Raw genomic sequence first — 230686 nt, forward strand, 5'->3', positions numbered from 1 at the left:
GGCGAAGTGAATACGCCGTTGCGGTCCTGCGCGTACATCTGGCTCGGGATCAGGCCGTTGCCGACAAGGTCGTTCCACACATACAGCGAGCTGAGGTTCAGGTCCAGCCGGTCGCTGCGATAGCTGCCCTTGCCGAACACCTGGTTCACCTTGGTCGGCGAATTGTCGCGCCAGCCGTCTTCGACGAAGAAGTTGCCGGCACCGAAAAGACCCACATTGCCGTTATTCCAGCCGCCCGACACCAGCAGCTGGTTGCGGCCGAAGGCGCCGGTAAGCAGTTCGGCTTCGACGCCGGGGCTGTCGAAACCGCTCTTGGTGCGCATCGAGAAGGCGCCGCCCAGTGTGCCGAGGCCGAAGATCGGATTCGAGCCCGGAAAGACGTCGAAGCCCGACAGCGCGTTCATCGGAATCATGTCCCAGTTCACGACGTCGCCGAAAGGTTCGTTTACGCGTATGCCGTCGATGAACACCGACAGGCCCTGCGGCGTACCGAGTTGCGGGCTGGCGGTGAAGCCCCGGTAGTTCACGTCCATCTGGAACGGGTTGCCCTGGTAGTCGTTCACATTGACCGACTGCATGGTCGAGTTCAGCAGATCGGCCACACTGACCGCATGCGCATTGCGGATGTCGGCGGCGGTCAGGCTCTGCACATTGCCCGGGATCTCCTCCTTCGTCAGGCCCAGTCCTGGCAGCGGACCGATCTCGTGAAAGCGCTTGGCGCGCACCTGGATCGCTTCGAGCTGATGGATGGACGAGGACTCGTCGCCCAGGGCCGGCAACGGCTGCACCGGTGCGCGGCGCAGCGTGTATCCGCCCGCTTCGTCGATACGCAGTTCGAGCCCGCTTCCCTGCAGCGCGGCGGTGAATGCCTCGCGCACCGAGAAATCCCCGCGGACACCGGCACTGCGCTTGCCACTGACCAGCGAGGGTTCGAATGTGAACACCACACCTGCACGCCGTGCGACCCGATTGAGCGTGTCGCCGAGCGGCCCCGGCGCGATGTCGTAACTGCGTACCGCGTAGTTGCGCGTGGCGTCGGCCAGTTCGAGCCGGAGCGCATCGGCAACGGCGGGCAGACTGACGACTGCCAGCCCGAGCGCCGCCGCACCGAGCACGCGCCGGCGAGTACGCGCACCATTACCGCCTTCTGTCCTCTTCATGTGCTCCCCCGCTTTTCTTGTGTAATCGCGGGCAATGACGAAGGACGACGGCAAAAGTACAGTCGGCGTCGAAAAAATCAGCGGCGGTCGATGCGGACGATGTACGAGGTGTAACGGGTGATGCGCAGCGGCAGATTCGCGCTCAGTGCGGCAAGCGCCCGGTCGGTGTCGTCGAGCGGGAACACGCCCGACACCGAGAGGCCCTGCAGCGCTTCCGCGTCGTAGTAGAGCGTGCCGCGGCGATAGCGCTCGAGTTCGGCAAGTACCTCGGTGAGCGGCTTGTCGTCGACCGCCAGCACGCCGTCGCGCCAGCCGATGAGCGCATCGATATCAGCCTCCTCGGTCGCACCGACACCCGCGTCGGTGATCCGCGCCGCGCTGCCGGCACCCAGCGTCGTGCAGGTGCCGACCGAGCGGCTGCACGCCTCGACCGTCGACTCGATCACCGCGACGCGCGTCGCATCGGAATCGTCGCGCACCAGATACTGCGTGCCGAGCGCGCGCGCCGTCGCGTGCCTGCTTTCGACCACGAACGGACGCTGCGGGTCGGCGCTCACGTCGACCAGTATTTCGCCCCGCCGCAGCACGATGCGACGTTCCTGACCGGTGTATTGCTCGTCGATCGCCGAGTCGGTGTTGAGCGTGACCCGGCTGCCGTCGTCCAGCGTGACCGTCAGCCGCTCGCCCGGCGCCGTGCGATGGTCGGCCAGCAGGTAGCGCGCCGTCTGCGACTGCAGGGCCATCCAGCCGCTGCCCGCCAGCATGCACGCGAGCATCAGCGCACCGGCCACGGCGCGACGGCGACGCCCGGCTCCGGAGAGGCTTGCGTCGAGGGCAGCCTTGCCCGCCTGCGCATCGACCTGTCCGAAGCGCGTCCATATCGAGTCGATGCGGCCATAGGCCAGGCGGTGCATCGGGTCGGCCTGCAGCCAGTCGTGCAGCGCGGATCGTTGCTCCGGCGTGCAGCTGTCGTCCTGCATCTTCAGGTACCAGTCCGTCGCTGCAGCGACGACGGCGGCCGACGGCGCAGCGTCCTCGGCGGAGCCCTCACCCTGTGCAGACGTCGATGTCGCGTGCAGCATCGCTCAGCCGTGCAGCACGCGGTAGCACTGCATCAGGACCGACGCCAGGTACTGCTTGATCATGCTGACCGATACGCCGAGGCGGTCGGCGATCTCGGCGTGCGGCAGGCCTTCGAGTCGATACAGCAGGAAGGCCTTGCGCGGCTTGGGCGGCAGCGTCTCCAGCATCGTTGCCAGTGCATTCAAGGTTTCCAGCGCCGCGTGATGATCTTCTGCCGAGGGCGCTGAAGCGTCCGGTGAGTACAGCGCAAGCGCGGCGAGATACGACTGTTCGAGCTTGCGACGCCGCAGGTGATCGATCAGCAGACGACCGGCTGTCGTCGTCAGGAAGGCACGCGGCTCACGCAGTTGCGCAAGTTCGTCGCACTGCATGACGCGGACGAAGGTGTCCTGCGTCAGGTCGGCGGCGTCGGAAGGACAGCGAAGCTTCTTGCGCAGCCAGCCGAACAGCCATCCCTGATGGTCGATGTACAGGTCCTTGACCAGTTCCTGACGGACGGGATGTTCAATCTGCATGGCGGAAATCGGAGGGCGCGCGCACCGGTGGATGAGCAGACATTCAGGTCCGCGGATGCCCGATTCTCAAAACTGCCTCGACGCTTGTACAGGGAAAAGCTCCCTGCCCCGGCCCGCCCTGGTCGCGCCGTTTCAGCCGAGCGTACGCTGCCTTACCTGCTCGAACAGACAGACGGTGGCCGCCATCGCGACATTCAGCGACTCGGCCGCACCGGGCATCGGGATGATGGCAGGATCAGTCGCCAGCGCGCTGACCGCCGGCGACAGGCCGGCGCCTTCGTTGCCGAACAGCCAGGCGACCGGGCCGCGCAGGTCCAGCGCATACAGCGAGGTGCGCGCGTCGAGCCGGGTGGCGACGATGCGGCCCGGGTAAGTCTTGAGCGCCGCCGCCACGTCGCAGTGCTCGCGGATGCGCAGACCGAAATGCGCGCCCTGGCCGGCGCGCAGCACCTTGGGACTCCAGGCCTGGGCGCAGCCGGTGGTCAGCAGCACGTCGCGCACGCCTGTGGCCCAAGCGGCGCGCAGCAGCGTGCCGAGGTTGCCTGTGTCCTGCACCGCGTCGAGCACCAGACAGTCGCCGGTGATCGGCTCCTCCACCTCGGCCGGTATGTCGATCAGCCCGAGCAGACCGGTCGGCGTGTCGGTCGGGCTCAGTTCGTCGAACAGCGCGTCGGCAAGCAGCAGCACGGCGTCGCCCTGCTCCGCCAGTACGTCCTTCACTTCGCTCTGATCAAGCGCGCGCTCGGCGACGATGGCGAGCTTCGGACGCACGCCGGCGTCGAGCGCGCTGCGGAACAGATGCATGCCGTCGATCAGCGTCTCCGCCGCCTCGCGCCGCGCGCGCGACGAGGTCGCGAGCTTGCGCAGCTGCTTGAACTGCGCGTTGTCGCGCGACTGTACGTGCTTCATCCGGCCACCAGTGCGCGCCCCAGCGTGGCCAGCGCGATGGTGACAAAGCCGAGCACGGTGTTCAGCCCGACCAGCTTGCGGATCTGCGCCAGCGCCGCACCGCCGGCCGGCCAGTCGGACGCATCGACCGCGCGCAGCAGCCGCTTGTACGGCGCGAAGAACACGTGCATGAAGATGAACATCATGATCAGGCCGACGCCGAACATCAGGTGCCAGTGGATGGGCGCCGCCTTCATGCCGACCCCCAGCATCATGCCCAGCCCGCTGACGAGGATGACGACGACCGACGCCCACACCAGCGGGAAGAAGCCGCCGAAAACACCGCGCCACAGGCGCAGCCGCGCCGGCGGTTCGAGCTGCACGGCGGCCACCGGGCGCAGACAGACATAGGCGAAGAACATGCCGCCGACCCAGATCGTGACTGCGGCGACGTGCAGGAACAGCAGCAGCGGAGCGTGGCTCATGGTGTGAAAACCCTCGGTGAATGGTGCGCATGGGCAGTCGCGCAGCCAAGAAAAAGCCCGCACATCCTGCGATGCGCGGGCTCCGATGTTAACGCGTCCCGGTGATCAGGCCGGTGCCGACGTGCGGATCAGATGGTCGAAAGCCGAAATCGCCGCCTTCGAGCCCTCGCCCATCGCGATGATGATCTGCTTGTACGGCACGGTGGTCACGTCGCCGGCAGCGAACACGCCCGGCGTGCTGGTTTCGCAGCGCGCATCGACCGGGATTTCGCCGTACTTCGTCAGCTCGATCGAACCCTTCAGCCACTCGGTGTTCGGCACCAGACCGATCTGTACGAAGATGCCTTCGAGTTCGACCGTGTGCGATTCGCCGGTGGCGCGGTCGGTGTACTTCAGCGCATTGACCTTGCCGTCGGCCCCACCCGTCACTTCGGTGGTCTGCGCCTGCAGGATCACCTTCACGTTGGGCAGACTCAGCAGCTTGCGCTGCAGCACCGCGTCGGCACGCATCTGCTTGTCGAATTCCAGCAGCGTCACGTGACCGACGATGCCAGCCAGGTCGATCGCTGCCTCGACGCCGGAATTGCCACCGCCGATCACCGCCACGCGCTTGCCCTTGAACAGCGGGCCGTCGCAGTGCGGGCAGTAGGCCACGCCCTTGTTGCGGTACTCGCGTTCACCCGGCACGTTCATTTCGCGCCAGCGCGCGCCGGTGGCGAGGATGACCGAACGCGACTTCAGCTGGCCGCCATTGGACAGTTGCAGCGTGATCAGGCCGTCGCCCGACTCGGCGGCCGGAATCAGCTTGTCGACGCGCTGCAGCGCCATCACGTCGACCTCGTAGCTCTTCACGTGCTCTTCGAGCGCGGCGGCGAGCTTGGGGCCTTCGGTCTCCTTGACCGAGATGAAGTTCTCGATGCCCAGCGTGTCCATCAGCTGGCCGCCGAAGCGCTCCGCCACGACACCCGTGCGGATGCCCTTGCGCGCGGCGTAGATCGCCGCCGCCGAGCCGGCAGGTCCACCGCCGACCACCAGCACGTCGAACGGCGCCTTGGCGCTCATCTTGTCGGCGTCGCGCTTTGCAGCACCGGTGTCGACCTTGCCGACGATCTCTTCGAGCGTCATGCGACCGGCGCCGAACAGTTCACCGTTCAGGAACACCATCGGTACCGCCATCACCTGACGGTCCTCGACTTCCTTCTGGAACAGCGCGCCATCGATGGTGACCACCTTGACGCGCGGGTTCAGCACCGCCATCAGGTTCAGCGCCTGCACCACGTCCGGGCAGTTGTGGCAGGACAGCGACATGAACACTTCGAAGCTGTAGTCACCGTCGAGCGACTTGATCTGTTCGATCATCTCGTCCGACACGCGCGGCGGATGACCGCCGGCCTGCAGCAGTGCGAGCACCAGCGAGGTGAATTCATGGCCGAGCGGAATGGCTGCGAAGCGCAGCGACATGTTGCCGCCCTTGCGGTTGATCGCGAACGACGGCTTGCGGGCGGCGCTGCCCTGCTCCTCGCTCACCGTGATCTTGTCCGACAGTTCGGCGATGTCGGACAGCAGGCCCCGCAGTTCGCCTGCAGCGGCACTGTTGTCCAGCGCAGCCGTCAGTTCGATCGGATGCTGCAGCTTTTCGAGATAGGCCTTCAACTGGCCCTTGAGAGTGGCGTCCAGCATGGTGTGCTCGGCTTTCGAAACGGATGATGCGAAAAACAATACGCCCGGGCCGGGCGCCGTCAGGGCATGTTCTCAAAACCGCTTGAGAACACACCCTGGCACCTGACCCGGGCGCCTCTGCGAAGCGTTGCCCGCTTAGATCTTGCCGACCAGGTCGAGCGACGGGGTCAGGGTTTCAGCGCCTTCCTTCCACTTGGCCGGGCAGACCTGGCCGGGGTGGCTGGCGACGAACTGGGCAGCCTTGAGCTTGCGCAGCGTTTCGTTCATGTCGCGGGCGATCGCGTTGTCGTGGATTTCGGCGGTCTTGATCTGACCTTCCGGGTTGATGATGAAGGTGCCGCGCAGCGCCAGACCTTCTTCATCGATATGCACGTCGAACGCGCGGGTCAGTTGGTGGGTCGGGTCACCGACCAGCGGGAACTGGGCCTTGCCGACGGCCGGCGAGGTTTCGTGCCACACCTTGTGCGAGAAATGGGTGTCGGTGGTGACGATATACACTTCGGCACCAGCCTTCTGGAATTCGGCGTAGTTGTTGGCCGCGTCTTCGACTTCGGTCGGGCAGTTGAAGGTGAAGGCAGCCGGCATGAACACGATCACCGACCACTTGCCCTTCAGGCTCTCGTCGGTCACGGTGATGAACTTGCCGTTGTGGAAAGCGTTTGCCTTGAAGGGCTGGACGGTGCTGTTGATGATGCTCATGTCGAGATCCTCTTTTGTGGGTGGGGTGAAAGTCGCAATGATATTGCGAAACTGCCTCTTTGTTTAGACTTGTTCTAAAAAAGTTCAGCGGAATCCGGAAAAAGATGCGCGCTGCGCCGCGTGAAGGCGACCAGCGACAGCATGACCGGTACTTCGACCAGCACGCCGACCACGGTAGCCAGCGCCGCGCCCGAGTGCAGTCCGAACAGGGAGATCGCGACGGCGACCGCAAGTTCGAAGAAATTCGACGTGCCGATCAGGCAGGCCGGCGCCGCCACCGGATACGGCAGCTTCATCATCCGCGCGGCGACGAAGGCGATGGCGAAGATGCCGTAGGTCTGCAGCACCAGCGGCACGGCGATCAGTGCGATCACGAAGGGCTGGGCGACGATGGTTTCCGCCTGGAAACCGAACAGCAGCACCACGGTGGCCAGCAGACCGACGATGGACCAGGGCTTGAGCCGCGCGACGAAGCGGGCCAGTGCGGCGCCATTGCCGAGCGCACGTCGTGTCAGCACGCCGGCGAGCAGCGGCAGCACCACGTAGAGCGCAGTGGACAGCAGAAGCGTTTCCCACGGCACGGCCACGTCGGTCACGCCGAGCAGGAAGGCGGCGATCGGCGCGAAAGCGAACACCATGACCAGGTCGTTCACCGACACCTGCACCAGCGTGTAATTGGGGTCCCCGCGGGTGAGCTGACTCCAGACGAACACCATCGCGGTGCACGGTGCGACGCCGAGCAGGATCATGCCGGCGATGTATTCCGACGCCGATTGCGGATCGACCCAGGGCGCGAACAGGTGCTGGAAGAACAGCACGCCCAGTGCGGCCATCGTGAAGGGCTTGATCAGCCAGTTCACGACCAGCGTCAGCACCAGCCCCTGCGGCCGGCGACCGACGTCGCGCACGGCGGCGAAGTCGATCTGGATCATCATCGGGTAGATCATCACCCAGATGAGCACCGCCACCACCAGATTGACGTGTGCCAGTTCCAGCGCAGCAACGGCCGCAAAGGCCGACGGTGCGACCAGACCCAGCGCGACGCCCGCGACAATGGCCAGGCCCACCCACAGGGTGAGCCAGCGTTCGAACATGCCCATGGAAAGACCTCAGTGTGCGGCCAGATCGCGCGCGGTCTGCTGCAGCGCCAGCGCGTGCAGACGTTCGTCCGGCATCGCGACCAGGATTTCGAGACGACGGCGGATCAGCGCCAGCGTGTCGCGGAAGGCGGTCAGCTTCGCCGCATCGCTGCCGGGCGTGGCTGACGGATCGGCGTAGCCCCAGTGCGCGGTCGCCGGATGGCCCGGCCACACCGGGCAGGTTTCGCCGGCTGCGCTGTCGCACACGGTGATGATCAGATCCATCGCCGGTGCGTCGGGCGCTGCGAATTCGTCCCAGGCCTTGCTGCGCACGCCCGTCGTATCGATGCCCTGCTCCGCCAGCGCCTGCAGCGCAAACGGATTCACCCGCCCGCTCGGCTGGCTGCCAGCCGAAAAGGCGCGGAAACGCGCGCCGCCGAGGTGGTTGAGCAGGCACTCGGCGAGCACGCTGCGCGCCGAGTTGTGGGTGCACAAGAACAGCACGTTGAGCGGGCGAACCATGTCAGCAGCAGCCCGAACCGGAGGTCTTCACGCCGATGTTCAGCGGCTTGCCGCGCGTCACCGGCGCCTGCGGCGCACAGCAGGCAGCACCGCCGCTGGCCGCTTCGTTGAACACCGGAATGTTGCCCAGCGTGTGGAAGTGCTCCCAGGCGATGCCCTGCGGGTCGGTCACCCAGTGCTTTTCGCTGCGCGCGTAACAGCAGGTGGTTTCGCCTTCGTCGAGCAGTGCCATGTCGGCCGACTCGGCGCGCGCCTTCATCGCCGCCAGTTCGGCCGGGTCGTCGGTCTGTATGCCGAGGTGGTCGATGCCTGCTTTGCTGCCACGGGTCGAGATCGCGAAATTGACCGGCGGATCCTCCAGCATCCACTTCGCGTAGTCGGCTTCGGTGCGCGCCGGCTGGGCGTCGAACAGCTTGTTGTAGAAGGCGATGCTCTTCGCCAGGTCGTCGACGTGCAGATGGACGTGAAAGCGCTTCATTGCGGTTCTCCGGTCAGCAGTTCGTGCAGGAAGGTGCAGCCTCGACACAGGGCGTGCCGCGGCAGCAGTTTTCGGTCAGATAGGCCATCAGTGCACCCATGCGGGCGTAGTCGGCGCGGTAGATCAGGTGACGGCCGTCGCGCGACTGCAGCAGCAGGCCGGCCTGGGTCAGTTCCTTCAGATGAAAGGACAGCGTGGTCGGCGCCACCGCCAGCGCCTCGCCGAGCGCGCCGGGCGTCATGCCGTCGGGGCCGGCGACGACCAGTGCGCGGAACACGCGCAGACGGATTTCGTGGGCCAGTGCGGCCAGCGCGCGGATGATGTCCTGTTCTTCCATAATTCAACAATATTTGAATTATTGAATCAATGCAAGCTTCTCGTGCTTTCGACTACGCTGGCGCTCCACCCTGTTCGCCTGTTCCGCACCCCCGATGAAGACCCGCTACGACCACATCGCCGCCTACGTGACCAAGGACGGATCGCTGATCCGCGAACTGATGCATCCGGCGCAGCATGGCGGGCGGGCGCAGAGCCTGGCCGAAGCGACCGTACCGGCCGGCACGCGCACCGCGCTGCACCGGCATCACGTGACCGAAGAGCTGTACCACGTGACAGCCGGCCAGGGGCGCATGACGTTGGGCGAGCACAGCTTCGACGTGACGGTCGGCGACACCGTGCTGATTCCGCCGGGCACGAAACACTGCATCGAGGCGACCGGCAGCGGGGCGCTGGTCATCCTCTGCTGCTGCAGCCCGGCCTATGCGCACGACGACACCGAACTGCTGGACGAGGCCGCAGCGTGAGCGCCAACCTGTTCGACGGCCTGCCGCCGGCACCGCAGCCGGAAGAGCTATTCGAAACGCTGTGCGCGCGGCCTGGCGTGCGCATCGAACGCATCGTGTCGACCGGCCAGTGCAGTCCGCCCTGCTTCTGGTACGACCAGCCGGGGGACGAGTGGGTGGCACTGCTGAGCGGTTCGGCCACGTTGCGATTCGAGGATGAAGTGGTCGGCCGCGAACTGCGCCCCGGCGACTGGGTGTTCATCGCGGCGCGCCGGCGCCACCGCGTCGACCGCACCGATGCCGCCACGCCATCGGTCTGGCTGGCCGTGCATCTGGACCCGCCGGACTGAACGCTTCAGCCGGCCTTGCCGAGCAGTTCGCCGATTTCCTGTTCGCTCAGCACCTTGCCCGCGGACACCAGCTTCTCGTCGATCACCAGCGCCGGCGTCGACATGACGCCATAGGCGGCGATGTCGACGAAATCGGTCACCTTGACGATATCCGCCTGCTGGCCGCGTGCGGCCAGCGCCTTGCGCGTGTTGTCCGCCAGTTCGATGCACTTGCGGCAACCGCTGCCCAGTACCTTGATGATCATGTCGTCTCCCCGTCTGTCGCGTCAGGTGAATGCGCTCGCCAGCGCGTTGAACATATAGCCGATCAGCACGATGCCACCCGCCACGATGCCGACGAATGTCGCCAGCAGCGGCGTGCGGACGACGCGCTTGAGCATGACGATGGACGGCAGCGACAGCGCAGTGACCGACATCATGAACGCCAGCGCCGTCCCCAGCCCCACGCCGCGCGCAACCAGCGCCTCGGCGATCGGCAGCGTGCCGAAGATGTCGGCGTACATCGGCATGCCGACCAGCGTGGCCAGGGGTACCGACCATGGCTTGTCCTGACCGAGCAGCCCGTTGATCAGGCTTGCCGGTATCCAGTTGTGGATGGCTGCGCCGATGGCGACACCGATCAGGATGTAGAGCCAGACGCGGCGAACGATGTCGCGCACCTGATCACGGGCGAAGCGCAGGCGCTCGCGCACGTCGGGTACGCTTTCATCACCGTTCATGACCGGGCTGGTGAATACGAAGGGCTCGATGTGGCGCTCCATCCGCGCACGGCCGATCAAGCTGCCGCCGACCACCGCCAGCACGACGCCTACCGTCACGTAGGCAATGGCGATGGGCCAGTTGAAAATGCTCGCCAGCAGGATGACGGACGCCAGATCGACCAGCGGCGACGAAATCAGGAAGGAAAAGGTGACGCCTGTCGGCAGGCCGGCGCTGGTGAAGCCGATGAACAGCGGAATCGACGAACAGGAACAGAACGGCGTGACGGTACCGAGCAGGGCTGCCAGCACATTTCCGCGCACCCCGGAGAAGCGTCCCAGGATGCGACGCGTGCGCTCGGGCGGGAAATGGCTCTGCACGTAAGAAATGCCGAAGATCAGCAGCGACAGCAGGATGAATATCTTCGCCGTGTCATAGATGAAGAAATGCACGCTTGAACCGACCCGTCCGCTCATCGGCAAGCCCATGCCCTGCTCGACCAGCGTGCGCACCAGGTCTGACAGCCACTGCATGCGCAGCAACTGGTCGTTGAGCCAGCCAAACGGATTCATTGCGGATGTGTGCGGCAGGACATGCTGCCCATGCTAGACCCTCGCTGCACGGGCGGCTTGAACTGGCTCAAGCGTAGGCGAACTGCCTCAGTCGGGCACGCCGAAATCCAGCGCGCTCTGCGCGACCGGTGCAAAGCTGCGCCGGTGTATCGGCGACGGGCCGTGGATGCGCAATGCGGCCAGGTGTTCGGCGGTCGGATAGCCTTTGTGCTTGGCGATGCCGTACTGTGGATAGAGCGCCGCCAGCGCCATCATTTCGTGATCGCGACCGGTCTTGGCCAGGATGGAGGCGGCCGAGATCGCCGCTTCCGACGCGTCGCCGCCGACGATGGCGCGTGCCGGAACGGTGAGGCCGGGCGGTATGCGGTTGCCGTCGACAAGCACCTGATCGGGTGGTGCGGCGAGGCCTTCGACCGCGCGCCGCATCGCCAGCATGGTCGCGTGCAGGATGTTCAGACGGTCGATTTCCTCCACCGTCGCGATGCCGACCGCCCAGGCCAGCGCGCGCTCGCGGATCAAGGGCGCCAGCGCCTCGCGCTTCTTCTCCGACAGCTTCTTCGAATCGTTCAGACCGTCGATCGGGCGTACCGGATCGAGGATGACCGCCGCGGCATAGACCGGCCCGCACAGCGGACCGCGGCCGGCCTCGTCGACACCGGCGATCTTCATGCGCGTGGCAGGTGCGGCAGGATGGCGGCGGCGGCGCGCGCTGCCGTGCCCTGGCGCAGCGTGAAGTGGATGCGCTCGAATTCGTCGATCTGCGCCGCCCGCGCCACCGCGTCGCCGAGCAGCGCGTCGAGCGCGTCGGCCAGCTTTTCAGGCGTGGCGTCGTGCTGCAGCAGTTCCGGCACGATGCTGCGTCCGGCCAGGATATTGGGCAGGCCGACCCAGGGCTGGTAGGCCATGCGCTTCATGATGCGGTAGCTCAGCGCGTGGATGCGGTAGGCCACGACGTGCGGCGCGCGGCACAGCGCCGCTTCGAGAGTCGCCGTACCGCTGGCCACCAGCGCCACGTCGCACGCCATCAGCGCGTCGCGCGCGTGGCCGAACAGGATGGACACCGGCAGTTCGGTTGCCTGGCAGTCCCACAGCGCCTGTTCGAACTGGGTTCGCGTTTCGCGCGTGGTCAGCGGCACCAGGAATCTGAGATCCGGATGGCGCTCGTGCAGCAGCTTGGCTGCACCGATCCAGGCGTGTGCGTTGTACTGAAGTTCCGATTGGCGGCTGCCCGGCAGCAAGGCCACGATGCGCGCATCGACCGGAATCGCCAGCCGCTCGCGGGCAGCAAAGCGCTGTGGCTCGGGCGAAATCTCGTCGGCGAAGGGATGGCCGACATAGCTCACCGGCACGCCGGCCTTCTCGTAGATCGCCGGCTCGAACGGGAACAGGCAGAGCACGCGCGACACGCTGCGCGCGATGCCCTTGATGCGGCCACCGCGCCAAGCCCAGATCGACGGGCTCACGTAGTGAATGGCAGGCACACCGGCGTCGCGCAGCTTGCGCTCCAGCCACAGGTTGAAGTCGGGCGCATCGACGCCGATGAAGGCGGCCGGCTTGTCCCTGAGCAGGCGGTCGAGCAGGCTGCGACGGATGCCGGCCAGTTCGCGGTAGTGCTTGAGCACCTCGAAATAGCCGCGCACGGCCAGTTTCTCGGACGGCCACCAGGCGTCGAAGCCGGCCGATTGCATGCGCGGCCCGCCGATGCCGACGAAGTCGATATCGGGCCGCGCGTCGCGCAGCGCCTTGATCAGGTGCGCAGCCAGCTGGTCGCCCGACGCTTCGCCGGCGACCATGGCCACCGTGATGCGGGAGGCCATTATCGGATGATGCCGCGTCCGCCGGATGCGAGGAAATCGGACAGCAGCGCGACTTCGGGCGTCACCTTCGCCGCTTCGGCGATGGCGGCCTTGGCGTCGTCCAGCGTCAGCCCCTCACGGTACAGCGTCTTGTAGGCGCGCTTGATCGCCATGATGGCTTCGCTGCTGTAGCCGCGACGGCGCAGGCCTTCGCTGTTGATGCCGTGCGGGCTGGCCGGCACGCCGTTGGCCAGCACGAAGGGCGGCACGTCCTGCAGCACGCTCGAATGCACGCCGCAGAAGCTGTGCGCACCGACGCGCACGAACTGGTGCACGCCGGTGAAGCCGCCGAGGATGGCCCAGTCGCCGACATGCACATGACCGGCCAGCGCAGTGTTGTTGGCCATGATGGTGTGGCTGCCGACCTGGCAGTCGTGCGCCACGTGCACGTAGGCCATGATCCAGTTGTCGTCGCCGAGACGCGTGACGCCGCCGTCCTGCACGGTGCCGCAGTTCATCGTCGCGTATTCGCGCACGGTGTTGCGGTCGCCGATCTCCAGACGGGTCGGTTCATTGGCGTACTTCTTGTCCTGCGGTGCGCCGCCGATCGAACAGAAGGGGTGGAACGCGTTGTCGCGCCCGATGCGAGTGTGGCCCTGGATCACCACGTGCGCATGCACCTTGGTGCCGGCGCCGATCTCGACGTTCGGCCCGATGATGCTGTAGGCACCGATCTCGACACCATCGGCAATCTGCGCCGCCGGATCGACGATGGCGGTCGGATGGATGAGCGTTGCCATCAGGTCGGACGCACCGCACAGAGCAGTTCGGATTCGGCCACCACGCCGCCGTCGACACGCGCGCGCGCCTGGTACTTCCAGATGCCGCGCGAGTGCTTGAGCAGATCGACTTCGAGGATGAGTTGATCACCGGCCATGACCGGCTTCTTGAAGCGGGTGTTGTCTACGCCACAGAGGTAATAGACCGAATCCGCGTCGGGCGTCGTGCCCAGCGTTTCGAAGGACAGGATGGCCGCAGTCTGCGCCAGCGCCTCGACGATGAGCACGCCCGGCATGACCGGGTGGTTCGGGAAGTGGCCGGGGAAGAAGGGCTCGTTGATCGTGACGTTCTTCAGCGCCTTGATGTACTTGCCCGCCTCGACTTCGAGCACGCGATCGACCAGCAGGAAAGGAAAGCGGTGCGGCAGCGACTTCAGCACCGCGTGGATGTCCATCGATTTCAATTCAGTCTTCCTTGTTGCCTTGCAGCGTTGCAAGTTGTTGCTCGAGCGCCTTGATGCGATCGGCCATCGAGTCGAGGTGGCGCAGGCGCGAGTAGTTGCGCGTCCATTCCTTGTGCTCCATCGACGGCACCGAACCGGTGTACACGCCCTTCTCCGGAATCGACTTGGTCGCGAACGACACCGCCGATACCACCACGTCGTCCACGATGTCGATGTGGCCCATGATGTTGGCCGAACCACCGATCATGCAGCGCTTGCCTATCGTCGTGCTGCCGGCCACGCCGGAACACGCCGCCATCGCAGTATGGTCGCCGATACGGACGTTGTGGGCGATCTGGATCAGGTTGTCGAGCTTTACGCCGTCGCCGATCACGGTGTCTTCGAGCGCGCCGCGGTCCACCGTCGTGTTGGCGCCGATTTCGACGTCGTTGCCGATCAGTACGCGACCGATCTGCGGAATCTTGACCCAGCTGCCGTCCGCCTCGCGGGCGAAGCCGAAGCCGTCGGCGCCGATCACGGCGCCCGAGTGCAGGATGCAGCGCTCGCCGATCACGCAGTGCGCGTAGACGACCACGCGCGGGTGCAGCCGCGTGCCGGTGCCGATGCGCACGCCCTCGCCCACCACGCAGCCGGCGCCTATCAGCACGTTGGCGCCGATGTCCGCCCCCTCGCCCACCACCGCACCGGCGGCGACATGGGCGGACGCGTCGATCCGCGCACCCGGATGCACGCTTGCAGCCGGATCGATGCCACCTGCCGGGCGCAGATCGGGATTCAGCAGCTGGGCGACGCGGGCGAAGTACAGATAGGGATTACGCACGCGGATGTGCGTGCGGGCGAGATTTTCGCCGTCGGCCGGCGGCACGATGACCACACCCGCACCGCTGCTGGCGAGAACGCTGCGGTACTTCGGGTTGGACAGAAAGGAGATGTGAGCCGGGCCGGCGCTGTCGAGCGGCGCCACCTGCTCGACCAGCAGGTCGGCGTCGCCATGCAGTTCGCCGCCCAACCGGGCGACGATGTCGCCAAGACGGGCTGCCATGTTCTTACTTGCTTGCCGGCGGGTCGGCCAGCGCCTTCAGCACCTTCTCGGTGATGTCGATGCGCTGGCTGCGATACACCACCTCCTGGAAGATGATGTCGTACTTCTCGGCCTCGGCGATCACCTTGATCGCCTTGTTAGCCTTGTCGAGCACACCGGCCAGTTCTTCGTTGCGGCGCTGGTTCAGGTCTTCGCGGTACTCGCGCTCGCGACGCTGCATGTCGCGGGTGAGTTCGCTGAATTCACGCTCCTTGGCGCGGCGGTCGCTGTCGGACAGCGTGACCGCATTCTTTTCCATGTTCTGCTGCATGCCCTGCAGCTGCTTGGCCAGCTTTTCCAGCTCCTGGCTGCGCTTCTCGAATTCCTTCTCGAGCTTCTTCTGCGCACGCACCGCCGGTGCCGCCTCGCGCAGGATGCGTTCGGTGTCGACGAAGCCGATCTTGACGTCGCTCTCTGCGCGCACCGGTGCGGCCGTCAGCAAGGCGAGCGAAGACAGCAATGCAATGAATATGGAGCGTGCGGACATACTCGACCTGTTCATACGGAGCTCTTCTTGATCAGAACACATTGCCCATCTGGAACTGGAAGCGCTGCAGACGATCGAGCGGATCCTTGTTCAGGGGCTGTGCAATGCTGAACTTCAGCGGTCCCATGGGCGAACTCCACGCCACGGAAAGGCCGGCACTATAACGCATATCGCCGAGACTCAGGCTCTGGCCGTCGGCCCAGACGTTACCGGCATCGACGAAGGTGCCCAGACGCAGCGACTTGTCCTGCCCCATGCCGGGGAAGGGGAACAGCACCTCGGCATTCATCACGAGGCGACGATCACCGCCGATGGTCGTGCGCAGCAGGTTGCCATTGCCATCGCGGTCGCGCTGACCGATCGACGCCGTTTCGAAGCCCCGTACCGAGCCGATGCCGCCGACGTAGAAGTTCTTGTAGAACGGCAGCGGCTTGTCGCCATAGCCGCGACCATACCCCAGTTCGCCATTGAGCATCAGCACGAAGTTGCCCCACAGCGGGAAATAGGTCTGGTGCTGGTAGGAGGCCTTCATGTAGCGCAGGCCGCCGGGCGGAATCGCGATTTCGCCGTTCACGCGCTGGATCGAGCCCTTCGTCGGGTAGATGAAGCTGTCGCGCGTGTCGCGTGCCCAGCCGATGGTGCTCACCAGCGAGTTGTTGGTGTCGCCGAATTCATTGACGAAGTTCTTGTAGCGCTGCGGACTGTCGGAGAAGGTGTCGATCGAGGTCTGATCGACCGCCAGACCGAAGTTGATGCGGTCGTCCTCGCGGATCGGGAAACCCCAGCGCAGGCCGGCGCCGACCGACGATGTACGGTAGTTGCCGATGCGCAGACGGGTCGGGTCGACGTTGCGCAGATAGACGTCGAAGCCGCGCGAAATGCCGTCCGGCGTGTAGTAAGGATCGGTGAAGGACAGCGCGTAGGTCTTGTTGATGCTGCCGCTGTTCAGGCTCAGCGACATCGACTTGCCGCTGCCGAACAGGTTCTGCTGCGAAATCGAGGTCGACAGGATCAAACTTTCCGAGCTGGAGAAGCCGGCACCGAACATCAGGTTGCCGGTCGGCTTTTCCTTCACCGTCAGGTTCACGTCGACCTGGTCGGTGGTACCGGGCACGGCAGGCGTCTCCACCGTGGCCGCGTCGAAATAGCCGAGGCGGTCAACGCGGGTACGCGAACGGTTGATCTTCTCGCCGTCGTACCAGGCGCCTTCCATCTGGCGGAATTCGCGGCGGATGACCTGGTCGGCGGTCTTGCTGTTGCCCAGCACGTTCACGCGGCGCACATAGACGCGGCGGCCCGGATCGACGAACACGGTGAACGAGACAGTCTGCTTTTCCTTGTCCGGTTCCGGCACCGCATTGACGTTGGCGAAGGCATAGCCTTCGTTGCCGAGACGGTCGTTGATCGCCTTCGTGGTGTCGGTCAGGTTCTTGCGCGAAAATTCGTCGCCCGGCTTCAGCTTCACCAGCTTGCGCAGTTCCTCTTCCGGCAGCAGCAGATCGCCCGACAGCTTGACACCGGACACCGTGTATTTCTTGCCCTCGGTGATCGAGACGGTGATGTAGATATCCTGCTTGTCCGGCGTGATCGACACCTGGGTCGAATCGACGTTGAATTCGAGATAGCCGCGATCGAGATACCAGCTGCGCAGCGTTTCGACGTCGGCGCTGAGTTTCTGGCGCGAATACTGGTCGTTCTTCGTGTACCAGGTGAGCCAGTTCGGCGTCGTCAGCGTGATCATCTTCAGCAGGTCCTTCTCCTTGAAGGCACTGGCACCGACGATGTTGATCTGACGGATCTTGGCGACCTCGCCTTCGTCGACCTGGAAGTTGATCGCCACACGGTTGCGCTCGAGCGGCGTCACGGTGGTCTTGACCTCGACCGAATAACGGCCGCGCGACAGATACTGTCGCTTCAGTTCCTGCTCGGCTCGCTCCAGCACGGCGCGATCGAAGATGCGCGACTCGGCCAGGCCCACGTCACGCAGGCCCTTCTTGATCGCTTCCTTGTCGAATTCCTTCATGCCGGTGAAGTCGAGCGACGCGATGGCCGGGCGCTCCTCGATCACCACCACCAGCACGTCGCCCTCGACCTCGATGCGCACGTCCTTGAAGAAGCCGGTCGCGAACAGTGCCTTGATCGCCTCGGCCGCCTTGTCCTCGGTGAAACTCTCGCCGACGCGCACCGGCAGATAGTTGAACACCGTGCCGGCTTCGGTCCGCTGAATTCCCTCGACGCGGATGTCGCGGACGACGAAGGGTGCGAAGGCGTGGGCATGAGCCGACAGCAGTCCCGCGATCAGGGCGGGCAGGAGAAACTTGCGCATTGGGGGAAGTGGGGAATTCAGTCGGTAGTCAACCGAAAAGGCGATTGATATCGTTGTAGAAGGCGAACGCCATGAGCATCAGCAGGATGGCGAGGCCGATCTGCTGCCCGATCTCCATGACCCGCTCCGGAACCGGACCGCCCTTGAAAAATTCGATCGTATAGTACATCAAGTGCCCACCGTCCAGCAGCGGGATGGGCAGCAGGTTGAGCACGCCCAGACTGATGCTGATCAGCGCGATGAACTTGATGTAATGGGTCAGCCCCATGGCCGCCGACTGGCCCGCGTAGTCGGCGATGGTGACCGGCCCGCTCAGGTTCTTCCACGACAGTTCGCCGGTGATCATGCGGCCGAAGGCCTTGAGGCTGAACAGGGCCGTGTCCCAGGTCTGGCCGACCGCCAGCAGCAGCGATTCGCCTACGCCGTGCCTAACTTCGACGAACAGCCGCTCGCGCAGTGTCGGATCGGGTTCGGGGCCGATGCCCAGGCGGCCGAATCGCTGTCCGCCCTCCTCCACCGTGGCCACTTCGGCGCGCAGCACAGCCTCGGCACCATCGCGCAGCACCACCACATCTACGGTCCGTCCGCCCAGTTCGCGCACCTGCTGCACCATGGCTGCCCAGTCGTCGACTGCCTGTCCGTTGATGGACAGCACGCGGTCGCCCTCGCGCATGCCGGCCTTGTCCGCCGCGCTGCCCTCGCCCACGCTGCCAACGACAGTCGCGACGCGCGGCCGGAACGGCAGCAGGCCGACCCGCTCCATCAGCGTGGCGTCGACGTCGCTGCCTATGCCCGACAGGTCGATGCGGCGGTTGTTGATTTCGGCGCGATCATTGATCGTTTCCAGCAGCAGCGAACGCCCCTCGACCGCGGCACGCGCGACGTGCCAGCGCAGGTCCTGCGCCGACGCGATCGGTTTGCCATCGACCGCACGCACCTGCTCGCCGTCGGTGACACCGGCCACCGCCGCCGGGGTGCCCGCCGCGGGCGCCGCCAGCAGTGCGCGCGGCTCTTCCATGCCGTAGATGAACAGGCCCCAATAGACGACGATGGCGAGCAGGAAATTGGCGATCGGCCCGGCCGACACGATGGCGAAGCGGCGCCCGACGGTCTGCCGGTTGAAGGCACGGTGGCGTTCGTGCTCGGCCACTTCGCCCTCGCGCTCGTCGAGCATCTTGACGTAGCCGCCGAGCGGAAACACCGACAACGCCCATTCAGTCTGGTCCGGGCCGTAACGACGCATCCACAGCGGGCGGCCGAAGCCGACGGAAAAACGCAGCACCTTGACACCGCACAGCCGCGCCACGCTGTAGTGGCCGAGTTCGTGCACGGTGATCAGGATGCCCAGCGCCAGCGCGAAGGCCCCCAGGTAGAACAGCGGATTCAAGCGCGTGCCCCGATCTGGCGCCGTGCGACCTCGCGCGCCGCAGCATCGGCGGCGAACACTTCGTCGAGCGTGCTCGACGGCTGATCGGGAAGGGTGTCGAGGGTGGCGGCAATCACATCGGCTATGGCACGGAAACCGAGCCGATGTTCCAGGAAGGCGGCAACCGCGACTTCGTTCGCCGCATTGAGCACGGCCGGCGTGCCGGCGCCGGCGCGCAGTGCGTCGAAAGCCAGCTTGAGGCAGGGGAAACGGTCCAGATCCGGGCGCTCGAACACCAGATCGGCCGCCGCCGCCAGGTCGAGCACGCCGACGCCGGATTCGATCCGCTCCGGCCAGGCCAGCGCGTGCGCGATCGGCGTACGCATGTCCGGGTTACCCATCTGCGCCAGCACCGAGCCGTCAACGTACTCGACCATCGAATGCACGATGCTCTGTGGATGGATCACCACGTCGATACGATCGGCCGGCGTGTCGAACAGCCAGCGCGCCTCGATCACTTCGAGGCCCTTGTTCATCATGGTGGCCGAATCGACCGAAATCTTGCGGCCCATGTCCCAGTTCGGGTGAGCGCAGGCCTGTTCCGGCGTCACGTTCGCCAGATCGGCGATCGGCGTGCGGCGGAACGGACCACCCGACGCGGTCAGCAGGATGCGGCGCACGCCCTCGCGCCCTTTGGCCGGCATGCACTGGAAGACGGCGTTGTGTTCGCTGTCTATGGGCAGCAGCGTCGCGCCGTGGGCCGACACCTCGCGCATGAACAGGTCGCCGCTCATCACAAGGCTTTCCTTGTTCGCGAGCAGGATGCGCTTGCCGGCGCGCGCTGCCGCCAGCGCCGAGCGCAGGCCTGCGGCGCCAACGATGGCCGCCATCACGGTATCCACCTCGGGCAGCGCAGCGACCATTTCGAGCGCCTCGACGCCGTGCATGACCTCGGTCGGCACCCGACCGGCCAGGCGTTCACGCAACACGACGGCAGCGTCCGCGTCGGCCACCACGGCGATGCGCGGCGCGAAGGCGATGCACTGTTCGGCCAGGCGGTCGATCTGGCGATGACCGGACAGCGCAACGATCTCGAAACGGTCCGGGTGGCGGGCGACGACGTCCAGCGTGCTGACGCCGATCGAGCCGGTCGCGCCCAGTACGGTCAGTCTGCGCATTAGTTCGACGCTCCGGGTATCAGGTTGAGCAGGTAGAAGCCTATCAGCGGCAAGGTGGCCGTCAGGCTGTCGACGCGGTCGAGCACGCCGCCATGGCCGGGCAGCAGCTGACTGCTGTCCTTCATGCCGGCCTGCCGCTTCATCATCGACTCGAACAGGTCACCCACGATGCTTACCGCGGTCAGCAACAGCAGCATCGCCGCCCAGAACGGTGCCGACGGCATCTGCGCAGCGTCGAACAGCGCCGGCTTGATGGCGAGGCCGTACAGCTGTACGGCGACCACGGCACCGGCTGCGCCCTCCCAGGTCTTGCCAGGGCTGATCGACGGCGCCAGCTTGTGTCGACCGAAGGCCTTGCCGGTGAAATAGGCGGCGATGTCGGCGATCCAGACTACGGCCATCAGCAACAGCAGGGGCAGCACGCCGATGGCGCGCAGCTGTATCAACGCAAGCGCCGGCGGCAGCAGCACGAGCACGCCAGTCAGAACAAGCCAGGGCTGCGCCGGGCGCGCGCCGCGCGACATCCAGAACGGTACGACCAGCAGCCAGAACAGGATGGCCAGTGCATGCAGCGCGGACAGCGCGGGCGCCGCATCGCTGACAACGCCCTGCGCGTCGAAGGCGCGTTGTGCGCAGAACCCGACCAGGGCGAAGGTGAGCACGCCCGCGACGCGGGCGCCAAGCGGCGCGAAACCGATCAGGCGCGCCCACTCCCAGCCGGCGAACCCCAGGATCGCGGCGACCAGCCAGCCCCAAGCCGCCAGATCCATGCCCCACAGTGCCGCCGACAGTCCCGCCAGCAGGACGATGGCCGTCAGTACACGCTGCTTAAGCATGCTGGCCGGCTGCGGCCGCTGACTGGACCTGTTCGCTGGTTCGGCCGAAGCGACGTTCCCGCTGCTGGTAGGACGTGATGGCCTCGTCTATGGCCGCACCATTGAATTCGGGCCACAGGCTGTCGGTGAAATAGAGTTCGGTGTAGGCCAGTTGCCAGAGCAGGAAATTGCTGATGCGCTGTTCGCCACCGGTGCGAATGAACAGATCGGGCTCGGGCGCGTAGGCCATCGACAGATGCGGCGCCAGTTCCTGTTCGGTAAAGCCTTCACGCCGCTCCGGGTGCGCCTTCAGCATGCGCTCGACCGCCTGCAGGATGTCCCAGCGGCCGCCGTAGTTGGCGGCTATGGTCAGGTTGAGTCCGGTATTGCCTTCGGTCAGCGCCTCGGCATTGCGGATCAGTTCGACCAGACGCGGCTCGAAACGGCCCAGATCGCCGACCACGCGCAGACGGATGCCGTTCTCGTGCAGGCGGACGACTTCGTCCTCCAGCGCGCGCACGAACAGCTGCATCAGGAAATTGACTTCCTCGGCCGGCCGCCGCCAGTTCTCGGAACTGAAGGCGAACAGCGTCAGATAGCCGACGCCGCGCTCGGCGCAGCGTTTGACCACCGCGCGCACCGCCTCGACACCCTTGCGGTGCCCGGCAACGCGCGGCATGAAACGGCGACGCGCCCAGCGGCCATTGCCATCCATGATGATGGCGATGTGTCGCGGGACTGCGGACGTGCCGGTGCTGGAAGACAAGATCCGGTGCCTGGCTTCAGACAGCCATCAGGTCTTGCTCTTTTTGCGCCAGTTGCTTGTCGACCTCGGCGATGTAGCGGTCGGTCAGCTTCTGCACGTCGTCCTGCGCGCGGCGCTCGTCGTCCTCGGAAATTTCCTTTTCCTTGACGGCTTCCTTCAGCGCATTGTTCGCGTCACGGCGCAGATTGCGCACGGCCACGCGCGCGTTCTCGGCTTCGCCACGAACGACCTTGATCAGCTCCTTGCGGCGCTCTTCGGTCAGCGGCGGCATCGGCACGCGCACGATATCGCCCATGGCAGACGGGTTCAGGCCGAGGTCGGAATCGCGGATCGCCTTCTCGACGACCGACAGCATCTTCTTTTCCCACGGCTGCACGCCGATTGCGCGCGCGTCGATCAGCGTCACGTTGGCGACCTGCGACAGCGGCACCAGCGAGCCGTAGTAATCGACCTGGATGTGATCGAGGATGCCGGTATGCGCACGACCCGTGCGTACCTTGCCGAAGTCGGTCTTGAGCGACTCCAGCGTCTTCTGCATCTTCTGTTCGGTGGTTTTCTTCAACTCGGGGATCATGACGTCGCCTCTTGTTGGAAGGGACGGCCGCACCCGGGCGGCCGCTGAAGCAAAGGGGCCGACGGCCCCTGCACCACTATATATGGACCAGCGTACCTTCGTCTTCGCCCATCACGACACGCTTGAGCGCGCCCGCCTTGAAGATGCTGAACACCTTGATCGGCAGTTGCTGGTCGCGGCACAGCGCGAGCGCGGTGGCGTCCATCACTTTCAGGTCGCGGCTGATCGCCTCGTCGAAGCTGATGCGGTCGTAGCGCGTGGCGCTCTTGTCCTTCATCGGATCAGCGCTGTAGACGCCATCGACCTTGGTCGCCTTCAGCACGATTTCGGCTTCGATCTCGCGACCGCGCAGCGCAGCGGCCGTGTCGGTGGTGAAGAAGGGATTGCCGGTACCGGCGGCGAAAATGACGACCTTGCCCTCTTCGAGGTAGCGGATCGCCTTGCCGCGGATATAGAACTCGACCACGGGTTCAATGCTGAGCGCCGACTGTACGCGCGCCGCGACGCCGGCCTGACGCATCGCGTCGCCCAGCGCCAGCGCGTTCATCACGGTTGCCAGCATGCCCATGTAGTCGGCGGTGGCGCGGTCCATACCGGCCGCACCGCCCGCCACGCCGCGGAAGATGTTGCCTCCGCCGATCACGACGCCCACTTCCACGCCGAGGGCGCGGATTTCGGCAACTTCAGCGACGATGCGTGCAAGCATGTCGCGGCTGATGCCGTAGTCGTCGTCGCCCATGAGGGCTTCGCCCGACAGCTTCAGAAGGATGCGGCGATAGGCAACAGTCATGCAGGCTCCCGGGCTCAGGCCTTGGCGGCCGCTGCGGCGGCAGCCTGGGCGGCGACTTCGGCAGCGAAGTCGGTGGTCTTCTTCTCGATGCCTTCGCCGACCACGTACAGCGTGAAGGAGGCGATCTTCGCCGACTTCGCCTTCAGCAACTGTTCGATGGTCTGCTTGCCGTCTTCGGCCTTGACGAAGACCTGACCCAGCAGGGTGACTTCCTTCAGGTACTTCTGCACCGAGCCTTCGGCGATCTTGGCGATCATCTCTTCCGGCTTGCCGGCTTCGCGCGCCTTCTCGATCGCAACGCGACGTTCGGCTTCGATCAGGTCGGCCGACACGCCGGTCGAATCGAGCGACTTCGGCTTCGACGCGGCGATGTGCATCGCCAGGTCCTTGGCCATCGCTTCGTCACCGCCGACGACATCGACCAGCACGCCGATCTTCGAACCGCCATGCACGTAGCTGGCGACCTTGCCTTCAGCCTGCACGCGCACGAAGCGGCGGATCGACATGTTCTCGCCGATCTTGCCGACCAGTGCAGCGCGAGTCGATTCGACCGTACCTTCGCCGAACGGCAGTGCCGACAGCGCGGCCACGTCGGCCGGGTTGTTGTCGGCGACCAGCTTGGCTGCGCCGTTGACCAGCGCCAGGAAGTCGTCGTTCTTGGCCACGAAGTCGGTTTCGCAGTTCACTTCGACCATTGCGGCAGTCTTGCCGTCGGCCGACAGGAACAGACCCACCACGCCCTCGGCGGTCACGCGGGCGGCAGCCTTGCTTGCCTTGTTGCCCAGCTTCACGCGGAGGATTTCTTCGGCCTTCGCCAGGTCGCCGCCCGCTTCGGTCAGCGCCTTCTTGCATTCCATCATCGGAGCGTCGGTCTTTTCGCGCAGCTCCTTGACCATACCTGCGGTGATTTCCGCCATGCTCATTCCTGCCTATAAATACGAATCGGTAAAACAATCGCGGGCGCCTGGGCGCCCGCATCAATCGATCAGGCCTGGGCTTCGCCTTCGCCTTCGACCTCGACGAACTCGTCGTCGGACTTCAGCTGTGCCACCAGGTCCTGGGCGGCGCTGTTGCGGCCTTCCAGGATCGCGTCGGCCACGCCGGAGGCGTACAGACGGATGGCGCGGCTCGAGTCGTCATTGCCCGGAATGACGTAATCGACGCCCAGCGGCGAATGGTTGGTATCGACAACGGCCACGACCGGGATGCCCAGCTTGTTGGCTTCGGTGATGGCGATCTTGTGGTAGCCGACGTCGATCACGAACAGCGCGTCCGGCAGGCCGCCCATGTCCTTGATGCCGCCGATGCTCTTCTGCAGCTTGACCAGCTCGCGCTGCAGCACCAGGGCTTCCTTCTTCGGCATGCGTTCCATCGAGCCGTCTTCGACCATGGCTTCCAGGTCCTTCAGGCGCTTGACCGACAGCTTCAGCGTCTTGAAGTTGGTCAGCATGCCGCCGAGCCAGCGCTCATCGACATAGGGCACGCCGGCGCGCTGCGCCTCTTCGGCCACGATTTCGCGGGCCTGGCGCTTGGTGCCGACCATCAGGATGGTGCCCTTGTTGGCGGACATGCGGCGGATGAAGGCCATCGCGTCGTTGTACTTGGCGACGGTCTTTTCCAGGTTGATGATGTGGATCTTGTTGCGATGGCCGAAAATGAAGGGGGCCATCTTGGGGTTCCAGAAGCGGGTCTGGTGTCCGAAATGGACACCCGCTTCCAGCATTTCGCGCATGGATACGGACATTCGAGATTACTCCGAACAGGGTTTGACCTCCGCCCGGCCGTGTTCACAGCCGGTGTTCCGGCTGCGCACCCTATCGGTTCAGTCACCGTATATATATGCGGCGACACCGGGCGTGTGGATTTGTCTGACGCACCCGCCATCGGGTACTGAAATCAGACAGCCTGCGATTCTAGCAGCCGCAATGCAACAAACTCAAGTCGGCCGGATGACAGCAGTTTGCCGCCCGGAACCGCTTCCGCTAACCTGCTGTCCCTCGGAACACCCTTACAGAGCCTTTTCATGAGCGTCACCATCAAGACAGCGGAAGAAATCGAGAGCATGCGCGTCGCGTGCAGACTGGCGTCGGAAGTGCTCGACTACATCGAGCCCCACGTGCAGCCGGGCGTCACGACGGCCGAGCTCGACCGCCTGTGCCATGAATACATGGTGAACGTGCAGCAGACCATCCCGGCGCCGCTCAATTACGCGCCGCCCGGCTACAGCCCCTACCCGAAGTCGATCTGCACCTCGGTCAACCACGTCGTGTGCCACGGCGTGCCGGCGGACCGGGCCCTGAAGAAGGGCGACATCGTCAATCTGGACATCACCGTCATCAAGGACGGTTTCCACGGCGACACCAGCCGCATGTTCATCGTCGGCGGCGAAACCACCAAGCAGGCGGCACGTCTGTGCCTGATCACCTACGAATGCCTGTGGCTCGGCATTTCCAAGGTGAAGCCGGGCGCCCGACTGGGCGACATCGGCCACGCCATCCAGCGCCACGCGGAAAACAATGGTTTTTCCGTAGTGCGCGAGTTCTGCGGTCACGGCATCGGCCGCAAGTTCCACGAGGAGCCGCAGGTGCTGCACTACGGCAAGCCCGGCACCGGCATGGAGCTGAAGGAAGGCATGATCTTCACCATCGAGCCGATGATCAATGCCGGCCGCGCCGCCGTGTCGGAACTGCCGGACGGCTGGACCATCGTCACCCGCGACCGCAGCCTGTCCGCGCAATGGGAGCACACGGTGCTGGTCACCGCCGACGGTTACGAGGTGCTGACCGTGTCGGCCGGCAGCCCGCCGCCGGCGCTGAGCGGCGACACCGCGCGGGCCGCCTGAGCGGTGAACGGCCCGTCCGATTCCGACGCGCTGCGCCAGCTCGCCAGCGCGCTGCGCAGCGAACTGGCAGCCAGCCAGCTCGAGTTCCGCACCCGTTTCGAACAGGACGGCAACAGCAGCCGCATGCTCGCAGCGCGCGCCCGCGCCGTCGACAACGCGCTGCGGCGGCTGTGGACAGCGGTCGGACTGCCGCGCAGCGCGGCGCTGATCGCGGTCGGCGGATACGGGCGCGGCGAGCTGTATCCAGCGTCCGACGTCGATGTGCTCTTCCTGACGCCGAGCGAGGTGTCGGCTGACATCGAGGCCAAGCTCGAGCATCTGGTCGGACTGCTGTGGGACATCGGTCTGGACATCGGTCACAGCGTGCGCTCGGTCGGACAGTGCGTCGATGAGGCGGCGCGCGACATCACGGTCGAAACCACGCTGCTCGAAGCGCGCCTGCTCGCCGGCTCGCGCAAGCTGTTCCGCGAACTGAGCAGCACGCTGGAGGCGCAGCGCGACCCCGGCGCCTTCTTCAAGGCCAAGCGACTGGAGCAGGACGAACGCCATCAGCGCTACCAGGAAACGCCCTACAGCCTCGAACCCAATTGCAAGGAGAGCCCGGGCGGCCTGCGCGACCTGCAGGTGATCCAGTGGATCGCACGCGCGAGCAAGCTGGGCGGCAGCTGGGCCGAACTGGCCGCGCGCGGCCTGATTACTGCCGAGGAAGCACGTCAGCTCGCACGCGTCGAGCGCTTCATGCGTGACACCCGGGTACGGCTGCACCTGATCGCGCGCCGGCGCGAAGACCGACTGATCTTCGATCACCAGGAGGCGATGGCCGCCGCCTTCGGCCTTGCCGCCACGCCGACACGGCGCGCCTCCGAAGTGTTCATGCAGCGCTATTACCGCAGCGCGAAGACCATCACCCAGCTGAACACCATCCTGCTGCAGAACATTTCGGCTGCGCTGTTCCCGGCCGACGATGCGGCAGTGCTGCCGATCAATGCGCGCTTCCAATCCAGCCGCGAACTGCTGGACGTGGTCGATGAGCAGGTGTTCGAGCGCGAGCCAAGCGCGCTGCTCGAATGCTTCACGCTGCTGCAGCGGCACAGCGAACTGAAGGGCATGACCGCCCGCACGCTGCGCGGGCTTTGGCGCGCACGCCGGATGATCGACGCGAAGTTCCGCCGCGACCCGAAGAACCGCGCCCTCTTCCTGTCTCTGTTCCAGCAGACGCGCGGCCTGGTGCATGAAATCCGCCGGATGAACCAGTACGGCATTCTCGGCCGCTACCTGCCCGCCTTCGGCCGCATCGTCGGCCAGATGCAGCACGACCTGTTTCATGTGTACACGGTCGATCAGCACATCCTGCAGGTGATGCGCAACGTACGCCGCTTCACCATGTCGGAGCACGCGCACGAATACCCGCTGCTGTCGCGCCTGATCACCGGCTTCGAGCGGCGCTGGCTGCTCTACCTTTCGGCACTGTTCCACGACATCGCCAAGGGCCGCGGCGGCGATCACTCGCAGCTCGGCATGCGCGACGCTCGCCTGTTCTGCCGCCAGCACGATCTGAGTCCCGTCGACACCGATCTGGTCGTCTTCCTGGTCGAGCACCACCTGTCGATGTCCTCGGTGGCGCAGAAGCAGGACCTGTCGGATCCGGACGTGATCCGCGACTTCGCGCGCGTGGTGAAGAGCGAGCGTCGCCTGACCGCGCTCTACATCCTGACCCACGCCGACATCCGCGGCACCAGTCCCAAGGTGTGGAACGCCTGGCGCGGCAAGCTGCTGGAAGACCTCTATTTCTCGACCCTGCGCGTGCTGCAGGGTGACGGTGCCCACGTACCCGGCAGCGGTGACCGGCAGGAGGAAGCGCGCAGTCTGCTGCGCTACTTCGGACTGCGCGAGGGCGTCGAACAGGCTTTCTGGTCGCGCCTCGACACCGTCTACTTCATGCGCCACGACCCGGACGAAATCGCCTGGCACACGCGCATGCTGTATTTCCAGGTCGATGCGACGGTGCCGGTCGTCAAGGCGCGGCCGAACCAGGTCGGCGACGGCCTGCAGGTGATGGTGTACGCGCCCGACCAGCTCGACCTGTTCGTGCGGCTGTGCGGCTTCTTCGGTCGCCTGGGCTACAGCATCGCCGACGCCAAGATCCACACCACGACCGACGGCCATGCGCTCGACAGCTTCGTGCTGCTCGACCCGAACGGCCACCTCAATTCGCGCGACATGATTGCGCTGATCGAAACCGGACTGGTCGAGCGCCTGCAGGCGCAGCTTCCGGCTGAGCAGCCGATCGCCGGACGCCTGTCACGCGAGGTGAAGCATTTCCCGATCACGCCGGAAATCGTCATCAAGCCGGACGAACGCAAGCAGCACCACATCATGCACGTCACCGCAGCCGACCGTCCCGGCCTGCTCTACTCGGTGGCGCGCGTGCTGGCAGCGCACGCGATCCGCCTGCACACCGCCAAGATCACGACGCTCGGTGAGCGCGCCGAGGACGTGTTCCTGATCTCGGGCGAGGAGCTGGACAACAGCACGACCCTGATCCGGCTGGAGCAGGAACTGCTGGGGGAACTGGCCGTTTCCTGAGTACGGTATGACGGACGCGACGCAGTGCTCGCTGCGCCGCGCAGGTTTCCGGACATACTGTCGATGCCGACGCACCCGGGCATCCCCGACGAGGACGGAACCCTGCCTTGAGCCTGACCCGCGACGAACCCGCACACATCACGATGACCGACCGCGCGCGACCACTGATCGTTGCGCTGGTGGCGCTGCTGGCAGGTCTGGCACTCACCGCCTACATCGCAGGTAACGAGGCGGCGGAACTGCATCAGCGCGAGCGCAGCGCCGTGACGGCGCAGGCCGGACAGGTGCGGGCCCGGCTGGAGAGCGAGGTCAACAGCGCCGCCCACCTGTCGCTCGGCCTGGTCAGTTTCATTGCCGCCAATCCCGACTTCGACCGCGCGTCCTTCGATCGCGTCGCCGAACGCATGCTGGCCTACGGCCGCCATCTGCGGAACATTTCGGTGGCGCCGGACAACGTGGTGCGCGACGTCTATCCGCTCGCCGGTAACGAGCGCGCAATCGGTCTGAGCTATCTCGATACGCCGTCGCAACGTGACGCGGTCGTGCAGATGATGAACTCCCGTCGCTTCGTACTCGCCGGTCCGCTCGAACTGGTGCAGGGCGGCATCGGGCTGATCAACCGCTTCCCGGTCTATCTTCCGGCGCGTAACGGACAGCCGGAACGTTACTGGGGCCTGGTTGCCGTCGTGCTGCGCTTCGACTCACTGCTCGAAGCCAGCGGTCTCGTACCTGAGCGCGGCGACCTGCATTACGCGCTGCGCGGTCGCGACGGGCTGGGTGCGGCAGGCGAGGTCTTCCATGGCGACGCTGCCCTGTTCGACCAGACGCCGGTGCTGGTAGACGTCGTACTGCCGGACAACGCGCGCTGGCAACTGGCCGCCGTCCCGGCAGGCGGCTGGCAGAACGGCTACGGCAGCGCGCGCGTGCTCGGCGTCTGGGGGGCCGGCGCCGCCGTGTCGCTGGCCATTGCCGCCCTGCTCTATCTGCGACAGCTGCAATTGCGGCGCTTGCAGATGCGCGACGCCGAACTGTCGCTCGCAGCCAGCGTGATCGACAGTCTGAACGAAGCCATCATGGTCACCGATGCACGCGGACGCGTCGTCACCGTGAATCCGGCATTCAGCGCGCTGACCGGCATCGACCAACACGCGGCCAGCGGACGTCCGGCGTCGGCGGTGGTGAGCTGTCCGTACAGCGAGGAATCGCGCAACGAATTCGCCGATCAGCTCGAACGCGACGGCTACTGGCGGGGCGAACTCGACGACCGGCGCGCCAGCGGCGAAAGCTATCCGAAGTCGCTCAGCATCTATCCGGTACGCGAACCGGGGGGACGCATCGCTCACTACGTGCATTCCTTTTCCGACATCAGCGAGCGCAGGGAGGCGGAAAGAAAGATCCACCACCTCGCGCACCACGACATGCTGACCGGTCTGCCCAACCGTCTGTCGCTGCAGCTGCGCATGGAACAGGTGATGGCGCATGCGCGCCGGCACAGCACGCTGTTTGCGGTGCTGATGATAGACATGGACCACTTCAAGGACATCAACGACACGCTGGGCCATCACGTCGGCGACGCGCTGCTGGTCGAGGTGGGCAAGCGCCTGCAGCGCTGCGTGCGGCAGAGCGACGTCGTCGCGCGCCTCGGCGGCGACGAATTCGTCGTCCTGGTGACCGATATGGTGACCACGCTGACCGCGGCCGCCGTGGCCGAGAAGATCGTCGCCGCCCTGTCTGCGCCCTACGCGGTCGAGGCCTACCAGCTGCACTCGACGCCCAGCGTCGGCATCGGCGTCTTTCCGAACGACGGCGAAACGGTGGATGACCTGCTGCGCAACGTCGACAGCGCGATGTATCACGCCAAGGCCGCCGGCCGGAACAATTACCAGTTCTTCAACGACAGCATGTCGGCCAACGCCAGCGAGCGGCTGACGCTGCAGAGCAGCCTGCACCAGGCGATCGCCAAGCGGCAGTTCGTGCTGCACTACCAGCCGCAGATCGAAACCGGCAGCGGTCGGCTGATGGGAGTCGAAGTGCTGGTGCGCTGGGAGCACCCGGAGCGCGGTCTGGTGCCGCCGAACAAGTTCATCCCGATTGCCGAGGAGAGCGACCTCATCATCCGCCTCGGCGAATGGATACTGCAGGAGGCCTGTCGCCAGCTCAGCGTCTGGCGCGCGATGGGCCTGCAGATGCGGATCGCCGTCAACCTGTCGGCGCGGCAGCTGCGCTCGAAGAATCTGCTGCGGCAGGTGAAGGACGTCGTGCTGAAGTACGACCTGAAGCCGGGCGACCTCGAACTGGAAATCACCGAAAGCGTCGCCATGGAGGATGCCGACAACACGCTGCGCATGCTGGCGCAGCTGCGCGAACTGGGCCTCGAACTGGCGATCGACGACTTCGGCACTGGCTATTCGTCGCTGAGCCACCTGAAGCTCATGCCCTTGCAGCGGCTGAAGATCGACCGTTCCTTCGTCAAGGACATCGAGAACGATCCGGACGACGCCGCCATCTGTGCAGCCACCATCAGCTTGGCGCACAACCTCGGCCTGACGGTGATCGCCGAAGGCGTGGAAACCGACGCGCAGTACGCCTTCCTCGGCAACCTGGGCTGTGAATGCGTGCAGGGCTTCCTGTTCAGCAAACCGCTGCCGGCGGCCGAACTGGAAGCCTGGGTCGCAGCGCGCGCAGCCGGGGTCTCAGCCACGAGCAGCATTTAGGCAAAGGCCGTCCGACCGCTCTCACCGCCGTCGAATGAGCGATGGTTGCTCATCGACGGCCCCGTCGGGGTCAGAAGACCCCCCGCAGAACCCCGGCCCGGGCTCGGACCGTGGGTCGGGCGCATCCCCTGTGGGAGCGGTCTTGGCCGCGACGCAGCGGCGGCCGTCTGCAGACCTAGATATCGGCTCATGCCGGGGCAAGAAGCCTTCTCGGTTCTCAACCGCGGCGCGCGCTCAGTCCCCGTCAGTCGTCACCATCCTCGACGCCCGGGAACAGCACGTCGGTGTAGCCGAAGCGGCTGAAGTCACGCACCCGCATCGGGTAGAGGATGCCGTCCAGGTGGTCGCATTCGTGCTGCACGACGCGTGCGTGAAAGCCTTCCGCCTCGCGAGAGATGGGCTTGCCCTCCGGATCGAAGCCGCTGTAGTGCAGCCGGCTGTAGCGCGGCACGACGCCGCGCAGGCCGGGCACCGACAGACAGCCCTCCCAGCCCTCCTCCATGTCGTGGCCGAGCGGCGTCAGCACCGGATTGACCAGCACGGTGAAGGGCACGACCGGCGCGTCCGGATAGCGCACGGACGGCGAGCCGCCGAAGATGACGACGCGCAGATCAACGCCGATCTGCGGTGCCGCGAGACCGGCGCCGTTGGCGGCCTGCATGGTGTCCATCAGGTCGGTCACCAGCGCGTCGAGCTCGGCCGTGTCGAAACGCTCGACCGGCCGCGAAACGCGCAGCAGGCGCGGGTCGCCCATGCGCAGGATGTCGCGGATCACGGGCACACCCCTTCCTGACACAAACGTTCGAGCAGGTGACGTACGCGCATCATCGCCTCCTGCAGCATGGCTTCGATGGCCGACATCTGGATGCCGTGCGCGGAATCGCCACGACCGGCCGCGTGATTCACCACCACGTTGAGCGCCGCGTAAGCCAGACCCGCTTCGCGCGCCAGAACTGCTTCCGGCATGCCGGTCATGCCGACGACGTCGGCGCCGTCGCGCTCGAAGCGGTTGATCTCGGCCGCGGTTTCGAGACGCGGTCCCTGAGTGGCCGCATAGACGGCGCCGTCGATCACCGCCTCGCCGGCCAGCGCCGCGGCAGCGAGCAGACGGGCACGCAAGGCACTGTCGTAGGGTTCGGTGAAGTCGACATGCTTCACCTGTCCGTCGTGGCCGTCAAAGAAGGTGGAGTGGCGCCCCCAGGTGTAGTCGATGATCTGATCCGGCACGACCAGGCTGCCCGGTGCAAGGTCGGCGCGGATGCCGCCCACCGAGGCCACCGATACGACCTTGTCCACGCCGACGCTCTTCAGTGCGGAGATGTTCGCGCGGTAATTGACGCGGTGCGGCGGAATCGTATGGCCGTAGCCGTGGCGCGCGATGAACACCAGTTCGTGACCACCGAGGCGGCCGAAGGTGAGCGGACCGGACGGTTCGCCGTAAGGTGTACGCACGACCTCGCGCCGCGTGACGTCGAGGTTGGCAAGCTGGGTCAGCCCGCTTCCGCCAATGATGGCCAGCATCGTTCCGGAACTCCTGATTGGATGGCCGACGAGTCTAGCAGCCGGGACGCCCTCCGTCCGGGCACCTGACGTCTTGCGACCTTGGCGTGCTAAACTCGCGTGTTTATCTTTTGCGCCGCACCATTCCCATGTCCCGCTCCATACGCAACATCGCCATCATCGCGCACGTCGATCATGGCAAGACCACGCTGGTTGACCAGCTGCTGCGCCAATCCGGCACCTTCGCATCGCACCAGCAGGTGTCCGAGCGGGTCATGGATTCCGGCGATATCGAAAAAGAACGCGGCATCACGATTCTCGCGAAGAACTGCGCGATCGAGTACGAAGGCACGCACATCAACATCGTCGACACCCCGGGCCACGCCGACTTCGGCGGCGAGGTCGAGCGCGTGCTGTCGATGGTCGATTCCGTGCTGCTGCTGGTCGACGCCGTCGAAGGCCCGATGCCGCAGACCCGCTTCGTCACGCGCAAGGCGCTGGCTCTCGGCCTGAAGCCCATCGTCGTGGTGAACAAGATCGACCGCCCGGGCGCCCGTCCGGACTGGGTGATCAACCACACCTTCGATCTGTTCGACAAGCTGGGTGCCACCGACGAACAGCTCGACTTCCCGGTCGTGTTCGCCTCGGCGCTGAACGGCTTCGCCATGCTGGACGCCGACAAGCCGGGCACCGACATGCGCCCGCTGTTCGAAACCATCCTGAAGCACGTGCCGCAGCCGGAAGTCGATGAAGACGCGCCGCTGCAGCTGCAGATCTGTTCGCTCGACTACTCGACCTACATCGGTCAGCTCGGCATCGGGCGCATCAAGCGTGGCCGCATCAAGCCGAACCAGGAAGTGGTCGTCTATTACGGCGACGAAAGCCGCGGCAAGGCCAAGGTCGGCCAGGTGCTCACCTTCAAGGGTCTCGACCGTACGCAGGCCGAATCGGCCAGCGCCGGCGACATCGTGCTGGTGTCCGGCATCGAACAGGTCGGCATCGGCGTCACCATCTGTGACCCGGAATCGCCGGAGCCAATGAAGCCGATCGCGGTCGACGAGCCGACGCTGACGATGAACTTCATGGTGAACGCCTCGCCGCTGGCCGGTCGTGAGGGCAAGTTCGTCACCAGCCGCCAGATCCGCGAGCGCCTGGAGAAGGAACTGCTGAAGAACGTGGCTCTGCGCGTCGAGTACACCGACGACTCCGACGTGTTCCTGGTGTCGGGCCGCGGCGAACTGCACCTGACCATCCTGCTGGAAAATATGCGCCGCGAAGGCTACGAGCTGGCGGTCGGCCGTCCGCGCGTCGTGTTCAAGGAAATCGACGGCGTGAAGTGCGAGCCGTACGAAATGCTCACCGTCGACGTCGAGGAAACCCATCAGGGCGGCGTGATGGAAGAACTGGGCCGTCGCCGCGGTGAAATGCAGGACATGCAGCCGGATGGCAAGGGCCGCGTGCGTATCGAGTACCGCATTCCGGCGCGCGGCCTGATCGGCTTCCAGGGCGAATTCCTGACGCTGACCCGCGGCACCGGTCTGGCCAGCCACGTGTTCGACGACTACGGCCCGATGGCCGGCGCGATGTCGGAACGTCGCAACGGCGTGCTGATTTCGCAGAACGACGGCGAAGCAGTCGCCTACGCGCTGTGGAACCTTCAGGACCGCGGCCGCATGTTCGTCAATCCGGGCGATGTGCTGTACGAAGGCATGATCATCGGCATCCACTCGCGCGACAACGATCTGGTGGTGAACCCGATCAAGGGCAAGCAGCTCACGAACGTGCGCGCCTCGGGCACCGACGAAGCCGTGCGCCTGATTCCGCCGATCGCGCTGACGCTGGAATCGGCGATCGAATTCATCGCCGACGATGAGCTGGTCGAAATCACGCCGAAGAACATCCGCCTGCGCAAGCGTCACCTGAAGGAACACGAGCGCAAGCGTGCCTCGCGCGACGAAGCCTGATCTCCGGGCAGCGTCGAATGAAATGAAAAGAGCGCCCATGGGCGCTCTTTTCATTTGTGCATCGATCAGCGAGCGGCTTCAGGTGCGGCGCTCGATCGCCGCCTGCGCGCGCAGCCTGGCGTAGGTGGTCTGCAGCACGCGCGCGTCGTTGCTGGCGCGATGGCGCGTGGTGTGCAGCTCTTCCGCCACCGCCTGCTTGACCCCATGCCAGCGCGCCGCCTGGTCTTCGTTCAGCAGTTCGCGCAGGCTGCGAAGATGAAAGCGCGGCACGCGATCCGCCTCGTCGTAGAGGCGCGACAGCCACGCGTAGTCGTTACCCCAGGCGTCGCTGTAGACCTCGCGTCCGCGCAGCGCCTCGTCCAGCCGGCATACGACTTCCTCGACCGGCAGACCGTGCTGCATCAGCACGTCACGCGTGATGTGGTGGATGGATTCCGCGCTGGCATCCCAGTGCCGCCACTGCTCCGGCGGACGCACCAGGCAGCACAGCGTGCGCCCGTCCGGCAGCACGCAGCCGACTTCTATTGGATAGCTGCCGGCACCGAAGCCGGACGCCTCGATGTCGAGGAAGACCGGCAGCGCATCGGTTCCGGCGTCCGTCACGCCCTAGTCCTTCAGCGCGTAGATGGCCGGCAGATTGCGCCACGCACCGCGCACGTCCATGCCGTAGCCGAACACGTAGCGGTTGGGCAGTTGCAGCCCGGTGAAGTCGGCGGTGATCGGCTTGGCGCGACCGATCTGCTTGTCCGAGAACACCGCGGTCAGGCAGCGCGTCGCGCCCTTGGACAGGATGTGCTGGCGGATCGCCGCCAGCGTGATGCCCTCGTCGAGGATGTCGTCGAGCACGAGCACGGTGCGCCCGACCAGCGGCGTGCGCGGCTCGTTGATCCAGCGCAGTTCGCCGCCCGAGGTCTCGTCGCCATAGCGGGTGACGTGCAGATAGTCGAAGTCCAGCGGAAAGGCGAGCTTGGGCAGCAGGTTGCCGGTAAATACCACCGCGCCGCCCATCACCGACAGCAGCAGCGGATAGCTGTCGCCGACCGCCGCCGTGATCTCCTGCGCGACCCGATCGACCGCCGCCTCGACTTCGGCAGCAGAACAGATCAGGTCGGCACCTTCAAGCAGTGCCTGCGTGTCGGCCAGGCGACTCACGCTGCGTCGGCTTCGCGCGAAATCTCTTCGCGCGACACTTCCTGCGCGTCCATCCAGGCGGTGAATGCCGCACCGACTTCCGGATGCTTGCGCGCCAGCGCGACGGTGGCCTGCAGATAGCCCAGCTTGGAGCCGCAGTCGTAACGGGTGCCCTTGAACGGATAGGCCAGCACCGCCTCTTCCTTCAGCAGCGCGGCGATGGCGTCAGTCAGCTGCAGTTCGCCGCCAGCGCCCGGCGTGATCGCGCGCAGGTGATCGAAAATGCGCGGCGTCAGCACGTAGCGGCCGACCACCGCCAGCGTGGACGGCGCCACTTCGGGCTTCGGCTTCTCGACGATGCCGGTCACGCCATACAGGCCGCCGACGTCGGCGTCGGTGCTGACGATGCCGTAGCTGCCGGTCTGGCTGCGCGGCACCTGCTGCACGCCGAGGATGGAGCGACCGAAGCGGTCGAAGATGTCCGTCATCTGTTTCAGGATGGGCGGCTCGCCGTCGATCAGGTCGTCGGCCAGCAGCACGGCGAACGGCTCGTCACCGACGACCGGCGCCGCGCACAGCACGGCGTGGCCCAGGCCAAGCGGTTCCGACTGGCGGATGTAGATGCAGTTCACATGCTTGGGCACCGTGTTGCACAGCGCCAGCAGGTCATGCTTCTTCTTCATCTCGAGTTCGTGCTCGAGCTCGTAGGCCTTGTCGAAATGGTCGGCGATCGAGCGCTTGGTGCGACCGGTGATGAAGATGAGGTCGGTGCAGCCGGCGGCCACGGCTTCTTCGACGGCGTACTGGATCAGCGGCTTGTCGACCACCGGCAGCATTTCCTTCGGGTTGGCCTTGGTGGCGGGCAGGAAACGGCTGCCCAGACCGGCGACGGGAAAGACTGCTTTGCGTACGGATTTCATCGTTCTATGGCTCCCTTTTCTCGAGCATCGACATGAGCCCGGATTCATCGAGAATATTAATGCCCAGTTCTTGCGCTTTTGTGAGCTTGGAACCGGCGTCCGTGCCAGCCACCACGAAATCGGTCTTTTTCGACACGCTGCCGGCCACTTTCGCACCCGCAGCCTCAAGCAAGTCCTTGGCCTGATCGCGCGAAAGCGTGGGCAGCGTGCCGGTCAGCACCACGGTCTTGCCGACCAGCGGGCCGCTCGCCACCTGTGCTTCGCCCTCTACCCAGGCGATGCCGCAGGCGCGCAGCTGCTCGACCACCTCGCGGTTGTGCGGCTGCGCGAAGAAGGTGTGGATGCTGGCCGCGACCACCGGACCGACGTCCGGCACCTGGGCCAGTTCCTCGACCGAAGCGTCCATGATGCGGTCCATGCTGCCGAGGTGGCGTGCCAGATCCTTGGCGGTCGCCTCGCCGACGTGGCGGATGCCCAGACCGAACAGGAATCGCCCCAGCGTGGTGCGCTTGGACTGTTCCAGTGCGGTCACCAGGTTCTCCGCCGACTTCACCGCCATGCGATCCAGTTCGGCCAGCTTGAGCACACCCAGCCGGTAAAGGTCAGGCAGGCTGCGGATCAGTCCGCCATCCACCAGTTGCTCGACCAGCTTGTCACCCAGTCCTTCGATGTCCATCGCGCGACGCTGCGCGAAATGCAGCAGCGCCTGCTTGCGCTGCGCCGAACAGTACAGCCCGCCGGTGCAGCGATGATCGACCTCGCCTTCTTCACGCACCACGTCCGAACCGCAGACCGGACAGTGGCTGGGCATGGAGAATGCCCGCGCATCTGCCGGCCGTCTGTCCGACAGCACCGACACGACTTCCGGAATCACGTCGCCGGCCCGGCGCACGATGACGGTGTCGCCGACATGCACGTCCTTGCGGCGGATTTCGGACTCGTTGTGCAGCGTCGCGTTGGTCACGGTCACGCCACCGACGAACACCGGCGCCAGCCGCGCCACCGGCGTGAGCTTGCCGGTGCGTCCGACCTGCACCTCGATGTCCTGCACCGTGGTGAGCGCTTCCTGCGCCGGGTATTTGTGCGCTACCGCCCAGCGCGGTTCGCGGGTGACGAAACCCATCTTCGCCTGCAGCGCCAGGCTGTTCACCTTGTAGACCACGCCGTCGATGTCGAAGGGCAACGTGGGCCGCGCTTCGGCGATGCGCGCGTGGAAGGCGGCCAGCGCCTCGCCACCGCTGCACACCGCGCGGTGCTCGCTGACCGGCAGGCCGAACGCGGACAGCGCGTCGAGCACGCCGGCGTGGGTGTCGGGCAAGGTCCACCCGCGCACTTCGCCGAGGCCGTAGGCATAGAAGGACAAGGGCCTCTTCGCCGCGATGGCAGGGTCGAGCTGACGGATGCTGCCGGCCGCACCGTTGCGCGCGTTCACCAGCGTCTTTTCGCCGGCCTCAATGGCACGCGCGTTGAAGGCCTCGAAATCATCGCGCCGCATGTAGACCTCGCCGCGCACCTCCAGCACCTCGGGCAGGCCGGGCGCGTCGAACAGCGAGGGCTGACTCGTGGTCGGAAGCGGCGTCAGCGCCAGCGGCACATCGCGGATGGTGCGCACGTTCTGCGTCACGTCCTCGCCGGTCTCGCCGTCGCCGCGCGTGGCGGCGAGCACCAGCACGCCATTTTCATAGCGCAGATTGATGGCGAGGCCGTCGAACTTCAGTTCGGCGGCATATTCGACCGGCGGCGCGTCCTCGCTCAGCGCCCCCAGCCCCAACTCGCGCCGCACACGGGCGTCAAAATTCAGCGCGCCGCTTGCCTCGGTATCGGTTTCTGTGCGGATGGACAGCATGGGCACGACGTGGCGCACCGGCGCGAAGCTGTCGAGCGGCTTGCCGCCGACGCGCTGCGTCGGCGAATCGGCGGTGCGCAGCGCCGGGTATTCGGCTTCCAGCGCCTGCAGTTCGCGGAACAGGCGGTCGTATTCCGCGTCCGGAATTTCCGGTTCGTCGAGTTCGTAGTAGAGGCGGTCGTGACGGGCGATCTGCGCGCGCAGCTCGGCCGCGCGCGCAAGGACAGCCGCGTCCATCAGCTGAACAGGCGGCGCGCCGACGCACTGCCCGGGGCGACGCCGAACTGCGTCATGCGGGTCTGGAATTCGGCGATCTTGCCGCGGATCACGCCAAGCGAAGCCGGCGACAGCGGCTGCCGGTTGTCATCGACCACGCGGGCGCCGAGCGCGTGCGCGAACTGTTCGGCCAGGGTGACCATGCGGTCGAAGTTGCGTGCGCCGTCGGCGACCGTGGGCACGTCGAGCAGCAGCGTCACGCCCGGCGTCTGCAGGTTCTTCATCGTTTCGGCGATGAACTCGGCGGCATCGAGGTTGCCCAGCGTGTAGATCGTCGCGCCGGCATCGTCGCGCGCGCGGAACAGGCCGTTATCGAGCGCGAAGCCCTGCGCTTCGGCCAGACCGCGCAGCTTGGTGCCGGAAATCGGGTGCTCACCGGCCACCAGGTTGAGGCCGATCTGCACGTCGACGGACGCGGCGAAACTGTCCAGCTCACGCGCACGCGCCAGCAGTTCTCGTGCGTCCGGAAAATGCACGACGGCGAGGAAGCGGTCGGCGACGGCCTGCAGCGCGTGCGCCAACGCCGACAGCGACGCCTCGCCGAGCGGGCCGCGGCGATCGGCGAGCTGCACCGCCATTTCGATGCGCGACAGATTGCCGGCGGTATCCGGCGTCAATTCAAGCCAGCGGCCGGCCTGGTCGTCGCGGCCGCGCAGGCGCAGGCCGGTGTCGACCTGGCGCGTCAGCTCGCTCCAGGCGCGCTGGAATTCGGTCGCCGCAATCGGCGCTTCCAGTTCGACGACGATGACTTCTTCGACCTTGGCATCGGCCCACGCCGGCGCGTCGTCTGCCGGCGCCGCCTTGAGCACCGGCTCGCGCTGCGGGGCAAGCTGCACGGTGTCGTCAGCCGCGGCGCTCAGCGGCTCGTCGGTCGGCAGATCGATCGCCGGCCCGACCGGCGTGTCGCTTGCGAGGTCGCTGCCCAGGTCGAAATCCAGCGTCGGTTCGACGCGGCGCGACGGCTGGTGCAGCGGATCGATCAGCACGTCGGGCTGGGCGTCGCCGAGCGCGCGCTCGGCGGTGCGGCGGTGGCGTCTTTCCTGCCACAGGTTGTAGCCGATCACGGCGCCGACACCGACCACGCCGAGCGCGATCAGCCCCATCTGCAGTTCAGTCAGTTGCATGAATCCGTATCCCTTTATCCGTTCAGACGCTGAGCGCTTCGTCGCGCAGCTTCAGCGCCGCTTCCATATCGACCTCGACCACGCGCGAACAGCCGCGCTCCTGCATGGTGACGCCGACCAGCTGTTGCGCCATTTCCATCGTGATCTTGTTGTGACTGATGAACACGAACTGCGTCGAAGCGGACATGCGCTTCACCATTTCGCAGAAGCGTTCGGTATTCGTGTCGTCCAGCGGTGCATCGACCTCGTCCAGCATGCAGAACGGTGCCGGATTGAGCTGGAAGAAGGCAAACACCAGCGCCGTCGCGGTCAGCGCCTTCTCGCCGCCGGACAGCAGCTGGATCGACGCATTGCGCTTGCCCGGCGGCTGCGCGAACACCTGCAGGCCGGCGTCGAGGATCTCGTCGCCGGTCATGACCAGTCGGGCCTCACCGCCGCCGAACAGTTCCGGAAAGATGCGGCCGAACTCGGTATTGACGCGATCATACGTCTCCTTGAGCAGGGCGCGCGTGTCGCGGTCCATGCGCCGGATGGCGTCTTCCAGCGTGGCGATGGCGTCACGCAGATCGGTCGACTGCGCGTCTAGATAACCCTTGCGCTCATTCGCCTGCGCCAGCTCTTCCAGCGCGGCGAGGTTCACCGCGCCGAGTGCGGCGATTTCCCGCGTCAGGCGGCTGATTTCGGCCGTCAGTGCGCCCTCGCGCACCTTCTCCGCCTCGCCCTCGGCGAGCAGCGCATCGAGCCGTCCCTCTGGCAATTCGATCTCGCCCAGTCGCTGCGCGTACTGTTCGGCATTCAGCGCGGCCGCCTGCTGCTTCAGCTTCAGTTCGGCCAGCCGCTCGCGCGCCGGCGCCAGCAGGTGTTCTGTGTTGGCGCGCTGCGATTCAAGTTCGCGCAGCTGGGCGGCCAGCACTTCCTGCGCGTCGCGGCAGGTGGCCAGCACCTGTTCGCGCGCCCGGCGGTTGTCCAGCACCTGCTGCAGCCGGCTGTCTATGCTGCCTTCGTCGATCTGCGCGAATTCGTCGCTGCGCAGTGCGCGCTCCAGTTCGGCATTTTCGAGCTGGGTCCTCGCCACCGCGAGGTTGTTCGCCAGATCGGTCAGGCGACTCGTGCATTCGCGCTGCGAGAAATTCGCCTCCTGCAGTTCGCGCGCCGCCGCCTGATCGGCGAAACGCGCCTCGCGCAACTGGCTGTCGGCGTTCTTCTGCGCCTCGGTCGCGGCGTCGAGCCGCATGCGCTGCACCTCGATCAGTTCGCGCGCGCGCTCGATCTCGGCATCGGCACGTTCCAGGTGCGCGCGCTCGGTCTGCTCAGCCTGATCGACTTCGGCGCGATCGCGCGCCAGCGCAGCTTTCTGCTCGTCGAAACGCGACACCGCCTGCGCCAGCTTGATCTGCTCGACCTGGGCGCTGTGCGCGGCCTGCGTCAGCGACTGCTGTTCGCGCCGCGCCGCGGCCTGTTCCTCGTGTGCGCCGGCCAGCGCCGCCTCGGCTTCGCGCAGCGCCTCGCGCGATTCGGCAAGCTGGGCGTCGGCGAGTTCGATCTCCTCGGCGAGACGGTCGATGTCGCGCGCGCGTTCGAGCACGCCGTGCGTACGTGCGTCCGGCGCGTACAGCGTCAGCGAGGCGCCCTGCGCGACACGGCCTTCCCGGTCCACGCGCAGGCCGCCAACACTGAAATCGAGCGACTCGACGGCGGCGACCGGGCCCAGCCACAGATCGAGCAGTGCGTCCCAGCGCGCGTCGTGGGCGCGCACGCGATGGCGCAGGCTGTCGGCGCCGACGTCCGCACGGGCATCGCTGCCGGGGAGGGCGAGCGTCAGGTTCTGCGGTGCCGCACCGGCCGCGCACGCAGAGGCCAGCGTATCGGCCGACGCCGCTTCGAGCGCGCCCAGCCGCTCGCGCAGCACCGCTTCGACCGCCAGTTCCCAGCCGGCATCGACCTGCAGCGACTGCCAAAGCGGCTTCGCGTCCTGCAGGCCGAGCGCGGTCAGCCAGGGGGCGAGCTTGCCGTCGGTCTGCGTCTTGCGCTGCAGCTCGACCAGCGCGTCGCGACGGGCGCGCGTTTCGGTCAGCGTCCGCGTGGCTGCACGTTCGGCGTCCTGCGCGTTACGCACCTGCGCCTGTAGTTGCGGCACCGCGTTCTGCGCCGCCTGCAGACGCTGCTGCGCCGCCTCCTGCGCCATCTGCAGCGATTCGAGCTTGTCCTGTGCCTGCGCCAGCGCCTCGCGGTCTGGCTCGATCAGCTGCGCCTCGTCGTGCGCGATGCGCTCGCGCCGGCCAGCCAGCGAATTGAGCGTGCGGCCGGCGTTGGCACGGTGGGTTTCCTCGACCTTGAGCTGCTGCTCGACCGCGGCCAGTTCGCGCCGCGCAAGATTGGCCTGCTGCTCGGCTTCCTGGAAGGCGGCTTCCGCTTCGGGCAGCAGCGCGCTGGTCGTTTCGTGACGCGCTTCCGCCTGTTCGATGCGGTGCGCCGCGTGCTCAGCCAGTTCGGTCCAGCGGCCGGTGTCGGTTTCGATCGCCTCGATGCGCGCGCGCCAGTTCGCGACCTCGGCTTCGAGCTGGGCGATGCGCGCTTCAAGCTTGTGCCGGTTCTCGGCGGCGCGCTTCAGGTCGTCTTCGAGTCGACTGGCTTCGGCATTGGCGGTCAGCAGTTCGGCCTGGGCCGCGTGCACCGCCTCGGAACTGGCGAAATGTTCGGTGCGGATGCGCTCCAGCGCCGCCTCGTGGTGGCGCAGCGCCGCGGTCTCGCGCTCGATGTCGTTCTCGATGCGGCCGGCTTCCAGCGTCAGCGCGTCGGCCTCGGCCGCTGCCGAACGCTGCTTCATCGCCCACAGCAGCGCCTGCCGCTCGGACAGGCGGCGGTTCATGTCGGTGTAGCGGGCGGCGATCTCCGCCTGCTTCTGCAGTCGTTCGATACGCGTGCCCAGTTCGCCGACGATGTCGTCCAGCCGCACCAGGTTGTCGCGCGCGTCGTCGAGCCGGCCCTGGGTTTCCTTGCGTCGCTCGCGGTACTTGGTGATGCCCGCCGCCTCTTCGAGGAAGGCGCGCAGCTCTTCCGGCCGCGCCTCGATGATGCGGGTGATCATGCCCTGCTCGATGATGGCGTAGGCGCGCGGGCCCAGGCCGGTACCGAGGAACACGTCGATCACGTCGCGCCGGCGCACGCGGGTGTTGTTGATGAAGTAATCCGACTGGCCGTCGCGCTCCAGCACCCGCTTGACCGCGATTTCGGCGTACTGCGACCACTGCCCGGCCGCCCTGCCCTGCGCGTTATCGAACACCAGTTCGACGCTGGCCCGGCCCACCGGCTTGCGCGTACCCGAGCCGTTGAAAATGACGTCGGTCATCGCGTCGCCACGCAAGGCGGACGCACGCGACTCGCCGAGCACCCAGCGCACGGCGTCGATGATGTTGGATTTGCCGCAGCCGTTCGGCCCCACCACGCCGACCAGCTGGCCGGGCATCTGGATGGTGGTCGGATCGACGAAGGTCTTGAAACCGGCGAGTTTGAGCTTGGACAGTCGCACGGGTCGGCGGCGGGAGGGGCAGAATCGGGCAGATGAGGCCGGGAATGGCCGGATTGGCGCGAATGATAGCATCGCCCCCCGCTCTCCGGCTTTGACCGGGTGGGCTCGGCCGGTCGGCAGGCGCCATGCCGCGCACATCGATCCGGTCGGTCAGTCCTGCAGCAGCCGGCCGGTTTCAGCGCGTCCGTTGTGGCCCATTGCGTGATCGGGCACCACACCGGGCACGACGGCGGTTTCGCGGCGGTGCTGCGGCGATCACGTCCGCGCCTGCCTTGGCGATCGCATCAACAGGACGGCGCGCGCAAGCGGTAATCGGCGCAGCGCGCGACGAAGTCGCGCGTGCTCTTGGGCATCGGCACCCGTGCCCGCGTGATGTCACTCAGCAGTTCCGTGCCCTGACGGATCAGGCGCACGCCCAGATCGAGATCGCGCCGTTCGGCATCCGTACAGTCCGCATCGTCCGGCACGAAGGCGAGCAGTTGTTCAGCCGACACCGCGAAGCTGGCCCAGACATCGAAGATGGACTTGTCCGTGCGCAAGGTTTCCGTCTTGATCTTGGCTGCATCGGCGAAGCTCACGACAAGGTCGGAAATCCCCTTGAAGCGCGGGCGACTGCCGAAGGTGTCGCACAGCTCGCCGGCGATCAGGTCAATATCGCGCATGGTGAGCGCGATCTTGATGTAGCGGCTTTCGTAGAACGACTCGACCGGCACCGAAAATGCCTTGAACGGCTCGCCCCACATTTCGTCGATGCCTTCTTCGCCGCTGCGGTGCCGCACCGAGCGCCCGAGCTCCAGCGCTTCCTGAAGACAGCGGCCGCACTCGCGCATCAGGCCGTTGTCGCTGTCGATCTCGACGCCCGCCGCCTGCAGTTCGACCAGCCTCGTGAAAATGTCCGTCGCACGGTTGAACAGCGCCCCCGCGAGCATGCCGCCCTTGACGCGCTTGAGCGCCGGATCCTGCTCGGCATCGTAGGCGGCGCGTGCTTCGGTCAGCCGGGAGCCCGGAATGTTGATGCCGTGCTCGACATGGTTGAACAGGCGCCGGGTCAAGGCCTCGATCAGCTTCTTCTTCGCCGACAGCGAGTCAGCGGGCGGCTCATAGATCTTGATCCAGTAGCCGTAGTAATGCACCCGGTACTCGCCCGCCACCTTGCGCTTGCAGCCGAGTGGGTAGATTTCTTCGGTATCGCGTTGCATCGCTCGATCCACACGAAGGTAACGATTTCATGCTAGGCCATAAGTCGTATCTTGTGCAGTGCAACACCTGTCACATCCGTACCAATTCACGCATTCTTGCGAACGCGTGAAAAGCGACCTTACGGCTCCCTCGCCACGCATGACGCGAAAGCACGGGCATCGGTCCTTCTGCTTGAGGCAAGCTGTGTCTGCCGAAGCGCACGAACTGGCCCGTTCGTGCCCACTGCCTTAAAATGCCGCCTCAGTCGAAAGAACCGTCATGGCACTGACCATGGAAGGCTTTCATCCTTGAAATCGAATGGGGTGAAAATGAGCAAGCCTTTCATTTCTCTGTGCCCGGAAATCACCCGGGCCAACGCGCTGAATCTGATGGACTGGCTGGAGGACGAAAACGTCATCGGCTACCTGAGCGATTCGCGTCATGTCTCCCGCCACATCGAACAGGTCGTCAGCCGGGTGCAACTGCCCGTCCTGACCCATCTGTTCAACCAGGGCGGCCGCTTCTTCATGGCTTGCGACCGGCATGATCGGCCGGTGGGCTTCGTCCGCCTCGTCAAGAACGGCGCGGACTGCGAAATCGTGCTGGTCATCGGAGACCGCGAAAACTGGGGCCGCAGGCTGGGTGCCAGTGCGCTGCGCGAAGGCATGAAGCTCGCCTTCTTCGACATGCGCGCCGAGAAGCTGATCGCAAGGATTCACGCGGACAACACGCGCTCGCTGAAGGCCTTCCTGCGCTGCGGCTTCGTGCTCGAAAGCGAGACACCGACGCTGAAGTCATTCGCCATGAGCTGGGAGCGCTATCTGCAGCGCCTGCGCGAGGACACGGCCAACGATCCGTCCGGCATCTACATCACCGAGATCGACCAGAGCCGGCTGCGCACCCTGATCGCGCTGGAAGACGAGGCAGACGTGGTCGATCTGGAACACGAGATCGAACGCGCCATCGTGGTCGAGCCGCAACAGGTGAAACGGGACGTGGTCACGATGAACTCCCGTGCCGTGCTGAATCTGGACGACGAGGAAATGGAAGTGGCCCTGGTCTATCCGGAGGACGCGGACGGCAGCGACGGCAAGCTGTCGGTGTGCTCAAGCATCGGCACCGCCATCCTGGGTTATCGCGAGGGCGATGCCATCGACTGGCGAACGCCGCACCGCACCCGGCGCATCCGGATCGAGCGCGTGCTGTACCAGCCGGAGGCGGCGGGTGATTTTCACCTCTAGGAGCGCGGGCTGCCCGGCAGCGGCGGATCGAGCCGCCGCCGGGGCCGCCACGCCATCGGCAACGCAGCGCGCGTGTCGGACCGGGCCCATCAGGCGCCCGACACCCTCAGGATGCGCTTGCCAGCGATAACTGGCCCGGCTGACTCGCACCCGCTGCCGGTAATCAGTGCAGGCTGACCGGTTCGCCGCCCGGAGCCGTCTGCTCACCCGGCGCCTCCAGATGCCCCGAAAACAGGCTGGCCGCGATGATCATCGCGCCGCCTATCCACTCCTTCAGCCCCATCACCTCACCCGCCAGCCACCAGGACGAAATCGCGGCGACCACCAGTTCGAACAGGAAGAGCGCGATCGCGGCGTTGGCGCTGAGGAAGGTGATGCCGTACTGCACCACCAGGTTGACCAGCAGCAGCACGCCGCCGATCAGCGCCAGCAGCAGCCAGGTGTCGGCGCCGATGGCGGCGAACTGCTGCAGCGGGGCTTCGCCGCGCAGCCAGGCGGCGACGGGCGCGACGGCGATGACGCCGAGGAAGACGGCCATCACTTTTTGCTCGATCTCGATGTGGACGGTGCGGCGGATCAGCACGTTGGCGAGCGCGAAGCAGACGCCGGCACCCAGGCCCATCCACTCGGCCGAGCCCTGCGGCCAGGGCAGGCCCAGTTCCGGCCGCCACAGCATGACGAAGGCGCCGGCCAGCGACAGCGCGATCACACCGGCGCCGGCCCGGCTCAGCCGTTCGCCCAGCAGCAGGCGCGACAGCAGCACGGTCCACAGCGGCGACAGGTAGAACAGCAGCAGCACGCGCATCACCACGCCGTCCAGGGTGCCCAGCACATAGCCCAGATTGGTGCCGGCCGCCGCCAGCGCCAGCGCGACCAGCCAGAAACTGGGCCGGGTGCGGCGCAGTACAGGCCACAGCGGAATCAGACCGAACAGGAAGGCAAGGCCGTAGGTGATGAAGGTGGCGGTGACGCCGCCCATGCCGGCGGCGTCGATGACGCGGTAGGGGTACCAGATGAGGCCCCAGATGACGGCGCCGGCGAGCAGCGCGATCGAGGGCAGCAGCCGTGAAGACGGCCGGCGGGAAGTGAGCATCGGGACGTATACTTATGCGTTTCCGGGCGCCACCATCGACGCCAACGGCTTCAAGAACCGAAACTGCTGACTTTCATGCTGAACGACACCCTGCCCGTCACGCCCCATCTGTCTCTGCTCCAACCCTATCCCTTTGAAAGACTGAAGGAACTGACCGCCGGCGTGACCGGCCCGGCCGATCTGCCGCTGGTGCGCCTGTCGATCGGCGAGCCGCAGCATGCCACGCCGCAGCTGATCAAGGACGCGCTGACCGGCGCGCTGGACGGCCTCGCGGTCTATCCGACCACGGCCGGCATCGACGCGCTGCGCGAGTGTATCGCGGCCTGGCTGCAGCGCCGCTACGGTCTGCCTGCCGTGAATGCGGCGACCCAGGTGCTGCCGGTGAATGGTTCGCGTGAGGCGCTGTTCTCGTTCGCGCAGTGCGTGATCGACGCCAGCCGGCCGGACGCCAAGGTGCTGGCGCCCAATCCCTTCTATCAGATCTACGAAGGCGCGGCCCTGCTGGCCGGCGCCCGGATCGCCTTCTACAACCAGCTGCCGGACGACCGCTTCGCCTGCAATTTCGACCGCATCCCGGAGGCGGACTGGGCCGGCGTACAACTCGTCTACGTGTGCTCGCCGGCCAATCCCTGCGGCAAGGTGATGACGCTGGACGAGTGGCGCACGCTGTTCGAACTGGCCGACCGCCACGGCTTCGTCATCGCCTCCGACGAGTGCTATTCGGAAATCTATTTCGACGAGGCAGCCCCGCCGCTCGGCGGCCTGCAGGCCGCACAGGCGCTCGGCCGCAGCGCATTCGAGCGGCTGGTGGTGTTTTCCAGCCTGTCCAAGCGCTCCAACGTGCCGGGCCTGCGTTCCGGCTTCGTCGCCGGCGACGCCCGCCTGCTCAAGCGCTTCCTGCTCTACCGCACCTACCACGGCAGCGCGATGGGGCTGGCGGTGCAGCGCGCCAGCATCGCGGCCTGGCAGGACGAAGCGCACGTGCACGACAACCGCGACCAGTACCGCGCCAAGTTCGACGCGGTGCAGCCGCTGATCGCCTCGGTCATGGATTCGCCGCTGCCGGACGCCAGCTTCTACCTGTGGGCGCGCACGCCGATCGACGACGCCGAATTCGCCCGCCGGCTGCTCGCCGAATATAATGTTGCGGTTTTGCCGGGCAGCTACCTTGCCCGCAACGCCCACGGCATCAACCCGGGGGCTGGCTTCGTCCGCATCGCGCTGGTGGCACCCGCCGGCGAGTGCATCGAAGCCGCCGAACGCATCGTGCAGTTCTGCCGCGCGCTCTGAGCCGCGGCGCCACTACCCTCCACACCATAAAACTTACGGGACACCCTCCATGCAGGCCGCACAGCAGATCATCGAAACCGCCTTCGAAAACCGCACCCAGTACTCGCCGACCAATGCGCCGGCCGAGGTGCGCGAAGCCATCGACTTCGTCCTTTCGCAGCTGGACAGCGGCGCACTGCGCGTCGCCGAGCGCATCGACGGCGAGTGGGTCACCCACCAGTGGATCAAGAAGGCGGTGCTGCTGTCCTTCCGCATGCAGGACAATGTCGTCATGGACGGCGCCGAAACGCGCTATTACGACAAGGTGCCGATGAAGTTCGCCGGCTACGACGAAGCGGCCTTCCGTGCCGGCGGCTTCCGCGTCGTGCCGCCGGCCACCGTGCGCCGCGGCGCCTTCATCGCGAAGAACGCGGTGCTGATGCCGTCCTACGTAAACATCGGCGCCTACGTCGGTGAGGGCACCATGGTCGACACCTGGGCCACCGTCGGTTCCTGCGCGCAGATCGGCAAGAACGTGCACCTGTCGGGCGGCGTCGGCATCGGCGGCGTGCTGGAGCCGGTGCAGGCCAACCCGACCATCATCGGCGACAACTGCTTCATCGGCGCCCGTTCGGAAGTGGTCGAAGGCGTCATCGTCGAGGACAACTGCGTCATCTCGATGGGCGTGTACATCGGCCAGAGCACCAAGATCTATGACCGCGCCACCGGTGAGGTGATGTACGGCCGGGTGCCCGAAGGTTCGGTCGTCGTGTCCGGCAACCTGCCGTCGGCCGACGGCAAGTACAGCCTGTACTGCGCGGTCATCGTGAAGCGGGTCGACGCGCAGACGCGCGCCAAGACCAGCATCAACGAACTGCTGCGCGCCTGAGCCCTTACTGATCCACTGAAGTCGCTGCCGTCGGAGGCCCGCCGTGATTCTCGACAAGCTGTTCCAGGTCATGGCGGACAAGAACGCCTCCGACATCTTCATTTCGGCCGGCGCGCCGATCGCGATCAAGATCCAGGGCACCACGGTGCCGATCAACCAGCGCGTGATGGATCCGGAAACGATCCAGCGCATGGCCTACGAAATGCTCAGCGACGAGCAGCAGCAGAAGTTCGAGAAGACGCGCGAACTGAACCTGTCCTTTGGCCGGCGCGACCTCGGCAACTTCCGGGTCAACATGTTCTGGCAGCGCGGCAGCATTGCCATGGTGGTGCGCTACATCCTCGGCGACATTCCGCCGCTCGACACGCTGGGCCTGCCGCCGGTGCTGACCGAGCTGATCATGGAGAAGCGCGGGCTCATCCTGGTCGTCGGCGCCACCGGTTCCGGCAAGTCGACGACGATGGCAGCGATGATCGACCATCGCAACGCCAACAAGTCGGGTCACATCCTGACGGTCGAGGATCCGATCGAGTACCTGTTCAAACACAAGAAATCGATCGTGAACCAGCGCGAGATCGGCATGGACACCGAGGGCTGGGCGCCGGCGCTGAAGAACGCGATGCGCCAGGCGCCGGACTGCATCCTGATCGGCGAAATCCGCGACGTCGAAACGATGCAGGCCGCCCTCGCCTACGCGCAGACCGGCCACCTCTGCCTGGCCACGCTGCACGCCAATAACGCGCACCACGCGCTGAACCGCATCGTCAATTTCTTCCCGCTGGACAGCCGCCCGCTGCTCTTCCTCGACCTGTCGGTCACGCTGAAGGGCATCATTTCGCAGCGCCTGGTGCGCAAGCCGGACGGCCGGCGCATGCCGGCGGTCGAAGTGCTGCTGAACACCCGCTACATTTCCGAGCTGGTCGAGCGCGGCGAGGTCAACAGCGTCAAGGAAGCGATGGAGCGCAGCATGGCGCCCGGTTCGCAAACCTTCGAGCAGGACCTGTTCCGCCTCTATCGCGAAGGCGAAATCACGCTCGACGAAGCGCTGTCGAATTCCGACTCGCCGACCAATCTGTCCTGGCTCATCAACAATTCGCAGTTCGGCGTGACCGAAGCACCCAAGGTCGATGCGCCCGACCCGGAACTGCGCGACCTCGAATCGACAGAGCCGAGCGGCGCTTCATTCGCCGAGTTCTCGCTCAACCTCGACGAGGGCGGCCGCTGACCGCGCTGCCCGACCTACCCCGGATTTTCCCCGATGTCAGAAGCAACCCTTGAGCTCACCCGGCAGCTCATTTCCACCCGTTCGGTCACGCCGGTCGACGGCGGCTGTCTCGAAACAATAGGTACCCGGCTTGCCGCAGCCGGATTCACGCTCGAACGCATCGACGCCGGCGGCGTATCGAATCTTTGGGCCCGCCGCGGCACCGCCGGCCCGCTGTTCTGCTTCGCCGGTCACACCGACGTGGTGCCGACCGGTCCGCTCGATCAGTGGAACAGCGACCCGTTCGAACCAGTCGTGCGCGACGGCATGCTGTACGGACGCGGTGCAGCCGACATGAAGGCCTCGCTGGCGGCCTTCGTCACGTCCACCGAACGCTTCGTCGCCCGCGTGCCCGATCACGCTGGATCGATCGCCTTCCTGCTCACCTCCGATGAAGAAGGCGACGCCATCGACGGTACCGTCCGTGTGGTCGAGCGGCTTGCCGCGCGCGGCGAGAAGCTCGATTACTGCGTGGTCGGCGAACCCACTTCGGTGACGAAACTCGGCGACATGATCAAGAACGGCCGCCGCGGTTCGCTGTCGGGCAAGCTCACGGTCAAGGGCGTGCAGGGACATATCGCCTATCCACATCTGGCGAAGAACCCGATCCACATGTTCGGTCCGGCGCTGGCGGAGCTTGCAGCCATCCGCTGGGACGAGGGCAACGAATACTTCCCGCCGACCAGCTGGCAGATTTCCAACATCAAGGGCGGCACCGGCGCGACCAACGTCATTCCGGGCACGCTCGAAGTGCTGTTCAACTTCCGCTTCTCGACCGCCAGCACGCCGGAATCGCTGAAAGCGCGGCTGATTGACGTACTCGACCGGCACGGCGTCGAGCACGACATCGTCTGGACACTGGGCGGCAAGCCCTACCTCACGCCGCGCGGCACGCTGGTCGATGCGGCAGAAGCTGCCATCCGCGACGTAACCGGGCTGACGACCGAACTGTCGACCACCGGTGGCACCTCGGACGGTCGCTTCATCGCCGACATCTGCGCCCAGGTGGTCGAGATCGGCCCGAGCAACGCCACCATCCACAAACTGAATGAATGCGTGGCGGTAGCCGATATCGAGCCGCTGTCGCGCATCTACGAAAACCTGCTCGACCGGCTGCTCGGTCAAGGAAACACAGCATGAAGCTCAAGACCAGCGACAAGGCACCCGCGAAGAAAACGGTGCCGCCGGAAGAACTGATGTCGGTGCGCGACTGGGTGCGCTACATCGTGAGCCGCATGGGCGCCGCCGAAGTCGCCTTCGGCCAGGGTTTCGTCGACGCCTGGGACGAAGCCGTCTATCTGGTCCTGCACACGCTGCACCTGCCGCTCGATCGCCTGGAACCCTTCCTCGACGCCGCACTGACGGTCGACGAATGCGAGCGCCTGATGCGCGTGACCGAACGCCGCTGCGAAGAACGCGAGCCGGCCGCCTACATCACCGGCGAGGCCTGGCTCGGCCCCTTCCGCTTCCGCGTCGATCCGCGCGTCATCATTCCGCGCTCGCACATCTTCGAACTGATGCAGGACGGCTTCGCGCCGTGGCTGGACGATATGGGCGAACCTGAGCACATTCTCGACCTGTGCACCGGTTCCGGCTGCCTGGCGATCGCTGCCGCGCACTTCTTCCAGGACGCGCGGGTCGATGCCGTCGATCTGTCGGCCGACGCGCTCAAGGTGGCCCAGCTCAACATCCACGACCACGCGCTGCGCGACCGCGTCGAAGTGCTGCACGGCGACCTGTTCGAACCGGTGGCCGACCGTCGCTACGACCTCATCATTTCCAATCCGCCCTACGTAACCGAAGCGGCCATGGCCGCGCTGCCGGACGAATTCCGTCGCGAACCGGAGATGGCGCTCGGCGCCGGTGCCGACGGCATGGACATCGTGCGCCGTATCGTCGCCGAAGCGGGCCGCCACCTGAACCCGGGCGGTCTGCTGCTGGTCGAGGTCGGTCGCAACCAGGCCGAAACCGAAGCCGCGCTGCCCGACCTGCCGCTGGTCTGGCTCGACACCGACTCGGCCACTGCTCCCGTATTCCTGCTGCGGGCAGAAGATCTGGAGCAATGAGCGGCATCGAAGCGCCTCCGGCCGACGCTACACCGCATCGCCGTTCGCACCGCCTGTCCGCCACGAGCTGGCAGGCGATCGCGCTTGGCTTTTTCGTGCTGATGATTTCGCTCGGCCTGGCCAGCCTGTCGACACGCGGCGATCTGCGGGCCGTTCACGCGGAACTTGCGCACACGCTGATGGCGCCACTGCAGGCGCGGCAGACGCCCGAACTGCGTCGCATCCTGTCGGAAGCGCACGACCGCGGCCTGCTGACGGAAGCCAGCCTGCGCGACGCGAAAGGCGAACTGCTGGTCGATCTGCCGCCCTCAGTCACCGACGACAGCGCGCTCATGCTGCGCGCCGAGGGCAGTCTGCGCGTCGACGACGTGCTGGTCGGTACGCTGACGATCGCCGCCGCGCGCGACACCGGGCTGCCGGTGCTGCTGACCACACTGCTGCCGGCCTGCGCGCTGGCCGTCTTCTGCGTGCTGGTCGCGTGGGGCGCCCGGACCGCCGAGCGACGGCGCGTCGCCGCTGCCATCGGTCCGGTCGAGACGGCGGCGACGGCGCTGGTGCGCGGCGAACCGGTGGGGCGTGTCGCACTGCCGGCCGGACATCCGCTCAGCAAGCTCGCGCAGGCGCTGGAGGCGGCCTGCTCGGCGCTCGAACAGCGCCGTCGCGACGCCGTCGCCGAGGCCGAACGTCTGGCGCGGGTGGCCAGCGCGCACGACGAAGCGCAGTGGGAATGGAATCTGCAGACCGGTCAGATCTGGTACAGCGATCGCTTCCCCGACCTGCTCGGCTACGGCGGCGACGCCTCGTTCGCGCAGCAGTTCAACTGGGGCGCCGCCACCCACCCGGACGACGCCGGCACCGTCCGGCGCGCGCGCGAACGGCTGTTCGGGCGCGAAATGACGCACAGCGACGACCAGATCCGGCTGCGCGTGCGCGACGGCACCTACCGCTGGTTCCGGCTGCGCGCGAGCGCCCATCACGATGCCGTCGGCAAGCCGCTCTACGTGTCCGGCACGATAGAGGACGTGACACGCGAGCGGATGACGCTGGACGCGCTGCGCGAAAGCGAGGCGCGGCTGTTCCACGCGGTGCGCGGTTCCTTCGACGGCGCCTGGGACTGGGACATCGGCGCCGGCCGCTACTTCCTGTCGCCGCGACTGAGCGAAATCCTCGGCCTGCCCCAGTCGATGCAACCGCAGACGCACGAGCAGCTGCTCGAACGCGTGCATCCGGACGACCTGTCGCGGCTTCAGCACGCGATCGACGAGCACTTCCTGCGGCGAGAATCGTTCGACATCGAGTACCGCATGCGGCACGAGGACGGTCACTACCTTTGGGTGCGCGACCGCGGTCTGGCGACGCGCAACACGGTGGGCAAGGTGCTGCGTTTCTCCGGCTCGATCACCGACATCACCGAGCGCAAGCTGGCCGAACAGGCGGTGCGCACGCTGGTAACCGAAAAGCAGGCGCTGCTCGACGACGTGCCGGTGGCCATCGTCTATGTGCGCGACGACCGCATCGCCGACTGCAACCGGCGCTGTCAGGAAATCTTCGGCCACGACCGCCGGGCGCTGATCGGGCAGACGATGGAACCTTTCTTCCGCGACGAGATGGAGCTGTCGCGCCTGCTCGAAGGCGCTGCGCGCGTGAAGCCGCAGCCTTACGCCCAGGAGACGACACTGCAGCGGCGCGACGGCAGTCCGCTGCACGCCTACGTTTCGGTGCGTCAGCTGGCCAGCGACGCCGGCGAAGCGGGCGAAACGATCTGGATCTTCTCCGACGACACCGCCCGTCGCCGTGCGCTCGACACCGCACGTCGCGAGGAGAACTTCTCGGCGGCGCTGGTGCGCAGCATGCCCGGCGCCTTCTTCCTGCTCGACGCACGCGGCGCGCTGCGTCGCTGGAACGAGAACCTGCAGGCGGTCACCGGTCACCGCGCCCTTGATCTGATCGGCAAGCCGGCGCTCGACCTCTTCCCGCCCGAATTCCACCCGCTGCTGCGGCGTCAGGCCCGGCGCGCCCTGACACACCGCGAAGCCACCTTCGAAGCCGACCTGCTGTCGGCGAGCGGCGAACATCTTGCGCACGCCTTCAGCCTGTATCGCATCGACCTGGATGGTCTGCCGCACCTGCTCGGCACCGGTCTGGACATCCGTGCGCAGAAGGACGCCGAACGCAGCGTCCTGGCGCTGAACCAGCAGCTGGAAACGCGCGTGCGCGAGCGCACGGCCGAACTCGTCACCGCGATGCGCGAACTGGAAAGCTTCAGTTACTCGGTATCGCACGATCTGGCGGCACCGCTGCGCGGCATCGACGGTTTCTCGCGAATGATCGAGGAGGATTACGCTGACCGACTCGACGAACGCGGCCGCGACTACCTGCAGCGCATCCGCGCCGGCACGCAGCGCATGCACCGGCTGATCGACGACCTGCTCGGCCTCGCCCGCATCACGCGCAACGAAATGAACCGGCAGGTTGTGGATCTCAGCGCGATGGCCTCGGAACTGGTCGCCGACCTGGCCCGGACCGAGCCCGAGCGCAGGGCAGAATTCCTCATCCAGCCGTCGATGCGCGTGTATGCTGACGCCAACCTCTTGCGCATCGCGATCGACAATCTGTTGCGCAATGCATGGAAGTTCACCAGCCGCCACGACGCCGCCCGCATCGAAATCGGCTGCTTGCAGCATGGTCGAGAGCTCGTGTATTTTGTGAAGGACGACGGCGCGGGCTTTGACATGCGATACGCAACAAAGCTCTTCGGCCCCTTCCAGCGACTCCACTCGGTCGGTGAGTTTTCAGGCAGCGGCATCGGTCTGGCCATCGTCCACCGCATCGTGCAGAGGCACGGCGGGCGGATCTGGGCCGAAGCCGAGGTGGAACGCGGAGCAAGTTTCTTCTTCACGCTGGAACCCGCATCGCAGTGATGCGGGTGACCTGGACAGGCTGGTTTTATGGCAAGCGAACGCCCGATACTGCTGGTTGAAGACAATCCCGACGACGAGGCGCTGACGCTTCGAGCCTTTCACAAGAACCGCATCGCCAACGAAGTCGTCGTGGCCCGCGACGGCGTTGAAGCGCTCGACTATCTCTTCGGCACCGGCCACCACGCTGGCCGCGATCTTTCCGTCGCCCCTGCGGTCATCCTGCTCGACCTGAAACTGCCGCGCGTAGACGGCCTGGAAGTGCTGCGCCGCGTCCGCGCCGACGCGCGCACCAATCTGCTGCCGGTCGTCATCCTGACGACCTCGCGTGAACAGCAGGACATCTACGAGGCCTACCAGCTTGGCGCCAACAGCTACATCCGCAAGCCGGTGGATTTCGAGAAGTTCATCTACGCGGTTGGTCAGCTCGGTCTGTACTGGCTGGTGCTGAACGAGCCGGTCGATCCGCCCACGAACTGAGCGCGCCAGGATTCTGTGGGAGGGGTCTTCTGACCCCGACAGCGGCCGTGAGTGATCAAAGCGTGCGACATGCACAGGCCGTGTCGCGGCCAAGGCCGCTCCCACAGGAACGATGCGCTAGATCCACGACTTGTACCTGAGCCGGGGTTCTGTGGGAGGGGTCTTCTGACCCCGACAGCAACCTGTATCGAAGCCTGCGGGCAGCAGCGGTCGCGTCGCGGTCAGAAGAGCGCTCCCACAGGGGTGTTACGCCTGCTCAATTCCGCCGCGATCGTGCGATCTGTCTAGACAGCGCGATCAGCGGCAGCAGGCCAACCGCGACGATCGCGAGCGCGGCGGTCGATGCTTCCTGCAGTCTTTCATCGCTGGCCAGCGTGTAGGCCTGGGTGGCCAGCGTGTCGAAGTTGAAGGGCCGCATCACCAGCGTCGCCGGCAACTCCTTCATCACGTCGACGAATACCAGCAGCGATGCGGTCAGCAGGCTGCCACGCAGCATAGGCCAGTGCACGCGGCGCAGGGTTGCACCGACGCCGAGGCCGAGACTGCGCGCCGCTTCGTCCATGCTGGGCGTAATGCGCGCCAGGCCCGACTCGACCGACTGCAGCGACACCGTCAGGAAGCGCGCCAGATACGCATACACCAGCGCGGCGATGCCGCCGGTCAGCACCAGGCCGGGGTTGCTGCCGGTCCATTGCTGCCACAGCCCGGACAGCAGGTGATCGAGGCGGGTGACCGGAATCAGGATGCCGACCGCGATCACCGCGCCCGGTACCGCGTAGCCCAGACCGACGGCCGAGCGTGCCAGCGCCACCAGGCGCGAGCGGCTGGAACGCACCGCGTAGGCGAGCAACAACGCAAGCGCCACCGCACAGACGCTGGCGACGGCGGCCAGCGTGAAGCTGTTGATCGCCAGCCCGACGAAACGCTCGCCGAACTGCGCATCGCCCTCGGAAAACGCCCATTTCAGCAACACGGCGCCCGGCACGATGAAACCCGCCGCCAGCGGCAGTACGCAGGCGACGGTAACGCCCCAGCCGGCAGCGGGTGGCAGCGCATGGCGGCGCGCACTGCCTCCGGCCCGACCGCTGTCATGAAAGCGTGCGCCGCCACGGCTCAGCCGTTCGGCCAGCAGCAACATGGCGACGAAGCCGAGCAGCAGTGCGGCCAGCTGGGCGGCGGCAACGCGGTCGCCGAGCGAGAACCAGGCGCGGTAGATGCCGGTGGTGAAGGTCTGCACGCCGAAATAGCTCACCGCACCGTAATCGGCCAGCGTTTCCATCAGCGCCAGCGACACGCCGGCGGCAATCGCCGGCCGCGCCAGCGGCAGCGTGACGCGGAAGAAGGCTTCCCATGCGCCCTGCCCCAGCATGCGCGCCGCCTCGTTCAGCCCGGCGGCGCGTTCGATCAGCGACTGCCGCGTCAGCAGATACACATAGGGATAGAGCACGGCGATGAACATGCAGGCGGCGCCGCCGACGGTGCGCACGTCCGGAAACCAGTAGTCGCCGCGCTCCCAGCCGAAGGTGTCGCGCAAGGCCGTCTGCACCGGGCCAACGAACTGCAGCAGGTCGGTATAGGTGTAGGCCATCACGTAGGCGGGTGTGGCCAGCGGCAGCACCATGGCCCACTCGAGCACACGGCGGCCCGGAAACTCCCACATCACCGTGGCCCAGGCGGTCGATACGCCGATCACCGCCGTGCCCAGCCCGACCCACAGACACAGCCACAGCGTGCTGGCGACGTAGTCCGGCAGCACGGTCGACGCCAGGTGAGCCCAGGTGCCGCCAGTGCCACCGGTGAACAGGTTGAACAGCACCGACAGCACCGGTGCAGCCACCAGCAGCGCCAGCAGCAGTGCAATCAGCGACAGGGGATGAAGACGGCGGGCAGACAAGTGGGGCATGCCGGCTGTCCCGGCTTGAGTTATCGGTGGCCGGTACGCTCACGCAGCGGCAGGCGCATTATAATTGAGAGCGATTATCGGTCTTGATCCGGATCACCTTTTTGTACCGCCTCCTCCGCCACACTTCGGTCCATGTCACAGTTGCTGCTTGAATCCGTACGCATCGCGTACGGCACCACCGAAGTGGTCCGCGACCTGTCGCTGCGTCTAGAACGCGGTCAGATCGGCTGCCTGCTCGGCCCTTCGGGCTGCGGCAAGACGACGGTGCTGCGCGCCATCGCCGGCTTCGAGCGGCTGCGCGAGGGGCGCATCGACATTCACGGCGTCACGGTGTCGTCCAGCCGCCAGCATCTGGCGCCGGAACAGCGGCGGGTCGGCATGGTGTTCCAGGACTTCGCGCTGTTTCCCCACCTGAGCGTCGCCGACAACGTCGCCTTCGGCCTGCGCAACGGTTCGCGTGACGAAAAACGGGCGCGCGCCGACGAAATGCTGGCGGTGGTCGGTCTGACCGATCACGCCGACAAGTACCCGCACCAGCTGTCGGGTGGACAGCAGCAGCGCGTGGCACTGGCCCGCGCGCTGGCACCGGACCCTGAACTGCTGCTGCTCGACGAGCCCTTCTCCAGCCTCGACGTCGAACTGCGCACCCGGCTCGCCACCGAACTGCGCGACATCCTGAAGGCGCGCGGCATCACCGCCATCCTGGTCACGCACGACCAGCAGGAAGCCTTCGCCATTGCCGACGAGATCGGCGTCATGCAGGGCGGCCGGCTGCTGCAGTGGGACAGTGCGTACAACCTCTATCACAAGCCGGAAAGCCGCTTCGTCGCCGATTTCGTCGGTCAGGGCGTATTCCTGCCCGGCACGCTGCGCGGCGACCACGAGGTGGAGATGGAACTGGGCGTGCTGCGCAGCGAGTTTCCCTTCCGCTGCGACGACGGCTGTCCGCATTGCGCCGCTGACAACCGGGTCGACGTGCTGCTGCGGCCTGACGACGTGGTGCACGACGATGCCGCGCCCTTGCGCGCCGAAGTGCTGTGCAAGTCCTTCCGCGGCGCCGAGTTCCTGTACACGCTGCGGCTCGGCTCGGGCCGCCGCGTGCTGTCGCTGGTGCCGTCGCACCACAACCACGCGATCGGCGAATTCATCGGCATCCGTCTCGATGCCGACCACGTGGTGGCCTTCCGCCATCCCGAGACCGCAGCCGAACCGCTGTCCAGCGCGGCGTGATTCCCTGGCTGGAACCCGGCGACCCGTTTCCGCCGGTCGATACGGCGCTGCGTGACCCGGACGGGCTGCTGGCGGCCGGTCTCGAACTGACGCCGCAGCGCATCCTCGACGCCTACCGGCAAGGCATCTTCCCGTGGTTTTCCGAGGGTCAGCCGGTGCTGTGGTGGAGCCCGGACCCGCGCATGGTGCTGGTACCGTCCGAGATCCGCGTCACGCCGTCGATGCGCAAGGTACTGCGCAACCGGCCTTACGAAGTCCGCTGCGACACCGCCTTCGAAGCGGTCATGCGCGCCTGTGCCGAACCGCGCGAGGGCCAGGCCGGCACCTGGATCAGCGACCACATGATCGCCGCCTACGGCGCCCTGCACATGCAGGGCTGGGCGCACAGCGTGGAAACCTGGGTCGATGGCGAACTTGCGGGCGGCCTCTACGGTCTGGCGCTGGGGAAGATGTTCTACGGCGAATCGATGTTCTCGCGTGCCCGCGACACCTCGAAGATTGCGCTGGTGCATCTCGCACGCTATCTTGAATCGCAGGGCTATGCGCTGATCGACTGCCAGATGAACACCGCGCACCTGGCGTCCATGGGCGGACGTGAAATTGCACGCAGCGAATTCTGCCGCGTGCTGTCACAGTCGGTGCAGTCGGCCCATCCGCGGCGCTGGCGGCCCGACGAAATACCGGCTTATTTCAGACCCTGAAACGGACACCGATTCCGCTGACGCGATGGCGCTGCTCAAGGACCTGCCTTTCACCACGCTGCAGTTCTATGCAACGGCACCCTATGCCTGCTCCTACCTGCAGGGCCGCACTGCGCGCTCGCAGGTCGCCACGCCGTCCAACCTGATCGACGCCCGGCTCTACAGCGATCTGGTGCGCGCCGGTTTTCGTCGCAGCGGCGTGTTCACCTACCGCCCCTATTGCGACGCCTGCCGCGCCTGCACGCCGGTCCGCCTGCCGGTCAACCGCTTCACCGCCTCGCGCACGCAGCGTCGCTCTGAAAGAAGACACGAGAATCTGGTCGCCCGCGAGGCGCCGCTGTCCTTCCGCGAGGAGCATTACGCGCTGTACCAGCGCTACCAGTCGAGCCGTCACAGCGGCGGTGGCATGGACCAGGACTCGCGCGAACAGTATTCGCACTTCCTGCTGCAGAGCCATGTCGATACGCGGCTGATCGAATTCCGCGAAGGCAGTGAGCCGGACGCTCCGCTGCGCATCGTCAGCATCATCGACATCCTCGACGACGGCCTGTCGTCGGTCTACACCTATTACGACCCCGACGTCGAAGGCGCCAGCTATGGCACCTACAACATCCTGTGGCAGGTCAGCCTGGCGCGCCTGCTCGGCCTGCCTTACGTCTACCTGGGCTACTGGATACGCGACAGCGCCAAGATGGCCTACAAGGCCCGCTTCCGCCCACTCGAAGGCCGCATCGACAGCGTCTGGCGCGAACTGGACGACGGCGACCTGGGGCTGTAGCGCCTCCCTTGTGGCGACCTGCGGTCGCGATGCGGCTTCGGCAGACCGTCAGCTTCGATTGAGGCCGCAATCGCGAGCAAGCTCGCTCCCACAAGACCCTGGCTCCGGCCAACGTCAGGGAGTGCTTTCGTGGGAGAGACCTCTGGTCGCGATGCGGCTTCAGCAGACCGCCGGCTTCGATCGAGGTCACAATCGCGAGCAAGCTCGCTCCCACAAGACCCCGGCTCCGGCCAACGTCAGGGAGTGCTTTCGTGGGAGCGACCTCTGGTCGCGATGCGGCTTCAGCAGACCGCCGGCTTCGATTGAGGCCGCAATCGCGAGCAAGCTCGCTCCCACAAGACCCTGGCTCCGGCCAACGTCAGGGAGTGCTTTCGTGGGAGAGACCTCTGGTCGCGATGCGGCTTCAGCAGACCGCCGTCGATGTCAGAAGCCCTTTCCACGCAACCCTGGCTCTTGCCACCGCCCCCGCTGGTTGCCTGCCCCCGCCGCCGGGCCGATAATCCGCGCCTTTGCGTCGCACCCCTGCGACCTGCAACCCGGATTCCGCCCATGCTCTACCCGCTGCTGCGCCCGCTGCTGTTTTCGCTCGACGCCGAACGTGCCCATGACCTGACGCTGGGCACGCTGGCAAAACATCCGGGGCTGGTGCCGTTGCAACGCATCGCAGCCGATCCGGTGCGCTGCATGGGTCTGGACTTTCCGAACCGGGTCGGCCTTGCCGCCGGTCTCGACAAGAACGGCGCCGCGATCGACGGGCTGGCGCGACTCGGTTTCGGTTTCATCGAAATCGGCACCATCACGCCGCGCCCGCAGCCGGGCAATCCGAAGCCGCGCATGTTCCGGCTGCCGGCAGCGCAGGGCATCATCAACCGCATGGGTTTCAACAACCTGGGCCTGGATGCGCTGATCGACAACGTGAAGCGCTCGCGCTGGGTGCGCGAGGGCGGCATTCTCGGCATCAATATCGGCAAGAACGCCGACACGCCGATCGAACGCGCGACCGACGACTACCTGATCGGACTGCGTGGCGCCCACCCCTACGCGCGCTACATCACGGTCAACATTTCCAGCCCGAACACGAAGAACCTGCGCCAGCTGCAAGGCGCGGACGAATTGAACCAGCTGCTGGGCGCCCTCGACGCCGAGCGGCAGAAGCTGGACGCTGCCGCCGGCCGCACCGTGCCGATCGCACTGAAGATCGCGCCCGACCTGGACGCCGAGCAGATCGACGCGATCGCCGAGGCAACCGTACGCCACCATATCGACGCACTGATCGCGACCAACACGACGCTGTCGCGCACCGGTGTCGAGAACCTGCCGCACGGCGGCGAAGCCGGCGGTCTGTCGGGCGCGCCGGTACGCGAGAAATCGACCGCCGTGCTGCGCGCACTGGCGCAGAAGCTCGACGGCAAGGTCGCGCTGATCGGCGTTGGCGGCATCACCGAAGGTCGTCACGCGAAGGACAAGATCGACGCCGGCGCGCAGCTGGTGCAGCTGTACAGCGGCCTGATCTACCGTGGCCCGGCGCTGGTCGCCGACGCCGCGCGCGCTCTGGCGGAATCGTGACCGCCGACGCCCGCCGCGGCACCGCTGCGGGCATCTTCGCGCTGGCCGCACCGATGCTGGTGTCGCAGCTGGCGAGCATAGGCACCAATGTCGCCGACACGCTGATCGCCGGCCATCACGCGACCGCCGATCTGGCCGCCGTCGCGGTCGGTGGCGGCCTGTTTATTTCGGTGGTGATCGCGCTGATCGGCATCCTGTATGCCGCAGCGCCCATCATCGCGCACCACGTCGGCGCCGGCCGGCGCGAGGACATCGCACCTGCCTTCCAGCAGGCGGTGTGGATGGCGCTGTTCCTGTCCGTTCCCGGTGCCTTGCTGCTCGCCCTGCCCGACCCGCTGCTCGCGCTGTCGCAGCTCGATCCGGTGGTCGAGGCGAAAACGCGCGACTACTTGCTCGCCCTCGCCTTTGCCGTGCCTGGCGCACTGCTGTTCCGCGCCTTCCAGGCGCTGATGAACGGTATCGGCCAGCCGCGGCCGGTGATGCTGATCATGCTGGCCTGCCTCGCGGTGCATGTGCCGCTGGCGTGGGCACTCACCACCGGCGCTTTCGGCCCGCCGCTGGGTGCGCTTGGCTGCGGGCTGTCCACGCTGGTGGTGAACTGGCTGTCGGTGGTCTGCGCACTGCTGTGGCTCAAGCACTCGCCGCAGCTGCGCGCGCTGCGCCCCTTTCACGACTGGCAGGCGCCCAGGGCCTGGGCGCAGCGCGAAATGCTGCGGCTGGGCGGACCGATGGGCGTATCGAATTTCGTCGAGATCACCAGCTTCACGCTGATCGCGCTGTTCGTCGCCCGGCTCGGCGCCGACGTGGTCGCCGGACACCGCGTGATCGCCAACATCAACGGCGTCTGCTTCATGCTGCCGCTGGCGCTGGGCAGCGGCACGCTGGTGCTGGTCGGTCAGGCAGCCGGCGCACACGACTGGTTGCGCGCCCGCCACACCGCACTGACCGGCCTGGCGATGGCCAGCGTGCTCGCGGTATTCGTCGGCGTGCTGCTGTGGCTGTCGCGCGAGTCGGTGCTGGCCTTCTACAGCAAGGACCCTGCGGTGCTCGGCCTCGCCCGCAGCCTGCTGCCCTATGTCGCGCTGTTCGTGCTGATCGATGCCGCGCACACGCTGGCTTCGTTCGCGCTGCGCGGCTACAAGGTGACGGTGGCGCCGATGATCGTGCACACCGTCTGCTTCTGGGGCGTCGGGCTGGGCAGCGGTTACGTACTCGCCTTTCACGGCCTGCCTGGGGCTGGCATCGCGCTGATCGCGCAACCTATGGGTGCGGCCGGTTTCTGGCTGGCGACGCTGCTGTCGACCGTGCTGGCGGGCGTGATGATCGGCGTCATCCTGCTGCGGGTAATACGGCGACATCCGCGCGCCATCGCATGATTGCTGCGCGGCAACAGCAATCGGGACGTTTTCCCGACGGTGCACCGGACGCGGCAATTGAAGTAAAGTCCGCGGCTGCCCCGCCCGGAACAGAACAAACCATTCATCCGGGCTTGCCACCGCCTCGCCGATGAATCCGACTTCCGTCCTCCGTCCGCCTTACGTCGCCTACTTCAGCGACTTCACGCGATTCCGCTCCTGGCTCTGGGCTGCCGCCTTCGTCGCGTCCATCCTGGTGCACAGCTTCGTCGTCTGGCGTGCGTCGGTATACGTGCCGCGCGTGCCGCCGACCGAGATTCGCGTCGACGTGCGAATGATCAAGGAAGAACCTCCGCCGCCCCCGCCACCGCCTCCCCCACCGCCGAAGCCGGTCGAGCCGCCCCCGCCTCCGCCGCCGCCCAAACCGGTGCCCAAGCCGCCGAAGCCGGTGCCGCAGCAGGCACCGTTGCCAGTGCTGGCTGCGCCGGCAGCGCCGTCGCCTGCACCCGAGGAACGCGTGGTGCCGGTGCAGCCGCCGCCGGCTCCGCTGCCACCGATCGATGCGCCGCCTCCGCCGCCCGCACCGGCGCCGGTCCCTGCGCCCGCGCCGGCGCCTGCCGCGCCCAGCGTCGATTTCCAATCGCTGAAGGCAGGTTACGGTCAGGCGCTGTCGGCAGAGATCAAGAAGGGGCAGACCTATCCGCGACTGGCCGCGATGCGCGGGCTGGAAGGTACGCCCAAGGTGCTCATCGTCATCGAGAACGGCCAGCTCGTATCGGCCACCCTGGTCGACGAATCCGGCCAGTCGGTGCTGGACGAAGCAGCGCTGGCGCTGGTAAAGAAGACGAAGCTGCCGCCGGTGCCAGCGGCACTGGCCGGCCAGCGGCTCGAATTCCTGCTGCCGATCGACTACAAGCTGAAGAAGTGACAAGGGCGCCAGCGGCGCCCTTGTCTGCGTGACGCGAGTCGTTCAGACCCGGTAGTAGTCGCGGTACCAGGCGACGAAGCGCGCAACGCCGTCGTCAATCGCGGTACTCGGCGAGAATCCGGTCCAGGCCGTCAGTTCCGACACATCGGCATAGGTCGCCGGCACGTCGCCCGGCTGCATCGGCAGCAGGTTCTTCTGCGCGGTGATGCCCAGCGCCTTCTCGATCGCGCGGATGAAATCCATCAGCGGCACCGGCCCCTGGTTGCCGATGTTGAACACCCTGAACGGCGCCTTCGAATGCCCGGGGTGCGGATGGTCGCCGTCGAAGGCTGCATCCGGCTCGGCAACGCGGTCCAGCGTGCGGATGACGCCTTCGACGATATCGTCGATATAGGTGAAGTCGCGCTGCATGTCGCCGTGATTGAACACGTCGATCGGCCGCCCTTCGATCATCGCCTTGGTGAACAGGAAGAGCGCCATGTCCGGCCGGCCCCACGGGCCATAGACCGTGAAGAAGCGCAGACCGGTGGTCGGCAGGTCGTACAGGTGGCTGTAGGTATGCGCCATCAGCTCGTTGGCCTTCTTGGTCGCGGCGTACAGGCTGACCGGGTGATCGACGCTGTCGGCCTCGCTGAACGGCATCTTCGTGTTGCCGCCATAGACGCTGGAGCTGCTGGCGTACACCAGATGCTTCACCGCCGAATGCCGGCAGCCTTCGAGCACGTTCATGAAGCCGACGATGTTGGCGTCGATGTAGGCGTTCGGGTTCTGCAGCGAATAGCGCACGCCGGCCTGCGCGGCCAGGTGCACGACGCGGTCGAAGCGCTCGGCTTCGAACAGCTTCGCCATGCCCTCGCGGTCCTCGACCGCCATCTTCACGAGGCGGAAGCCGGCAGCCGGTGTGAGCCGGGCCAGCCGCGCTTCTTTCAGCCGCACGTCGTAGTAGTCGTTCAGGTTGTCCAGCCCGACCACTTCGTCGCCGCGTTCGAGCAGGCGCAGCGCCACGTGCATGCCGATGAAACCGGCAGCGCCGGTGAGCAGGACTTTCATCGGGCGGGAATCAGCGACGGCCGATGGCCGAGTACTCGATGCCGGCGGCGCGCGGCACTTCCGGCTCGTACAGATTGCGACCGTCGAAGATCACCGGTTGCTTCAGCGCCGACTTGATCCGCTCGAAGTCCGGGCTGCGGAATTCCTTCCACTCCGTCACGATCAGCAGCGCGTCCGCACCTTCCAGTGCGTCCATCGGCTTGTCCGCCAGCGTCAGCCGCGGCTCGTCGCCGTAGATGCGCTTCGTTTCCGTCATCGCCACCGGGTCGTAGGCCGTCACCGTCGCACCGCGACGGAACAGTTCGTTGATGATCACCCGGCTCGGCGCCTCGCGCATGTCGTCGGTGTTGGGCTTGAACGCCAGGCCCCACAGCGCGAAGCGGCGGCCCGACAGGTCTTCGCCGAACTTCGCGACGATCTTGTCCACCAGCACCATCTTCTGCACGTCGTTGGCGTCTTCCACCGCCTGCAGCACTTTCAGGTCCTGACCGTTCTCACGTGCGGTGCGGATCAGCGCCTTCACGTCCTTCGGGAAGCAGCTGCCGCCGTAGCCGCAGCCGGCGTACAGGAAGTGGTAGCCGATGCGCGGGTCCGAGCCGATGCCCTGGCGCACCATTTCGATGTCGGCACCCATGCGGTCGGCCAGCAGCGCCAGTTCGTTCATGAAGCTGATGCGCGTGGCCAGCATCGCGTTGGCGGCGTACTTCGTGAGCTCCGCGCTGCGCACGTCCATCACCACCAGCTTGTCGCGGTTGCGCTGGAACGGCGCGTACAGCGCGCGCATCAGGTGGATGGCGCGTTCGTCGTCGGCACCCACCACGATGCGGTCCGGACGCATGAAGTCTTCAACCGCGGCGCCTTCCTTCAGGAATTCCGGGTTGGACACGACGGCGAATTCCATCTCCTGGCCACGCTTGGCCAGCTCGTCAGCGATCGCGGCCTTCACCTTGTCGGCCGTGCCCACCGGCACCGTGCTCTTGTCGACCACCACCTTGTAGTCGGTCATCAGCCGGCCGATGTTGCGCGCCGCCGACAGCACGTACTGCAAGTCGGCCGAGCCGTCCTCGTCCGGCGGCGTGCCGACGGCGATGAACTGAATGGTGCCGAAGCGCACTGCCTCGGCCACGTCCGTCGTGAAGTGCAGACGCCCCGCTTCGACGTTGCGCGCAACCACCGCGTCCAGACCCGGCTCGTGGATCGGAATGCCGCCTTCCTTCAGGATGCGGATCTTCTCCGGATCAAGGTCCAGACACAGCACGTCGTTGCCCATCTCGGCCATGCAGGCCCCGGAGACCAGGCCTACGTACCCGGTGCCGATTACGGTGATTTTCATTCAGGAGTTTCCGGCGAAAAGTGAAATCTGAGGTGAACGCTGCGGAGAGGAAAGCAAGCAGGACACAGACGGATCAGTCGCGGTCGAGCACGGCCAGCAGCGCCTGCAGCGTCGCGGCGCCGAGGCGGCGGCTGCGTGTGGCACTCCAGCCGAACAGTCCGTCGGGCAGATGGGCGTTGTCCTTGAATGGCATTTCCAGCGTCAGTGAAAGGCAGCCGAAGTGGTTGAACACCCATTTCGACGCCAGCGTCAGCAACTCGTCGGTAAAGCGGTCCGGCGCATAGCCCTCGCCCACCTGGAAATCGGGGCTGGCGGCCAGCAGCGCATCGCAGAAACGCTTCTCCTGCACACCCTGCGCCTCGGTGAAGCCCGGCACCATGCCGTTACCGTCGATGAACACGAACGGTAGTGTCTCGTCACCGTGGATGTCGAGGAAAACATCCACACCCGTGGCCAACATGCGCTCGCGCACCAGCGCCACTTCGCGGCTGAAATCCATGTCCGGCTCGCGCCATGCGCGGTTCAGATTGCAGCCGCGTGCATTGGTGCGCAGATTGCCGCGCACCGAGCCGTCCGGATTCATGTTCGGCACGATATGGAAGCAGGCGCGTTCGAGCAGCCGGCGCGACACTGGGTCGGACGTGTCGTAAAGCCGTTCCAGCAGCCCCTCGACATAGAACTCCGCCATCGTCTCGCCCGGATGCTGGCGGGCGGTGATCCACACCTTGCGCTTGCCCGGGGCCGGGCGGCCGACGGTGATCAGGTTGAGGTCGCGTCCGTCGTGCGTTGCCCCGAGGTCGTCGACCGAAGCCACCGGCGCTGCGTCGGCCGCGCCGAGCAGATCGAGGTGACGATCCCAGCCGTAGGGCTCGAAGTAGGCGAAATAGACGCTGTCGTAGTCCGGCGTGATGCGGAAGCTGTAACGCTGTCCGTCGTACTGGCCGGCCGACAGCCGGAACCAGTTGCGCCGGTCGTAGGACGCCACCACGCGGTAACCGTCCCAACCACTCGGGTACGCCGACTGCCCAGCGTTCTCGAAGCTCAGCACGCAAGCCTGACCACGCGCACCCTGCAGGCGGAAGTGGAACCACTGCCGGAAATCCGCCGCATTGTCGGCCGGCAGATTGAGACGGATGTTCGACGCGTCCGAACAGTCCAGCACCTCGATAGCGCCGCTGTCGAACTGGCTGCTGATGCGGATCAAATCAGGGCTCCTGGCGTGAAGTCGGGCGAAGTATACAGGGCTCCTGTCGACCGCTCGCAGTACGGAAACCGACGGCGTCGCGCTCTTCGTGCGGTGCCGGCATGGATCGAGGTCAACGGCCCGCATAAGCCGCGTCGCGGCCAAGGCCGCTCCCACAAGGGGAAGCGCCAGACCCACGGCCCGAGCCAGTGACCAGGCTTCTGTGGGAGGGGTCTTCTGACCCCGACAGCGGCCTGAATCGAAGCCTGCGGACGGCGGAGGCCCCGTCGCGGCCAAGGCCGCTCCCACAGGGATCATGCCCAGGCCGTGGGCGGAGCCGGGCTTCTGTGGGAGGGGTCTTCTGACCCCGACGATTCCGTCTGATCACCCACCAGCCTTCTCCCGCATGTGGGGCCTCAAAGGAGCCAGACGGCGTCCCAGTGCGGATAATCGCCAACTCGAGCGACAAGCCCAGCGCGCAGCGGGTTGGCGACGATGTAACGCGCAACGGCGCGGACATCGTCCTCTACTCTGATAGCCCGTTCGTGATAGCCGTCTTGCCAGATCGGCCGACCCACATGATGTGCGCTGATGCTCTTCATCGTTCGCATCAGGGTCTGCAAGGTGCCGGTCTCTCCGAGCTGGACGAGCCAGTGAAGATGATCGGGCATCAGTGCGAAACACAAGCTTCGGCAACGGTGGCGCTCGGCCGTGCGATGCATGACGCGGATGACTGCCCGGGCATGGCCGAAGTCGCGGAAAACAGGCTGGCGGTACTGGGTGGTTAGCGTCACGTGATAGATCTGACCCGGTAAGGAGACCCGACCGTCGCGCAGGCGATGATAACCATGGTTCTGATCCATGCTTTCATCATATAACCAAGCAAGCTTCTTTGCGTTCGTCCAACCGAGCGCCGACCGCGATTAGGGCGCTAGAGTGATTGTTGGTGGATGATCACCGGCCGTGTCGGGGTCAGAAGACCCCTCCCACAGAATTCCGATCCGGGCGCAGGTCGTGGATCAGGTGCAACGCCCTTATGGGGGCGGTCTTCTGACCGCGACATGACGGTCGCAGTCCGCAGGCTTCGATCCAGGCCGCCGTCGGGTTCAGAAGACCCCTCCCACAGAATCCCGGCGTGACGCCTTCAAACCTCGCCGAACGTCCTTGCCAGCAACTGCCGGCCGGGGTGGTCCGGTGGCAGCAGTTCGCCCAGGCGCTGCAGTGCGTCGACCGCCTCGGGCGACTGGCCGAGGTGATTCAGCAGCACATCGGGATCGTCGACACGGAAAATGGCGTCCGACAGGCGGGATTCGAGACAGTCGCGCCAGACGCGCAGCAGCGGGCTTTCGGTGCGCGGCAGGAAGGCGCCTCGGTAGCAAGCGAGCGCGGTTTCGATGCGGCCGGCGTCCAGTGCCTGCTCAAGATCGCGGAAATCCGCCTGCCAGTTAACAAGCAGCCGGTAGGGCCGCGAGCCGATGGCCCCACCCAGACGGTCGCGCAGCTGCGACACCTCGGTCTTCAGCGTCGCTACACCGACCGGGCGATCACCGTACAGCGCGGCGTGCAGCCTTTCGAGATCCAGCCCTTCGGGATGCAGTGTCAGCAGGCAGAGGATTTCAAGCTGGCGCGGCGACAGCGCCAGCGCCCTGCCCTGCAGGAAGGCCTGCGGCGTGCCCAGCATGCGCAGACGCAGTACCGGCGCGTGACTCAATGACTGCAGCGCCTGCGACACGCGCTGCGCAAAGCGCTCGACCGCGTGCAGCGCCAGCGGTGAATGGCGGTTCCAGGTGGTCGACAGATCGACCACGCCCATCACCTCGCCACTGCCGGCGTCGCGCACCGGTGCGGCGTAGCACACCCAGTCCTGCACGGCCGGAATGAAATGTTCTGCCGAAAACACGCTGGCCGGGCGACGGTAGCGCAGCGCCAGCGCCAGCGCGTTGGTGCCGACCGAGCGCTCGTCCCAGCGCCCGCCGGGCACGAAATGCACGCGTTCGGCCCGGGTGCGCATGCTGCGGCTGCAGCCGGTCCAGAGCAGGCGGCCGTCAGCGTCGCTGACTGCCGCCACCATGCCGCTTTCGCGGGCCACGGTTTCCAGTTCGTCGACGCATGAATTGACCGCCTCGCCGTACGGGGTCGTCGTCCAGTCCGGCGCGTCGGCGTCGATCGGCGCTGCCGAGCAGGTTTCCGACACGGCCTCGCGCGAGCGCTGCCACGAGCCGGCGATGTCCATGCCGACTACCACGATGCGCTCGCCGACCGTGCGCTCGCCGCGCCGGATCGATTCGATGCGCTTCCGGCGTGCCGCCAGACTTGCACTTGAAGCTGTCATTGGTCTCGCTCCACCACTCAACCCACAAGCTACCTACCGGATACCTACCTGCGCCGTATTAGCGTGCGCGGTGACCCTGTGTTGTTCTGTCATGCATTGTGGCCGACCGCAGGGGCAATCGACAACACGAGGAGAAAGTACATGCGTTACGCCGACCCCGGCCAACCCGGTTCGAAAATCACCTTCAAGCCCCGTTACGACAACTTCATCGGCGGCAAGTGGGTGGCGCCTGTCGAGGGTCAATACTTCGACAACGTCTCTCCCGTCACTGGCAAGGTCTTCTGCCAGGCCGCCCGCTCGCAGGCCGCCGACATCGAACTCGCGCTTGACGCCGCCCACAAGGCGCGCGACGCCTGGGGCCGTACCTCGCCGGCCGGTCGTGCCGCCGTGCTGCTGAAGATCGCCGACCGCCTCGAAGCCAACCTCGAAATGCTGGCCGTCGCCGAAACCTGGGACAACGGCAAGCCGATCCGCGAAACGCTGGCTGCCGACATCCCGCTCGCCATCGACCACTTCCGCTACTACGCTGGATGCATCCGCGCCCAGGAAGGTTCCCTGTCGGAAATCGACGACGACACCGTCGCCTACCACTTCCACGAGCCGCTGGGCGTGGTCGGCCAGATCATCCCGTGGAACTTCCCGATCCTGATGGCCGCGTGGAAGCTCGCTCCGGCGCTGGCCGCCGGTAACTGCATCATCCTGAAGCCGGCCGAGCAGACCCCGGTTTCCATCATGGTGCTGGCCGAACTGATCGCCGACATCCTGCCGCCGGGCGTGCTGAACATCGTCAATGGTTTCGGCATCGAGGCCGGCAAGCCGCTGGCCACCAGCCCGCGCATCGCCAAGATCGCCTTCACCGGCGAAACTACGACCGGCCGCCTCATCCTGCAATATGCGTCCCAGAACATAATCCCGTCGACCGTCGAACTGGGCGGCAAGTCGCCCAACATCTTCTTCGACGACGTGATGGACAAGGACGATGACTTCTTCGACAAGTGCCTCGAAGGCTTCGCGATGTTCTCGCTGAACCAAGGTGAAGTCTGCACCTGCCCGAGCCGCGCCATGGTGCAGGAATCGATCGCCGACCAGTTCATCGAGCGCGCCATCGCTCGCGTCGCCAAGGTGCGTGGCGGCCACCCGCTCGACACCGAAACGATGATCGGCGCCCAGGCCAGCTCGGACCAGGCGGAGAAGATCATGTCCTACATCGACATCGGCCGCCAGGAAGGCGCGCAGGTGCTGATCGGCGGCGCCAAGCGTCAGGAATCGGAAGCAGGCGGCTACTACATCCAGCCGACCGTGCTGAAGGGCCACAACAAGATGCGCGTGTTCCAGGAAGAAATCTTCGGCCCGGTGCTCGCTCTGACCACCTTCAAGGACGAAGCCGACGCGCTGCAGATCGCCAATGACACGCTGTACGGCCTTGGCGCCGGCGTGTGGTCGCGCTCGGTGCATCGCACCTACCGCTTCGGCCGCAACATCCAGGCCGGCCGCGTATGGACCAACTGCTACCACCTCTACCCGGCACACGCCGCGTTCGGTGGCTACAAGCAGTCGGGCATCGGCCGCGAAACGCACAAGATGATGCTGGACCACTACCAGCAGACCAAGAACCTGCTGGTGAGCTACTCGCCGAAGGCGCTGGGCTTCTTCTGAGGCAGCAATGAGAGAGGGGCGCTCCGGCGCCCCTTTTTTCGTCGACAGCGCTGACCATGTAGGAGCGGTCCTCTGACCGCGACCGCGGCGGTATGGGAAGCGTCGGTGCATCGTTGCCGGCCCTGTCGCGGTCAGAAGACCGCTCCTACAACAATCGGCAGCCAGCATCCGTTCGACCGCGCCCTGCGCCGACAACCATCCCCGGCACAGCACGGTCATCATTCGTACAAGAACCCACGCAGGAGGAGAACCCATGGTCACCCGCGTCAGCGCCACCCCTGAAGCGCTCGAATGGATCGCCAAGCTCGCCGCCAAACACGGCGCCCTGCTCTTCCATCAGTCCGGCGGCTGCTGCGACGGCAGCGCCCCGATGTGCTACCCGCGCAACGAATTCATACTCGGCAGCTCCGACGTGCTCCTCGGCGAAATCGGCGGCATGCCCTTCTGCATGAGCGCGTCGCAGTTCGAGTACTGGCAGCATACCCACCTCATCATCGACGTCGTGCCCGGCCGCGGATCCGGCTTCTCGATCGAATCGCCGGAGGGCATCCGCTTCCTGACCCGCTCGCGGCTATATGAGCCGGATGAGGAGGCCGAACTGGAAAAGCTGGGGCCGCCGCCGCGGGGGGATACGCTGGTCTGAGCGCACGAAGCGGGAATCCGTAGAAGCGGTCGGCGTCGTTATATGGGAGAGGTCGGTCCTCTGTGGGAGGAGTCTTGTGACCCTGACAGCGGACTGTATCGAAGTCGACGGACTGCAGCAGCCGCGTCGCGGCCAATACCGCTCCCACAGAGGGGGGGGCACCGGACCAGCGATCCGAGCCGGGGCCGGGCTTCTGTGGGAGGGGTCTTCCGACCCCGACAGCAGCCTTGATCGAAGCCTGCGGATTGCAGAAGCCAGGCCGGAAGCGGCCAAGGCCGTTCCCAGAGGAAAGGCGTTGCCACCTCATAGCCCCTCGAACACCTCGCACGCGCCCAGCGGCATGCCTGCCAGGTCCTTGGCCGGCAGCAGCGGATCGCCTGCCAACGGCCAGTCAACAACGACCGTCGGGTTGTTCCACGCCAGACTACGCCCGTGTTCCGGCGCGTAGTAGTCGTTCGTCCTACAAAGGAAGTACGCCGATTCGCTCAGCGCACCGAAGCAGTGCGCGAAGCCCGCGAGCACCCGGAACTGGCCTTGGTTCTCCCCGCTCAATGACACGCCCTATTACCGGCCGAAGATCAGCAACGGCAATACGGCGACCGACCCTCCGTCAAAGGCTCGCCAGAGACCCTTCCGTGGAAACAATCAGAGCCCGTCCGTCAGTCTGTCCAGCGGCTCAGCGGGCCTCGCAAAATACGCCTTGGTGTATGGATGCACCTCGTCATGCGCCATCAGTTCGTCAACCGAGAACCAGCGCAGTGCTTCGTGCTGATCATCTGACTCAAGAGCAACCTCGGAGTCCAGATCCCGCCGATGTGGCAAGACCACGTAGTGCGTGCTGATGCCGTCAGCACCCGCAAAGTTGTCTGGGTAGAGATGCTCATAGATACCTATGTTGCGCCAGCCCTCCACGGGCACCATAGCCCCAAGTTCTCGCCTTATTACTCGAACCAGCGCATCGGCCAACCGCTCATCCTTCAGGATGCGGCCGCCGGGAACAAACCAGAAGCCTTTGGCCGGACGATTGTTGCGCCGGCCAAGCAAGATCTTGTCGCCCCCGGACCGCAGAATCAGATCGACTGAGATCAGCGGCGTTCTGCTCACAACGGACAAAAAGTCGTCGTCCGAGATCATCGCAATGCCCTTACAAATAGTTTCACTTCGTGCACAGCCTCACTCGGCTCCTTGTCCTACAGCTCAAACCCAGTTGTCGCGCCACTTTCAAAAATCGACGCGCTCAAGGCAGAGATATGCGGGGGAATACTTCCTCATTTCGCATTCAAGATTTCCGGGGCGTGATCGTCAAATGCATTGCGTGCTCAGGAACCCAACGCAGAAGGACCGAAATGGTCGCTGGCTTGGCAGGCATCCGGTTCACGTTTTGTTTACCAAGTCTCAGGAAGCATGCCCATGTCGTTTCGCAAGTCTCTGTACGGCCCCCTCGGTCTAGCCCTCTCCACCCTCTTGCTTCAAACCGCCGCTGCAGCCACCTACTACGTTGACGCCACCAATGGCCGTGACACGAATTCCGGCACTGCAGTACAAAATTCATCCGCCGGCATCGGTCCATGGCGCTCGCTCTCAAAGGTTACCAGCGCGAAACTGCTGCCTGGCGATACGGTGTATCTGGCCTGCGGCCAACGCTGGAGCGAAACCTTGCGGGTGACGGCAAGCGGCACTTCGTCGCTGCCCATCACATTCGATTCGTGGCCGACGGGCTGCGCTAACAAACCTGTTATCGACGGCAGTGTGGTGGTTCCCGCCAGCGCTTGGCACCGAGGTGCGGGAAACATTTGGAGCGCACGATGGCCTCTGAATCGCATAGAGAACAGCGACTTCCTTAACTCCACTGTCAAGCCTTGGTCGGGCTGGTCCGATACGAAGGGTCACAGTCTTACGCCTGCGTCCGACTGCCCAGTTGCGAACGGGTGCATCGAACTTAGTGGTGGAAACTTCCGGCGCTTGGCACTTGCAATCAGCAATCCCTTCCCCCTGTCATCGACGTCCGAGACAACCCTGACCATCACAACAAAGCTTCCATACGGGCAGACCGCGAGAGTTGTGGTTCGACGGAACGCAGAACCCTACGATGCGCTCGGCCTTTCACAGAGCCTAACCGGCACCGGTAGCTGGCAAACTCGGACATTCTCTTTCACACCCACCGAGACCTTGCCAAACGCTCGAGTCGATGTCGAGCTGACCCCAGGCAACGGACCTATCCTTATGGACTACGTGAGAGTAGTCCAGCAGCTTGGGACGCCACTGAGTTTGCACATAGGTGACACGTTACAAAGTCCCGCCCACCATCCGAATCACGGTCACTCTAACGACAAGCCAAACTCAATCTACTTATCAACCGCAGCAGACTCCGCGTCTTTCCTTCAAGGCAGAGCTCCGGTATCCAACACTATTCGAATCGGCAATGCTTTGAATCTCCCCGCAGGCGCCTCGATCACTCCGGGACTTGGCATTCGTATCCGGAGCAGAGCCTGGGCGCTTGAGGAACACAAGATCACGAATGTAAGTGGGTCGACGTTGAGCCTTGAAAATAACACCCGCTACAATTTACTTGCAAATTGGGGATACTTCTTCACAGGCGCAGCGTGGATGGTCGACTCTCCCTCAGAATGGTTTGCTGACACGACAAAGAGCGTTCTGATGCTGATTCCTCACGACGGAACTCCGCCGGGAGACCGCGTCAAAGTCACACAACTCGAAAATGGAATCGATGCGAAGAAAACATCATTCTTAACGATCCGAAACATTGCGGTAGATCGTGTCGGAAATGGCATCCTACTGACCGATTCAAAAAATGTTTCAGTCGAAAACGTAACCATCTCCAATACACAGAAACACGCCATCGAGTTCATCGGAAGCCGATATACAAGAATTTCAAACTCTCTAATAATAGATTCACGCCTCGATGCATTGGCCGGAACCCGTCCCTGGCAAGCGACGGCCCAGTACGCAACAATCAACGAAAACAAAATATACGGCAGCGGAATTCCGTCCAACCCAGACACGCCAGAGCCGATTCCCGCAAGTGCATTTGCGTCGATTCACGGGGGGCAATATGCAGTTGTAGAACGCAATCTCGTCTATCGAAGCGCTTATGTCGGAATACGTTCGGACAAAGGCAGCGAGATTCGAGGAAATCATGTTCTCGATAGCGCGCTACTACTGGACGACGGAGGTGGGATATATATTCAGGAAACCGATAATAATGGAATCATTGAGAACAATATAATCGAGAACGTCATCGGAAACCTTGACGGAAAGCCAACATTAGAAACACAAGGCGTGGGAATCTACCTTGACGACCTGACATCAGGAGTAACAGTTTCAGGCAACACTATTATTAACGCCGACCAGGGAATGCATATCCACAACGCCTTTAACAACACCATCAGCGGAAACACCCTCTTTGGCAATAGGAAAAATCAGATCTGGATGCAAGAGAATTGGAATCGGCTTGATGTAAGTGGCGACCTTTACGGCAATGTAATCAAGGACAATCTATTTGTACCGCTAATACCCGCTGCACCGATTTTTCAGATATCGGAGTTCGCACACCCGCGACGCTTCTCCTCATATCAGAACAATACATATTCAGCGTTGCTTTCACCGCTCGTCACCAAAGAGACCTGGCCTATCGAACCAGGTGCATGGGAGACGGCCACGTACACTCTCGCTCAATGGCAAGCCGCAACGTTTGACGGCGAGGCACGTCAGCTTGATGTGGCAGGCGAGTCCATTTCGCCTAAGGCTTACGCGCAATACGCGATCGTCGGGCCGGACTTAATCACAAGCACGAGGATATCGAACAGCCCCAACGACTGGCGGAGTTGGAATAAGACCGCACCTTTCGCAAATATCGCGGCTCTCAGCTGCCCCACGGGTTCATGCGTGACGTTGATCGCCGGTGCCTCCGACAGTCTGCTGATCGGCCCAGCCTTCAGCGTACAGAAAGACCAATGGTACCGACTGTCGTTTGACCTAAAAACTGGAACGAATGGACAGCGCGTCGATTACGTGGTGCGTCGCGGCGGTGGTGGCGAGAACGGCTTCGAAAGCTTGATGGGCTCTACCGGCTCTGTTACTGGTGATGGCACGTGGAAACGTCACATATTGACTTTCAAGGCAACCGCATCGATCAATGTTGATGATCCGCTCACCGGGGACATAGGAGCGCGTCTCGATTTCGGCTGGATCAAGCCCGGGCAACAAATAACCATAGGAAAAGTCGACCTCGTGCCCATCAGCTCCGTTGAAGAATCAACAAAAATACGCATTCTGGTGAATCCGAAGGAAACGGTGGACGTCTTGGAGTGCCCTGACATCGAGCAACCTGATCTGTGTGAAAAGTACGTACAGCTCCGCGACGAAGCGCCTGTGAACTGGCCCGCAACCTTACCGGCGCACGGCTCGATGGTGATCTTTACCCAAGAGAAGTCACTACTCGACTTGGATAACGACGGTATACCGAACAGTCAAGACATCTGTGCTGATACGCCCCTCGGGCAAGCAGTAGATCCTGCGGGGTGCCAATTGTAGGAAAGATGGGGAGACGCCTTAAACACCACGCACGATTCGGATGTTTCAGGCGTTCACCTTGAGAAGCTGGCGCACGGCACCGATTACGAATAAGGTATTTGTAACTAAGTAACGACGCCACAGACGCCGCGGCTCGCTGAGCAAACGATGTAGCCATTCGAGGCCGTGATTCTGCATCCACAAGGGCGCACGAGCAACGGTTCCTGCGTGAAAATCAAGCGCTGCGCCGACCCCAAGCATCACCGCGGGGATGCGACCGCTGTGTGAGTGCATCCACAGTTCCTGCTTCGGACAACCTAGGCCTACAAAAAGCACACCCGCACCACTCGCTACAATGCGTTGCACAGCAGCTTCATCTTCCTCCTGATTAAGTGGACGGAATGGCGGTGACTCAACAAACAACTTCAATTTAGGGAATACAACTGAACAGCGCTCCTTTAACTTATCGAGCGTGACGTCGGTACTACCATATATATATACTGGAAGCGACGCGCTCTCGCAACGTTTGAGGAGCTCCCACATAACATCAGGCCCCGGAATCCGCCGCTGGGAGCAATGACCTAGTTTTCTCATCAACCACGCGACCGGTGCGCCGTCTGGCGTCGCCATATCCGACTCTTCGATCGCTCGAAGAAACTCTGGATTTCGACCAGCAGTAACTGTCACATGCACATTGCAAATGGCCACATAATGCGACTCGCGCGCAAGTGCCCAACGCATTATCAGATCGTGCATTACCTTCCAGTCGATCACATCGATCGGCACTCCCAAAACGCGTGCCCTGATCCGCTTAATTTCATCAGACATGGACGCCCCGAAGTATCAGCAATAAAGGCGAAGTCGGCGCCAATCTAAAGAACATTCTCACGAGGCCACCTTAATCTTGACCAAAGAGGGATGCTCCTTGCGCAACCATGCGACCGTCTCATCAACTCCAGCTTGCAGTGAATATGGAGGCCTGCCAAAAGTCTCGAAAGTCAAGTCCATCGGGGCATCGTTACTTGTCGTCATGCTCTTAAAGCGCGAGCTCGTGATGGGAAATTGAACACCAACGTGCTTAAGAAAATCGCCCAACAGCGCCAATACTTTAATCAAAGGGCCCGGAACAACAATTACCTCACGTCCGATTTGTCGCATCGAGAAGCCATTCACCCAGTCGAGAAGATCGATAGGCTCATCACCGACGTAGAAAACACGCCCACCAACCGTCTCGGCAGGGGCGTTGCACATCTGCATCATCTGCCACACTACGTTTTTAACATATCCGTATGAACGCATAACACGTTCGCCACCAGGATGGAAATACAGCCCCTTTCCCAGAATCCGCCAGAACTCATGCGGATAGCGGAGATGCCATGGACCCCAAATATTGGTCGGACGAATGATCGTCCAGACGCAGTCTAGTTCAGCTGCTCTCGTGAGTTGTTCTGTAATGACCTTCGACTCACCATAGATTGTGTGAGGTGCAAAATCGAGATCGTCGCGAGGCTTACCATTGTACTGATTTACAAACTGTGTGGACGTAATGAGCGCGCGTTGAACAGAAGCGGTTTTCTTTATCGCATCAAGTAAGTTCTTGCTTCCCGTTGTATTAACCTCGTACTCATCAATACTAGTTCCATACGTATCCGTTCGTGCAGCGAGATGAATCACATGTGTAGGTTGGAACTCCCGAAAAACAGCGAGCAGACCCGGCAAGTCGAGAATATCCTGTTGGCGCCAAAATGGCATATGCGAAGCAATGTTAGGGGCTTTGATGTCGACATTCAAAATCTCGCCGTTACCTTTAACCAACTCTTCTATAAAATTGCTTCCAATAAAACCAGAACCGCCCGTAATCAGATAACGCATAGTCTCCGCCTCACAAATCTTTGAAACACTCGTCCATACGTTGCCGAAAGCGCGCAACCGTGTACTCATTCAAAAAAACATTTCGTCCGCGCTCTCCCATGCGAGCCCTCAAGACTGGGTCTTCGATTAGGAGTTGAAGTCGATCCGCTACAGCGGTCGCATCACGCGGCGGAACGAGATAACCCGTTTCACCGTCACGAACCACCGATTGAACCCCTCGCCACCTCGAGACCACAACAGGCAACTTGAACTGCATTCCCTCAGCCACGACAAGCCCAAACGACTCAGACTCGAAAAATGTTGGAAAACAAAAAATATCGGCAGCATAAAAGCGGAGAAGTTTAGCCTCCCCGGTCAGAACGCCCGTAAAATCGATGTTGCCATTTAAATTATAAGATGCAATCAAGGCCAACAAGCGGTTGCGAACAACCTCAGATGAAAACTTTCCCACAACGGTTACCGAAAAGTCCACTCCGCGCTGCTTGAGAATATATGCAGCCTCAACGAGAACAAACACTCCCTTCGATTCAGTCACCAAGCCGACGAACAGAATATTCGCACGCTCATTCTTATTTTTCAACGAATAGACCTCGCTGGCGAAATCGTCTTCGATGCCATTGGGAACGATAACCGAGCGCTTTGCGTTTAAAAATCCAGGATCATCAGGGTTAAACTCCGAAAGACGGATACCCAGGTCCGGCTGACCATATCCAAGCCGATAAAATGGTTTCAGCCAAAATGGCAACTTTGAAAAAATCTCGCTTGTCCCCGCTGCGTGAAAGTGGAAGATAGTCTTCTTAAAAAGCCATCGTGTTGGAACAAGTATTGCGAGGTCGCGCAAGAGTGGCCCGAGGTCAGGGCCACTAGGAGGAAAGTAAAGGATGTCGGCTCCATCCACGAATCGTGCCCGCAAAATCTGAGCAAGCAAAGCGAACAGATGAAATAGCTTACCGATTTGGACTCTACCCATGTCATCCATGTCCTTAGAGAAGGCCATTCGAACATGAATAAGCTGCGCACTCGCGTACGTCCCATGTAACAAACGCTCAACCATTACCGCCTGACCGCCGTATGGAGGAGGAGTCTGACCAACGACGAGAATTTTCTTCAATGCAGATGCACTCTCTGTGGATATCAAGCACTATTACTGCAATAGCCTGATTGGCATAGGACCAACAACAACATTCTGCTTAATTTCAAAATATCTTTCATTCATATCCTCAAATCGATTCACACTCCAGTCAACTGGAACGGAAAACGACATCTCCTTACGAGCCCAAACAATATAACTATTCTTTCCTTCGAATCTCGTATGACAGTAATGTACCGATTCAACTTTTGCGCACCCGACAAGCTGCTTACCGACAAGCCAACGATACGCGGTAGCATAGCCAGCCGCCGCGGGCTTCGGGTTTCTCCCTTTATCTTCGGCCAACCCCATTGCCTGGTTATCCCATGCATACCAAAAAAATCGTTGAACACCCGTGGAGAAATTAATTAAATAAGCCCTTAGAACAATTCCCTCTGCTTCATGCCATTTCAATCCGCGCCATGTCATTGCAGCAGGCCTACGATTCGGCCCAAATCCACCATTCCTATTCTCGATCAACCAACCGGCTTCCGTGTTCCAAATAGGTTTATTGCCCAGCCTGTACTTTTCAAGTATCGATCTAACCTTCATTACGTAACTGGGAATCTCCTCCGGATCATCTTTGGGAACATAAAAATGATATGACACAACATCTGCGAATCGGCCACCGCCCGAGTCCAAGTACCGCTCAAGAACCTTGAAGGCGCCACTTTGCACAGACGGGGTGAGGATTATGTTAGTTTCGTCAATGTCCTTCAATACTTCGACCGCAACTCGCTCCAGCTCCGCAAGACGCTTAAAGCTTCCATTATAAAAATGCTTTACATCAATCTCGTTCCATATTTCCCAGTACTGAATACGCCCTTTGTAACGTTCACCGACGGTCCTAACATAATTTTTCCAATCTGAAATATCGCGCGGCGGACTGCTGGCGCCCGGCGCGTACGGCGAATCAGACTCTGGATCAAGAGCCGCCCAAGAAGGTGTTTGACCCAGTGTAAGCAATACCTTAACGCCTCGCAATTGAGCTTGAGCGACAATCAAATCGAGCTCTTCGAATTTCCACTCTCCTCGCCGTGGCTCCAGACGCTCCCAGTTTGTACCGGTATCCCATAGGCGCAAGGTCCCAAAAGGCACAGAAGGCCACGAATTGCCTCTTGCTAGCCCGTGGATATGTAGTCCAAACTGGTCTGCAGTTATAACATCTGCATTCGCACCGAAGCTGAAAAATAGAAGTAATGAAAAGAAGCGTCGCAAAATGCATGTAGCCACGGCATTAGTCATTCGACCTCCATGTCTTTAGGGCGAGCTTAAGGAAACATTTGTCGCATAGCTTGCCGGAAGATCGGCCCCTGTCATCACTTGATAATTTGGTACCTCATCGACCGCATAGCTAAAACGGACATTAACAGGCGCAAGACAACCACAAACAAGTCGCTCAAGATATCTTCCTAACGTTGCCACTCTCCGAACAAGGGGAAGTGATGATGCACCGTGGATCCTTCGGATTTCCTCCGTTTCATCAAGCATTTTTGGCGAACAACTAAGATTAGAACCATCCATGGTGAACAAACTCAGGTATTCAGGAATGCGCTTAACAACAACACCTTTAGAAAGAAGGCCAAGAATCAGGTCCATATCGGCCGCATAGCGGTACTTACAATTCAGATGAAGAAGGCCCTTGTCGAGAAGATTACGCCTAAAAAATGTTGCACAGGAGTACGTATAAAGGAATTTGTTGCGAACGTAAAAATGAGACAATCTCGGCTCACGCCGCGCCGAGATTGGATTACCAGACGCATCTACGATCAAAACATCGCCATAAGCAAAATCAATCTCTTTGTTTTTTGCAAAAAAAGCGCGGACCTTTTCGAGAGTTCCAGGCAAATATTGCTCATCTGCATTTAGCCAAGACAGAATTTCACCGCTGCTTTTCACCCAGCCACGATTAATCGCATCATACATCCCATCATCTTTTTCAATAGCGCCTCGCAAATCCGACTGCGAACGCAACCAATCTCCTGTTCCATCTGTACTGCAGGAATCTTGAATTATATGTTCAAAATTCGCACCGCCTTGGCCGCGAACCGAACCCACACAGCGCCTCAGGTATTCGAGATCATTCCGAGTCGGCGTAACGACTGAAATCACATAACCACCTTATCTTTATTAAGAAATACGCCTCAACCATCCAACCCTATTTAAAATCACAACCTTTAAAAAAACCGGGGCCGCTATGCCGGCTATCAAAAGAATGGGTAGCACAAAGAAGAAGTTTGGGCCGCCCCAATCAAGAAACATCAACAAGACCCCCTTCGTGGCACCAATTGCCATGGTATTCATCAAGTAGATGGAAAAGCTAAAGCCACCAATTACTGCAAGAATGGACGATTGACTGAGGACTCCAAATCTACACAACCCATGGATTGCAGGTATCGAAAAAGAGCCAAGAATCAACGTCATCAATCGATCCCTTGGAGCGTCGATAACGAAAAGCAAAATAATAAAACAGACGAGGAAGACCTTCCAATACCTTTCCAAGATGTCAATGTACGCCCCCTTGTTTTCAGAGAATATATAGCCTACAAAAAAGAAAAACCCAAACGCTCCTAGTTTATCAATACCGAACCAATAAGGCAGAGAAACCAATGTGAGCGGACAAGCCAAAAGACACCAAAACAGCGGCGAGTTTATAATTCTGAGAAGGATCGGAAACAATACTTGCAGTAAGTACAATACCCATATATACCAAAGAAACGACACAACACTGACTGTCGGGAAAAGGAAAATTCCGAAAAAGTTCTCAAAACCGGATACAGATTGATCAACATGAAGAAATTTTTGGCCGACGAATTTCGCGCAAAATACAATCAATGCAAAAATTAAATACGGCGGTAGAAAACGCCTGGAACGAGAAGATAAATACAACGGAAAATCGACGCGAGATTGCGCCACAAAACCTGATCGAGAAAATGTGTACCCGCTAAGAAACAAAAAAAACGGCATATGAAACCCGTAGATAGCCCATTTAACAGCCGCGAACCATTCATTTCCGGGCGGTAGTTCACGTGCGACCACGTGTCCAAGAACAACAAGAACAATTGCCACACCCTTCGCACGCTCTATATCGGGGTCTCGACTGGTTCCTTGGGCCTCTCTATATCTCAAAGTCATCGCCATTAACTTTAAGGATTTGTCTCATTGGACGAACCTTCTGCGGTCACACATACCAAGAGGCCGAAGGCATACCAAAACACCAGAGAAACCGGGAGCATTATAAGAGGCGAGTTAAAAAATGACGTAATAAGACCACAAACAACAATTGAAAAGAGCGTATGGACAACTACCCTACGCTCGCGATCAGCAATGAGTCCAATCCGCTTAATCACAAATCTAAGTAGTACAAGCACACCCAAAAGAAATATTAAAAACCCAGCCAATCCACCATGCGACAAAATATCAAGGAAATCGCTATGTGTCACAACTGATTTTCCAGTTAGGATCTCGTATCCAACGTCAACAACACCCGACTCCGCGTAAAGATTGCCAACAAATGGACTATCCATAAATCGTGAAAATGCAGCTTCGTAAGTTTGTGTTCGAGCCTTGATATTGCCCGAAGGAAGCAAATCTTCTTTATTTATGTAAACGTATACAAGAGCACAGAGAAAGGCAGTCAGCGAAACAAAGACCATCCAAACCATTCCAGCCTTCTGCATCATCGAAAGCTTTTTAAAGAACACGGGGAGCGCAACCGCCGACAATTGAAAAAGAACGGCGATCAATATTAAGAACGCTGTATTCTTGAAGCTCCCAATCGCTAGAGCGGAAAAAGCAACCAAAGACAGCCAGGCAAAGAACCTGCTCTTTAATTCAAGGAAGAGATAAATCAACAACGGGACGAACAGGAACATTTCAGTGTGATAGGCCTGGCCGCCCTCTAGTCGCTTGGCAATCACATAATAAAAGACGATCGGCGACGCAAACAGCAGAAAGTGGATTAATCTTCTGGCCACATCCAATCCGCGCGGCACGGAATAGAAAATCACTACTGCAATCGGCAACCCCAACACACCAAGTGCAAGTTGAATAAATGTCTCTCTAACATCAAGAATGAGTCGGGCATACAACGACCCCGACAAGACGAAAACAGAGAAAATGTAGAGCAGCCATCCTCGGCCTATTGTCTCGCGCCACTTTGCATTTTTTCCTGTAAGCCCAAGCCCCAAGCCGATTACCGCGAGATAGCTCACTCCAACCCCAATAATCAAAGGGAGGTATTTAAGTGGTCCCAGATCACGTGTTACCCGGAACGGTCCGTATCCAGTATAAAGTGGATCTAACAAGACCACGAACATGGCGAATAGGAAGATCAAGTTAAGAGGCTTGATCAAACTCAATTCACTGATTCGGCGGTGTCTTTCTATAGTATCCACAGGCATAGTTTTCATTCTTCCGCGCCGCCTCGTATCTCAATTTGATGTAACGAAAATCGAACAAGGTGGCCGTGGTATTTAACAATCCCCAAAACCGCCCTTCGAGATCAAGCCCTTTTTTTAATTGCATGCCATCAAGCTGCGCATGCAGGTCGCCTCTTGGATAACCTATAGAACAAAGATCTTCATCCGAGATGTACTTAAGCAACGCCTTCATTTTCTTTCGACGGTATGAGCTACACAAGTAGTCGCGCCACTTCTCCAACGATTTGACGCTAACTGATCCGTACTTGCGAACGCCTGTGGGATCGCCTAACCGCCCACTAAAATCTGCTGACTGATAATCACTGATCATGCTCGGATTAAATTCAATACCCAACCAACGGCACAATTCGGGAACAACTGCCTCAGGCTTTAGCGCCAATTGTTCATAACTTATTGTGATTTGCCTATTTGCTGGCACACGAACGGCGCGCGCAATAGCTCGTTGACCTTCAATCCAATCGACCCAGTGATCCAACCAAACAAATCGTCCTTTTTGAAATGTTTCACACAAGGATGAAAAGACTGATATTGGATTTCTCAATAAAATCAGGAAATATGCATCCGGAAATATTCTTCGTAAGAAATCAATTTCAAGGAAATAGCGCGGCGTTTTGTCCAGAAAGAAGCGCCTTCCGTTAGCAGCTTTGCCGTATAGGTGATTAGCAAACAACCTGATTGCCTCATCCATTTCAGCCTCGCCATTCTCAATACTTTCGACGAAATCATCAATGGCCATCGTGCACGTTTGATGATCGTAGACAGCGCGCATTGCTTGGGGCTCCCTCATGCCCCAAAATGGAAGCATAATCCACGGCTCGGCTGTACTTGCGATGTCCGGACTCTTTGATAAAACCTTCTGCAAAAGAGTCGAACCTGACCTTGGCATCGAAATCAAAAATACTATATTTGTCATTTGCGACGTTAAGCTAATGCAAGGACGGGCGTTACATTAAGTTTTTTCTTTATAAAGTACATCATTGTCAAGTTCCATAAAACAGTTGATGCGAGCAGTGAAACTGCCCCACCAAGAGCGCCGTAGATCGGTACCAGAGTCACCAATAGAAATATTTGCGCCGACAAGCTCACTGTGAGTGAGGTTAGGTGATATCGCTCGTTCTTTGTCATCAGAAGAAGCTGGCCTGTCGGACCCGCAATGGAATTCAAACATACCGAAAGAAGAAGAACCGCCAAAACGTCTTTTGCATTGGAGAAATCCGTGCCATACAAAGAGAGAAGGTTAGTGGAGAAAATGTATATTCCACAACAAAGGATGGTGGTGCTTATGCCAACAGTTCTTGTCGTCTTGCGCAACAATTTTTTTAGCGAATGCGTATCGTTACTCGAATAATGCGACGCGATCCGTGAAGCCACTGCAGTGAACATCGCCTGCCCTACGATTGCAGCCGCCAAAGCGAAACGCTCAGCTCCCGAGTAAAGCCCCGCCTCTGCTGGCCCGCTTATATTTCCTACCGTAATTAATGCGAGGTGCGAATCAACCACCGCCAACAATGAGGACGCAAACATGACTTTAGAGACGTGTTTTTTGTGTGCAACCTCCCCTTCTAATGGAAGCAAAACTCGCCCGAGAACTCGATGCTCAACATTGTTTGCAACCGCAAGGGAAATTATTGCTGAGAAGAACACTGAAAAAACAATAATTAGCGCAGCGCTCTCGGTGGTGAATATATTGACCAGCATCAATACCAATATCACGGCCACCGATGGACGAAAGATCCCGTCGGGGATTATCGACACACTTGCAAGATGCGCCCCCCTTAACATTGCCTGTGTTAGTCGAACTCGTGCCACAATCGGCACTATTAGCAGCAGCGTAACCCATACGGTAGGAATCGTTCCTCCGGTCAATGGATTTGTTAACAGTAAGTAGCCAATAGCAACCACCGAAGAACCAACGATCCACACATGCCTTGAGGCTTTTAGTCGATAACTCTGATGCAACGGTTTTGTTCGTTCCTTTTCTATTGCATTAGCAATCTCTCGTACAGCAAGGCTTTCGTGACCGGTAAGCGCAATCACAACACCCACATTCATGAAAGCGAGCATGATGCTGAAGTGCCCGAATTGTTCGATTCCGAGAGATCGAGCTGCAACTACTCCGAAAATGAAGGAAATGCCCGCCGCGGCTACACGCGTACCGAGTGCTAGAACGGGATGGTTTCGCAAGGCAAGCAGCCACGACAGGCGGCTGTACTGCATCTAGGTGGCGCTCATTAAGTTAATGAGATCGTCTGCTGCGTGCCTCAGCCCCTGCTCGAGTGTTGTGTGTGCCCGCCATCCCATCGCGTTGAGTCGCGACACGTCCATCAACTTGCGCGGCGTGCCATCCGGCTTGGTTGTGTCGAATATCAGCTCGCCGTCGAAACCGACCACCTTGCCGACCAGTTCGGCCAGTTCCCTGATCGTGACGTCCTCACCGACGCCCACGTTTACCAGCGGCGGCTCGAACCGGCCGCTCACCGACTCGTCGCTGCCCAGCAGGCTCGTATAGCGATCGTCCGGCAGGTTCATCAGGAAGACGCAGGCGTCGGCCATGTCGTCGCTGTACAGGAACTCGCGCCGTGGCGTGCCGGTGCCCCAGATGGTGACCGTCCGGTCGCCGCGCTGCTTCGCCTCGTGGAACTTGCGCAGCAGCGCCGGGATGACGTGGCTGTTCTCCGGGTGATAGTTGTCGCCCGGTCCGTACAGATTGGTCGGCATCACCGCCAGATACTTCGTGCCGTACTGGCGGTTGTAGCTCCAGCACATTTCGATGCCGGCGATCTTGGCCAGCGCGTACGGGCGGTTGGTCGGCTCCAGCGGGCCTGTCAGCAGGCAGTCCTCGCGCATCGGCTGCGGCGCCATCTTCGGGTAGATGCAGCTCGACCCGAGGAACATCAGCCGCGTCACACCGTGCTTCCACGCGCTGTGGATCACATTGGCCTGGATCACCAGGTTGTCGCGGATGAACTCTGCCGGGTAGCTGTTGTTGGCGACGATGCCGCCGACCTTGGCAGCGGCGAGAAACACATACTCCGGCTTGTGTTCGGCGAAGAAGGCGTCGGTCGCGGCCGCGTCGGTCAGATCAAGTTCGGCGTGCGTCCGCTTGAGGATGTGCGTATAGCCTTTCGCCTCGAGATTGCGGACGATGGCCGAGCCGACCAGACCGCGGTGGCCGGCTACATAGATGCAAGATTCAAGATTCATGGTTCAAGCTGCAAGGTTCAAGGTTCAAGATTCAAGGGCGCGTGTTCTTGCGGTCGATACGTGATTCGACGGTATGCAGCATGCCGTGGAGCATGCGGGATAGTTCTTCCGCCTCCTTCAACCACGCCTTTCCCATGTCACGTTCGATGTAGTCGATGTCCATGCCAATGTATATCTGCGTGCGCAGTTCGCCTGCCGAGCCCTTGGCGTAGTTCAGAAACTGTGCGAGTTCCCTGTCGGAGCTCCGCTCGAAGCCCTCAGCGATGTTTGAAGGTATCGATAGACCGGAACGCGTGATCTGATCGCGGAATCCAAAGTCGCGCAGATTTGCCAGTGCCCGATAGATGTCAGCGCTGAGGCGAGCAGCCCGCTTCCAGAGGTCAAGATCTTCGAAGCGGGCCAGAATCATTTCTCCTCGTTGCCAACGGCGACCAGGGCTCCCTTGAACCTTGCCCCTTGTACCTTGCCTCTGCGTTATTCGTGATAGTCGTAGGCTTGGAAGCCGGCCATCTTCACCAGCGCGTCGCGCTTGGCGCTGGTGTAGTCGGATTCGACCATCTCCTTCACCAGCTCCTGCAGCGTGGTCTTCGGCGTCCAGCCCAGCTTCTCGCGCGCCTTGGTCGGGTCGCCGAGCAGGGTCTCCACTTCGGTCGGACGGTAGTAACGCGGATCGACCTTCACGATCACGTCGCCCACTTTCACCTTGGCGCGGTCGCCCGTGACAGCAGCGACGATGCCCACTTCCTTCTCACCCTCGCCCTCGAAACGTACCGTGATGCCCAGCTCCACAGCGGCAAACTCGACAAACTGGCGCACGCTGTACTGCACGCCGGTGGCGATGACGAAGTCCTCCGCGTGATCCTGCTGCAGCATCAGCCACTGCATTTCAACGTAGTCGCGGGCGTGGCCCCAGTCGCGCAGCGCGCTCATATTGCCCAGATACAGGCAGTCCTGCAGGCCGAGGGCGATGCGCGCGATGGCGCGCGTGATCTTGCGCGTGACGAAGGTTTCGCCGCGCACCGGCGACTCGTGGTTGAACAGCACGCCGTTGCAGGCGTACATGCCGTAAGCCTCGCGGTAGTTGACGGTGATCCAGTAGGCGTAAAGCTTGGCCACCGCATACGGGCTGCGCGGGTAGAACGGCGTGGTTTCCTTCTGCGGGATTTCCTGCACCAGGCCGTAAAGCTCGGAAGTCGAGGCCTGGTAGAAACGGGTCTTCTTTTCCAGCCCGAGGATGCGGATGGCTTCCAGTATGCGCAGCGCGCCGATGCCGTCGGCGTTGGCGGTGTATTCCGGCTCTTCGAAGCTCACCGCCACATGGGACTGCGCGGCCAGGTTGTAGATCTCGTCCGGCTGCACCTTCTGGATGATGCGCACCAGCGAGGTCGAATCGGTCAGGTCGCCGTAGTGCAGGATGAACTTGCGGTTATCGACGTGCGGGTCTTCGTACAGGTGGTCGATACGGTCGGTGTTGAACAGCGACGAACGGCGCTTGATGCCGTGCACCTCGTAGCCCTTCTTGAGCAGGAATTCGGCGAGGTAAGCGCCGTCCTGGCCGGTAACGCCGGTGATGAGTGCCTTTTTATTCATGATTGCCTGACAGTCCCGAAGTAGCGATTGCGGAAATTGAGATCAAAAACGGAGTAAAGAGAGCGAACGAAACCCTCTTGAACATTGAAAGCGGTGGCCTCGTCGAGACCAACGGTCGATACGCGGAAAAGCATGCCGTCCGGAATCTTCCCCTGCAGTCCGTAGCGAAGCTGTTCAAGCTTGCGGCCAAGACCCGGCAACGTCGCTTCCTCGTCGATGGTGATCCAGTACGTGATGGGTTCAAGACGCTGACCCTGACGCGCAACAAGCCTCTGCGCCGGAAGTTCGTAGCCATCGAGCGCAATCTTCGTTTCACCCGCGCCGAATACGCGGAAACCTTGCGCGCTGTAACAGAACTCCGGTCGATGCACTGCTGTGGCTTCAGAACTCTGGTCGCTACCGTAGGCGATGGACAGCATCACCCGCTGACCTTGCGCGTTCCGGTAGGTACGGGAGAGCGTGGCCGAGTACAGCTCGTCGAGCGAGGCCTGCACGTCCGGAGACGGCGCGATGGGGATGATTGACTTGTCAATGACCCACTCCCCGAAAGCCTCGGGAACCTGAACATCAAGATTGATCGCCGGCTTTTCCTCTGCAACGCGAAGCGTTGGTTTGAAGCTCTCTGCCGCGAACGAGAGCGCGGTCATGACGACAAACACTGCGATAGCAGCCGGACGCACGTAGGTCATGCAGCAACTCCTTGAGCATCCTTCTTCACACCGATGCGCAGAATCGAATCAACACCGATGATGAGAAGCAAAGCACTGATGAAAAGGACCATGCCAGCGAATCCGTGCAGGAAGCCCTGCCCCGCCTCGTCTCCGAAGTAGTAGGTGATCAAGGTCAGGACGATCACACGGATCACGTTTGCGCAGAACGAGATGGGAATGATCAGGATGGCCAGAAGAAGGTTGCGGAACCACGACTTATGTCGGACGAGATTCATGTAGAGCAGCCCGAGTGCCTCGAGCGTAAACAACGAATGCAGACCGGCACATGCATCAGCGACCAGCAGCTGATACTGGCCGATAACCAGAATCACCCCTGTACGCGCGATCGGATACCCCATCGAGTAGAGGATGTGCTCGGCGGCATAAGACACACCCGTCTTGAGCGGGACCGTGATCATCTGCACGAAAACGCCCGGAAGCGGGATCATGAAGATCAGAAAGAAGAAGGGAAACCAGAGCTTCCGTAGCGCTGCCGTGCCAAGCATCAGCAGCACCAGGCCGATCATCACTGGAATGATCGACGCAACCTCAAGGGTATCGATCGCTTGCGAACGACCGATGAAGTACGCAACGAAGCCGAAGAACAACAGAGCCGAGCCCAGTGCCGGCGCAGGACGCGCGTCGGCAAGCGAGCCACGAACCTCTCGCCACTTGTCCCAGAGCAACCAAAGCGACACCGCCAAAATGATCGGGCCGTGAGCGTTCTCGTCCGTGCTCCACAGACCATTAAACAGGTCGATGAAGGTCGGGACATACATGGCCGCAAAGCCAAGCGCCACGAGTACCCATGAGAGCTCGAACTTTGACCGGATCGAGTCGGGGCGATTCGCGGTAGAGGAGTCAGCCTGCATCGAGTTAAGCATCCAGTGCAATCAACTGCGGGTTGAAGTTATTGATGAGCGACCGGACGAGCCTTGCCCCGAACTGCTCGATGAGAGAAGTCGCATCCGGGCCGCGATTATGCCGCTCTGCGTCCCATCCATCCGCTGACCATCTCACGATTTGTGACAGTCCCGAAAATAGCTCGAACGCATGCTGCAGTGCAACCACACCTCAGAGTACTACGTCACGGTTGCAGGGAAGTGACCATCAAAGTGATGCAAGCGTTGCAGGTCGATGCTCGTCCAGCAGCAATATATATATGCAGGGCCGTGGAATCAGGCCAGGATTTGTTCCCGAGATTGCGATCTTCTTCGGTCACACGGGAAAAAGCACGGCGCTTCGTTCGGAAAGCAAAGCCTGCGAGAAACGCCCCTGCCGTCGCCAACTCGCCCCAGTGGTGAGAGCCCCGCTCGCCGTGCCATGGCTTACACGCATCGTCGCACTGAAGTCGTCAACAGGCGCGGCGACCGTTCCGACCGAAACGCCTACTTACAACTGCAATCGCGGACCAGCGGGCTCGGCGCCTGGCAAGCAGTCACCAACCGTGCTGACTGCCCGCCGCTGACGTCGCCACTCTGGGCGACAAAGATCGAGCCATGTCGACGCTCTCCATGAGTCGCGAGAGCCGTGCGGCCCGACAACCCGTGGGTCTGATCGCGTCCTGCGGTATGGCGACAGCGGGTATAGCCGCCTAGGAGGGCTGTGTGGAACAAGGCGTTCGAGCACAGGCCGTGTCGCGGTCAGAAGCCCGCTCCCCGCTCTCACACGGCGCTTCGCGCATCCGCAACCAGAACCGGGGGCGGATGCGCGAAAGGGTCACCCGACCCGGCGGCGTGCAACAGCGCCAATCAACGCCAGACCCGCGCCCAGCATGGCCCAGGTGGTGGGCTCGGGCACCGGGGCGGTGTAGCCGGCGAGTTCGGCCGGGCTGGCACGGTAGGCGTGCAGCACGCCGGGGATCAGTTCGAAACCTTCGGTGCTGCCGCTGTAGGGCGTGGTGCTGGCGTGCAGCGTGCAGCCTTCGGTCGAGCCCAGCGGGCACTGGATGCGCTGCTGGGTGAGCGGATTGAACAGCACGTCGAACTGCACCGCGCTGCCGTTCTGGGTGACCGAATAGTCATTGTCGTTGCCGGCGACGATGAGCCACGAGCCATCGTCGAGCTGCGGGCCGATGGCCAGGCCTTCCCACTTCTCGGGTGACACGCCGCCGGTTGCGGGCAGATTGTCGGCAGCGAGGTCGATGAAGGGCGTCGGGTTCTTGCTGACGGCGGTGAAGCTGGCGCCGGCTGCGTCGAGGTCTATGCCGGTCACGTCGGTCGCGCCGGCGAGGTCGATCAGGTAGACGTTCTTGTTGCCGGCGGCGCCGGCGAAGGTGGCGTCGGCGCCGAGGCCGCGGTTGTTGCGCTCCAGCACCATGAATTCGTGCTCGTTGATCGCCACCAGCGCGGAGATGCCGCGCCCCTGGGCGGCGGTTTCCATCCGGTAGGCGTACTGGGCGACGGCTTCGCCGCTGGCGTTGTCGAACTTGACGATGCGGTTGTACACGCCGTTGGCGCCGCCCTCGTCCACCATCGCGCTCTGCAGCATGGCGAAGGTGTATTGGCCGTCCGGCGAAATCGCCAGGCCTTCGAAGCCACGGTTGGTGCGGCGACCGATATTGCCGTCACCGTCGTAGTTGTAGCCGCCGGCCGTCAGTGCCGGGCGCAGCGCCTGCGGCGTATTGAAGGCGCGGATCATCGTGCCGCTGCGGTCGAACTCATACAGCGAGGGGCCATATTCGTCGGACACCAGCAGGTGGCCGTTCAGCGGGTTGATCACGATGCCTTCCGGGTCGAAGGCGGTGCCCAGATTGCTGGCCGAACCACCGAGCGTGCTCGGGAACTGGCCGCCGAGCACAGTGCCGGCGCCATTGCGGAACTTGATCGTATCGACCACCTGGAAATTCGAGATCGCGCCGGTGCTGCGATCGACGTCGAGCGTGAAGCGCTGGACCCGCACATCGTAGGGCAGCGTGCCGCCGCCCGGGCCACGGTCCGACAGACCCCACCATTCGTTGCGGTTGGGGTCGTAGTAGATGTCGGAAAACATGCCGAGCCGGCCGTCGTTCACGCTGCCGCCGAACAGGTCGCCGGTATTGCCCGGGATGGCGATGCCATTTACGAAGGACACGGCAGACGCCGGTGCAGCGGCGGCAGCCAGCAGCAGCGCCGCGGCGAGCGATGTGAATTTCATGAAGACCCCCTGATTGTTGGTGTGTTGTCGGACACTCGAGGGTAGCGAGGGGATGTTTCAGCGATGCGACGCGGGTGACGGTGTTCTTGCGGGAGCGGTCTTTGTGGGAGCGGCCTTGGCCGCGACAGGGCCAATGCAATCTGCAGTTCTAGGCACAGGCCGCTGTCGGGGTCAGAGGACCCCTCCCACAGAGCCCCGGTCCAGACTTAGGCCGCAGGTCGGGCTCAGCCCCTGTGGGAGCGGCCTTGGCCGCGACAGGGCCGCTGCAATCTGCAGTTCTCGGCACCGGCCACCGTCGGGGTCAAGACCCCTCCCACAGAAGTTCGGTCCAGGCTAAAGCCGCAGGTCTTGCTCAGCCCCTGTGGGAGAGGCTCTGGCCGCGACAGGGCCGCTGCAATCTGCAGTTCTCGGCACCGGCCGCCGTCGGGGTCAGAAGACCCCTCCCACAAAGCCCCTGCACCGGCGTCGGCCGCGGATCGAGCGCGCCCCCTGCAAGAGACAGGCATTTCAGCCGACAGCGACTGAAATAGAGGCGCCTTACATCTTCCAGCTCACCGCCACCCAGGCCGCTCGCTCGGGCATGGGGTAGTAGGTGTTGCTGTAGGCAAGGGTCGAATACACCTTGTCGAACAGGTTGTTGATGCCGGCCGACCAGGTCGCGGCGCCGGCGCGGGTACTGACGGCCAGGTCGAACACGGTGTAGGACGGCAGCGGAGCGAAGCTGCGGTTGTCGAGGTCGTTGCCGTCGAAGCGGCGGCCGGCGTGGCGGGCGCTCAGGGTGAGGCGCTGCGTCTCGGCGGGTGTCCACTCGATGCGCAGGTTGGCGGTGCGGCGCGGCACCAGCGGCACGTCGGCATCGCTGCCTTCGAAACGCGGCTGCACGTAGCCGGCGTTGGCGGCAAACAGCAAACTGGGGCGGAGCCGCCAGCGCAGATCGATCTCGACGCCGGTGCGCACGGTCGGCAGTTCGTAGTTGCGGTTTACGCTGAGGCCGCTGGCGCTGTCGAAGTAGATTTCGTCCTCGATGCGCATGCGATAGACGGTGGCGCCGAACTCGACCGTCTCCCCACGCGCACGCAGGCCTGCCTCGCGGGTGCGGCCGCTCTGCGGGCGCAGGTCGGGCGCGGCGAGCGCGAGTTCGTCGACATTGGGGTTGCGGAAGTGTCTGCTGTCCGCGGCGAACACGGTGAGCGACGGCGACAGCTGCCAGCTCGCCCCCAGTTCGCTCGCCCGGTTGCGCCAGTCCGATGCGGTGGCGTCGGTCGGGCGGAATGCGTTCACGCAGCTGCCCGGCACTTCGACCGGAAACGGAATGAATATGTACTGGCACTCGCGCGTGTAGCGGCTGCCCGCGGTGCGGCTCTCGGCGCGGTCGTGGCGCAGGCCTGCGTTGACGCTGACGCCCTGCCCCAGCCTGAACACACCTTCGGCCCAGCCCGCGTGGCCGTTCAGTTCGCCGCTGCGCCGGGTCGAGTTGCCGACCACGAAATCACCGTTCTCGCGGCGCAGGTAGTCGGACGACTGGCTGACGTAACCGAATGCCAGATCGTGCCGCTGCCCGAAGGCGTCGACGCCCAACTCATGCGTCACGCGCAGGTCGCGCCGGGTGGAGTCGATCACGTTGCGCTGGTCGGCCAGCGCCGTAGCGGCCTGCACGCCGATGAAATACGGGTTTTCGCGGTCGCGGTGATCGAACTGCACGGTGAGCAGTCCCGCGCCGCCGAAATCGGCACGCAGCCGGGCACCCAGCGTGCGGTCGTCGGTGCTGCCGCCATCCAGCGGGGAAGCGTCGCTGCTCCTTCTGCGCGCGCTGCCGCCACGGAAGTTCTCGGCGCTGACCGGCCCCGGCAGTCCGTATTCATCAATGTGGCGCGCGGCACGCAGGCTGATGTCGACGAAGGACCACGCGCCTTCCGGCAACAGGCTCAGCTCGACCGCGCTGTCGCGCGCTGCGTAGCGATCGTTGTCGCGGTAGCCGTCGTTGTCTTGCCGGCTCAAGGTGACACTGGCGGCCAGCGGCCCGGTGCCGCCGGTGGCGCGCAGCCGCGCTTCGCGCGAGCCCCAGGCGCCGGCGCGCAGATCGAGCTGACCGCTGAGCGGCCCGGGCCGCGGGCGCCGGGTCTGGATGTGCACGATGCCGCCGACCGCGCCGTCGCCGTGGCGCACCGCCCCGGCGCCGCGCAGCACCTCGATGCGCTCGACCTGCGACAGCGAAACCGAAGACAGGTCCGCGCCCGACAGATCGTCGGCATTCAGACGCACCCCGTCGACCAGCACCAGCACATTGCTGACCGCCGTCGCGCCCAGGCCACGCATGTCGACGGTGGCGCCCTTGTCGCGGCCGAAGTAGCTCTGCAGGTTGAGGCCGGCTTCGCGGCTGAGCAGCTCGCCCATACCCTGCGCACCGGCGCGCTCGATGTCGTCGGCAGTGATGACCGACACGCCGTGCGGCACCGCGCGCAGCGTGTCGTCGGCCGACGGCGCGCTGATGACGATTTCGTCGAGTCGGAATGCCTCGTCGGCGTAGGCCGGCAAGGCGAGCAGGCACAGCACGCTCGCCAGCGCACGCCGGAAAGAGATGTTCATGGATATCGCCTCTTCGCGCCGGCCCCGCCACTCGGGCGGAGCCGGGCATGGCTCAGGACTTGAGTCAGGAAAGGAGTCAGACCATCCGGCGGCGGGCGACGGCGCCGACCAGCGCCAGACCGGCAAGCAGCAGCGCCGCCTGTTCGGGTTCCGGCACGGCGGCGACCGCGAGGTTGTCCATCGCGAAATAGGCCGGCGTATTCATGCCGAATGCCCCGTTGTCGCTCGACGCGAGCGCGAACTGCAGGCTGCTCACCGTGCCCAGCGCGCTCAGGTCCACCCAGCGCCAGTCGGTGACGATGTAGTCGTCGGCGCTGTCGGCGAAGCGGTAATCGGCAAGCATGAAGTCCACGCTGCCGGTGCTCTGGCCGAAGCTGTCCAGGCCGGTGATGGTGAGCATGAACCAGTCGGCATCGCTGCCGCTGGCGCCACCGAACTGCTTGGCGAAACCGTCGCCATTCAGCATCGACAGCGCGGCGTAGGTGCTGTTGGTGAACCAGGCTCCGAGCACGCTGACCGGTGCGGCGAAGCTCGCCACCGGCGCACCGATATTGGCCACCGCATAGTTGGCCGAGCCTTCGGCACCACCACCGGCGATGGCGCTGTGCTGGTTCAGGTAGCCCTCGGTGGTGGTGTCGGTCAGGTTGGAATAGACCCAGTCGGTGTGGCAGCAGTCGCCACCCCAGTCGTTGAAGCTGTGGTTGAAGGTGGCCGCGCCACTGGTGAAGGTGGTGCTGGTCTTCGGGAAGAAGTAGCTGTCGGGCGCCAGCGCCAGGTCGTCGAAGGTCGATACGTTGGCGGCGGCGGCCGGCTGGCTCAGGGCAAGCGCGCCCGAGCTGACGAGCGTGGCGAGTGCAAGCGTGCGGATGTTCATCTGCGGGATTCCTTGTGCGGCGCCGATCAGGCGCGGTTGCGACGGACGATGACGGACAGCAGGCCGAGCGCGGCGGCATACATCGCCCACTGCGAAGGCTCGGGGACCGGCGGTGTCTGCGCGTCGAAAGCGGCGTAGTGGATGACGCCCACCGCGTCGAGGTCGAAGCCGCTGCTGCCGCTGGTCGGGTACGGGTCGTAGATCGGGTGCGGGCCGCCGTAGGCCGCCGGGTAGCTGTCGAAGGTCGAGCCATTGCCGACCACGTCGATCAGGCGCACGTACTGCACCTTGTTCACGTCCAGGCCGGCGATGCCGCTCAGCAGGTCGAGATCGAACGGCGTGCCATAGCCGGCGCGGTACTTTCCCGCCAGGCCGTCGATATTGGTCGGGTCGATGGTGCCGAAGCCGGACACCGGGCTGGGCGTGAAGGAGTAGTTCGGGAAGCGGAAGAAATCGGTGCCGTTGGAGGACACCTCGACGAAGGCCAGTTCGAGGAAGGTATTGCTGAAGCTGTTCTCGAACACCGCGAAATCGGCGCCGGCGCCATTCGTGATGTAGCCGTCGAAAGTGAGCGTGATGCGGCCGCCGTCGCCCAGCACGACGACGTCAGTCGAGGTGCCTTCGGCCTTGCCCAGGCCTTCGGCCGGGTTCTTCCAGGCGGCGTCGACGTTCGGGCCGGGCTGGTAGTCCGAGTAGCCGGTGGCCCACTGGACGAAGGCAGCGCTGTCCTTGTGGATGGCGGTGGAGCCGGCGCTGCCGGCCGCCGGCGCGAACGGCCCGGCGTGTGCGGAACCCGCCAGCGCGAAGCCGGACAGGGCGATGAGGGTGGAAAGTGTGGTGCGCATGCAGACCTCCGTGCAGTGCCGGCATCACCCGCCGGCGAAGTGCAGAAAATCCGATGGCGCACGGCAGGCCGCGCGAGAAACGCACAGGAACGGATAGGACGGCCGCAACACGGCCGAGCGAACGCATGCGCCCCAGGCCGCCCACCGCAGCCATCGGTCGTCGGGTCGAAAGACCCATTGCGCCAGGCCGGTCTCCGGGCTCACGAGGGGATATGTGCGATCCGCCTTCCCGTGCCGAAGGCACAGTGGCTGAATGGATCGCTACGACTCGCTTACCGTTGCGGGGGCAGCGCCGGAATAGCAGACCGCGAATGCGGCTGCGCACCGGACTTCCCGTTTCACCCCTTGCAGCGAACGCTGCGCAGGGCACCTGAGGCGAGCGCAGGGTATGCGAAATGCGGAGGGCTGGTCAAGGCAAGCGCCGCTGTCGGGGTCAGAAGACCCCGCCCACAGCGCTCCAGCCGCGGGTCCGGCGAAACCGCTGTGGGAGCGGCCTTGGCCGCGACAGGGCCGATGCATGCCGCACAGCCTTCGATCCCGGCCGCTGTCGGGGTCAGAGACCCCTCCCACAGAACCCCAGCCAAGCTCCGGCCGTGGGTCGAGCGCAGCTTCTGTGGGAGCGGCCTTGGCCGCGACAGGGCCGATGCCGGTTGCACAGCCTTCGTTACTGGCCGGTGTCGGGGTCAGAAGACCCCTCCTACAGGAGCGCTCGCCGACGCATGACAAAAAAAACCGGGGCTCAAGGCCCCGGTCTTCACTGCTGCAGCTTGCGCTTACGCCGTCACCGGCTTCGCCTGTCCACCGCCGTAGGTCGACAGCTGGGTCGGCGTGCCGCCCTTCTTCAGACGCACGGCGCAGTACTTGAACTCCGGAATCTTGCCGAACGGGTCGAGTGCCGGGTTGGTCAGCATGTTCGCCGCCGCTTCGTAGTACGCGAACGGAATGAACACGGAACCGACCGGCACGTGCGGATCGATGCGCACGTACAGTGCGATCTTGCCGCGGCGGGATTCGACGGTGACCACATCGCCTGCCTTCACCTTCAGCTTCGCGACGTCGTCCGGATGCACGGTGACGGTAGCGATCGGCTCGATGCTGTCGAGCACCGACGCGCGACGGGTCATCGAGCCGGTGTGCCAGTGCTCCAGCTGACGGCCGGTGATGAGCACCATCGGGTACTCGGCGTCCGGCTTCTCGTTGGCGGTGATGAGCTTGGCCGGTACCAGCTTGGCGCGGCCGTTGGGCGTCGGGAACTTGTCGATGAACACCACTTCGTCGCCCGGGTCGCCCTCGTTCTCGCACGGGTAGGTGACCGAATGCTCGGCCTCCAGACGTTCCCAGGTGATGCCGGCGATCGAATGCATCGCCTTGCGCATTTCGTTGAACACGTCCTTCGAACCGCCGTAGTTCCAGTCCAGACCCAGGCCACGGGCCATTTCCTGGATGATCCACAGATCCTGACGGGCGTCGCCCGGCGGGTTGATCGCGGCGCGGCCCAGCTGCACCTGGCGGTCGGTGTTGGTGAAGGTCGCGGTCTTCTCGGGGAAGGCAGAGGCCGGCAGCACCACGTCGGCGAAGTAGGCGGTTTCGGTCAGGAAGATGTCCTGCACGACCAGCCAGTCGAGCTTGGCCAGCGCGTCGCGGGCGTGGTCGACGTCCGGGTCGGACATCGCCGGGTTCTCGCCCATGATGTAGCAGCCGTGCAGCTTGCCGGCGTGGATGGCGTCCATGATCTCGACCACGGTGAGGCCCGGATTCGGGTCCAGCGTGGTGCCCCACAGTTCTTCGAACTTCTGGCGGATGGTCTGGTTGCCGACCGCCTGGTAGTCCGGGAATACCATCGGGATCAGGCCGGCGTCGGACGCACCCTGCACGTTGTTCTGGCCGCGCAGCGGATGCAGGCCGGTGCCGCGGCGACCGATCTGGCCGGTCATCATGACCAGCGAAATCAGGCAGCGCGCGTTGTCGGTGCCGTGCACGTGCTGCGACACGCCCATGCCCCAAAGGATCATCGAGGCCTTGGAGGTGGCGAACATGCGCGCGACCTCGCGCAGCGTTTCCGCCGGGATGCCGCAGATCTTGGCCATCTTCTCGGGCGAGAAGTCGGCCACGTTCTTCTTCAGCTCCTCGAAGCCGGAGGTGCGGTCATTGACGAAGGCTTCGTCGACCAGGCCCTCTTCGATGATGGTGTGCATCATCGCGTTCAGCATGGCCACGTCGGTGTCCGGCTTGAACTGCAGGAAGTGGGTTGCGTAGCGCTGCAGGTCGTTGCGACGCGGGTCGCACACGATGAGCTTGGCACCGTTGCGCACTGCGTTCTTCATCCAGGTCGCGCCGACCGGGTGATTCACCAGCGGGTTCGAACCGATCAGGAAGATCACTTCCGAATGCAGCACGTCGCGCACCGGGTTGGACACGGCGCCGGAACCGACCGCTTCAAGCAGTGCGGCGACCGACGAGGCGTGGCACAGGCGGGTGCAGTGGTCGACGTTGTTGGTGCCGAAGCCGGTACGCACCAGCTTCTGGAACAGGTAGGCCTCTTCGTTCGATCCCTTGGCCGAGCCGAAGCCGGCCAGCGCGTTCGGCCCCTTGCTGTCGCGGATTTCGCGCAGCTTGCCCGAGGCCAGCGCCAGCGCCTCTTCCCACGTGGCTTCGCGGAAGGCGGTCAGCGGATTGGCCGGATCGACCACGAAGTCCTTGTGCTTGGGCGCGTCGGCGCGGCGGATCAGCGGCTTGGTCAGACGCTGCGGGTGGCGCGCGTAGTCGAAGCCGAAACGGCCTTTAACGCACAGGCGTTCCTCGTTGGCCGGGCCGTCACGGCCGGTCACCATCAGGATCTTGTCATCCTTGACGTGGTAGGTCAGCTGGCAGCCGATGCCGCAGTACGGGCAGACCGAATCGACCTTCTTGTCGGCCTTCACCATGCCGACACCGCCGGCCGGCATCAGAGCGCCGGTCGGGCAGGCCTGCACGCATTCGCCGCAGGCGACGCAGGTCGAGGCGCCCATCGGGTCGTCCTGGTCGAACACGATCTTCGAGTCCGAACCGCGGAAGGCATAGCCGATCACGTCGTTGCCCTGCTCTTCGCGGCAGGCGCGCACGCAGCGGTTGCACTGGATGCAGGCGTCGAGGTTCACGCTCATCGCCGGGTGCGATTCGTCGCAGGGCGGCTGTTCGCGCGCTTCGAAGCGCGAGTCGGTCACGCCGAGCTTGCCGGCCCAGTAGGCCAGTTCCGAATCCGGCTTGTAGGTCTTCTCGGGCATGTCGGACAGCAGCAGCTCGACCACCATCTTCTGCGCCTTCACGGCGCGCTCGGATTCGGCCTTCACCTTCATGCCGGGCGTCGGCGCGCGGCAGCAGCTGGGGGCGAGCACGCGCTCGCCTTCGATCTCGACGACGCAGGCGCGGCAGTTGCCGTCCGGGCGATAGCCGTCCTTGTAGCAGAGGTGCGGAATGTCCACGCCCTGGCGGGCGGCAGCCTGGATGATGGTCTCGCCGACGCGCGCCTTCATCGGCTGGCCGTCGAGCGTGAATTCGATGCTTTCCGCGGCGACCGCGGGATCAAGAGGTGCGTTCATATGGGTTGCCGTCCCTTCACTTGATTTCGTCAGGGAAATACTTGATCACGCAGCGCACCGGGTTCGGTGCCGCCTGCCCGAGACCGCAGATCGACGCATCGACCATGGTCTGCGACAGTTCCTCGACCAGCGCGGTGTCCCACACCGGCTTGTCGATCAGCGTGTTCATCTTCGAGGTACCGACGCGGCAGGGCGTGCACTGGCCGCAGGACTCGTGCTCGAAGAAGTGCATCATGCTGCGCGCGGCGTCGGTCGCCGTGTCCTTGTCGGACAGGATGATGACCGCGGCCGAACCGATGAAGCAGCCGTGCGGCTGCAGCGTGTCGAAGTCGAGCGGAATGTCGCCCATCGATGCCGGCAGGATGCCGCCCGAGGCGCCACCCGGCAGATAGCCGTAGAAGGTGTGGCCGTCGAGCATGCCGCCGCAGTATTCGGCGATCAGCTCCTTGACCGAAATGCCGGCCGGCGCCAGATGCACGCCCGGCTTCTTCACCCGGCCGGACACCGAGAACGAGCGCAGGCCCTTGCGGCCGTTACGACCCTGGCTGGAGAACCATTCCGGGCCCTTCTCGACGATGTCGCGCACCCAGAACACGGTTTCCATGTTGTGTTCCAGCGTCGGGTAGTTGAACAGGCCGACCTGGGCGACGTAGGGCGGACGCAGGCGCGGCATGCCGCGCTTGCCTTCGATCGATTCGATCATCGCCGACTCTTCGCCGCAGATGTAGGCGCCCGCGCCACGGCGCAGGTGGATGGGCGGCAGCGCACAGGGCGGATCCGCCAGCAGCTTCTTCAGTTCCTTCTGCAGCAGTTCGCGCACATGGGCGTACTCGTCGCGCAGATAGATGTAGACCTCGCCGATGCCGACGCAGTAGGCGGCGATCAGCATGCCCTCGAGGAAGCGGTGCGGGTCGCGCTCGAGGTACCAGCGGTCCTTGAAGGTGCCGGGTTCGCCTTCGTCGATGTTCACCGCCATCAGGCGCGGGGCCGGCTCGCTGCGCACGATGCGCCACTTGCGGCCGGCCGGGAAGCCGGCGCCGCCGAGACCGCGCAGGCCGGAGTGTTCCATCGCGGTGATCACGGTTTCCGGGTCGCGACGACCTTCGACCAGGTCGCGGAACAGCTGGTAGCCACCGGCCTTCAGGTAGGCCTTGTAGCCGATGTACTTCGGCGCCGGCGCGGTCGTTTCCTTCGCCTTTACCGCGGCCTTGACCGCCGCTTCGGTGGCGCCACCGAGCGCGTTCTGGCCGACCACGACCACCGGTGCCTGTTCGCAGCGGCCGACACAGGGCGCCGGAATGACGCGCACCTTGGTGCCGAGGATGCCCGGCAGCTTGTGCAGCAGTTCGTCGGCACCGGCCATCGCGCAGGACAGCGTTTCGCAGACGCGCACCGTCAGTTCCGGCGGCGCGGCCTCGCCCTCACGGACCACGTCGAAGTGGTGATAGAAGGTCGCGACCTCGTACACCTCGGCCTGCGACATCTTCAGCTCCGCCGCCAGGGCAGCCAGATGGCGGGCGTGGACGGCACCGATATTGTCCTGCAGCAGGTGCAGGCACTCGATCAGCAGGTCGCGGCGGCGCGGCATCTTGCCGAGCAGCGCGCGAACCTCGTCCACCGCCTTCTGGTCAAGCGCGCGCCCCTTGGGCGTCGGCTTGACCATGCGGCGCATCTGTTCCAGCGGGATGGAAAACGGTTCCGACATTTACGGTGATCCTCTTCAGTCAGTTCGTTGTGCGTGACTTCTTCGCTTTTGTCCGCGATGTATTTTTCGGGGCGCCTGTACCGACACCCTCGCATTGTTCAGTGCTGTCCTTCTTCCGGTCCTGCGCCCTTGTCCGTCAATGCGCCGAACTCGCCCTGCTCCCGGTGCAGATAGGCGAAATGCACGTTCCGCCGGTGCCACACCGAGTATCCATACCAGTCATTGAAGCCGACGGCCTCGACCTTCTCCAGCGATTCGAGCAGCGACACACCCTGCTCGAACAGCGCATCGACCTGCGCGATCAGCGTGTCGAGGTAGCGGCGCGGCGCATCCAGCACCTCGCGGCCACCCGGTGCGCCGTGCGCCGGCACCACCTGCTTCACGTCCATCCGGCCCAGCTGCGCCAGCGCGTCGCGCCAGCCGCGCTCCTGCGCGTTGTACAGATCGGGCAGATAGTGCGCGGCGCCCAGCTCGCCGGCAAAAAGTGTTCCCGTTGCCTCGTCGAGCAGCGCCGTCGCACCGGGCTGGAAAGTGTGGCCGAAATGAAGCAGCTTCAGCCTGCGCGAAACGCCGGGCAAGTGGCCCGTACCTTCGAACACCACCGTTGCCGGCGTCGGTTCGGTACTCGACATCATATTTTCGCCCAGTGCCGCGGTCAGGCGCTCGACACAGGTGTGGCAACTGGCCCGGATGAAGCGGTCTGTTTCAATCTGCGCCGCAACCGGCACACCCCGTGACACAAAAAAACCGTTGCCCAGCACGTGGTCGCCGCCGCCATACAGATTGACCGCGGCGATCACCGGCTTGCCGAAACGCGATTCGACGAAGCTTTTCAGGTGTTGTGCGAAACGGTGGCTGGTGCCGGTGCCGATCAGCACCAGACCGCGCGCGTCCTCGATCACGCCGATATTGGTGACGAAGCCGGCGTTATCGGCGGTCACGTCGAAGGCCGGTGCCGGCAGCACGTGCACGCCGTCGGCCAGCGTGCGCACGGTCAGCGCCGGCAAGGTCTGCGCCTGCAGCAGTGCTGCGGGCAGGAACCAGAAAATCGCGATGACCGCGCCGCGCAACAAGGAAAGAATCCCGCGAAACTTGGGCATACCGACGGTGGTCTTCAGCGCTGTGCTAGCCTTTTCTGCACCCGACGAGGCCGAGCCACCGAGGTTCGCAGATAACAAGTCCGTCGATAACAATTGAGGAGAACCGGTTTGAACTTCCATCGTTTCCAGATCACTGTCGCCACGCTCGCCACCCTGCTCGCGCCGGGGCTGGCTTCTGCAGCGAACGACTACCCGACCTCGTCGCGCGTCGAATTCGCGCTCGAATGTCTGCAGACCTATGGCAACAACCACGAGTACATCTACAAGTGTTCGTGCCTTATCGACGAGATCGCCGAAAAGCTGAACTACGACGAATACGTCGAACTGTCGAGCTTCAGCCGCTCGTCGTCCATGAGCGGTGAGCGCGGCGGCATGTTCCGCGGCACCGATCAGACCAAGGACGCGGTCAAGAAATACATGGGCATCGTGTCCGAATCGAAGAAGCGCTGCTTCATCAAGTAATGCCCGTTGCGGCCGGCATCGCCGGCCGCGCCCTGCCCGGCCGCGCCGCTCAGCTGCCGCCCTTCATACCCGGCCGGATGGCCACCGCGCTCTCGAACTTCAGGTCCTTCGAATCGACGATGACCGCCTTCAGTTCGCCCTCGCCCTTGGGCACGAACCAGAAGCGGAAGTTGGGGTTTTCGCTGATAGAGAAATCGACGTCGGCAGTCATCACCGGCTCGCCGGCGTAGCTCACCTCGACCCGGCGCACGAAATGCGGCGGCACGTAGAGGCGCGTCAGCTGGTCCATGGCGAGACCTGAACTGTTCGGGTGGCTGATCATCAGCTGCGCCGCGCTCGGCTGACCGGCGACGGCGTCGTCGTCGAGCTTCAGCTTCATCTTGCCCAGGCGCGCCATTGCCTCTTCCTGATCCTTGCCGGCCGGCGCCGAACAGCCGCCCGACGCCTTCACGTAGCGGCGCGCCATATAGACCTTGCCGTCGCTGGTTTCGGCCAGCGCGCGCACCCAGCTGTAGGCCTCGATGCGCACCCGCGTTTCGATGTCGGCGCGTCCGGCAATCGGCGAGAAGGTGAAGGTGCCGCCAATAGGCGACGGGTTCTCGTCGATCACGAGGTGTACCTTGCTGACGTGCACGCCGCCCGGCTGCTGCTTTGTGCGTACCGCCAGCGGCACCACCGCCGCATCCTCGGCGCGGACTGGTGCTTCCAGTTCGATCACGCTGCCTGCCGTGTCGTCGATCACCGGACGATCACCGACCAGCAGCGTCTTCACCTTGCCCCAGATCGCCGTGTCGGACCCGTCGTCGGCCGCCTGGGCACCGGCGACCCACAGAAAGCCGGCCAGCAAAAAGGCCAGCCTGCGCGAAATACTCATGTTCTTCTCCTCCAGATGGACTGCTCCGCGACGATCAGTCTGACGCCGATCGCTCGATTGTTCTGTAACCCAGGTCGCCAGGCAGCCGCGGTCGTGGGAGCGGCCTTGGCCGCGACAGGGCCCTCGCATCATCGCCGTCTTCCCGCCGCAGGCGCACCGCGCCCCGCCAACCTCAATCTTCCCACTCCAGCTCGGCATACGCCGCGGTGACGTTGCGCTTGTGAAACAGATCAGCGAGTTCCCAGTTGCCGACCTGATCGCGCGCCACCTCGTCGGCGGCCTGCGCCAGTTTGCGGCCGGCCTTGATCGCCGCTCTCGTTTGATCGGCGAGGGCCTGCAGGTAGTTCCCCTGTTTCGCAAACGCCTCCCGCCAGGCGGGCCCCGCGTCGCCGTGACCGGACACGACGCGCTTCACGTCGAGCGCAGCCAGTTGCGCGTTCACCTTGATCCAGCCCAGCAGCTTGCCGTCGACCACCGGCATGTGACCGACGAACAGCAGGTCGCCGGCGAACAGCGTGCCGCTCGTTTCGTCGAGCACGGTGAGGTCGTTGTCGGTGTGCGCGGTCGGCCAGGCGCGCAGGCGCACCACGCGTCCGCCGAGGTCCAGCGTGTCCTCGCCGCTGACGGTGCGCGTCGGCGCGACCAGTTCCACCCCGCGCCCGGCTTCGCCCATCAGGCGCTCGGCCGAAGCGATGTAGTTGCGACCGCGCGCCGCCAATGCCGCCGGCAGCTTGGCGTGGCCGACGAACTCGGGCTTGTCGGCGACGAAAGCCTGGTTGCCCAGCACGTGATCCGGGTGCACATGCGTGTTGATGACGTAGCACACCGGCAGCGCCGTCTTCTGTCGGACGGTCTCGCGCAGCGCGGCACCGACCGCCGGCGATCCGCCGGTGTCGATCACCGCGACGCAGCGACTTCCGACGATGAAACCGAGGTTCGAGATCGCACCCCGGTTGTGCGCGTCCTGCTCCGCGGTGACACCGTTGAACACGAACACGCCCGGCGCGAGCTCCTTCATCGGCAGCGTCTCCGCCGCCATCGAAGCGCTCACCGTCAGGGCGAACAGCCCACCCATCATCGACCGCCACAGGCGCCCGGCAACGGCGCTTGCGGATTTGCACTCAACTGTCAGCATCGTTAGCATTCGGCGTCCATACGCGGCCCAGAATAACAAATCAGGATGCAGCGCCTCACCTCACTTCTTCCACTGCTGCTGCCGCTTCTGGCCCTGTCCGGTTGTGCCATGCAGCACGTGGAGCCAGCGCCGCTGCAGCCCGAAGCGTCGCAGTCGGCGTTCCGCCAACGCCTGCTGACCGATGCGCAGACGCGCGACTTTCTGGCGCAGCGCAATATGGATGTCGCGCAATGGCCGCCGGCGAAATGGGCGCCTGAGCAACTGGTGCTGGCCGCCCTCGACCGTCACCCGGCCACCGCGCAGGCACGCGCCCGCGCCCAGCTTGCCCGCGCCGAGCTGCAGACCGCCGGCCTGAAGCCGCGCACAGTGCTGGCGCCGGAAGTCGAACGCACCAACGAGCGCGACCCCGGCCAGTCGGCGTGGAGTATCGGGCTGGCGCTGGACCTTGCGATCACCGGTCAGTCGGTACGCGAAGCGCGGATCGAACGCGCCCGCCTGCTGGCCGACAGCGCGCTGCTCGACGAGGCCGACGCTGCGTGGACGATACGCAGCAACGCGCGCCGCGCGCTGCTCGAACTATGGTCAGCCAGCGAAGAACTGAAACTGCTGGACCGCCTGGTCGTGAGCTGGCTGGACGCTCAGGCGGCGATGCAGAAGCGCTACGACCTCGGCGCCGCCGACGCGCTCGATCTGACGACGACGCGCACCGCGGCCGCACAGGCCGAATCGCGCTACGTGCTGACCGAGCAGCGGCAGATCCGCGCCCGCGGCGAACTGGCGCAGGCACTCGCGCTGCCGCTGTCGGCTGTCGATGCCTTGACGCTCGACTTCGATGAATTCGAACAGCCGCCTCCGCTGCCCGCCGACGACGCGCTGCGCAGCGCGGTGACGCTGGACCGAATCGATCTGCGCCGCGCGCTGGCCCGCCACGCCGCTGCCGAAGCCGGCCTGCAGGTCGAACTGCGCGCGCAATACCCGGAAATCCGCTTGCAGCCAGGCCTGCTGTGGGACCAGGGTGCGACCGTCTGGAAACTCGGCGCCTCGCTGCCGCTGTTCGCGGCGCAACGCCAGGCCGGTCCGATCGCCGAAGCCGTCGCGCGTCGCGAGATCGCGGCGCAGGACTTCCTGTTGCTGCAGTCGCAGGCACTCGCCGCACTCGACCTCGCGCGCGCCCGGGTCAAGGCCGCCACGCTGGATACCGACGGCGCCGAAGCGGAACACGACGAAGCGCGGCTGCAGCTGACCCGCACCGAACAGCGCTTCACCCGCGGCGACGCCGACCGGCTCGACCGCGTGCTCGCCCTCACCCGCCTGCTCGAAGCCGACATCCGGCTGCTGCAGGCGCGCACCCGCACGCTGGCTTCGCGCCTCGCGCTCGAAGACGCCATGCAGCGCCCGCTTGCCGCCGGCGCCGCCACGGAAGGACAGCCATGAAAGCACTGACACCACATCGCGCGATGTTCCTGATGGGCCTGCTCATCATCGCCCTGGTCTGGGCGCTCATCTATTACGCACGCGACGAATGGAAGCTCTACGAAGCGCCCGCCGACGACGACATTGCCGTGCCCTCGCTGGTCGAGCGCGACGAAAGCGGCATGAGCAGCGTCAAGCTGACGGCCGCAGCGCAGAAGGCAAGCGGCATCGAGGTCGGCCAGCCGCTGACCGTGCGCGCCGGCACCGAGCGCGAGGCGCAGGCAGCCGTACTCGACGTCGAGCCGCTGTTCGCACTGCGCGCGCAGCTGCAGGAAGCACGTGCCGACATCGCCCGGCTCGCTTCGCAACTGGCCCGCTCTGAAGCCGAGCGTGACCGCATCCAGGCGCTGTACAGCGACGACCGCAACGCGTCGGAGCGCGCATTGCAGACCGCACGCAGCCAGGCCGAACAGGACCGTGGCGCACTGGCCGCGGCGCGCGCCCGCGCTGACGGTCTGCATGCGCGACTGGTGCAGGGCTGGGGCGCGCTCGGCGGCACCGCATCCGGCGAGGCGCCGCCGGAACTGGACAAGCTCGCCGACCGCCGCGCCTCGCTGGTGGCGATCGCGCTGCGCGGCGCCGGCGACGCGCCGCCAACCATGCAGCTGCGTCTGCCCGACGGCGACGAATCGATCGAAGCGCGCCGCATCGGTCTCGCACCGCGCAGCCTGGCGCACGCGGCCGGCGAAACCTGGCTGTACAAGACCGAGCGCGTGCTGCCGACCGGCACCCGCCTTGCCGCCCGCGGCGTGACCGGCACCGCGGTGCTGCACCTGGTGCCGAACAGCGCGGTGGTCTGGTACGCCGGCCTGCCGTGGATCTATGTGCGCGACGACGACGAGCCGGAGGAATTCATCCGCCAGGCCCTGCCCGCCGAATCGCAGCGCCCGGACGGCTGGCTCGCGCCGGCACTTGAGGACGACGCCCGCGTCGTCACCCGTGGCGCACAGCTGCTGCTGTCGGAAGAGCTGAAGCACACGCTGGCGGACGAGAACGATGACTGAGCGCGGCAGCAAAGCACTGCACGCCCCCGCTCCGGCGCGATTCCCGCGGGAGCGGCCTTGGCCGCGACATGGCCGGGGCATGCCGCGGGCGTCGATTCGGGTCGCTGTCGGGGTCGGAAGACACCTCCTACAGGAGCAACAGCTCAGGCAAAGCACAACCGGCAGGGGCGCGCGATGATTGAAGCCATCGTCCGCTTCTCGGTCCGCCGGCCGGGCATCGTGCTGGCGCTTGCGCTGGTGCTGACGATCTACGCGGTCAGCCGCATGGTCGATGCGCGGCTGGATGTGTTCCCGGAGTTCGCGCCGGCGCAGGTGGTGATCCAGACCGAAGCGCCCGGACTGCCGGCCGATCTGGTCGAAACACGCGTCACCACACCAATCGAGGCAGCGGTGTCCGGCACCCGTGGACTGAAGGAACTGCGCTCGCAGTCCATCCCCGGCCTGTCGGTCGTGACCGTCATCTTCGACGAGAAGTCCGACCTGTTCCGCAACCGCCAGCTGGTCGCCGAACGCCTGGGTACGCTGGGCGCGCTGCTGCCGGCCGGCGTCACGCCGGTCATCACGCCGCTTACGTCATCGGCGTCGACGCTGCTCGGCGTTGGCCTCACGTCGGACAAGCGCAGCCTGATGGACATGCGCTATCTGGTCGATTCTGTCGTGCGCCCTCACCTGCTGGCGGTGCAGGGTGTTGCCGACGTGAATGTATTCGGTGGTGACGTGCGGCAATGGCAGATACAGCTCGACCCGGCCCGCCTGCGCGCGCTCGGCGTCACGCTGGCCGACGTCGAAACGGCGGCGCGCAGCGCCGCCACAGTCGCGGGCGCCGGCTTCGTCGAGAACGACAATCAGCGCCTGCTGATCGCCATCGACGCCACGCCCTCGACCGCGCGCAGCCTCGAGCAGCTGACCGTGACGCTGCCCGATGGCCGTTCGCTTGCGCTGGGCGACATCGGACGCGTGCGCGAGGCGCCTGGACCAGCCATCAGTGCGGCGCAGATCAATGGCACGCCGGGCGTCTTCATGATGGTGCAGGGTCAGCTCGGCGCCGACACGCTCGGTGTCACGCTGGAACTGGAAAAGGCGCTGGCCGATCTGGCGCCTCTGCTCGAACGCGAGCAGCTGGTGCTGCACCCGGCGCTGTTCCGGCCCGCCAACTTCATCCAGACCGCGCTCGGCAACGTGCGCGCCGACGTGATCATAGGCGCCTCGCTGGTCATCGTCGTGCTTTTCCTCTTTCTCTACAACCTGCGCACCGCCTTCATCTCGGCGGTCGCGATTCCGCTGTCGCTGCTGGCGGCCGTGCTGGTGATGCTGGAGACCGGTGCCAGCCTGAACATCATGGTGCTGGGCGGACTGGCGATCGCGCTCGGCGAAGTGGTGGACGACGCCATCATCGACTGCGAGAACATCTACCGCCGCCTGCGCGAGAACCGCCACAACGGTTCGCCGGTGCCAACCTGGAAGGTGGTGTTCGACGCGTCGATGGAGGTGCGCAGTTCGGTGGTCTACGCCACCTTCATCGTGGCGCTGGTGTTCGTGCCGCTGCTCACGCTGTCGGGCGTGGCGGGCAAGCTCTTTGCGCCGTTGGGCACCGCCTACATCCTGGCCATCCTCGCCTCGCTGGTGGTGGCGCTGACGGTCACGCCGGCGATGAGCTGGCTCATGCTCGGACGGCGCGAACTGCCGGACGACGACCCGCCGCTGATCCGCTGGCTGCGCCCGCGCTACGAGCGCACGCTGCGCGCCATCGAACGCCGCCCGCATGGCCTGATCGCCGGCGTCATGTTCATGCTGGCCGGTGGCATCGGCGTGCTGCCGCTGTTCGGCGGCGAATTCATACCGCCGCTGCGCGAAGGTCACTACATCGTGCACCTGTCCACGATCCCGGGCACCGCGCCGGGCGAGGTGTTGCGCGTGGGTCAGCGCGTGACCGAGAAGATTCTCGAGATCGAAGGCGTGAAGTCGGTGGCGCAGTGGGTGGGCCGCGCACAGAACGGCGCCGACCCCTTCGGCCCGCACTACAGCGAGGTCGAGATCGAGATCGGTCCGCTGCCGGCAAAGGAGCAGGAGCGCATCCTGGCCGACATCCGGCGCACCGTCACCGGCGACGACGGCGACGAGGACCGCTCGGACGAGGAGGCGCAGAACACCGTCGGCTTCCCCGGCCTCGCCTTTTCGGTGAATACCTTCCTGACCGAGCGCATAGGCGAGACCGAATCCGGCTTCCCGGCGACGCTGGTGGTTCAGGTGTTCGGCACCAATCTCGACCGCCTGGACGCCGACGCCAGCGCCGTCGCCGCTGCGCTGTCGCGGGTAAAGGGCGCGACCGACGTGCAGGTGCTGGCTCCGCCGGGCACGCCGGAAATCGTCGTGCGACCGCGGCTGGACAAGCTCGCGGTGTGGCGCCTGTCGCCGGAGGACGTGCTGGCGGCGGCGCAGACTGCCTTTGCCGGTCGCCGGGTGAGCGAGGTCTATCGCGGCACGCTGGCGACACCGCTGGTGGTGACATTGGACCCCGACCACCGCCGCTCGCCGACCGAAATCGGCCGCCTGCCGCTGCGCACGCCCGACGGCCGTCTGATCGAACTGCGCGATGTTGCCGACATCGCGATCGAGAACGGCCGCTACAAGATCCTGCACTCGGGTGGCAAGCGCGTGCAGACCATCACCGCCAACCTCGCCGCCGGCCACGATCTGGGCCGCTTCAGCGACGACGTGCAGCGCGCGCTGCGCGAGGACGTGAAGCTGAATCCCGGCAGCTACTACAAGGTGACCGGTGCGGCCGAGGCGCAGGCCCAGGCCAGGCGCGAACTGGTCACCCACTCGCTGCTCGCCGCCGCCGCCATCGCCGTGCTGCTGATGCTGGCCTTCACCAGTCTGCGCAACCTGATGATCACCTTCGTGAACCTGCCATTCGCGCTGATTGGCGGCATCCTCGCCGCGCTGGCTGGTGGTGGCTGGCTTTCGCTCGGCTCGGTGGTCGGCTTCGTCACGCTGTTCGGCATCACGCTGCGCAACTCCATCATGCTGGCGTCGCACTACCAGCATCTGGTCGAGCAGGAAGGCCACCGCTGGAACGTCGATACCGCCATCCTCGGCGCCACCGAGCGCCTGCCGTCCATCCTGATGACGGCGTTGGTGACCGGCCTCGGCCTGATGCCGCTGGTGATCGGCTCGGGCGAGCCGGGCCGCGAGATCGAAGGCCCGATGGCCGCCATCATCGTCGGCGGTCTGGCCACCTCGACCATTCTTAACCTGCTGGTGCTGCCGACGCTGCTGCTGCACTACGGGCGCTTCGAGCCCAAGGACGACGACCACGGTGAGGCAGCGTCCCGGTAAGCCGCCCCTGCCGCCACGGCCCCGTCGCGGCCAAGGCCGCTCCCACAGAGGGAATGCGCGAGCGCCGTGACCCGAGCGTGAGCAAGGGTTCGGTGGGAGCGAGCTTGCTCGCGATTGCGGCCTTGATCGAAGCCGGTACCGATCACGCTACTTCACGATCAGCGGATCGATCATGATGTCGCGCGTGAAGAAGGTGTTCTGCTCGCCGGCACAGCTCATGAAACCAAGCGCCTCGCCGAAGCGCAGGAACTGCCCCTCGCGCTTCAGGTAGGCGTTCTGTGCCTGATAGGCCTCGGTTTCGGTTTTCAGCGTGGTCGGGCAGTCGGCGAAGATGGCGTCGCCGCGGGCCTTGTGCTGCAGCACATGCACCAGTTCATGCAGCAGGAAGGAGTTGTCGGCGGCGTTTTCGAGGTCCAGCGTATCGCGCACGTAGATGACGTAGTGCTCGGTCTCGAAGGTGGCCGCGATATTGGTGCAGCCCGCCGCGGCGTCAGGACAGACTGCCTTCGCCAGTTCGGCTTCCGACAGCACCTGCACCGGCGGCAGCGCGTCGACCGGAATGGGCGGATAGCCGGACAGCTTGGACGCCAGGTCGACCAGAAAGGCCAGCAGCTCCTGCGACACCATGACGCACCTCCTTCCGCAGATGCGCAACAGACCGTGCGCCGGGCGCAAACGTTCGCCGCGGCGACGCCGAAGCCCTACACTGCGCGCCGATCATGAAGGACATCGTGAAGCTCATCGTTCTCGACACCAACGCGGTACTCGACCTGCTGCTGTGGCACAACGCCGAACTGGACTGCGTGGCACAGGCGCTGGCCGACGGTCGCGCGCGGCTGTCGTGCGACGAAGCCTGCCTGCGCGAACTGCGTACCGTGCTGCGCTACGACAAGTTCGGTCTCGACGACGAGACCGCTGCCCGACTGTACGCCGACTACCTCGCACGGGTCGAACTGAATCCGCTGCCGGCGCAACCCGATACCTCGCTGCCGCGCTGCCGCGATCGCGAGGACCAGAAGTTCTTCGACCTCGCGGTGCGCAGCAAAGCCGACCTGCTGGTGTCGCGCGACCGCGCCGTGCTGCGCCTCGGCCGGCACCGGCTGTGTCCGTCGACGCTGAAGGTGGTCGCACCACCCGCCCTCGCCGCCTTGCTGGCCTCCTGAGCAAGTCGTCGGCCGTACGGCGCGCCGGTTCAAGTTTTTCGTGAGGCTTTGTAAGCAGCGGCTGCCTATACTCGCGCCCGTTCGATCAGGCGCGCACAGACGCGCCGCGCATCCGAGACAGCAGGCTCGCGCAGTTGCGCACGGCCGCAGACACCCAGAGAGAGACCTCCAATGACAATCGTGCTCCGTCACACCCCGATCGCCCTCGCGCTTGCGCTGATGGGCCAGGCTGCAATGGCCGATCAACCGATTCTCGCCCCGACCGTGGTCATCACCGGCACCCGTGTCGAACAGAATTCCTTCGACCTGCCGATGGCCATCGATTCGATCGACGCGGCAACCATCCAGGAACAGCGCGCGACGGTGAACCTGTCCGAGGTGATCAACCGCGTGCCCGGTGTTGCCGCGGCAGGGAAGGAGAACTACACGCAGGAACAGTCGCTCACCATCCGCGGCTTCGGCGCGCGCTCCGCCTTCGGTGTACGCGGTGTAAAGCTGTTCGCCGACGGCATCCCGGCCAGCACGCCGGATGGTCAGGGCGGTACCGGCCTGTTCGATCTCGCCTCGGCCAGCCGCATCGAAGTGCTGCGCGGCCCGTTCTCGGCGCTGTACGGCAACCACTCGGGTGGCGTGGTGCAGGTGTTTACCGAGGACGGACCAGAGCGCTTCACGCTGACCCCCAGCTTCCAGTTCGGCAGCTACGACACGGCCCGCTACGGCCTGAAGTTCGGTGACACCATCGGCATTTTCAACTACACCGCCAGCGTGTCGCACTTCCGTACCGACGGTTACCGTGCCTACAGCGAATCCGACAAGGATCAGGCGAACTTCAAGGCGAAGTGGCAGCTGGGCGACCGGTCGACACTGACCGTTGTCGGCAACTACATGCACCAGCAGGGGCAGGACCCGCTGGGCCTGAACATCGATCAGTTGAATGGTGACCGCCGGCAGCAGGGCACCGGCGCGCTGTCGGGCGCCAACGGCGTCCGTAACGCCGAGTTCTTCGGTACGCGTCGCACGCTTGAGAACAGCCAGGGCGGCGTCATCTTCGAGACCGCGCTGACCGATCGAGATACCGTGCGTGCGGCCTTCTTCCTCGGCAACCGCAACAACGCGCAGTACCTGGCCATCAATGCGCTGGTACAGAACAACATCCGCGCGGCCGGCGGCCTGTCCACCTTCGATCGTGACTACTGGGGTACCAACGTACGCTGGACGCACAAGTACGACAAAGCGACGATGACCGTCGGCGCCGAATACGAGCGCGCGGACGAAGATCGCAAGGGCTATCGCAATGGCGCAACGGTTGCCAACGACAATCTGCTCAACGTCAATTACGGCTCTCAGGGCGAGCTCAAGCGAAACGAACTGAACACCGCCGAGCAGAGCGGCATCTTCCTGCAGGGTGAGGTGGAAGCGACCGAGCGGCTTCTTCTGTCCGCCGGCGTGCGCTATTCCAAGGTCGAGTTCTCGTCCAAGGACAAGTTTGTCTGCACGACCGATGGCGCGGCCTGCAGCGGCTCGACCCTCACCGTCAACACGGGTCTGAACCGCCTTAACCCTGACGACAGCGGCTCCGCCGATTACAGCGACTGGACCTCGACCGTCGGTGCCGTATTCAAGCTGACGCCGACCACCAATCTCTATGCGAATGCTGGTCAGAGCTTCGAGGCCCCGACGCTGATCGAGCTCGCCTATCGCCCGAACGACCTGTCAGGCCTGAACCTCGACCTCAAGCCGTCGACCAGTAACCAGTACGAGATTGGTGTGAAGTCCTACGTCACCGACACCACCCGGATCGACGCCGCGGTCTTCTACATCGACTCCGAGAAGGAGATCGTTACGCAGAGCAATCAGAACGGTCGCGTCGTCTATCAGAACGCTGGCGACACCTCGCGCAAGGGCTTCGAGCTGTCGATCGACTCGCGCCTGACGCAGAGTTTCACCGCCTATGCCGCTCTGACGCTGATCGACGCGAAGTTCGAGGATGCCTTCCGCACGTGTCTGGTCGCGCAGTGCGCAAGTACGAACCCGCCGGGCATCACGGCCAACTCGAGCGTGGTGAGCGAAGGCAACAAGATCGCCGGCATCGCCAATAAGTCCTTCTATGGCGAGCTGACATATCGCCACGCCGGCCTCGGCTTCAACGGCGCGATCGAGTACCGAGCCAGCGGCCGCATGTTCGGTGATGACACCAATCAGGTACGCGTTGGTGGCTATGGCGTGGCGGCGATCCGCGGCGGCTTCACGCAGAAGCTCGGTGGCTGGCGCGTCAGTGAGTTCGCGCGCATCGACAACCTGTTCGACAAGGACTACGTAGGCTCGGTGTACATCAACGCAGGCGACGCGCTGACCGGACGCTACTACGCACCGGCCGGCGAACGCAGCTGGCTCATCGGCATCTCGGCCGCCTACGCGCTGTAAGACGCAGCCAGCCGGGGCAGCACGCGAAGCGCGTTGGCCCCGGTGGCGGCGATCAGTTCGTCGGTCGCAATGCCCCGGATGCCGGCGATCACCTGCGCGATGCGCGGGAGATTGGCCGGCTCGTTGCGTTCACCGGCGGCGAATTCCGGCGGGATGTCCGGTGCGTCGGTTTCGAGCACGATGGATTCCAGCGGCAGTTCGGTCACCAGGCGGCGCAGGTTCAATGCGCGCTGCCAGGTCACCGCCCCGCCGAAGCCGAGTGCAAAACCCAGCTTGATGAATTCGTCGGCCTGCTGACGGCTGCCGTTGAAGGCATGGGCGATGCCGCCCGGCCCGTTGCGGCCGAACACGGCGCGCAGGTGCTTGAGTATCCGGTCCTGACTGCGCCGCACGTGCAGCAGCACCGGCAGGCCGCGCTCACGCGCAAGCTTCAACTGGGCGACGAAGTACCACTCCTGCAGTTCGGGATCGATGTCGCTTACGAAGAAATCGAGGCCGATCTCGCCGACCGCGACGACGTCGTGCGCATCCAGTTCCATCGCCAGCCGGTCCACATCGTCGGGTCGCGCTGCCGGCACGAAGAGCGGATGGATGCCCAATGCAAAGCGCAGATCCGCCTGTCCGTCACACAGCGCCCTCACCCGGCCAAAGCCGTCGCGGTCGACCGCCGGCAGCACCATGCAGCCGACCCCGGCACGGCGCGCGCGCTCGATCATAGCGATGCGGTCGGCATCGAATTCGAAGGCGTCGAGATGGCAGTGAGTGTCGATCAGCATGATCGGTTTCGGAGAGCAGGGAGGTCAGCATAGCGCTGCTCTGCTCAGCCAGGAAACGACAGGGGCCGGTGATGCATCCGTGCACCACCGGCCCCTGAGCGGGCATCACGTTCGCCCCGCTCGTTCAGCGCTTCTTCTTGCCCATCTCGTTACCGATGGCGCCGCCGACGATGGCGCCACCCACCGTACCGACAGTGCTGCCGCCGGTCAGCACCGAACCGGCAACGCCACCGGCCGCGGCACCAATCATTGCGTTGCTCTCGCTGCGGCTCATGCCGGCACAGCCAGTCGTCAGGGCAGCCAGCACCGCCACGATGGATACGGTCTTGAGGGTATGGATCGGCGTTTTCATCGCGTTTCTCCGCAGTCATTGATCGGTCAGCACGCGATGTCGATCGCTCGCGGCTTGATCTGAAGTCTAGGGAGAGGTCCGCTGTCACGCGGTAGGCCGGCAACGATGCGGGCTGTCGGCGGAATCCGACGTCCGGCGGGCCTTGTGCGCAGCGAAAGCCGAACCGCCGATCGCCGGCAGGACGGGCGTTCCACGCCCGATGCGGTGGGAAGGGTCTTCTGCCCCCCGACAGCAGCCTTGATCGAAGCCGGCGAACCGCAACGGCCCAGTCGCGGCCAAGGCCGCTCCCACAGGGAGAATGCGCCAGATCCACGACCTGAGTCGGTTGTTCCTGTGTTGGTGCCCGGAACGGGACTTGAACCCGTAAGCCTTGCGGCGGCGGATTTTAAGTCCGCTGTGTTTACCAGTTTCACCATCCGGGCGGACGGAACGGCGGCGAGTATGCCACCGATGCGGCCGGAATCAGCCGGCGCGTACGACCGGCGCTGCGCTGCGATCACCGACGCGGCCGATCACGGACGCGGCATCGAAGCCGTGACGGCGGAAGGTGGCAATCACTGCGTCCAGCGCCTCCGGCGCGCAGGACACGAGCAGGCCACCGCTGGTCTGCGGATCGGTGAGCAGCGCGCGGTCTTCCGCCGCGAACCCGTCGGCGAGCACGACGCGCTCGCCGTAGCCGGCCCAGTTGCGGTTCGATGCACCGGTGACGAAGCCCTGCGCGGCGAGCTCGCGCGTGCCAGCATGCAGCGGCACTGCCGACCATTCGATGGCCACGTCGCAGCCGGAGCCACGCGCCAGTTCGAGCGCGTGGCCGGCGAGGCCGAAGCCGGTCACGTCGGTCAGCGCATGCACACCCGGCAGCGCCGCCAGATCCGGCCCGGGCGTGTTCAGTTTGGTCGTGCTGGCGATCATGCGCGCATAGCCGGCGTCGTCCAGCGCCCCCTTCTTCAGCGCGGCCGACATGACGCCGACGCCGAGCGGCTTGCCCAGCACCAGCACGTCGCCCGGCTGCGCGTCGGCATTGCGGCGGATGCGGTCCGGATGGGCGATGCCGAGCGCTACCAGACCGTAGATCGCCTCGACCGAATCGATGGTGTGGCCACCGGCAACGACGATGCCGGCGTCGCGGCAGACCGACGCGCCGCCTTCCAGGATGCGACCTATTGTCGTGGTCGACAGTACGTTGATCGGCATGCCGACCAGCGCCAGCGCGAGGATGGGCCGGCCGCCCATCGCGTAGACGTCGCTGATCGCGTTGGTGGCGGCGATACGGCCGAAGTCGAAGGGGTCGTCGACGATGGGCATGAAAAAATCGGTGGTCGCGATCAGCGCCTGCTCGTCGTTGAGGCGGTAGACCGCCGCGTCGTCCGACGTTTCGATGCCCACCATCAGTTCCGGCGGCACCGGCATCGCCGCCGTGTGCTTCAGGATGTCGGACAGCACGCCAGGCGCGATCTTGCAGCCGCAGCCGCCGCCGTGCGAGAGGGAAGTCAGTCGGGGTTCGGGGTTCGCTGCCTGTGCTTCGTTCATCTGTCGATCCAGTTCCTGCGGGGTTGTCATGCGGTCGCGACGCCGTGTCGCGGGCCGAAGGATGCCAGACATCCGTCGACCAGCGCGACCAGCGCCGCACGCTCTCGTTCGGGCGCGAACAGCGGTGCGCGCGCCGCGCACTGCCGCTCGAGCCGGGCCAGCCAGCCGGCATCGTCGCGCGCGCGGCCGATGCAGGCGGCCAGCGCCGCCGCGTCGCCGGCCTCGAAACAGCCGTCGTAGTCCTCGCCGAGCAGGCCGACGTTGCCGTCGATGCGCGACGCGATCACCGGCACGCCGCAGCGCACAGCCTCGATCACCGTATGCGCGCCGCCCTCCATGCGGCTCGGATGCACCAGCACGCTGGCGCGCGCCAGCCGACGCAGCGTGTCGCCGTGCGTCAGCCCACCCAGCCAGCGATAGTGCGGGCATTCCTGCATCAGCGTGCGCGCCTGCTCGCCCAGCGCGGGATCCAGCGCCCCACCGATGTGGTCGATGCGGATGTCGGTGCGCGTGCGCAACCGGCGCACCGCGTCGAACAGGGTGTCCGGCGCCTTCTCGGCGCGCAGGTGGCCTATCATCAGCGCGCGCAGATGGCGCGTCGGCGGTGCAACGCGTGCGCGCGCCGGCGTCGATTGCAGCAGCACGCTGCAGCGTGCGCGCAGCGCCGGCGGCAGAGCACGTGCGCCAAGCGTGTTCAGCGTGATCAGGCGATCGGCAATGGCCAGTGAATGCCGGGCCGAGGCGTCGCAGTCGATGTCGCGGTACAGATCGGTGCCGGTCAGCGCGAGCAGCAGCGGACGCGACGGGTGTGCCTTCCGCCACGCGGTGGCGGCTGCGGCGGAACGGCGGGCGTGCAGTGCGATCATCAATGCCTCGTCGCCGCCCTGCCAGTCGGACACCAGCTGCACGTCAAAACGCGGCCGCAGCATGGCGGCCCAGCGCCGTGCGGTGCGCCAGTTGCCGTTGTTGGCGTCGGCCAGCGCCGGCGTGACGATGACAATGGATGGACGGGACATGGACGTGTGTTCGATGGAGGCCTCAGATCAATCGGCAAGCGCCCGTCGCGGAGACCGCCGGGCTCTCGCGGCAGCGCTGCGCGCCAGCCGCAACGACACGCTGGCCCGTTTCGCCGACTATCGGCGCGCCTGCCCGACACTGCGCATCCCGGCTCACGAAACGCTGAATCCGCCGCTGTGGGAGCTGGGCCACATCGGATGGTTCCAGGCGTGGTGGACGCTGCGTAATCCGCACTTCCTGAAGGGCGTGCGTGCCGACCCCGACGTCGCACGCACACCGCCGCTGCGGGCGAACGCCGACGCGCTGTACGACTCCAGCCGCGTGCCCCACGCGAGCCGCCCCACCCTGCCGCTGCCGGACGCCGACGCGACGCTGGACGATCTCGCCCGGCAGCTGGACGCTGTCCTTTCGTTGCTGGCCGACGTGCCGGGAGACAGCGACGACGCGCTCTACTTCTTCCGCCTGTCCTTGCTGCACGAGGACATGCACCACGAAGCCGCGCTGTACATGGCGCAGCAACTCGACATCGTGGTGGACGACCTGCGCTGGCAGCCGGCAGCGGCCGGCGCACGCGACACGCTGTCGCTGCCCGCGGCCCGCCATCAGCTCGGCAGCAGCGGACACGGCTTCGCCTTCGACAACGAACTGAGCGCGCACGCGGTGAGCGTGCCGGCGCTGGACATAGACAGCGCTGCGGTCAGCTGGCGTGACTACCTGCCCTTCGTCGATGCCGGCGGCTACGACGACCCGCGCTGGTGGAGCAGCGAAGGCTGGCGCTGGCGCACGGCGCAGCGGCGCACGCAGCCGCGCTACCTGAGACGCGCCGGCAGCGACTGGGAGCGCTGCATTTACGGCCGCTGGCAGGCGCTCGACGCGGACACCGCGGCCTGTCATCTGAGCGCCTACGAAGCCGAAGCGTGGTGCCGCTGGGCCGGTCGCCGGCTGCCGACCGAAGCGGAATGGGAGTACGCGGCACTGAGCTCGGCACTGACTGCTGCGGACCGCTTCCGCTGGGGCGCCGTATGGGAATGGACGGCCAGTGATTTCCTGCCTTACCCCGGCTTCGCGCCCCACCCCTACCGCGACTATTCGGCGCCGTGGTTCGGCGACCGCCGCGTGCTGCGCGGCGCCTCCTTCATGACGCAGCCGCGCATGCGCGACCCGCGCTACCGCAACTTCTTCCGGCCCGACCGCGACGACGTGCCGGCCGGTTTCCGCAGCTGCGCGCTCGACTGATCGGCCTCTCATCAGGCGCACGCAAGGAAGACGGCGAACCCGTCGCGCGCGTCGGTCCAGCAGGCGACGTCGCCGAAACCGGCTTCACGCAGCAAGGTGTCAAAGCGCGTGCGCGTCCATTTCCATGAGTGCTCGGTCAGGATGCGCTCGCCGGCGGCGAAACGGCGCTCGCCACCCGGCCAATGCACTGTGAGCGACTGTCTCGCCTCCAGATGCATTTCGATACGCGAACGTTCAGGGTCGAAGAAGGCGACGTGGCGCCAGTCGGCGAGGCGGAAATCGGTGCCGGCGATGCGGTTCAGATGGCGCAGCACATTCAGGTTGAAGGCGGCGGTGACGCCGAGCGCGTCGTCGTAGGCGGCGTCGAGCACGGCCTTGTCCTTGACCAGATCGACGCCGATCAGCAGTGCGCCGCCGCGAGCCGCCGTGCGCGCTTCGCGCAGCAGGCGCAGCGCCTCGCCCGGCGCGAAGTTGCCGATGCTGGAGCCGGGGTAGAACACCAGCGCCGGACCTTCATACAGCGTCGCCGGCAGTGCGAGGGCGGCCGAAAAGTCGAGGCCGACACCCAGCATGTCCATGTCCGGATGGGCGCGCTGCAGGCACTCGAGCGAGTGCTTCAGGAAGTCGACCGAAATGTCGACCGCGACGTAGCGGCGCGGCGCGAACAGCGGAAACAGCTTCGCCGCCTTGGCGCAGCTGCCGGCGCCGAGGTCGATCAGGTCGTGCGCCGCGCCCACGTGCGCACGCAGCCGTGCCGCCATGTCGGCGGAGTGGGCATCGAAGATGGCCGCTTCGGTACGCGTCGGATAGTACTCGTCCAGTTCGGTGATGGCTTCGAACAGCCGCGAACCCAGCGCGTCGTAGAAATACTTCGGCGACACCCGCGCCACCGGCGCCTGCAGACCGGACCACAGCGCCGACATCTGCCGCGCGTCGTCGACCGGTTGCAGCTGGATGAAACGCGGCGTGCGCACCATGGTCCATTCCCCTCGTATTCTGTTTACTGCGCGGGCGGCCGATTGCCCGCAGTGGATCCCGCCGGCGCGACCGGCCACTCGCCAAGGATGATACGTGCCCTCCAGACCGCGTACCGGCCTGCTGTTCGCCTACGACTGGGATCGCATCGGCTTCGCCCGCTCGGGCGCGGGCCACGCCTTCGACCACGCCGGCTTCGATCTGTTTTCGTTCCCGTCCAATCTGCGGCTGATCGGTTTCGACCTCGAACGCTTGGCCGAGCGCACCGCGGAGCGCGCACGCCGTCGTGGCTGGTCGGCGGTACTGTCGCACCATGAGGCCTTCGGCGCGCTGGCGGCGGCGCTGGTGGCGGAGCGGCTGGATCTGCCCTGCGCGCCGCCCGCAGCCATCCTGGCCGCACAGCACAAGCTGCACGCGCGGCGCGTGCTGGCGTCGGTCGCCCCAGAGGCCTGCCTGCGCTTCGCCGCGCTGGACATGGTGTGCGGTGACGACGTGCCGGCACGGCTGCCAGCCGGCTTTGCCTACCCGGTCTATGCAAAGCCGATCAAGGCGGCCTTTTCCGTGCTGGCACGCGAAGTCGGCAGCCGCGAGGCGCTGCAGGCGCACACCCGCTTCGACATCGCCGAGCGCTGGATCATCCATCGTCTGATCGAACCTTTCGACCGCGTCTGCCGCGCGCGTCTGCCCGAGGCCGGCAGCGCGCACCGCATGCTGCTGGAGGAGCCGGTCGATCCGGCCACGCCGCAGTTCAATCTCGACGGTTGGGTGTTCGACGGACAGGTGCATGCGCTGGGCGTGGTCGACGCCATCATGCATCCGGGCACCCAGGCCTTCATGCGCTGGGAACTGCCCAGCCGGCTGCCGGCGTCGGTGCAGGTGCGCGCGCTCGACGTCGCACGCCGCTTTCTCGGCGCCATCGGCTACGAGCACGGCTTCTTCAACCTCGAGTTCTTCTACGACGACGCGTGCGACCGGCTCACCGTCATCGAGTGCAATCCGCGTCTGGCGTCGCAGTTCTCCGATCTCTACCTGCGCGTGCACGGCATCGACGCGCACGCCTGGTCGCTGGCGCTGGCGCTTGGCGAAGACCCGCGTCTGCTGCGTCGCGAGGCGCCGCGTGCCCGCGTCGCCGCCAGCCTGGTCTATCGCGCCTTCGATGAAGACGAGGTGCCGGCGATGCCGGACCTTGCGCGGCGCGCGCGCTTTGCCGAGGCCTTTCCCGACGGACTGCTGTTCGCCTTCGGCCGCCACGGCCGGGCGTTGCGACGCGATCTGAAATGGACCGGCAGTCACCGCTACGGCATCGTCCATCTGGACGGCTCCGACGCGGCCGAACTGCGCGCACGGGCGGAAGCGGCCAGCGACCTGCTCGGCTGGCGCGCGCCCTATCGCGACGAGGCGGTGGAGACGACGCCGGCCGCGCTCGACGTCGCTTGAACGGTCAGCGCGCCGAAGGCTGCGACGCGGGACCGAGCAGCGCGGTCGGCAGATCGCCGGACGCGCGCACCAGCATGGTCGTCAGATCGTGCAGGCCGCCGATGGGCGTGCGCGGTGGCGCCAGCCCCGGCTGGAAGCCCTGGGCGACGAAGCGCGCAAGCAGTTCGGGGTCGCGCGACACGATGTGCACCGGCACGTCCCACGACGCGCCTTCGCCGCTGACGCCGGCCACGGGCTGGTGGTCGCCGGCCAGCACGTATAGCGTGTCGCGCGCCGTCGCCCGTTTCAGGTGGTCGCCCAGCCAGCGGTAGGTGTACTCGATGGTGCCGATGTAGTCGGGGAACATGTTCAGCCAGTCCGGCTTCCTTGCCAGCGCGCGTGCGGCGTCGGCCGGATCGAAGGGCGTGTCGCCGAGCAGGCGGTCGATGTCGGGCTGGAAGGGCGGCACCGGCGAGAACGGCAGATGGCTGGTGATGGTCGGGAAGAACACGAAGCGCGGCGGCTCCCCGGGCGCGCGCGGGTGCAGCTGTTCGAAACGCTCGGCCGAATACTGGTCGGGAATCTTCCAGTAGCCCATTTCGGGTCCCGGGTAGCGCAGGTCGCGGCCGTCGACGAACACGTCGTAGCCGTAGAACACGCGCTCCGGCCACTCCCAGAACAGCGCCGGATAGAAACCGTAGGTGCGGTAACCGTTGCGGCGGAACAGCGTGATCAGCGTCGGTCGCTCGGTCGTGACCAGCAGGTCGTGCCGGCGCGGGTCGCTCAGATCGAGGCCGGACAGCATGCCGAGCTGGGCGAGATCGGACGCGCCGCCAAAGGTGGGCGAGCGCATGAAGGCCGACACCACCTGCCAGCCGCCGGCGGCCAGATCCTGCGCCAGACGGTCGCGCGCCGGCTGCAGCAGGCGCGCCGCCTCGGCACTGTCATAGACCACGGCGCCGTAGGACTCGAGCGGCATCAGATAGACGTCGCGGCCGCGCAGCGCGCTCAGCGCACGGCCCGGCGGCTGCGCCAGCGCGTCGTCCAGCGGCGGCACCTGCGGCAGTGCGCGCGCCACCGCCTCCGGCGACATCAGCGTCGCGAGCAGCGTGGCCTGCCGCCAGTAGGTCGGCGTGATCGGTCGCGACACCAGCGGCCAGGTCGCCTCGATACCGGCCAGATTGGCGGCCACCAGCAGCGTCGCCAGCGCTGTCGCGGCGCGTGACCAGCGGTGACGCAGCGCATACGGAACCGCCCGGTGCGCGATCTGCGCGACCAGCGCGCGCGCGCCGCGCCACAGTGCCCAGACGAGCAGCGATAGCCCGGCCAGCGCACCGACGCTCACCCACCAGGGCAGACCCTGTGCCGTCACCCAGAGGAAGCGCGGAATCTGCTGACCGTCCCAGAACAGATTGACCGGCCGACCGAACAGGCCGGGCACCGTCACGTCGGCGTAGCGGCCGACTGCGAACAGCAGGAACAGCGCGGTGAAAACCGTAAGTGCGCGAGCCGGCAGGCGGCCATAGCGGGCAACCGCCGCCATCAGCGCCAGCCACAGGCCGACGAACTCCGGCGACAGCCGGTGATCCGGCACGATGAAGGGCGTGGGCCACAGATTGTTGGCGCTGAGCAATGCGTTGCCGAGCAGCAGCGCGGCCAGCGCGACGATGGCCTGCTTCGGGCCCGACGCGGGTCTGTCGGTCATTCCGGCACGCGGCCGCGGGCGAGATAGCCCATGCCGTACTGGGTGGTCGAGATCGACCAGTCGACCAGACGCGGCGCGATGCGGTCCCACGGCGTGCGCAGTTCGCCCGGCGCACCGTTGTAGCCGTGGTTCTTCAGATAGACCCAGAGGTTGAGCGGCGCCAGCCAGCGCGGGAAATACTTGATGCCGGCGATCGCCACCACGGCGCCCGGTCGCGCGCAGGCCAGCAGGGCGTCGATCGCGCTGTGCGATCGCAGGATGTCGTGGGTGTAGTGGAACAGCAGCGCATCGACCCGACCCGGCAGCCGCAGACCCTGGGCTGCCGTTTCGAACAGGTCGACGTTGTCCCAGCCGGCCTCGGCCACGCGGCGGCGCGCCTGCGCCAGCATGTCCGGGCTCTGGTCGAAGCCATGGACACGCCCCGTATCTCCGACCGCGGCACGCAACAGCGGCAGGCTGAGACCGGTGCCGCAGCCGACGTCGAGCACCGACTGACCGGCTTGCAGACCGAGCAGCGCGACCGCCCGCTCGCGGATCGGCCAGGTCGGTCCGCAGGTGGCGTCGTAGCCGGCGGCGCGCTTGCGGTACTTCTCGATCGACGCGGCGCGGACCGCGTCCTCGTCTGCGGGAGGTTGGGCGCTCATCGCGGCTCCGGCGTCGGTGGGAGGAAGGGCCGGGCGCGCGCCCGGCCTGTCGCTCAGCTCAGACGTCCGGCGCGGCGCAGGGTTTCGACGATCTGTTCGACCACTTCTTCCGCTGCGCCCGCAGCCAGCACGAGGCGCTGGCCGCTGGCGTCAAGCGCGGCCTGAGCGGCGCTGGCGTCGATCTTCAGTTCGACGTGCTCGCCGGCCGGCAGTGCGGTGACCAGACTGTCCGGCTGCGCCGAGTCGGCGTCGATCACCACCACCAGACCGGCGTCGAGCAGGATGCCGACGATGCGCGGCAGATCTGCAGTGGCAGCCGGCAGCGTGATGGTGTGGCGGCCGAGCGACATGAGCTTCTGTTCAAGCTTGTCCGCGGCGATGCCCTCGCCTGCCCACAGCAGCAGCGGCGACTGCTGCTTCAGTGCCGCACGCGCGGCGCGGCCGGCTTCCAGACGGGTCCAGCTGAGGTCGCGCGGACGGCTGCGGGCCGCGTGCAGCAGACCGGCGCCGACCGTGTTGTTGGTGAGGCGGTCGATCAGGATGAAGCTGCCGGTGTCACGCACCGATTCGTAGGCGTCGAAAGCGAGCAGACGGTCGGTCAGCAGCGACACGCGGCCGATCTCGTTCAGGCCGAGCGCGGTCGCCGGCGAGCGCTCCAGCGTATTGACGTTCACCCGGTGCTCGACCGCATTGACCGTTGCACCGACAGTGCGCGTCGCGCACTTCATCAGATAGCTGCGGCCGGTGGCCATCGCCTCGTCGCTCATCCAGACCAGCGTTGCGTCGAAGCTGTCGCCGATCAGCGCCGGCGTGTCGGCGGCAACGATCACGTCGCCGCGCGAGCAGTCGATCTCGTCGGCGAAGGTGACGGTGACCGACTGACCGGCCACCGCTTCGCTCAGGTCCTGCGTCGACAGCACGATGCGTTCGACCGTGGTGTCGCGGCCGGACGGCTGCACGCGCACGCGGTCGCCCGGGCGCACGATGCCGGACGCGATCTGGCCGGAGAAACCGCGGAAGTCGAGATTGGGGCGATTGACCCACTGCACCGGCAGGCGGAACGGGCGCGCCTGCAGATCATCCTCGATCTGCACGGTTTCCAGGTGGTCCATCAGCGCCGGGCCGGTGTACCACGGCGTGGCAGCGCTCTTCTCGATGATGTTGTCGCCCTTCAGCGCCGACATCGGAATGCACAGGATGTCGGAGAGGCCGATCTGCGCGGCGAACTCGCGGTAGTCCTTCTCGATGCGCTCGTACACGTCCTTCGAGTAACCGACCAGATCCATCTTGTTGATCGCGACGACGACGCGCTTGATGCCGATCAGCGACACCAGGAAGCTGTGACGGCGGGTCTGCGTCTGCACGCCGTGGCGCGCATCGACCAGGATGATGGCGAGGTCAGCGGTCGAGGCGCCGGTGACCATGTTGCGCGTGTATTGCTCGTGGCCCGGCGTGTCGGCGACGATGAACTTGCGCCGGTCGGTCGAGAAGAAGCGGTAGGCGACGTCGATCGTGATGCCCTGTTCGCGCTCGGCGGCCAGGCCGTCGACCAGCAGCGCGAAATCGAGGTCGCCGCCCTGGGTGCCCACCTTCTTCGAGTCGGCTTCGAGCGCGGCCAGCTGGTCCTCGAACAGCATTTTCGATTCGTACAGCAGGCGGCCGATCAGCGTGCTCTTGCCGTCATCGACGCTGCCGCAGGTGATGAAGCGCAGCAGGCTCTTGTGCTCGTGCTGCTTCAGGTAGGCCTCGATATCCTGCGAAATGAGGTCGGAAACGTGTGCCATCAGAAATACCCTTCCTGCTTCTTCTTTTCCATCGAACCGGCGGAATCGTGGTCGATCACGCGGCCCTGGCGCTCCGACGTCGTGGTCAGCAGCATTTCCTGGATGATGTCGGTCAGCGTGGCGGCGGTCGATTCGACCGCGCCGGTCAGCGGATAGCAGCCCAGGGTGCGGAAACGCACGCTCTTCATCTGCGGTGTCTCGCCCGGACGCAGCGGCATGCGCTCGTCGTCCACCATGATGAGCGTGCCGTCGCGCTCGACGACCGGCCGCGGTGCCGCAAAGTACAGCGGCACGATGGGAATGTTCTCCAGGTGGATGTACTGCCAGATGTCCAGTTCGGTCCAGTTCGAGATCGGGAACACGCGGATCGATTCACCCGGGTGCTTGCGCGCGTTGTACAGCTTCCAAAGTTCCGGACGCTGGCTCTTCGGGTCCCAGCGGTGCTGCGCGGTACGGAAGGAGAAGATGCGCTCCTTGGCGCGCGACTTTTCCTCGTCGCGACGGGCGCCGCCGAAAGCGGCGTCGAACTTGTACTTGTCCAGAGCCTGCTTCAGGCCTTCGGTCTTCCACATGTCGGTGTGCAGCGCCGAGCCGTGGTCGAACGGATTGATATTGCGCGCCTTGGCGTCGGGGTTGATGTGCACCAGCAGGTCCATGCCGAGCTTGCGCGCCATCGCGTCGCGGAACTCGTACATCGCCTTGAACTTCCAGGTGGTGTCGACGTGCAGCAGCGGAAAGGGCGGGACCGACGGATAGAAGGCCTTGGCGGCGAGGTGCAGCATGACGGCGCTGTCCTTGCCGACCGAATAGAGCATGACCGGGTTTTCGGCCTCGGCCACCACTTCGCGCATGATGTGGATGCTCTCGGCTTCCAGCCGTTGCAGGTGCGTCAATGTACTCATCGTGTTGGGGAACCGGAAGGTGCGGAAATAGCGGGCCGCACGGCGTCGGACAGGCCGCCCGTGCGAAAGGGTCGAGATTTTACCGCGGCGCGGCAGTTCCCGGCGAATGCCGTGCAACGACACCGCCGGCAACCGCCGGAAGGTACCGAACTGCGCCGCTCGGCGCCGTGGTCAGGCGCTCTGCGAGCGGCTGCGTGCAATCATGCCGCGGCGGTCGGGAAAGTTGATCACCACCGAGCGGTGACGCCGATCGGCAAACAGCACGTTGCCGCTGCTCAATGCCTCGGTCAGCGCCGGCGCCTGCTGCACCACCGAATCACAGGCCAGGTCGACCAGCTCGTTCTGCACCTGCGACAGGATGTGGTACGACTGCCGCGCGTGCTCGGCCATCTCTTCGAGCAGCGCACCATAAAGCTGCGGCAACTGCCACAGCGCGGACATCGCCTCGGCCACCGTCTGCGGCGGCTCGATGGCCCGCATCTGGCTGGTCAGCGCGGAACTGACCGACTCGGCCTGCAGCTTGAGCAGGCGTTCGCCGCCGTCGGCAAGGATGTTGACCAGACGCTTAGGCACGTCTGCAGTCACGGTCTCCTGAGCGTCGTACGCAATCTTCACTGTAACCCCCTGAATCGATCCGCCATGCTGCCATGAAACGGGACTCCCCCCGGCAGCACCCACTGCGCACATCATAGGCCGCTCGCGTCCGTATGCATAACTTCGCGCGCCGGCCCGGCAGCATCGAGCAGATCGCCCAACGTGTGCAGCAGCAGTTCGGCCGGCACCGGCTTGTAGAGCACGGGCAGGCCGCTGTACCGCGCCTGCTGCACGCGATCGGGCGCGGTGTCGCCGGTGATCAGCACCGCCGGCACCGCACGCCGGAGTGCTGCTCGCAGGCCAGCGACGACCGAAACGCCGTCCTCGTCGTTGCGCAGACGAAAATCGCACACGACGACATCGATGCGCGCCCCCTCCTCCGCCTCCAGCTGGCAGGCAATGCTGGTCGCCGCCGCCGCGCCGTCTGCCAGGTGAACCTCGACGCCGGCGGTACGCAGCACCGCCGCGGTCGAGGCACGGACAGCCTCCTCGTCGTCGATCACCAGCACGCGGGCCGACTGCAGCACCGGCCATGCACGCGGTGGCGTCTGTTGCGGTGGTGCGGGTTCCGCCATCGGCAGAGCTGCGGGTGCCAGCACGCGGAAAACGGTGCCACGGCCCGGCCGCGAATCGACCTCGACCTGCAACTGCAGCAGCGCCGCCAGCCGGCGCACGATGGCCAGCCCCATGCCCAGCCCTTGCGCACGATCGCGCTCGCGGTTGCCGACCTGATAGAACTCTTCGAACACGCGCGGCAACTCGCCCGCCTCGATGCCGCAACCGCTGTCCCACACCTCGATCGACACCTGTCCGCCGCGCCGCCGGGCGCCAACCACGACGCCACCGCGGGCGGTGAACTTCAGCGCGTTGTGCACCAGATTGCCGAGCAGGCGTTCGAGCAATTGCGGATCGGTGCGCACCCAGTGAGCGCGCGCGCGCAGCCGCAAGGCGAGGCCGCGCCCCTCGGCCTCGGCGGCAAAGCTGCGGTCGAGTGCGCGGAACACGGCGGCCAGCGCCACCGGGCGCATGCGTGCCTGCACCACGCCAGCGTCCAGCCGCGACACGTCGAGCATTTCGTTGAACGAGGATTCGAGCGCGGTCACGCAGGACATCAGGTTGCGGGCCAGCGCCTCCTCCGGCCCGCCACGCAGCCGCGTCGCCAGCGCGCTGCCGAACAGCCCGAGCGAATGCAGCGGCTGCCGCAGGTCATGGCTGGCGGCAGCAAAGAAGCGCGTACGCTCGGCGCTCGCACGCTCGGCGATATCGATCTGCTCGCGCAGCCGTCGCGCCAGCGCCTCCTTTTCGTAGCGGCTGCGCAGCGCCTCGGTCAGCAGGCGGTGCTGCTGCAGCCCGAAGGCGAGATTCACGTACAGATAGATCAGCGCTGCCGCCCCCATGAACAGGTGCGCCGCATCGCCCTGCCAAAACATGCGGCTCGACAGGCCGAGGATGGCGGGAATCGGAAAGCTCAGCAGCGCGCGCCGGTGCGGCGCGAGTGACGCGATCGAGCCGGTGCTCATGCCGAGGATTACCAGCATCATCAGCGCACTTACCAGCGGCTCGTCGTCGGGCAGGAACATCCACGGCGCCAGCCCCCAGATCGTCGCATTGACGACCAGCGCATTGCTGTAGTCGATGCCGGCCTGACGTGGATGACGCGCTGCGTCCGGCGTGCGCAAGTAGCGCTGGTAACCGGCGTAGCGCCAGAACTGGCAGCCGTGCAGCAGAACCGCCCACAGCAGCGCGCCGCGATGCCCGGTCTGGTACCACGCGAACGTCCAGAAACCCAGTCCGATGAAGAAGGCGCCAATCGCTGCGCTGCGGCTGGTGCGCATCATCGAGTCGACCTGTTCGCGCAGGATGCGCGCCTCGACCTCGGGCGAGGACAGAGCTCCCGCGTCCACCGATGCGGTCGCCGGCTGCGGCATCAGCGGAACAGGCTGATCAGGTGCAGACGGGACTGTGCATCAAGCTTGAGCATGACGGACGACACCGAATTCTTGACCGTACCGAGCGCCAGCCCGAGAGCGTCGGCGATCTGCTGGTTGCTGTTGCCGGCGAGTACCAGCTCAAGCACGCGCAACTGTGTCGGATTCAGCGACTCGGTGCCCGGTGTCACGCCATAGCCCACACTCGGCTCTCGGCATGCCTGCGGCAAGGACCCGCCGCGCAGCAGCGTGAGCACCATGTCGAGAATGTCCGCCGATCGCGCGCTCTTCGGCACGTAACCGAGCGCACCCAGGGCAAGTGCCTGTTCGACGACGACCGGGTCCTCGGTCGCCGAGAAGACGGCCACACGCGCCTCGGGTGCCTCGGCCAGAAAGCGTCTCAGCCCCTGCAGGCCCAGGCTGTCGGGCAGCTTCAGATCGAGCAGGACCAGATCGGGACGATGAGCCGCGAAAGCGGCCAGCGCGCCATTCAGCGTATCGGCATCGAGCCAGTCGACCTCGCCCAGTCCGGTCGCCTGCGCACAGGCGCGCAACCCGACGCGGGTCATTTCATGGTCGTCGACGACGAGAACGGTGTGCTTCATCCAGGCCGGCCCCCTGTTTGCCGGAGGCCGTGACCGACAGACCGCGATGACGGATTCACGTGCGCATCATGCAATATCGATGAAGCGCGAGTGTGCGAGGCCGGCCGGCGCGCGTCAACGCGGGGCGGAAAAAGAAAAAGCCGACTGCGAAGCAATCGGCTTTTTCGGGCTGTGATCGTTGTGGTGGAGAGGAGGAGGATCGAACTCCCGACCTTCGCATTGCGAACGCGACGCTCTCCCAGCTGAGCTACCCCCCCAACGGCTGCGGATTATAGGGCCTCGGATGCCGGTTGTGAAGGAACATCGCTCAGAATCACGCGGTCGCAGCATCACTATCGGTACGGATTTCAGACACGATGAAAAAGAGAATCGACGGAATGGATCGCAGGCGCTTCATCGGCGGTGGCGCGGCTGGGGCGCTGCTCATAGCGTCGCCGCTGTGGCTGGCAGGCTGCGCGACAGCGCGGCAGTACGAGCAGGCCGAGCACATGGCGGCGCAGCTCGCTGTCGGCGACGAGTGGACGTACGAAGAACTGAATGGCTACAACCGCGAGCGGCAAGCCGGGATCCGTTACGTCGTCGAGCAGGCGGCCCCGCCGCGCCTGCGCATCGAGGTCGATGGCAAGCCGCTGAGCAGTCTGCGCAGCGGCCAGTTCGAGGAGTACGCAGCGCCCTGGGTGGTCAGCCGCGACACCGTGTATGACCGCGACAACCGCTACGACGCACCGTTGCCGGTGCTGCCGGCGCTGCTCGAACCCGGCGTGCGCGAGGCGTGGCAGTCGATGGTGACCACCGATCCGAAGGAGCGGCCGCGCCGCTGGCACGTACAGATCGACACGCTCGGCTATGAGCGCGTGACTGTACCGGCGGGTGAATTCGAAGCCTTGCGCGTGCGTCGGCTGATCAAGTTCGAACACCCGGATTTCTTCCGCACACAGTCGGAACGCGTCGAACACCTGTGGTTCGTGTCCGAAGTAAAACGCTGGGTGAAGCGCGAGTGGCGCGGCCAGTACATGCCCAAGCTGCGCAGCCGCCATCCGCTGCTGCGCGAGGACTGGGTCGTGTGGGAGCTGACCCGCTTTACTGTGGCGTGATGCCGGCGCCCGCGAGCGCACGTCCGAGGCGGTCGTTCACCGCAGCCCACTCGGGCGTTTCCGGAATGGCTTCGATCACGATCATCGAACCACCGACCGCATCCGCGTCGCGCATCGCGGCGTAGAGCCCGCGTGCGTAGCCGGCTGGTTCGGCCGGCAGCATGAACCAGCGATGCGGACAGTCGGACAGTGGCGGCTGGCTGTGTGCGATCACCGCGCAATGTCGCCCGCTGTGACGGAAGGCGTTCAGGAAGTCGCGCAGCCGCGCAGGCGCGATCTTGCGCATCGCGCTGCGCGGCGCGTAATGCGCGGCGAGCGCCCCGGACACCCGCGGTGAGTTCTCGTCGCCCTTGCCCGCGGGCATGCGACCGATCACTGCAGCGATCTGCCCGGCGCTGATGGCGCCCGGCCTGAGGATGCGCGGAGTGTCTCCGGACAGGTCGAGTATGGTCGATTCGATGCCGACCTCGCACGGCCCGCCGTCGAGCACGGTGACCGAGTCACCGAACTCGTCGCGCACGTGTTGCGCGGTTGTCGGGCTGATGCGACCGAAGCGGTTGGCTGACGGTGCGGCCACGCCGCCGCCGAAGGCGCGCAGCAGCTTCAGCGCCACCGGATGCCCCGGCACACGCAGTCCCACCGTGTCCTGACCGCCGGTCACCTCGAGCGGCACGTCTTCCTCCCGCTTCAGGATCAGGGTCAGCGGCCCCGGCCAGAAGGCCTGCGCCAGCGCGATCGCCTCGCGCGGAATGTCGCGCGCCCAGACGGTCATCTGTTCGGCGTCCGGCAGATGCACGATGAGCGGATGGTCGGCGGGGCGACCCTTTGCCTCGAATATGCGGCGCACTGCCGCCGGGTTCATCGCGTCGGCGCCCAGTCCGTAGACGGTTTCCGTCGGCAGCGCGACCAGTTCGCCGGCGCGCAGCCGGCGCGCAGCGTCAGCGATGTCGGCGTCCGACGCGCTCATCGTTCAGCCGGCGATGCCGATGGCGCCGCGTGCGTTCATCGCGGTGTCGATGACCGGATCACCGCTCTCGCCGAGCACGGTGAAGTGGCCCATCTTGCGACCAGGACGTGCGTGATGCTTCTGGTAGAGGTGCAGTTTCAGCCCCGGTTGGCGCAGCAGGCGCGACCAGTCCGGTTCATGGGCGTGATGGGCGTCCTGCTGGTACCACAGGTCGCCAAGCAGATTCACCATCACCGCGCGCGAATGCTGGCGTGCGTCGCCCAGCGGCAGGCCGCACAGGATGCGCACCTGCTGTTCGAACTGGTTGGTGACGCAGGCATCGATCGTGTAATGGCCGCTGTTGTGCGGGCGCGGCGCCATCTCATTGACCATCAGCCGGCCACCGGCGATGAAGAACTCGACGCCGAGCACACCGACGTAACCCAGTTCGGCGGCAATGCCGGAAGCCATTTCGGTCGCTTCGGCGGCCAGCGCACCGCTGATGCGCGCCGGCGCGATGGTCACGTCGAGAATGCCGTTGCTGTGGCTGTTCTCGGCCACCGGGAAGGGCGCGACACGACCGGCCGCGTCGCGGGCCAGCACCACCGACACCTCCAGTTCGAGCGCCAGCATCTGCTCCAGCACACAGGCTTCGCGCTTGAAGCTCTCGAACGCTGCCCTCGCTTCGGCGGCATTGGCCACCCTCGCCTGCCCCTTGCCGTCGTAGCCGAAACGCGCCACTTTCAACACGGCCGGAAACAGCGACGGATCGGCCGCCTCGATGTCCGCCACACTGCGGATCGCGGCAAACGGGCCAACCGAAAAGCCACGGTCGGACAGGAAGGTCTTCTCCGCGATGCGGTTCTGCGCCACCGCGACGCAGGCGGCGTTCGGGCGGGTCGGAATGAATTTAGACAGGTGATCCAGCGTGTCGGCCGGAACGTTCTCGAACTCGGTGGTCACCGCGGCGCAGGTCTGCGCCAGTCGCTCCAGCGCCTGCATGTCGTCGTAGGCGGCGCACAGGTGCTCGTCCGCTGCCTTGCCGGCCGGGCTGTTGCGGTCCGGGTCGAGCACAACGACGCGATAGCCCATTTCATGCGCGGCCAGCACGAAGAAGCGGCCGAGCTGACCGCCGCCGAGCATGCCGAGGGTTGCGGGAGGAAGAATCATCTGCAAAGGCTCCGAAAGATCCGGCTCAACTTCTCGTGACCGCGGACGGATGCGGATGTGGCGGATGAACGCGGATTAAAACCTGAAAATGGATGCAGCGGACGGCAGCCGCAGCGACGGCGGTCAGCCTTCGAGCTTCATGTCCAGCACGGTCTGGGCCTGCCGAGCGCGGAAGTCCTCGAGCGCCTGCGCAAGCGACGCATCTTCGCCCGCCAGCAAGGCCACTGCAAACAGTCCGGCATTGGCTGCACCGGCCTCGCCGATGGCGAAGGTGGCGACCGGAATGCCCTTGGGCATCTGCACGATGGACAGCAGCGAATCCATGCCGTTGAGCGCACGCGACTGCACCGGTACGCCGAGCACCGGCACCGTAGTCTTGGCCGCCAGCATGCCCGGCAGATGGGCAGCACCGCCGGCACCGGCGATGATGGCGCGCAGGCCGCGACTGCGCGCCTCCTCGGCATAGGAGAACAGCAGGTCCGGTGTACGGTGCGCCGATACGACGCGCGCCTCGAACGGCACACCGAACTGCTCCAGCATGGCGCAGGCGGCGCGCATGGTGTCCCAGTCGGAGTTCGATCCCATCACGACGCCAACCAGCGGCGTGCGGGCGTGGTCTTCAGCACTCATCGGCTTCATCCTTCGCCGGCCTCGTCGGCCCGGAAAAAGGCGCGGATTCTACACCCGCGCGACAGCGAATCGACAAACATGGAAAAAACGAAAGGGGCACCGATTGCCCGGTGCCCCTCTGGGGTCTGGTCGACCCTCTATGCTTCAGCGTGCGTCAGCGATCAGTCTGCACGACGCGCGCGGTCGCTGCGGCCGGAACTGTTGCCACGCCAGCCGCCTTCGCTGCGCGGCGCACCGCCACCCGGACGACGCGGGCCATTGCCCGGCTTGTTGCCCCAGCTGCCCGGACGACCGGTGCCGGTGCGCGGGCCGCGCGGAGCGGACGTGCGCGGCTGCACACGCGGCTCCAGACCCGGAATGGTGTGCACCGGGATGGTGTGACGGATGAAGCGTTCGATCGTCTTGACGCGACGCACGTCATCGCCGGAAGCCAGGCTGACCGCGATGCCGCTGCGGCCGGCACGACCGGTACGGCCGATGCGGTGCACATAGTCTTCCGCCGACTTCGGCAGATCGAAGTTGATCACGTGGCTGATGCCGGCCACGTCGATGCCGCGGGCGGCAACGTCGGTGGCGACCAGCACGCGCAGCGCGCCGCGGCGCAGGTGGCCCAGCGTGCGATTGCGTTCGCCCTGGTGCATGTCACCATGCAGTGCCGCAGCCAGGAAGCCGTTCTCACCGAGCTGCTCGGCGATCTGGTCGGCGTCGCGCTTGGTGGCGGTGAACACGATGGCTTGTTCGACGCCTTCGTCACGCAGCAGGTGGTCGAGCAGGCGCTGCTTGTGGCCCATGCCGTCGGCGAACAGCAGACGCTGTTCGATGTTCTCGTGCTGGGCGGCGGTTGCCTGGATCTCGATGCGCTGTGCGTCCTTGGTCAGGCGCTCGGCCAGACGGCAGACGCGCGGCTCGAAGGTGGCCGAGAACAGCAGGGTCTGACGGCTCTGCGGCAGACGGTCGACGATGGCTTCGATGTCCTCGATGAAGCCCATGTCCAGCATGCGGTCGGCTTCGTCGAGCACCAGCATTTCCAGACGGCCGAAGTCGATGCGGCCACTGTCCATCTGGTCGATCAGGCGACCCGGCGTGGCGACCAGCACTTCATAGGGCTGTGCCAGCAGCTTGTTCTGCATCACGTAGGAGGTACCACCGACCACGCTGACCGCCTTGGCGTAGCGCAGGCCACGACCGTACTTGCGGCAGGCGTCGGTGACCTGGATGGCCAGTTCGCGCGTCGGCGTCAGCACCAGGATGCGCGGGCCGCGGGCCTTGACAGCCGAGTCCTGCGTCAGGCGGTTCAGCGCCGGCCACATGAAGGCGGCGGTCTTGCCCGAGCCGGTCTGCGACGACACCATCAGGTCACGACCAGCCAGCGCAGCGGGCACAGCCTTTTCCTGCACGGCAGTCGGATTGGGGTAACCGGCCTCGACGATCGCGCCAAGAAGGGATTCGTTAAGACCGAGTTCTGAGAATTCCATGTATTTTTTCCACACAATGGCCACCCGCCGCGCTGCAGCGAGCAGTGCGGAAGGAGCGGGTTGGTCGGGCGAAATCCCGACGTTCTATCGGCACTAACCGATCAACCACGCTTGACCAAACAGGCGGGAGAAAAAGACAGGCCAGGGACGATAACTTTATCGTGCCAGCGCCGGACCTAACCGGGAATGCGTCGGCGGGAGCCAACGCGGAAAGCACGAAGGCGCGAACTTTACAGACAGACGTGTATGTTTGCAAGCGCTTTTTCGCATTGCAACAATCAGCGGCGCGTGCATCGAAAAAAATCGCATCCGCCTGCATCCACGCGGACGGGTCGCGGGTATGCGTGAGAAGCTGACGCCGGCTGACCGCGGCGGTGTACGGCACCTCCCCACCCGTTCAAGGCATAACCATGACAAGCAGCACGGACGATTTCGATTTCGAGGCGGCGCTCGGCGCCTGTGCCGCCGGCGAGCGCAGTGCGCTGCGCCGCATATACGAGCGCGAGGGCAGCCGCCTGCTGGGGGTCGCCCTGCGCATCGTGCGCCGCCGTGACGTCGCGGAAGACGTCGTACACGACGCCTTCGTGCGCATCTGGGAAAAGGCGTCGAGCTTCGACGCGAGCCGCGGCAGCGCCCGTGGCTGGATCTACAGCATCGTGCGCCACGGCGCACTGAACCACGTGCGGGACCATGCACGCGAAGTGCCGGCCGACGACACACTGACCGAGCACATCGATCACGAGTCCGGCGGGCAGGTGCCCGACCCGTACCAGCAGGTACTGCTTTCGTCGGAAGCCGGTCTGCTCTATGACTGCCTCGGGAGGCTGGACGCGCCGAAGCGCTCCAGCATCCTGCTCGCCTACCTCGAGGGCTGCACCCATAGCGAAATCGCCGACCGGCTGGCAACGCCGCTCGGCACCATCAAAGCCTGGATACGCCGCGGCCTGCAGGCACTGAAGGAGTGCCTCGCATGATCCAGACCCCCGAAGACATCGCCGGCCTCTATGTACTGGGCCTGCTCGACGCCGCCCGCCGCGACGAGTTCGAGCGCGACATGGAGAACGACGCGGCCTTGCGGGCTCGCGTCGCCGACTGGGAGGAGCGACTTCTGCCGCTGACACGCATGGTCGAACCGGAACCGCTGCCACCCGGCCTGTGGTCGCGCATCGAACGCAGCCTGTGGCCGACGCTGCGCGCGAGCGCCGCACCGGCCCCCTCCTCGCTCGTCAGCCGGCTTTGGGACAGCCTCGCTTTCTGGCGCTCGCTGGCCGTCACCGGTTTCGCTGCCGCGATGCTGCTCGCCGTCGTCGGTCTGCCCGGCACGCAGCAGGCCGGCGAACCCAAGTTCATGGTGGTGCTGGTAGCGCCGGACGACAAGGCGCCGGGCTGGGTGGTGCAGGCCAGCACCGAACAGTCGCTCAAGCTCATCCCGCTTGGCATGACCGAGGTGCCGCAGGCCAAGGCGCTGCAGTTCTGGACCAAGGGCGACAAATGGAAGGGTCCGGTCTCGCTGGGCCTGGTGCAGCCGGGCCGCCCGCTCGACGTGCAGATGAAGGAACTGCCGCCGCTTGAGCCCAATCAGCTGTTCGAAATCACGCTTGAACCCGAGTACGGCTCGCCGATCGGTCGCCCGACCGGCCCCATCCTGTACATCGGGCGCGCGGTGAAGGTGATGTGAGGTACCAGGAAACAGACCCGCCCCGCAGGACCGCGGCGGCGGGCCTCGAAGGACCGGGCGTGGAGCGCCCGGCGCCGCACCCTGAGCGACAGGGCGCGGAGAGCTGGCGTTGCCGCCAGCGACGGACTCAGTGCCCCTTGGCGTGCACCTCGCGCGCGCGCTCGACCAGGGCATCGAGGCCGAATTTCTTCAGCTTGAGGTAGAGCGTGCTCTTGGCGATGCCGAGCGAGCGCGCAGCCAGTGCCATATTGCCGTGGCTGCCGTCGATGGCACCGAGGATGGCGTCGCGCTCGGCTTCTTCGAGCCGGCGGTTCTCCCGCGTTTCGCCGCCGAAGACCATGCCGTGATCGGTGGCCAGCGGCGCATCGAACAGCTGGATGCCGCGCGGCGCTTCGGGTGTCATCAGCGAACGGGGACGCTCGCCGGTGAGCAGCATCGATTCGAGAATGTTGCGCAGTTCGCGCACATTGCCCGGCCACGAGTAGGAAGACAGCTCGCTGATTTCGGATGCGCTGAGCTGCGGCACCGGCACGCCGTGATGCGCCGCCAGCTTTTCCATCAGCGCGCGCGACAGCACCGGGATGTCGCCCAGCCGCTCGCGCAGCGGCGGGATGCGTACGCTGGTCACCGCAACCCGGTAGTAGAGGTCCATACGGAAGCGGCCATCGGTAACTTCCTTGCGCAGGTCGCGGTTGGTCGCCGCGATCAGCCGGAATTTCACCTTGCGCGGCGTGTTCTCGCCGAGGCGGTAGATTTCGCCCTCCTCCAGCACGCGCAGCAGATGCGGCTGCATGTCGAGCGGCATTTCGCCCAGTTCGTCGAGGAACAACGTGCCGCCGTTGGCCGCCTCGATCTTGCCCATCATGCCGCCGCGTCGCGCACCGGTGAATGAGCCCTCGGCGTAGCCGAACAGTTCGGTCGCCAGCAGTTCTCGCGACAGACCGCCGCAATTCACCGCGACAAAGGGCGCGGCCTTCGCGCTGCCGCAGTCATGGATGCCCTTGGCGAACACTTCCTTGCCGACGCCGGTCTCGCCGAGCAGCAGCACCGGTACGTTGGAACGCGACAGGTGACGGGCGCGTTCGACCGCTTCCATCAGCACCGGGTCCTTACCGACCACGCAGTCGAGCTTGCTCGGCTCGTGTGCTGCGCTGGTAGCGCCGACCGGCATCGCAGTGCCCTGCACCGAACGCGGCTTGAAGATCGGAATCGTGAGCAGCGTGCCGATGCGCTGGCCGTTGTCCAGAACCGGTTCCAGCCATTCCGGCGCAATCCAGCCCTGCAGGCCGGCCGGCAGACCGTCATCGGTCGCGTGGCCAAGTGTGAGCGATGCGATGTCCAACTTGCGCGAACCGATGCGGCCTTCGGACAGCTGGTTCAGCGCCTGTTCGGCGCGCTCGTTCGCCTTGACCGGATTGCCGCGGCGGTCGAACACGATGACGCCGTCCGAGGTCGAGTGCGTGAGCCGGTGCATGCAGCGCTCGAGCAGGCGGAAGCGGATGCCCATCTCGTGCTTGGCCAGACGGCCTTCGATCTTGCTCGCGGTGGCCACCACCAGCGCCAGGCTGTGCTTGTTGTAGGTCTGCTGCAGGCCGGATACGTCGATCGCGCCCAGAACACTGTTGTCGTAGGGATCGAGGATGACGGTGGACGAACAGGTCCAGCGCTTGATGCCGGCGCAGTAGTGTTCGGCGGAATGGATCTGCACCGGATGGCGCACCGCGATGGCAGTGCCGATCGCGTTGGTGCCGCAGGCCGTCTCGCTCCAGCTCGCCCCCGGCATCATGTTCATCATCGCGCCTTCGTCGCGCGTGGCCGGGTCGCCTTCGAGGCTGAGTATGGTGCCGCTGTGGTCGGTCAGCACCATGATGGTTCCGGTTTCGGCGAGGAAGTCGCGCGCCATCGCCATCACCGGCGTGCTGGCGGTGAGCAGGTCCCCGTGCTTCTGCTGCAGCGAGTAGAGCGAGTTCTCGCTCAGTGGCGGCGGCGCCTGGTACTTGCTGGGGTCGACGTGGGCGTTGAGGCAGCGGCGCCACGAGTCGTCAATCAGGCGGCGCAGGGCGTCGGAACTGCATTCCTCGCCGTTGAGCAGCCGCTCCCAGTGGTTCATCACATCCCGGTCTCGCTCCGGGCGCGAAAACATCTGGCTTTGATCGTCGTCCCGCAATTCCATGGCCACCTCCTGTTTGTAGTGGAGGTAGACAGGCTGCGGGGCACCACGGACGTGATGCATGCAGCACCCGACTCCTCCGATACCGGCGTAGCGATCCGCTTCGAGGCGCATCGTCTCGCAGGCTTGTTTGAAAACCATGTTGCACCGGCAGCCGCGGAATGTCAGCCGCCGGGTGAATCTTCAAGGCGCAGGCCGGGCGCCACCCGGCCAATCAGATCAGGTTAGCTCAATTCTCGTACAACTCCAGCGCGATCGCAGTGGCTTCGCCGCCGCCGATGCACAGGCTGGCAATGCCGCGCCGACCTCCGCCGCGCCGCAGCGCGCCGATCAGCGTGACCAGCAGCCGCGCGCCGGTGGCGCCGATCGGGTGGCCGAGCGCGCAGGCGCCGCCATGGACGTTCACCGTATCCGGATCGAGGCCGAGGTCACGGATCGCGGCCAGCGTCACGACGGCGAAGGCTTCGTTGATCTCGTACAGGTCGACATCGGCTTTCGACCAGCCGGCGCGTTCCAGCACCTTGCGGATCGAATCGACCGGTGCCATCGGAAAGCGCGCCGGTGCGCCGGCGTGGCCGGCATGGGCGGCGATGGTGGCCAGCGGCGTCAGGCCGCGCGACCGGGCGGTGGATGCACGCATCAGCACCAGCGCCGCAGCGCCGTCGGAAATCGAACTCGAATTGGCGGCGGTGACCGTGCCGTCCTTGCGGAAGGCGGGTTTCAGTGACGGAATCTTCTCCGGCTTCGCCGTCTGCGGCTGCTCGTCGCGCACGACGCTGGCACGTGAGTCGCCGCGACCGATCACCTCGACCGGCGCGATCTCCCAGTCGAAGGCGCCGCACTTGTCGGCTTCCAGCGAGCGGTTCAGCGAGCGCAGCGCCCAGGCGTCCTGATCGGCGCGGCTGAAGCCGTATTCCTCGGCGCAGCGCTCGGCGAAAACGCCCATCAGCGTGCCGCGCTCGTCGTAGGCGTCTTCCAGCCCGTCGAGAAACATGTGGTCGATCACGCGGTCGTGACCGAGTCGGTAGCCGGCCCGGGCACGGGCCAGCAGATAGGGGGCGTTGCTCATCGACTCCATGCCGCCGGCGACGGCGATGCCGGCCGAGCCAGCGAGCAGCGCGTCGTGCGCCAGCATGACGGCCTTCATGCCGGAGCCGCATACCTTGCTCACGGTCGTGCAGGCAGTCGATTCCGGCAGGCCGCCGCGGAGTGCCGCCTGGCGGGCCGGTGCCTGCCCGATGCCGGCCGGCAGCACGCAGCCCATATAGGCTTCCTCGACGTCGTGGGCACTGATGCCGGCACGCTGCACGGCGGCGGCGATTGCCGTTGCGCCGAGCTGCGGCGCGGTCAGCGCCGAAAGGTTGCCGAGAAATCCGCCCAGCGGAGTGCGGCTGACCGACACGACGACTACGGGATCTGACACTTGGTTCACTCGATGCTCCTTCGCGGAAGGCGGCAACCGTCGGGCCGCTGCGCGTCCGCGTGTCACGTAATTGCAATTAGCGGGCCAGTTTCGATGAATGGAAAAACATCGGTTTTTCAAACACCTGACCCGATTTCTTGAGAATCGACGACACAGTGCGTCCGAAAGCCGTACGGCTCATACTGCAACCGTCCGGCTTTCGGACGTCCGATCGTCCGACCTTCAGACGCGGGCGGCGCGCAGTCCGATCACTTCGTCGATCGAACGCGGGTTCTCCATCGACGACAGGTCGCCCATCGGCCGGCCGATGTAGGCGTTGCGCACGACGCGGCGCAGGATCTTGCCGTTGCGCGTCTTCGGGATCTGCGTCAGCGCGTGGATGCGGGCCGGGCGCAACGGCTTGCCGAGCAGTCGTGCGACGTGGTCCGAAAGCTCGGTTTCCCACACGCTCCAGCCCTCCTGCCCGCTGCGCTTGTCGTGCAGCGTGACGAAGCACACCACCGCCTCGCCCTTGATCGGATCGGGTACACCGACCGCCACCGCCTCGGCCACCAGCGGGTGCGACACCAGCGCCGATTCGAACTCGGTCGGACCGAGCCGCTTGCCGGCCACCTTGATGGTGTCGTCGCTGCGGCCGTGCACGAACCAGTAGCCGTCGCTGTCTATGCTGGCCCAGTCGCCATGTACCCACAGTCCGGGCAGCGCGGACCAGTAGGTGTCCTCGTAGCGTTCGGGGTCGTTCCAGAAGCCGTGCGTCATGCCGGGCCAGGGCTGGCGCAGCACCAGTTCGCCGACGCTGCCGCGCACCGGCTTGCCTTCGGCGTCGACGACGTCCGCCGCCATGCCGGGGATCGGTCCGTTGAAGCCGCAGGCGGTCTGCGGCAGACCGGGGAAACAGGCGAGGATGCCGCCGCCGATCTCAGTTCCCCCCGAATAGTTGACGATGGGCCGGCGGCTCTGGCCCACCGTTTCGAACAGCCACAGCCACGGCGTCTCGTTCCACGCCTCGCCGGTCGAACCGAACACGCGCACGGTATCCAGCGCCCCGATCTGCGGCACGGCGTCGCGGCTGCCCATCAGCAGGCGCACCAGGGTCGGCGACAGGCCGAGGTGGGTGACGCCGTGCCGCTGCACGATGCGCCACAGCCGGCCGGCGTCCGGGTAGTCCGGCGTGCCTTCGCACAGCACGATGGTGGCGCCCAGCAGCAGCGCGCCGAACACCATCCATGGCCCCATCAGCCAGCCCATGTCGGTCACCCACATCAGAGTGTCGTCCTCGCGCAGATCGAAGGCCATCACCATGTCCTGCGCCGCCTTGAGCGGGAAGCCGCCGTGCGTGTGCACCACGCCCTTGGGCTTGCCGGTGGTACCCGAGGTGTACACCAGCATCAGCGGGTCGGACGCACCGAAGGACTCGGCCGCGGACGGATCTGCCGGGGTGGCCGCGAGCGTCGCGTAGTCGCAAAGATCGTAGTGGCCGCCATGTTCGCTGCCGGCGTAAGGTCCGTTGCCCAGGCGGTCGACCACCACCACGTGCTGCACCGATTCGCAGGCATCTGCCGCGGCCAGCGCGTCGGCCAGCATGCGCACCGGCTTGCCGCGGCGGAAGTAGCCGTTGGCGCACACCAGCACGGTGGCTGCGGCGTCCTGCACGCGCTGCACGACCGAGTCGGCCGAGTAGCCGGAGAACATCGGCACCGAAATGGCGCCGATCTTCGCTGCGGCGAGCAGGATGACCGCGGCCTCCGGCACCATGGGCAGATAGATGGCGATGCGGCTGCCCTCGCCTGCGCCGAGCGCACGCAGCCCCGCTGCCATACCGTCAACTTCGCGCGCCAGTTCCGCGTAGGTGATGCGTCGCTCTTCACCGGCGTCGCCTTCCCAGCGGACTGCCACCTTGTCCGGGTGGCGGCGCGCGTGCTTGCCGACGATGTTGTCGACCAGATCGAGCCGGCCGCCGACGAACCAGCGCGGCCACATGATGCCGTCGCTCATGTCCAGCGTCTGCGTGTAGGGCGTGCTCCATTCGAGCCCCACCTCGGCCACGACGCGGTCCCAGAAGACCGGCGCATCGCGCTCGGCGTCCTCCTGCAGCTGATCGAGCGAGCCGTAGCCATGACGTTCAATGAAACGGGCAAGCCGCGTGCCCTTCCACTCGTATCCAGATGGCGTGAATACCTTCATGATCGAATCCTGTTCTCTTTATGCCGGCCTGCTCCGCACCCGGTTTCCGCGGCGAAAAAAGCCCGACCCCGCGCTGCACAGGGTCGGGCGAACATGCCGGGAGGAGGTTCCAGCAATGCGTTCAACTGCGCTTACTTGCCCGTGCCCGTTGCCACTTCTTCGAGCACGTTCAGCGATACGTCGGTTTCCTTGACGCCCTTAGGGTTGGATTTCATGTTCGACGACCAGTTGGTGGCGTGGCCGCGCTTGACGTCGATGATGTGGCCGATGACAGGCATGACCGCCTTGTAGCCGTCGTCGCCGATGTCAGGCCGGTTCTGGAAGATGAACATCTTCCAGAACTCGCCCTTGCGGTCTTCCGCATAGCCGAGGTAGGGACGCGGGAAGTCCACTTCCATGTACACCACCTTCTTGCTGTACGGATGCTCGTCCGGCGGAATGCCCTCGACCACGTACACCTCGCGCGGCTCCCAGCCGATGTCCTTGGCCGGGTTGAAGTACGGCGCCTCGCTCATGTTGATGCGCGGGAAGCGCTTCTGCGGCTCGGTGTAGGGCTGCGACACGTCCACGCTCATTTCCGGGCTGTGCGCGATGGCCAGCACCCAGCGCTTCTCGATCAGCTTGTTCGACTTGTACTTGGTGGGCGCGGCGTCCCAGATGTCCCAGTCGTCATACAGCTGGTCGGTACCACCGATCGGATCCATCCACGCACCGCCGGACAGGCGGCGTACGCGGCGCACCGACTTCAGGTAGGCGTAGGAGTCGTCCGGCTTCTTCGAGTCGGCCTGGTTGTAACGGACCGAGAAGGTGCCGAGGCCACGGATGTCCTGCGGGTAGTGGGCGACGAAGTAGGTCTTCTGCGCAATGGTGCCGTCGCCAACCGTGATCGGGCCGCCGTCCAGCCTGCCTTCCATGTAGTAGCGACGGGACTGGAAGGCCTGCACGCGCTCATAGCCCTTCTTCGCGTCGAGGAAGGCCCAGGCGATGTCGCGCAGGTCCATCGTCGCGCCGTAGGTGGCGGCGCGCAGGTTCCAGATCACCTTGTCGCCGGCGTGCGGATCGTCCATCTTGATCGTTTCCGGCGGGAACATCATGCCGGCCTGCCAGCCCGACACGGTGCGGTCCGCCGGATTGAACTTGACGGTGCCAACGTTCTTCTTCGACCACTCGACGTACTTCGGATCCATCTCGATCTTCTTCGAGTTGGCGAGCTTGATGGTCAGGTTGTAGTTCTTGATCATCCACTCCAGCTTCTCCGGCACCATCGAGGCGATCGTCTTCTTCTCGAAGGTGTCGTTCTTGATGCTGTCGTAGTTGCTCTTGTCGATGATGAAGCCGGCTTCCAGCTCCTTGGCGTTGATCTGACCGGCGGCCAGACCGAGCACCAGTGCGAGCGCACTGGCGACACCCGTGCGTCGCGCGCGACCGGCCGGGATATGTGTGTTGAGCGTGTACATCTGTCTTCCTCCTTTGATCAGAACTGCCGGGTCAAGCGAAACACCAGCTGGCTTGCGCGACTGAAGTAGCCGAACAGCTGGGATTCACCATTGCTGAACTGGGTCCTGTTGCTCTTGCCGCCGTCCCAGAAAATGTCCGCTTCGACCTTCGCCAGCCACTTGTCGGAGAAGGTCATCGCCACGCTCGGGATCGCGAAGCCACCACCGTTCGACAGATCGAAGCCCACGGCCAGGCCGGGGTTGATCGTGTCGTTCTTGTAGTTGAGCGTCGTAAACATGGTCAGGATGGTGCTGTGCTCGTTCAGCGGCGTACCGTAGGCGAACAGGCGAACCAGATCCTCACGGCCGTCGTAGTCCAGCACCTGGGTGTTGAACAGCTGGACCGACGAGAAGGACGGACGCGACGTGCCGAAGATGCCTTCGAGATTCAGGTCCTTGTCGATGCGGATCATGGTCCGCAGCGTGTCCTTCTTCTTGATGCCGTTCAGGCCGATGCCGGGGTTGGCGGCATTGCCCGGATTGAAGGCGCCGGTCCCTACGTTGTACGGCTGGTCCTTGGTGAAGGCGACTTCCGCGCTGATCACGGCGTCCAGCGTTTCGCTGTAGCCGCTGACCGTGGCGCCGAGCACGTCGATCTTCGGATGGATCAGGTCGAAAACGCCGCCGGTCACCGGTACGCCCTGATGCGGACGGAATGACGAACTGGCCACCGGATCTGCAGCGAAGGTCGTCAGGTAGGCGATCGAGTAGTTCAGGCCGTAGGCTTCGCCGGACCAGCGGATACCGCCGGTCACGTCGTCCATGTCGCCGTCCTTGTGATCGCAGTTCTTGTCCGTCACCTGCGTCAGGTCGAAGCCGCGGTAGGGCTGGAAGAACCAGCGGCCGCCGCGGATATCGTAGGTGTTGCCGATATCCTCGCAGCGGTCCCAGCCCGGGCGTACGAAGGCGGCGATCATGCCCTTGGCTTCGGGAATGCGGATCTTGGTAGACACCATGATCAGCGGCTTGCGCCATTCCTCGTTCTCGCCCTCGAAGAACAGACGCCAGCTGTAGTCGTACCCGTGAACCAGGTCCATCGCCTGGAAGAAGTCCGACTCACCCCACACCAGCTGCTGCTTACCGGCCTTGACCGTGATGCGGTCGCCGATCGGTATCTCCGCCCAGAATTCGCGGATGTCGCCGTTGTTGTAGTTCTCGGTAATGCTCTTGCCTCCGGCCGTACCGTTGGTGGCACGCAGGTCTTCGAGATCTTCGAGGTAGTTGGTCTTGTACTCGCGGTCGAGGCGACCGATCACCTTCCACTTGACCGGGCCGGTCTTCGCGTCGGCGTCGAGCAGCACGGAGCCGCGCAGCATCGACAGCTTGCCCGCGCTGTCCTTGCCGACGGCGCTCAGTTCAGGTTGATCCTCGAGATTGAACGAGGCCCAGGCGCGCGCATAACCCGACAGCTGGAAACTGAAATCGTCCGTACCCGCCCAGTTGCCGCCCTCTTTCGCCGCCTCCTCGGCGCCCTGCGCGACGGGCATGCCCATCATCGCCAGTGCCGCCGCCACCGCCAGACCGGTGCCGGTCCGCCTGAAGGTTCTGCTTCTTCTCATGTCTCCACTCCCTCCTGTTTGGGACTACCCATGAGCCGCCTGCACACGCCCGTCGCCGTCGGTTGACACCGACGGGCGCGACGGGCTGCCCTCACACAACGACTGCAGGTTCTTCGGCGCGCTCGATCGGGCGCTGCTTGCTGCCCACCACGAAGGCGGGGCGGAATACATAGACGATGGCGGGCATGATGAAGAGCGCGCTGAAGGCGGAGATGAACAGCCAGAGCGCAATCAGCAGCCCCATGTCGGCCTGCAGGCGCAGCGACGAGAAGCTCCACAGGCCCACGCTGGTGATCAGTGTCATCGCCGTCACCAGCACGCCACGGCCGGCGCTCGACAGTGCCTTGACGATGGCGCGCTCGACGTTCGGGTTGTGGTGCAGCTCCTCGCGGATGCCATCGACGATGTAGAAGCTGTAATCCACACCCAGACCGATGCCCAGGGCGACCACCGGCAGCGTGTTGATGTTCATGCCGATGTCGTTGAACGCCATGTAGCTGAAGGTGATGGTGTTCGACAGCATCACCGGGATCATGAAGAACACCCCGGCCACGGTTGAGCGGTAGGTCACCGTGCAGCAGACAACCAGCACCAGCAGTGCGAGCGCGATGGCCTCGATCTGCCCGGCCAGGATGACCTCGTTGACCGCCGCCAGCACGCCGACCAGACCGCCGGCCAGCAGGTACTCGGCCTTCTCGATCGGGTTGTTCGCAACGTAGTCCTGCACGCGGGCCACTGCGGTGCGGATGGTTTCGCCCTGGTGGTCGCGGAAGAACAGCGTGACCGCACCGTTCTTCGCGTCGGCGTCGGCGTAGCGGTCCATGTCGCCCGGGTCGGAGCCCGACACGAACATATAGGTCAGTTCCGAGTTCTCGCCGGCGTCGTTGCCCAGTTCGGCGTACATCGGATTGCCTTCGCGCAGCACGCGGCGCACCTGCGGCAGGATGTCGGCCAGCGAAATGCTGCCGCCGACCTCCGGCTGCGCCTCCATGTAGCGCTGGAAGTTGGCCATGCTCTGCAGCACTTCCGGCTCGCGCAGCGCGCCCTTCTCCTTGCCGGCGACGACGACGAACATCCGGTCGGAACCCTGGAACTGACGGTTGATGTCGGTCGCGTCCTGGTTGTAGGACGAATCCGGCCACAGGATGGGCGAACCCGGGTTGGCGTCACCCACCTTCAGGTTGAAGGCGTACCAGCCGGACCCCAGGAACACCAGCGTGGCCAGACCCAGCACGACGTAGCGCATGCGGGTCGTGACGATGCCGGCGCAGGTGCGCAGGATGCCGTCGAGCACCGGACGGATGTTGATCGGGTGCACCGGCCCGCGCCCCGGCCTGAAGAAGGACAGCATGACCGGCGTCAGGATGAGTGCGCTGACGAAGATGGACATGATCCACACGGTGCCGATGTAGGAAATCTTCTCCAGCATCGGGATCGGCGTCAGCGCCACGACCAGCACACAGCCCGCGTCGCAGACGATGGCCAGCATGCTGGGCTTGAACAGGTTCTTCGCACTGGCGATCGACGCCGCCGCGGAGGTGCTCGCGCCCTGCGCGATCTCGTCGTCGTAGCGCGAGATCAGCTGCACCGAGTTCGAGATGGCCTGCGCCGTGATCAGGAAGGCCACGACGATCACCAGCGGATCGAGGTGGAAGCCCATCATCTTGGCCGCACCCAGCGCCCAGACCGCGCTCACCACGCCGGCCAGCAGCGGCAGCACCGTGCCGTGCCAGGTACGGGTGATCAGCAGCAGGATGATGACCAGCGAGGCGATCGCGCTGAAGAAGATCTGGATGGTTTCGTCGAGATAGAAGTTCACCCAGCCGTACAGCACCGGTTCGCCGACCACGCGCACCATCACGCCGTCACCGTCGGCCTCCTTGACCAGCGCCATGATCTGTTCGAAGGCCTTGCTGTAATTGATGTCACCGTCGAGGAAGTCGGCGGTGATCAGCGTGGCCTTCAGGTCCATCGAAACGTAGGGACCGTAGATCAGCGGGTTGTTCAGCACCGCTTCCTTCAGCACCGCCATTTCGGCCGGGCCCTTCGGCAGTTCCGGCCACATGATGGGCCGCGACTCGACGCCCTCGGTCGAGGCGCGCACCTCCTTGATCTTCTTCGATGCGATCGAAATGATCTGGTAGGTGTCGACGCTGTCGACCTGCTGCAGTCCGACGGTGAGCTTCTGTACCTTGGACAGCACCGAGGGCTTGAAGATGTCGCCCTCCTTCACCTCGATCATGATGCTGACCATGTTCGAGCCACCGAAGGTGGATTTGAACTGCTGGTTCACCGCGACGTACGGGTGATTCTTGGGCAGCAGGTCGCTGAACACCGTCTTGACTTCGACGTGGCTCGCCAGCCAGCCCATGATGGCGGTCAGCACTGCCACCGCCAGCACCACCCAGGTGCGATTGCGGATCAGCGCTGCGAACGCGTGTTCGACCTTGCTAAAGGTTTCGTTCTTCACGGCTCTCTCCCCCTGCCTTTCTTATCGACCGACGATGGTCAGCTTGCCGCCCTCGAGCACGCCCAGATTGGCGCCCGATACGTAGTAGTGATTGCCCGCGCGCGTAATCTGGGTGCGCCAGGACACGTCACCTTCCGAGATCCGGCCGAGCTTCCATTCGGAGGCAGTAGCGTCGGAAGTGACCATGACGCCCTTGTCGCCGACGGCGACCCAGCGGTTCTCGTCCCAGGCGATGTCGAGCAGGTGTTCGCGCGTCAGCGGCGGTACGTCGCGCCAGGTGGCGCCGCCGTCGCTGGTCACCATCAGCGTGCCGGTCAGTCCCACGGCAACACCGTTCTGGTCGTCGCGGAACTCGACGCCCATCAGGCTCACCTTGTTTTCCAGTTCGTTCTCGGTCCAGGTCGCGCCGCCGTCGGTGGTACGCATGACGGTGCCGAATTCGCCGACCAGCCAGCCGTTCTGGCCCCGGAAACAGATGTCGTTCCAGGCCCGGTCCTTCTCTTCCATCGCCCGCGTCCAGGTGGCGCCCTTGTCGTCCGAACGCAGCAGCGACCCGAACTCGCCGACCGCCCAGGCGACGCCGTCGAAGATGTGCACGCGGAACAGCTTGTTGGGGTTGTCCGACTTCGGCACCTGCGCGGCCTTCCACGAGTTGCCGCCATCGGCGGTAAAGAGGATGACGCCGTGATTGCCGGCAGCGACCGCGTGCTGCGCGTCCCAGGCGGCGATGCCCTGCAGGTTCTCGTAGGTCGCGGTGTTCTGGCGGTGCCAGGTGCGGCCGCCGTCATCGGTGCGCACGATCTTGCCGCCGGTGCCTGCGGCCCATGCGACCTGCTCGCTCGGCGCGACGACGCTGAAGAAGTTGTCGCGCCGCTCGACCGCCTTCGGCTCGACCTTGTTGATGACGGCTTCCGCCTTCACGAAGAAGCCCGCATAGAGCAGGCCACCGATGATGGCGATGGGAAGCGTCGAGGTAATCACATTGACCACGGCGCGTGCGCCGCTGCCAAACCGCTTGAGCGAATGAAGCATCTCAGTCTCCTTCTGGCGCCGTTCCGTGCTTGTCGCGCGTGACGCTTTTCATGACCTGAAAGGAACGCGGGCGTGAGCTGCCCCCTGCAGCCGCGCAGGCCGCATGACGCAGTGCCGTTTCCGTGTTCAGGGTGTGTGGCGCTTGGCGGCCGGCGGTGACCGGCCGCGTTCGCTGCAACCGGCCTCCCCCGGCCGGTTTCACCGGGGCACCTTGTGGGCGCCCCGGTGCTGTATCACGACGCCCGTTCGGGCACCGGGAGGCCGACCCACTCCTTGTAGAAGGCTTCGATGTCCGGCTCGAAGTCGTGGATCACCGGGTACCACGGGGTCGGTGCCTCGACGTCGTGCAGCGTGCCGCAGGTCGGGCAGTAGTACTCGCGGTACACCTGCCAGTTGGTATCCGGCGCCATCAGCTTCGGATAGACCTCGGTCATCGCCTCTTCCGTGTCACGCACGTAGATGTGCGCGTGCATCTTCCAGTTGTCGGTGTAGTCGCAGAACTCGTGACCGCAATCGCACTTGATGACCCACTGCTTCTTCGCGGTCTGCACGATGTACATGTGCGGAGCCAGCGGCAGCACGATCTTGTCCTTGAAGGTCACCTTCTTCTGCAGCGCCTCGACGTACTGCTTGAAGCGGCTGTTGTCCTTCGGCATCGACAGCATGCGGAAGGTGGTTTCCCAGTCCAGCGTGCCCTCGGCCAGGTGAGCGACCTGCTCGTTGGTGTAAGTCGACATTTATTGCTCCTTGATTCGCGTGATCGGTCTGTTGGAGGTCACTCTTCGACCTGGACGACGGTGGTGACGTCAGGCATCAGCGACAGGTCCATGCGGTGCTTGGAACCGTAGGACGGAACGCCCAGTTCGGTCTCCAGCAGTTGCCAGTCGGCCGGCAGGCTCCAGAAGTCCTTGAAGTGCTTGGTGAACTTCTCGGACAGCGCGAAGCTGGTGGCGAACATGTGCTGGACGGCCTGCGACGCGTGCTTGTTGATGATGCGTTCGCGCTCTTCCTTCATCCATTCGCGCACCGGCACCGCACGGGCCAGACGTTCCTTGCGCATCTCGGCGCGACGGGCCTGGGTCTTTGCCACGTCGATGACATACGCACCCTTGGCGTTCTGGGTGAAGACGGCGCCATACACCTTCTGGGCGTACTCGGGCAGCAGGAACTTCTCGTTCAGATCCTTCTCGATCGCCTTCGGCTCGCGGTCGATCGGGTCGCCGAAGCCGGGACCGCCACGCAGGTAGTTCAGGTACAGATCGTGGTTGTCGTAGCAGTCCTCGGTGGTCATGCACTGCTTGTCGCGCTTGATCCGTGCCGTGGCGTCGATGTTGTGCTCGTAGGTCGGCGAGGTCGGATCGATGTCACCACCCAGCGGCAGGCTTTCGCCGTTGGCGATGCGACGCTCCAGGCCGGTCTTGTGCGCTTCGAAGCGGTAGCCGGTGGCAGCCGGGTAACCACCCATCATGCCCCAGTCGCTGTTCATGAAGCCGTTGCCCATGAAGAACATCGTCCAGTCCTGGGCGTTCCACACCATGCGCAGCGTCTCGAAGCCGCAGCCGCCACGGTACTTGCCGTAGCCGCCGGAGTTGGCCTTCACGTTGCGGCCCATGTAGAGCAGCGGTTCGGCCATTTCCCAGATTTCGATGTCGCCCATGTCGCCTTCCGGATTCCAGATGGCGGCGGCGTGGTTCAGGCCGTCCTTGACCGCGCATGCACCGGTGCCGCAGCTCGATGCTTCGAAGCTGTTGACCGCGTGGATCTCGCCGTCCTGGTTGATACCGCCACCCTGCAGCCAGTTCGAGGTGTTGGCGTTACCGGCGTTCACCTCTTCCAGGTAGCCGCGGCTGAAGTAGGACTGCGACAGGCCGCGCCACAGCGCCGCCCAGCCGGACACCAGGAAGTGCCATGCGTAGGCGTGGCCGGTGCGGCGGTCGTCCGGGTTGCACCAGGTGCCCTTGGGCAGGTGGAACTCGGTGGCGAAGTAGGCGCCGTCGTTGATGCGCTGCGTCGGCACCAGCGTCTGGCACATCATCACCCAGATGCCCGAGGTGAATGCCACCTGGTGGGCGTTGAAGGTATGCCAGCCCCAGCGGCTCGCACCTTCGAAGTCGAGGCGCCACTTGCCGTCCGGCTTGATCGTCATTTCGCACGGCGAGTGCATGATCGAATCGAGCTTGGCAAAGGCGGAGGACACCTGCACGTCCTCGTGCTTGTACGGCACATCGACGAAGGACACCTTGCGGTACTTGCCCGGCAGCGTCATCGCCTTGATGCGGCTCATCAGGCCGCGACGGCCTTCCTCGATGACCTCGTAGGCGAACTTCTCGTAGGCCTCGATGCCGTCGGCACGGATCACTTCCTCGACCAGTTCGCGGATCATGTGGCAGCCGGCGATACGGGTCTTCTCGTCGAGAATCCAGTACTTCGGCGTACGCACCGAGCGCTGCGACTCGTGCAGCCAGTCGCGCAGCGGCGTGTCATTCACGCCGGTCTTGCGGCAGGTGATCATGTAGCCGTCGCCGAAGCGCTGCACCTGACCGGTCGACATCGAACCCGGGGTCACGGCGCCGGTGTCGATCACGTGCGTCACGCCACCCACCCAGCCGATCAGACGGCCTTCCCAGAAGATCGGGACGATGGTGGCGATGTCGCACGGGTGCACGTTGCCGATCGAGCAGTCGTTGTTCGTGAACATGTCACCGGGATTGATGCCGGGGTTGGCTTCCCAGTTGTTCTCGATCATGTACTTGATCGCCGCGCCCATCGTGCCGACGTGGATGATGATGCCGGTCGAGGTGAGCACGCAGTCGCCGACCGCGTTGTACAGCGTGAAGCACAGTTCGCCTTCCTGCTCGACGATCGGGCTGGCGGCAATCTTCTTCGCCGTTTCGCGGGCATGCACCAGGCCGCCGCGCAGCTTGGAGAACAGCTTTTCGTAGCCGATCGGGTCGGCGTCGCGCAGCTCAAGCTTCTCCAGGCCGTTGTAGTGGCCGGACGCCTTGGTCCGTTCGATGATGCCGTCGCGGAACTGCTTCAGCGTCTGGCCGTTCTTCAGGAGATCGGCAAAGCCGGTCTCGTTGTTGCTCAACATGTTCATTCAGTCTCTCCTTTGGAGTTTTTTCCGGATCGCTGTGCTGCCGGCCCCGGATGGGTGCCGACAGCCCTTCAGGAAACCGGCGCTTACTTGACTTCCTTCAGGTGGAACAGGCGGTGCTTGTCGACGAAGGTTTCGAAACCGTCCGGCACGACGAAGGTGGTGGCATCGGATTCGATGATGGCCGGGCCGACGATGTGGTTGCCCGACTTCAGCGCTTCCATCTTCCAGATCACCGCATCGACCCACTTCTTGTGGCGATAGAACGGACGGGTACCGATGCGCGCTTCCGGCGGCGGCGTGGGGCCGCAGTCCGGGTCTTCCGGCAGCACCGGCTTCTGCGTCACCACGGTGCCGCGCATGATTGCGCCGGTGGCCGAGAAGCCCAGTTCGGGCGAACGTGCGGAGCTCGCATAGACGCGGCCGTAGGTGTTCTCGAACGCTTCGACGATCTTGTCCCAGTCGGACGCGGTCGCTGCGGTCGACACCGGCGAGATGATCTCCAGGTCGTTCAGCTGACCCATGTACTGCATCTTGTAGCCGGGGATCAGCATCACGTCTTCCGGCTTGAAGCCGTTGATCACGAACTCCTCGATCACCTTGCCCGCCAGCTCCGTCCAGGCCGCCTGCAGGGTCTGGCATGCGGCCGCCTTGTCGGCGTCGCTGGCCAGCTGGGCGACACCGAGGTCGACCGACTTGTCGTAGCGATACTCGAAGTCGGCGCAGGCGCAGCCAAAGGCCGAGAAGCCGGCAGCCCAGGCCGGTACGACGACGTCCTTGAAGCCGACGCCCTCGGTGTAGCCGTAGGTGTGCACCGGGCCGGCACCGCCGTAGGAGAAGCAGGTGAACTCCGCCGGGTTGTAGCCCTTGGCGCTGATGTTGGCGCGCAGGTACTCGGACAGCGTCAGGTCGAGCAGCTCGATCACGCCGGCCGCTGCGTCCTCCACCGACAGGCCCAGCGGGTCGGCGATCTGCGCCTTGATGTGGTCACGCGCACGCTGCACGTCGAGCTTGATCGCGCCGCCGAGGAAGTTGTTCGGGTTCAGGTAACCCAGAACGACGTGGCAGTCCGACACCGACACGGTGTCCAGACCGGACTCCGGCCAGCAGGTGCCGACACGGTAGCCGGCGCTGTCCGGGCCCAGCTTCAGCGACTTCGAGTACGGATCCAGGCGCACGAAGGAGCCGGCACCGGCGCCGACCGAGTCCATCGCCACCAGCGGCAGCGACAGCACCAGACGAGCCATGTCCGGATCGGACTTGATGGCGAACGAACCCTTGGTGATCAGCGCCACGTCGAACGAGGTGCCGCCGATGTCGGAGCAGGCGATGTTCTCGTCACCGAGCGCCTCGCCCAGCAGCTTGGAACCGATCACGCCGCCGATCGGGCCGGACACGATGGTGCGGGCCAGTTCCTTGGCCTTCCAGCTGATGGTGCCGCCGTGCGTGGCCATCACGCGCAGGTCGAACTTGCCACCGTGCTTCTTGAAGCGGTCGCTCACCTTCTTCAGCGTCTCGCGCGACGGTTCCGCGCCGTAGGCTTCGAGAATGGTGGTGTTCATGCGGTGGCTTTCCTTGCGCTGCGGGTAGTAATCCACCGACGCAAAGACCGGGATATTGACGTTCAGCTTCTTCAGCTCTTCCTTGACGATGTCGCGGGCGCGCTGTTCGCTGGTGCCGTTCTTGTGCGACTGCAGGAAGCAGATGACGATGGCCTGGGAACCGGCATCGACCAGTTCCTTCACCGCGGTGCGCACTTCCGCTTCGCGCAGCGGGATGACGACCTTGCCCTGCACGTCGGTACGCTCGGTCACGCCACGGGTACGCGACACCGGAACCAGCGGCTCGTCATAACGGTGCGTGTTCAGGTGGATGCGGTCTTCCAGCGCGTAACCCAGGTAGCTCTGCAGCGCGCGGCCCATCGAATGCACCTGCTCGAAACCGCGGTTGCAGATGAGGCCGACGTCCAGGCCCTTGCGCATCAGAACGCGGTTCAGCATCGCGGTACCGGAGTACACGCAGGTCACCAGCTCCGGGTACACGTCATCGACCTCGCGGCCCCAGTGCGCCAGTGCATCGACCGACGAGTTGTAGATCGCCAGGGATTCGTCCCCGGGATTGCTCTGTGCCTTGCCGACCACGAAGCGGCCGTCCGCACGGACAAAGAAGGTGTCGGTCATGGTGCCGCCTGCATCAATCCCCAGCACCTGAACCGACGAGTTATCGATCGTCATCTCCACGTCTCCATTTGAATAGTCCAACTGCTCTTCGCCTCCGACCCCCGTGGGCCGGTGTTTCCTGATCGATCTGGCCGCGATCGAACGAAGCTCAAAGTGCAAGGACGGTGCCAGTGCGGATTCCGGCACGCCGCAATCTCGCAAGCAATTGATTTATCGACGGTTAATTTTCCCGGTCTAACGGGGGACAACAGGCCGACGGGCATCGGACGGATGGAATTCGGACGGCATCGTATGAGGCGACCGTAGTGCGATCGGACAGTCCGGAAACCCGCGTCGGACGGTCGTTTCGGACGGTTTTGACATGCTGCGTCGCAGCAACTTGCAGACGGCGCCAACACGGCAGCTCGCGCGGCGTGGCTGAGCAAGGATGGGGGGGTGGCTTGCTCTCGAGATTGCTGCCTTGATCGTGGCGGGCGGCCAGCCAAAGCCGCGTCGCGGCCAAGGCCGCTGCCACAGGAAATGCGCCCGACACTCGGCCAAAGCCAGGGCTTTTTGTGGGAGGGGTCTTCTGACCCCGACAGCGACCGTGCGCGGTCCGCGGCGCCTGGTTCAGGCCCAGGCGGTAGCCACGGCTGACTCCCGCAGAGCCCCTCACCTGGCTTCTGGAGCGACGCCTGTGAGAGCGAGCTTGCTCGCGAATGCGGCCTGAATCGAAGGCTATGGCCTTCAGCCGCCGCATCGCGGCCAAGGCCGCTCCCACAGGGAATGCGCGCGACCCGCGGTCGAAGCCTGGGCTTTCTTGTGGGAGGGGTCGTCTGACCCCGACAGCGACGATGGGCGGTGCGAGGCGCCTAGTTTGGGCCCGGGCGGTAGCCATGACTGCTTCCCGCAGAGCGCCCGCGCTCGGCTCCTGCAGCGAAGCCTGTGGGAGCGGGTTTGCTCGCGATTGCGGCCTTGACCGAAGCCGGCGGCCGGCCAAAGCCGTGTCGCGGCCAAGGCCGCTCGCACAGGGGGCTGGCCAGATCCGGTTCTGCGGGGAGCGGTCTTCAGACCGCGACTTCGGGACTTGTGCCGGACGCGTTGAATCGTCGTTCGCACGCTCAACGCAGCAGGATGGATTTCACTTTCCACACATGCTCGGCCGGCCGTTCGAGCGACGGCGACGGCAGCGCGCGCAGGCCGCGCGACGTGGCGTCGCGCGCCGCGACGCGCTGAAGCCAGCGCGCCAGCGCGTTGAAGCGATGCATATCCACGTCGGACCAGGCGTGCATGCGCATCCAGGCCCAGTGTGCGATGTCCGCAATGCTGAACGTGCCGGCAAGGTAGTCGGCGCCGTGCAGGTGATGATCGAACAGCGCGAACAGACGAAGCATCTCCGCCCGTGCGGCCTTCGCGTCGCCCGTCTTCGCCGCGTCGGCGGCATCGACCGGCAGCATGAGCCACTGCATCACACGCGAGCGACCGATGGCGTCGCTCGGCATCAGTTGACCGCTGCGTTCGGCGAGATAGACCAGAACCGGGCCGGCATCGCTGACCGAAAAACCCGCTGCGTCGTGATCGACGATGGTGGGCGAACAGGCGCAGGCGCTGACGCGCATGAACTCCGGCGCCAGGCGTTCGCCACTGCAGGCTTCCATCGGGTGCACGGCATAGGGGATGCGCAGCTCTTCGAGCGCAATCGAAACCTTCCAGCCATCAGGTGTCGGTGCAGAGTAAAGGTCGATCATTCGCGCATCCCCCGATGCAGTGCTCAGTGGCCTCGATGCGATCCGGATGCGCGCGCCGCCCTGCCCTGCTGCGTGTCGCCACTCATCCGGTATCGCACGTCGGCAGTCCTCAGGCGCGCGCGCTCGGGCGCGCGCTCACGTCCTTGTGCCAGCGCAGCAGGTTGCTGCAGTCGGCCGGAATGCCGATATCCGACCAGCCGGCGAACTCGATGCTGCAGAAGGTGGTGCAGTCGGCCACCGAGAAGGTCTCGCCGGCAACGTAGCGGTGCTTGCCGAGCTGCTGGTCGAACTTGCGGAAGAAATGACCGAGCCGCTCGCGGCCGCGTTCGACCAGGGCGGGAATCTGCACCACCGGCGATGCGAAGCCCGGCAGGCCGCGGTCGCGGAAGGCGTCGGCGGTATTCCGGAACACTTCGCCGGCAGCCATCATGCCTTCGTCGAAGGCACGCCGTTCCCACATGTCGACGATGGCGCGCTCGTAGGCGTTGCGACCGAGCAGCGGCGGCGCCGGATGCAGTTCTTCGAGGTAACGGCAGATCGCCATCGACTCGCCGATCTGGCGGCCGTCCGGCAGCTCCAGCATGGGCACCATGGCCTGCGGAAACTTCTCGATGTAGTCGGCGCGCAGGCGCAGGTTCTCGCCCGACACTTCGACGATGTTCAGGTCCAGGTCCTTCTCGACGAGAAACATGCGAACCCGCTTCGGGTTCGGGGCTGCGTGCCAGTCGTACAGTTTCATGTGTCCGCTCTCCCAGGGTGCCATCACAGCATGTCCGAATGTTCGGCGAGGTAGCTCGCAACGCCACGGTCGGTCGGCGTCATGCCGGCCTTGCCCTTCTGCCATCCGGCGGGACAGACCTCGCCGTGCAGCTCCGTGTGCTGCAGGGCGTCGATCACGCGCAGCAACTCGTCGATATCGCGGCCCAGCGCGAGGTTGTTCACGATCTGGTGCTGCACCACGCCGGAACGATCGATCAGGAAGGTGCCGCGCAGCGATATGCCCATCGGGCCCTCGACGCCGTAGGCACGCGACACTGCATGCGTCATGTCGGAGATCAGCGGATAGCTGAGCGGACCGACGCCCCCCTCGGCATACGAGGTCTTCTTCCATGCCAGGTGGGTGTAGGCCGAGTCGATGGAACAGCCGACGACATCGACGTTGCGGCGGGCGAACTCGGGCATGCGCCGCTCGAAGGCGATCAGTTCCGACGGACAGACGAAGGTGAAGTCCAGCGGATAGAAGAACAGCACGGTGTAGCGCCCGCGACCGTCCGACAGCGTGTAGGGGCGGAACTCGTTGTCGCCCCATACCGCGTTCTCGGTGAAGTCCGGCGCCGTCTGGCCAACCAGGATGCTCATGTCGATTCCTTTGAAGAGACGATTTCCGGGCGGAAATGCCGGGCACGGAAGGGCTTGCGCTGACGTCCGGCCGGCGGCGGGTCGTAGCCCTCGGGCTGGCGCCAGGCCATCAGGCGCTGGTAGCTGGCGAGCAGCTTCATGAAGTTGGGCAGCGCACGGCGGGCCGGTGACGCTTCGTCGTACAGATCCATCAGCTCGCGCAGTTCACGCAGCGTGAAGCCGAGCTGCACGGCGGCCGCGGCGATGATGAGCCGGTCGTCGTCCTCGCAGCTGTAGCGGTCGGCGCCGGCGGCATCGATAATGCCCAGCTCCTCGAAGGCGGAAATCCGCGCCAGCGGAATGCCGTACCCCTGCACCAGCTGCTGCAGCGTGATCACGTTGGCGCGCGCGCTGCGGCGCGCGGCGGCGGCAGGCGCCGCACCGCCCGGCGTCAGCACAGCACCACCGGCGCAGTGAGTACCGGCGCACCGGTCTTTTCGAGCACCTCGTCGATGCTCACGCCGGGCGCCAGTTCGCGCAGCTCCAGGCCATCCGCCGTCACCGCCAGCACGCACAGGTCGGTGATGATGAGGCTCACCACGCCGACGCCGGTCAGCGGCAGGTCGCACTGCTTCAGTATCTTGTGTTCGCCGCTGCGGCTGCAGTGTTCCATCATGACGATGACGCGGCGCACACCGGCCACCAGGTCCATCGCGCCGCCCATGCCCTTGACCAGCTTGCCGGGGATCATCCAGTTCGCCAGGTCGCCGCGCTCGCTCACCTGCATCGCACCGAGGATGGCGAGGTCGATGTGACCACCGCGGATCATCGCGAACGAGTCGGCGCTGCTGAAGAAGCTGCTGCCGGGCAGCGTGCTCACCGTCTGCTTGCCGGCGTTGATCAGGTCGGCGTCGACCTCGTCCTCGGTCGGAAAGGGGCCGATGCCGAGCAGGCCGTTTTCCGATTGCAGCCACACGTCCATGCCCTCGGGAATGTGGTTGGCCACCAGCGTCGGCATGCCGATGCCGAGGTTCACGTAGTAGCCGTCGCGCAGTTCGCGCGCCGCGCGGCGCGCCATGTCGTCTCGTGTCCAGGCCATATCAGGCAGTCCTCGTCGTACGTTTTTCGATGTGCTTCGAAGGGGTGCGATTGACGATCACGCGCTGCACGAAAATGCCGGGCGTGTGGATCTGATCCGGGTCGAGCTGGCCGGTCGGCACGATTTCCTCGACCTCGGCGATCGTCGTACGGCCGGCAGTGGCGATCATCGGATTGAAGTTGCGCGCGGTCTTGCGGAAGACCAGATTGCCCGCGCCGTCCGCCTTCCACGCCTTGACCAGGGCCACGTCGGCCAGCAGTGCGTGCTCGAGCAGATAGCGGTGGCCGCCGAAGTCGCGCGTTTCCTTGCCGTCGGCCACCGGCGTGCCAACGCCGGTGCGCGTGTAGAAGGCGGGGATGCCGGCGCCGCCGGCGCGCAGCTTCTCGGCCAGCGTGCCCTGCGGCGTCAGTTCGACCTCCAGTTCGCCCGACAGCAGCTGGCGCTCGAATTCCTCGTTCTCGCCGACGTAGGACGCGATCATCCGGCGCACCTGGCGGTTGGCCAGCAGCTTGCCGAGGCCGATGCCATCGACCCCGGCGTTGTTGCTGATCACGGTGAGGTCATGCGTGCCGCTGTCCGCCACCGCGTCGATCAGCTGTTCGGGTATGCCGCACAGCCCGAAGCCGCCGACTGCCAGCGTCTGTCCGTCCTTGAGCAAACCCTTGAGCGCGCTCTTCGCGTCCGGGTAGAGCTTTTTCATCTGCCTCCTCCTTGTTGCATCGGTGTTTCGCGACGTCGCCGCGAGTTGTCCGGAGAAGATTCAGCAAAGCCTGTGCCGGCGCGCATCGTGTGCAACGCAACATGGACGGGAACGCCAGTCCGGAGGGAGATGAAGTGCCTGCTCAAGGGGAAACGCTGCAGCGCACCAGACGGGAAGTCCGAAAATCGGCCGCAGCCCGCCGACCGGGCGGTTCGACTTTCAGGCGATGCCTGCATCCGGAATGGCACCTGCCGTGTAGCACGAGAGGTACCGCCACGGATGCCTGCCGTGTCCGGCCGGAACATTCCCGACAACCGTTATGGAGATTTCGTCATGACCCGTCTGAAAGCCTGCAAAGTCGTCATTGCCGCCCTCGCCTTGGCCACCTCGTCCGCACAGGCCGCTACTTTCCAGTTCGTCGCCAACCTGTCGGGCGCGAACCAGGTGCCGGCAAGTGCCTCCACGGCGTCCGGCAGCGCCTATCTCACGTTCGACGACAGCACGAACAGCATCACCCAGCTCATCTTCGGCGCCGGCGGCCTGGCCGCCTCGGTGACCGGCGCCCATATTCACGAGGGTCCGGCCGGCAGCAACGGACCGGTGGTATTCGATTTCGCTGACGACATCCTGCAGGCGATGCAGGGCGACGGCAGCTGGACAGCCGCCGCATTCACCCAGAGCGGCCCGGGTGCGCTCGATCTGACCGATCTGCTGGCGGGGGGCTATTACGTGAACATCCATAACGCGGTCTTTCCCGGCGGCGAGATCCGCGGCCAGTTGCTGCAGGTGACGGCGGTACCGGAGCCCGGCACCTGGGCCATGCTGGCCGCGGGCCTGGGTCTGGTCGGGCTGATCGCACGCCGGCGCGTCTGAACACACGGCTGGCCATCGTCAGCGAGCGATCGCCACAGTCCGGAATTCGTCCGCCCGACGGCGGGCGGTTCGACTTTCAGTCTGTGGAACGGCTGACCGCGGCGTTCGGAGGTATGTCCGGATGGCGTCGATACGCGGCAAACGGCGTGTCTACGCCATCGTGCGGGGGCGTGTCGCACGGGTGTAGGAGACGGGGCGGATGGCATGGTCCGTGCGCAACGTCGTGCGGGTCAAGTCGACCCGGTCATTCCGGAGCCCCGAATGTATACCACCCAGTTCCACGCCGACGATCTGAGCTGGCAGGCCAGCGGCATCGAAGGCGTGCATTACAAGGTGCTCGACGGCAACCCAGCCGAAGGCGCTTCAGTCGTCGTCTACCGTTTCGACCCCGGATCGGCGGTGCAGAACCACCTGCACACCGAGGCCGACGAAGTGGCTTACGTGCTCGACGGTGAGTTCATCGAGAACGGCCGCCGCTACGGTCCGGGCGCCGTGTTCGCCGCGCCGGCCGGCACCGTGCACGGACCGCACGAGACGAACACCGGCTGCACCGTCATGTTCATGCTGTCGAAAACACTGGATTTCGTCGCGGTCTGAATCGCGCAGGCGCATCTCCTGTGGGAGTGGCCTCGGCCGCGACGCGGCCGCCGCGGTCTGCCCGCTTCGATTCAGACTGCAGTCGGGCTCAGAAGACCCCTCCCACAGAACCCCGGCCCAGGCTCAGGTCGCGAATCTCATGCACCGCATGTCGGAGCGGCCTTGGCCGCGACGGAGTCGCCGCTCGGGCGCACCGTCCGGAGAGCGCCTGCGCCGTCGCTCAGAACAGCTGCGCGACGATCTGGAAGTGCACGTAGTAGTTGCGCGGATCCTGCACGCGGTCGCGAATGGGCAGGCCGAGCGTGAGGCGGGCTGACACGCGGTCGTTGATGTTGGCGTTCACGCCCCAGCCGTAGCTTGCCAGCGTGTCGGTGCCGCGCGTCGAACCGACCGGACGGAAAGGCTGGGTTGCGCCGTAGTCGAGGAAGAGGAAGCCGGCCGTGCGCACCGGCGCCACCGGCGGCTGCGGCAACGGGTGGTGCAGTTCGATCGACGCGGCGAGACCCTTGTCGCCGCTGAACAGGCCGGTCTGGTAGCCGCGCACGCTGTTGTCGCCGCCGATCAGGAACTGCTCGCTCGACGTGAGGTTCTCGTCACGCGTGTACTGGAAGGCAAGGTTGCTCTGCACCGACCAGCCGTCCGACAGATCCTGGACGCGGCGCAGCGAACCCCGCCAGATCGAGAACGATGTGCTGACGATGTCGTCGATCGGGTCGGCCTTGCCGTTCGAATAGGTCAGCGAGCCGGTCCAGATGCGGTCCTTTTCCCACCACTGGCCGTCGACGCCGAGCGACAGGTCGTCGATATCGGTTGATTGGAACAGCCGCCCGGAAATCCAGCTCTCGGTCTTGCGCTTCTTTGCGCCGCCCAGCAGGTCGAGCTGGTAGTTGCCACCGATCAGCATCGGATGCCGCAACAGCGCGGTCCACGCCGTCGACTCGCCGCGGATGCGCAGCGGCCGGAAAGGACCGTCGATGATGCGCGTATGGTCGTTGAACCACGACAGCGTCAGCCGCGTCCCCAGCGTACCGAGCGGGAAGCTGTACGACACGGCCCTGCCTTCGTGCCCGTCGGCACCGACCAGCGTAACGCCCAGCGCATCGCGGAAGCCGAGCAGGCTGCGGTTCTGGTAGAAGGCGCCGACACGATAGACGCCGGTCGCCTGGCTGCCGCTGCTGTCGGCGAACAGCCGCATTTCGTGCTTCGGCGGTTCCTTCACCGACAGCGCGAAATCGGTCTCGCCGAACTTCGCGCCCGGCTTCAGCTCGGCCCGCAGTTGCACGTCCTGGGTGCGGTTGAAGCGCATCATGCTGCGCTCGAGCGCGGCGACGTCCGCCAGTTCGCCCGGTTTCTGGCCGAGACGCTCGCGGATGAAGGCCTCCGAAGTGCTGTCGTTGCCGCTCATCACCACCTTGCCGACGCGGCCCTCGACCAGCTTGATGGTGATCGCACCGTCGGCCACCTCCTGCGCCGGCAGCACCGCCTGCGCGGTCGGCACGCCCCGTTCGCGGTACAGCGCGTTGATGCGGTCGACCAGTTCCTGCACCTCGCCCAGCGTGACCTCGCGCCCTTCGAGGCCCGCCGCCAGCTCGCGCAGCATGGACTCGTCCAGCAGTTCGGAGCGGGTGAAATCGATGCGCTTGAGCATGAAACGCGCACCGGCAGCCGGCTTGACCGGCACCGGCTTCAGCGCGTCGTCGTCGATGGTGGGCGTGTCATCAGGCCGTCGTTCGCGCTCTTCGCGCAGTCGTCGTTCGATGTCGCGCGAGCGCTCCTGGATCACGCCCGGATCGGCGGCTGCCGGAATCTGCGGTACTGCCTGCGCACCGACCGGCTGTGACAGCAGCACGCAGCACGCCGACACCAGTGCGCACGCTGCGCCCTGCCCCACCTTCGTACGACCTTGAGCACGACTCACTCGACAACCTCCTCTTCGGCCCGACGGCGGGCCTCGGCTTCTTCTTCGCTCTCTTCCTCGCCGGAATTCACGGCCGGGATGTCGAGCGGCACGTTGATCGATACCGATGCGATCTGCGGCACCTGGCCCGCAGCCGACTGCTTGTCCGGCGTATTGACGCGGGTGACGATGAGTTCTCGCGACTGCTCGCGGCCGCTGTAGTCGAGCACGGTGTTCATCACGACCTCGTGCAGCGGATCGCGCATCACGACGTAGGGGTCGGTCACCAGCAGCCAGTCGTCGAGCAGCATGTTGCCGAACACCTTGCCAGGATGATGCAGTTGCACGTCGGCCGGCTCGACCACCGTGGTCAGGTTGTCCATGTAGATGTTGCTGACCGGGTTGATGAAGCGCGCACGGTTCTCGATGCGGCCCTGGTCGATGCGCAGGAAGCCGCGTTCCATCGTCACTTCGGCATCGAGTGCGCTGAAGCGATCGAAACGCACGCCGATTTCGCTGTTGATGGTCAGATCGACCCAGCGCGCCGGCACGCCGCCACGGCCGACCGCGCGCATCGCCAGCGGCGCGTCGTTGCGGGTATGCAGGATGCGGGCAGTGACCGACTGCGAATTGAAGAACAGCGAGCGGCCGACGCTCAGCGTGCCGAGGTTCAGATCGTTCTTCGCCGACAGCGACAGGATGTCGCCGGTGATGCGCGACACGCTGACGCTGCCGTTGTTCGACTCCAGCGTCACGCCGTTGCCGGCGGTGACCGCATCCATCAGGATGTCGTCCTCGGCGATCACCGTCGTGCTGCCCAGGTCCGCCGTCGCATCGACCACGGTCACCTTGCCGCCGGACAGCAGATCGATATTGCCGTGCGATGCATACACCGTGCCGTTGGCGATGTCGCCGGCGGCACGTACCCAGGCGTCGTCGCGAACCTCGATGCGGCCGATCTCGATGTCGTCGCGCTCGTCGATATGCACGCCGCCGGCAGTGCTGATGGCGTCGATCTTCGCGATGTCGGTTTCCAGCGCATCCGCTATCAGACGCGGAGAGCCGTTGTTCCAGCTCGCGTTGCCGACGCCGCCAGCGGCGTCCAGCGTGACGCCGGCTCCGGGCGTGGCAGCGACCAGATCCCAGGTGCCGATGTCACCGCCATCGAGAATGCGGCTACCGGTGGTGATGCGGATGGCGTCGGCAGTCGCGTTGTTCGTCGCCTCGATGCGACCGACCACGACGTCGCCGGTGGCCTCGATGTCGATGGTGCCGCTGTCGGCGCGCAGCACGGTGCCGTCGTCCATCAGGTAACGCCCTGCCTGCACCGCGATATCGCCCGCTGCCTCGGCGTCGCCGGTCTGACGCAGATCGCCGACCGGTGCGGCGAGCGACATCGAACCACCGGCACTGACGGAGCCGATAGTCAGCGCCGGCGACAGGCCGGGTTCGACCGCCCGCGTGCCGGACAGATGCACGTCGCCGCTGGCCTGCGCATTGACCAGCCCGCCCGTATCCTGCGCGATCAGCAGCGGCTGGCCGTCTGCACCGATGCTGCCGCCGAGCGCCACCAGGTCGATGTCGCCAGCCGCCGTCTGCATCGCCACCGCGCGCTGCGCGCCACTGGCACTCAGGATGCTGCCGGCACTGCTGAGGTGGATACCACCGCTGCCGGCGAACATTTCGGCCACCCGCATCGGACCGCTCATCTCGTTCAGCCAGATGCCGGTCGAGGCGCGCGCGGTCAGCGTCGCCGCCTCGCCCAGATCGAGGGTGATCGGCCTGGCTGCACTGCCTATGCTGCCGCTGCCCGCTTCGATGATGGTGCTGCCGCCGCGCAGGTTCGGCGCGTTCGTCGTGCTGGCATCGACGATGCCACCGGACACCTTCAGCCGTATCGTCTTGCTGAAGTCGACGCCGCCGCCGGTCGCATCCAGCGACACCAGATTGATATCGCCCGGCAGCACGGTGCCGTTGCGGTCGTAGTCGTCTGCGCCGAGGAAGACGTGGCCGCGCGCGTTGACCGTGACCGAGCCACCCGCCGTGGTGGCGATATCGACGTCGTCGCGCTTGAGCACGGTGGCGGTCTTGGCCACCGTGTCGATGGCCACGTCGTCAGCCTCGGCCGCCGACAGCGCGCGGCGCTGATCCGGCGTGAGCGCGGTCAGACTGGCGATGCTGACGGTGAACTGCCCCTCGTCGCGGCCAACGCCGCCATTGGCGCTGTTGGCGTTCAGCACGATGTGGCGGCCGACCACATTGGGCTGTTCGACGCGCGTTTCGGTGTCCGACGTGGACTTGTTGTAGATCGCTGCGCTGACGCCGTAGCGCACCTGGTTGTCGGTCCACACATGGGTACCGTCGGACATGCCGGCGATGACGGTATCGGTCGCGGCCGAGCCGACGTAGCTGAAGTTGCTGTCGTAGCTGGCACCCGTGCTGCCGAGCGAGATGCCAAGTCCGCTCAGCTTGTCGTGCAGCGTACGCAGCCGCGTCGATGCGCTGGCCGCGTTGTAGCTGTCGGCGCGATAGACGAAGGTGCCGGCGTTCTGCGGATCCTCGATCAGTTCGACGTTGCGCAGCGACCAGTACTCCTGGTACTCGCGGCTGATCTGCGAGCGGTGGCCCTTCAGCGCGTCGGCCAGACTGTCGGCGGCGCCGTCCGATTCGCGCAGGCGCAGATCATTCCACAGCGCATCGAGCTCGGCTTCGGCACGCGTATCGCGGGTTTCGTTGCGGTTGCCGTCGGTGATGCGACCGCCGAGCGCGGTGAGCGTCACGTCGCCCGATTGCGACTCGATCTTGTCGAGCTGCATGTCGCCGTCCGGCTGCATCAGATGGATGTCGCCGCTGGCGGTAGCGCGCAGACCGCCCTGCGGCGTGGCCTGGGTCTGCACCACGAGCGCCTGCGCGTCGGTGCCGATCTGACCCGAGCTGGAGATCAGCTCGACGCCGCCGCCCTGCACGCGTACCGCGTTGCCGCTGCCGGCCGCAACGATGTCGCGGTCGGCCTGCAGGAACACGCGGCCGCTGTTGTCGGTGCGCACCTCGCTCACCCGCATGTCGCCACTCATTTCGCGCAGGCCGATGTCGCCGCGCGCGCTGATGGCAGTCACCGCGCCGTTGCCCAGCATGTCGATCTGCATCGGCGCGAGTGTGTTGCCGATGCCGTCGGCGGCACGCAGGGTCAGGTTCTGCGCGGTGATGACGCCGCGCACGCTTTCCGCCGTGATGGCGCCCCCCGGCAGACCGTTGCCGGCGGTGGCGTCCACCGTCGTCGTACCGGTGCGGTTGGTCAGGCTGCCGGCGAAGATGATGTCGGCGCGGCTGCGGATGTCGACCTGGCCGCTGTCGTAACCGATGAAGTTGATCGGGATAGAGTGATCGGCCTTCACCGTGTGCGTGTTGTAGCGCTTGGAGCCGGTTTCGGTCCACACCTCGTAGGTATGCCACTTCCAGATGCAGAGGAAGGCCGAGCACTCGGAATCCTCGCGGTCCCAGGAGCGGAAGTCGGTGGTCACGTCGCGCCGCTGGTAGCGGTAGGTCGTGCTGCCCATGCCGGTGTCGATCTTCGTGTACTCGCCCTCGGACAGCGGCGTCGGATCGTCCCAGGTGCGGTAGGCGGTGCGATCGGCCAGAGACCAGCTGCCGGGGAAGAACCAGAACTTGGTTTCCTTCTCGTACCGCGAGTAGGTGTTCGTCGTGTTGCGCTGACCGGTGACCCAGGTATAGGTCTGTCCGGTCACCGGCGAGTATCCCGTGTTGCGACCGACCACGTCGTCGTAGTGCTCGACCTCGACCTCCTTCAGCTTGTTCTGGGCATCGGTGGTGGTGATGAGGTCGCGTGTCTTGACGGCGTTGCCCAGACGGGTGACTTCGCGCGTCACCGGCGTCAGGCTGTTGTAATAGGCCAGCGTCTGCGTGCTGGATTGCGATGCGTTGGTGACGATGGCGCCCTGGCCGCCGTTGGCCAGCGGATCCCAGCGACGCAGGTAATCGGTGATGCGCACCTTGCCTTCGATGTCGTTGCCGGTATCGAGGCCAGTGATCACGATGTCGTAGCCGCTGCGATTGTCGATGTTGAAGCGGCCGTAGCCGTCCATCGCCGCGATGCGGCCACCGCCGGTGTTCAGTATCTCGCCCAGCAGCTCAAGCTTGCCCCCCTCGACCTTCACCGGTTCCAGCTCGACGCGGTTCAGTTCCGCATTGAAGAAGGCCACGATGTTGCCTTCGGTGTTGCTGATGCGGAAGCGCGGATCGGACGGTTTCATCCCCGCCGCCACCAGCGCGTCGTAGTTGGATTTTGCCTCTGCCAGCGTCGTTGCCGTCTTGTAGGGACCGATGTTCAGGTTCACCCGCGCGCTGTCGCCGATGACGATGTTGCGGTCCGGCAGCCCGCTCTGCAGCAGGCCGTTGATGTTCAGGTAGCGCGCGCTGATGAAGATGTTGTTGCCGGCGATGGTCGGGCCGCCGGTGCCGTTGCGTGCTTCCGTACTGGAGCCGGACGACGCGGTGCCGTCCTCGAAGTTGTTGGCCAGACCGCCGCTGTTGCCACTCGGCGTGCGCGTGCCGCCCCACATGTCGCGCGGGTTGCCGGCCGTGTGATAGAAGGCCGACGGTGAGCTGAACACGAAGTCGCGACCGGCGGTGATGTTGATGTCCGCCGCCTGGATATTGGGTGCGGTCAGCGGGTTCAGCGGGTCCTTCGGCTGCACCAGCACGCTGCCGCGCTCGCTCTCCAGCGTCACCGATCCGAGCAGGTTGCTGATGTTGCCCACCACCTCGATATCCGGTGCGCGCGTATCGCCATCGGCCGGAACATAGGTGTTGCGCACCGTGATCGACGGCGCCGGCGAGTTCGGTGCGATGCCGATGCTGGCGAAGGCGGCCGTGCCGCCCTGGTTGCGATCGTTCAGCGCGGCGTTGATCTGCCCGGTGGTCGGGTTGCTGCCCGGCGTGTTCAGGATGGCGACGCCGTTCAGCGTGAGGCGGCCGGTCGCGTCCTCCGGAATGATCAGTTCATCGGTCCGCAGGAAGGCCGAACTGTTGTTGATGATCTCGATCTTCGCTTCGCCGCGCGCATTGAGGCGACCGTTGCCAGCGAGGTTGTCGCCGATCACGTTGATGTTGCCGCCACGCGCGTCGACCTCGGGCATCACGATGAAGGCCGCGTTGGCAATCGATGCGTTGGCGCCGCCGGCCGGGAACAGGTCGGCCATCTGCTGCTCGAGGAAATTGATTTCCGCGGTCAGTGCAGCCACCGTTTCCGGGTTGCTGGCATCGCCGCCGGTGCTGGTCGTGCCCTGGTAGTTGCCGCGGATCTCCTTCAGCGCGTTGATGCGCGTGCGCAGGTTGTCCTGCAGGTTCTCCACGCTCAGCGTCGGCAGTTCCATGCCGTCCGAGCGGGTGATCCAGTACTGCTTGGTCACCGTGTCATAGGTGCAGCCGGCGGTGCCCGGAGTACGGCACTCCGCCCCCTGTCCCTCGCGCGGCACCTGCACACTGAGCGTCAGCGTCGGCGCGCCGCTGCCGCTCTCGTTGATCGTCATCAGCTGCTGGTTCTGGATGCCTGCATCGACCAGACCGCTCACCGACACGCCGGCACGCGACTGTTCGATGCTGCGGCCGCTGTTCTGTTCGATCGACACGTCGCCGCCGCCGAACAGATTGCTCACCCCGCTGGCGATCGCACTGGCGGCCTGGCTGTACAGATCGCGCGCCACGCCCTGACCGTCGACGCGGTGACCGAAGCCCTTGTCGGCGCTCAGGTTCACGTCCTTCACACTGCGCAGCGTGCCGACGATGGTGATCTGGTTGTCCTGGTTCAGCAGTGCGTCGGCACCCCAGTCCGAACTGGAGATCGGTACCGCTGCGTTGTTGTAGAGGTCGGCGGTCGCAACCGTCGAGAAAGTGTTGCGCGCGCCATTGGCATCACGCCCGGCGCCAATGTTGATGAAGCCATCCGCACGGATGTCGCTGCCGCTGCCGACGGAGGCCCGCGAACGGACACGCAGGTCGGACAGCGAGTAGCCGTCGGCATAGGCGGCCAGACCCCAGGTCTTGGAATTGGCGCGCACCTCGACGTCGGCCACATCGCGCGCCGCCAGGTTGAAGTTGCCGACGGTGTCGATCACCACGTTGTTGCCGACGCGCGCTTCGGTCCGGCCGATGTCGTCCGCCGATGGCGTCAGCGGCGTGGCGTTCAGCCACGCCTTGGCCTCGGCGTCGGCGGCGCTGATCGCGCCGCCGGCCTCCAGCTTGGCGCGATCGCGCAGCATCACGTCGGACACCGCGTTGAAGTTGGTGCGGCCAGGGGCATCCTCGTCGCCGAGCACGCGCACGCGAGCACCGTCGCCCACCTCGACCAGCGTGATGTTGTCCACCGTCGTTTCGCTGGAGCCTGCAGCGCCGCCGGCCAGGCCGCCGGCACCGGCGAATACGTTGAACTCGCTGAGCCAGGGCTTGCGTGTCTGGTTCAGCGCATAGACGTCGAGATCCCAGGTGCGCAGATTGGCACCGGCCTTTATGCCGGCCACCACGCGCGCGTCGATGTCGTTGCGCGCCTGCGCACCGCTGGCACCGACGACACCGGCGGACAGCGAGTCGACGCGCGAATTGAAGGTGGCGACGTGATCGGCGCGCACCTCCATGCGACCGTTGGTTGCGGTGCTCAGCGCCGCCGTCGAGGTGCCGCCGCCGAGCAGCGCCTGGGTGTTGGACAGGTTGCGCGTCGAGGCGACCGCCGCCGCGCCGGCGATGATGCCGCCGGAGCCGGCTTCGGCATCGGCGTAGGTCTGGTCATGGCCGGTCGCCAGCACCGACAGTGCCGAACCGACGCTGCCGGTGTTGCCATTGTCGATCGACGCCAGCGTGACCGAGCCGGCACTGGCCGATGCCAGGTTGGCGCCGATGGCCAGCAGGCCGCCTATCGTGACGCCGCTGGTTTCCGCCGTCTGGCGCGTCTGGTTCGACGCGGTCAGGCTGGTACTGCCGCTGATGGCGAAGCTGTTGCTGCCACCCACCGTCGCGTTCACCAGCGACGTACTGCCGGCCCAGGAGTCGCTGCCATTGGCGCCGACCAGCAGCGAGCCGCCGGTGGCGTTGGCGTACGAGTAGGCCGTTTCGCCCAGCGTCGGCAACAGCGTCGCGGCGTTCAGCGACAGGCTGCCGGCGGTGATGCTGTTGTTGCGTCCCATCGTCGCGTAGGACTGGGTGGCCGCCGTTGCTTCCGCCAGCGACACGCCGATCGACACGGCCAGCGAGCCGTTGTAGCCGCGCGAAACCGCACTGACTTTCGGCGTGCTGCGTGCGGCAACGGAAATCGCCGAACCCGGCGCATTGACCGTCACCCAGTCGGCGATGGTCGCCCACGCTGCACCGGTGGCGCTGGCCGTCGCTTCCGATCCGGAACCGGCTGCCACGCCGCCGGAGCCGGCTTTCGAACTGGCACTGACGGCGTCGCCGCGCGTCGACTCCACCGCCAGCGCGCCACCGCCCAGGGTGACCGAGGTCGCCGCCGCCTGAGTCGTGCTGTCTGCCTCGCCGATCTGCGCCGTACTGCTGCCGGCCTTGTCGGCACGCGCGATGACGATGCCGGCCGCGACCACGCCCACCGCGTAGCCCTCGGCGTGCGCGCTGGCGTCCATCGCGTCACCTGCGAGCACGCGCACATCACCGGCCGCGCTGCCGACCGTCGCCTGGGTGCCATCACCCAGCTTGGCGACGACGGTATTGGCCAGATCGGCCGTCGCGACCGCGGCGCCGACGCCGACAAGGCCACCTGCCGCCTGATAGCTCTTCACGTTCACTGCCGCCGTACCGGCCTCCAGCCGTCCGGTGCTGGCGTCGAGCTCGATGTCGCCCGTATCGGCACGCAGCGTGATCGCGCCGTCGGTGGTCGCGCGCACGTCGTGGCGCACATTCAGCACGCCGACCGCTGCACCGACGCCGGCGATGCCGCCCAGCGCCCCGCCACCGACCAGCACGTCCACCTTGTCCTTTTCGGACGCCGTGATGCGGATATTGCCGCCGGCGCGCAGCGTGTTTGCTGCGGTGTTCGCCGTATCGACCACGGTCGCACGGGTCGAGCCATCCGGCGCGGCATTGACGTCAGCCTTGGCCGCGACCTTGCCGCTGGCGTTGATGCGCGTGATGTCCGACTGCGAGAAGTTGCTGCCGGTGCTGATGTTCCCGTCGTCATCGCCGGTCTTGAGCTGGTCACCGCTGGAGAAGGCATTGGCCTTGCTCAGCGTGCCGTTGTTGTCCTTGTCCGCTTCGCCCGACGCGTCGCTGCTCAGGCCGGCATTCATCACCGTGACCGCTACCGCGCCGCCGATGCCCACCGTGCCGCCGGCCGCCGCGGCGACTGCCGCATTCGACAGATTGCGCTCGGCGCGAGCGGTGACCGCGATGTCGTTGTCGACGTGGACGTTGCTGTCCTGGATGGTGGCCGTCGTCGTGTTGTCTATCTTGGTCACCGAGGCGCCGGCACCGGCACCGCCGATGCCGCCGACCGCGGCCACACCGGCACGGCTTTCGGTCACCACGCTGTCGGTCGCCTGCACCGCCAGTCCGCCGCTGCGGTCCGCTGCGCTGCCGACCCGGCTATCGACCACCTTGGCGCTGGTCGTGCTGTCGATGATGCCGACGGCCACCGCACCGGCAATGCCGGCCGCACCGCCACCGGCTCCGCCGATGGCCCAGGTCCGCATTTCGGTCGAGCTGTCGGCCATCACATTGACCTGACCGTCAGCATCGACGGCGCCGCCGTCGACGCGCGCTTCGGTAGTGCTGGTATCGAGGCCCACCGCGAAGGTGCCGGATCCGGCTACACCGCCTGCAGCCAGGCCACCACCGGCCACCAGGAAAACGGAGTCGTGGTCGGCGCGGATGTCGAGTGCGCCGACGCGCCACACGGCGTCGTCCGAATAGGCTTCGGTGGTGCTGGTGAACTTGGCCACCGAGCCGCTGCCCACCACCGCTACGGCACCGCCCGCAGCGCCGACGACGATGGACGACACGCCCTGGCTGGAGCGCGCCTTCACCGTCGCCGCGCCCTTGGCAGTGACCGAACTTGTGCTGCCGCTGACGCCGGCGCGCGTGTCGCGATCGAACACGTTCACGTCAGCCGAAGCACCGACACCGGCCAGGCCGACCGCGATCGAACCGATGAAGGTGTTGCCGTAGGCATGGTCGGCCGCCTTGATGCTGACCGCCTGCGCGTTGCTGGCCGCGCTGTTGTCGCCGCCATTGAGTACCGAGTCGGTCACCGTGGCGGTGGTTGCGCCGCCGATGATGTTCATGCTCACGGTGGCCGCGACGCCGGCGAAACTGCCGCCCGCGACGTTGGCGACCGCCGTCGTCGTCTGGTGGGTCGAGGTCGCATTGACCGCGATTCCGCGCACGTTCTCGCGTGTGCGCGACGCGACGAGGTCGGGGGCGACGAAGGGGTTGGACGAAGAATAGCCGCCACCGCTCTGGTTCATCCGGTCGATGCTGGCGCGCAGATTGACGCCGCCGATCTCGCCGGTATTCACGCTGACGCCGCTGCCCTGCTTCGCGCGCGCCGCCACCGAACTGCCGCGGATGGCCGCCTCGGTCGCGCCGCCGATCTCGTTCACCGTGGCCGACGCGCCGACGCCGGCAGCGGTGATGCCGATACCGGCCGCGCCGGCGAGCACCGTGATCTTGTCGTCCGACTCGGCCAGCACCGCGACGTTGTCACGCGCCTCGATGTCGGCGCCTTCCTTGATCACCGCACGCGTGTCCGAGTTGATCAGGTTGACCGCCACCGACCCGCCGACGCCGACATCGACGCCACCGCCAATGCCGACTGCCGCGGTCTTGATGGTCGCCAGAGAATCGGCGTTGAGGATCAGATTGGTCACGTCGAAGCCGCTGCTCTTCAGGCCGGACACCGTGGCGTGCGTCGAATTGGCGATCTTGTTCACCGCGATGGCGGCGCCGACGCCGGCCGAGCCACTGATGCCGACCGCGCCGGCCAGTGCATTGATGCGCGCGCTGTCGACCGCGTTGACCGACACCGCAGCGGTGCCGCCGCTGATGTCGGAGCCGGTGATTTCGGCGACCGTCTTGTTGTCGGTGCGATTGCTCGATGCCGAGCCGGCGAAGGCACCGGTAGCCGCGCCAGCGCCGGCGACCGATCCGGATTCGATCAGCGCCGTGTTGCTGCCGGTCAGCGTCAGCGACGCTGCGCCGCCGATGGTGCTGTCATGTACGCGCGCCTTAGCCGTGTTGCGCACCCAGTTGTCGCCGACCGCACCGCCCACCGCTGCGTTGCCCGAGAAGGCGGCCGCACCGGCCAGCGACTTGATGGTCGACGTGTCGGATGCCTGCAGCGTGATGGCCGAGTCGTTGTCGACGTTCTCCAGCGTGCTGCCGACGATTTCGGCGGTGGTGACGTTGCCGCCTTCGCCACCGGCATTGGTGTCGCCGGAATACATGCCGATGTGGTTGAGCGTGATCGAACCGGACAGCGCGACGCCCTGCGCACCGCCGGCGGCCAGCGCCAGCGTTTCGATGGTGGCCGTTTCCAGCGCAGTCAGGCTCAGCGCCGACGCATTGCGCACGGTCGCGCCATCGATCGAGGCCAGCGTCGTATTGCCGATCTTGTTGTAGCCGAAGGCACCGCCGACCGCGCTGCCGCCAATGCCGACGGCGACCGCACCGGCCAGTGACCGCAGGGTCGAACTGTCGGTCGCGCTGACAGTGACGGTGTTGCCGTCGCCGCTGTCTTCCAGCAGCGCGTCATCGACCGTCGATTCGGTCCGGTTGCCGATGAAATTCACCGAAATCGACGCGCTGACCGCTGGCGAGGTGCCCAGCGCCAGCCCGCCGGCCACCGACAGGCTGCGGATTCGCGCGTCCGACAGTGAGGTCAGGCTCAGCGTGCCGGCCGCGTCGACATGGGCGCGGTCGATCTGTGCCTGCACCGTGTTGAAGATTTCCGAATAGGCGACCGAGGCGCCGATGGCCACGCTGTTCATGCTGGCCGAGAAGCCGCCGGCCAGCGTGTCGATGCGCGAGCGGTCCTTGGCCTCTATCGTGACGCTGGCGGCCGACACGTCGTCGAAGGCGGTGTTGGCCTGCGGCGCGCTGACGTTCGCGAGCAGATCGTTGTCGATGAAATTGACCGACACCGAGCCCACACCCGACACCTTGCTCGACGCGCCTACGCCGACCGCGATCGAGGTGATCAGCACGTCGGATTCCGCCTTCACGTTCAACCGGCCGGCGGGGCCGGTAACGTCGACCTTCGAATCCTCGACCTTGGCGGTCAGGTCGTTGTCGATCGAACTCCAGTTGAACGAGGCGCCGACCGCGTTGCTGTTGCTGCCGATGTTGACCTGCAGGATGCCGGCCACCGAGGTGATGCAGTTGCCGCTGGGCGTGGCGCCCGCGCCACTGCGGCCGCAGTAGTCGAGGCCCTTGACCGTGTTCTCGCGCTGATTGCCCGGCTCTATCGTGTCTTCGAGTGCGGCGTCGGCGCCGCGGTCCTGCGCCAGCACATCGACCGCGCCGGTCGCGGTGACCGAGGACAGGCCAACGATCTGCGCCGTCGTGTCGTTGTCGATTTCGGTGATGACGACCGCGCCGCCTATCGAGTTCGCGTTGTTCGACGCTGAGGCCTGACCGTGCGCGGCGCCGGCGCCGATCTCGGTGGCGTTGAAGGCGCGCACAGCCGCGCTGTCGACGCCGCTCACCGCCGAGCCGCCGGCGATCTCGGCAGTGACGACGTTGGCGACGTCGGAATAGGTGACCGCGCCGCCGGCACCGGTCTTGCCGCCCAGCGCCAGCGTGCCGCCGCCGGTGCCGATGAACATGCGGTTGTAGGCGGTCACGTCGAGCGCGCGACCGCTGCCGGCGGCGCCGGTCAGATCGGTCGAATTCAGCGCCGCACGTATCGTGTTGTCGATGATGGACAGCGACAGCGAGCCGGTCAGCGAGTACGAACTCTGGTTCTGGTTGCTGCTCGCGTTGGCGGCGACACCGATGGCGATCGACAGCTGCTCGCCGCCGGCCAGCGCCTGCACCGTCACGTCCTGCGTGTCGTTCAGGTCGGCGTTCTCGACCAGGCCTTCGACCGTGTTGTCGATCATGTTCACCGACACGCTGCCGGTGACCGCGGCCGACTTGTTCTGACTCGGGTTGTTGGCACGGGTGAAAGCGGCTGCACCGGAGGCGGTGACGATGTCGAGGTCGGACACGCCGAGCACGGTCAGCTTGGCCGCGCTGCCCCCGTCCGCCTGATCGACCGTCACGCCGGACAGCTTCGCGCGCGTCACCAGCGTCACGTCGTTGACCGCCGCGCTGCCGGCGGCAGACAGACCGAAGCTGGGCTTGGACTGCGTGCCCTGGCTGCTGGTATTGCCCTGCTTCGAGGTCGAGGTCGGCTTCAGTTCGACCATGCCGGCGATCTTGGTCTGCACCTCTTCGTACTTGCTCTTGATGCTGCCGAAGAAGCCGCCCTGCGAACTGCTTTCGCTGCTGCTGCCGCTGACCGCCACCGCGCCGGTCACCGCGATCGCCTCCATGCGACCACTGGCGCGCGCCTCCACCGTCACGTCGCCAGACTGGATGACGGCATTCGTGATGCTGCGCTGGCTGCTGCGCGTGTCGCCCTCGTTCAGCGCTTCGCCGTCGTTGTTGCCGACCAGCGCCTCGGTGGTGCCGGTGACGCCGTTGTAGGCGATGCCTAGGCCGACCCCGGCCGATTCCGACTTGTTGAAGCCACCGGCGATGGACCACAGCACCGGCTCGTCGAGCGCGGTGATCGACAGCGTGCCGGCGCGCAGCGTGGCTTCATCGTCGACCAGCGCCCGCGTGTTGTTCGTCACCTCGACGATGGACACCGAGCCGTTGATGCCGAAGCTCGATCCGTAGCCGGCGATCGTCGCCAGCGAAATGACCAGATCCTTGCCCTCGGCGGCAATGCTCACCTCGTCGGTGGCGCGCGTGCCGGTGACCGTGTAGCTGCGCTGGCCAGCGGTGCTGCCGCTGACGCTCTCGGTCACCCCCTGGATGGCGGCGCCTTCGCGCACGAACACGAGGCTGTCGCCATTCAGGATTTCCTGCGTGTAGGCCATGCCCAGGCCCTTGCTGCCGCTGCCGCCACCGGTGCCGCCCGGCAGGAAGTGGCCGCCGTGGAAGAGCAGCGTCACGTCGCGCTTGGCGCTGACGTCGGCCGGCGCTCCGAAGGACCAGTCCTGCAGTACCTGTTCGTCTTCCGAGGTCGAGCTGTCGTCGGCCACGGTTTCGTAACTTGCGGTCCAGGCGCCGCTGGCGTTGCCGGTCAGGTTCAGCTTCGCCGATTCCTGCACCTCGGTCTTCGCCGAATGATCGAACTGCAGCAGGCTGAACGAGCCCGACAGCGAGATCGCGTTGTTCGAGTTGTCCGACGTCGACTTGGCGGCCGAAGCGCCGTTGAACACGTCGAGGATGCCGGTGAGGTCATTGAACCAGTCCTTCACCGTGGACAGGCCGTCCCAGCGCGTGAAGCTGCCGCCGGTGATCAGCGATTCCCGCACCGGGATGATGACGTCGGACGCCACCGCGATGCGCGGTGCGGTGACAGTGGCGCTGCGGCCTATGGTGGCCAGCGCGTCGTGACTGAAGTTGCCAATGGCGATGCCGGCGGAGAAGGTGTTGCGAGCGGTGTTGCCGGTGGCGCGGTCCTTCGATTGCGAAATGGCGGAGGCCTCCGCCATCACCTGGATGTCCGAGCCCAGCGTGCGTGCGGCGACGACGGCGCGATCAGTCGCATGCACGTTGGCGTTCGGGCCGATGCTCGCGGAGGCCGAAGCGTCGCTGTCCACCCAGGCGATGGCGCCACCGACGCGCAGCGAGGTCGATTGCGGCTTCTGCGCCTTCTGGTCGGTCTCGGCGCCGGCAAGCAGCTTCTCCCACAGTTTTTCCTCGATGAAGCCGCCAGTGTCGGTGATCGGCTTGGCCTTCTCCTTCGCCGCGTCGAGGATGGCGTCGTTCAGCGAGGTGCCTACCTTGGCCTCGGCTGTGGTGGCGTTCGAGGTGTTGTCGTTGATCGCCAGCACCTGCACCTTGGTCGCGTCAGCCACGTTGGCATTCAGCGAGGCGTTCGCTTCTGACGACAGCTGGCTCACCGCGATCGCCGCGGCCGCCTTGCCCTCGTTGCCGAGCGAGGCGGTGACCGAGTTGGTGAAGGTGTTGCGGTTGGTCGCCGCCACCGTCACGTCGCCCGATACCTGCACCGTGGCACCGGCCTCGACTGTCGCATTCGCCTGCACGTCGGCGAAGGTGAGGCCGAGCGCGAAGCTCATCTGCGAGCTGGCGTCCTCGCCCGGGTCTGCCGCTTCGACCGACGCTTCCAGCGTGGCGTCGTTGTTGGCACGCACACTGAGATTGGCGGCGCGCACGGTGGCGCCGGACTTCACGTCCACGGTCGCGGTGGAACTGTTGCGCGCATACAGCGCGCCCAGACCCAGCGGCGTGTTCACCTGGGTGCCCGGGCCACTGATGCCGGTGTCGGGCGCCGCCCCTGCTGAGGTGAGGTTGTCGGCGAGCAGCGTGAGGTCCTGCGTCGCCTCGACCACCGAACCGGCCTTCAGCGTGATGGTCGAGGTGCCGACCGCCTGCGAATGCACGATGTTCAGGCCGAGCAGCGTGGCGCCGATGCCCAGCAGGCCGGTGGCGCCTTCGGTGGCGAAGTTGGCGGCGTTCTGCTCGAAACTTCCTTCATCGAAGACCCAGCGGTTCTGCACGTCGGTCGACGCGGTCATCGACACGTTGCGGCCCTTCACCGTCGCGTTGTCCAGCTCGATCGACGCGCTGGCTTCGCGGTAGCCCAGGATGCTCACCGACGACACCTTGTGCGCGGTGAAGGTGACGTCGCCGCCGTTGAAGTTGCCGCCGCCGTGTGCCAGCACCTTGCTGCCCGACTTGAGCAGGATGTTCGGTGCCTCGAAGGTGATGTTGCCCGAGTGTCCGGTCGACACCCCATTCACGTGGTCGCTGCCGACCAGACGGCTGGACACGACGATGTTGTCGTTGACGGTGATGCTGTTGGTCGCCTGCAGCAGCAGGTTGGCACCATTGACGGTGACGCCACTGTCGGCGCCACCCGGCACGCCGCTGTAGGCAGAGGCGCCGCGCAAAAGGTTCTGGCTGAGCACGATGTTCAGCGGGTCGATCAGCACCAGGCCCGCTGCGCCCCCGCCGCGGCCGTCCGCATAGAACTGACCGCCGGCCAGCTCGACCGTGTCCTTCGCCGAAAACTCGACGAAGCCGCCGTCGCCGCGCGTGCCCGCACTGGCGTCCATCACCGCACCGCTGCGGATGACCGCATTGCGCTGCGCCAGCGAATCGATGCGGCCGCCGTCTGAGTCCTCACCGTCACCGGCGGCCGTCACCATGGCGTCGATGTCGGCCACGATGTCGCGGCCGGCGCGCAGGCGGATGTCGCCGCCGTCGGTGCCGGCGCCGCCACGGGCGTCCAGCGTGCCGGCGATCTCGATGTCGTCCGCCGCCGCTATATATATGCGGCCGGAGCGCTCGACCACCCGGCTGCCGATGGCCAACCCTTGCGCATTGACCACGTCGGTGAAATCGGGCGCCTGGCCTTCGAAGCGGGCGCCGGTCAGCACGGCACCCTTGACGCTTACCGTGCCGGCCGCCAGTTCGACCGCATCGATCGCGTTGATGCGGCCGTCGATGCGGATGGCCGCCGACGACAGCGGTGCCGTGCCGTTCAGCAACTGCGCCAGCGCGCCGGCGTCGACCACGCCCGGCGCGGTGAAGAAGCGGTCGACGAAGCCCTGCGTCGGCGTGCTCATCGACAGCGCGCCGACATTCACGATGCCGCCGGCACCGACCACGAAACCGTGCGGATTGGCGAAATAGACGTTGCCGCCGATCCGCCCGTCGCGGATCGCGTTCAGCGTGCCGTGGATGTCGGTGCGCGTGTCGCGCACGATGTTGACCAGGTTCAGTGCGCCGCCCGGCACGTGCAGGTTGGCCGTGTGGCCGGCGTTGACGCTGAAGCTCTTGAAGGAGTTGAAACCGGTGTTGCCGGACACCGTTGCGGTGCGCACATCGGTCACCGCGCCGGCCGTCGTCACCGTGGTCAGGGTTCTGCCGTCGGCCTGTATCGCCTGCGCCCAGGCCGCTGGCGACATCAGCAGCGGCAGGCTTGCCACTCCGACCATCAGTCCGTGCCCGTTGCGCAGATTGGCAACCAGGGTGCGCAACCGGGGCTGGCTGCGGCGACGTTGTGTGGCTTTCATGACCTGACTCCTGAGTGCTGCACCGCCCGCGGATGCTGTCCGCGTGTAGGAATATTTCTTACATAAGTGTAAGCCGATGTGTAGGAAGTGATGTGCACTGCTTCCGCCCCGGCCCACCGGATCCACCCGCTTTATTTGACTTCCGTCAACCTTCCGCGCCATCCGTCACGGTGGCGATGCAAGCCGCGGCATCGCCGACTCACCGACAGCGCGCCGATCGCCAGCATCGCCAGTGCAAGCGAACCCGGCTCCGGGACCGGCGTCACCGTGGTGCCGGTGAGCTGGAAGGTCGCGTACAGGTCGCGCAGGTGATAGGCCGGCGTATTGGCGGGCAACTGCACAGCCTGCGTGTAGAACGCATTCGGCGTTACCGTCAGCGTGCCGGTGGCGCCGAGGTCGAAGGTGAGCGACGGCATGGCGAAGGCGTGGATCTGATACTGGTCGTTGGCGATCTCCTGCACGCCCAGATCGAATTCGAAGTACTTCGTGATCCCCAGAACCGTCAGGCCGACCGAGTAGGGCTGGTACTCGATGCCGGTCATTCCGGGATCGGCCGGCCCGGTACCGGCGAAGAAGGTGAAGAACCGGGCCTGCTGGCCGACGTCCGGGGTCAGATCCAGAGCCCCGCTCACACCCGCGAACTGCACGGTGGCAGAGACGGCGGGGGTGGACTGGAAGTAGGTCTGTACCGGCGAACCGGTGGTGCTGAAGCTGATCGGCACCGCCTGCGCGGCGCCCGCGCAGAGGCCGAAGGCGAGCGCCGCCGCCGCCGGGAAACGGTTGGTCATCTGAAACCCCCTTGTATTGGTCTTGTAAGTGACCCGGCCGCGGCTCTCGCCGTCACCGCCGTCGCACTACGCTTCCGGCAGCGCTGTCCAGTGCCTGCACGAGGCTGCGGGATGAGGAATGCGCCCAGGCGCCGGGAAAATCCATGCGGCATTGAAGCGCGTCCGCCCTGCGGGGGTAAATACGCACAAGCGCGTAGCGCGCTGGCAATCAGCGTCCGGACAGGGAATTGCTCACGCTTCCGGCAGCCTGTGCCGCACGGCCCAGGCCACCAGTTCGGCTGCGTTGCGCAGGCCGAGCTTGCGCGCGATGTTCTCGCGGTGCTTGCGTACGGTGTGTTCGGAAATGCCCAGTTCGGCGCCGATCTGCTTGCTCGACAGACCGCGCCCGACACGCCCGGCAATGTCCATTTCGCGCGAGGTCAGACCCTCGTGCGTGTCGGCCATGCCGTGACCGAACAGGGTCGCCAGTTCCGGACTCACGTAATAGCCACCGTCGGACACCGTCATCATCGCGCCGACCAGCGCCTCGGCGTCGTCCGTCTTCAGCATGTAGCCCTGCGCGCCGAAGGCCAGCGCCGCGTGGAAGGAGGCGGCGTCCTGGCGCGCGGTCACCACCAGCACCCGCGTCGTCAGACCGGCGGCAGCGATGGCCTGCATCACGCCGAGGCCGTCCAGACCGGGCAGGCCGAGATCGAGCAGCAGCACATCGGGCGACAGACTGCGCACCAGTTCGAGCGCCCGTTCGCCGTCGCCACAGTCGCCCAGCCAGCGCACGCGCGGCTCGGCCGACAGCATCAGACGCAAGCCCTGGCGCACCAGCGCGTGGTCTTCGGCAACGACGATGCTAATCTCGCGGGCGTCCATGACTGCGGAAACTACCATGACCGGAACATCCGCCACGCTCGACGACGCCACGTCGCCCAGCGATTCGGACGCCGTCCGGCGCGACCTGCTGGGCGTACTTTTCGGTCACACGCCCACCATCGTCGCCGGCAATCTGGCGGTGTCGCTGACCGCCTCTGCTGTGCTCGTCAGCGCCCAGGGACACGGCCTGGTCTGGTTCTGGCTGGCCGCGATATGGGTACTGGTCGGCCTGCGCTACGCACTGGTCCGCCAGTTGCGGCCGCAACTGGCCTCGCTGCAGCGGCCCGGTCTTGACCGTGCCGAAAGCGCCTACACCGCAGTCGCCGGACTCACCGGTCTGGCCTGGGGCCTGCTGCCCTGGCTCGGCTACGAGGGGCGCGATCCGTTCATGGATTTTTTCAGCGTCGCCATGCTGGCAGGCATGGCCGGCGGCGCCGTCACCGCCACCACCGCCCTGCCGCGCGCGCTCAACCTCTACCTCGTCTGCGCGCTGCTGCCCTTCATCGTCAAGTCATGGCTGATGGGCGGGCTGATCAACATCGGCGGCGGCCTCACCTTCCTGTTCTACCTGCTGGTACTGGTGTCCTTCGGCCGCAACGCGCACGGCACGATGCGCAACGCGCTGCTGCTCACCCGCCAGAACGCCCGTCTGGCCGACGATCTGCGGCAGGAACGCGACGCCGTGCAGGCGGCGATGCGCGCCAAGAACCTCTTTCTGGCCGGCGTCACGCACGACCTGCGCCAGCCGGTCCATGCGGTCGGGCTGCATGTGCGCTACCTGCGCTCGCAGGACCCGGCCGGTCTCAGCCGCGATGTGCTGGACGAAGTCTGCGGCGGCATGGACGCCGCGGTGCGCGCGATGAGCAGACAGCTCACGCGCTTGCTGGAACTGTCGCGCCTCGAAGCGGGCGAGGCCCGTGTGCTGCGGCGGGCGGTGCCGCTGTCCGAGGTGTGGGCCGCCTGCGCCGCGCAATTCGTGCCGCTGGCGCAGGAAAAGGGGCTGGACCTGCGCTTCCGTCCGACCGCGCAGGTGGTGGACAGCGATGCCATGATGCTGCAGTCCATCCTCGACAACCTGGTGTCGAACGCGGTGCGCTATACCGAGCGCGGCCGCGTCCTGATCGCCGCCCGGCCGCGCGGCAGCGAGGTGGAACTGCAGGTATGGGACACCGGCCCCGGCATCGCCGCCGAACATCTGCCGCTCATCTTCGTTCCCTACCGCCGCTTCGATGATCGCAGCGCCCGTCACGACGAAGGCCAAGGCCTCGGTCTGGCGCTGGCGCGCGGTCAGGCCGACGCGCTGGGCCACGCACTCGAGGTGCGCTCACGCCCCGGTCACGGCAGCACGTTCACCGTTACGGTGCCGCGCGCGGGGTCGGCGCCGCGCGGGTGACCGACGCCGCCAGCGATGCTGCATCTACAGAGCGCCCTTCATCAACCGCTGCAATCGCGAGCAAGCTCGCTCCCACGGGAGCCTGCAGACGCTGCAGGCCGTTCAGCCTTCGAGCTTCCTGCCCTTGGTCGCGCGCACACCGCGCCAGTTCATCAGCGACGCCTCGTCGATGTTCAGCGTCTTCGGCCGGCCGCGCGAGCCGGGTACCGTGAGCGCGAGACGTTCGCGGAACACGTCGAGCAGTTGTAGCGACGCCCCATCGGGCAAGGTCATGATCTTGACGCCCTTGCCGCCCGACAGCTCCTTCATCTCTTCCAGCGGGAAGGCGAGCAGGCGGTCGCCGCCCAGCGCCACCACCCACTTGTCGCCCGGCCGCAGTTTCACCGGCGGCAGCGCAGTGCTGCCATCCGTATTGAGGAAAGCCTTGCCGGCGCGCTGGCGGCTCACCATGTCCTCGATCGCGCAGACGAAACCGTAACCACCGTCGGATGCCACCAGGAAGCGGCTGCCCGGCTCGCCAGTCAGCACCGCGACCAGCTTCTTGCCGGCGAGGTCGGCCAGCGAGGACACAGGCACGCCGTCGCCCTTGCCGCTGGGCAGATCGGTGGGCTTGATGGTGTAGCTGCGGCCGTCGCCGTCGATCAGCACCACTGGCCACACGGTGCGGCATTTCAGCACCGCGAGCGGACCGTCGTCCGCCTTCCAGGTCAGCGCGGCCTCATCGACGTCGTGGCCGGAGCGCAGCCGGCCGAAACCACCGCGCGACACGATGACGGTGACCGCCTCGTCGATCTGCGGCACTTCGCGCGTGCGCGTGGCCTGCGCGTCGGCATTGATCAGCGTGCGGCGCTCGTCGCCGAAGCGCTCGACGTCGGCGCGCACCTCGTCGCGCACGAAAGTGCGCAGTGCAGCGTCGCTGCCGAGGATCTTGAGCAGGCCGGTGCGTTCGGCATCGAGCGCGTCGCGCTCGCCCTGCAGCTTGATGGCCTCCAGCTTGGCCAGCTGGCGCAGCCGGATCTCCAGCACGTCCTCGGCCTGACGCTCGGTGATGCCGAAGCCGGCCATCAGGTCGGCCTTCGGATCGTCGGCGGCGCGAATGATGGCGATCGCGCGGTCGATGTCGAGCAGGATGGCCAGCCGGCCATCGAGGATGTGCATGCGCTCGTCGATGTCGGCGATGCGCTGCGTGAGCCGTCGCGACACGGCACCGAGGCGGTAGTCGCACCACTGGCGCAGCACCGCCGGCAGACCGATCTGACCGGGGCGGCGATGGGTGTCGAGCAGCGTCAGGTTCAGGCTCGCATTGCACTCGAGATCGGTATAGGCGAACAGGAAGGCCAGCAGGTCTTCCTGGCTCACCGCGCGCGACTTCGGCTCGATCACCAGGCGCACCGGGTGACGCGCGTCCGATTCGTCGCGCACCGAATCGATCAGCGAGGTGGCCAGCGTCTTGGTGCGCGCCTGGTCGTCGCTGATCTTCTTCTTGTCGCCCTTGGGCTTGGGGTTGGCGAGGTCATCGATGCGGCTCATCACGCCGCCGGTGCTCACGCCTGGCGGCAGCGCCGTGACGACGATCTGCCACTGGCCGCGCGCCAGCGCCTCGACCTCGTAATTGGCCCGCATGCGGAATGAGCCACGCCCTTCCTTGTAGGCGGCGACGATGCTCTCGCGCGACGAAATGAGCGTAGCCCCGTTCGGGAAGTCCGGCCCCTGGAAGCAGTCGATTACGTCGTCGTCCGGCATGCGCGGATCGATCAGCAGCTTGCAGGTCGCGTCACCGATCTCGCGCAGATTGTGCGGCGGGATCTCGCAGGCCATGCCGACCGCGATGCCGGACGCGCCATTGGCCAGCACCACCGGCAGCCGCGCCGGCAGCAGCGACGGCTCCTGCTGCGTGCCGTCGTAGTTGGGCTGGAACTCGATCACGCCGGCGTTCAGTTCGGACAGCAGCACGTGGCGCGCGAACGGCGTCAGGCGGCATTCGGTGTAGCGCATCGCGGCCGCGTTGTCGCCGTCCATCGAACCGAAATTGCCCTGGCCGTCGATCAGCGGATAGCGCAGCGTGAAGGGCTGGGCCAGCCGCACCATGGCTTCGTACACCGACGAATCGCCGTGCGGGTGGTACTTGCCGATCACGTCGCCGACCACACGCGCCGATTTCTTGTGCGCGGCATCGGGCCGGGCGAAGCCGTCCATCGCGTACAGGATGCGACGCTGCACCGGCTTCATGCCGTCTTCCAGCCCAGGCAGCGCGCGCGAGGTCACCACCGACATCGCATAGGTCAGATAGGCCTGCGCCGCGTGCGCATCGACCGGAATGTCGGCGATGTCGGGTTCGAACAGGTTGTCAGTCAACGGAGTGCTCCGGGTGTTTCGTTGTTTGTCTGTGAAGGGGCTGGGGATGAGGGGCTAGGGGCTAGGGGCTAGGGGCTAGGGACTAGGGCCTAGCCCCTGCCCTCACGCATCCGGCACCACCTTGTCGCCTTCCAGTTCCATCCAGCGGCGGCGACGTTCGGCTTCTTTCTTGCCCATCAGCATGGTGAAGGTGTTCAGCACCAGATCGGGGTCGGCACCCTGGGTGATGCGGATGAGGCGCCGCGTTTCCGGGTTCATCGCGGTTTCCTTCAGCTCGTCCGGATTCATTTCGCCCAGGCCCTTGAAGCGGCTCACCGTCAGCGCGCTCTCACTGATGCCGTCGGCGATCAGGTTGGCCAGTATGGTGTCGCGCTCGGCCTCGTCCAGTGCGTAAAGGCGGCGCGCCGGTCGCGTCTTGGTCGGCGCGATCTTCACGCAGTACAGCGGCGGTTGACCGATGAACACGTGGCCACGCTCGATCAGCTTCGGGAAGTGACGCAGGAAGAGCGTGAGCTGCAGCGTCTGGATGTGCGCACCGTCGACGTCGGCGTCCGACAGGATGATGATCTTGTGGTAGCGCAGGCCGTCCAGCACCGCGTCCGGCGCATCCGGCTTGTGCGGATCTATGCCCAGCGCCACCGCGATGTCGTGCACCTCGTTGTTGGCGAAGATTTCCGACGAGTCGATCTCGAAGGTGTTCAGTACCTTGCCGCGCAGCGGCAGCACCGCCTGGAACTGGCGATCCCGCGCCTGCTTGGCGCTGCCACCGGCCGAGTCGCCCTCGACCAGGAAGATTTCGTTCTGCTCCGGCGACGTGCCGGTGGCGTCGGTGAGCTTGCCCGGCAGCAGCGTCACGCCGGAACCGGCGCGCTTCTCCACCACCTTGCCGGCGCGCGCGCGCGTCTGCGCGCTCTTGATCGCCAGGCCAGCGATGCGCTGCGCTTCGGTTGCGTGATCATTGAGCCAACGGTCCAGCGTGTCCTTGATCGCCTCGTACACCAGCTTCACCGCCTCGCGGTTGTTCAGCTTGTCCTTGGTCTGACCCTGGAAGCGCGGCTCAAGCACCTTGGCGCTGAGCACATAGCTCGCATGCTGCGACACGTCTTCAGACTGCAGCGCGAGCTTGGCCGGCATCAGGCCGTGGTGGGTGGCGTAGTCCTTCACCGATTCGAACAGCGCCTGCCGCATGCCCGATTCGTGCATGCCGCCGCCCGGCGTCGGAATCAGGTTTACGAAGGACTCGCGCACCGACACGCCCTCGGGGAAGGCGATCGCCCATTCAGCGCCCTCGCCTTCGTCGTAGCCGGCAATCGCGGTGCGCGCGCCGCAGAACAGCTCGCACTTCGCGTCGCCGATCTCCTCGCGCAGATAGCCTTCGAGTCCGTTGGCGTACTGCCACTCCTGCACGACGCCGCTTTCCTCGTCCTCGAAGCGGATGCGCACGCCGGGCAGCATCGCACTGCGGGCGCGCAGCAGGTGCTCGATGTCGGCACGCTTCACCTTCGAACTGGCGAAGTACTTCGGGTCCGGCCAGGCGCGCACGCGAGTGCCGGTATGCGACTTCGGGCAGCTGCCGACCTCGGTCAGCCCCTGCGAAATGCCGTGATCGAAGGTGATCGAATGTTCCTTGCCGCCGCGCTTGACCGTCGCCTCCAGCCGCGTCGACAGCGCATTGGTCACCGTCACCCCGACGCCGTGCAGGCCGCCGGCGATCTTGTAGGCCTTGCCCTCGAACTTGCCGCCCGAGTGCGGGATGGTAAAGATGACCTCGATCGCCGGCACCTTCTTGGTCGGGTGGATATCGACCGGAATGCCGCGACCGTTGTCCTCGACCGACACCGAGCCGTCGCCGTGCATCACGACGCGGATGCCGTCGGCGAAGCCGCCCTGCGCCTCGTCGCAGGCGTTGTCGATCATTTCCTGGATGATGTGGTTCGGACTTTCGGTCCGGGTGTACATGTCCGGCCGCTTCTGGATCGGCGCGATGCCTTCGAGCACCTGGATTTCAGCGGCGTTGTAGCTGGGAGTCGTCATCGGAATGAATCAGCGGAACGGAAGCGCGGCACGCGCCGCGCGGAAGGCCGCTAGTGTGCACGGAGAGGGGCGCGGCCGTCGATATTGACATGCGCACGCCGACGCGGCAGCGCCTGCCGCCTTTCTCCACTCATATACACTGCGTCCCTTTTTGCCCGACGCCATGTGGTTCAAGAACCTGCAGATCTACCGCCTCACCGCCCCCTTCGCGCTCGCCCCTGAACAACTCGACGAAAAGCTCGCCGCCAAGGCTTTCCAGCCCGGCAGCAGCGTGGAGATGCAGTGCATGGGCTGGATGTCGCCGCGCGACAACGGCACGTTGGTGCATGCGGTCGGCGGCCAGATGCTGATCACGCTGCGCACCGAAAAGAAGCTGCTGCCGGCCACCGTCATCAATCAGGTCGCCAAGGCCCGCGCCCAGGAAATCGAGGAAAAGCAGGGCTACAAACCCGGCCGCAAGGAAATGCGCGAACTGAAGGACAGCGTGACCAACGAACTGCTGCCGCGCGCCTTCGCCATCTGGCGCGATACCCAGGTATGGATAGATCCGGTCAAGGGCCGCATCGTCGTCGACGCCGCCGCCAGCGCCAAGGGCGACGAGGTGATGCAGTTGCTGAACGAGTGCGTCGAACAGCTGGGCGCACGTCCGCTGCAGACCGCACTGTCACCGGTGTCGGCGATGACCTCCTGGCTGGCCGCCGACGAAGCGCCCGCCGGCTTCAGCATCGACCAGGACACCGAGCTCCGTTCCAGCACCCAATCCAAGGCCACCGTGCGTTATGTGCGTCACGCGCTCGAAGCGGACGACCTGCGCCGTCACATCGAAGCAGGCAAGCAGTGCACCCGCCTGGCGCTGAGCTGGATGGACCGTGTTTCATTCACGCTGACCGAGAACCTCGCGGTGAAGCGGGTCGCCCCGCTGGACGTACTGACCGAGAACGACGACGGCAGCGGCGACGAAGCCGAGCGCTTCGACACCGATTTCGCGCTGATGACCGGCGAAGTCAGCCGCCTGATCGATCACCTGGAAGAAGCGCTGGGCGGCGTCGCGTCGAACTGAGCGCACCGCCGCGAAGCACGACCGACATGGCGACTGCGAATGGAAACGGTTTGCGCCACGATTCCGCGGAATGCCATCAAACCCAGCACAGAAGCCAGAATTGGCGCATCATCGAGCAATCTTAGTATGCGCCGGACATCCGGAAAGTGAGATAAACCATGCAAGGAAAGCAGGTCATCCTCGACGCGCTGAACGCGCTGCTGGTCTACGAACTGGCGGCACGCGACCAGTACTTCATCCACTCGCGCATGCTCGACGAATGGGGCTTCGGCAAGGCCGCCGCACGTATCGCGCACGAGATGGATGACGAAACCGGCCACGCAGACGCACTGATACGCCGCATCCTGATGCTGAGCGGTACGCCCGACATGAAGCCCGCCCCGCTCAACGTCGGACACGACGTCGTCAGCATTTTCGAGAACGATCTGGCAGTGGAGATTTCGGTCGTGAAGCATCTGCGCGAAGTGATGGCGCTGACCGAGAAGGAGCAGGACTACGTTACCCGTGATCTGCTGCTGCCGATGTTGAAGGACACCGAAGAGGACCACGCGCACTGGCTGGAACAGCAGCTGCGCCTGATCAAGCTGATGGGCGAACAGAACTACCTGCAGAGCGCTGCGGGCTGAACGCCGACGGCGGCGATGGCCGGGGAGCGAGCTCCGCCATCGCCGCACGATGCGATGCCTCGGCACGTGCGATGACGGCGAGGACCTCGCGCGCGACGAATGCCGGCGCGACGGACTCGCACAATCAACAACAAGGGAATTTGGTGGGGTGGCTGATGGGACTCGAACCCACGACAACTGGAATCACAATCCAGGACTCTACCAACTGAGCTACAGCCACCACTGGAACGGCTGCCAAACGGCAACCGCTTTGAAACTCTCTCAGGCCATTGCTGGCCTGCCCGGCAGGAATCGAACCCGCAACCTACGGCTTAGAAGGCCGTTGCTCTATCCAGTTGAGCTACGGGCAGGTACTAAGAACGGTGTTGCGGACCGATTATGGTCGGGGTGGAGGGATTCGAACCCCCGACATCTTGCTCCCAAAGCAAGCGCGCTACCGGGCTGCGCTACACCCCGAGAGGCCGAGATATTACCGGCCGACCGGGGTGCGGTCAATGCCTGCAGAGCGTTTCAGCGAAATTTCTTAAAAGAAATTCGCCGGACGCCCCGCAGTACATCAGCCCTGCTCGCCGTTTGCGTCCGGCGCAGCCAGCAGTGCCTTCATCGACAGGCGGATGCGGCCCTTCTCGTCGGTCTCCAGCACCTTCACCTTCACCTGCTGACCTTCCTTCAGGTGATCGGCGACGTTGGCGATGCGCTCGTTGGCGATCTGCGAAATGTGCAGCAGACCGTCCTTGCCCGGCAGCACACTGACGATGGCGCCGAAGTCCAGCAGACGCAGCACCGTGCCGTCATAGACCTTGCCCACTTCCACTTCGGCCGTGATCGCCTCGATGCGGCGCTTGGCGTGCTCGGCGGCCTCCGAATTCACCGATGCGATGGTGATGGTGCCGTCGTCGCCGATGTCGATCGTTGCACCGGTCTCTTCGGTCAGCGCGCGGATCACTGCACCACCCTTGCCGATCACGTCGCGTATCTTTTCCGGATTGATCTTCATCGTCAGCAGACGCGGTGCGTAGGTCGACACGCCTTCACGGGCGCCCGACATCGACTGCTGCATGATGCCCAGAATGTGCTTGCGCGCTTCGTGGGCCTGGGCCAGCGCGACCTGCATGATTTCCTTGGTGATGCCCTGGATCTTGATGTCCATCTGCAGCGCGGTGATGCCGCTGTCAGTACCGGCCACCTTGAAGTCCATGTCGCCGAGGTGATCTTCGTCGCCGAGGATGTCGGTCAGCACGGCAAAACGGTTGCCGTCCTTGATCAGACCCATCGCGATACCGGCGACATGCGCCTTCAGCGGCACGCCGGCGTCCATCAGTGCGAGCGAACCGCCGCACACCGAAGCCATCGACGACGAACCGTTCGATTCGGTGATTTCCGACACCACGCGCATCGAGTAGCTGAACTCTTCCGGCGACGGCAGCACGGCGAGCAGCGCGCGCTTGGCCAGACGACCATGGCCGATCTCGCGGCGCTTCGGTGCGCCGAAGCGGCCGGTTTCACCGGTGGCGAACGGCGGCATGTTGTAGTGAAGCATGAAGCGGTCACGATACTCGCCGCCGAGCGCGTCGATGATCTGCTCGTCACGACCGGTGCCCAGCGTGGCAATCACCAGCGCCTGCGTCTCGCCGCGCGTGAACAGCGCGGAACCGTGGGTGCGCGGCATCACGCTGTTGCGGATGGCGATCGGGCGCACGGTGCGCGTATCGCGACCGTCGATGCGCGGCTCGCCGTTCAGGATGCGGCTGCGAACGATGCGCGCTTCCATGTCGAAGAAGTAGTTCTTGATCGTGTTCACGTCGGGCGCCGTCGCAGCGTCGGCAGTCAGCGCAGCGATCACTTCGTCGCGCAGGGCATTCACGCTCTGGCTGCGCACCTGCTTCTGCGTAATGCGGTAGGCATCCTGCAGCTTGGCTTCGGCCAGCTCGGAAATGCGGCTCCACAGCGCTTCGTCGCGGGCCGGCGCCTGCCAGTCCCACTCCGGCTTGCCGGCGACTTCGACCAGTTCATTGATCGCGTTGATCGCGGCCTGCATCTGCTCATGGCCGTAGACCACGGCGCCCAGCATGACTTCTTCCGACAGTTCCATCGCTTCGGACTCGACCATCAGCACGGCCGCTTCGGTACCGGCGACGACCAGGTTCAGCTTGCTGTCCTTCAGCTGCGACGCGGTCGGGTTCACGATGTACTGACCATCGATATAGCCCACGCGGGCGGCGCCGATCGGGCCGCTGAACGGGATGCCGGAGATCGCCAGTGCGGCGGATGCACCGATCATGGCCGGGATGTCGGCATCGACTTCCGGGTTCAGCGACAGCACCTGCACGATGACCTGGACTTCGTTGTAGAAGCCTTCCGGAAACAGCGGGCGGATCGGGCGATCGATCAGACGCGAGGTCAGCGTTTCCTTTTCGGTCGGACGGCCTTCGCGCTTGAAGAAACCGCCGGGGATGCGGCCGGCGGCGTAGAACTTTTCTGCGTAATCAACGGTGAGCGGGAAGAAATCCTGGCCGGCCTTTGCCGACTTCTGGGCCACGACGGTCGCCAGCACGACGGTTTCTTCGACGTTTACGATGACGGCGCCGCTCGATTGACGCGCAATCTCGCCGGTTTCCAGCACCACTTTCTGGGTGCCGAACATGAATTCCTTGCGGGTAGCGTTAAGCAAGTCGATTCCTTTCGATTCGATGAGTGACGGGCATCGTCCGCCCGCCAGAAAAAACAAACCGGCGGAGCCGCCAAGGACTCACGCCGGTATGTGGTGTCAAGCCTCAGGAGGCCTGGACATTGCCTGCGGATGCAATTACTTGCGCAGTCCGAGGCGGCCGATCAGCGAACGATAGCTGTCGGCGTTGGTGCGCTTCAGGTAGTCGAGCAGCTTGCGACGCTGGCTCACCATCTTGAGCAGACCACGACGCGAGTGGTGGTCCTTGACGTGTTCCTTGAAGTGACCGGTCAGGTCGTTGATGCGTGCGGTCAGCAGGGCGACTTGAACTTCGGGCGACCCCGTATCGCCGGCCGCGCGCTGGAAGTCGGCCACGATGCGGGCTTTATCGGCGGAAACGATAGCCATTGATCTAAACTCTCTCGTTTGGAAAACCCAAAATTATACGCCACAGTTGCGCAATCTCAAGCCTATTTCAAGGCTTTTGCGCACTTTCCTGCGGCAACAGGCGCTTCACCCGCAAGCGGGCGCCGCGTACGACGACCAGACCGAGAAAAACCGGTCCGGCATAGGCGCGCAACACGCCCTCCTCTTGCAGTTCGATGTCCGCCTCGACCGCTGAAAGCGGCACCGACTGGCCGTTGATCAGGCGCTGCGCATCGGCGTCGGCAATCCGGCAGAGCGGCATGTCCTTCAACAGGATGTCGGCGGGGTTCAGCAGCGACGCGCGCGCGTCCTCGTCGAGCGCGGCGATCTGCTCAAGCGTCACCGCACGATCAAGTCGCAGGGGCCCGGTGCGAGTGCGGCGCAGTCCGGTCAGGTGGGCACCACAGCCCAGCATCGCGCCAATGTCTTCAGCCAGCGTACGGATGTAAGTGCCTTTGCTGCACAGCACGCGCATAGAGAATGACGGCAGCGTGACATCCAGCAGTTCGATCTCGTGTATGCGTACATGACGCACCGCGCGCTCTATGGTCTCCCCTGCACGGGCGTATTCATAGAGCGGCTTGCCGGCGTGCTTGAGCGCCGAGTGCATCGGCGGAATCTGCTCGATGTCACCGGTATGCGCAACGAGCGCGCCGCGCAGCGCAGCTTCGTCGATCGCGACCTCGCGGGTTTCGAGCACGTCGCCTTCGGCATCTCCGGTCGTCGTCCGCACTCCGAGCCGTACCTGCGCGACATACTCCTTGTCGGCATCCAGCATCAGCCCTGCGAAGCGGGTCGCTTCGCCGAAGCAGACCGGCAGCAGACCACTGGCCAGCGGATCGAGCGTACCGGTGTGTCCGGCGCGGGCGGCCTGAAACAGACGACGCGCCTTCTGCAGCGCGTCGTTTGAACTGAGACCTATGGGTTTGTCGAGCAACAGCACACCGTTGATCGCCTTCCAGCGCGAGCGCGGCTGCAACTCAATCCTCGCCGGTGGAGGGGCCGGAATGCAGGGCCTTGTCGATCAGGCGGGACAGCTGGTCGGCACGCTCCATCGTCTGGTCATGCACGAAGTGCAGCTGCGGCGTGGTGTGTATGCGCACGCGGCGACCGATCTCCCGGCGCAGGAAACCGGAGGCGCGCACCAGACCTTCATGTATCAGCTTCTGCGCATCACCTTCAGCCAGCGTGCTGTAGTAGATCTTCGCGTGCGCATAGTCCGGCGTCAGCTCGACCGCGGTCAGCGACACCATGCCGACGCGCGGGTCCTTCAGTTCGGTGGCGATCAGCTGCGCCAATTCGCGGCGGATCGCCTCCGATACACGGTCACTGCGGGAGTAACGTTCGCTCATCGAATATGCACGTCAGGCTCAGGCGAGCTTGCGGGCGATTTCCTGGATCTCGAAGACCTCGAGCTGGTCGCCTTCTTCGATCTCGTTGTAACCGCGCAGCGACAGGCCGCACTCGTAACCTTCCTTGACTTCCTTGACGTCGTCCTTGAAGCGCTTGAGCGAGTCGAGCTCTCCGGTCCACACCACCACGTTGTTGCGCAGCAGGCGGGCGCTGGCGCCGCGCTTGACCAGACCCGAAAGCACCATACAACCGGCAATCGTGCCGATCTTGGTACCGCGGAACACCTGGCGGATTTCGACCGTACCGAGCACGTGCTCGCGCTTTTCCGGCGCCAGCATGCCCGACAGCGCTGCCTTCACCTCATCGACCGCTTCGTAGATGATGGTGTAGTAACGCAGATCGACACCGAAGTTCTCGGCCAGCTTGCGCGCACCGACATCGGCGCGGACGTTGAAGCCGATGATGACGCCCTTGGAAGCCTGCGCCAGGTTCACGTCGGTTTCCGAGATCGCGCCGACCGCAGCATGAATCACCTGCACGCGCACTTCGTCGGTGGACAGCTTCATCAGCGACTGCACCAGCGCTTCCTGCGAACCCTGAACGTCGGCCTTGATGATGAGCGGCAGCACGCGGACTTCGCCCTCGCCCATCTGCTCGAACATCGATTCCAGCTTGGCGGCCTGCTGCTTCGCCAGCTTCACGTCGCGGAACTTGCCCTGACGGAACAGCGCAATCTCACGCGCCTTGCGTTCGTCGGCCAGCACCATCGCCTCGTCACCGGCGGCCGGCACATCGGACAGACCCTGGATTTCCACCGGGATGGACGGACCCGCTTCGCTGATCGCCTTGCCGGACTCGTCCAGCATGGCGCGCACACGACCGAATACCTGACCGCACAGCAGGATGTCGCCGCGCTTCAGCGTACCCGACTGCACCAGCACCGACGCGACCGGGCCCTTGCCCTTGTCGAGACGCGCTTCGATGACCAGACCGCGGGCCGGCGCATCCTTCGGCGCCTTCAGTTCCAGCACTTCGGCCTGCAGCAGCACGTTCTCGAGCAGTTCGTCGATGCCCGTACCCTTCTTCGCCGACACCGGGATGAAGGGCGAATCGCCACCGTATTCTTCCGGCACGACGCCTTCGGCCACCAGTTCCTGCTTGACGCGGTCCGGGTTGGCTTCCGGCTTGTCGATCTTGTTGATCGCGACAACCATCGGCACGCCCGCAGCCTTCGCATGGTGGATGGCTTCGCGCGTCTGCGGCATCACGCCGTCATCGGCAGCCACCACCAGGATGACCAGGTCGGTCGCCTTGGCGCCACGGGCACGCATGGCCGTAAAGGCTTCGTGACCCGGGGTGTCGAGGAAGGTGATCATGCCGCGCGGCGTATCGACGTGATAGGCGCCGATGTGCTGCGTGATGCCGCCCGCTTCGCCAGCAGCCACACGGGCGCGGCGGATGTAGTCGAGCAGCGAGGTCTTGCCGTGATCGACGTGACCCATGACGGTGACGACCGGTGCGCGCGGCAGCAGTTCGACATCCTTGTGCTCTTCGTCGGCTTCGCCGAGGAAGGCTTCCGGATCGTCCAGCTTGGCCGGCTTGGCGACGTGGCCCATTTCCTCGACCAGGATCATTGCGGTTTCCTGGTCCAGCACCTGGTTGATCGTGACCATCTGACCGAGCTTCATCAGCACCTTGATCAGTTCGGTCGCCTTGATCGCCATCTTGTGGGCGAGGTCGGCGACGGAAATCGTTTCCGGCACCAGCACTTCGCGCACGACGGCCTCGATCGGCGCCTGTTGCTGGCCCTGATCGTGGTCGCGATGGTTGCGGCCCTTCGGGCCACCACGCCAGCCGCCGGTACCGGCGTCGCCGCGCGTCTTGATCTGACGGCGCTTGGCCGCGTCGTCCTTCCAGTTCGAACCCGGCTTGGCCTTGGCTGCAGCGGGCGCAGCGGGCTTGCTCTTGGCTGCCTTGTCGTCCGGCTTGGCCGGTTTGTGCAGCGTTCCGGCAGGCGCCTTCGCGGCCGCAGCCTTCGCCTCTTCCTCCGCTTTGGCCTTCGCTTCGGCTTCGGCTTGCGCGCGCACCAGACGGGCTTCCGTCTCCTGGCGCATGCGGATTTCGCGTTCCTGCTTCTCCTTTAGCTCACGCGCCTGGTGGGCGAGCAGTTCGGAGTGGCGCTTGGCTTCACGTTCGCGCGCGGTCAGCGGACGCGGCTCGGACGGAACAACCGCTTCGGCCGCGGCTTCCGGAGCACTTTCGGCCACCGGCTCGGGCATCTCGACGGGTGCGGGCTCGGGCTCCGGTTCCGGCTCGGGTTCGGGCTCAGGTTCCGGCGCCACTTCGAGCACCGGTTCCGGCACCACCGGCGTCGGCTCGGGCTCGGGAGCAAACGTCGCTTCGTCCGCCACGACGTCGGCTGCGACCTCTTCGGTCGCCGCCGCCTGCGCAGCTTCTTCGGCCAGCAGTTCGGCCGGGTCGCGCTTGACCAGCACGCGCTTCTTGCGCACTTCGACCTGCACGGTGCGCGCCTGACCGGACGAATTGGTCGCCTTGATCTCGGTGGTCTGACGACGGGTCAGCGTGATCTTGGTCTTTCCCGCCGTATCGCCGTGCTGACGCCGCAAGTAGTCGAGCAGGCGCGTCTTGTCCTGCTCGGTCAGCGAATCGCCTTCGCTCTTCTTGTCCACACCGGCCTGCTTCAGCTGCTCAAGCAGCGCGGCCGCGGGGATTTTCAGCTCGGTCGCAAACTGGGAAACACTCATCAACGCCATACCGTCCTCAATTATTCAAACCAGTGCGCGCGCGCAGTGGTGATCAGCGATGTCGCGCGCGCAGCATCGATGCCGGCGATCTCGACCAGTTCATCAACAGCGAGATCAGCCAGATCATCGCGCGTGCGCACATTGGCGCGCGCCAGCTGCGCCGCCAGCTGCTTGTCCATGCCGTCCAGCGCCAGCAGGGCATCATCGACCTGCTCCAGCTGCTCTTCGTCGACAATGGCTTCGGTCAGCAGCACGTTACGTGCGCGGGTGCGCAGTTCGTTCACCGTGTCTTCGTCGAACGCCTCGATCTCGAGCATTTCGGCCAGCGGCACGTAAGCCACTTCCTCCAGCGTCGAGAAGCCTTCCTCGATCAGGATGTCCGCCACTTCCTCATCCACGTCCAGCTTGGCCATGAACAGCAGGCGGATGGCGGCGTTCTCGGCGTCGGACTTGGCGGCCGACTGCTCGACCGTCATCAGGTTGATCTTCCAGCCGGTCAGCTCGGACGCGAGGCGCACGTTCTGCCCGCTGCGACCGATGGCGATCGCGAGGTTGTCTTCGCTGACCACCACGTCCATGCTGTGTGCGTCCTCATCCACCACGATGGAGGCGACTTCGGCCGGCGCCAGCGCGCCGATGACGAACTGCGCCGGATCAGGCGACCACAGGATGATGTCGACGCGCTCGCCGCCCAGCTCGTTAGTCACCGCCTGCACGCGCGAACCGCGCATGCCGATGCAGGTGCCTTGCGGATCGACGCGCGGATCATTCGACTTGACAGCGATCTTGGCGCGGATGCCGGGGTCACGGGCGGCGCCCTTGATCTCGATGAGACCGTCTTCGATCTCCGGCACTTCGAGCTCGAACAGCTTCATGATGAACTCGGGCGCGGTACGCGACAGGATGATCTGCGGGCCGCGCGCCTGGCGATCAACACGCAGCAGCACTGCCTTGACGCGGTCACCGACACGCAGATTCTCGCGGGCAATGATGTGTTCGCGCGGCAGCAGCGCCTCCAGGCGACCCACTTCGACGATGGCATTGCCGCGTTCGATGCGCTTGATGGTGCCGGTGACCAGATGGTCCTTGCGCTCAAGGAAGTCGTTCAGGATCTGCTCGCGCTCGGCGTCGCGGATGCGCTGCAGGATGACCTGCTTGGCGGCCTGCGCACCAATGCGGCCGAAATCGACCGGCTCCAGGGCTTCTTCGATGTAATCGTCGACCTGGATGTCGGCGATCTGCTCGCGTGCGTCGATCAGGCCAATCTCGGCCTCGTCGTTCTCGACCAGTTCGTCCGGCAGCACATGCCAGCGACGGAAGGCTTCGTACTCGCCGGTTTCGCGGTCGATCGACACGCGCACATCGGCGTCGTCATGGGTGCGCTTCTTGGTGGCCGAAGCCAGTGCGGTTTCGAGAGCGCCGAAAACCACTTCGCGGGACACATTCTTTTCGCGTGCCAGTGCATCGACCAGCAACAGAATCTCGCGACTCATCGTTTCAACTCCTGCTTGCGTTCAAAGTCCGGCACCAGGCGGGCACGTTCGATCTGCGACAGTTCGAACTCGTGGGCTTCGCCCTTGATCTCGAGGGTGAGCCGGTCGTCGGCCACGCCGGCCAGTCGACCGGTGAAATTGCGTTGATTGCCCACCGGCACGCGCAGACGCAGCTGCGCCTCCTGTCCGGTGAAGCGAACGAAATCGGCGGTCTTGCGCAGCGGCCGGTCAAGCCCCGGGGAGGACACTTCAAGACGGTCGTAATCGACGTTTTCGACCATGAAAAGACGGGTCAGGTGATTGCTCACCGTCACGCAGTCATCCACCATGATGCCCTTGTCGGTGTCGATGAAGACACGCAGCAGACGGCCTCTTGGCGAAGTTTCAAGATCGACGAATTCGTAGCCGAGCCCAGTTACCGCCTGCTCGATCAGTTCCGCAACACTCATCCCAGCAACACACTTCCGGATGTACAAATAAAAAATGGGCTGACCGCCCATCGAAAAACGCCGGCAGGGCCAGCGCAACAAGCCGAGGAGTGTAACAGAGGCCATCCATCCCCTCAAGCTGCAAGGATGGACGGCCCCGCCCAACGGTGGTATGTCGTCAGGCCTCTCCGCCGCCTGCCGCAGGCTTGGCCGACGGGCGGCGACGGCGTCGCGGCGCCCGCTTGCGCGCCGGCGCATCGCCCTCGCCACCCTGCGGCGACGGTGCGCCCTGTTGCGGCGCAGCGCGATTGCCTCCCTCACCCGCTTCGCGGGGTTTGCGCGGACCGCGGCGACGGCCGCGCTTGGGCGACGTCGGCGCCTCGCCGTCAACCGGCGGCCGGGCTTCTTCCGCCGGGCCCTTGCGCTGCTTGCCCTTGGCCGGCACCACCGACAACAACTTCTCGACCTGTTCCGCCTTCAGCTCCTCCGACTTGCCGCGCGCCAGACGTCGCGGCAGCTCGAACGGACCATAGCGCACGCGCATCAGGCGGCTCACGGTCAGACCGATAGCCTCGAACATGCGGCGAACCTCGCGGTTGCGGCCTTCGGACAGCGTGACGCGGTACCAGTGGTTCGAACCCTCGCCGCCACCGTCAGCCAGCGAGTTGAACTTGGCGATGCCATCTTCGAGCTCGATGCCCTCGGTCAGCTTCTTCGACTGTTCCGGCGTGAGCTCCCCGATCAGCCGCACCGCGTACTCGCGTTCGAGCTCGTAGCTCGGGTGCATCAGCTTGTTGGCCAGCTCACCGCTGGTGGTGAACACCAGAAGGCCCGACGTATTGAAGTCGAGGCGACCTACCGCGATCCACCGGCCGCCGCCTACCTTGGGCAGCTTGTCGAACACGGACGGACGCCCCTCCGGGTCGTCGCGCGACACGATTTCGCCTTCCGGCTTGTGGTAGATGAGCACGCGCGGGGCACGCTGGGCGAAGTGGATGTGGATCAGCTTGCCATTGACGCGGACCTTGTCCTCCGGCCCGACGCGCTGCCCCACGTGCGCCGGCAGCGAATTGACGCTGATGCGGCCGGCGATGATCCAGTCTTCCAGTTCGCGGCGCGAGCCCAGGCCCATGTCGGCCAGCATCTTGTGCAGCTTCTGCGGCTCGTTGAACACCACCGGGCCGCGCCGCTTGTTCTTGCTGTCCTGCGAGCGGTAATTGGCCACATTGCCATTGACCTCGCCGCCGGCGCCCGGTCTGCGTCTACCTTGCATCATTGAATTCCATCACCTTCTGTAGTTCGGCCAGCGGCGGCAGCTCAGCGAGCGTGCGCAGGCCCAGATCGTCGAGAAAACGTCGTGTCGTTGCATACAGCGCCGGCCGGCCGGGGACTTCGCGGTAACCCACGCTGTCTATCCATCCCCGCCCTTCGAGCGCCTTGATGATGCCCGGCGACACCGCCACACCGCGGATGTCCTCGATGTCGCCGCGCGTCACCGGCTGGCGGTACGCAATGATCGCCAGCGTTTCCAGCACCGCTCTGGAATACTTCGCGGGCTTTTCGTTCTTCAGTCGATCCAGGTAGGGCTGGACGTCCGCGGTGGTGCGGAAACGCCAGCCGGACGATACCTGGACCAGTTCGATGCCCCGCCCCGCCCAGTCCTCGCGCAACTCGTCGAGCAAACGACGGATCAGCGCGTGGTCGAGCTCCTGTTCGAACAGCTTGCGCAGTTCGCTGGTGCTCATCGCGTCCTGGCTGGCGAGCAGCGCGGCTTCGAGTACGCGCTTGACCTCAGACGGGCTCGGCGACTGCTGCTGTTCGGGCAGTTCGGACATAGATCGGCGCAAAGGCTTCGAGCTGAAGCAGTTCAATCAGGTTCTCGCGGGCCAGTTCGAGCACCGCGAGAAAATTCACCACCATCTGGGCGGCCGGCGCGCCAACCTCGAACAGCTGGTCGAAGCGCAGATCACCTTCTTCGTGCAGCCGGCGCAGGATGCCGGACATGAACTCACGTACCGACAACGCCTCGCGCGTCACCTTGTGATGGCGGGTCATGTCGGCACGGCGCATCAGCGCCAGCCAAGCCAGCTGCAGATCGGTCGCACTGACGTTCGGCTGGATCTCGACCAGCCGTTCGGCCACCTGCACGCCGACCCACTCGTGCTCGCGCTGGATGCGCGGAATCGCGTCCAGCGCCAGCGCGGCCGCCTTCATCTGTTCGTACTCGATCAGCCGGCGTACCAGTTCCGCGCGCGGATCTTCGCCCTCGTCGGCGGCTTCACGCGGCGGCCGCGGCAGCAGCATGCGAGACTTGATCTCGAGCAGCATGGCCGCCATCAGCAGGTATTCCGCCGCCAGTTCCAGGCGTTGCGAGCGCATCGCCTCGACGTAGACGAGGTATTGCGCGGTCAGCGGCGCCATCGGAATGTCGAGAATATCGACGTTGGCCTTGCGTATCAGGTAGAGCAGCAGATCGAGCGGCCCCTGGAACGCGTCCAGGAACACTTCGAGCGCGTCGGGCGGAATGTACAGGTCGAGCGGAAGTTTTTCCAGCGCCTCGCCATACAGGCGCGCCGGCGGCGCGGCCGTTTCGGCCGGCACCGGTTCAGCCATGAGCGCCTCGCCGGACATCAGGCGTAGTTCAGGCCCATGGCCTCGCGCACGTCGCGCATCGTTTCCGACGCCAGCTTGCGCGCCCGTTCGCAGCCGTCGGCGACGATGTTGCGCAACAGCATCGGATCCTCCTCGTACTGCTTCGCGCGCTCGTGGATCGGCGCCTGTTCCTTCAGCACCGCGTCGATCACCGGCTGCTTGCACTCCAGGCAACCGATGCCGGCCGAGCGGCAACCTTCCTGTACCCACTGCTTGACCGAATCGTCCGAGTAGATGACGTGGAACTGCCACACCGGGCAGCGGTCCGGATCACCCGGGTCGGTGCGACGCACACGCTGGGTGTCGGTCATCATGCCGCGGATCTTCTTGGTGACGACCTCGGGTTCCTCACGCAGCATCAGCGTGTTGTTGTAGGACTTGGACATCTTCTGCCCGTCCAGGCCCGGCATGCGGGCCGCCTCGGTCAGCAGCGCGCCCGGCTCCGCCAGGATCATCTTGCCGCCGCCTTCCAGGTAGCCGTATAGACGCTCGCGATCACCCATACTCAGACTCTGTGCCTCTTCGAGCAGCGCCTTGCCCTGCGCCAGCGCGTCTTCCTTGCCCTCCTGCTGGTACAGGCGGCGCAGTTCCTCGTACAGCTTGCCGCGCTTGCCACCCAACTTCTTCACCGCCTCACGCGCCTTGTCCTCGAAGCCGGGCTCACGACCGTACAGGTGGTTGAAGCGACGCGCCACCTCGCGCGTCAGTTCGACGTGCGGCACCTGGTCCTCGCCCACCGGGACCAGATTGGCGCGGTAGATCAGGATGTCGGCCGACTGCAGCAGCGGATAGCCGAGGAAGCCGTAGGTCGCCAGATCCTTGTCGGCCAGCTTTTCCTGCTGGTCCTTGTAGGTCGGCACCCGCTCCAGCCAGCCGAGCGGGCACATCATCGACAGCAGCAGATGCAGTTCGGCGTGCTCCGGCACCCGCGACTGGATGAACAGCGTCGCCTGGTTGGGATCGACGCCAGCGGCCAGCCAGTCGATCAGCATGTCCCACACGCTGCGCTCGATCACCTGCGTGTCTTCGTAATTGGTGGTCAGCGCATGCCAGTCAGCGACAAAAAACAGACAGGGGTATTCGTGCTGCAGCTTGACCCAGTTCTTCAGCACGCCGTGGTAGTGACCAAGATGCAGGCGACCGGTGGGGCGCATGCCGGAAAGAACGCGTTCTGCGTACATGTTATCGATTCATCCGGTTCAGAAAAGCAGGGACATCAGCAGCGCGTTCGCCAGCACGAGCAGCGGACGCAGGATGTCGTCGAGTACGTGCGACACCAGCAGCGCGATCAGGATGAACATGCCGTAAGGCTCGATGCGCGCGAACACCATCGACAGGCCACGCGGCAGCAGGCTCACCATGATGCGTCCGCCGTCGAGCGGCGGTATGGGCAGAAGGTTCAGCACCATCAGCACCAGATTGATCAGTATGCCGGCCTTGGCCATCAGCAGCAGTGGCTCGGCAAAGTAGTGGCCGGGCATGCCGAGCGCCAGCTTCATTGCCAGCCCCCAGCCAAGTGCCATCACCAGATTGGCGGCCGGACCGGCCGCTGCAACCCAGAACATGTCCTGCTTCGGGCGACGCAGCCGCGAGAAATCGACCGGCACCGGCTTGGCCCAGCCGAACAGCAGGCCCTCGTGACCCGCCATCGCGCCGACGAAATACATGACCAGCGGCACCAGTATCGTGCCGATCGGATCGATGTGCTTCAAGGGGTTGGCGGTGATCCGGCCGGCCAGATGCGCGGTCGGGTCCCCCTTCATCAGTGCGGCGTATCCGTGGGCCGCCTCGTGCAGCGTAATGGCAAGCACGACCGGCAGCACGATGACCGCCAAGCGTGCAATGCTTTCGTCCATAGGCGGGCGGATGCTAGCAGAACGCGGGCGGCACGTCAGTCCAGGCCGAAGCGCGCGACGTCGCCCGCGCCGGCCCGTACGAGTTCGGGCGTGCCCGACGACAGGTCGATCACCGAGGTCGGTTGCGTGCCGCAGTGACCGGCATCGATCACCAGATCAAGTTCGTGCTGCAGGCGCTCGCGGATGTCCTCGGCGTCGGTCAGCGGAAGATCCTCGCCGGGCAGCAACAGGGTCGAGCCGAGCAGCGGTTCGCCCAGCGCCTCCAGCAAGGCCGACACGACCGGATGGTCCGGCACCCGCAGGCCGATGGTCTTGCGCTTCGGATGCAGGATGCGCCGCGGCAGCTCGCGCGTCGCCTCCAGAATGAAGGTGTAGGGCCCCGGTGTCGCGCTCTTGAGCAGCCGGAACTGTGCGTTATCGACCTTCGCCAGAGTGGCGATTTCAGACAGGTCACGGCACATCATCGTGAAATGATGATGCACATCCACGTCGCGGATGCGGCGGATGCGCTCGAGCACGCGCGCATCGCCCATGTGGCCCACCAGCGACCAGGCGCAGTCGGTCGGAATGGCCGCCAGCCCGCCATCACGGAGGATGTCAGCGGCGTGTCGTATCAGTCGGGGTTGCGGATTATCGGGGTGTACGGTGAAAAGCTGTGCCACGTGGATGCATTCGTCAGAGGGTGTGGAAAAGCGGCGTCAGGCCGGACAGGCGACCCTCGAGCCGAGCTCAGGCGCATGCCACACCGGCTCGACACCGGCCGGCAGATGGGCGCCTCGTCCAAGGTCGATCGGACTTTCGTCCGGCGCATGGAAGTCGGACGCGCGCGAGGCGTAGAAACCGAAATCGCGGGCCAGCCGGGCGAAATTCCTGACCTCGGTCTCGCCGTGCGAGCCGGACACCACTTCGATGGCCTGCCCCCCGGCATCACGGAAGTCGCCCAGCAGGCGCAGCAACTGATCGCCGGAAATGCGGTAGCGGCCCGGATGGGCGACCACGGCGACGCCGCCGGCGCCGCGTATCCACGCCACCGCCTGCTCCAGCGCCGTCCATTGGTGTTCGATGTAGCCGGGGCGACCGCGCACCAGATAGTCGCGGAACACCGCATGCACGTCCTGCGCATAGCCCTGCTCGACCAGCACGCGAGCGAAGTGCGAACGACCAACGAGCGACGGATTGCCGGCGTGGCGCATCGCGTTGGCGTAGGCGTCGCGCACCCCCAGCGCTTCGAGCGCTTCGGCCATGCGCAACGCGCGCTCGTCGCGGCCGCTGCGCACACTGGCCAGTCCCTGCTCCAGCGGCGCGTGGCGCGGATCGATGCCGAGCCCGACGATGTGGATGGTGGTGCCGTGCCAGGTGACGGAAATCTCGACGCCATTAATGAAACGCATGCCCAGTACACGCGCCTGCTCGCGCGCTTCGTCTAGTCCGCCGAGATTGTCGTGATCGGTGAGCGACCACAGTTCGACGCCGTTGGCCGCGGCGCGCGCGGCGAGCGCGGCCGGCGACAGTACGCCGTCGGAGTGGCAGGAGTGGCAGTGCAGGTCGGCATTCATAGCCTCGGGATTCTAGCAGGCGGCCGCTGACGCTCCTGCGCGGCTACAATCTCGCCCGGTCAAACCCACCAGGAAACAGCAATGAATCATCCGGACAATCTTCGCTACACCGACACACACGAATGGGTCAGGGTCGAACAGGATGGCACCGTGACGGTCGGCATCACCGACCACGCGCAGGATGCCCTCGGAGATGTGGTCTTTCTGCAGCTGCCCGATGTCGGCCGCACCGTCGCCCGTACCGAGGCGATGGCGGTGATCGAGTCGGTCAAGTCGGCCTCCGATATCCACGCCCCGGTGTCGGGCACGGTCACCGCGGTCAATGCCCCGGTCGCCGATCAGCCCGAATCGGTCAACCAGGATCCCTACGGCGCCTGGCTGTTCGTCATCAAGCCCGACAATGCGGCGGAACTGGACGAACTGCTGAGCGCCGACGCCTACAGCGCCTCGCTCGGCTGACGCGACGCGGCGCCGGCCAGCCCCGGCGCCGATGATTCACTGCCGGCCGCGCTCCATGCGCTGGCCGTGCTTGCGCAGACTGGCGGACAGCTGGTCGATGATCTCGCCCGCAGCGCCGACGATCTGGTTGTTGCCGAAACCGGCCGCCTTCATTTCCCGATAGAAGGATTTAGCCAGCATGCGCGCCACCTGCGCCGGCTGAGCTGCCCCTTGCGAGAACGCTTCCGCGAGCGCCGTCACCTCCTCGCCCTGCAGAGCCCTCTGCGCAAACTCCGATTTGACCAGGAAAGCCAGTTGCGCGGTCTGCACCGACTTGCCGCCGAACAGCGCGAGGCAGTCGAGCATGCCCTCCTCCATTTCCGTGAATGGCGGCTGGCCGCGACCGCGTCGCACGTTGATCACGCCCAGTATGCGTCCGTCGAGCGGCAGCGGCGTGCAGATGAAGCTGCCGCCCTCGCCGCGCGCCCAGCCGCCCGCCTGAGGCGCGTCGGCGTCGATGACACGCCGCACCCGGCCGCTGGCGAACACCTCACCCGCCACCGAACTGCCGCTGCTGATCCGCGCATTGACCACTTCCTGCGCCAGTTCGCCACGCCAGGCTGCAATGCCCAGCACGGCCTCGTGGCCCTCGCCGTCGGCCAGCATGATGGTGACGCGTTCGCACGGCAGGCGCGCCCAGCATGCCTCCGCAACCTGATCCAATGCCGCCTGCAGCAGACCGTTGTCGCGTGGTGCTGCATTTCCCGGATTCATGATTCACACCTCCTGCTCAGCCCTTCAGCCTCCGCCCGATCGAGCCAGTCGGCGATCCGCACACCGAGCGCATCGACGCCCCGCGACAGCGCAGCAACGCCGGACGGCGCATCGGCACCGGTCGCCTTCTCGGTCAGCGAGAAGCGGATGCGGTCGACGATGGTCCTGCCGTTGGCGCCGACCAGTGTGGCGACCCCGGATATCAGCGCGGCCGACTCCTGCGGCTGCTCGAACACCTGTATGAACTCGTCCAGCTCGACCACCAGACGACAGGTCGACGGCGCCCCCGGGCTGTCCAGCATGCGTCGCAGCGCGACTGACAGCAGTTCGGCCGGTGGTGCCGCCCAGCGGCTCAATGCGTAACTGCGCCGGCGCGTTTCGCTCTCGTACGCAAGGCGATAGTGGATGGCAGTGCCGTCCAGCCAGTTCGGCGCACGCACATCGGTCAGCACCGGCACGCGCGCCAGCGGGCGCGCGGCACGCTGGCTGCCCAGATCGTGAAGTTCCGGCGTCGGCGAACGCGGCAGCAGCGGCCCGCAAGCGGCCAGCGTGATCGACAGCAGCGCGCTTGCCCAAAGTGCTTTCATCTCCGATGCTCCTCAGTCGCGCGCTCTGCCGGCGGCGGGTTCGAAACCGGGCTCGCCGGGCCCCGGCTGTTGCGTCTCGCGCCCGAGCAGCAGCATCTGTGGCGAAGACTCGAGTTCGCCCAGCACACGGCGCAACTGGCGGGCGTCGCGGTTCGCCTCGTCGAGCAGGGTCTGCAGCCGCGGCAAGGTGTCGCCGTTGATCTGCTGCCCCATGCTGGCAGCCAGCGCGTCCAGCCGCGATGACAGCTGCTGCATCGATGCCAGCGCGATTCGCAGTTCCTGCGCCAGCGGCTCACCCTGGGCGCTGACTGCTTCCAGCTGACTGAGAATGCGCCCGCTACGTTCGAGATTTTCAGCCGACAGCAATGCCTGCGCACGCTGCAGCGTTTCACGCAGATCGCCGGCGACCCCCGGCAGATGGACCAGCGTCCGGTCCAGGTGCGCAGTCGCCGACTGCAGGCTGCCCAGCGTCGCACCTATGCGTTCGAGATTACGGTCGTCGAGCAGCACATGCAGCCGCAACAGCACCTGACGCATCACGTCCATCGTGTCGCTGGCCTTGTTGCCCAGTCCGCCGAACTGCGAACCGCGCAGCGGGATGCGCGCGTCGGCCGGCGACAGCGGCGTCGGGTCGGAGCCATCGTCCGTCATCTCGATCAGCGCCAGACCGGTCACGCCGAGATAGCCAAGTTCGGCGCGCGTGCCTGCGGTCACCGGATAGCGCGCCGGAATCGAGATGCGGACATGGATTTCGCGCGGGTCGTCCGGGTTGATGGAAATATCTCTCACCTTGCCGACACGGATGCCGCGGTAGCGCACCTGTGCCTGAGGACTCAGGCCACCGACATCGGCCGTGGTCACCAGCAGATACTCCTGTCCGGCGTCATCCCCGCTCGACAGATACCAGATCGCCAGCCCGACGGCGACGCTCATCAGCAGCAGGAACAGACCTGCAGCCAGTGCGTGGGCGCGGCTTTCCATGATCAGCTCCCGCTGCGCGCGAGCACGCGCGACATGCGTTCGGCGCAGAAGAAACTGCGGATGAAGGGATGATCGTGTTTCATGACGTGATCAAGTGGACCGTAGGCGAGTATACGTCGCTCGCCGAGCACAGCGACCTGTGTCGCCAGCGCAGCCAGTGTGTCGAGATCGTGGGTCACCAGCACCACGGTCAGACCAAGCTGATCACGCAAGCGGCGGATCAGCGCGACAAAAGCCTCAGAGCGGTCCGGATCGAGGCCGGCTGTCGGCTCGTCGAGCAGCAGCAGCTCCGGTTCGAGCGCCAGCGCGCGCGCGAGTGCAACCCGCTTGATCATGCCGCCCGACAGTTCGGCCGGCATCAGCCAGGCATGCTGCGGTTCCAGTTCGACCATGGCCAGCTTGATCATGACCAGATCGTTGATGGCATCGCGATCGAGCCAGCGCAGCTCGCGCAGCGGAAAGGCGATGTTCTCCAGCACGTTGAGTGCGGAAAACAGCGCACCCTGCTGGAACAGCACGCCGAAACGACGCCGCAACTGGCGGTCGGCCAGCGCATCGCCGGAAAAGAGCGGCTGACCGAACACCCTTATCTGTCCCTGCTGCGGCCGCAGCAGGCCGATCACCTGGCGCAGCAGCGTGGTCTTGCCGCTGCCCGAACCGCCGACCAGCGCGAGCACCTCGCCGGCCGGCAGCGCGAGATCCAGTCCGTCATGCACGACATTGCTGCCGAAGCGCGTGACCAGCCCGCGGATGTCGATGACCGCGTCGTTCATGTCGGCATGCCGATGTGGCGCGTGGCAATGGCGAACACCGCGTCGACCAGGATGACGCAGGTGATCGCACTGACCACCGAACGCGTCGTGTTGGCCGACAGACTCTCGGTGTTCGGCTTGACCGTCAGTCCGAAGTGGCAGGCGACCAGCGCGATCACCAGCCCGAAAGCGAGGCCCTTGCCCAGGCCGATGTAGAGATTGGCGATCGGCACTACGCGCGGCAGCGTTTCGAGAAAGAAACCGTAGCTGATGTCCAGCTGTATCGACGCCGCCACCATGCCGCCGAACAGCGCCGACGACGAGGTCCACAGCACCAGCAGCGGCATCGCCGCGAGCAGCGCCAGCACCTTGGGCAGCACCAGCCGCAGCGTGGCCGGCACGCCCATCGTGGTCAGCGCGTCGATCTCTTCGGTCACCCGCATCACGCCGAGCTGCGCCGTCATTGCCGAGCCGGAGCGTCCGGCCACCAGCACCGCCACCAGCACCGGCCCCAGTTCGCGCACGATGCCGATGCCAAGGATGTTGATGATGAACACGTCGGCGCCGAAGGTTTTCAGTTGCAGCGCCGACAGGTAGGACAGCACGACGCCGATCAGGAAGCCCACCAGCGCGGTGATCGGCAGCGCCGTCACGCCGGTCTTGTACAGATTGGCCGACAGCTCGCGCAGCGGCGCGTCGTGCGGGCGACGCAATGCGGCGGCGAGATCGAACAGCATCTGGCCGGTCAGCGCAATCATGCCGATCAGCTGCCGCCACAGCGCGATGCCGACGCGACCGAGCGCGACAACCGAATCGCCGAAACGTGATTGCGGTGCGCTGGCACGGCGGCGTACTCCGAGCGTCGCAGCCGATTCCAGCATCCTGCGCGTGCGCGGATCAGCCTCCAGCCGCTCAGGCAGCCGGTCGCCCCAGCCGCGCCACAGCACGCTGGCGCCGAGCGAATCGAGACGGCTCACGGCGGCGAGATTCCAGCTCTCGATCTCACCTGCTTCGGCCGCGGCAAGTTGCGCACGCAAGGCGTCGAGGCGCCCTTCCAGTCCTGTCAGCGTCCAGTCGCCGGCAAGCACGGCAATGCGCAACGGCCCGGACATCTCGAACTCGATCGTCGGGACGCCCATGCTTGCGTTCAGGCGGCCGACTGGCCTTTGCCGCGCTGCGGCCGCAGCCGCAGCTCGATGCCTATGGCCGCCCACAGCCGCTGTTCGTCGTGCAGGCTGGCGGCCGTCAGCGGTGACGCCGACAGCCACTCGGCGCGAGCCGACATGACGTAGCCCGCGCCACTGCGGTCGAGGCGCAGCGGCAGTTCGTCGTAGTCGTCGCGGCTGCGATGCAGCAGCACGGCCAGCCGCAGACAGAGGATGAGCGGCCAGTCGCGCAGGTCGGCGGCGGCGGAATTCACCTTCTCCAGCTTGCCGCGGTGCGCCAGCACCAGCCGCGCGAGTCGCGCCTGGTCCATGCGCGAGAAGCCCGGCATGTCGGCGTTGCCGACGATGTAGGCGCTGTGCTTGTGATAGCCGGCGTGCGCCACCGAAATGCCCAGTTCGTGCAGGCGCGCCGCCCAGCTCAGCAGGTGCAGATCCGGATGATCGTCGCCGGCGTCCGGCTCAAGCTGCCGGTAGAGCTTGAGCGCCGTGGCGTGGACACGATCGGCCTGCCGCTGGTCCACCTGGTAGCGGCGCACGAACTGCAGCACCGTCGCATCGCGCAGGTCACGATGGTGATAGCGCCCGAGCAGGTCGTACAACACACCCAGCCGCAGCGCCCCCTCGGAGAAACTCATGCGTTCGAGTCGGAAGGCGTCGAACACCGCCGACATGATGGCAAAGCCGCCGGCCAGCACCGGCAGGCGGTCAGGACGGAGCCCGGCGACGCCCAGACGGTTCACGTCACCGACGCGCAGCAGCAGCGAACGCAGCTTGTCCATGCCTTCACGCGTCAGCGCGCCCTGGCACCAGCCGTTCAGTTCCATGATGTCGAGCAGCGCGCGCGCAGTGCCGCTGGAACCCACCGCCTCGTCCCAGCCGAGCGAACGGTAGTCCTGCTCTATGGTTTCCAGTTCGCGCCGCGCCGCCAGTTCGGCTTCGCGCAGCGACTTCTTGTCCATGCGACCGTCGGGAAAATAGCGCAGGCTGAAGGCGACGCAACCCATGTAGAGCGATTCGAGCGCCATCGGCTCGAAGCTGCGACCGATGATGAACTCGGTAGAGCCGCCGCCGATATCGACCACCAGTTGCTGGCTGGATGGATTGGGCAGCGTGTGGGCAACGCCGACGTAGATCAGTCGCGCCTCCTCGCGCCCGGCGATCACCTCGATCGGGAAGCCGAGCGCCGCCTCGGCCTGCGGCAGGAACTGCGGCGCGTTCTTCGCCACCCGCAGCGTGTTGGTGGCCACCGCGCGCACCTGGTCAGGCGCAAAGCCGCGCAGACGTTCGTTGAAACGTGACAGCGCCTCCAGGCCCCTGAGCTGCGACGCCCCATCGAGCAACTTGCCGTGCCCCAGACCGGCCGCGAGGCGAACGGTTTCCTTCACGCCGTCCAGCGGGTAGATCTGGTCATCGATCACCCGCGCCACCTGGAGCCGGAAACTGTTGGACCCGAGGTCGACGGCGGCGAGAAGTTCGTAGCTCATGCGGCGGCGCAATAAAAGAGATCAGCGCGGAGTGTAGCAGCGCGCAAGCCGCGCGCCGTCACGCACGAGGCGCCCGGACGCTGTAATAATTCCATAGCACTTGTGTCACAAAATACCGGGTCGCATAACAACAACTTCAGAGACAGAAACCGATCATGCCGTCCATCCTGCCGGTGCCGCGCTACGCACCCGATCACTTCATCAACCGCGAACTGTCGCTGATCGCCTTCAACCGGCGCGTACTGGCGCAGGCGGCGGACGAGCGCGTACCGCTGCTCGAACGGTTGAAATTCCTGTGCATCGTGTCGAGCAACCTCGACGAGTTCTTCGAGGTCCGCATCGGCGGCCTGCGCGAACACATCCGCATGGGCGCCCGTGGCGTCACCTCGGATGGCCGCTCCGCGCAGGAAGCACTGCGCCTGATCGCTGCCGAGGCGCATCAGCTGATCGCCGAACAGTATTCGCTGCTCAACGACGTCATCCTGCCGCTGCTGGAAAAGGAAGGCATCGTGTTCCTGCGCCGCGGCGACTGGACCGAAGCGCAACGCGACTGGGTGCGCGACTACTTCATGCGCGAGCTGATGCCGGTGCTGACGCCGATCGGGCTCGACCCCTCGCACCCCTTCCCGCGCGTGCTGAACAAGAGCCTGAACTTCGCCGTCGAGCTGGAAGGCCGCGACGCCTTCGGCCGCAGTTCGCGCTACGCCATCGTGCAGGCACCGCGCGCGCTGCCACGCGTGATCAAGCTGCCGAAGGAACTGACCGGCGTTGACCACGGCTTCGTGTTCCTGTCGTCGGCCATGCACATGAATGTCGGCGACCTGTTCGAAGGCATGAACGTGCTCGGCTGCTACCAGTTCCGCGTCACCCGCAACTCCGACCTCTTCCTCGACGAGGAAGAGGTGAAGAACCTGCGTCAGGCGCTGCAGGGCGAACTGCCGCAGCGCCATTACGGCGACGCCGTGCGGCTGGAGGTCGCGGACAACTGTTCCGAACACATGGCGGATTTCCTGCTGCAGCAGTTCAACCTGACGCGCGACGACCTCTACCGCGCACCGGGCATCGTGAACCTCGTGCGCCTGATGCAGGTGCCGGACTGGGTCGAGCGCCCGGACCTGAAGTACCCGCCCTTCGTACCGCAGGTACCGCGCACGATGGAAAAGCGCTACGACATCTTTGCCATGATCCGCAAGCAGGACCTGCTGCTGCATCACCCCTTCCAGTCCTTCAAGCCGGTGATCGACCTGGTGCAGCAGGCGGTCGACGACCCTGAAGTCGTCGCGATCAAGATGACGGTGTACCGCACCGGCACCGACTCGGTGCTGATGGAAGCGCTGGTGCGCGCCGCACTGAAGGGCAAGGAAGTCACCGTCGTGGTCGAGCTGATGGCGCGCTTCGACGAGGAAGCGAACATCAACTGGGCGTCGCGCCTCGAAGAGGCCGGCGCACATGTCGTGTATGGCGTGTTCGGCTACAAGACGCACGCCAAGTTGCTGATGGTCGTGCGGCGCGAGCAGGTGGATGGCGTGCACCGCTTCCGCCGCTTCGTGCACCTCGGTACCGGCAACTACCACCCGCGCACCGCCCGCTTCTACACCGACTTCGGCCTGATGACCGCGAACGAGCAGATCGGCGAGGACGTGAACGAGGTTTTCAAGCAGCTGACCGGCCTCGGCCACGCGGGCACGCTGACGCACCTGTGGCAGGCGCCCTTCACGCTGCACAGCAATGTGATCGCCGCCATCGGGCAGGAAGCGGAGAACGCGCGCGCCGGCCGCAAGGGCCGCATCATCGCCAAGATGAATTCACTGGTCGAGGACGAAACCATCGAAGCGCTTTACGCGGCCAGTCAGGCCGGCGTGGACATCGACCTCATCGTGCGTGGCGTCTGCGCGCTGCGCCCGGGCGTACCCGGCCTGTCGGACAAGATCACCGTACGCTCGGTGGTCGGCCGCTTCCTCGAACATTCGCGCATCTATCACTTCCACGCCGACGGCGAAGAAAAGCTCTACCTCGCCAGCGCCGACTGGATGGAGCGCAACTTCTTCCGCCGCATCGAGGTGGCTTTCCCGGTGCTCGATCCGAAGCTGAAGCGACGCATCATGAAGGAAGGCCTGCGCCCGTATCTGCTGGACAACAGCCAGTCCTGGGAAATGGAACCGGATGGCCGCTACCGGCGCCGGGTATCGCGCGCCGCGCGGCATTGTGCGCAGGACACCCTGCTGGCCGAGTACTCGCGCGGCGCGCTCTGAGTCCGGCTGCGCGCTCAAGCAGCGGCGTGCGCTGCCGTAAACCGGGTGTGTGCCCAGTTTCCGGAAGCGCTTCCAAGGTGAAAGCTGTCCCCTCCATCGTGCTGATCGCGTGCGCAGTCCTCGTGACTGGGTGCGACAAGTTGCCCATTCCCGATCCCAATCGCGCCGCGGCGCAGAAGGAGCTGGAGGCCAAGGCCGTCGGCGGCGCCTGCCGCCACGCGGGCCGCGCACTCGAGGACTGTTACGCCTTGAATCCGAAGGCGTCGAAGGCCGCCATCTTCGCCGGTTGGCGCGAGATGAACGACTATATGACGCAGAACAAGATCGAGGTCGTGCTGCCGACGGTCAACCCGAAGAACGCCCGCAAGCTGAAGCCGGTCGACGCCGAAACGGTCGCCGACGAGGCAGTGGTGGACGAGGCACCGGCCGCGAAGGAAACACACGGCAGCCGGAACCCGGCGCTGACCGCAGGCTGATCCTCGGACGACAGGACAAAGAAAAAAGGCCCGGTGACTACCGGGCCTTTTTTCTTTGGAACGACTCAGCGCGTGCTGACCAGTTCGCTCACGTCGCGTCCGTCGACCCTTACCCGGGCCAGCGTCACGTCACCTCCGTCCATGCCCAGCGGTTCGATGCTGACTCGACCGGAATCGAGCAGTTGCTGCAAACGCTGCTTGGCCATGCCTGAGGCACCCGCCATTTCAATCCCCTCCAGACCGGCGGCGCGCACCCGCACGCCATCGGCGTAGAAGGTGCTGCCATCCACCGCATAGTGACGCTGCGCCGGCGGCTTCGGCGGGCGGAAGGCCGGCACCGCGACAGCAAGCGGCGCCGAGCGCTTGGCCGCGGCCTGCACGGTGGGCGAAACACGTTTCTTGGAGGCGATCTTGGCCGCAGGGCGGACCGCCGACTTGACCTGCTTGCCGCTGGCGACCGAACGCGCGGCAAGCGCGACATCGGCGGCAAACATCGAAAATCCGAAAACCAGCGTCAGGGCATAGAGGCCCGGGCGTCGAAACATCATGCACGTCTCCCACTGTTGATGCCGCGAACGATCTTAAAAAGCCGATCAATTTCGCGTGCCAGTTTGTTGTTTCGGATAAATTTTCCAAATCTTAACCATTGCAGCACGATGACGCCAGCCCCGGGAGGGCAATTGTCACCCGCAGCAGCGGCGGGCCGTGCGACGTACAATGCGCGCTCTGCGGATTTCACCCCTGTACGCCCCATGCTTCGCGTCTTCGGTATCAAGCGCTGCGACACGATGTCGCGCGCCTTCGCCTGGCTTGCCGACCGGCACATCGATTTCCAGCTGCATGACTACAAGAAGGACGGCGTGCCGGCAGACGCCCTGGCCGACTGGATACGCCGCGCCGGCTGGCAGGCCGTCGTCAATACGCGCGGCACCACCTTCCGCAAGCTGCCGCCCGACCAGACCACCGACCTCGACGCCGATCGCGCGTTCGCGCTGCTCAGCGCCAACCCGTCGGCCATCCGCCGGCCCATCGTCGATCACGGCGGCGAACTGCTGATCGGTTTCGATCCGCAACGCTGGGCGGAGGTGCTCGGATGAGCGCGACTGACCTGATCCAGCGCTTCATGTTCGAAGGTCTGGACATACGCGGCGCCCGCGTACGCCTGTCTGAAGGCTGGCAGTCCATGCTGCGTGGCCGCGGCTACGGGCCCGTCGTGACGCGCCTGCTCGGCGAGGTGACCGTGGTGTCGCTGATGGTGGGCGGCCAGCTCAAGCAGCCGGGCCGGCTGACCGTTCAGGTGCGCGGCAATGGCGCGGTGAGCATGCTGGTGGTCGATTGCGACCAGCAATTGCGCATCCGCGGCATGGCGAGTGCGCCGGCCGATCTGGTCGAAGCACCGCTGCCCGAGTTGCTGGGCGACGGCCATCTGGTCATGACCATGCAGCCGGAAAGCGCGCCTACGCCCTACCAGAGCGTGGTACCACTCGAAGGCGCGACGGTGGCCGAGGTGTTCGAACATTTCCTCGAACAGTCCGAACAGCAGCCCACCGCACTGTGGCTGGCTGCCGACGGCGATACGGCGAGCGGACTGTTCCTGCAGAAACTCCCGGGCGCCGACCAGCGCGATCCCGACGGCTGGGCGCGGGTGTGCCATCTGGCCGCCACGGTGACGCCGAACGAACTGAAGACGCTGGACACCGAAACGCTGCTCGGACGACTGTTCCACGAGGAGATACAGGCAGGCGGCATCCGCGTGTTCGAAGCACAGACGCCCCGCCATCACTGCCCGCGCGACGAGGAAAAGGTCCGTCGGCTGGTGCTGTCGCTGGGCCGCGCCGAGGTCGAATCCATCCTCGCCGAGAAGGGCGAGCTGCACATCCATGACGACATGTGCAATCACGACTACCGCTTCAGCGCGGCCGACATCGCCCGCCTGTTCGGCGATCCGCCGGCTGCAGTGCATTGAAGAGCCGTGTTGCCCGCAGGTCGGGCACTGAGTAGACTTTCGACATTTCCCGCGGACTCCCCATGGCGCGCAAGCCCGATACTTCGGCCATAGAACTCAAAAGCGCCACGCTCGAAGCGATGCGTGCCGTGCTGCGCAGCGACGACTGCTCGGCCATCGCCGCGGCGCTCGACGCACGGCTCGGCAACATGCCCGGCTTCTTCTCCGGCGAACCGGTGGTGATCGACTGCAGCGAACTGCCGGCCGACGCCCGCCCCGACCTGCCAGCCATCCGCGACGCACTTGGCCGGCACGCGCTGACCGCCGTGGCCGTGCAGGCCGCGTGCGATGAGGCGGCCGACGAAGCGCGCGCGCTCGGCATGGCCGTGCTGGCAGCCGAGAGCGCGCCGCGCGCCGTACCGGCGCCCACACTGGAATCCGCGCCAGAAACGCCGGCCCCGGCACCCGAGCCCGCACCCGCACCCGAGCCCGTGGCCGCAAGCGCGCCGGAAGCCGTGGTCACGCAGGCCCAGCGGCGCACCGAAATCATCGACAAGCCCTTGCGCTCCGGTCAGCGCATCTACGCGCGTGGCTGCGATCTGGTGGTGCTGGCCATGGTCAGCGCCGGCGCCGAAGTGATCGCCGACGGCAACATCCACGTCTACGCGCCGCTGCGCGGCCGCGCGCTGGCCGGCGCCTCGGGCGACACGCAGGCGCGCATCTTCACCACCTGCTTCGAGGCGGAACTGGTGTCGATCGCCGGCGTGTACAGGACCTTCGAACACACGGCCAGCGGCGAACTGCTGCGCCGACCGGCGCACGTGCGCCTGGAAGACCATTCGGACAAACAGGTATTGACCGTCGCCGCTTTGGCGACCACCTGAATCACAAGAGGGAGAACACAGTGACCCGTATCGTAGTCGTCACATCCGGCAAGGGCGGCGTGGGCAAGACCACGACCAGCGCCGCGTTTTCGTCCGGCCTCGCACTGCGCGGCAAGAAGACCGCGGTGATCGATTTCGACGTCGGCCTGCGCAATCTCGACCTCATCATGGGCTGCGAACGCCGCGTGGTGTATGACTTCGTGAACGTGATCCACGGCGAAGCCAACCTGACCCAGGCGCTGATCAAGGACAAGCACTGCGAAAACCTGTTCGTGCTGCCCGCCTCGCAGACGCGCGACAAGGACGCGCTGACCGAAGAAGGCGTCGAGAAGGTGCTGAAGGACCTCGCCGACATGGGTTTCGACTACATCGTGTGCGACTCGCCGGCCGGCATCGAGCACGGCGCGGTGATGGCGCTCACCTTCGCCGACGAGGCGGTCATCGTGACCAATCCGGAAGTCAGTTCGGTGCGCGACTCGGACCGCATACTTGGCATCCTGCAGTCGAAATCGCGCCGCGCGCGCGACGGCCGCGAGCCGGTGAAGGAACATCTGGTGGTCACCCGCTACTCGCCCAAGCGCGCCGTCGAAGGCGAAATGCTGAGCCACGTCGACGTGCAGGAAATCCTGCGCATCCCGGTGCTGGGCGTGATCCCGGAATCGGAAATCGTGCTGCAGGCCTCGAACCAGGGCACGCCGGCCATCCACATGGAAGGCAGCGACGTCGCCCAGGCGTATGAGGACGTGGTTGCGCGCTTCCTCGGCGAAGAGCGCCCGCTGCGCTTCGTCGACTACGAAAAGCCCGGCCTGCTCAAGCGCCTGTTCGGAGGGAAGTAAGCATGTCCCTGCTTTCCCTGATCTTCGGCCAGAAGCAGAAGACCGCCTCGATCGCGAAGGAACGCCTGCAGCTCATCATCGCGCGCGAGCGCGGATCGAACTCGGCGCCCGACTTCCTGCCGGCGCTGCAGCAGGAACTGGTCGCGGTGATTTCGAAATACGTGCGCGTGAACCCGGAAGACATCAAGGTCCAGCTCGAAAAGCAGGACAACTACGAGGTACTCGAAGTCAACATCGTGCTGCCCGAGCAGCGCAATTGAACCTCGCTTCGCTGTTGGGCAGCGGCCGCACGAAGACACCGCGCAACTCGATAGACGTGTCCGAGGCGGCCGGCGTGCGCTACCTGCACTTCGGTTCCGAATGGGTGCAGGGCGCGATGCGCGTCGCGCGCCCGTTCGCGCTCGAGCTCGAGTACACGCGCGAAATGATGCTGCCGCTGCTGTTCGCGCCGCACGACGCATGGCCTGCGCGCGTGCTGGTGATCGGGCTGGGTGCTGGCTCGGTCACCAAGTTCCTGCATCGTTACTGCCCGCAGTCGGACATCACCGTGGTCGAGATCGATCCGCGCATGCCGGCCGTCGCGGCGATGCATTTCCGGTTGCCGGCCGAGGATGAGCGTCTGCGCATCGTCATCGGCGACGGCGCGAAGTTCGTCGCCGAAACCGAGACGGAATGGGACTTCATCCTGGTCGACGGCTATGACCACCGGGCGCGCGCCAATGCGCTCGATACCGCCGCCTTTCACCAGCACTGCCGCACGCACCTCGCCGCCGACGGGCGCGTCTGTCTGAACATGTTCGGTCGCACGCGCGGCTTCCGCGCCAGTGCGCAGCGCCTGATCGACGCCCACGACGGGCGTGCGCTGGTGCTGCCGTCACTGGATGAAGGCAATGCGATCTGCGTCGCCGGCGGCACCGAGGTGATCGACCTGTCGCTCGACACCTTGCGCGAGCGTGCGCGCCAGCTGCGCGCGCAGACCACGCTGAATCTTGCACCGACCTTGAGCCGGCTCGAAAAGGCCGGTTACTGCCCGGGCGGACGCCTCAAGCTCTGAACGGCGCCGCACGGCCGGCGGGCAACAAAAAAGCCGGCAATGCCGGCTTTTTTGTTGGAGCAGAGACGCAAACTCAGCGACGGGTGACCAGCGGACCGGCCTGCGACGCGAAGTAGGCGGCCAGATCGGCCATGTCCTGATCACTCAGCGCACCTACCTGAGCCGCCATGATGGCGTTCTTGCGCGTGCCCTTCTTGTACTGCTGCAGCGCCTGCAGCAGGTAGTCCTCGTGCTGACCGCCGATGCGCGGGAAAGCCGGTGCCGGGCTGTTGCCGTCGGCACCATGACAGGCGGCGCAGGCAGCCGACTTTTCCTTGCCCTTGGCGGCATCGCCAGCGTGGGCGACGGACATGCCCACCATGGCGGCGAGCGCAACGAATGCGAATTTCTTCATCATGGCCTGCGTTCCTTATTTCTGGGCGCCGTAGTAGGCAGCGAGGTCGGCCATGTCCTGCTCGGTCAGGCTGGCAGCGATACCGGTCATCGTCGGGTGCTTGCGGTCACCGTTCTTGTAGGCCTGCAGCGCGGCAACGATGTACTCCGGGTACTGACCGCCGATGCGGGGCACCTTGTAGGTCTTCGGGAATGCGGTCTGGTAGCCCGGAATGCCGTGACAGCCGACGCACATCGAAATCTTGTCCTTGGCTGCGTCGGCATTGCCCTCGGCAGCGAAGGCGAGCGGGCTGGCGCAGACGGCTACGACAGCAAGAAGGGTCCTGGCGCTCATCGAGTCTCTCTTCTTATGGGTTGAAGTGGATTCCTGCAAAATCGCGGCGCAGTTTAGCCAAGTACTTGATGAGCGTCAAAATTAGTGCGCCGCAACAGTGCTTGGCAACCGCGCCGCCGGTGCTCCTCAGACCACCGAAGTGTCGACGACGAGACGGCCGCGCACCTGACCATCGATGAATCGTGGGGCCACGGTGATCACATCGGCCAGCGGCACCACCTGCGTGATGCGGTCCAGCAGGTCCATCGGCATGTCGCGCACGATGCGTGCCCAGGCCGCCTCGCGCGGAGCGCGGGCGACGGTGACGCTGTTGATGCCGTACAGCGTGACGCCGCGCAGGATGAAAGGCGCCACCGTGGCCGGGAAGTCCATGCCCTGCGCCAACCCACAGGCCGCCACCGCACCGTTCTCGCGCGTCGCCGCGCACGCATTGACCAGCGTGTGCGAACCGACGCTGTCGACGACGCCCGCCCAGCGCTCCTTCGCCAGCGGCCGGCCGGGCGCCGACAGCGTGGCGCGGTCGATCACCGATTCGGCGCCCAGCGATTTCAGGTAATCGGTCTCCTCCAGCCGGCCGGTGCTGGCCACCACGCGGTAACCGAGCCTGGCGAGCAGCGCCACGGCAACCGAGCCGACGCCACCGCTGGCGCCCGTCACCAGCACCTCGCCATCACCCGGCTGCAGGCCGTGACGTTCCAGCGCCATCACGCACAACATGGCGGTAAAACCGGCGGTGCCGACCGCCATCGCATGCTTCGCATCCAGCCCCGCCGGCAGGCCGACCAGCCAGTCGCCCTTCACCTGAGCGCGCTGTGCCAGACCGCCCCAGTGACCTTCGCCGACGCCGAAGCCGGTCAGCACGACCGGGTCGCCCACCTTCCACAGCGGGTGACTGCTCTGTTCCACCGTGCCGGCGAAATCGATGCCCGGCACCATGGGCCACTTGCGCACGATGGGGCTGCGCCCGGTGATGGCCAGCGCGTCCTTGTAATTGAGGCTGGACCAGCTGACGGCGACGCGCACATCGCCTTCGGGCAGCGCTGCGTCGTCGATATCCTTCAAGCTGGCGATCGTCTTGCCGCCCTCGCCCTGCTCCAGCAATATGCCCTTGAACATTCTTTCTTTCCTCCGGTCGTTAGCCCGGGAGCGTCGATGACGTGTCCCGCTGCCGGCGAAGCATACTGCAGCTCGGCCGTAAGGTTTTCCGCCCGCAGGCGGTCTGCTGCCGCACAGACATCGAGGACTTCTCCGCATGCACGCCACCCTGCCGCTGCTGTCCCGCACCGACTTCCCGCCACTGCGCCGCCATCGCACCGAAGTGCTGCAGGTCAATCTGGGCTACACCTGCAACCAGAGCTGCCTGCACTGCCACGTGAATGCAGGCCCGACGCGCACCGAACAGATGAGCGCCGAGAACATCCGCGCCGTGCTCGACTTCATCCGCGCCAGCGACGTTCGTCAGCTCGATCTGACCGGCGGCGCACCGGAAATGAATCCGCACTTCCGCGCGCTGGTGGTCGAGGCGCGCGCGCTCGGCGTATCGGTGATGGACCGCTGCAACCTCACCATCCTGTCCGAACCGGGCCACGAGGGATTGGCGGCCTTCCTGGCCGAGCAGAGCGTGCAGGTGACCGCGTCGCTGCCCTGCTACCTGGAGGACAACGTCGACCGGCAGCGCGGCAGCGGCGTGTTCGCACGCAGCATCGCCGGACTGAAGCAGCTGAATGCGCTCGGCTACGGCCGGGCGGACGGCGGTCTCGAACTGAATCTGGTGTTCAACCCGCAGGGCCCCGCACTGCCACCGCCGCAGGCCCAGCTGGAAGGGGCGTATCGCGAGCACCTCGGGCGCGCATACGGCATCGTGTTCACCCGCCTGCTGACGCTGGCCAACATGCCGATCCAGCGCTTCGGCTCGACGCTGGTGTCCAAGGGTCTGTTCTCCGGCTACATGGAATTGCTGCGCGGCGCGCACCGTGACGACAACCTGCAGAACGTGATGTGCCGCAACCAGTTGAGCGTGGACTGGCAGGGCCACGTGTACGACTGCGACTTCAACCAGATGCTGGGGTTGCCGCTGCGCATCGAGGGACGGCCGCGCACCCATCTGTCGCAACTGCTGGGGCGCGATCTCGATGGCAATCCGGTGGTGGTGGCCGATCACTGCTATGGCTGTACCGCCGGACAGGGTTCGTCCTGTGGCGGCGCACTGAACTGAACGCGCCGCGATGAACGACCCTCTGCTGTTCGGCGCCGCCTTCTGGGGCTTCCTGATCCTGTACGGCGCCGGCATGTACGCGCTGTCGCCGCGCGCGGTCGGTCACGCCGGCTTCTTCCGCGGCCACGACGAAGCGGGCCGTCCGGCCGCCACATGGGCGCTCGGCGCCAGCATCTTCATTTCGTGGATATTCGCCAAGTCCATCACCAACGCGGCGAACCTCGGCGCCACCTACGGCATCGTCGGCGGCCTCGCCTACGCCACCTACTGGCTGTCCATCCCGCTCGCCGGCTGGGCCATCCTGCGGCTGCGTCGCCGGTATGCGGCGACCGGTCTGCTGTCCTTCCTGATCACCCGTTACGGCCGCCTCGCCGCGCTGGCCTTTTCGCTGGCCATTCTGGTGCGACTGTTCAACGAGGTGTGGAGCAACACCTCGGTGGTCGGCGGTTACTACGGCGAAGCGGGTTCGGCCGGCTTCATCGGCGCGGCGCTGCTGTTCACCGCGGCCACGCTGTTCTACAGCCTGAAGGGCGGACTGCGCTCGTCCATCTACACCGACGTGCTGCAGACCGTGCTGTTCGTCGGCTTCTTCGCCGTGGTCATGCTGATGGTGCTGCCCACGCACGGACCGGCGACGCTGCTGTCGACCGGCGACTGGCGCTTCGACACGGGCGTCGACCTGTTGCTGGTGGCCGCGCTGCAGGTACTGTCCTATCCCTTCCACGATCCGGTGCTGACCGATCGCGGCTTCATCACCGACGAGCGCCGCATGCTGCGCGCCTTCGTCTGGGCCGGCCTGCTCGGCTTCGCCTGCATCCTGCTGTTTTCGCTGGTGGGTGTGCACGCGCGGCTGGAAGGCATCGCCGGCGGCGACAACGTGCCGGCCGCGCTCGCCCGCAGCATGGGGCCGGCTGCGCTGTTCGTGATGACCATCGTGATGGTGGCGGCCGCCGGTTCGACGCTGGACTCGACCTTCTCTTCGGTTGCCCGCCACGTCGCGCAGGAACTGCCGCAGCTGGCCGGCCGCCCGGAGCCGGCGCGCGCCATCGGCGTCGGCATGCTGGCGATGGCGGCGATCGCGCTGCTCGGCAACATTCCGATGATCGCTGGCACCGACATCCTGAAGGCGACGACGATCAGCGGCACCATGGTGATCGGGCTTGCGCCCATCTTCCTGCTGGCCGGTTTCACGCAGCCCGGCACAAGCGCCGCCGCGTGGTCCTTCCATCTCGCCTTCTGGACCGGCATGGTGCTCGGCGTGCTGCTCGCCGCCGGCCTGATACCGGACAGCTGGGCCATCGGCAGCGGCAAGTACGCCAAGCTGCTCGGCGTCAATCTTTACGGGCTGCTGCTGTGCACGGCAGGCTATCTGCTGCCCGCCCTGCTGACACGACGGGCGACATGAATATGGACAACGACATCGCGCACGGCAGGCCCGGTCGCAGCTGCCCGCTGCACTATCGTTACGGCGCCAGCGCACTCGCCAGTAACGCGCACGACGTCGCGGCCGACACGCTGTACGTGGTCGGTGGCCTGTACGGCAACCGCCCCGCGCTCGACGCGCTCGCCTGTTTGCTGGAAGCGGAGCGCGGCCCGGTGTGCGTGCTGTTCAACGGCGACTTCCATTGGTTCGACATCGACGCCGCCCACTTTGCCGACGTGCAGCGCCGCGTGCTCGCCTTCGATGCGATCGCCGGCAATGTCGAAGCCGAACTGGCCGACGACGCAGGCGACGCCGGTTGCGGCTGCGCCTACCCGGACGAAGTGCCGGAAGCGGTGGTCACCCGCTCGAATCTGATCCACGCCCGGCTGTCACAGACCGTGCGTCACGATCCGATGTGGCGCGGCGAACTGGCGGCGCTCGACTACTGGCGCGCGGTGCGCGTCGGCGAGGCACGCGTTGGGGTGGTGCATGGCGACGCCGAGGCACTGGCTGGCTGGACCTTCGACGCACGCGCGCTGCATGACCCGGCCCAGCGTACGGCGCACGAAGCGGCCTTCGCCGCCGCCCGCTGCGACGTGTTCGCCAGCAGCCACACCTGCCTGCCCGCGCTGGCGCGCTTCAACGAAGGCGTCGTGATCAACAACGGCGCCGCCGGCATGCCCAATTTCCGCTACGCGCTGCATGGCGTCGTATCGCGCATCGCCGTAGCGCCGTCGCCGCACAGCCCTCTTTACGGTACCCGCATCCGCGGTGTGCATGTCGACGCCCTGCCGCTGCATTACGACAGCGCACGCTGGCTGGACGAATTCGACAGCCAGTGGCCGGCCGGCTCGCCAGCCGCACTGAACTACCGCGAGCGTATCCTGCACGGTCCGGCATGGACGCTGCGCGAGGCCGCGCCATGAATGCCCGCAAGCTGGCGCTGCTGCTGATCCTGCTCGCGCTGGTCGGCGCCTTCTTCGTGTTCGACCTCGGCCGCTTTTTCGATCTCGCCTGGTTCAAGGCGCAACAGCAGATGCTGAACGAGCGCGTCGCCGCTGCGCCGTGGGCGGCGGCAGCGATCTACTTCGTGGTCTATGTCGCCGTCACCGCGCTGTCCCTGCCCGGCGCCGCGGTGATGACGCTGGCCGGCGGCGCGCTGTTCGGCTTCTGGGTGGCGCTTGCGCTGGTGTCCTTCGCCTCCAGCCTGGGCGCCCTGCTCGCCTTCCTGATCGCGCGTTTCCTGCTGCGCGACTGGGTGCAGACCCGGGTCGGCAGGTCGCTCGACGCGATCAACCGCGGCATCGAGCGTGACGGCGCCCTCTACCTGTTCACCTTGCGTCTGGTGCCGGCCTTCCCCTTCTTCGTCATCAACCTGGCGATGGCACTGACCCGGCTGCCGGCACGCACCTTCTACTGGGTGAGCCAGGTCGGCATGCTGGCCGGTACCGCGGTCTACGTGAATGCGGGCACCCAGCTCGCGCAGATCGACTCGCTCGCCGGCATCCTGTCGCCCGGCCTGATCGGCGCCTTCGTACTGCTCGGCCTGTTCCCGCTGATTGCGCGCAGGCTGATAGACATCGTGCGCGCCCGCGCCGTCTACAAGCGCTGGCCGCGGCCGGCGCGCTTCGACCACAACGTGGTGGTGATCGGCGGCGGCAGCGCCGGGCTGGTCACCGCCTACATCGCGGCTGCCGTGAAGGCCAGCGTCGCGCTGATCGAGAAGCACCGCATGGGCGGGGACTGCCTGAACACCGGCTGCGTGCCGTCGAAGGCGCTCATCCGCTCGGCGCGCTTCATCGCGCAGGCGGCGAAGGCGCAGTCGCTGGGCATGAAGTCGGCGCCGGTCGATTTCGATTTTGCCGACGTGATGGAACGGGTCGCGCGCGTCGTACGTACGATAGAGCCGCACGACTCGGTCGAACGCTACCGCGCGCTCGGTGTCGAGTGCGTGCAGGGCGATGCACGCATCACCTCGCCATGGACAGTCGAGGTCTACGCAGAAGACGGTCGCGCGCGCACGCTGAGCGCACGCAACATCGTCATCGCCGCCGGCGCCCGACCCTTCGTGCCGCCGATACCGGGCATAGACCGGATCGAGGTACTGACCTCGGACACCGTGTGGTCACTGCGCACGCTGCCGCAACGCCTGCTGGTACTGGGCGGCGGGCCGATAGGGTGCGAGCTGGCGCAGGCCTTCGCCCGCTTCGGTGCGACGGTGACCCAGGTCGAGATGGCAGAGCGGCTGATGCTGCGCGAGGATCCCGAAGTGTCGGCGCTGGTCGAGAAACAGTTCGCCGCCGATGGTGTGCAGGTGCTCACCCGGCACAAGGCGGCACGCTTCGCGCTCGAGGGCGACGAGCGCGTGCTGTACGCCGAAGGCCCGGCCGGCGAAGTGCGTATCGTCTTCGACGCGCTGCTGTGCGCGGTCGGCCGCACGCCGAACGTGAGCGGCTACGGGCTGGAGGAACTGGGCATCGCGCTGCGCCCGAACCGCACGGTCGACACCAACGACTACCTGCAGACGCTGTATCCCAACATCTACGCCTGCGGCGACGTGACCGGCCCTTACCAGTTCACCCACATGGCGGCGCATCAGGCCTGGTATGCGGCGGTCAATGCGCTGTTCGGCCGCTTCCGCCGTTTCCGCGTGGACTATTCGGTCGTCCCCTGGGCCACCTTCACCGAACCCGAGGTGGCCCGCGTCGGCCTCAACGAAAGCGAAGCCACTGAAAAGGGCGTGCCCTTCGAGGTGACCGTCTATGGCCTCGACGACCTCGACCGCGCGATCGCCGACGAGGCCGCACACGGCTTCGTCAAAGTGCTGACGGTGCCCGGCCGCGACCGCATCCTGGGTGTCACCATCGTCGGCGAACACGCCGGCGAACTGATCGCCGAATACGTGCTGGCCATGCGCCACGGACTGGGTCTGAACAAGCTGCTGGGCACGATACACATCTACCCGACCATGAACGAGGCGAACAAGTACGCCGCCGGCGTCTGGAAGCGCGCGCACGCGCCGCGGAAGCTGCTCGAATGGGTCGGCCGCTATCACGCATGGATGCGCGGGTGAGCCGGCTGTCCATCGTCGTGCCGGTGCTGGACGAGGCGCCGGGCATCGTCGCGACGCTGCAGGCACTGCAGCCGCTGCGCGCATCCGGCGCGCAGATCGTCGTTGCCGACGGCGGCAGCCGCGACGACAGCTGCGCGCTGGCGCGGCCCTTGTGCGATGTGCTCGTCGTGTCGTCACGCGGCCGCGCGCTGCAGATGAATGCCGGCGCTGCGCATGCCCGCGGCGAGGTGCTGCTCTTCCTGCACGCCGACAGCACGCTGCCGGACGGCGCGCCCTTGCTGATCGACAACGCGCTCGACAGCGGTGCGCAGTGGGGCCGCTTCGACGTCGCGATCGAAGGCCGTTCTCCGCTGCTGCGCGTGGTCGCCTTCATGATGAATCTGCGCTCGCGCCTGAGCGGCATCGCGACTGGCGACCAGGCGATGTTCTGTACGCGCGCGCTGTTCGATCACCTGGGCGGCTTCGCGCCGATCGCGCTGATGGAAGACATCGATTTCTCGCGCCGCGCACTGAGCCTCAGCGCGCCTGCCTGTCTGCGCGCACGCGTGCGCACCTCGGGACGCCGCTGGGAGAAGCACGGCGTGCTGCGCACCGTGTGGCTGATGTGGCGGCTGCGCCTGCGCTATTTTTTCGGTGCCGACCCGCAGACGCTGGCGCGCAGCTACCGGCCGCACCATGACTGAGTCGACGGCGGTACTGGTGTTTGCCCGCGCGCCGGTGCCGGGCGCTGCAAAGACGCGGCTGATGCCGGCGCTCGGCGCCGACGGCGCGGCGCGCGCCAGCGCGGCCCTGACACGGCGTGCGCTGCGCACCGCGGCCGATGCACGCCTTGGCGCAGTCGAACTGTGGTGCGCGCCCGACTGCAGCCACCCCTTCTTCGCCGACTGCGCTTTCGAGTTCGGGGTCACGCTGCATGCGCAGTCGGCGGGCGACGTCGGCCAGCGCATGGCGCAGGCCTTCGACGACGCACTGGGGCGGCATGCGCGGGTGGTACTGATCGGCGCCGACGCGGTGTCGCTGCAGGCGGCCGATCTGGCCGCCGCGGCAATGGCGCTGAACGGGCACGACGCGGCCTTTGCGCCGGCCGAGGACGGCGGCTACCTGCTGGTCGCGCTGCGCAGCCGGCAGCCCGCCTTGTTCGACGGCCCGGCCTGGGGCAGCTCGTCGGTATGGACGCAGACCTGTGCACGCCTCGACGCGCAGGGTCTGCGCACCTGCGTGCTGCCGACCGGCTACGACGTCGATCACCCGGCCGACTGGCAGCGCGCGCTGCGCGAGGGCCTGCTGGAGGGCGGCGCATGCTGACCCGCCTGCGCCTGCTGCTGTGGGCGACTGCGCTGGCGCTGGCCGGCGAAGTGTGTGCGGGCGGCGCGCTGCCGCGCTTTTCGGCGCAGTCCGCTGGTGCCGCCATCGCCGGCTGGACACCGTGGACGCTGGGCGGCAAGGCCGCGCCCGCGGATTTCCGCCTGACCGGACTGGACGGGCAGACGGTACTGCGCGCCGAAGCCGTCAATGCCGCGTCGGCGCTGATCCACGCCGGTCGCTTCGACACCGCCGCAACACCCTGGCTGAACTGGCGCTGGCGCGCCGACCGCCTGCCGACCGGCAACCGCTTCGCGACGCGCGACGGCGACGACTACGTGCTGCGCGTCTATGTGCTGTTCGACTACGACATCGCCAAGCTGCCCTTCGGCGCCCGCACGAAGCTGCGCATCGCCCGCGCGCTGCACGGCGATCAGGTGCCCGCCGCGGTGCTCTGCTACGTGTGGGACAACCGCGTGCAACCCGGCACGCGCGCCTGGAGTGCCTACACCGACCGCGTGCGCATGATCGCGGTGGAAGGCGACGGCTCGCCGACCGGTGTCTGGCGCAGCGCCAGCCGCAATCTGCGCGACGACTTCCGCGAAGCCTTCGGCGAGGACGCTCCGCCGGTCATCGGCGTCGTCGTCGCGGCCGATACCGACAACACCGCCGGCAGTTCGCTCGGCCATTTCGGCGACCTGTCGCTCGACGCCCAGCCGCTGCCATGACAAAGCTGGTGCTGCTCGGCGGTGGCCACGCCCACCTCTTCGTGCTCGAAGCCTTCGCCCGGCAGCGGCCGGATGCCGACATCAGGCTGATCACGCCCGAGGCGCTGACGCCCTACTCCGGCATGCTGCCGGGCGTACTGGCCGGTCATTACCGCGCGCGCCAGGCCTGCATCGACCTGCGGCCGCTGGCCGACCGTGCGGCTTGTCTGCTGACGCTGGACAGCGCGGTCGGGCTCGATGCCGCGCGTCGCCGGATCACGCTGACCGGCGGCGAAGTGATCGACTACGACCTGCTGTCCATGGATACCGGCTCGACACCCCGTCGCCCCGATGTGCCGGGTGCGGCCGAGAACGCACACGCGGTGAAACCGATAGCCGGCCTGCTCGCGCGCTGCGCTGACGCGGTGCCGCGCGCCATCGCCGTGCTGGGCGCAGGTGCCGCCGGCGTCGAAGTGGCGATGGCGCTGCATTACCGCTGGCCGGCAGCACGCTGCTCGCTGGTCGAACGCGGCACGGCGCCGCTCGAAGGTCTTGGCGCGCGGCTGCAGCGCAGCGTCGGTGCCGAACTTGCGCACCAGCAGATCGAGGTCGTCGCCGGTGCCGAAATCACGCGGATCGACGCGAGCGCCATCGGGCTGGAAGACGGCCGCACCATCGCCAGCGATTTCACCGTGCTCGCCACCGGCGCCGCCGCACCCGCCTGGCTGCGGGACAGCGGACTGGCGCTCGACGCGCGCGGCTTCATCGAGGTCGGTGCCACGCTGCAGTCGACCTCGCACCCCGAGGTGTTTGCCGCCGGCGACGTCGCAACACTGAGTGCTTCGCCGCGACCGAAGTCCGGTGTCTATGCGGTACGCGCCGGGCCTCCGCTGGCCACCAACATCGCACGCATGCTGGCCGGCCAGCCGCCGCTCGACTGGCACGCGCAGCGGCACGCACTGATGCTGCTCGCCTGCGGCCGCCGCCACGCCATCGCCGCCCGCGGCGGATGGGTGCTCAAGGGCGACTGGGTATGGCGCTGGAAGGACGCGATAGACCGCGGCTTCGTGCGCCGTTTCGATCCGCGGGCCGATATTGCGGCTGACATGGGCTGAGCGAGGGCAGAGGCACCGCGCGTGTGCGGAAGCCGTGTCGCGGCCAAGGCCGCTCCCACAAGGGGAGGCGCCCGATCCGTGGCCGGAGCCCGGTCGGGGCTCCGTGGGAGGGGTCTTGACCCCGACAGCAGCCTGAATCGAAGCCTGCAGTATGAAGCGGCCGTGTCGCGGCCAAGGCCGCTCCAACGATCCGCGCACGGGCACGCTCAGGCCGCTACGCCATCATCCGCCCGGCAGACAGCCGGATGCGCCGGCTGCAGCGCGCAGCGAGCGCTTCGTCGTGCGTCACCAGCACCAGGGTCGTGCCCTGTTCGGCGTTCATTTCGAACATCAGGTCGATGATGGAGGCACCGGTCGCCGCGTCGAGATTGCCGGTCGGTTCGTCGGCCAGCAGCAGCTGCGGCTCGGGCGCGAAGGCGCGGGCAAGCGCGACGCGCTGCTGTTCGCCGCCCGAAAGCTGACGCGGATAATGGGTCAGCCGGCTGCCGAGGCCGACACGTTCGAGCAACGCGACCGAGCGCTCGCGCACGCGCTCGGCATTGGCCAGTTCCAGCGGCAGCATGACGTTCTCGAGCGCGGTCAGTGCCGGCAGCAGCTGGAAGGACTGGAACACGAAGCCCACCTTGTCACCGCGCAGTTCGGCCCGCGCGTCCTCGTCGAGCGCGAAGATGTCCTGACCGGCGATGCGAACCGAACCGCTACTCGGCAGGTCAAGACCGGCAAGCAGCCCGAGCAGCGTCGACTTGCCCGAACCGCTGGCACCGACGATGGCCAAGGCCTCGCCGGCACCGACCTCGAAGGCGATATCCTGAAGGATCTGCAGCGGCGCATTGCCGCTGCTGACCTGTTTTCCCAGCCCGCTGACTTCGAGCAGCGGGCCTGATTGCGGAGTGTCTGTAGGCATGAAGAAGCTTTTCTGGTCCCTGTTCGTCCTGTTGTTCGCCGCCATGCCCGTCGCCGCGCAGACCGTGCTGGTGGTCGGCGACAGCCTGTCGGCCGGCTACGGCCTGCGCCAGCAGGAGGCCTGGCCGGTATTGCTCGGCGACAGGCTGAAGCAGTCCGGTTACGGTCATGCGGTGGTCAATGCCAGCACCAGCGGCGACACCACCGCCAACGGATTGTCGCGCATCGACGCCGCACTGGCCGCGCACAAGCCTGCCATCGTCATCATCGCACTCGGCGCCAATGACGGCCTGCGCGGCCTGTCGCTGAAAACGATGCGCGACAACCTGGAAAGCATGACGCGCAAGGCGCAGGCTGGAGGCGCCAAGGTGCTGATCGCCGGCATGCAGCTGCCGCCGAACTACGGCCCCGACTACACGCAAAAGTTCGCCGCCACCTTTTCCGAGGTGGCAAAGTCCACCGGCTCGGCGCTGCTGCCCTTCCTGCTCGACGGCTTCGCCACCGATCCGCAGCAGTTTCTGCCGGACGGCATCCATCCTGTTGCTGCGGCGCAGCCGCGCATCGTGGACAATGTATGGACGCCGCTCCGCTCCCTGATCGGCAAGCCGCTGGCGCGGCG

Annotated in this window: 190 protein-coding genes, 5 tRNA genes and 1 riboswitch (2 of these 196 cut by a window edge); of the genes, 57 read left to right on the forward strand and 138 right to left on the reverse strand. The window is 65.4% G+C overall.

The genetic code is table 11. The features are described from left to right. From METRZ18153_RS0110695 to METRZ18153_RS0110745, 11 genes are all read right to left on the reverse strand, one after another. Nucleotides 1-1160, reverse strand: partial view of a TonB-dependent receptor gene (locus METRZ18153_RS0110695; protein ID WP_029143699.1) — the 5' portion only. 2410 nt of this gene lie to the left of the window's left edge; 1160 of the gene's 3570 nt are visible here — the first part of the coding sequence; its start codon is at nt 1158-1160; its stop codon lies off the left edge, out of view. Nucleotides 1161-1237: 77 nt separating this feature from the next. After that, nucleotides 1238-2242, reverse strand: a complete 1005-nt coding sequence (locus METRZ18153_RS0110700) for a FecR domain-containing protein (RefSeq protein ID WP_020164736.1) — start codon at nt 2240-2242, stop codon at nt 1238-1240. Nucleotides 2243-2245: 3 nt separating this feature from the next. Then, entirely contained in the window at nt 2246-2758 is a 513-nt protein-coding gene (locus METRZ18153_RS0110705) for a sigma-70 family RNA polymerase sigma factor (protein ID WP_020164737.1), read from the reverse strand. Nucleotides 2759-2890: 132 nt separating this feature from the next. Further along, nucleotides 2891-3667: a TrmH family RNA methyltransferase gene (locus tag METRZ18153_RS0110710; RefSeq protein WP_020164738.1), complete on the reverse strand. Its 777-nt coding sequence runs from the start codon at nt 3665-3667 to the stop codon at nt 2891-2893. Further along, on the reverse strand, nt 3664-4131 hold the full coding sequence (locus METRZ18153_RS0110715; RefSeq protein ID WP_020164739.1) for a CopD family protein: 468 nt from the start codon (nt 4129-4131) through the stop codon (nt 3664-3666). The genes METRZ18153_RS0110710 and METRZ18153_RS0110715 overlap by 4 nt, the downstream gene beginning before the upstream one ends. A 105-nt stretch (nt 4132-4236) precedes the next feature. Beyond that, nucleotides 4237-5811, reverse strand: a complete 1575-nt coding sequence (gene ahpF / locus METRZ18153_RS0110720; RefSeq protein ID WP_020164740.1) for an alkyl hydroperoxide reductase subunit F — start codon at nt 5809-5811, stop codon at nt 4237-4239. 135 nt (nt 5812-5946) lie between these two features. Beyond that, a complete protein-coding gene (gene ahpC / locus METRZ18153_RS0110725; RefSeq protein WP_019918226.1) occupies nt 5947-6510 on the reverse strand; it encodes an alkyl hydroperoxide reductase subunit C in 564 nt (187 codons plus the stop codon). 74 nt (nt 6511-6584) lie between these two features. After that, on the reverse strand, nt 6585-7610 hold the full coding sequence (gene arsB / locus METRZ18153_RS0110730) for an ACR3 family arsenite efflux transporter (protein ID WP_020164741.1): 1026 nt from the start codon (nt 7608-7610) through the stop codon (nt 6585-6587). Nucleotides 7611-7619: 9 nt separating this feature from the next. Next, on the reverse strand, nt 7620-8111 hold the full coding sequence (locus METRZ18153_RS0110735) for an arsenate reductase ArsC (protein ID WP_020164742.1): 492 nt from the start codon (nt 8109-8111) through the stop codon (nt 7620-7622). 1 nt (nt 8112) lies between these two features. Then, a complete protein-coding gene (locus METRZ18153_RS0110740; protein WP_020164743.1) occupies nt 8113-8589 on the reverse strand; it encodes an ArsI/CadI family heavy metal resistance metalloenzyme in 477 nt (158 codons plus the stop codon). Nucleotides 8590-8602: 13 nt separating this feature from the next. Continuing rightward, nucleotides 8603-8926 carry an ArsR/SmtB family transcription factor gene (locus METRZ18153_RS0110745; RefSeq protein WP_020164744.1) on the reverse strand — a complete coding sequence of 108 codons (324 nt, stop codon included), beginning with the start codon at nt 8924-8926 and terminating at the stop codon, nt 8603-8605. A gap of 94 nt (nt 8927-9020) precedes the next feature. Here METRZ18153_RS0110745 and METRZ18153_RS0110750 point away from each other — a divergent pair, with 94 nt between their 5' ends. After that, nucleotides 9021-9392 carry a cupin domain-containing protein gene (locus METRZ18153_RS0110750; protein WP_020164745.1) on the forward strand — a complete coding sequence of 124 codons (372 nt, stop codon included), beginning with the start codon at nt 9021-9023 and terminating at the stop codon, nt 9390-9392. Beyond that, a complete protein-coding gene (locus tag METRZ18153_RS0110755; RefSeq protein ID WP_020164746.1) occupies nt 9389-9721 on the forward strand; it encodes a cupin domain-containing protein in 333 nt (110 codons plus the stop codon). The genes METRZ18153_RS0110750 and METRZ18153_RS0110755 overlap by 4 nt, the downstream gene beginning before the upstream one ends. A 5-nt stretch (nt 9722-9726) precedes the next feature. Here the strand turns inward: METRZ18153_RS0110755 and METRZ18153_RS0110760 are convergent, their stop codons facing one another. From METRZ18153_RS0110760 to rpsB, 17 genes are all read right to left on the reverse strand, one after another. After that, entirely contained in the window at nt 9727-9966 is a 240-nt protein-coding gene (locus METRZ18153_RS0110760) for a thioredoxin family protein (protein WP_020164747.1), read from the reverse strand. A 21-nt stretch (nt 9967-9987) separates the two neighbouring features. After that, nucleotides 9988-10992: a permease gene (locus METRZ18153_RS0110765; protein ID WP_020164748.1), complete on the reverse strand. Its 1005-nt coding sequence runs from the start codon at nt 10990-10992 to the stop codon at nt 9988-9990. An 87-nt stretch (nt 10993-11079) separates the two neighbouring features. Beyond that, a complete protein-coding gene (gene rnhB, locus METRZ18153_RS0110770; protein WP_020164749.1) occupies nt 11080-11661 on the reverse strand; it encodes a ribonuclease HII in 582 nt (193 codons plus the stop codon). Then, on the reverse strand, nt 11658-12809 hold the full coding sequence (lpxB, locus tag METRZ18153_RS0110775; RefSeq protein ID WP_020164750.1) for a lipid-A-disaccharide synthase: 1152 nt from the start codon (nt 12807-12809) through the stop codon (nt 11658-11660). Before lpxB ends, rnhB begins: the two co-directional genes overlap by 4 nt. Continuing rightward, entirely contained in the window at nt 12809-13588 is a 780-nt protein-coding gene (lpxA, locus tag METRZ18153_RS0110780; RefSeq protein WP_020164751.1) for an acyl-ACP--UDP-N-acetylglucosamine O-acyltransferase, read from the reverse strand. The genes lpxB and lpxA overlap by 1 nt, the downstream gene beginning before the upstream one ends. Then, nucleotides 13588-14022 carry a 3-hydroxyacyl-ACP dehydratase FabZ gene (gene fabZ, locus METRZ18153_RS0110785; RefSeq protein WP_020164752.1) on the reverse strand — a complete coding sequence of 145 codons (435 nt, stop codon included), beginning with the start codon at nt 14020-14022 and terminating at the stop codon, nt 13588-13590. The genes lpxA and fabZ overlap by 1 nt, the downstream gene beginning before the upstream one ends. A 10-nt stretch (nt 14023-14032) precedes the next feature. After that, complete coding sequence (gene lpxD / locus METRZ18153_RS0110790; RefSeq protein ID WP_020164753.1) at nt 14033-15073, reverse strand: UDP-3-O-(3-hydroxymyristoyl)glucosamine N-acyltransferase; 1041 nt, start codon at nt 15071-15073, stop codon at nt 14033-14035. A 4-nt stretch (nt 15074-15077) separates the two neighbouring features. Then, nucleotides 15078-15599, reverse strand: a complete 522-nt coding sequence (locus METRZ18153_RS0110795; RefSeq protein ID WP_020164754.1) for an OmpH/Skp family outer membrane protein — start codon at nt 15597-15599, stop codon at nt 15078-15080. Nucleotides 15600-15630: 31 nt separating this feature from the next. After that, nucleotides 15631-17925 carry an outer membrane protein assembly factor BamA gene (gene bamA / locus METRZ18153_RS0110800; RefSeq protein ID WP_020164755.1) on the reverse strand — a complete coding sequence of 765 codons (2295 nt, stop codon included), beginning with the start codon at nt 17923-17925 and terminating at the stop codon, nt 15631-15633. 28 nt (nt 17926-17953) lie between these two features. Then, nucleotides 17954-19312: an RIP metalloprotease RseP gene (rseP, locus tag METRZ18153_RS0110805; protein WP_020164756.1), complete on the reverse strand. Its 1359-nt coding sequence runs from the start codon at nt 19310-19312 to the stop codon at nt 17954-17956. Then, nucleotides 19309-20469: a 1-deoxy-D-xylulose-5-phosphate reductoisomerase gene (gene ispC, locus METRZ18153_RS0110810; protein ID WP_020164757.1), complete on the reverse strand. Its 1161-nt coding sequence runs from the start codon at nt 20467-20469 to the stop codon at nt 19309-19311. The genes rseP and ispC overlap by 4 nt, the downstream gene beginning before the upstream one ends. Then, entirely contained in the window at nt 20469-21305 is an 837-nt protein-coding gene (locus METRZ18153_RS0110815; protein ID WP_020164758.1) for a phosphatidate cytidylyltransferase, read from the reverse strand. Before METRZ18153_RS0110815 ends, ispC begins: the two co-directional genes overlap by 1 nt. Next, on the reverse strand, nt 21298-22050 hold the full coding sequence (uppS, locus tag METRZ18153_RS0110820) for a polyprenyl diphosphate synthase (RefSeq protein ID WP_020164759.1): 753 nt from the start codon (nt 22048-22050) through the stop codon (nt 21298-21300). Before uppS ends, METRZ18153_RS0110815 begins: the two co-directional genes overlap by 8 nt. A gap of 16 nt (nt 22051-22066) precedes the next feature. Then, on the reverse strand, nt 22067-22624 hold the full coding sequence (gene frr / locus METRZ18153_RS0110825) for a ribosome recycling factor (RefSeq protein WP_019918207.1): 558 nt from the start codon (nt 22622-22624) through the stop codon (nt 22067-22069). 76 nt (nt 22625-22700) lie between these two features. Further along, a complete protein-coding gene (gene pyrH, locus METRZ18153_RS0110830) occupies nt 22701-23414 on the reverse strand; it encodes a UMP kinase (protein WP_020164761.1) in 714 nt (237 codons plus the stop codon). A gap of 14 nt (nt 23415-23428) precedes the next feature. Further along, nucleotides 23429-24331, reverse strand: a complete 903-nt coding sequence (gene tsf, locus METRZ18153_RS0110835) for a translation elongation factor Ts (RefSeq protein ID WP_020164762.1) — start codon at nt 24329-24331, stop codon at nt 23429-23431. A 68-nt stretch (nt 24332-24399) separates the two neighbouring features. Beyond that, entirely contained in the window at nt 24400-25158 is a 759-nt protein-coding gene (gene rpsB / locus METRZ18153_RS0110840) for a 30S ribosomal protein S2 (RefSeq protein ID WP_020164763.1), read from the reverse strand. A 279-nt stretch (nt 25159-25437) separates the two neighbouring features. Here rpsB and map point away from each other — a divergent pair, with 279 nt between their 5' ends. The 3 genes from map to METRZ18153_RS0110855 all read left to right on the forward strand — a co-directional run bounded on the left by map (nt 25438) and on the right by METRZ18153_RS0110855 (nt 31556). Next, entirely contained in the window at nt 25438-26256 is an 819-nt protein-coding gene (gene map / locus METRZ18153_RS0110845; protein ID WP_019918202.1) for a type I methionyl aminopeptidase, read from the forward strand. A gap of 3 nt (nt 26257-26259) precedes the next feature. Then, nucleotides 26260-28842: a [protein-PII] uridylyltransferase gene (locus METRZ18153_RS0110850; protein ID WP_020164764.1), complete on the forward strand. Its 2583-nt coding sequence runs from the start codon at nt 26260-26262 to the stop codon at nt 28840-28842. Between the two features lie 107 nt (nt 28843-28949). Further along, complete coding sequence (locus METRZ18153_RS0110855; protein ID WP_020164765.1) at nt 28950-31556, forward strand: bifunctional diguanylate cyclase/phosphodiesterase; 2607 nt, start codon at nt 28950-28952, stop codon at nt 31554-31556. 244 nt (nt 31557-31800) lie between these two features. Here METRZ18153_RS0110855 and def read toward each other — a convergent pair whose 3' ends face one another. Together def and METRZ18153_RS0110865 are read right to left on the reverse strand one after the other, a co-directional pair. After that, on the reverse strand, nt 31801-32331 hold the full coding sequence (gene def / locus METRZ18153_RS0110860; RefSeq protein ID WP_029143700.1) for a peptide deformylase: 531 nt from the start codon (nt 32329-32331) through the stop codon (nt 31801-31803). Then, nucleotides 32328-33077 (reverse strand): S-methyl-5'-thioinosine phosphorylase, encoded by a 750-nt coding sequence (locus METRZ18153_RS0110865; RefSeq protein WP_020164767.1) that lies wholly within the window; start codon nt 33075-33077, stop codon nt 32328-32330. The genes def and METRZ18153_RS0110865 overlap by 4 nt, the downstream gene beginning before the upstream one ends. A 128-nt stretch (nt 33078-33205) precedes the next feature. Between METRZ18153_RS0110865 and typA the strand changes: the two genes are divergently transcribed. Further along, complete coding sequence (typA, locus tag METRZ18153_RS0110870) at nt 33206-35020, forward strand: translational GTPase TypA (RefSeq protein ID WP_020164768.1); 1815 nt, start codon at nt 33206-33208, stop codon at nt 35018-35020. Nucleotides 35021-35098: 78 nt separating this feature from the next. Here the strand turns inward: typA and METRZ18153_RS0110875 are convergent, their stop codons facing one another. The 7 genes from METRZ18153_RS0110875 to METRZ18153_RS0110905 all read right to left on the reverse strand — a co-directional run bounded on the left by METRZ18153_RS0110875 (nt 35099) and on the right by METRZ18153_RS0110905 (nt 45045). Then, complete coding sequence (locus METRZ18153_RS0110875; RefSeq protein ID WP_020164769.1) at nt 35099-35623, reverse strand: 3'-5' exonuclease; 525 nt, start codon at nt 35621-35623, stop codon at nt 35099-35101. A gap of 3 nt (nt 35624-35626) precedes the next feature. Continuing rightward, the gene (locus METRZ18153_RS0110880; RefSeq protein ID WP_020164770.1) at nt 35627-36172 is read right to left on the reverse strand and encodes a hypoxanthine-guanine phosphoribosyltransferase; all 546 of its coding nucleotides are present in this window, start codon (nt 36170-36172) and stop codon (nt 35627-35629) included. Continuing rightward, nucleotides 36169-37071, reverse strand: coding sequence for a UTP--glucose-1-phosphate uridylyltransferase GalU (gene galU, locus METRZ18153_RS0110885; RefSeq protein ID WP_020164771.1), 903 nt, complete (start codon nt 37069-37071; stop codon nt 36169-36171). Before galU ends, METRZ18153_RS0110880 begins: the two co-directional genes overlap by 4 nt. A 4-nt stretch (nt 37072-37075) precedes the next feature. Continuing rightward, nucleotides 37076-39154, reverse strand: coding sequence for an NAD-dependent DNA ligase LigA (gene ligA / locus METRZ18153_RS0110890; protein WP_020164772.1), 2079 nt, complete (start codon nt 39152-39154; stop codon nt 37076-37078). Beyond that, a complete protein-coding gene (locus METRZ18153_RS0110895) occupies nt 39154-40317 on the reverse strand; it encodes a cell division protein ZipA C-terminal FtsZ-binding domain-containing protein (RefSeq protein WP_020164773.1) in 1164 nt (387 codons plus the stop codon). Before METRZ18153_RS0110895 ends, ligA begins: the two co-directional genes overlap by 1 nt. Before the next feature lie 22 nt (nt 40318-40339). Then, nucleotides 40340-43846, reverse strand: coding sequence for a chromosome segregation protein SMC (gene smc, locus METRZ18153_RS0110900; protein WP_020164774.1), 3507 nt, complete (start codon nt 43844-43846; stop codon nt 40340-40342). Nucleotides 43847-44130: 284 nt separating this feature from the next. Beyond that, nucleotides 44131-45045 (reverse strand): hypothetical protein, encoded by a 915-nt coding sequence (locus tag METRZ18153_RS0110905; protein WP_020164775.1) that lies wholly within the window; start codon nt 45043-45045, stop codon nt 44131-44133. Nucleotides 45046-45354: 309 nt separating this feature from the next. On the opposite strand from METRZ18153_RS0110905, the gene METRZ18153_RS0110910 reads away from it, so the two are divergent. Continuing rightward, nucleotides 45355-46266 carry a bifunctional GNAT family N-acetyltransferase/nucleoside diphosphate kinase regulator gene (locus METRZ18153_RS0110910; protein ID WP_020164776.1) on the forward strand — a complete coding sequence of 304 codons (912 nt, stop codon included), beginning with the start codon at nt 45355-45357 and terminating at the stop codon, nt 46264-46266. A gap of 163 nt (nt 46267-46429) precedes the next feature. On the opposite strand, the gene METRZ18153_RS0110915 is transcribed toward METRZ18153_RS0110910, so the two are convergent. Beyond that, the gene (locus METRZ18153_RS0110915) at nt 46430-47359 is read right to left on the reverse strand and encodes a DMT family transporter (protein WP_020164777.1); all 930 of its coding nucleotides are present in this window, start codon (nt 47357-47359) and stop codon (nt 46430-46432) included. 75 nt (nt 47360-47434) lie between these two features. Between METRZ18153_RS0110915 and dapC the strand changes: the two genes are divergently transcribed. From dapC to METRZ18153_RS0110950, 7 genes are read left to right on the forward strand one after another with little or no spacing between them, the layout of a single operon-like run. Next, nucleotides 47435-48649, forward strand: a complete 1215-nt coding sequence (dapC, locus tag METRZ18153_RS0110920; protein WP_020164778.1) for a succinyldiaminopimelate transaminase — start codon at nt 47435-47437, stop codon at nt 48647-48649. 49 nt (nt 48650-48698) lie between these two features. Beyond that, complete coding sequence (gene dapD / locus METRZ18153_RS0110925; protein ID WP_019918184.1) at nt 48699-49517, forward strand: 2,3,4,5-tetrahydropyridine-2,6-dicarboxylate N-succinyltransferase; 819 nt, start codon at nt 48699-48701, stop codon at nt 49515-49517. 43 nt (nt 49518-49560) lie between these two features. After that, nucleotides 49561-50742 (forward strand): PilT/PilU family type 4a pilus ATPase, encoded by a 1182-nt coding sequence (locus METRZ18153_RS0110930; protein WP_020164779.1) that lies wholly within the window; start codon nt 49561-49563, stop codon nt 50740-50742. 33 nt (nt 50743-50775) lie between these two features. Next, complete coding sequence (dapE, locus tag METRZ18153_RS0110935; protein WP_020164780.1) at nt 50776-51921, forward strand: succinyl-diaminopimelate desuccinylase; 1146 nt, start codon at nt 50776-50778, stop codon at nt 51919-51921. After that, nucleotides 51918-52847: a 50S ribosomal protein L3 N(5)-glutamine methyltransferase gene (gene prmB / locus METRZ18153_RS0110940; protein WP_020164781.1), complete on the forward strand. Its 930-nt coding sequence runs from the start codon at nt 51918-51920 to the stop codon at nt 52845-52847. The genes dapE and prmB overlap by 4 nt, the downstream gene beginning before the upstream one ends. After that, on the forward strand, nt 52844-55768 hold the full coding sequence (locus tag METRZ18153_RS0110945) for a PAS domain-containing sensor histidine kinase (RefSeq protein WP_020164782.1): 2925 nt from the start codon (nt 52844-52846) through the stop codon (nt 55766-55768). The genes prmB and METRZ18153_RS0110945 overlap by 4 nt, the downstream gene beginning before the upstream one ends. Before the next feature lie 27 nt (nt 55769-55795). Then, nucleotides 55796-56245 carry a response regulator gene (locus tag METRZ18153_RS0110950; RefSeq protein WP_019918178.1) on the forward strand — a complete coding sequence of 150 codons (450 nt, stop codon included), beginning with the start codon at nt 55796-55798 and terminating at the stop codon, nt 56243-56245. A 256-nt stretch (nt 56246-56501) separates the two neighbouring features. Here METRZ18153_RS0110950 and METRZ18153_RS0110955 read toward each other — a convergent pair whose 3' ends face one another. Further along, nucleotides 56502-58148, reverse strand: a complete 1647-nt coding sequence (locus METRZ18153_RS0110955; protein WP_043363865.1) for an ABC transporter permease — start codon at nt 58146-58148, stop codon at nt 56502-56504. 132 nt (nt 58149-58280) lie between these two features. Between METRZ18153_RS0110955 and METRZ18153_RS21295 the strand changes: the two genes are divergently transcribed. From METRZ18153_RS21295 to METRZ18153_RS0110985, 6 genes are all read left to right on the forward strand, one after another. Beyond that, entirely contained in the window at nt 58281-59378 is a 1098-nt protein-coding gene (locus METRZ18153_RS21295) for an ABC transporter ATP-binding protein (RefSeq protein WP_020164784.1), read from the forward strand. Next, on the forward strand, nt 59375-60079 hold the full coding sequence (gene aat / locus METRZ18153_RS0110965) for a leucyl/phenylalanyl-tRNA--protein transferase (protein ID WP_020164785.1): 705 nt from the start codon (nt 59375-59377) through the stop codon (nt 60077-60079). Before METRZ18153_RS21295 ends, aat begins: the two co-directional genes overlap by 4 nt. A gap of 25 nt (nt 60080-60104) precedes the next feature. Continuing rightward, nucleotides 60105-60857, forward strand: a complete 753-nt coding sequence (locus tag METRZ18153_RS0110970) for an arginyltransferase (RefSeq protein WP_020164786.1) — start codon at nt 60105-60107, stop codon at nt 60855-60857. A gap of 549 nt (nt 60858-61406) precedes the next feature. Beyond that, nucleotides 61407-62423 (forward strand): quinone-dependent dihydroorotate dehydrogenase, encoded by a 1017-nt coding sequence (locus METRZ18153_RS0110975; protein WP_020164787.1) that lies wholly within the window; start codon nt 61407-61409, stop codon nt 62421-62423. Continuing rightward, nucleotides 62420-63799 carry an MATE family efflux transporter gene (locus tag METRZ18153_RS0110980; RefSeq protein ID WP_020164788.1) on the forward strand — a complete coding sequence of 460 codons (1380 nt, stop codon included), beginning with the start codon at nt 62420-62422 and terminating at the stop codon, nt 63797-63799. Before METRZ18153_RS0110975 ends, METRZ18153_RS0110980 begins: the two co-directional genes overlap by 4 nt. Before the next feature lie 130 nt (nt 63800-63929). Next, on the forward strand, nt 63930-64706 hold the full coding sequence (locus tag METRZ18153_RS0110985; RefSeq protein ID WP_020164789.1) for an energy transducer TonB: 777 nt from the start codon (nt 63930-63932) through the stop codon (nt 64704-64706). Nucleotides 64707-64748: 42 nt separating this feature from the next. Here the strand turns inward: METRZ18153_RS0110985 and METRZ18153_RS0110990 are convergent, their stop codons facing one another. From METRZ18153_RS0110990 to METRZ18153_RS0111010, 5 genes are all read right to left on the reverse strand, one after another. Then, nucleotides 64749-65756 carry an NAD-dependent epimerase gene (locus METRZ18153_RS0110990; protein WP_020164790.1) on the reverse strand — a complete coding sequence of 336 codons (1008 nt, stop codon included), beginning with the start codon at nt 65754-65756 and terminating at the stop codon, nt 64749-64751. Between the two features lie 10 nt (nt 65757-65766). Continuing rightward, nucleotides 65767-67089 (reverse strand): UDP-glucose dehydrogenase family protein, encoded by a 1323-nt coding sequence (locus tag METRZ18153_RS0110995; RefSeq protein ID WP_020164791.1) that lies wholly within the window; start codon nt 67087-67089, stop codon nt 65767-65769. Nucleotides 67090-67162: 73 nt separating this feature from the next. After that, entirely contained in the window at nt 67163-68293 is a 1131-nt protein-coding gene (locus METRZ18153_RS0111000) for a M14 family metallopeptidase (protein WP_020164792.1), read from the reverse strand. 395 nt (nt 68294-68688) lie between these two features. Continuing rightward, nucleotides 68689-69135 (reverse strand): REP-associated tyrosine transposase, encoded by a 447-nt coding sequence (locus METRZ18153_RS0111005; RefSeq protein WP_020164793.1) that lies wholly within the window; start codon nt 69133-69135, stop codon nt 68689-68691. Between the two features lie 281 nt (nt 69136-69416). After that, nucleotides 69417-70604, reverse strand: a complete 1188-nt coding sequence (locus METRZ18153_RS0111010; RefSeq protein ID WP_020164794.1) for a helix-turn-helix domain-containing protein — start codon at nt 70602-70604, stop codon at nt 69417-69419. 141 nt (nt 70605-70745) lie between these two features. On the opposite strand from METRZ18153_RS0111010, the gene adh reads away from it, so the two are divergent. Together adh and METRZ18153_RS0111020 are read left to right on the forward strand one after the other, a co-directional pair. Further along, entirely contained in the window at nt 70746-72260 is a 1515-nt protein-coding gene (gene adh / locus METRZ18153_RS0111015; protein WP_020164795.1) for an aldehyde dehydrogenase, read from the forward strand. Between the two features lie 253 nt (nt 72261-72513). Then, nucleotides 72514-72903 carry a DUF779 domain-containing protein gene (locus tag METRZ18153_RS0111020; RefSeq protein WP_020164796.1) on the forward strand — a complete coding sequence of 130 codons (390 nt, stop codon included), beginning with the start codon at nt 72514-72516 and terminating at the stop codon, nt 72901-72903. A 303-nt stretch (nt 72904-73206) separates the two neighbouring features. On the opposite strand, the gene METRZ18153_RS20185 is transcribed toward METRZ18153_RS0111020, so the two are convergent. Together METRZ18153_RS20185 and METRZ18153_RS0111030 are read right to left on the reverse strand one after the other, a co-directional pair. Continuing rightward, nucleotides 73207-73455 (reverse strand): dTDP-4-dehydrorhamnose 3,5-epimerase family protein, encoded by a 249-nt coding sequence (locus METRZ18153_RS20185; RefSeq protein WP_020164797.1) that lies wholly within the window; start codon nt 73453-73455, stop codon nt 73207-73209. Between the two features lie 93 nt (nt 73456-73548). Further along, a complete protein-coding gene (locus tag METRZ18153_RS0111030) occupies nt 73549-74037 on the reverse strand; it encodes a GDP-mannose mannosyl hydrolase (RefSeq protein WP_020164798.1) in 489 nt (162 codons plus the stop codon). Nucleotides 74038-74313: 276 nt separating this feature from the next. On the opposite strand from METRZ18153_RS0111030, the gene METRZ18153_RS20635 reads away from it, so the two are divergent. Further along, the gene (locus METRZ18153_RS20635; RefSeq protein ID WP_157257234.1) at nt 74314-77457 is read left to right on the forward strand and encodes a right-handed parallel beta-helix repeat-containing protein; all 3144 of its coding nucleotides are present in this window, start codon (nt 74314-74316) and stop codon (nt 77455-77457) included. 45 nt (nt 77458-77502) lie between these two features. Here the strand turns inward: METRZ18153_RS20635 and METRZ18153_RS20640 are convergent, their stop codons facing one another. From METRZ18153_RS20640 to METRZ18153_RS0111100, 21 genes are all read right to left on the reverse strand, one after another. Next, complete coding sequence (locus METRZ18153_RS20640) at nt 77503-78264, reverse strand: WecB/TagA/CpsF family glycosyltransferase (protein ID WP_081629092.1); 762 nt, start codon at nt 78262-78264, stop codon at nt 77503-77505. Nucleotides 78265-78321: 57 nt separating this feature from the next. Continuing rightward, nucleotides 78322-79308, reverse strand: a complete 987-nt coding sequence (locus METRZ18153_RS20645; protein WP_157257235.1) for an NAD-dependent epimerase/dehydratase family protein — start codon at nt 79306-79308, stop codon at nt 78322-78324. Between the two features lie 10 nt (nt 79309-79318). Then, nucleotides 79319-80419, reverse strand: a complete 1101-nt coding sequence (locus tag METRZ18153_RS20650) for a glycosyltransferase family 4 protein (protein WP_157257236.1) — start codon at nt 80417-80419, stop codon at nt 79319-79321. Nucleotides 80420-80452: 33 nt separating this feature from the next. After that, nucleotides 80453-81682 (reverse strand): endo-1,4-beta-xylanase, encoded by a 1230-nt coding sequence (locus tag METRZ18153_RS20900; RefSeq protein WP_157257237.1) that lies wholly within the window; start codon nt 81680-81682, stop codon nt 80453-80455. A 15-nt stretch (nt 81683-81697) separates the two neighbouring features. Further along, complete coding sequence (locus METRZ18153_RS20655) at nt 81698-82549, reverse strand: glycosyltransferase family 2 protein (protein ID WP_081629095.1); 852 nt, start codon at nt 82547-82549, stop codon at nt 81698-81700. An 18-nt stretch (nt 82550-82567) separates the two neighbouring features. Next, nucleotides 82568-83578 carry an acyltransferase family protein gene (locus METRZ18153_RS20660; RefSeq protein ID WP_081629096.1) on the reverse strand — a complete coding sequence of 337 codons (1011 nt, stop codon included), beginning with the start codon at nt 83576-83578 and terminating at the stop codon, nt 82568-82570. Nucleotides 83579-83583: 5 nt separating this feature from the next. Further along, nucleotides 83584-84849 (reverse strand): O-antigen ligase family protein, encoded by a 1266-nt coding sequence (locus METRZ18153_RS20905; protein WP_198291214.1) that lies wholly within the window; start codon nt 84847-84849, stop codon nt 83584-83586. After that, nucleotides 84800-85792, reverse strand: a complete 993-nt coding sequence (locus tag METRZ18153_RS20665; protein WP_081629097.1) for a sulfotransferase family protein — start codon at nt 85790-85792, stop codon at nt 84800-84802. The genes METRZ18153_RS20905 and METRZ18153_RS20665 overlap by 50 nt, the downstream gene beginning before the upstream one ends. An 8-nt stretch (nt 85793-85800) precedes the next feature. Continuing rightward, the gene (locus tag METRZ18153_RS20670; RefSeq protein WP_081629098.1) at nt 85801-87096 is read right to left on the reverse strand and encodes an oligosaccharide flippase family protein; all 1296 of its coding nucleotides are present in this window, start codon (nt 87094-87096) and stop codon (nt 85801-85803) included. Further along, entirely contained in the window at nt 87097-88083 is a 987-nt protein-coding gene (locus METRZ18153_RS0111045) for a GDP-L-fucose synthase family protein (RefSeq protein WP_020164801.1), read from the reverse strand. Nucleotides 88084-88114: 31 nt separating this feature from the next. Further along, complete coding sequence (locus METRZ18153_RS0111050; protein WP_020164802.1) at nt 88115-88492, reverse strand: four helix bundle protein; 378 nt, start codon at nt 88490-88492, stop codon at nt 88115-88117. Between the two features lie 65 nt (nt 88493-88557). Continuing rightward, nucleotides 88558-89673, reverse strand: coding sequence for a GDP-mannose 4,6-dehydratase (gene gmd, locus METRZ18153_RS0111055; RefSeq protein WP_020164803.1), 1116 nt, complete (start codon nt 89671-89673; stop codon nt 88558-88560). Continuing rightward, nucleotides 89670-90362 carry an exosortase-associated protein EpsI, B-type gene (epsI, locus tag METRZ18153_RS20195; protein ID WP_020164804.1) on the reverse strand — a complete coding sequence of 231 codons (693 nt, stop codon included), beginning with the start codon at nt 90360-90362 and terminating at the stop codon, nt 89670-89672. Before epsI ends, gmd begins: the two co-directional genes overlap by 4 nt. Further along, nucleotides 90359-91255, reverse strand: coding sequence for an exosortase B (gene xrtB / locus METRZ18153_RS0111065; protein ID WP_157257239.1), 897 nt, complete (start codon nt 91253-91255; stop codon nt 90359-90361). The genes epsI and xrtB overlap by 4 nt, the downstream gene beginning before the upstream one ends. An 847-nt stretch (nt 91256-92102) precedes the next feature. Continuing rightward, a complete protein-coding gene (locus tag METRZ18153_RS0111070) occupies nt 92103-93518 on the reverse strand; it encodes an esterase-like activity of phytase family protein (RefSeq protein WP_020164806.1) in 1416 nt (471 codons plus the stop codon). Between the two features lie 537 nt (nt 93519-94055). Next, nucleotides 94056-96104, reverse strand: a complete 2049-nt coding sequence (locus METRZ18153_RS0111075; protein WP_020164807.1) for a TonB-dependent receptor — start codon at nt 96102-96104, stop codon at nt 94056-94058. Nucleotides 96105-96180: 76 nt separating this feature from the next. Then, complete coding sequence (locus METRZ18153_RS0111080; RefSeq protein ID WP_020164808.1) at nt 96181-96978, reverse strand: DUF4465 domain-containing protein; 798 nt, start codon at nt 96976-96978, stop codon at nt 96181-96183. 26 nt (nt 96979-97004) lie between these two features. Next, nucleotides 97005-97823 (reverse strand): hypothetical protein, encoded by an 819-nt coding sequence (locus METRZ18153_RS0111085; protein ID WP_020164809.1) that lies wholly within the window; start codon nt 97821-97823, stop codon nt 97005-97007. 168 nt (nt 97824-97991) lie between these two features. Then, nucleotides 97992-98212: riboswitch (cobalamin riboswitch) on the reverse strand. Between the two features lie 384 nt (nt 98213-98596). Further along, complete coding sequence (gene fdhF / locus METRZ18153_RS0111090) at nt 98597-101401, reverse strand: formate dehydrogenase subunit alpha (protein WP_020164810.1); 2805 nt, start codon at nt 101399-101401, stop codon at nt 98597-98599. A 16-nt stretch (nt 101402-101417) separates the two neighbouring features. Further along, entirely contained in the window at nt 101418-103106 is a 1689-nt protein-coding gene (locus tag METRZ18153_RS0111095; RefSeq protein WP_020164811.1) for an NAD(P)H-dependent oxidoreductase subunit E, read from the reverse strand. A gap of 98 nt (nt 103107-103204) precedes the next feature. Then, the gene (locus METRZ18153_RS0111100) at nt 103205-104206 is read right to left on the reverse strand and encodes an MBL fold metallo-hydrolase (protein WP_029143702.1); all 1002 of its coding nucleotides are present in this window, start codon (nt 104204-104206) and stop codon (nt 103205-103207) included. Nucleotides 104207-104314: 108 nt separating this feature from the next. Between METRZ18153_RS0111100 and METRZ18153_RS0111105 the strand changes: the two genes are divergently transcribed. Continuing rightward, nucleotides 104315-104668, forward strand: a complete 354-nt coding sequence (locus METRZ18153_RS0111105; protein ID WP_020164813.1) for a hypothetical protein — start codon at nt 104315-104317, stop codon at nt 104666-104668. Nucleotides 104669-104717: 49 nt separating this feature from the next. On the opposite strand, the gene METRZ18153_RS0111110 is transcribed toward METRZ18153_RS0111105, so the two are convergent. Together METRZ18153_RS0111110 and METRZ18153_RS0111115 are read right to left on the reverse strand one after the other, a co-directional pair. Further along, nucleotides 104718-105542, reverse strand: coding sequence for a quinoprotein dehydrogenase-associated SoxYZ-like carrier (locus METRZ18153_RS0111110; protein WP_020164814.1), 825 nt, complete (start codon nt 105540-105542; stop codon nt 104718-104720). 172 nt (nt 105543-105714) lie between these two features. Beyond that, nucleotides 105715-106617 (reverse strand): quinoprotein relay system zinc metallohydrolase 2, encoded by a 903-nt coding sequence (locus tag METRZ18153_RS0111115; protein ID WP_020164815.1) that lies wholly within the window; start codon nt 106615-106617, stop codon nt 105715-105717. A gap of 105 nt (nt 106618-106722) precedes the next feature. Here METRZ18153_RS0111115 and METRZ18153_RS0111120 point away from each other — a divergent pair, with 105 nt between their 5' ends. The 3 genes from METRZ18153_RS0111120 (at nt 106723) to METRZ18153_RS0111130 (ending at nt 112493) form a co-directional block, all read left to right on the forward strand. Further along, nucleotides 106723-108111: a TolC family protein gene (locus METRZ18153_RS0111120; RefSeq protein WP_020164816.1), complete on the forward strand. Its 1389-nt coding sequence runs from the start codon at nt 106723-106725 to the stop codon at nt 108109-108111. Further along, nucleotides 108108-109154, forward strand: coding sequence for an efflux RND transporter periplasmic adaptor subunit (locus METRZ18153_RS0111125; RefSeq protein ID WP_020164817.1), 1047 nt, complete (start codon nt 108108-108110; stop codon nt 109152-109154). Before METRZ18153_RS0111120 ends, METRZ18153_RS0111125 begins: the two co-directional genes overlap by 4 nt. A gap of 174 nt (nt 109155-109328) precedes the next feature. Continuing rightward, nucleotides 109329-112493: an efflux RND transporter permease subunit gene (locus tag METRZ18153_RS0111130; RefSeq protein ID WP_020164818.1), complete on the forward strand. Its 3165-nt coding sequence runs from the start codon at nt 109329-109331 to the stop codon at nt 112491-112493. A gap of 147 nt (nt 112494-112640) precedes the next feature. Here METRZ18153_RS0111130 and METRZ18153_RS0111135 read toward each other — a convergent pair whose 3' ends face one another. Further along, nucleotides 112641-113120: a DUF6647 family protein gene (locus METRZ18153_RS0111135; protein ID WP_020164819.1), complete on the reverse strand. Its 480-nt coding sequence runs from the start codon at nt 113118-113120 to the stop codon at nt 112641-112643. A gap of 92 nt (nt 113121-113212) precedes the next feature. Here METRZ18153_RS0111135 and METRZ18153_RS0111140 point away from each other — a divergent pair, with 92 nt between their 5' ends. Together METRZ18153_RS0111140 and METRZ18153_RS0111145 are read left to right on the forward strand one after the other, a co-directional pair. Further along, the gene (locus METRZ18153_RS0111140; protein WP_020164820.1) at nt 113213-113656 is read left to right on the forward strand and encodes a putative toxin-antitoxin system toxin component, PIN family; all 444 of its coding nucleotides are present in this window, start codon (nt 113213-113215) and stop codon (nt 113654-113656) included. Nucleotides 113657-113827: 171 nt separating this feature from the next. Continuing rightward, the gene (locus tag METRZ18153_RS0111145) at nt 113828-116080 is read left to right on the forward strand and encodes a TonB-dependent receptor family protein (protein WP_020164821.1); all 2253 of its coding nucleotides are present in this window, start codon (nt 113828-113830) and stop codon (nt 116078-116080) included. On the opposite strand, the gene METRZ18153_RS0111150 is transcribed toward METRZ18153_RS0111145, so the two are convergent. From METRZ18153_RS0111150 to senB, 5 genes are all read right to left on the reverse strand, one after another. Next, nucleotides 116068-116856, reverse strand: coding sequence for a TatD family hydrolase (locus tag METRZ18153_RS0111150; protein WP_020164822.1), 789 nt, complete (start codon nt 116854-116856; stop codon nt 116068-116070). The two genes, METRZ18153_RS0111145 and METRZ18153_RS0111150, sit on opposite strands and share 13 nt — an antisense overlap. 124 nt (nt 116857-116980) lie before the next feature. Beyond that, a complete protein-coding gene (locus METRZ18153_RS0111155; RefSeq protein ID WP_019918139.1) occupies nt 116981-117208 on the reverse strand; it encodes a glycine zipper 2TM domain-containing protein in 228 nt (75 codons plus the stop codon). Between the two features lie 337 nt (nt 117209-117545). Beyond that, a tRNA-Leu gene (locus METRZ18153_RS0111160) sits at nt 117546-117630 on the reverse strand. 40 nt (nt 117631-117670) lie between these two features. After that, the gene (selD, locus tag METRZ18153_RS0111165) at nt 117671-118738 is read right to left on the reverse strand and encodes a selenide, water dikinase SelD (protein WP_020164823.1); all 1068 of its coding nucleotides are present in this window, start codon (nt 118736-118738) and stop codon (nt 117671-117673) included. Nucleotides 118739-118764: 26 nt separating this feature from the next. Then, nucleotides 118765-119754, reverse strand: a complete 990-nt coding sequence (gene senB / locus METRZ18153_RS0111170) for a selenoneine biosynthesis selenosugar synthase SenB (protein ID WP_020164824.1) — start codon at nt 119752-119754, stop codon at nt 118765-118767. Nucleotides 119755-119767: 13 nt separating this feature from the next. Between senB and senA the strand changes: the two genes are divergently transcribed. Continuing rightward, nucleotides 119768-120991, forward strand: a complete 1224-nt coding sequence (gene senA, locus METRZ18153_RS0111175) for a selenoneine synthase SenA (protein WP_232416023.1) — start codon at nt 119768-119770, stop codon at nt 120989-120991. A gap of 11 nt (nt 120992-121002) precedes the next feature. Here senA and egtD read toward each other — a convergent pair whose 3' ends face one another. Further along, on the reverse strand, nt 121003-121968 hold the full coding sequence (gene egtD, locus METRZ18153_RS0111180; RefSeq protein WP_020164826.1) for an L-histidine N(alpha)-methyltransferase: 966 nt from the start codon (nt 121966-121968) through the stop codon (nt 121003-121005). A 94-nt stretch (nt 121969-122062) separates the two neighbouring features. Here egtD and METRZ18153_RS0111185 point away from each other — a divergent pair, with 94 nt between their 5' ends. Continuing rightward, nucleotides 122063-123403: an ATP-grasp domain-containing protein gene (locus METRZ18153_RS0111185; protein WP_020164827.1), complete on the forward strand. Its 1341-nt coding sequence runs from the start codon at nt 122063-122065 to the stop codon at nt 123401-123403. A gap of 4 nt (nt 123404-123407) precedes the next feature. On the opposite strand, the gene METRZ18153_RS0111190 is transcribed toward METRZ18153_RS0111185, so the two are convergent. The 8 genes from METRZ18153_RS0111190 to METRZ18153_RS0111225 form a co-directional block, all read right to left on the reverse strand. Next, nucleotides 123408-125087, reverse strand: coding sequence for a sulfatase-like hydrolase/transferase (locus METRZ18153_RS0111190; RefSeq protein WP_020164828.1), 1680 nt, complete (start codon nt 125085-125087; stop codon nt 123408-123410). Then, entirely contained in the window at nt 125084-125731 is a 648-nt protein-coding gene (locus METRZ18153_RS0111195) for a class I SAM-dependent methyltransferase (protein WP_020164829.1), read from the reverse strand. Before METRZ18153_RS0111195 ends, METRZ18153_RS0111190 begins: the two co-directional genes overlap by 4 nt. A gap of 53 nt (nt 125732-125784) precedes the next feature. Continuing rightward, complete coding sequence (cysN, locus tag METRZ18153_RS0111200; protein ID WP_020164830.1) at nt 125785-127515, reverse strand: sulfate adenylyltransferase subunit CysN; 1731 nt, start codon at nt 127513-127515, stop codon at nt 125785-125787. Further along, nucleotides 127515-128417 (reverse strand): sulfate adenylyltransferase subunit CysD, encoded by a 903-nt coding sequence (gene cysD / locus METRZ18153_RS0111205; protein WP_029644289.1) that lies wholly within the window; start codon nt 128415-128417, stop codon nt 127515-127517. The genes cysN and cysD overlap by 1 nt, the downstream gene beginning before the upstream one ends. Nucleotides 128418-128588: 171 nt before the next feature. Beyond that, nucleotides 128589-129002: a phasin family protein gene (locus tag METRZ18153_RS0111210; protein ID WP_232416024.1), complete on the reverse strand. Its 414-nt coding sequence runs from the start codon at nt 129000-129002 to the stop codon at nt 128589-128591. A 101-nt stretch (nt 129003-129103) separates the two neighbouring features. Beyond that, the gene (locus tag METRZ18153_RS0111215) at nt 129104-130915 is read right to left on the reverse strand and encodes a hybrid sensor histidine kinase/response regulator (protein WP_232416025.1); all 1812 of its coding nucleotides are present in this window, start codon (nt 130913-130915) and stop codon (nt 129104-129106) included. Nucleotides 130916-130938: 23 nt separating this feature from the next. Continuing rightward, the gene (locus tag METRZ18153_RS0111220; protein ID WP_020164833.1) at nt 130939-131544 is read right to left on the reverse strand and encodes a response regulator transcription factor; all 606 of its coding nucleotides are present in this window, start codon (nt 131542-131544) and stop codon (nt 130939-130941) included. A gap of 181 nt (nt 131545-131725) precedes the next feature. Continuing rightward, nucleotides 131726-131801, reverse strand: a tRNA-Ala gene (locus METRZ18153_RS0111225). Nucleotides 131802-131921: 120 nt separating this feature from the next. Between METRZ18153_RS0111225 and METRZ18153_RS0111230 the strand changes: the two genes are divergently transcribed. Further along, entirely contained in the window at nt 131922-132638 is a 717-nt protein-coding gene (locus METRZ18153_RS0111230) for a DUF3108 domain-containing protein (RefSeq protein WP_020164834.1), read from the forward strand. Here the strand turns inward: METRZ18153_RS0111230 and METRZ18153_RS0111235 are convergent. The 4 genes from METRZ18153_RS0111235 to METRZ18153_RS0111250 form a co-directional block, all read right to left on the reverse strand. Further along, nucleotides 132625-133605, reverse strand: a complete 981-nt coding sequence (locus tag METRZ18153_RS0111235; protein WP_020164835.1) for an L-threonylcarbamoyladenylate synthase — start codon at nt 133603-133605, stop codon at nt 132625-132627. The two genes, METRZ18153_RS0111230 and METRZ18153_RS0111235, sit on opposite strands and share 14 nt — an antisense overlap. A gap of 3 nt (nt 133606-133608) precedes the next feature. Next, entirely contained in the window at nt 133609-134754 is a 1146-nt protein-coding gene (locus METRZ18153_RS0111240; RefSeq protein WP_029143704.1) for a 5-(carboxyamino)imidazole ribonucleotide synthase, read from the reverse strand. Nucleotides 134755-134877: 123 nt separating this feature from the next. After that, a complete protein-coding gene (gene purE / locus METRZ18153_RS0111245) occupies nt 134878-135384 on the reverse strand; it encodes a 5-(carboxyamino)imidazole ribonucleotide mutase (RefSeq protein WP_020164837.1) in 507 nt (168 codons plus the stop codon). Nucleotides 135385-135545: 161 nt separating this feature from the next. Continuing rightward, nucleotides 135546-136859: a DEAD/DEAH box helicase gene (locus METRZ18153_RS0111250; RefSeq protein ID WP_019918114.1), complete on the reverse strand. Its 1314-nt coding sequence runs from the start codon at nt 136857-136859 to the stop codon at nt 135546-135548. Nucleotides 136860-137269: 410 nt separating this feature from the next. On the opposite strand from METRZ18153_RS0111250, the gene METRZ18153_RS0111255 reads away from it, so the two are divergent. Both METRZ18153_RS0111255 and METRZ18153_RS0111260 read left to right on the forward strand, forming a co-directional pair. Continuing rightward, nucleotides 137270-137833: a sigma-70 family RNA polymerase sigma factor gene (locus METRZ18153_RS0111255; RefSeq protein WP_020164838.1), complete on the forward strand. Its 564-nt coding sequence runs from the start codon at nt 137270-137272 to the stop codon at nt 137831-137833. Then, nucleotides 137830-138537 carry an anti-sigma factor gene (locus tag METRZ18153_RS0111260; protein WP_020164839.1) on the forward strand — a complete coding sequence of 236 codons (708 nt, stop codon included), beginning with the start codon at nt 137830-137832 and terminating at the stop codon, nt 138535-138537. The genes METRZ18153_RS0111255 and METRZ18153_RS0111260 overlap by 4 nt, the downstream gene beginning before the upstream one ends. Before the next feature lie 127 nt (nt 138538-138664). Here METRZ18153_RS0111260 and METRZ18153_RS0111265 read toward each other — a convergent pair whose 3' ends face one another. The 16 genes from METRZ18153_RS0111265 to METRZ18153_RS0111340 form a co-directional block, all read right to left on the reverse strand. Further along, nucleotides 138665-140710, reverse strand: a complete 2046-nt coding sequence (locus METRZ18153_RS0111265; RefSeq protein WP_020164840.1) for a sigma-54-dependent Fis family transcriptional regulator — start codon at nt 140708-140710, stop codon at nt 138665-138667. A gap of 226 nt (nt 140711-140936) precedes the next feature. Continuing rightward, the gene (locus METRZ18153_RS0111270) at nt 140937-142139 is read right to left on the reverse strand and encodes an acetyl-CoA C-acyltransferase (RefSeq protein WP_020164841.1); all 1203 of its coding nucleotides are present in this window, start codon (nt 142137-142139) and stop codon (nt 140937-140939) included. Between the two features lie 213 nt (nt 142140-142352). Beyond that, nucleotides 142353-144314, reverse strand: coding sequence for an AMP-binding protein (locus METRZ18153_RS0111275; protein ID WP_020164842.1), 1962 nt, complete (start codon nt 144312-144314; stop codon nt 142353-142355). Nucleotides 144315-144445: 131 nt separating this feature from the next. Further along, the gene (locus METRZ18153_RS0111280; RefSeq protein WP_020164843.1) at nt 144446-145771 is read right to left on the reverse strand and encodes a DUF1329 domain-containing protein; all 1326 of its coding nucleotides are present in this window, start codon (nt 145769-145771) and stop codon (nt 144446-144448) included. 17 nt (nt 145772-145788) lie between these two features. Then, entirely contained in the window at nt 145789-147369 is a 1581-nt protein-coding gene (locus METRZ18153_RS0111285; RefSeq protein ID WP_232416026.1) for a DUF1302 family protein, read from the reverse strand. 91 nt (nt 147370-147460) lie between these two features. After that, on the reverse strand, nt 147461-149839 hold the full coding sequence (locus METRZ18153_RS0111290) for an efflux RND transporter permease subunit (RefSeq protein ID WP_020164845.1): 2379 nt from the start codon (nt 149837-149839) through the stop codon (nt 147461-147463). Between the two features lie 21 nt (nt 149840-149860). After that, nucleotides 149861-150871, reverse strand: coding sequence for a WD40/YVTN/BNR-like repeat-containing protein (locus tag METRZ18153_RS0111295; protein WP_020164846.1), 1011 nt, complete (start codon nt 150869-150871; stop codon nt 149861-149863). Nucleotides 150872-151104: 233 nt separating this feature from the next. After that, entirely contained in the window at nt 151105-151608 is a 504-nt protein-coding gene (locus METRZ18153_RS0111300) for an acetone carboxylase subunit gamma (RefSeq protein ID WP_019918104.1), read from the reverse strand. Nucleotides 151609-151646: 38 nt separating this feature from the next. Further along, nucleotides 151647-153971 (reverse strand): hydantoinase B/oxoprolinase family protein, encoded by a 2325-nt coding sequence (locus METRZ18153_RS0111305; RefSeq protein WP_019918103.1) that lies wholly within the window; start codon nt 153969-153971, stop codon nt 151647-151649. A gap of 83 nt (nt 153972-154054) precedes the next feature. Continuing rightward, on the reverse strand, nt 154055-156202 hold the full coding sequence (locus METRZ18153_RS0111310) for a hydantoinase/oxoprolinase family protein (RefSeq protein ID WP_019918100.1): 2148 nt from the start codon (nt 156200-156202) through the stop codon (nt 154055-154057). Nucleotides 156203-157248: 1046 nt separating this feature from the next. Next, the gene (locus METRZ18153_RS0111315; protein ID WP_020164847.1) at nt 157249-157875 is read right to left on the reverse strand and encodes a glutathione S-transferase family protein; all 627 of its coding nucleotides are present in this window, start codon (nt 157873-157875) and stop codon (nt 157249-157251) included. Nucleotides 157876-157984: 109 nt separating this feature from the next. Next, nucleotides 157985-158614 (reverse strand): glutathione S-transferase family protein, encoded by a 630-nt coding sequence (locus tag METRZ18153_RS0111320; RefSeq protein ID WP_020164848.1) that lies wholly within the window; start codon nt 158612-158614, stop codon nt 157985-157987. A gap of 23 nt (nt 158615-158637) precedes the next feature. After that, on the reverse strand, nt 158638-159234 hold the full coding sequence (locus tag METRZ18153_RS0111325) for a peroxiredoxin (protein ID WP_019918097.1): 597 nt from the start codon (nt 159232-159234) through the stop codon (nt 158638-158640). Continuing rightward, a complete protein-coding gene (locus tag METRZ18153_RS0111330; RefSeq protein WP_020164849.1) occupies nt 159231-159671 on the reverse strand; it encodes a MerR family transcriptional regulator in 441 nt (146 codons plus the stop codon). Before METRZ18153_RS0111330 ends, METRZ18153_RS0111325 begins: the two co-directional genes overlap by 4 nt. Further along, nucleotides 159665-160312, reverse strand: coding sequence for a 3-oxoacid CoA-transferase subunit B (locus METRZ18153_RS0111335; RefSeq protein WP_029143705.1), 648 nt, complete (start codon nt 160310-160312; stop codon nt 159665-159667). The genes METRZ18153_RS0111330 and METRZ18153_RS0111335 overlap by 7 nt, the downstream gene beginning before the upstream one ends. A gap of 1 nt (nt 160313) precedes the next feature. Then, the gene (locus METRZ18153_RS0111340; RefSeq protein WP_019918094.1) at nt 160314-161012 is read right to left on the reverse strand and encodes a CoA transferase subunit A; all 699 of its coding nucleotides are present in this window, start codon (nt 161010-161012) and stop codon (nt 160314-160316) included. Nucleotides 161013-161345: 333 nt separating this feature from the next. On the opposite strand from METRZ18153_RS0111340, the gene METRZ18153_RS21125 reads away from it, so the two are divergent. Together METRZ18153_RS21125 and METRZ18153_RS0111350 are read left to right on the forward strand one after the other, a co-directional pair. Next, nucleotides 161346-161885, forward strand: a complete 540-nt coding sequence (locus tag METRZ18153_RS21125; protein WP_020164851.1) for a CHRD domain-containing protein — start codon at nt 161346-161348, stop codon at nt 161883-161885. Between the two features lie 261 nt (nt 161886-162146). Further along, nucleotides 162147-162482 carry a cupin domain-containing protein gene (locus tag METRZ18153_RS0111350; protein ID WP_020164852.1) on the forward strand — a complete coding sequence of 112 codons (336 nt, stop codon included), beginning with the start codon at nt 162147-162149 and terminating at the stop codon, nt 162480-162482. A 220-nt stretch (nt 162483-162702) separates the two neighbouring features. Here METRZ18153_RS0111350 and METRZ18153_RS0111355 read toward each other — a convergent pair whose 3' ends face one another. The 4 genes from METRZ18153_RS0111355 to METRZ18153_RS0111370 form a co-directional block, all read right to left on the reverse strand. Further along, nucleotides 162703-164400 (reverse strand): ShlB/FhaC/HecB family hemolysin secretion/activation protein, encoded by a 1698-nt coding sequence (locus tag METRZ18153_RS0111355; RefSeq protein ID WP_232416027.1) that lies wholly within the window; start codon nt 164398-164400, stop codon nt 162703-162705. Further along, a complete protein-coding gene (locus METRZ18153_RS0111360) occupies nt 164397-180656 on the reverse strand; it encodes a leukotoxin LktA family filamentous adhesin (protein WP_029143706.1) in 16260 nt (5419 codons plus the stop codon). Before METRZ18153_RS0111360 ends, METRZ18153_RS0111355 begins: the two co-directional genes overlap by 4 nt. Nucleotides 180657-180787: 131 nt before the next feature. Beyond that, the gene (locus METRZ18153_RS20205) at nt 180788-181444 is read right to left on the reverse strand and encodes a PEP-CTERM sorting domain-containing protein (RefSeq protein WP_020164854.1); all 657 of its coding nucleotides are present in this window, start codon (nt 181442-181444) and stop codon (nt 180788-180790) included. Between the two features lie 231 nt (nt 181445-181675). Beyond that, a complete protein-coding gene (locus METRZ18153_RS0111370; protein ID WP_232416028.1) occupies nt 181676-182326 on the reverse strand; it encodes a response regulator in 651 nt (216 codons plus the stop codon). On the opposite strand from METRZ18153_RS0111370, the gene METRZ18153_RS0111375 reads away from it, so the two are divergent. Then, the gene (locus tag METRZ18153_RS0111375; protein ID WP_020164856.1) at nt 182325-183701 is read left to right on the forward strand and encodes a sensor histidine kinase; all 1377 of its coding nucleotides are present in this window, start codon (nt 182325-182327) and stop codon (nt 183699-183701) included. The two genes, METRZ18153_RS0111370 and METRZ18153_RS0111375, sit on opposite strands and share 2 nt — an antisense overlap. A gap of 102 nt (nt 183702-183803) precedes the next feature. Here METRZ18153_RS0111375 and parC read toward each other — a convergent pair whose 3' ends face one another. Further along, nucleotides 183804-186056, reverse strand: a complete 2253-nt coding sequence (parC, locus tag METRZ18153_RS0111380) for a DNA topoisomerase IV subunit A (protein WP_020164857.1) — start codon at nt 186054-186056, stop codon at nt 183804-183806. A gap of 102 nt (nt 186057-186158) precedes the next feature. Next, nucleotides 186159-188090, reverse strand: a complete 1932-nt coding sequence (locus METRZ18153_RS0111385) for a DNA topoisomerase IV subunit B (protein ID WP_020164858.1) — start codon at nt 188088-188090, stop codon at nt 186159-186161. Between the two features lie 163 nt (nt 188091-188253). Here METRZ18153_RS0111385 and METRZ18153_RS0111390 point away from each other — a divergent pair, with 163 nt between their 5' ends. Both METRZ18153_RS0111390 and bfr read left to right on the forward strand, forming a co-directional pair. After that, the gene (locus METRZ18153_RS0111390; protein WP_020164859.1) at nt 188254-189150 is read left to right on the forward strand and encodes a recombination-associated protein RdgC; all 897 of its coding nucleotides are present in this window, start codon (nt 188254-188256) and stop codon (nt 189148-189150) included. Nucleotides 189151-189308: 158 nt separating this feature from the next. After that, a complete protein-coding gene (gene bfr / locus METRZ18153_RS0111395) occupies nt 189309-189776 on the forward strand; it encodes a bacterioferritin (protein WP_020164860.1) in 468 nt (155 codons plus the stop codon). 144 nt (nt 189777-189920) lie between these two features. On the opposite strand, the gene METRZ18153_RS0111400 is transcribed toward bfr, so the two are convergent. From METRZ18153_RS0111400 to METRZ18153_RS0111480, 17 genes are all read right to left on the reverse strand, one after another. Continuing rightward, nucleotides 189921-189996 (reverse strand) — tRNA-His (locus METRZ18153_RS0111400). Nucleotides 189997-190049: 53 nt separating this feature from the next. Continuing rightward, nucleotides 190050-190126, reverse strand: a tRNA-Arg gene (locus tag METRZ18153_RS0111405). Nucleotides 190127-190155: 29 nt separating this feature from the next. Beyond that, nucleotides 190156-190232 (reverse strand) — tRNA-Pro (locus METRZ18153_RS0111410). Nucleotides 190233-190332: 100 nt separating this feature from the next. Next, on the reverse strand, nt 190333-192420 hold the full coding sequence (pnp, locus tag METRZ18153_RS0111415) for a polyribonucleotide nucleotidyltransferase (RefSeq protein WP_020164861.1): 2088 nt from the start codon (nt 192418-192420) through the stop codon (nt 190333-190335). Between the two features lie 162 nt (nt 192421-192582). Beyond that, nucleotides 192583-192852 carry a 30S ribosomal protein S15 gene (rpsO, locus tag METRZ18153_RS0111420; protein ID WP_020164862.1) on the reverse strand — a complete coding sequence of 90 codons (270 nt, stop codon included), beginning with the start codon at nt 192850-192852 and terminating at the stop codon, nt 192583-192585. Nucleotides 192853-192919: 67 nt separating this feature from the next. Beyond that, nucleotides 192920-193849 (reverse strand): tRNA pseudouridine(55) synthase TruB, encoded by a 930-nt coding sequence (gene truB / locus METRZ18153_RS0111425; protein WP_020164863.1) that lies wholly within the window; start codon nt 193847-193849, stop codon nt 192920-192922. 1 nt (nt 193850) lies between these two features. Further along, complete coding sequence (gene rbfA / locus METRZ18153_RS0111430) at nt 193851-194222, reverse strand: 30S ribosome-binding factor RbfA (protein WP_020164864.1); 372 nt, start codon at nt 194220-194222, stop codon at nt 193851-193853. Nucleotides 194223-194240: 18 nt separating this feature from the next. Continuing rightward, complete coding sequence (infB, locus tag METRZ18153_RS0111435; RefSeq protein ID WP_020164865.1) at nt 194241-196997, reverse strand: translation initiation factor IF-2; 2757 nt, start codon at nt 196995-196997, stop codon at nt 194241-194243. A gap of 11 nt (nt 196998-197008) precedes the next feature. Beyond that, nucleotides 197009-198481 carry a transcription termination factor NusA gene (gene nusA, locus METRZ18153_RS0111440; RefSeq protein WP_019918077.1) on the reverse strand — a complete coding sequence of 491 codons (1473 nt, stop codon included), beginning with the start codon at nt 198479-198481 and terminating at the stop codon, nt 197009-197011. Further along, the gene (gene rimP / locus METRZ18153_RS0111445) at nt 198478-198930 is read right to left on the reverse strand and encodes a ribosome maturation factor RimP (protein ID WP_020164866.1); all 453 of its coding nucleotides are present in this window, start codon (nt 198928-198930) and stop codon (nt 198478-198480) included. The genes nusA and rimP overlap by 4 nt, the downstream gene beginning before the upstream one ends. 157 nt (nt 198931-199087) lie before the next feature. Then, nucleotides 199088-200185 carry a 23S rRNA pseudouridine(2605) synthase RluB gene (gene rluB, locus METRZ18153_RS0111450; protein ID WP_029143709.1) on the reverse strand — a complete coding sequence of 366 codons (1098 nt, stop codon included), beginning with the start codon at nt 200183-200185 and terminating at the stop codon, nt 199088-199090. Beyond that, on the reverse strand, nt 200172-200744 hold the full coding sequence (gene scpB / locus METRZ18153_RS0111455; protein WP_020164868.1) for an SMC-Scp complex subunit ScpB: 573 nt from the start codon (nt 200742-200744) through the stop codon (nt 200172-200174). The genes rluB and scpB overlap by 14 nt, the downstream gene beginning before the upstream one ends. Then, a complete protein-coding gene (locus METRZ18153_RS0111460) occupies nt 200701-201540 on the reverse strand; it encodes a segregation and condensation protein A (RefSeq protein ID WP_020164869.1) in 840 nt (279 codons plus the stop codon). The genes scpB and METRZ18153_RS0111460 overlap by 44 nt, the downstream gene beginning before the upstream one ends. Beyond that, nucleotides 201540-202742, reverse strand: a complete 1203-nt coding sequence (locus METRZ18153_RS0111465) for a tryptophan--tRNA ligase (RefSeq protein WP_020164870.1) — start codon at nt 202740-202742, stop codon at nt 201540-201542. Before METRZ18153_RS0111465 ends, METRZ18153_RS0111460 begins: the two co-directional genes overlap by 1 nt. Before the next feature lie 18 nt (nt 202743-202760). Beyond that, a complete protein-coding gene (locus METRZ18153_RS0111470) occupies nt 202761-203417 on the reverse strand; it encodes a site-2 protease family protein (RefSeq protein WP_020164871.1) in 657 nt (218 codons plus the stop codon). 35 nt (nt 203418-203452) lie between these two features. Then, nucleotides 203453-204079 (reverse strand): L-threonylcarbamoyladenylate synthase, encoded by a 627-nt coding sequence (locus METRZ18153_RS0111475; protein ID WP_019918066.1) that lies wholly within the window; start codon nt 204077-204079, stop codon nt 203453-203455. 36 nt (nt 204080-204115) lie between these two features. Next, nucleotides 204116-204973: a 3',5'-nucleoside bisphosphate phosphatase gene (locus METRZ18153_RS0111480; RefSeq protein WP_020164872.1), complete on the reverse strand. Its 858-nt coding sequence runs from the start codon at nt 204971-204973 to the stop codon at nt 204116-204118. An 81-nt stretch (nt 204974-205054) separates the two neighbouring features. On the opposite strand from METRZ18153_RS0111480, the gene gcvH reads away from it, so the two are divergent. Continuing rightward, entirely contained in the window at nt 205055-205432 is a 378-nt protein-coding gene (gcvH, locus tag METRZ18153_RS0111485) for a glycine cleavage system protein GcvH (protein ID WP_020164873.1), read from the forward strand. 36 nt (nt 205433-205468) lie between these two features. On the opposite strand, the gene METRZ18153_RS0111490 is transcribed toward gcvH, so the two are convergent. From METRZ18153_RS0111490 to ppx, 6 genes are read right to left on the reverse strand one after another with little or no spacing between them, the layout of a single operon-like run. Continuing rightward, complete coding sequence (locus METRZ18153_RS0111490) at nt 205469-206185, reverse strand: GAF domain-containing protein (RefSeq protein WP_020164874.1); 717 nt, start codon at nt 206183-206185, stop codon at nt 205469-205471. After that, a complete protein-coding gene (locus METRZ18153_RS20210; protein WP_020164875.1) occupies nt 206182-206772 on the reverse strand; it encodes an ABC-type transport auxiliary lipoprotein family protein in 591 nt (196 codons plus the stop codon). The genes METRZ18153_RS0111490 and METRZ18153_RS20210 overlap by 4 nt, the downstream gene beginning before the upstream one ends. 12 nt (nt 206773-206784) lie before the next feature. Next, nucleotides 206785-207753, reverse strand: coding sequence for an MlaD family protein (locus METRZ18153_RS0111500; RefSeq protein ID WP_020164876.1), 969 nt, complete (start codon nt 207751-207753; stop codon nt 206785-206787). 2 nt (nt 207754-207755) lie between these two features. After that, nucleotides 207756-208526, reverse strand: a complete 771-nt coding sequence (locus METRZ18153_RS0111505) for an ABC transporter ATP-binding protein (protein WP_020164877.1) — start codon at nt 208524-208526, stop codon at nt 207756-207758. Then, the gene (locus METRZ18153_RS0111510; RefSeq protein ID WP_020164878.1) at nt 208523-209644 is read right to left on the reverse strand and encodes an MlaE family ABC transporter permease; all 1122 of its coding nucleotides are present in this window, start codon (nt 209642-209644) and stop codon (nt 208523-208525) included. Before METRZ18153_RS0111510 ends, METRZ18153_RS0111505 begins: the two co-directional genes overlap by 4 nt. Nucleotides 209645-209652: 8 nt before the next feature. After that, complete coding sequence (ppx, locus tag METRZ18153_RS0111515) at nt 209653-211155, reverse strand: exopolyphosphatase (protein WP_020164879.1); 1503 nt, start codon at nt 211153-211155, stop codon at nt 209653-209655. A gap of 155 nt (nt 211156-211310) precedes the next feature. Between ppx and ppk1 the strand changes: the two genes are divergently transcribed. Both ppk1 and METRZ18153_RS0111525 read left to right on the forward strand, forming a co-directional pair. Continuing rightward, nucleotides 211311-213407 (forward strand): polyphosphate kinase 1, encoded by a 2097-nt coding sequence (ppk1, locus tag METRZ18153_RS0111520; RefSeq protein WP_020164880.1) that lies wholly within the window; start codon nt 211311-211313, stop codon nt 213405-213407. A 77-nt stretch (nt 213408-213484) separates the two neighbouring features. Next, nucleotides 213485-213883 (forward strand): hypothetical protein, encoded by a 399-nt coding sequence (locus METRZ18153_RS0111525; RefSeq protein WP_232416029.1) that lies wholly within the window; start codon nt 213485-213487, stop codon nt 213881-213883. A 65-nt stretch (nt 213884-213948) separates the two neighbouring features. Here METRZ18153_RS0111525 and METRZ18153_RS0111530 read toward each other — a convergent pair whose 3' ends face one another. After that, nucleotides 213949-214431 carry a hypothetical protein gene (locus tag METRZ18153_RS0111530; RefSeq protein ID WP_020164882.1) on the reverse strand — a complete coding sequence of 161 codons (483 nt, stop codon included), beginning with the start codon at nt 214429-214431 and terminating at the stop codon, nt 213949-213951. 204 nt (nt 214432-214635) lie between these two features. On the opposite strand from METRZ18153_RS0111530, the gene METRZ18153_RS0111535 reads away from it, so the two are divergent. The 6 genes from METRZ18153_RS0111535 (at nt 214636) to METRZ18153_RS0111560 (ending at nt 218602) form a co-directional block, all read left to right on the forward strand. Next, a complete protein-coding gene (locus tag METRZ18153_RS0111535; protein WP_020164883.1) occupies nt 214636-214980 on the forward strand; it encodes a Spx/MgsR family RNA polymerase-binding regulatory protein in 345 nt (114 codons plus the stop codon). Continuing rightward, entirely contained in the window at nt 214977-215849 is an 873-nt protein-coding gene (gene hslO / locus METRZ18153_RS0111540; protein WP_020164884.1) for an Hsp33 family molecular chaperone HslO, read from the forward strand. The genes METRZ18153_RS0111535 and hslO overlap by 4 nt, the downstream gene beginning before the upstream one ends. Nucleotides 215850-215911: 62 nt before the next feature. Next, nucleotides 215912-216712: a septum site-determining protein MinC gene (minC, locus tag METRZ18153_RS0111545; protein ID WP_020164885.1), complete on the forward strand. Its 801-nt coding sequence runs from the start codon at nt 215912-215914 to the stop codon at nt 216710-216712. Nucleotides 216713-216732: 20 nt separating this feature from the next. Further along, a complete protein-coding gene (minD, locus tag METRZ18153_RS0111550; RefSeq protein WP_081629099.1) occupies nt 216733-217548 on the forward strand; it encodes a septum site-determining protein MinD in 816 nt (271 codons plus the stop codon). 2 nt (nt 217549-217550) lie between these two features. Next, a complete protein-coding gene (gene minE, locus METRZ18153_RS0111555; RefSeq protein ID WP_019918050.1) occupies nt 217551-217808 on the forward strand; it encodes a cell division topological specificity factor MinE in 258 nt (85 codons plus the stop codon). Beyond that, entirely contained in the window at nt 217805-218602 is a 798-nt protein-coding gene (locus METRZ18153_RS0111560) for a fused MFS/spermidine synthase (RefSeq protein ID WP_020164887.1), read from the forward strand. Before minE ends, METRZ18153_RS0111560 begins: the two co-directional genes overlap by 4 nt. Before the next feature lie 73 nt (nt 218603-218675). Here METRZ18153_RS0111560 and METRZ18153_RS0111565 read toward each other — a convergent pair whose 3' ends face one another. The 3 genes from METRZ18153_RS0111565 to acuI all read right to left on the reverse strand — a co-directional run bounded on the left by METRZ18153_RS0111565 (nt 218676) and on the right by acuI (nt 220445). Beyond that, on the reverse strand, nt 218676-218999 hold the full coding sequence (locus tag METRZ18153_RS0111565; RefSeq protein ID WP_019918047.1) for a c-type cytochrome: 324 nt from the start codon (nt 218997-218999) through the stop codon (nt 218676-218678). Nucleotides 219000-219011: 12 nt separating this feature from the next. After that, nucleotides 219012-219329, reverse strand: coding sequence for a c-type cytochrome (locus tag METRZ18153_RS0111570; protein WP_019918046.1), 318 nt, complete (start codon nt 219327-219329; stop codon nt 219012-219014). A gap of 126 nt (nt 219330-219455) precedes the next feature. Continuing rightward, nucleotides 219456-220445, reverse strand: a complete 990-nt coding sequence (gene acuI, locus METRZ18153_RS0111575; RefSeq protein WP_020164888.1) for an acrylyl-CoA reductase (NADPH) — start codon at nt 220443-220445, stop codon at nt 219456-219458. A gap of 136 nt (nt 220446-220581) precedes the next feature. Between acuI and arsS the strand changes: the two genes are divergently transcribed. The 8 genes from arsS to METRZ18153_RS0111615 are packed head-to-tail and all read left to right on the forward strand — an operon-like array spanning nt 220582 to nt 229164. Further along, nucleotides 220582-221544 carry an arsenosugar biosynthesis radical SAM (seleno)protein ArsS gene (arsS, locus tag METRZ18153_RS0111580; protein WP_020164889.1) on the forward strand — a complete coding sequence of 321 codons (963 nt, stop codon included), beginning with the start codon at nt 220582-220584 and terminating at the stop codon, nt 221542-221544. Between the two features lie 10 nt (nt 221545-221554). After that, nucleotides 221555-222949: a sodium:solute symporter family transporter gene (locus METRZ18153_RS0111585; RefSeq protein WP_020164890.1), complete on the forward strand. Its 1395-nt coding sequence runs from the start codon at nt 221555-221557 to the stop codon at nt 222947-222949. Next, entirely contained in the window at nt 222946-223893 is a 948-nt protein-coding gene (locus tag METRZ18153_RS0111590; RefSeq protein WP_232416030.1) for a hypothetical protein, read from the forward strand. Before METRZ18153_RS0111585 ends, METRZ18153_RS0111590 begins: the two co-directional genes overlap by 4 nt. Then, on the forward strand, nt 223890-226040 hold the full coding sequence (locus tag METRZ18153_RS0111595; protein ID WP_029143713.1) for an FAD-dependent oxidoreductase: 2151 nt from the start codon (nt 223890-223892) through the stop codon (nt 226038-226040). The genes METRZ18153_RS0111590 and METRZ18153_RS0111595 overlap by 4 nt, the downstream gene beginning before the upstream one ends. Next, entirely contained in the window at nt 226004-226723 is a 720-nt protein-coding gene (locus METRZ18153_RS0111600; protein WP_051091681.1) for a TIGR04283 family arsenosugar biosynthesis glycosyltransferase, read from the forward strand. Before METRZ18153_RS0111595 ends, METRZ18153_RS0111600 begins: the two co-directional genes overlap by 37 nt. Continuing rightward, complete coding sequence (locus METRZ18153_RS0111605) at nt 226716-227345, forward strand: TIGR04282 family arsenosugar biosynthesis glycosyltransferase (protein ID WP_020164894.1); 630 nt, start codon at nt 226716-226718, stop codon at nt 227343-227345. The genes METRZ18153_RS0111600 and METRZ18153_RS0111605 overlap by 8 nt, the downstream gene beginning before the upstream one ends. After that, nucleotides 227339-228070, forward strand: coding sequence for a DUF3047 domain-containing protein (locus METRZ18153_RS0111610; RefSeq protein ID WP_020164895.1), 732 nt, complete (start codon nt 227339-227341; stop codon nt 228068-228070). The genes METRZ18153_RS0111605 and METRZ18153_RS0111610 overlap by 7 nt, the downstream gene beginning before the upstream one ends. Then, nucleotides 228067-229164, forward strand: coding sequence for an FAD-dependent oxidoreductase (locus METRZ18153_RS0111615; protein ID WP_020164896.1), 1098 nt, complete (start codon nt 228067-228069; stop codon nt 229162-229164). Before METRZ18153_RS0111610 ends, METRZ18153_RS0111615 begins: the two co-directional genes overlap by 4 nt. 214 nt (nt 229165-229378) lie before the next feature. On the opposite strand, the gene METRZ18153_RS0111620 is transcribed toward METRZ18153_RS0111615, so the two are convergent. Next, a complete protein-coding gene (locus METRZ18153_RS0111620; RefSeq protein WP_020164897.1) occupies nt 229379-230068 on the reverse strand; it encodes an ABC transporter ATP-binding protein in 690 nt (229 codons plus the stop codon). Here METRZ18153_RS0111620 and METRZ18153_RS0111625 point away from each other — a divergent pair. Further along, nucleotides 230067-230686, forward strand: partial view of an arylesterase gene (locus METRZ18153_RS0111625; RefSeq protein ID WP_020164898.1) — the 5' portion only. The gene runs 4 nt beyond the window's last position; 620 of the gene's 624 nt are visible here — the first part of the coding sequence; the start codon lies at nt 230067-230069; its stop codon lies beyond the right edge, outside the window. The two genes, METRZ18153_RS0111620 and METRZ18153_RS0111625, sit on opposite strands and share 2 nt — an antisense overlap.

Source organism: Methyloversatilis discipulorum (genome assembly GCF_000385375.1).
In the GTDB taxonomy this organism is placed as follows: Bacteria; Pseudomonadota; Gammaproteobacteria; order Burkholderiales; family Rhodocyclaceae; genus Methyloversatilis; species Methyloversatilis discipulorum_A.

What these genes read in the sequence shown, in the direction of transcription:
- METRZ18153_RS0110700 (WP_020164736.1), bottom strand. Translation starts at nt 2,242, where the DNA reads ATGCTGCACGCGACATCGACGTCTGCACAGGGTGAGGGCTCCGCCGAG.
- METRZ18153_RS0110705 (WP_020164737.1), bottom strand. Translation starts at nt 2,758, where the DNA reads ATGCAGATTGAACATCCCGTCCGTCAGGAACTGGTCAAGGACCTGTAC.
- METRZ18153_RS0110710 (WP_020164738.1), bottom strand. Translation starts at nt 3,667, where the DNA reads ATGAAGCACGTACAGTCGCGCGACAACGCGCAGTTCAAGCAGCTGCGC.
- METRZ18153_RS0110715 (WP_020164739.1), bottom strand. Translation starts at nt 4,131, where the DNA reads ATGAGCCACGCTCCGCTGCTGCTGTTCCTGCACGTCGCCGCAGTCACG.
- ahpF (WP_020164740.1), bottom strand. Translation starts at nt 5,811, where the DNA reads ATGCTGGACGCCACTCTCAAGGGCCAGTTGAAGGCCTATCTCGAAAAG.
- ahpC (WP_019918226.1), bottom strand. Translation starts at nt 6,510, where the DNA reads ATGAGCATCATCAACAGCACCGTCCAGCCCTTCAAGGCAAACGCTTTC.
- arsB (WP_020164741.1), bottom strand. Translation starts at nt 7,610, where the DNA reads ATGGGCATGTTCGAACGCTGGCTCACCCTGTGGGTGGGCCTGGCCATT.
- METRZ18153_RS0110735 (WP_020164742.1), bottom strand. Translation starts at nt 8,111, where the DNA reads ATGGTTCGCCCGCTCAACGTGCTGTTCTTGTGCACCCACAACTCGGCG.
- METRZ18153_RS0110740 (WP_020164743.1), bottom strand. Translation starts at nt 8,589, where the DNA reads ATGAAGCGCTTTCACGTCCATCTGCACGTCGACGACCTGGCGAAGAGC.
- METRZ18153_RS0110745 (WP_020164744.1), bottom strand. Translation starts at nt 8,926, where the DNA reads ATGGAAGAACAGGACATCATCCGCGCGCTGGCCGCACTGGCCCACGAA.
- METRZ18153_RS0110750 (WP_020164745.1), top strand. Translation starts at nt 9,021, where the DNA reads ATGAAGACCCGCTACGACCACATCGCCGCCTACGTGACCAAGGACGGA.
- METRZ18153_RS0110760 (WP_020164747.1), bottom strand. Translation starts at nt 9,966, where the DNA reads ATGATCATCAAGGTACTGGGCAGCGGTTGCCGCAAGTGCATCGAACTG.
- METRZ18153_RS0110765 (WP_020164748.1), bottom strand. Translation starts at nt 10,992, where the DNA reads ATGAATCCGTTTGGCTGGCTCAACGACCAGTTGCTGCGCATGCAGTGG.
- rnhB (WP_020164749.1), bottom strand. Translation starts at nt 11,661, where the DNA reads ATGAAGATCGCCGGTGTCGACGAGGCCGGCCGCGGTCCGCTGTGCGGG.
- lpxB (WP_020164750.1), bottom strand. Translation starts at nt 12,809, where the DNA reads ATGGCCTCCCGCATCACGGTGGCCATGGTCGCCGGCGAAGCGTCGGGC.
- lpxA (WP_020164751.1), bottom strand. Translation starts at nt 13,588, where the DNA reads ATGGCAACGCTCATCCATCCGACCGCCATCGTCGATCCGGCGGCGCAG.
- fabZ (WP_020164752.1), bottom strand. Translation starts at nt 14,022, where the DNA reads ATGGACATCCACGCGGTGCTGAAGTCGCTGCCGCACCGCTTTCCTTTC.
- lpxD (WP_020164753.1), bottom strand. Translation starts at nt 15,073, where the DNA reads ATGGCAGCCCGTCTTGGCGACATCGTCGCCCGGTTGGGCGGCGAACTG.
- METRZ18153_RS0110795 (WP_020164754.1), bottom strand. Translation starts at nt 15,599, where the DNA reads ATGTCCGCACGCTCCATATTCATTGCATTGCTGTCTTCGCTCGCCTTG.
- bamA (WP_020164755.1), bottom strand. Translation starts at nt 17,925, where the DNA reads ATGCGCAAGTTTCTCCTGCCCGCCCTGATCGCGGGACTGCTGTCGGCT.
- ispC (WP_020164757.1), bottom strand. Translation starts at nt 20,469, where the DNA reads ATGCGCAGACTGACCGTACTGGGCGCGACCGGCTCGATCGGCGTCAGC.
- METRZ18153_RS0110815 (WP_020164758.1), bottom strand. Translation starts at nt 21,305, where the DNA reads ATGCTTAAGCAGCGTGTACTGACGGCCATCGTCCTGCTGGCGGGACTG.
- frr (WP_019918207.1), bottom strand. Translation starts at nt 22,624, where the DNA reads ATGATCCCCGAGTTGAAGAAAACCACCGAACAGAAGATGCAGAAGACG.
- pyrH (WP_020164761.1), bottom strand. Translation starts at nt 23,414, where the DNA reads ATGACTGTTGCCTATCGCCGCATCCTTCTGAAGCTGTCGGGCGAAGCC.
- tsf (WP_020164762.1), bottom strand. Translation starts at nt 24,331, where the DNA reads ATGGCGGAAATCACCGCAGGTATGGTCAAGGAGCTGCGCGAAAAGACC.
- rpsB (WP_020164763.1), bottom strand. Translation starts at nt 25,158, where the DNA reads ATGTCCGTATCCATGCGCGAAATGCTGGAAGCGGGTGTCCATTTCGGA.
- map (WP_019918202.1), top strand. Translation starts at nt 25,438, where the DNA reads ATGAGCGTCACCATCAAGACAGCGGAAGAAATCGAGAGCATGCGCGTC.
- METRZ18153_RS0110865 (WP_020164767.1), bottom strand. Translation starts at nt 33,077, where the DNA reads ATGCTGGCCATCATTGGCGGAAGCGGGCTGACCCAGCTTGCCAACCTC.
- typA (WP_020164768.1), top strand. Translation starts at nt 33,206, where the DNA reads ATGTCCCGCTCCATACGCAACATCGCCATCATCGCGCACGTCGATCAT.
- galU (WP_020164771.1), bottom strand. Translation starts at nt 37,071, where the DNA reads ATGAAATCCGTACGCAAAGCAGTCTTTCCCGTCGCCGGTCTGGGCAGC.
- ligA (WP_020164772.1), bottom strand. Translation starts at nt 39,154, where the DNA reads ATGGACGCGGCTGTCCTTGCGCGCGCGGCCGAGCTGCGCGCGCAGATC.
- METRZ18153_RS0110895 (WP_020164773.1), bottom strand. Translation starts at nt 40,317, where the DNA reads ATGCAACTGACTGAACTGCAGATGGGGCTGATCGCGCTCGGCGTGGTC.
- METRZ18153_RS0110905 (WP_020164775.1), bottom strand. Translation starts at nt 45,045, where the DNA reads ATGCAACGCGATACCGAAGAAATCTACCCACTCGGCTGCAAGCGCAAG.
- METRZ18153_RS0110910 (WP_020164776.1), top strand. Translation starts at nt 45,355, where the DNA reads ATGAGCAAGCCTTTCATTTCTCTGTGCCCGGAAATCACCCGGGCCAAC.
- METRZ18153_RS0110915 (WP_020164777.1), bottom strand. Translation starts at nt 47,359, where the DNA reads ATGCTCACTTCCCGCCGGCCGTCTTCACGGCTGCTGCCCTCGATCGCG.
- dapC (WP_020164778.1), top strand. Translation starts at nt 47,435, where the DNA reads ATGCTGAACGACACCCTGCCCGTCACGCCCCATCTGTCTCTGCTCCAA.
- dapD (WP_019918184.1), top strand. Translation starts at nt 48,699, where the DNA reads ATGCAGGCCGCACAGCAGATCATCGAAACCGCCTTCGAAAACCGCACC.
- dapE (WP_020164780.1), top strand. Translation starts at nt 50,776, where the DNA reads ATGTCAGAAGCAACCCTTGAGCTCACCCGGCAGCTCATTTCCACCCGT.
- prmB (WP_020164781.1), top strand. Translation starts at nt 51,918, where the DNA reads ATGAAGCTCAAGACCAGCGACAAGGCACCCGCGAAGAAAACGGTGCCG.
- METRZ18153_RS0110945 (WP_020164782.1), top strand. Translation starts at nt 52,844, where the DNA reads ATGAGCGGCATCGAAGCGCCTCCGGCCGACGCTACACCGCATCGCCGT.
- METRZ18153_RS0110950 (WP_019918178.1), top strand. Translation starts at nt 55,796, where the DNA reads ATGGCAAGCGAACGCCCGATACTGCTGGTTGAAGACAATCCCGACGAC.
- METRZ18153_RS0110955 (WP_043363865.1), bottom strand. Translation starts at nt 58,148, where the DNA reads ATGCCCCACTTGTCTGCCCGCCGTCTTCATCCCCTGTCGCTGATTGCA.
- METRZ18153_RS21295 (WP_020164784.1), top strand. Translation starts at nt 58,281, where the DNA reads ATGTCACAGTTGCTGCTTGAATCCGTACGCATCGCGTACGGCACCACC.
- METRZ18153_RS0110970 (WP_020164786.1), top strand. Translation starts at nt 60,105, where the DNA reads ATGGCGCTGCTCAAGGACCTGCCTTTCACCACGCTGCAGTTCTATGCA.
- METRZ18153_RS0110975 (WP_020164787.1), top strand. Translation starts at nt 61,407, where the DNA reads ATGCTCTACCCGCTGCTGCGCCCGCTGCTGTTTTCGCTCGACGCCGAA.
- METRZ18153_RS0110985 (WP_020164789.1), top strand. Translation starts at nt 63,930, where the DNA reads ATGAATCCGACTTCCGTCCTCCGTCCGCCTTACGTCGCCTACTTCAGC.
- METRZ18153_RS0110990 (WP_020164790.1), bottom strand. Translation starts at nt 65,756, where the DNA reads ATGAAAGTCCTGCTCACCGGCGCTGCCGGTTTCATCGGCATGCACGTG.
- METRZ18153_RS0110995 (WP_020164791.1), bottom strand. Translation starts at nt 67,089, where the DNA reads ATGAAAATCACCGTAATCGGCACCGGGTACGTAGGCCTGGTCTCCGGG.
- METRZ18153_RS0111005 (WP_020164793.1), bottom strand. Translation starts at nt 69,135, where the DNA reads ATGGATCAGAACCATGGTTATCATCGCCTGCGCGACGGTCGGGTCTCC.
- METRZ18153_RS0111010 (WP_020164794.1), bottom strand. Translation starts at nt 70,604, where the DNA reads ATGACAGCTTCAAGTGCAAGTCTGGCGGCACGCCGGAAGCGCATCGAA.
- adh (WP_020164795.1), top strand. Translation starts at nt 70,746, where the DNA reads ATGCGTTACGCCGACCCCGGCCAACCCGGTTCGAAAATCACCTTCAAG.
- METRZ18153_RS0111020 (WP_020164796.1), top strand. Translation starts at nt 72,514, where the DNA reads ATGGTCACCCGCGTCAGCGCCACCCCTGAAGCGCTCGAATGGATCGCC.
- METRZ18153_RS0111030 (WP_020164798.1), bottom strand. Translation starts at nt 74,037, where the DNA reads ATGATCTCGGACGACGACTTTTTGTCCGTTGTGAGCAGAACGCCGCTG.
- METRZ18153_RS20635 (WP_157257234.1), top strand. Translation starts at nt 74,314, where the DNA reads ATGTCGTTTCGCAAGTCTCTGTACGGCCCCCTCGGTCTAGCCCTCTCC.
- METRZ18153_RS20640 (WP_081629092.1), bottom strand. Translation starts at nt 78,264, where the DNA reads ATGTCTGATGAAATTAAGCGGATCAGGGCACGCGTTTTGGGAGTGCCG.
- METRZ18153_RS20645 (WP_157257235.1), bottom strand. Translation starts at nt 79,308, where the DNA reads ATGCGTTATCTGATTACGGGCGGTTCTGGTTTTATTGGAAGCAATTTT.
- METRZ18153_RS20900 (WP_157257237.1), bottom strand. Translation starts at nt 81,682, where the DNA reads ATGACTAATGCCGTGGCTACATGCATTTTGCGACGCTTCTTTTCATTA.
- METRZ18153_RS20660 (WP_081629096.1), bottom strand. Translation starts at nt 83,578, where the DNA reads ATGGCGATGACTTTGAGATATAGAGAGGCCCAAGGAACCAGTCGAGAC.
- METRZ18153_RS20905 (WP_198291214.1), bottom strand. Translation starts at nt 84,849, where the DNA reads ATGAAAACTATGCCTGTGGATACTATAGAAAGACACCGCCGAATCAGT.
- METRZ18153_RS20665 (WP_081629097.1), bottom strand. Translation starts at nt 85,792, where the DNA reads ATGACAAATATAGTATTTTTGATTTCGATGCCAAGGTCAGGTTCGACT.
- METRZ18153_RS20670 (WP_081629098.1), bottom strand. Translation starts at nt 87,096, where the DNA reads ATGCAGTACAGCCGCCTGTCGTGGCTGCTTGCCTTGCGAAACCATCCC.
- METRZ18153_RS0111045 (WP_020164801.1), bottom strand. Translation starts at nt 88,083, where the DNA reads ATGAATCTTGAATCTTGCATCTATGTAGCCGGCCACCGCGGTCTGGTC.
- METRZ18153_RS0111050 (WP_020164802.1), bottom strand. Translation starts at nt 88,492, where the DNA reads ATGATTCTGGCCCGCTTCGAAGATCTTGACCTCTGGAAGCGGGCTGCT.
- gmd (WP_020164803.1), bottom strand. Translation starts at nt 89,673, where the DNA reads ATGAATAAAAAGGCACTCATCACCGGCGTTACCGGCCAGGACGGCGCT.
- epsI (WP_020164804.1), bottom strand. Translation starts at nt 90,362, where the DNA reads ATGACCTACGTGCGTCCGGCTGCTATCGCAGTGTTTGTCGTCATGACC.
- xrtB (WP_157257239.1), bottom strand. Translation starts at nt 91,255, where the DNA reads ATGCAGGCTGACTCCTCTACCGCGAATCGCCCCGACTCGATCCGGTCA.
- METRZ18153_RS0111070 (WP_020164806.1), bottom strand. Translation starts at nt 93,518, where the DNA reads ATGAAATTCACATCGCTCGCCGCGGCGCTGCTGCTGGCTGCCGCCGCT.
- METRZ18153_RS0111075 (WP_020164807.1), bottom strand. Translation starts at nt 96,104, where the DNA reads ATGAACATCTCTTTCCGGCGTGCGCTGGCGAGCGTGCTGTGCCTGCTC.
- METRZ18153_RS0111080 (WP_020164808.1), bottom strand. Translation starts at nt 96,978, where the DNA reads ATGAACATCCGCACGCTTGCACTCGCCACGCTCGTCAGCTCGGGCGCG.
- METRZ18153_RS0111085 (WP_020164809.1), bottom strand. Translation starts at nt 97,823, where the DNA reads ATGCGCACCACACTTTCCACCCTCATCGCCCTGTCCGGCTTCGCGCTG.
- fdhF (WP_020164810.1), bottom strand. Translation starts at nt 101,401, where the DNA reads ATGAACGCACCTCTTGATCCCGCGGTCGCCGCGGAAAGCATCGAATTC.
- METRZ18153_RS0111095 (WP_020164811.1), bottom strand. Translation starts at nt 103,106, where the DNA reads ATGTCGGAACCGTTTTCCATCCCGCTGGAACAGATGCGCCGCATGGTC.
- METRZ18153_RS0111100 (WP_029143702.1), bottom strand. Translation starts at nt 104,206, where the DNA reads ATGCCCAAGTTTCGCGGGATTCTTTCCTTGTTGCGCGGCGCGGTCATC.
- METRZ18153_RS0111110 (WP_020164814.1), bottom strand. Translation starts at nt 105,542, where the DNA reads ATGAGTATTTCGCGCAGGCTGGCCTTTTTGCTGGCCGGCTTTCTGTGG.
- METRZ18153_RS0111115 (WP_020164815.1), bottom strand. Translation starts at nt 106,617, where the DNA reads ATGGGTGGGCTGTTCGCCCTGACGGTGAGCGCTTCGATGGCGGCGGAG.
- METRZ18153_RS0111120 (WP_020164816.1), top strand. Translation starts at nt 106,723, where the DNA reads ATGCAGCGCCTCACCTCACTTCTTCCACTGCTGCTGCCGCTTCTGGCC.
- METRZ18153_RS0111125 (WP_020164817.1), top strand. Translation starts at nt 108,108, where the DNA reads ATGAAAGCACTGACACCACATCGCGCGATGTTCCTGATGGGCCTGCTC.
- METRZ18153_RS0111130 (WP_020164818.1), top strand. Translation starts at nt 109,329, where the DNA reads ATGATTGAAGCCATCGTCCGCTTCTCGGTCCGCCGGCCGGGCATCGTG.
- METRZ18153_RS0111135 (WP_020164819.1), bottom strand. Translation starts at nt 113,120, where the DNA reads ATGGTGTCGCAGGAGCTGCTGGCCTTTCTGGTCGACCTGGCGTCCAAG.
- METRZ18153_RS0111140 (WP_020164820.1), top strand. Translation starts at nt 113,213, where the DNA reads ATGAAGGACATCGTGAAGCTCATCGTTCTCGACACCAACGCGGTACTC.
- METRZ18153_RS0111145 (WP_020164821.1), top strand. Translation starts at nt 113,828, where the DNA reads ATGACAATCGTGCTCCGTCACACCCCGATCGCCCTCGCGCTTGCGCTG.
- METRZ18153_RS0111150 (WP_020164822.1), bottom strand. Translation starts at nt 116,856, where the DNA reads ATGCTGATCGACACTCACTGCCATCTCGACGCCTTCGAATTCGATGCC.
- METRZ18153_RS0111155 (WP_019918139.1), bottom strand. Translation starts at nt 117,208, where the DNA reads ATGAAAACGCCGATCCATACCCTCAAGACCGTATCCATCGTGGCGGTG.
- selD (WP_020164823.1), bottom strand. Translation starts at nt 118,738, where the DNA reads ATGAACGAAGCACAGGCAGCGAACCCCGAACCCCGACTGACTTCCCTC.
- senB (WP_020164824.1), bottom strand. Translation starts at nt 119,754, where the DNA reads ATGTCCCGTCCATCCATTGTCATCGTCACGCCGGCGCTGGCCGACGCC.
- senA (WP_232416023.1), top strand. Translation starts at nt 119,768, where the DNA reads ATGGAGGCCTCAGATCAATCGGCAAGCGCCCGTCGCGGAGACCGCCGG.
- egtD (WP_020164826.1), bottom strand. Translation starts at nt 121,968, where the DNA reads ATGGTGCGCACGCCGCGTTTCATCCAGCTGCAACCGGTCGACGACGCG.
- METRZ18153_RS0111190 (WP_020164828.1), bottom strand. Translation starts at nt 125,087, where the DNA reads ATGACCGACAGACCCGCGTCGGGCCCGAAGCAGGCCATCGTCGCGCTG.
- METRZ18153_RS0111195 (WP_020164829.1), bottom strand. Translation starts at nt 125,731, where the DNA reads ATGAGCGCCCAACCTCCCGCAGACGAGGACGCGGTCCGCGCCGCGTCG.
- cysN (WP_020164830.1), bottom strand. Translation starts at nt 127,515, where the DNA reads ATGGCACACGTTTCCGACCTCATTTCGCAGGATATCGAGGCCTACCTG.
- cysD (WP_029644289.1), bottom strand. Translation starts at nt 128,417, where the DNA reads ATGAGTACATTGACGCACCTGCAACGGCTGGAAGCCGAGAGCATCCAC.
- METRZ18153_RS0111220 (WP_020164833.1), bottom strand. Translation starts at nt 131,544, where the DNA reads ATGAAGCACACCGTTCTCGTCGTCGACGACCATGAAATGACCCGCGTC.
- METRZ18153_RS0111230 (WP_020164834.1), top strand. Translation starts at nt 131,922, where the DNA reads ATGGATCGCAGGCGCTTCATCGGCGGTGGCGCGGCTGGGGCGCTGCTC.
- METRZ18153_RS0111235 (WP_020164835.1), bottom strand. Translation starts at nt 133,605, where the DNA reads ATGAGCGCGTCGGACGCCGACATCGCTGACGCTGCGCGCCGGCTGCGC.
- METRZ18153_RS0111240 (WP_029143704.1), bottom strand. Translation starts at nt 134,754, where the DNA reads ATGATTCTTCCTCCCGCAACCCTCGGCATGCTCGGCGGCGGTCAGCTC.
- purE (WP_020164837.1), bottom strand. Translation starts at nt 135,384, where the DNA reads ATGAGTGCTGAAGACCACGCCCGCACGCCGCTGGTTGGCGTCGTGATG.
- METRZ18153_RS0111250 (WP_019918114.1), bottom strand. Translation starts at nt 136,859, where the DNA reads ATGGAATTCTCAGAACTCGGTCTTAACGAATCCCTTCTTGGCGCGATC.
- METRZ18153_RS0111255 (WP_020164838.1), top strand. Translation starts at nt 137,270, where the DNA reads ATGACAAGCAGCACGGACGATTTCGATTTCGAGGCGGCGCTCGGCGCC.
- METRZ18153_RS0111260 (WP_020164839.1), top strand. Translation starts at nt 137,830, where the DNA reads ATGATCCAGACCCCCGAAGACATCGCCGGCCTCTATGTACTGGGCCTG.
- METRZ18153_RS0111265 (WP_020164840.1), bottom strand. Translation starts at nt 140,710, where the DNA reads ATGGAATTGCGGGACGACGATCAAAGCCAGATGTTTTCGCGCCCGGAG.
- METRZ18153_RS0111275 (WP_020164842.1), bottom strand. Translation starts at nt 144,314, where the DNA reads ATGAAGGTATTCACGCCATCTGGATACGAGTGGAAGGGCACGCGGCTT.
- METRZ18153_RS0111280 (WP_020164843.1), bottom strand. Translation starts at nt 145,771, where the DNA reads ATGTACACGCTCAACACACATATCCCGGCCGGTCGCGCGCGACGCACG.
- METRZ18153_RS0111285 (WP_232416026.1), bottom strand. Translation starts at nt 147,369, where the DNA reads ATGAGAAGAAGCAGAACCTTCAGGCGGACCGGCACCGGTCTGGCGGTG.
- METRZ18153_RS0111295 (WP_020164846.1), bottom strand. Translation starts at nt 150,871, where the DNA reads ATGCTTCATTCGCTCAAGCGGTTTGGCAGCGGCGCACGCGCCGTGGTC.
- METRZ18153_RS0111300 (WP_019918104.1), bottom strand. Translation starts at nt 151,608, where the DNA reads ATGTCGACTTACACCAACGAGCAGGTCGCTCACCTGGCCGAGGGCACG.
- METRZ18153_RS0111305 (WP_019918103.1), bottom strand. Translation starts at nt 153,971, where the DNA reads ATGAACATGTTGAGCAACAACGAGACCGGCTTTGCCGATCTCCTGAAG.
- METRZ18153_RS0111310 (WP_019918100.1), bottom strand. Translation starts at nt 156,202, where the DNA reads ATGACGATCGATAACTCGTCGGTTCAGGTGCTGGGGATTGATGCAGGC.
- METRZ18153_RS0111315 (WP_020164847.1), bottom strand. Translation starts at nt 157,875, where the DNA reads ATGATCGACCTTTACTCTGCACCGACACCTGATGGCTGGAAGGTTTCG.
- METRZ18153_RS0111320 (WP_020164848.1), bottom strand. Translation starts at nt 158,614, where the DNA reads ATGAAACTGTACGACTGGCACGCAGCCCCGAACCCGAAGCGGGTTCGC.
- METRZ18153_RS0111325 (WP_019918097.1), bottom strand. Translation starts at nt 159,234, where the DNA reads ATGAGCATCCTGGTTGGCCAGACGGCGCCGGACTTCACCGAGAACGCG.
- METRZ18153_RS0111335 (WP_029143705.1), bottom strand. Translation starts at nt 160,312, where the DNA reads ATGGCCTGGACACGAGACGACATGGCGCGCCGCGCGGCGCGCGAACTG.
- METRZ18153_RS0111340 (WP_019918094.1), bottom strand. Translation starts at nt 161,012, where the DNA reads ATGAAAAAGCTCTACCCGGACGCGAAGAGCGCGCTCAAGGGTTTGCTC.
- METRZ18153_RS21125 (WP_020164851.1), top strand. Translation starts at nt 161,346, where the DNA reads ATGACCCGTCTGAAAGCCTGCAAAGTCGTCATTGCCGCCCTCGCCTTG.
- METRZ18153_RS0111350 (WP_020164852.1), top strand. Translation starts at nt 162,147, where the DNA reads ATGTATACCACCCAGTTCCACGCCGACGATCTGAGCTGGCAGGCCAGC.
- METRZ18153_RS0111360 (WP_029143706.1), bottom strand. Translation starts at nt 180,656, where the DNA reads ATGAAAGCCACACAACGTCGCCGCAGCCAGCCCCGGTTGCGCACCCTG.
- METRZ18153_RS20205 (WP_020164854.1), bottom strand. Translation starts at nt 181,444, where the DNA reads ATGACCAACCGTTTCCCGGCGGCGGCGGCGCTCGCCTTCGGCCTCTGC.
- METRZ18153_RS0111375 (WP_020164856.1), top strand. Translation starts at nt 182,325, where the DNA reads ATGACCGGAACATCCGCCACGCTCGACGACGCCACGTCGCCCAGCGAT.
- METRZ18153_RS0111370 (WP_232416028.1), bottom strand. Translation starts at nt 182,326, where the DNA reads ATGGTAGTTTCCGCAGTCATGGACGCCCGCGAGATTAGCATCGTCGTT.
- METRZ18153_RS0111385 (WP_020164858.1), bottom strand. Translation starts at nt 188,090, where the DNA reads ATGACGACTCCCAGCTACAACGCCGCTGAAATCCAGGTGCTCGAAGGC.
- METRZ18153_RS0111390 (WP_020164859.1), top strand. Translation starts at nt 188,254, where the DNA reads ATGTGGTTCAAGAACCTGCAGATCTACCGCCTCACCGCCCCCTTCGCG.
- bfr (WP_020164860.1), top strand. Translation starts at nt 189,309, where the DNA reads ATGCAAGGAAAGCAGGTCATCCTCGACGCGCTGAACGCGCTGCTGGTC.
- pnp (WP_020164861.1), bottom strand. Translation starts at nt 192,420, where the DNA reads ATGTTCGGCACCCAGAAAGTGGTGCTGGAAACCGGCGAGATTGCGCGT.
- rpsO (WP_020164862.1), bottom strand. Translation starts at nt 192,852, where the DNA reads ATGGCTATCGTTTCCGCCGATAAAGCCCGCATCGTGGCCGACTTCCAG.
- rbfA (WP_020164864.1), bottom strand. Translation starts at nt 194,222, where the DNA reads ATGAGCGAACGTTACTCCCGCAGTGACCGTGTATCGGAGGCGATCCGC.
- infB (WP_020164865.1), bottom strand. Translation starts at nt 196,997, where the DNA reads ATGGCGTTGATGAGTGTTTCCCAGTTTGCGACCGAGCTGAAAATCCCC.
- nusA (WP_019918077.1), bottom strand. Translation starts at nt 198,481, where the DNA reads ATGAGTCGCGAGATTCTGTTGCTGGTCGATGCACTGGCACGCGAAAAG.
- rimP (WP_020164866.1), bottom strand. Translation starts at nt 198,930, where the DNA reads ATGAGTGTTGCGGAACTGATCGAGCAGGCGGTAACTGGGCTCGGCTAC.
- rluB (WP_029143709.1), bottom strand. Translation starts at nt 200,185, where the DNA reads ATGATGCAAGGTAGACGCAGACCGGGCGCCGGCGGCGAGGTCAATGGC.
- scpB (WP_020164868.1), bottom strand. Translation starts at nt 200,744, where the DNA reads ATGTCCGAACTGCCCGAACAGCAGCAGTCGCCGAGCCCGTCTGAGGTC.
- METRZ18153_RS0111460 (WP_020164869.1), bottom strand. Translation starts at nt 201,540, where the DNA reads ATGTCCGGCGAGGCGCTCATGGCTGAACCGGTGCCGGCCGAAACGGCC.
- METRZ18153_RS0111465 (WP_020164870.1), bottom strand. Translation starts at nt 202,742, where the DNA reads ATGTACGCAGAACGCGTTCTTTCCGGCATGCGCCCCACCGGTCGCCTG.
- METRZ18153_RS0111470 (WP_020164871.1), bottom strand. Translation starts at nt 203,417, where the DNA reads ATGGACGAAAGCATTGCACGCTTGGCGGTCATCGTGCTGCCGGTCGTG.
- METRZ18153_RS0111480 (WP_020164872.1), bottom strand. Translation starts at nt 204,973, where the DNA reads ATGAATGCCGACCTGCACTGCCACTCCTGCCACTCCGACGGCGTACTG.
- gcvH (WP_020164873.1), top strand. Translation starts at nt 205,055, where the DNA reads ATGAATCATCCGGACAATCTTCGCTACACCGACACACACGAATGGGTC.
- METRZ18153_RS0111490 (WP_020164874.1), bottom strand. Translation starts at nt 206,185, where the DNA reads ATGAATCCGGGAAATGCAGCACCACGCGACAACGGTCTGCTGCAGGCG.
- METRZ18153_RS20210 (WP_020164875.1), bottom strand. Translation starts at nt 206,772, where the DNA reads ATGAAAGCACTTTGGGCAAGCGCGCTGCTGTCGATCACGCTGGCCGCT.
- METRZ18153_RS0111500 (WP_020164876.1), bottom strand. Translation starts at nt 207,753, where the DNA reads ATGGAAAGCCGCGCCCACGCACTGGCTGCAGGTCTGTTCCTGCTGCTG.
- METRZ18153_RS0111505 (WP_020164877.1), bottom strand. Translation starts at nt 208,526, where the DNA reads ATGAACGACGCGGTCATCGACATCCGCGGGCTGGTCACGCGCTTCGGC.
- METRZ18153_RS0111510 (WP_020164878.1), bottom strand. Translation starts at nt 209,644, where the DNA reads ATGGGCGTCCCGACGATCGAGTTCGAGATGTCCGGGCCGTTGCGCATT.
- ppx (WP_020164879.1), bottom strand. Translation starts at nt 211,155, where the DNA reads ATGAGCTACGAACTTCTCGCCGCCGTCGACCTCGGGTCCAACAGTTTC.
- ppk1 (WP_020164880.1), top strand. Translation starts at nt 211,311, where the DNA reads ATGCCGTCCATCCTGCCGGTGCCGCGCTACGCACCCGATCACTTCATC.
- METRZ18153_RS0111530 (WP_020164882.1), bottom strand. Translation starts at nt 214,431, where the DNA reads ATGATGTTTCGACGCCCGGGCCTCTATGCCCTGACGCTGGTTTTCGGA.
- METRZ18153_RS0111535 (WP_020164883.1), top strand. Translation starts at nt 214,636, where the DNA reads ATGCTTCGCGTCTTCGGTATCAAGCGCTGCGACACGATGTCGCGCGCC.
- hslO (WP_020164884.1), top strand. Translation starts at nt 214,977, where the DNA reads ATGAGCGCGACTGACCTGATCCAGCGCTTCATGTTCGAAGGTCTGGAC.
- minC (WP_020164885.1), top strand. Translation starts at nt 215,912, where the DNA reads ATGGCGCGCAAGCCCGATACTTCGGCCATAGAACTCAAAAGCGCCACG.
- minE (WP_019918050.1), top strand. Translation starts at nt 217,551, where the DNA reads ATGTCCCTGCTTTCCCTGATCTTCGGCCAGAAGCAGAAGACCGCCTCG.
- METRZ18153_RS0111565 (WP_019918047.1), bottom strand. Translation starts at nt 218,999, where the DNA reads ATGATGAAGAAATTCGCATTCGTTGCGCTCGCCGCCATGGTGGGCATG.
- METRZ18153_RS0111570 (WP_019918046.1), bottom strand. Translation starts at nt 219,329, where the DNA reads ATGAGCGCCAGGACCCTTCTTGCTGTCGTAGCCGTCTGCGCCAGCCCG.
- acuI (WP_020164888.1), bottom strand. Translation starts at nt 220,445, where the DNA reads ATGTTCAAGGGCATATTGCTGGAGCAGGGCGAGGGCGGCAAGACGATC.
- arsS (WP_020164889.1), top strand. Translation starts at nt 220,582, where the DNA reads ATGCACGCCACCCTGCCGCTGCTGTCCCGCACCGACTTCCCGCCACTG.
- METRZ18153_RS0111585 (WP_020164890.1), top strand. Translation starts at nt 221,555, where the DNA reads ATGAACGACCCTCTGCTGTTCGGCGCCGCCTTCTGGGGCTTCCTGATC.
- METRZ18153_RS0111590 (WP_232416030.1), top strand. Translation starts at nt 222,946, where the DNA reads ATGAATATGGACAACGACATCGCGCACGGCAGGCCCGGTCGCAGCTGC.
- METRZ18153_RS0111595 (WP_029143713.1), top strand. Translation starts at nt 223,890, where the DNA reads ATGAATGCCCGCAAGCTGGCGCTGCTGCTGATCCTGCTCGCGCTGGTC.
- METRZ18153_RS0111600 (WP_051091681.1), top strand. Translation starts at nt 226,004, where the DNA reads ATGGGTCGGCCGCTATCACGCATGGATGCGCGGGTGAGCCGGCTGTCC.
- METRZ18153_RS0111605 (WP_020164894.1), top strand. Translation starts at nt 226,716, where the DNA reads ATGACTGAGTCGACGGCGGTACTGGTGTTTGCCCGCGCGCCGGTGCCG.
- METRZ18153_RS0111610 (WP_020164895.1), top strand. Translation starts at nt 227,339, where the DNA reads ATGCTGACCCGCCTGCGCCTGCTGCTGTGGGCGACTGCGCTGGCGCTG.
- METRZ18153_RS0111615 (WP_020164896.1), top strand. Translation starts at nt 228,067, where the DNA reads ATGACAAAGCTGGTGCTGCTCGGCGGTGGCCACGCCCACCTCTTCGTG.
- METRZ18153_RS0111620 (WP_020164897.1), bottom strand. Translation starts at nt 230,068, where the DNA reads ATGCCTACAGACACTCCGCAATCAGGCCCGCTGCTCGAAGTCAGCGGG.